215 protein-coding genes, 7 pseudogenes and 1 riboswitch (2 of these 223 running past the window's edge) are annotated in these 229,000 nt (G+C 63.3%); of the genes and pseudogenes, 108 read left to right on the top strand and 114 right to left on the bottom strand.

Annotated features, from left to right (window positions below; all coding sequences use genetic code 11):
* Both hypF and JGU71_RS03480 read right to left on the bottom strand, forming a co-directional pair.
* Positions 1-1,743: the 5' portion of a carbamoyltransferase HypF gene (hypF, locus tag JGU71_RS03485; protein WP_307829474.1), read on the bottom strand. 594 nt of this gene lie to the left of the window's left edge; 1,743 of the gene's 2,337 nt are visible here — the first part of the coding sequence; it begins with the start codon at positions 1,741-1,743; its stop codon lies beyond the left edge, outside the window.
* A 129-nt stretch (positions 1,744-1,872) separates the two neighbouring features.
* Positions 1,873-3,921: an ABC transporter permease gene (locus tag JGU71_RS03480; protein WP_199702000.1), complete on the bottom strand. Its 2,049-nt coding sequence runs from the start codon at positions 3,919-3,921 to the stop codon at positions 1,873-1,875.
* 218 nt (positions 3,922-4,139) lie between these two features.
* Between JGU71_RS03480 and JGU71_RS03475 the strand changes: the two genes are divergently transcribed.
* Positions 4,140-7,214: an ATP-binding protein gene (locus JGU71_RS03475; protein ID WP_199701997.1), complete on the top strand. Its 3,075-nt coding sequence runs from the start codon at positions 4,140-4,142 to the stop codon at positions 7,212-7,214.
* 3 nt (positions 7,215-7,217) lie between these two features.
* On the opposite strand, the gene JGU71_RS29675 is transcribed toward JGU71_RS03475, so the two are convergent.
* Positions 7,218-7,961: an LpqN/LpqT family lipoprotein gene (locus JGU71_RS29675; protein WP_199701994.1), complete on the bottom strand. Its 744-nt coding sequence runs from the start codon at positions 7,959-7,961 to the stop codon at positions 7,218-7,220.
* 42 nt (positions 7,962-8,003) lie between these two features.
* On the bottom strand, positions 8,004-8,747 hold the full coding sequence (gene lpqN / locus JGU71_RS03465; protein WP_199701991.1) for an envelope biogenesis lipoprotein LpqN: 744 nt from the start codon (positions 8,745-8,747) through the stop codon (positions 8,004-8,006).
* Between the two features lie 181 nt (positions 8,748-8,928).
* Between lpqN and JGU71_RS03460 the strand changes: the two are divergent.
* Positions 8,929-9,609 (top strand): annotated as a pseudogene (locus JGU71_RS03460) (neutral zinc metallopeptidase); the annotation flags it as partial.
* Positions 9,610-9,665: 56 nt separating this feature from the next.
* Positions 9,666-10,301, top strand: a complete 636-nt coding sequence (locus tag JGU71_RS29670; protein ID WP_372433082.1) for a neutral zinc metallopeptidase — start codon at positions 9,666-9,668, stop codon at positions 10,299-10,301.
* 21 nt (positions 10,302-10,322) lie between these two features.
* Here JGU71_RS29670 and JGU71_RS03455 read toward each other — a convergent pair whose 3' ends face one another.
* The 4 genes from JGU71_RS03455 to JGU71_RS03440 form a co-directional block, all read right to left on the bottom strand.
* A complete protein-coding gene (locus JGU71_RS03455; protein ID WP_233528593.1) occupies positions 10,323-10,601 on the bottom strand; it encodes a response regulator transcription factor in 279 nt (92 codons plus the stop codon).
* A gap of 151 nt (positions 10,602-10,752) precedes the next feature.
* Complete coding sequence (locus tag JGU71_RS03450; RefSeq protein WP_199701985.1) at positions 10,753-11,796, bottom strand: DUF8320 family protein; 1,044 nt, start codon at positions 11,794-11,796, stop codon at positions 10,753-10,755.
* On the bottom strand, positions 11,793-12,998 hold the full coding sequence (locus tag JGU71_RS03445) for a sensor histidine kinase (RefSeq protein WP_199701983.1): 1,206 nt from the start codon (positions 12,996-12,998) through the stop codon (positions 11,793-11,795). The genes JGU71_RS03450 and JGU71_RS03445 overlap by 4 nt, the downstream gene beginning before the upstream one ends.
* Entirely contained in the window at positions 12,986-13,720 is a 735-nt protein-coding gene (locus tag JGU71_RS03440; protein ID WP_199701980.1) for a response regulator transcription factor, read from the bottom strand. The genes JGU71_RS03445 and JGU71_RS03440 overlap by 13 nt, the downstream gene beginning before the upstream one ends.
* Positions 13,721-14,292: 572 nt before the next feature.
* On the opposite strand from JGU71_RS03440, the gene JGU71_RS03435 reads away from it, so the two are divergent.
* From JGU71_RS03435 to JGU71_RS03420, 4 genes are all read left to right on the top strand, one after another.
* Positions 14,293-14,967, top strand: coding sequence for a M23 family metallopeptidase (locus tag JGU71_RS03435; RefSeq protein WP_199701977.1), 675 nt, complete (start codon positions 14,293-14,295; stop codon positions 14,965-14,967).
* 7 nt (positions 14,968-14,974) lie between these two features.
* A complete protein-coding gene (locus tag JGU71_RS03430; protein WP_199701974.1) occupies positions 14,975-15,343 on the top strand; it encodes a BlaI/MecI/CopY family transcriptional regulator in 369 nt (122 codons plus the stop codon).
* A gap of 78 nt (positions 15,344-15,421) precedes the next feature.
* Positions 15,422-15,844 (top strand): hypothetical protein, encoded by a 423-nt coding sequence (locus JGU71_RS03425; RefSeq protein ID WP_199701971.1) that lies wholly within the window; start codon positions 15,422-15,424, stop codon positions 15,842-15,844.
* Positions 15,845-15,893: 49 nt separating this feature from the next.
* Positions 15,894-16,580, top strand: coding sequence for a TetR/AcrR family transcriptional regulator (locus tag JGU71_RS03420; protein WP_199701968.1), 687 nt, complete (start codon positions 15,894-15,896; stop codon positions 16,578-16,580).
* A 32-nt stretch (positions 16,581-16,612) separates the two neighbouring features.
* Here the strand turns inward: JGU71_RS03420 and JGU71_RS03415 are convergent, their stop codons facing one another.
* Both JGU71_RS03415 and JGU71_RS03410 read right to left on the bottom strand, forming a co-directional pair.
* Entirely contained in the window at positions 16,613-17,515 is a 903-nt protein-coding gene (locus tag JGU71_RS03415) for a diacylglycerol kinase catalytic domain-containing protein (protein ID WP_199701965.1), read from the bottom strand.
* Position 17,516: 1 nt separating this feature from the next.
* Positions 17,517-18,518, bottom strand: coding sequence for an SPFH domain-containing protein (locus JGU71_RS03410; protein ID WP_199701963.1), 1,002 nt, complete (start codon positions 18,516-18,518; stop codon positions 17,517-17,519).
* Positions 18,519-18,592: 74 nt separating this feature from the next.
* Here JGU71_RS03410 and JGU71_RS03405 point away from each other — a divergent pair, with 74 nt between their 5' ends.
* Positions 18,593-19,291, top strand: coding sequence for an NUDIX hydrolase (locus JGU71_RS03405; RefSeq protein ID WP_307829473.1), 699 nt, complete (start codon positions 18,593-18,595; stop codon positions 19,289-19,291).
* 16 nt (positions 19,292-19,307) lie between these two features.
* On the opposite strand, the gene JGU71_RS03400 is transcribed toward JGU71_RS03405, so the two are convergent.
* Positions 19,308-20,045 (bottom strand): serine hydrolase, encoded by a 738-nt coding sequence (locus JGU71_RS03400; RefSeq protein ID WP_199702852.1) that lies wholly within the window; start codon positions 20,043-20,045, stop codon positions 19,308-19,310.
* Positions 20,046-20,502: 457 nt separating this feature from the next.
* Here JGU71_RS03400 and JGU71_RS03395 point away from each other — a divergent pair, with 457 nt between their 5' ends.
* Positions 20,503-20,994: an alpha-isopropylmalate synthase regulatory domain-containing protein gene (locus JGU71_RS03395; RefSeq protein WP_199701957.1), complete on the top strand. Its 492-nt coding sequence runs from the start codon at positions 20,503-20,505 to the stop codon at positions 20,992-20,994.
* Here the strand turns inward: JGU71_RS03395 and JGU71_RS03390 are convergent.
* Positions 20,986-22,650, bottom strand: coding sequence for a serine/threonine-protein kinase (locus JGU71_RS03390; protein WP_199701955.1), 1,665 nt, complete (start codon positions 22,648-22,650; stop codon positions 20,986-20,988). The genes JGU71_RS03395 and JGU71_RS03390 overlap by 9 nt on opposite strands.
* A gap of 110 nt (positions 22,651-22,760) precedes the next feature.
* Positions 22,761-23,180: a MarR family winged helix-turn-helix transcriptional regulator gene (locus JGU71_RS03385; protein ID WP_199701952.1), complete on the bottom strand. Its 420-nt coding sequence runs from the start codon at positions 23,178-23,180 to the stop codon at positions 22,761-22,763.
* Positions 23,181-23,275: 95 nt separating this feature from the next.
* Between JGU71_RS03385 and JGU71_RS03380 the strand changes: the two genes are divergently transcribed.
* On the top strand, positions 23,276-25,060 hold the full coding sequence (locus tag JGU71_RS03380) for an ABC transporter ATP-binding protein (RefSeq protein ID WP_199702851.1): 1,785 nt from the start codon (positions 23,276-23,278) through the stop codon (positions 25,058-25,060).
* Positions 25,061-25,071: 11 nt separating this feature from the next.
* Here the strand turns inward: JGU71_RS03380 and JGU71_RS03375 are convergent, their stop codons facing one another.
* Entirely contained in the window at positions 25,072-25,461 is a 390-nt protein-coding gene (locus tag JGU71_RS03375; protein WP_199701940.1) for a DUF1761 domain-containing protein, read from the bottom strand.
* A gap of 126 nt (positions 25,462-25,587) precedes the next feature.
* Here JGU71_RS03375 and JGU71_RS03370 point away from each other — a divergent pair, with 126 nt between their 5' ends.
* Both JGU71_RS03370 and JGU71_RS03365 read left to right on the top strand, forming a co-directional pair.
* Positions 25,588-25,944 (top strand): ArsR/SmtB family transcription factor, encoded by a 357-nt coding sequence (locus JGU71_RS03370; RefSeq protein ID WP_199702850.1) that lies wholly within the window; start codon positions 25,588-25,590, stop codon positions 25,942-25,944.
* Complete coding sequence (locus JGU71_RS03365; RefSeq protein ID WP_199701938.1) at positions 25,941-26,582, top strand: SRPBCC family protein; 642 nt, start codon at positions 25,941-25,943, stop codon at positions 26,580-26,582. The genes JGU71_RS03370 and JGU71_RS03365 overlap by 4 nt, the downstream gene beginning before the upstream one ends.
* Before the next feature lie 11 nt (positions 26,583-26,593).
* Here the strand turns inward: JGU71_RS03365 and JGU71_RS03360 are convergent, their stop codons facing one another.
* Both JGU71_RS03360 and JGU71_RS03355 read right to left on the bottom strand, forming a co-directional pair.
* Positions 26,594-26,917: an AzlD domain-containing protein gene (locus JGU71_RS03360; protein ID WP_199701936.1), complete on the bottom strand. Its 324-nt coding sequence runs from the start codon at positions 26,915-26,917 to the stop codon at positions 26,594-26,596.
* Positions 26,914-27,597: an AzlC family ABC transporter permease gene (locus JGU71_RS03355; RefSeq protein ID WP_199701933.1), complete on the bottom strand. Its 684-nt coding sequence runs from the start codon at positions 27,595-27,597 to the stop codon at positions 26,914-26,916. The genes JGU71_RS03360 and JGU71_RS03355 overlap by 4 nt, the downstream gene beginning before the upstream one ends.
* Positions 27,598-27,650: 53 nt before the next feature.
* Between JGU71_RS03355 and JGU71_RS03350 the strand changes: the two genes are divergently transcribed.
* Entirely contained in the window at positions 27,651-28,211 is a 561-nt protein-coding gene (locus JGU71_RS03350; RefSeq protein WP_199701930.1) for a helix-turn-helix domain-containing protein, read from the top strand.
* 38 nt (positions 28,212-28,249) lie between these two features.
* Here JGU71_RS03350 and JGU71_RS03345 read toward each other — a convergent pair whose 3' ends face one another.
* The 3 genes from JGU71_RS03345 to JGU71_RS03335 form a co-directional block, all read right to left on the bottom strand.
* A complete protein-coding gene (locus tag JGU71_RS03345; RefSeq protein WP_199701927.1) occupies positions 28,250-29,518 on the bottom strand; it encodes an RNA polymerase sigma factor in 1,269 nt (422 codons plus the stop codon).
* Positions 29,505-29,852, bottom strand: coding sequence for a YciI family protein (locus tag JGU71_RS03340; RefSeq protein WP_199701924.1), 348 nt, complete (start codon positions 29,850-29,852; stop codon positions 29,505-29,507). The genes JGU71_RS03345 and JGU71_RS03340 overlap by 14 nt, the downstream gene beginning before the upstream one ends.
* Before the next feature lie 152 nt (positions 29,853-30,004).
* Entirely contained in the window at positions 30,005-30,676 is a 672-nt protein-coding gene (locus JGU71_RS03335) for a TetR/AcrR family transcriptional regulator (RefSeq protein ID WP_199701921.1), read from the bottom strand.
* A 151-nt stretch (positions 30,677-30,827) separates the two neighbouring features.
* Between JGU71_RS03335 and JGU71_RS03330 the strand changes: the two genes are divergently transcribed.
* The 3 genes from JGU71_RS03330 to JGU71_RS03320 all read left to right on the top strand — a co-directional run bounded on the left by JGU71_RS03330 (position 30,828) and on the right by JGU71_RS03320 (position 34,177).
* Positions 30,828-32,423 (top strand): succinic semialdehyde dehydrogenase, encoded by a 1,596-nt coding sequence (locus JGU71_RS03330; protein WP_233528591.1) that lies wholly within the window; start codon positions 30,828-30,830, stop codon positions 32,421-32,423.
* Positions 32,424-32,471: 48 nt separating this feature from the next.
* Positions 32,472-33,299: an SDR family oxidoreductase gene (locus tag JGU71_RS03325; protein ID WP_199701918.1), complete on the top strand. Its 828-nt coding sequence runs from the start codon at positions 32,472-32,474 to the stop codon at positions 33,297-33,299.
* Positions 33,300-33,418: 119 nt separating this feature from the next.
* Entirely contained in the window at positions 33,419-34,177 is a 759-nt protein-coding gene (locus tag JGU71_RS03320) for an ArsR/SmtB family transcription factor (RefSeq protein WP_199702848.1), read from the top strand.
* 24 nt (positions 34,178-34,201) lie between these two features.
* Here the strand turns inward: JGU71_RS03320 and JGU71_RS03315 are convergent, their stop codons facing one another.
* From JGU71_RS03315 to JGU71_RS03290, 6 genes are read right to left on the bottom strand one after another with little or no spacing between them, the layout of a single operon-like run.
* Positions 34,202-34,864: a hypothetical protein gene (locus JGU71_RS03315; protein WP_199701916.1), complete on the bottom strand. Its 663-nt coding sequence runs from the start codon at positions 34,862-34,864 to the stop codon at positions 34,202-34,204.
* Complete coding sequence (locus JGU71_RS03310) at positions 34,861-35,634, bottom strand: hypothetical protein (protein ID WP_199701913.1); 774 nt, start codon at positions 35,632-35,634, stop codon at positions 34,861-34,863. Before JGU71_RS03310 ends, JGU71_RS03315 begins: the two co-directional genes overlap by 4 nt.
* Positions 35,634-36,251 carry a DUF6114 domain-containing protein gene (locus JGU71_RS03305; protein ID WP_199701911.1) on the bottom strand — a complete coding sequence of 206 codons (618 nt, stop codon included), beginning with the start codon at positions 36,249-36,251 and terminating at the stop codon, positions 35,634-35,636. Before JGU71_RS03305 ends, JGU71_RS03310 begins: the two co-directional genes overlap by 1 nt.
* Positions 36,245-37,090 carry a DUF6230 family protein gene (locus JGU71_RS03300; RefSeq protein WP_199701908.1) on the bottom strand — a complete coding sequence of 282 codons (846 nt, stop codon included), beginning with the start codon at positions 37,088-37,090 and terminating at the stop codon, positions 36,245-36,247. Before JGU71_RS03300 ends, JGU71_RS03305 begins: the two co-directional genes overlap by 7 nt.
* Positions 37,087-37,515, bottom strand: coding sequence for a DUF6114 domain-containing protein (locus tag JGU71_RS03295; RefSeq protein ID WP_199701905.1), 429 nt, complete (start codon positions 37,513-37,515; stop codon positions 37,087-37,089). Before JGU71_RS03295 ends, JGU71_RS03300 begins: the two co-directional genes overlap by 4 nt.
* A 10-nt stretch (positions 37,516-37,525) precedes the next feature.
* Positions 37,526-38,158, bottom strand: a complete 633-nt coding sequence (locus JGU71_RS03290; RefSeq protein WP_233528590.1) for a DUF6230 family protein — start codon at positions 38,156-38,158, stop codon at positions 37,526-37,528.
* Between the two features lie 299 nt (positions 38,159-38,457).
* Here JGU71_RS03290 and JGU71_RS03285 point away from each other — a divergent pair, with 299 nt between their 5' ends.
* A complete protein-coding gene (locus tag JGU71_RS03285) occupies positions 38,458-39,255 on the top strand; it encodes a putative protein N(5)-glutamine methyltransferase (RefSeq protein ID WP_199701901.1) in 798 nt (265 codons plus the stop codon).
* Position 39,256: 1 nt separating this feature from the next.
* Here the strand turns inward: JGU71_RS03285 and JGU71_RS03280 are convergent, their stop codons facing one another.
* Positions 39,257-41,131 carry a Na+/H+ antiporter gene (locus JGU71_RS03280; protein WP_199701899.1) on the bottom strand — a complete coding sequence of 625 codons (1,875 nt, stop codon included), beginning with the start codon at positions 41,129-41,131 and terminating at the stop codon, positions 39,257-39,259.
* A 57-nt stretch (positions 41,132-41,188) separates the two neighbouring features.
* Here JGU71_RS03280 and JGU71_RS03275 point away from each other — a divergent pair, with 57 nt between their 5' ends.
* Entirely contained in the window at positions 41,189-42,103 is a 915-nt protein-coding gene (locus JGU71_RS03275) for an SDR family oxidoreductase (RefSeq protein WP_199701897.1), read from the top strand.
* Here JGU71_RS03275 and JGU71_RS03270 read toward each other — a convergent pair.
* The 10 genes from JGU71_RS03270 to JGU71_RS03225 form a co-directional block, all read right to left on the bottom strand.
* Positions 42,094-42,714, bottom strand: a complete 621-nt coding sequence (locus JGU71_RS03270) for a TetR/AcrR family transcriptional regulator (protein ID WP_199701895.1) — start codon at positions 42,712-42,714, stop codon at positions 42,094-42,096. The genes JGU71_RS03275 and JGU71_RS03270 overlap by 10 nt on opposite strands.
* 20 nt (positions 42,715-42,734) lie before the next feature.
* Entirely contained in the window at positions 42,735-43,523 is a 789-nt protein-coding gene (locus tag JGU71_RS03265) for an enoyl-CoA hydratase family protein (RefSeq protein ID WP_199701893.1), read from the bottom strand.
* A complete protein-coding gene (locus JGU71_RS03260; protein ID WP_199701892.1) occupies positions 43,523-44,683 on the bottom strand; it encodes an acyl-CoA dehydrogenase family protein in 1,161 nt (386 codons plus the stop codon). Before JGU71_RS03260 ends, JGU71_RS03265 begins: the two co-directional genes overlap by 1 nt.
* Entirely contained in the window at positions 44,680-46,725 is a 2,046-nt protein-coding gene (locus tag JGU71_RS03255; RefSeq protein ID WP_199701891.1) for an acetyl/propionyl/methylcrotonyl-CoA carboxylase subunit alpha, read from the bottom strand. Before JGU71_RS03255 ends, JGU71_RS03260 begins: the two co-directional genes overlap by 4 nt.
* 11 nt (positions 46,726-46,736) lie before the next feature.
* Positions 46,737-48,335, bottom strand: coding sequence for an acyl-CoA carboxylase subunit beta (locus JGU71_RS03250; protein WP_199701890.1), 1,599 nt, complete (start codon positions 48,333-48,335; stop codon positions 46,737-46,739).
* The gene (locus JGU71_RS03245; protein WP_233528744.1) at positions 48,332-49,489 is read right to left on the bottom strand and encodes an acyl-CoA dehydrogenase family protein; all 1,158 of its coding nucleotides are present in this window, start codon (positions 49,487-49,489) and stop codon (positions 48,332-48,334) included. The genes JGU71_RS03250 and JGU71_RS03245 overlap by 4 nt, the downstream gene beginning before the upstream one ends.
* A gap of 2 nt (positions 49,490-49,491) precedes the next feature.
* Positions 49,492-51,207 (bottom strand): acyclic terpene utilization AtuA family protein, encoded by a 1,716-nt coding sequence (locus tag JGU71_RS03240; RefSeq protein ID WP_199701884.1) that lies wholly within the window; start codon positions 51,205-51,207, stop codon positions 49,492-49,494.
* Complete coding sequence (locus JGU71_RS03235) at positions 51,204-52,013, bottom strand: TIGR03084 family metal-binding protein (protein ID WP_199701882.1); 810 nt, start codon at positions 52,011-52,013, stop codon at positions 51,204-51,206. The genes JGU71_RS03240 and JGU71_RS03235 overlap by 4 nt, the downstream gene beginning before the upstream one ends.
* 119 nt (positions 52,014-52,132) lie before the next feature.
* Complete coding sequence (locus JGU71_RS03230) at positions 52,133-52,897, bottom strand: DUF427 domain-containing protein (RefSeq protein WP_199701881.1); 765 nt, start codon at positions 52,895-52,897, stop codon at positions 52,133-52,135.
* A gap of 29 nt (positions 52,898-52,926) precedes the next feature.
* A complete protein-coding gene (locus JGU71_RS03225) occupies positions 52,927-53,625 on the bottom strand; it encodes a CPBP family intramembrane glutamic endopeptidase (protein WP_199701877.1) in 699 nt (232 codons plus the stop codon).
* 80 nt (positions 53,626-53,705) lie between these two features.
* Between JGU71_RS03225 and JGU71_RS03220 the strand changes: the two genes are divergently transcribed.
* Together JGU71_RS03220 and JGU71_RS03215 are read left to right on the top strand one after the other, a co-directional pair.
* The gene (locus tag JGU71_RS03220; RefSeq protein ID WP_199701876.1) at positions 53,706-54,380 is read left to right on the top strand and encodes an HAD family hydrolase; all 675 of its coding nucleotides are present in this window, start codon (positions 53,706-53,708) and stop codon (positions 54,378-54,380) included.
* 72 nt (positions 54,381-54,452) lie between these two features.
* Entirely contained in the window at positions 54,453-54,920 is a 468-nt protein-coding gene (locus tag JGU71_RS03215) for an MmcQ/YjbR family DNA-binding protein (RefSeq protein WP_233528589.1), read from the top strand.
* A gap of 12 nt (positions 54,921-54,932) precedes the next feature.
* On the opposite strand, the gene JGU71_RS03210 is transcribed toward JGU71_RS03215, so the two are convergent.
* A complete protein-coding gene (locus tag JGU71_RS03210; RefSeq protein WP_199702846.1) occupies positions 54,933-55,919 on the bottom strand; it encodes a glycoside hydrolase family protein in 987 nt (328 codons plus the stop codon).
* Positions 55,920-56,025: 106 nt separating this feature from the next.
* Here JGU71_RS03210 and JGU71_RS03205 point away from each other — a divergent pair, with 106 nt between their 5' ends.
* Together JGU71_RS03205 and JGU71_RS03200 are read left to right on the top strand one after the other, a co-directional pair.
* Positions 56,026-57,291: an RNA polymerase sigma factor gene (locus JGU71_RS03205; protein ID WP_199701875.1), complete on the top strand. Its 1,266-nt coding sequence runs from the start codon at positions 56,026-56,028 to the stop codon at positions 57,289-57,291.
* On the top strand, positions 57,288-57,683 hold the full coding sequence (locus JGU71_RS03200) for a DUF1801 domain-containing protein (RefSeq protein ID WP_199701874.1): 396 nt from the start codon (positions 57,288-57,290) through the stop codon (positions 57,681-57,683). Before JGU71_RS03205 ends, JGU71_RS03200 begins: the two co-directional genes overlap by 4 nt.
* Here JGU71_RS03200 and JGU71_RS03195 read toward each other — a convergent pair.
* From JGU71_RS03195 to JGU71_RS03180, 4 genes are all read right to left on the bottom strand, one after another.
* A complete protein-coding gene (locus JGU71_RS03195) occupies positions 57,680-58,885 on the bottom strand; it encodes a TerD family protein (protein ID WP_233528588.1) in 1,206 nt (401 codons plus the stop codon). The genes JGU71_RS03200 and JGU71_RS03195 overlap by 4 nt on opposite strands.
* A gap of 26 nt (positions 58,886-58,911) precedes the next feature.
* Positions 58,912-59,505 carry a TetR/AcrR family transcriptional regulator gene (locus JGU71_RS03190; protein WP_199701873.1) on the bottom strand — a complete coding sequence of 198 codons (594 nt, stop codon included), beginning with the start codon at positions 59,503-59,505 and terminating at the stop codon, positions 58,912-58,914.
* Between the two features lie 146 nt (positions 59,506-59,651).
* Positions 59,652-60,233 carry a TetR/AcrR family transcriptional regulator gene (locus JGU71_RS03185; protein WP_199701871.1) on the bottom strand — a complete coding sequence of 194 codons (582 nt, stop codon included), beginning with the start codon at positions 60,231-60,233 and terminating at the stop codon, positions 59,652-59,654.
* Positions 60,234-60,264: 31 nt separating this feature from the next.
* Positions 60,265-62,490, bottom strand: coding sequence for an FAD-binding oxidoreductase (locus JGU71_RS03180; protein WP_199701870.1), 2,226 nt, complete (start codon positions 62,488-62,490; stop codon positions 60,265-60,267).
* Between the two features lie 143 nt (positions 62,491-62,633).
* Between JGU71_RS03180 and JGU71_RS03175 the strand changes: the two genes are divergently transcribed.
* The 3 genes from JGU71_RS03175 (at position 62,634) to JGU71_RS03165 (ending at position 65,058) form a co-directional block, all read left to right on the top strand.
* Entirely contained in the window at positions 62,634-63,113 is a 480-nt protein-coding gene (locus JGU71_RS03175; RefSeq protein ID WP_199701869.1) for a MarR family winged helix-turn-helix transcriptional regulator, read from the top strand.
* A gap of 132 nt (positions 63,114-63,245) precedes the next feature.
* Positions 63,246-64,295, top strand: coding sequence for a crotonase/enoyl-CoA hydratase family protein (locus tag JGU71_RS03170; protein WP_199702844.1), 1,050 nt, complete (start codon positions 63,246-63,248; stop codon positions 64,293-64,295).
* A 1-nt stretch (position 64,296) separates the two neighbouring features.
* Positions 64,297-65,058, top strand: coding sequence for a crotonase/enoyl-CoA hydratase family protein (locus JGU71_RS03165; RefSeq protein WP_199701867.1), 762 nt, complete (start codon positions 64,297-64,299; stop codon positions 65,056-65,058).
* Positions 65,059-65,070: 12 nt separating this feature from the next.
* On the opposite strand, the gene JGU71_RS03160 is transcribed toward JGU71_RS03165, so the two are convergent.
* From JGU71_RS03160 to JGU71_RS03150, 3 genes are read right to left on the bottom strand one after another with little or no spacing between them, the layout of a single operon-like run.
* Positions 65,071-66,141, bottom strand: a complete 1,071-nt coding sequence (locus tag JGU71_RS03160; RefSeq protein ID WP_199701866.1) for an alpha/beta fold hydrolase — start codon at positions 66,139-66,141, stop codon at positions 65,071-65,073.
* A 47-nt stretch (positions 66,142-66,188) separates the two neighbouring features.
* Entirely contained in the window at positions 66,189-67,010 is an 822-nt protein-coding gene (locus JGU71_RS03155; protein WP_199701864.1) for an SDR family oxidoreductase, read from the bottom strand.
* A 47-nt stretch (positions 67,011-67,057) separates the two neighbouring features.
* Positions 67,058-68,059: an SDR family NAD(P)-dependent oxidoreductase gene (locus tag JGU71_RS03150; protein ID WP_199701862.1), complete on the bottom strand. Its 1,002-nt coding sequence runs from the start codon at positions 68,057-68,059 to the stop codon at positions 67,058-67,060.
* A 192-nt stretch (positions 68,060-68,251) separates the two neighbouring features.
* Here JGU71_RS03150 and JGU71_RS03145 point away from each other — a divergent pair, with 192 nt between their 5' ends.
* On the top strand, positions 68,252-68,857 hold the full coding sequence (locus JGU71_RS03145; protein ID WP_199701856.1) for a TetR/AcrR family transcriptional regulator: 606 nt from the start codon (positions 68,252-68,254) through the stop codon (positions 68,855-68,857).
* Positions 68,858-68,928: 71 nt separating this feature from the next.
* Here JGU71_RS03145 and JGU71_RS03140 read toward each other — a convergent pair whose 3' ends face one another.
* Positions 68,929-69,813, bottom strand: coding sequence for a sigma-70 family RNA polymerase sigma factor (locus tag JGU71_RS03140; protein ID WP_199701855.1), 885 nt, complete (start codon positions 69,811-69,813; stop codon positions 68,929-68,931).
* A gap of 110 nt (positions 69,814-69,923) precedes the next feature.
* Here JGU71_RS03140 and JGU71_RS03135 point away from each other — a divergent pair, with 110 nt between their 5' ends.
* Positions 69,924-70,379, top strand: coding sequence for a carboxymuconolactone decarboxylase family protein (locus JGU71_RS03135; protein ID WP_199702843.1), 456 nt, complete (start codon positions 69,924-69,926; stop codon positions 70,377-70,379).
* Between the two features lie 118 nt (positions 70,380-70,497).
* On the top strand, positions 70,498-71,112 hold the full coding sequence (locus JGU71_RS03130; protein WP_199701854.1) for a hypothetical protein: 615 nt from the start codon (positions 70,498-70,500) through the stop codon (positions 71,110-71,112).
* A 3-nt stretch (positions 71,113-71,115) separates the two neighbouring features.
* Here JGU71_RS03130 and JGU71_RS03125 read toward each other — a convergent pair whose 3' ends face one another.
* Complete coding sequence (locus JGU71_RS03125; protein WP_199701853.1) at positions 71,116-71,454, bottom strand: winged helix-turn-helix transcriptional regulator; 339 nt, start codon at positions 71,452-71,454, stop codon at positions 71,116-71,118.
* An 88-nt stretch (positions 71,455-71,542) separates the two neighbouring features.
* Here JGU71_RS03125 and JGU71_RS03120 point away from each other — a divergent pair, with 88 nt between their 5' ends.
* The 4 genes from JGU71_RS03120 to JGU71_RS03105 all read left to right on the top strand — a co-directional run bounded on the left by JGU71_RS03120 (position 71,543) and on the right by JGU71_RS03105 (position 75,629).
* Positions 71,543-72,409 carry an NAD(P)-dependent oxidoreductase gene (locus JGU71_RS03120; protein ID WP_199701851.1) on the top strand — a complete coding sequence of 289 codons (867 nt, stop codon included), beginning with the start codon at positions 71,543-71,545 and terminating at the stop codon, positions 72,407-72,409.
* Between the two features lie 111 nt (positions 72,410-72,520).
* Positions 72,521-73,162, top strand: coding sequence for a TetR/AcrR family transcriptional regulator (locus tag JGU71_RS03115; RefSeq protein WP_199701850.1), 642 nt, complete (start codon positions 72,521-72,523; stop codon positions 73,160-73,162).
* A gap of 2 nt (positions 73,163-73,164) precedes the next feature.
* Entirely contained in the window at positions 73,165-74,829 is a 1,665-nt protein-coding gene (locus tag JGU71_RS03110; RefSeq protein WP_199701848.1) for an FAD-binding dehydrogenase, read from the top strand.
* Positions 74,826-75,629 carry an SDR family oxidoreductase gene (locus JGU71_RS03105; protein WP_199701846.1) on the top strand — a complete coding sequence of 268 codons (804 nt, stop codon included), beginning with the start codon at positions 74,826-74,828 and terminating at the stop codon, positions 75,627-75,629. Before JGU71_RS03110 ends, JGU71_RS03105 begins: the two co-directional genes overlap by 4 nt.
* Before the next feature lie 7 nt (positions 75,630-75,636).
* Here the strand turns inward: JGU71_RS03105 and JGU71_RS03100 are convergent, their stop codons facing one another.
* Positions 75,637-76,893, bottom strand: a complete 1,257-nt coding sequence (locus JGU71_RS03100) for a cytochrome P450 (protein WP_199701844.1) — start codon at positions 76,891-76,893, stop codon at positions 75,637-75,639.
* A 190-nt stretch (positions 76,894-77,083) separates the two neighbouring features.
* Here JGU71_RS03100 and JGU71_RS03095 point away from each other — a divergent pair, with 190 nt between their 5' ends.
* From JGU71_RS03095 to JGU71_RS03085, 3 genes are read left to right on the top strand one after another with little or no spacing between them, the layout of a single operon-like run.
* On the top strand, positions 77,084-77,638 hold the full coding sequence (locus JGU71_RS03095) for a TetR/AcrR family transcriptional regulator (RefSeq protein WP_199701842.1): 555 nt from the start codon (positions 77,084-77,086) through the stop codon (positions 77,636-77,638).
* 2 nt (positions 77,639-77,640) lie between these two features.
* The gene (locus JGU71_RS03090) at positions 77,641-78,261 is read left to right on the top strand and encodes a helix-turn-helix domain-containing protein (RefSeq protein ID WP_199701834.1); all 621 of its coding nucleotides are present in this window, start codon (positions 77,641-77,643) and stop codon (positions 78,259-78,261) included.
* Between the two features lie 48 nt (positions 78,262-78,309).
* Positions 78,310-78,891, top strand: coding sequence for a TetR/AcrR family transcriptional regulator (locus JGU71_RS03085; RefSeq protein WP_199701832.1), 582 nt, complete (start codon positions 78,310-78,312; stop codon positions 78,889-78,891).
* Here JGU71_RS03085 and JGU71_RS03080 read toward each other — a convergent pair.
* Both JGU71_RS03080 and JGU71_RS03075 read right to left on the bottom strand, forming a co-directional pair.
* Positions 78,888-79,643 carry a pirin family protein gene (locus JGU71_RS03080; protein ID WP_199701830.1) on the bottom strand — a complete coding sequence of 252 codons (756 nt, stop codon included), beginning with the start codon at positions 79,641-79,643 and terminating at the stop codon, positions 78,888-78,890. The genes JGU71_RS03085 and JGU71_RS03080 overlap by 4 nt on opposite strands.
* A gap of 67 nt (positions 79,644-79,710) precedes the next feature.
* The gene (locus tag JGU71_RS03075; protein WP_199701815.1) at positions 79,711-80,130 is read right to left on the bottom strand and encodes a DUF732 domain-containing protein; all 420 of its coding nucleotides are present in this window, start codon (positions 80,128-80,130) and stop codon (positions 79,711-79,713) included.
* A 69-nt stretch (positions 80,131-80,199) separates the two neighbouring features.
* Here JGU71_RS03075 and JGU71_RS03070 point away from each other — a divergent pair, with 69 nt between their 5' ends.
* A complete protein-coding gene (locus tag JGU71_RS03070; RefSeq protein ID WP_199701814.1) occupies positions 80,200-80,697 on the top strand; it encodes an SRPBCC family protein in 498 nt (165 codons plus the stop codon).
* On the opposite strand, the gene JGU71_RS03065 is transcribed toward JGU71_RS03070, so the two are convergent.
* Positions 80,694-81,980: an MFS transporter gene (locus JGU71_RS03065; RefSeq protein WP_199701813.1), complete on the bottom strand. Its 1,287-nt coding sequence runs from the start codon at positions 81,978-81,980 to the stop codon at positions 80,694-80,696. The genes JGU71_RS03070 and JGU71_RS03065 overlap by 4 nt on opposite strands.
* Before the next feature lie 82 nt (positions 81,981-82,062).
* Here JGU71_RS03065 and JGU71_RS03060 point away from each other — a divergent pair, with 82 nt between their 5' ends.
* On the top strand, positions 82,063-83,688 hold the full coding sequence (locus JGU71_RS03060; RefSeq protein ID WP_199701812.1) for an FUSC family protein: 1,626 nt from the start codon (positions 82,063-82,065) through the stop codon (positions 83,686-83,688).
* Here the strand turns inward: JGU71_RS03060 and JGU71_RS03055 are convergent.
* Positions 83,653-84,540 carry an EamA family transporter gene (locus JGU71_RS03055; RefSeq protein ID WP_372433081.1) on the bottom strand — a complete coding sequence of 296 codons (888 nt, stop codon included), beginning with the start codon at positions 84,538-84,540 and terminating at the stop codon, positions 83,653-83,655. The two genes, JGU71_RS03060 and JGU71_RS03055, sit on opposite strands and share 36 nt — an antisense overlap.
* An 83-nt stretch (positions 84,541-84,623) precedes the next feature.
* On the opposite strand from JGU71_RS03055, the gene JGU71_RS03050 reads away from it, so the two are divergent.
* Positions 84,624-85,550, top strand: a complete 927-nt coding sequence (locus JGU71_RS03050) for a LysR family transcriptional regulator (RefSeq protein WP_199701810.1) — start codon at positions 84,624-84,626, stop codon at positions 85,548-85,550.
* Here the strand turns inward: JGU71_RS03050 and JGU71_RS03045 are convergent.
* A complete protein-coding gene (locus tag JGU71_RS03045) occupies positions 85,531-85,938 on the bottom strand; it encodes a VOC family protein (RefSeq protein ID WP_199701809.1) in 408 nt (135 codons plus the stop codon). The two genes, JGU71_RS03050 and JGU71_RS03045, sit on opposite strands and share 20 nt — an antisense overlap.
* A gap of 133 nt (positions 85,939-86,071) precedes the next feature.
* Between JGU71_RS03045 and JGU71_RS03040 the strand changes: the two genes are divergently transcribed.
* The 3 genes from JGU71_RS03040 to JGU71_RS03030 all read left to right on the top strand — a co-directional run bounded on the left by JGU71_RS03040 (position 86,072) and on the right by JGU71_RS03030 (position 89,965).
* The gene (locus JGU71_RS03040; protein ID WP_199701807.1) at positions 86,072-87,148 is read left to right on the top strand and encodes a hypothetical protein; all 1,077 of its coding nucleotides are present in this window, start codon (positions 86,072-86,074) and stop codon (positions 87,146-87,148) included.
* Complete coding sequence (locus JGU71_RS03035) at positions 87,145-88,965, top strand: hydroxysqualene dehydroxylase (RefSeq protein ID WP_199701805.1); 1,821 nt, start codon at positions 87,145-87,147, stop codon at positions 88,963-88,965. The genes JGU71_RS03040 and JGU71_RS03035 overlap by 4 nt, the downstream gene beginning before the upstream one ends.
* A gap of 94 nt (positions 88,966-89,059) precedes the next feature.
* Positions 89,060-89,965, top strand: coding sequence for an alpha/beta fold hydrolase (locus JGU71_RS03030; protein WP_199701802.1), 906 nt, complete (start codon positions 89,060-89,062; stop codon positions 89,963-89,965).
* Positions 89,966-89,974: 9 nt separating this feature from the next.
* Here the strand turns inward: JGU71_RS03030 and map are convergent, their stop codons facing one another.
* Positions 89,975-90,745, bottom strand: coding sequence for a type I methionyl aminopeptidase (gene map, locus JGU71_RS03025; protein ID WP_199702842.1), 771 nt, complete (start codon positions 90,743-90,745; stop codon positions 89,975-89,977).
* Between the two features lie 86 nt (positions 90,746-90,831).
* Here map and JGU71_RS03020 point away from each other — a divergent pair, with 86 nt between their 5' ends.
* The gene (locus JGU71_RS03020) at positions 90,832-91,098 is read left to right on the top strand and encodes a helix-turn-helix domain-containing protein (protein WP_199701800.1); all 267 of its coding nucleotides are present in this window, start codon (positions 90,832-90,834) and stop codon (positions 91,096-91,098) included.
* Between the two features lie 15 nt (positions 91,099-91,113).
* Here the strand turns inward: JGU71_RS03020 and JGU71_RS03015 are convergent, their stop codons facing one another.
* From JGU71_RS03015 to JGU71_RS03005, 3 genes are read right to left on the bottom strand one after another with little or no spacing between them, the layout of a single operon-like run.
* Entirely contained in the window at positions 91,114-92,169 is a 1,056-nt protein-coding gene (locus JGU71_RS03015; RefSeq protein WP_199701798.1) for a threonine aldolase family protein, read from the bottom strand.
* Between the two features lie 4 nt (positions 92,170-92,173).
* Positions 92,174-92,974 (bottom strand): HugZ family pyridoxamine 5'-phosphate oxidase, encoded by an 801-nt coding sequence (locus tag JGU71_RS03010; RefSeq protein WP_199701796.1) that lies wholly within the window; start codon positions 92,972-92,974, stop codon positions 92,174-92,176.
* A 30-nt stretch (positions 92,975-93,004) separates the two neighbouring features.
* Complete coding sequence (locus tag JGU71_RS03005) at positions 93,005-95,188, bottom strand: VWA domain-containing protein (RefSeq protein ID WP_199701794.1); 2,184 nt, start codon at positions 95,186-95,188, stop codon at positions 93,005-93,007.
* A 45-nt stretch (positions 95,189-95,233) separates the two neighbouring features.
* On the opposite strand from JGU71_RS03005, the gene JGU71_RS03000 reads away from it, so the two are divergent.
* The 4 genes from JGU71_RS03000 (at position 95,234) to JGU71_RS02985 (ending at position 97,906) form a co-directional block, all read left to right on the top strand.
* Entirely contained in the window at positions 95,234-95,677 is a 444-nt protein-coding gene (locus JGU71_RS03000; RefSeq protein WP_199701792.1) for an SRPBCC family protein, read from the top strand.
* Positions 95,678-95,770: 93 nt separating this feature from the next.
* Complete coding sequence (locus tag JGU71_RS02995) at positions 95,771-96,793, top strand: fused (3R)-hydroxyacyl-ACP dehydratase subunits HadA/HadB (RefSeq protein WP_199702841.1); 1,023 nt, start codon at positions 95,771-95,773, stop codon at positions 96,791-96,793.
* A 15-nt stretch (positions 96,794-96,808) separates the two neighbouring features.
* Positions 96,809-97,465, top strand: a complete 657-nt coding sequence (locus JGU71_RS02990) for a nitroreductase family protein (protein ID WP_199701790.1) — start codon at positions 96,809-96,811, stop codon at positions 97,463-97,465.
* Between the two features lie 75 nt (positions 97,466-97,540).
* Complete coding sequence (locus tag JGU71_RS02985; RefSeq protein WP_199701788.1) at positions 97,541-97,906, top strand: DUF1801 domain-containing protein; 366 nt, start codon at positions 97,541-97,543, stop codon at positions 97,904-97,906.
* 4 nt (positions 97,907-97,910) lie between these two features.
* Here the strand turns inward: JGU71_RS02985 and JGU71_RS02980 are convergent, their stop codons facing one another.
* The 4 genes from JGU71_RS02980 to JGU71_RS02965 form a co-directional block, all read right to left on the bottom strand.
* Positions 97,911-98,924: a sigma-70 family RNA polymerase sigma factor gene (locus JGU71_RS02980; RefSeq protein ID WP_307829471.1), complete on the bottom strand. Its 1,014-nt coding sequence runs from the start codon at positions 98,922-98,924 to the stop codon at positions 97,911-97,913.
* Positions 98,921-99,580, bottom strand: coding sequence for a class I SAM-dependent methyltransferase (locus JGU71_RS02975; RefSeq protein WP_199701785.1), 660 nt, complete (start codon positions 99,578-99,580; stop codon positions 98,921-98,923). The genes JGU71_RS02980 and JGU71_RS02975 overlap by 4 nt, the downstream gene beginning before the upstream one ends.
* Positions 99,581-99,609: 29 nt before the next feature.
* Complete coding sequence (locus JGU71_RS02970; RefSeq protein ID WP_199701784.1) at positions 99,610-100,455, bottom strand: alpha/beta fold hydrolase; 846 nt, start codon at positions 100,453-100,455, stop codon at positions 99,610-99,612.
* Positions 100,456-100,550: 95 nt separating this feature from the next.
* Complete coding sequence (locus JGU71_RS02965; protein WP_199701783.1) at positions 100,551-101,834, bottom strand: glycosyltransferase; 1,284 nt, start codon at positions 101,832-101,834, stop codon at positions 100,551-100,553.
* A 140-nt stretch (positions 101,835-101,974) separates the two neighbouring features.
* Here JGU71_RS02965 and JGU71_RS02960 point away from each other — a divergent pair, with 140 nt between their 5' ends.
* Entirely contained in the window at positions 101,975-103,312 is a 1,338-nt protein-coding gene (locus JGU71_RS02960) for a cytochrome P450 (RefSeq protein ID WP_199701782.1), read from the top strand.
* A 1-nt stretch (position 103,313) separates the two neighbouring features.
* Here the strand turns inward: JGU71_RS02960 and JGU71_RS30340 are convergent, their stop codons facing one another.
* The 3 genes from JGU71_RS30340 to JGU71_RS02945 form a co-directional block, all read right to left on the bottom strand.
* Positions 103,314-104,159 (bottom strand): VOC family protein, encoded by an 846-nt coding sequence (locus JGU71_RS30340; RefSeq protein WP_307829470.1) that lies wholly within the window; start codon positions 104,157-104,159, stop codon positions 103,314-103,316.
* Between the two features lie 6 nt (positions 104,160-104,165).
* Positions 104,166-104,684, bottom strand: coding sequence for a peptide-methionine (S)-S-oxide reductase MsrA (msrA, locus tag JGU71_RS02950; RefSeq protein ID WP_199701776.1), 519 nt, complete (start codon positions 104,682-104,684; stop codon positions 104,166-104,168).
* A 100-nt stretch (positions 104,685-104,784) separates the two neighbouring features.
* Entirely contained in the window at positions 104,785-105,549 is a 765-nt protein-coding gene (locus tag JGU71_RS02945) for a trans-aconitate 2-methyltransferase (protein WP_199701774.1), read from the bottom strand.
* Positions 105,550-105,590: 41 nt separating this feature from the next.
* Here JGU71_RS02945 and JGU71_RS30160 point away from each other — a divergent pair, with 41 nt between their 5' ends.
* Entirely contained in the window at positions 105,591-106,259 is a 669-nt protein-coding gene (locus tag JGU71_RS30160) for a DUF4232 domain-containing protein (protein WP_307829469.1), read from the top strand.
* On the opposite strand, the gene JGU71_RS02935 is transcribed toward JGU71_RS30160, so the two are convergent.
* Positions 106,260-106,595: a hypothetical protein gene (locus JGU71_RS02935; protein WP_199701772.1), complete on the bottom strand. Its 336-nt coding sequence runs from the start codon at positions 106,593-106,595 to the stop codon at positions 106,260-106,262.
* A 148-nt stretch (positions 106,596-106,743) separates the two neighbouring features.
* A complete protein-coding gene (locus JGU71_RS02930; protein WP_307829468.1) occupies positions 106,744-107,157 on the bottom strand; it encodes a winged helix-turn-helix transcriptional regulator in 414 nt (137 codons plus the stop codon).
* A 138-nt stretch (positions 107,158-107,295) separates the two neighbouring features.
* Between JGU71_RS02930 and JGU71_RS02925 the strand changes: the two genes are divergently transcribed.
* Entirely contained in the window at positions 107,296-108,735 is a 1,440-nt protein-coding gene (locus JGU71_RS02925) for an MFS transporter (RefSeq protein WP_307829467.1), read from the top strand.
* Between the two features lie 27 nt (positions 108,736-108,762).
* Here the strand turns inward: JGU71_RS02925 and JGU71_RS02920 are convergent, their stop codons facing one another.
* Positions 108,763-110,106: an HNH endonuclease gene (locus JGU71_RS02920; RefSeq protein ID WP_233528586.1), complete on the bottom strand. Its 1,344-nt coding sequence runs from the start codon at positions 110,104-110,106 to the stop codon at positions 108,763-108,765.
* A gap of 99 nt (positions 110,107-110,205) precedes the next feature.
* Here JGU71_RS02920 and JGU71_RS02915 point away from each other — a divergent pair, with 99 nt between their 5' ends.
* Positions 110,206-110,598 (top strand): VOC family protein, encoded by a 393-nt coding sequence (locus JGU71_RS02915; RefSeq protein WP_199701770.1) that lies wholly within the window; start codon positions 110,206-110,208, stop codon positions 110,596-110,598.
* A gap of 9 nt (positions 110,599-110,607) precedes the next feature.
* On the opposite strand, the gene JGU71_RS02910 is transcribed toward JGU71_RS02915, so the two are convergent.
* From JGU71_RS02910 to JGU71_RS02890, 5 genes are read right to left on the bottom strand one after another with little or no spacing between them, the layout of a single operon-like run.
* Complete coding sequence (locus JGU71_RS02910; RefSeq protein ID WP_199701769.1) at positions 110,608-111,087, bottom strand: carboxymuconolactone decarboxylase family protein; 480 nt, start codon at positions 111,085-111,087, stop codon at positions 110,608-110,610.
* Positions 111,084-112,181, bottom strand: coding sequence for an NAD(P)H-dependent amine dehydrogenase family protein (locus JGU71_RS02905; protein ID WP_199701768.1), 1,098 nt, complete (start codon positions 112,179-112,181; stop codon positions 111,084-111,086). Before JGU71_RS02905 ends, JGU71_RS02910 begins: the two co-directional genes overlap by 4 nt.
* A gap of 40 nt (positions 112,182-112,221) precedes the next feature.
* Positions 112,222-113,559, bottom strand: coding sequence for a condensation domain-containing protein (locus JGU71_RS02900; RefSeq protein ID WP_199701766.1), 1,338 nt, complete (start codon positions 113,557-113,559; stop codon positions 112,222-112,224).
* Positions 113,540-115,006, bottom strand: a complete 1,467-nt coding sequence (locus tag JGU71_RS02895) for a condensation domain-containing protein (protein WP_199701764.1) — start codon at positions 115,004-115,006, stop codon at positions 113,540-113,542. The genes JGU71_RS02900 and JGU71_RS02895 overlap by 20 nt, the downstream gene beginning before the upstream one ends.
* A 9-nt stretch (positions 115,007-115,015) precedes the next feature.
* Positions 115,016-116,437, bottom strand: coding sequence for a condensation domain-containing protein (locus tag JGU71_RS02890; protein WP_199701762.1), 1,422 nt, complete (start codon positions 116,435-116,437; stop codon positions 115,016-115,018).
* A gap of 433 nt (positions 116,438-116,870) precedes the next feature.
* Between JGU71_RS02890 and JGU71_RS02885 the strand changes: the two genes are divergently transcribed.
* From JGU71_RS02885 to JGU71_RS02875, 3 genes are read left to right on the top strand one after another with little or no spacing between them, the layout of a single operon-like run.
* A complete protein-coding gene (locus JGU71_RS02885; protein ID WP_199701761.1) occupies positions 116,871-117,830 on the top strand; it encodes an ATP-binding cassette domain-containing protein in 960 nt (319 codons plus the stop codon).
* Entirely contained in the window at positions 117,827-118,660 is an 834-nt protein-coding gene (locus tag JGU71_RS02880) for an ABC transporter permease (RefSeq protein ID WP_199701759.1), read from the top strand. The genes JGU71_RS02885 and JGU71_RS02880 overlap by 4 nt, the downstream gene beginning before the upstream one ends.
* Positions 118,661-118,677: 17 nt before the next feature.
* Positions 118,678-119,541, top strand: a complete 864-nt coding sequence (locus tag JGU71_RS02875) for a glycosyltransferase family 2 protein (RefSeq protein WP_307829466.1) — start codon at positions 118,678-118,680, stop codon at positions 119,539-119,541.
* Here the strand turns inward: JGU71_RS02875 and JGU71_RS02870 are convergent, their stop codons facing one another.
* On the bottom strand, positions 119,542-120,825 hold the full coding sequence (locus JGU71_RS02870) for a glycosyltransferase (protein WP_199701758.1): 1,284 nt from the start codon (positions 120,823-120,825) through the stop codon (positions 119,542-119,544).
* A gap of 115 nt (positions 120,826-120,940) precedes the next feature.
* Between JGU71_RS02870 and JGU71_RS02865 the strand changes: the two genes are divergently transcribed.
* From JGU71_RS02865 to JGU71_RS02855, 3 genes are read left to right on the top strand one after another with little or no spacing between them, the layout of a single operon-like run.
* Positions 120,941-122,227 carry a glycosyltransferase gene (locus tag JGU71_RS02865; RefSeq protein ID WP_199701757.1) on the top strand — a complete coding sequence of 429 codons (1,287 nt, stop codon included), beginning with the start codon at positions 120,941-120,943 and terminating at the stop codon, positions 122,225-122,227.
* Positions 122,224-123,543 (top strand): hypothetical protein, encoded by a 1,320-nt coding sequence (locus JGU71_RS02860; RefSeq protein ID WP_199701756.1) that lies wholly within the window; start codon positions 122,224-122,226, stop codon positions 123,541-123,543. The genes JGU71_RS02865 and JGU71_RS02860 overlap by 4 nt, the downstream gene beginning before the upstream one ends.
* A 42-nt stretch (positions 123,544-123,585) precedes the next feature.
* Positions 123,586-124,920, top strand: coding sequence for a hypothetical protein (locus JGU71_RS02855; RefSeq protein ID WP_199701755.1), 1,335 nt, complete (start codon positions 123,586-123,588; stop codon positions 124,918-124,920).
* Between the two features lie 2 nt (positions 124,921-124,922).
* Here JGU71_RS02855 and JGU71_RS02850 read toward each other — a convergent pair whose 3' ends face one another.
* Complete coding sequence (locus JGU71_RS02850) at positions 124,923-125,660, bottom strand: PIG-L deacetylase family protein (RefSeq protein ID WP_199701753.1); 738 nt, start codon at positions 125,658-125,660, stop codon at positions 124,923-124,925.
* Positions 125,661-125,765: 105 nt separating this feature from the next.
* Here JGU71_RS02850 and JGU71_RS02845 point away from each other — a divergent pair, with 105 nt between their 5' ends.
* Positions 125,766-128,684 carry an AfsR/SARP family transcriptional regulator gene (locus JGU71_RS02845; protein WP_199701751.1) on the top strand — a complete coding sequence of 973 codons (2,919 nt, stop codon included), beginning with the start codon at positions 125,766-125,768 and terminating at the stop codon, positions 128,682-128,684.
* Between the two features lies 1 nt (position 128,685).
* Here the strand turns inward: JGU71_RS02845 and JGU71_RS02840 are convergent, their stop codons facing one another.
* On the bottom strand, positions 128,686-129,861 hold the full coding sequence (locus tag JGU71_RS02840; RefSeq protein WP_199701743.1) for an acyl-CoA dehydrogenase family protein: 1,176 nt from the start codon (positions 129,859-129,861) through the stop codon (positions 128,686-128,688).
* A gap of 122 nt (positions 129,862-129,983) precedes the next feature.
* Here JGU71_RS02840 and JGU71_RS02835 point away from each other — a divergent pair, with 122 nt between their 5' ends.
* The 3 genes and pseudogenes from JGU71_RS02835 to JGU71_RS30335 all read left to right on the top strand — a co-directional run.
* A complete protein-coding gene (locus JGU71_RS02835) occupies positions 129,984-130,598 on the top strand; it encodes a TetR/AcrR family transcriptional regulator (RefSeq protein WP_233528585.1) in 615 nt (204 codons plus the stop codon).
* Complete coding sequence (locus JGU71_RS02830) at positions 130,595-132,415, top strand: alpha/beta fold hydrolase (RefSeq protein ID WP_199701742.1); 1,821 nt, start codon at positions 130,595-130,597, stop codon at positions 132,413-132,415. Before JGU71_RS02835 ends, JGU71_RS02830 begins: the two co-directional genes overlap by 4 nt.
* Positions 132,412-132,591, top strand: a pseudogene (locus JGU71_RS30335) (hypothetical protein); the annotation flags it as partial. The gene JGU71_RS02830 and the pseudogene JGU71_RS30335, both read left to right, overlap by 4 nt.
* Before the next feature lie 628 nt (positions 132,592-133,219).
* Here JGU71_RS30335 and JGU71_RS30525 read toward each other — a convergent pair.
* The gene (locus JGU71_RS30525; protein WP_372433079.1) at positions 133,220-133,774 is read right to left on the bottom strand and encodes a GIY-YIG nuclease family protein; all 555 of its coding nucleotides are present in this window, start codon (positions 133,772-133,774) and stop codon (positions 133,220-133,222) included.
* A gap of 181 nt (positions 133,775-133,955) precedes the next feature.
* Here JGU71_RS30525 and JGU71_RS02820 point away from each other — a divergent pair, with 181 nt between their 5' ends.
* Positions 133,956-134,957 (top strand): DUF6670 family protein, encoded by a 1,002-nt coding sequence (locus JGU71_RS02820; RefSeq protein WP_233528583.1) that lies wholly within the window; start codon positions 133,956-133,958, stop codon positions 134,955-134,957.
* 69 nt (positions 134,958-135,026) lie between these two features.
* Here the strand turns inward: JGU71_RS02820 and JGU71_RS02815 are convergent, their stop codons facing one another.
* Positions 135,027-135,293 carry a hypothetical protein gene (locus JGU71_RS02815; protein ID WP_199701741.1) on the bottom strand — a complete coding sequence of 89 codons (267 nt, stop codon included), beginning with the start codon at positions 135,291-135,293 and terminating at the stop codon, positions 135,027-135,029.
* Positions 135,294-135,443: 150 nt separating this feature from the next.
* The gene (locus JGU71_RS02810) at positions 135,444-135,797 is read right to left on the bottom strand and encodes a hypothetical protein (RefSeq protein ID WP_199701740.1); all 354 of its coding nucleotides are present in this window, start codon (positions 135,795-135,797) and stop codon (positions 135,444-135,446) included.
* Between the two features lie 207 nt (positions 135,798-136,004).
* Between JGU71_RS02810 and JGU71_RS02805 the strand changes: the two genes are divergently transcribed.
* The 3 genes from JGU71_RS02805 to JGU71_RS02795 all read left to right on the top strand — a co-directional run bounded on the left by JGU71_RS02805 (position 136,005) and on the right by JGU71_RS02795 (position 137,657).
* Entirely contained in the window at positions 136,005-136,562 is a 558-nt protein-coding gene (locus tag JGU71_RS02805) for a dihydrofolate reductase family protein (protein WP_199701739.1), read from the top strand.
* Positions 136,563-136,667: 105 nt separating this feature from the next.
* Complete coding sequence (locus tag JGU71_RS02800) at positions 136,668-137,114, top strand: 6,7-dimethyl-8-ribityllumazine synthase (RefSeq protein WP_199701738.1); 447 nt, start codon at positions 136,668-136,670, stop codon at positions 137,112-137,114.
* Between the two features lie 99 nt (positions 137,115-137,213).
* A complete protein-coding gene (locus tag JGU71_RS02795; protein WP_199701737.1) occupies positions 137,214-137,657 on the top strand; it encodes an SRPBCC family protein in 444 nt (147 codons plus the stop codon).
* 69 nt (positions 137,658-137,726) lie between these two features.
* On the opposite strand, the gene katG is transcribed toward JGU71_RS02795, so the two are convergent.
* Positions 137,727-139,907, bottom strand: a complete 2,181-nt coding sequence (katG, locus tag JGU71_RS02790; RefSeq protein WP_199702833.1) for a catalase/peroxidase HPI — start codon at positions 139,905-139,907, stop codon at positions 137,727-137,729.
* Positions 139,908-139,978: 71 nt separating this feature from the next.
* Positions 139,979-140,422: a Fur family transcriptional regulator gene (locus JGU71_RS02785; protein ID WP_199701736.1), complete on the bottom strand. Its 444-nt coding sequence runs from the start codon at positions 140,420-140,422 to the stop codon at positions 139,979-139,981.
* Between the two features lie 204 nt (positions 140,423-140,626).
* Between JGU71_RS02785 and JGU71_RS02780 the strand changes: the two genes are divergently transcribed.
* Entirely contained in the window at positions 140,627-141,607 is a 981-nt protein-coding gene (locus JGU71_RS02780; RefSeq protein ID WP_199701735.1) for a prenyltransferase/squalene oxidase repeat-containing protein, read from the top strand.
* Positions 141,604-142,647, top strand: a complete 1,044-nt coding sequence (locus tag JGU71_RS02775; protein ID WP_199701734.1) for a methyltransferase — start codon at positions 141,604-141,606, stop codon at positions 142,645-142,647. Before JGU71_RS02780 ends, JGU71_RS02775 begins: the two co-directional genes overlap by 4 nt.
* A 3-nt stretch (positions 142,648-142,650) precedes the next feature.
* On the opposite strand, the gene JGU71_RS02770 is transcribed toward JGU71_RS02775, so the two are convergent.
* The 3 genes from JGU71_RS02770 to JGU71_RS02760 form a co-directional block, all read right to left on the bottom strand.
* A complete protein-coding gene (locus tag JGU71_RS02770) occupies positions 142,651-143,103 on the bottom strand; it encodes a VOC family protein (RefSeq protein ID WP_199701732.1) in 453 nt (150 codons plus the stop codon).
* Positions 143,104-143,137: 34 nt separating this feature from the next.
* Positions 143,138-143,992 (bottom strand): class I SAM-dependent methyltransferase, encoded by an 855-nt coding sequence (locus JGU71_RS02765; RefSeq protein ID WP_199701730.1) that lies wholly within the window; start codon positions 143,990-143,992, stop codon positions 143,138-143,140.
* Positions 143,993-144,125: 133 nt separating this feature from the next.
* Positions 144,126-146,717 (bottom strand): ATP-binding protein, encoded by a 2,592-nt coding sequence (locus JGU71_RS02760; protein ID WP_199701728.1) that lies wholly within the window; start codon positions 146,715-146,717, stop codon positions 144,126-144,128.
* Positions 146,718-146,901: 184 nt separating this feature from the next.
* On the opposite strand from JGU71_RS02760, the gene JGU71_RS02755 reads away from it, so the two are divergent.
* Positions 146,902-147,171, top strand: a complete 270-nt coding sequence (locus JGU71_RS02755; protein ID WP_199701726.1) for a DUF4242 domain-containing protein — start codon at positions 146,902-146,904, stop codon at positions 147,169-147,171.
* A 51-nt stretch (positions 147,172-147,222) separates the two neighbouring features.
* Here the strand turns inward: JGU71_RS02755 and lipE are convergent, their stop codons facing one another.
* Positions 147,223-148,461: a lipase LipE gene (gene lipE / locus JGU71_RS02750; protein WP_307829491.1), complete on the bottom strand. Its 1,239-nt coding sequence runs from the start codon at positions 148,459-148,461 to the stop codon at positions 147,223-147,225.
* A 161-nt stretch (positions 148,462-148,622) separates the two neighbouring features.
* On the opposite strand from lipE, the gene JGU71_RS02745 reads away from it, so the two are divergent.
* The 6 genes and pseudogenes from JGU71_RS02745 (at position 148,623) to JGU71_RS02715 (ending at position 152,379) form a co-directional block, all read left to right on the top strand.
* Complete coding sequence (locus tag JGU71_RS02745; RefSeq protein WP_199701724.1) at positions 148,623-149,249, top strand: maleylpyruvate isomerase family mycothiol-dependent enzyme; 627 nt, start codon at positions 148,623-148,625, stop codon at positions 149,247-149,249.
* A gap of 70 nt (positions 149,250-149,319) precedes the next feature.
* Positions 149,320-150,210: an RNA polymerase sigma-70 factor gene (locus JGU71_RS02740; protein WP_199701722.1), complete on the top strand. Its 891-nt coding sequence runs from the start codon at positions 149,320-149,322 to the stop codon at positions 150,208-150,210.
* A 37-nt stretch (positions 150,211-150,247) separates the two neighbouring features.
* A pseudogene (locus tag JGU71_RS30520) lies at positions 150,248-151,239 on the top strand (LLM class flavin-dependent oxidoreductase).
* A 33-nt stretch (positions 151,240-151,272) separates the two neighbouring features.
* Positions 151,273-151,644, top strand: a complete 372-nt coding sequence (locus tag JGU71_RS02725; RefSeq protein WP_199701716.1) for an MmcQ/YjbR family DNA-binding protein — start codon at positions 151,273-151,275, stop codon at positions 151,642-151,644.
* 52 nt (positions 151,645-151,696) lie between these two features.
* On the top strand, positions 151,697-151,984 hold the full coding sequence (locus JGU71_RS02720) for an ArsR/SmtB family transcription factor (protein ID WP_372433078.1): 288 nt from the start codon (positions 151,697-151,699) through the stop codon (positions 151,982-151,984).
* Positions 151,981-152,379, top strand: a complete 399-nt coding sequence (locus tag JGU71_RS02715) for a VOC family protein (RefSeq protein ID WP_199701715.1) — start codon at positions 151,981-151,983, stop codon at positions 152,377-152,379. Before JGU71_RS02720 ends, JGU71_RS02715 begins: the two co-directional genes overlap by 4 nt.
* 4 nt (positions 152,380-152,383) lie before the next feature.
* Here the strand turns inward: JGU71_RS02715 and JGU71_RS29655 are convergent, their stop codons facing one another.
* The 3 genes and pseudogenes from JGU71_RS29655 to JGU71_RS02700 all read right to left on the bottom strand — a co-directional run bounded on the left by JGU71_RS29655 (position 152,384) and on the right by JGU71_RS02700 (position 153,764).
* Positions 152,384-152,737, bottom strand: a complete 354-nt coding sequence (locus tag JGU71_RS29655; RefSeq protein WP_233528726.1) for a VOC family protein — start codon at positions 152,735-152,737, stop codon at positions 152,384-152,386.
* 65 nt (positions 152,738-152,802) lie between these two features.
* A pseudogene (locus JGU71_RS29650) lies at positions 152,803-153,159 on the bottom strand (VOC family protein); the annotation flags it as partial.
* Between the two features lie 29 nt (positions 153,160-153,188).
* Positions 153,189-153,764, bottom strand: a complete 576-nt coding sequence (locus tag JGU71_RS02700; protein WP_199701712.1) for a hypothetical protein — start codon at positions 153,762-153,764, stop codon at positions 153,189-153,191.
* 69 nt (positions 153,765-153,833) lie between these two features.
* Between JGU71_RS02700 and JGU71_RS02695 the strand changes: the two genes are divergently transcribed.
* The gene (locus JGU71_RS02695; RefSeq protein ID WP_199701711.1) at positions 153,834-154,844 is read left to right on the top strand and encodes a hypothetical protein; all 1,011 of its coding nucleotides are present in this window, start codon (positions 153,834-153,836) and stop codon (positions 154,842-154,844) included.
* A 24-nt stretch (positions 154,845-154,868) separates the two neighbouring features.
* Here the strand turns inward: JGU71_RS02695 and JGU71_RS02690 are convergent, their stop codons facing one another.
* Entirely contained in the window at positions 154,869-155,327 is a 459-nt protein-coding gene (locus JGU71_RS02690) for an SRPBCC family protein (RefSeq protein ID WP_199701704.1), read from the bottom strand.
* Positions 155,328-155,561: 234 nt separating this feature from the next.
* Positions 155,562-155,750: a hypothetical protein gene (locus JGU71_RS02685; RefSeq protein WP_199701702.1), complete on the bottom strand. Its 189-nt coding sequence runs from the start codon at positions 155,748-155,750 to the stop codon at positions 155,562-155,564.
* A 58-nt stretch (positions 155,751-155,808) separates the two neighbouring features.
* On the opposite strand from JGU71_RS02685, the pseudogene JGU71_RS29645 reads away from it, so the two are divergent.
* Positions 155,809-156,789, top strand: a pseudogene (locus JGU71_RS29645) (M24 family metallopeptidase).
* On the opposite strand, the gene JGU71_RS02670 reads toward JGU71_RS29645, so the two are convergent.
* Positions 156,767-157,978 (bottom strand): NAD(P)/FAD-dependent oxidoreductase, encoded by a 1,212-nt coding sequence (locus JGU71_RS02670; RefSeq protein WP_199701692.1) that lies wholly within the window; start codon positions 157,976-157,978, stop codon positions 156,767-156,769. The pseudogene JGU71_RS29645 and the gene JGU71_RS02670 sit on opposite strands and share 23 nt — an antisense overlap.
* 145 nt (positions 157,979-158,123) lie before the next feature.
* Here JGU71_RS02670 and JGU71_RS02665 point away from each other — a divergent pair, with 145 nt between their 5' ends.
* Entirely contained in the window at positions 158,124-158,462 is a 339-nt protein-coding gene (locus tag JGU71_RS02665; RefSeq protein WP_199701690.1) for a DUF2834 domain-containing protein, read from the top strand.
* A 69-nt stretch (positions 158,463-158,531) separates the two neighbouring features.
* Here the strand turns inward: JGU71_RS02665 and JGU71_RS02660 are convergent.
* Positions 158,532-159,470 (bottom strand): annotated as a pseudogene (locus JGU71_RS02660) (SDR family oxidoreductase).
* 130 nt (positions 159,471-159,600) lie between these two features.
* On the opposite strand from JGU71_RS02660, the pseudogene JGU71_RS02655 reads away from it, so the two are divergent.
* Positions 159,601-160,444: pseudogene (locus JGU71_RS02655) on the top strand (helix-turn-helix transcriptional regulator).
* Positions 160,445-160,510: 66 nt separating this feature from the next.
* Positions 160,511-161,275, top strand: a complete 765-nt coding sequence (locus JGU71_RS02650; RefSeq protein WP_233528579.1) for an SDR family oxidoreductase — start codon at positions 160,511-160,513, stop codon at positions 161,273-161,275.
* 168 nt (positions 161,276-161,443) lie between these two features.
* Here the strand turns inward: JGU71_RS02650 and JGU71_RS02645 are convergent, their stop codons facing one another.
* Positions 161,444-161,674, bottom strand: a complete 231-nt coding sequence (locus tag JGU71_RS02645; RefSeq protein ID WP_267908354.1) for a CPBP family intramembrane glutamic endopeptidase — start codon at positions 161,672-161,674, stop codon at positions 161,444-161,446.
* Between the two features lie 172 nt (positions 161,675-161,846).
* Complete coding sequence (locus tag JGU71_RS02640) at positions 161,847-162,179, bottom strand: hypothetical protein (protein ID WP_199701678.1); 333 nt, start codon at positions 162,177-162,179, stop codon at positions 161,847-161,849.
* A gap of 141 nt (positions 162,180-162,320) precedes the next feature.
* Between JGU71_RS02640 and JGU71_RS02635 the strand changes: the two genes are divergently transcribed.
* The 3 genes from JGU71_RS02635 to JGU71_RS02625 all read left to right on the top strand — a co-directional run bounded on the left by JGU71_RS02635 (position 162,321) and on the right by JGU71_RS02625 (position 164,441).
* Positions 162,321-162,683, top strand: a complete 363-nt coding sequence (locus tag JGU71_RS02635) for a hypothetical protein (protein ID WP_199701676.1) — start codon at positions 162,321-162,323, stop codon at positions 162,681-162,683.
* A gap of 207 nt (positions 162,684-162,890) precedes the next feature.
* Complete coding sequence (locus JGU71_RS02630; RefSeq protein ID WP_199701674.1) at positions 162,891-163,793, top strand: cyclase family protein; 903 nt, start codon at positions 162,891-162,893, stop codon at positions 163,791-163,793.
* A 42-nt stretch (positions 163,794-163,835) separates the two neighbouring features.
* A complete protein-coding gene (locus JGU71_RS02625; protein ID WP_199701672.1) occupies positions 163,836-164,441 on the top strand; it encodes a dihydrofolate reductase family protein in 606 nt (201 codons plus the stop codon).
* A 58-nt stretch (positions 164,442-164,499) separates the two neighbouring features.
* On the opposite strand, the gene JGU71_RS02620 is transcribed toward JGU71_RS02625, so the two are convergent.
* Positions 164,500-165,963: an MFS transporter gene (locus tag JGU71_RS02620; protein WP_199701670.1), complete on the bottom strand. Its 1,464-nt coding sequence runs from the start codon at positions 165,961-165,963 to the stop codon at positions 164,500-164,502.
* 171 nt (positions 165,964-166,134) lie between these two features.
* Positions 166,135-166,812: a TetR/AcrR family transcriptional regulator gene (locus JGU71_RS02615; protein WP_199701668.1), complete on the bottom strand. Its 678-nt coding sequence runs from the start codon at positions 166,810-166,812 to the stop codon at positions 166,135-166,137.
* A 141-nt stretch (positions 166,813-166,953) separates the two neighbouring features.
* Here JGU71_RS02615 and JGU71_RS02610 point away from each other — a divergent pair, with 141 nt between their 5' ends.
* From JGU71_RS02610 to JGU71_RS02600, 3 genes are all read left to right on the top strand, one after another.
* Positions 166,954-167,274 carry a 2Fe-2S iron-sulfur cluster-binding protein gene (locus JGU71_RS02610; RefSeq protein WP_199701666.1) on the top strand — a complete coding sequence of 107 codons (321 nt, stop codon included), beginning with the start codon at positions 166,954-166,956 and terminating at the stop codon, positions 167,272-167,274.
* Between the two features lie 67 nt (positions 167,275-167,341).
* A complete protein-coding gene (locus JGU71_RS02605; RefSeq protein WP_372433094.1) occupies positions 167,342-168,730 on the top strand; it encodes a cytochrome P450 in 1,389 nt (462 codons plus the stop codon).
* Positions 168,731-168,760: 30 nt separating this feature from the next.
* Positions 168,761-170,005, top strand: coding sequence for an NAD(P)/FAD-dependent oxidoreductase (locus tag JGU71_RS02600; protein WP_199701663.1), 1,245 nt, complete (start codon positions 168,761-168,763; stop codon positions 170,003-170,005).
* Positions 170,006-170,034: 29 nt separating this feature from the next.
* On the opposite strand, the gene JGU71_RS02595 is transcribed toward JGU71_RS02600, so the two are convergent.
* The gene (locus tag JGU71_RS02595) at positions 170,035-171,456 is read right to left on the bottom strand and encodes an amino acid permease (RefSeq protein WP_199701657.1); all 1,422 of its coding nucleotides are present in this window, start codon (positions 171,454-171,456) and stop codon (positions 170,035-170,037) included.
* Positions 171,457-171,937: 481 nt separating this feature from the next.
* On the opposite strand from JGU71_RS02595, the gene JGU71_RS02590 reads away from it, so the two are divergent.
* From JGU71_RS02590 to JGU71_RS02575, 4 genes are all read left to right on the top strand, one after another.
* Complete coding sequence (locus tag JGU71_RS02590) at positions 171,938-172,249, top strand: hypothetical protein (RefSeq protein ID WP_199701655.1); 312 nt, start codon at positions 171,938-171,940, stop codon at positions 172,247-172,249.
* A gap of 199 nt (positions 172,250-172,448) precedes the next feature.
* The gene (locus JGU71_RS02585) at positions 172,449-173,141 is read left to right on the top strand and encodes a LysR family transcriptional regulator (protein ID WP_233528578.1); all 693 of its coding nucleotides are present in this window, start codon (positions 172,449-172,451) and stop codon (positions 173,139-173,141) included.
* A gap of 30 nt (positions 173,142-173,171) precedes the next feature.
* Positions 173,172-173,987 (top strand): alpha/beta fold hydrolase, encoded by an 816-nt coding sequence (locus tag JGU71_RS02580; protein WP_199701653.1) that lies wholly within the window; start codon positions 173,172-173,174, stop codon positions 173,985-173,987.
* 40 nt (positions 173,988-174,027) lie between these two features.
* Complete coding sequence (locus JGU71_RS02575) at positions 174,028-174,504, top strand: DUF5956 family protein (RefSeq protein ID WP_199701651.1); 477 nt, start codon at positions 174,028-174,030, stop codon at positions 174,502-174,504.
* Between the two features lie 66 nt (positions 174,505-174,570).
* Here JGU71_RS02575 and JGU71_RS02570 read toward each other — a convergent pair whose 3' ends face one another.
* A complete protein-coding gene (locus JGU71_RS02570) occupies positions 174,571-175,227 on the bottom strand; it encodes a response regulator (RefSeq protein ID WP_199701649.1) in 657 nt (218 codons plus the stop codon).
* Positions 175,224-176,366: a sensor histidine kinase gene (locus JGU71_RS02565; protein ID WP_307829465.1), complete on the bottom strand. Its 1,143-nt coding sequence runs from the start codon at positions 176,364-176,366 to the stop codon at positions 175,224-175,226. The genes JGU71_RS02570 and JGU71_RS02565 overlap by 4 nt, the downstream gene beginning before the upstream one ends.
* 133 nt (positions 176,367-176,499) lie before the next feature.
* On the opposite strand from JGU71_RS02565, the gene JGU71_RS02560 reads away from it, so the two are divergent.
* Both JGU71_RS02560 and JGU71_RS02555 read left to right on the top strand, forming a co-directional pair.
* A complete protein-coding gene (locus JGU71_RS02560; protein ID WP_199701647.1) occupies positions 176,500-177,417 on the top strand; it encodes an ABC transporter ATP-binding protein in 918 nt (305 codons plus the stop codon).
* Positions 177,414-178,223, top strand: coding sequence for an ABC transporter permease (locus JGU71_RS02555; RefSeq protein WP_199701636.1), 810 nt, complete (start codon positions 177,414-177,416; stop codon positions 178,221-178,223). The genes JGU71_RS02560 and JGU71_RS02555 overlap by 4 nt, the downstream gene beginning before the upstream one ends.
* A gap of 64 nt (positions 178,224-178,287) precedes the next feature.
* Here JGU71_RS02555 and JGU71_RS02550 read toward each other — a convergent pair whose 3' ends face one another.
* Positions 178,288-179,160 carry a DUF4436 family protein gene (locus JGU71_RS02550; RefSeq protein WP_199701634.1) on the bottom strand — a complete coding sequence of 291 codons (873 nt, stop codon included), beginning with the start codon at positions 179,158-179,160 and terminating at the stop codon, positions 178,288-178,290.
* A 198-nt stretch (positions 179,161-179,358) separates the two neighbouring features.
* On the opposite strand from JGU71_RS02550, the gene JGU71_RS02545 reads away from it, so the two are divergent.
* The gene (locus tag JGU71_RS02545) at positions 179,359-179,799 is read left to right on the top strand and encodes a VOC family protein (protein WP_199701632.1); all 441 of its coding nucleotides are present in this window, start codon (positions 179,359-179,361) and stop codon (positions 179,797-179,799) included.
* Positions 179,800-179,880: 81 nt separating this feature from the next.
* The gene (locus JGU71_RS02540; protein ID WP_199701631.1) at positions 179,881-180,177 is read left to right on the top strand and encodes a putative quinol monooxygenase; all 297 of its coding nucleotides are present in this window, start codon (positions 179,881-179,883) and stop codon (positions 180,175-180,177) included.
* A gap of 212 nt (positions 180,178-180,389) precedes the next feature.
* On the opposite strand, the gene JGU71_RS02535 is transcribed toward JGU71_RS02540, so the two are convergent.
* A complete protein-coding gene (locus JGU71_RS02535; RefSeq protein WP_199701630.1) occupies positions 180,390-180,800 on the bottom strand; it encodes a PPOX class F420-dependent oxidoreductase in 411 nt (136 codons plus the stop codon).
* A gap of 830 nt (positions 180,801-181,630) precedes the next feature.
* Here JGU71_RS02535 and JGU71_RS02530 point away from each other — a divergent pair.
* Positions 181,631-182,164, top strand: coding sequence for a hypothetical protein (locus JGU71_RS02530; protein ID WP_199701628.1), 534 nt, complete (start codon positions 181,631-181,633; stop codon positions 182,162-182,164).
* Between the two features lie 232 nt (positions 182,165-182,396).
* Positions 182,397-183,641 carry a M23 family metallopeptidase gene (locus tag JGU71_RS02525; protein ID WP_233528577.1) on the top strand — a complete coding sequence of 415 codons (1,245 nt, stop codon included), beginning with the start codon at positions 182,397-182,399 and terminating at the stop codon, positions 183,639-183,641.
* 40 nt (positions 183,642-183,681) lie between these two features.
* Here the strand turns inward: JGU71_RS02525 and JGU71_RS02520 are convergent, their stop codons facing one another.
* The 6 genes from JGU71_RS02520 to JGU71_RS02495 form a co-directional block, all read right to left on the bottom strand.
* Positions 183,682-183,996: a DMT family transporter gene (locus tag JGU71_RS02520; protein WP_199701626.1), complete on the bottom strand. Its 315-nt coding sequence runs from the start codon at positions 183,994-183,996 to the stop codon at positions 183,682-183,684.
* A 10-nt stretch (positions 183,997-184,006) separates the two neighbouring features.
* Positions 184,007-184,068: riboswitch (guanidine-III (ykkC-III) riboswitch) on the bottom strand.
* 54 nt (positions 184,069-184,122) lie between these two features.
* Complete coding sequence (locus JGU71_RS02515; protein WP_199701624.1) at positions 184,123-185,406, bottom strand: lipase family protein; 1,284 nt, start codon at positions 185,404-185,406, stop codon at positions 184,123-184,125.
* Between the two features lie 38 nt (positions 185,407-185,444).
* Complete coding sequence (locus tag JGU71_RS02510; RefSeq protein ID WP_199701622.1) at positions 185,445-187,829, bottom strand: ATP-binding cassette domain-containing protein; 2,385 nt, start codon at positions 187,827-187,829, stop codon at positions 185,445-185,447.
* Positions 187,830-187,885: 56 nt separating this feature from the next.
* Positions 187,886-188,296: a VOC family protein gene (locus JGU71_RS02505; RefSeq protein ID WP_199701620.1), complete on the bottom strand. Its 411-nt coding sequence runs from the start codon at positions 188,294-188,296 to the stop codon at positions 187,886-187,888.
* A gap of 10 nt (positions 188,297-188,306) precedes the next feature.
* Complete coding sequence (locus JGU71_RS02500; protein ID WP_199701618.1) at positions 188,307-188,750, bottom strand: helix-turn-helix transcriptional regulator; 444 nt, start codon at positions 188,748-188,750, stop codon at positions 188,307-188,309.
* 27 nt (positions 188,751-188,777) lie between these two features.
* Positions 188,778-189,542 (bottom strand): FadR/GntR family transcriptional regulator, encoded by a 765-nt coding sequence (locus JGU71_RS02495; RefSeq protein ID WP_199701616.1) that lies wholly within the window; start codon positions 189,540-189,542, stop codon positions 188,778-188,780.
* A 91-nt stretch (positions 189,543-189,633) separates the two neighbouring features.
* Here JGU71_RS02495 and JGU71_RS02490 point away from each other — a divergent pair, with 91 nt between their 5' ends.
* From JGU71_RS02490 to JGU71_RS02480, 3 genes are all read left to right on the top strand, one after another.
* Positions 189,634-191,031 carry an ABC1 kinase family protein gene (locus JGU71_RS02490; protein WP_199701615.1) on the top strand — a complete coding sequence of 466 codons (1,398 nt, stop codon included), beginning with the start codon at positions 189,634-189,636 and terminating at the stop codon, positions 191,029-191,031.
* A gap of 149 nt (positions 191,032-191,180) precedes the next feature.
* The gene (locus tag JGU71_RS02485; RefSeq protein ID WP_199701613.1) at positions 191,181-192,035 is read left to right on the top strand and encodes a thrombospondin type 3 repeat-containing protein; all 855 of its coding nucleotides are present in this window, start codon (positions 191,181-191,183) and stop codon (positions 192,033-192,035) included.
* Positions 192,020-192,586 (top strand): hypothetical protein, encoded by a 567-nt coding sequence (locus JGU71_RS02480; protein WP_199701611.1) that lies wholly within the window; start codon positions 192,020-192,022, stop codon positions 192,584-192,586. The genes JGU71_RS02485 and JGU71_RS02480 overlap by 16 nt, the downstream gene beginning before the upstream one ends.
* 59 nt (positions 192,587-192,645) lie before the next feature.
* Here JGU71_RS02480 and JGU71_RS02475 read toward each other — a convergent pair whose 3' ends face one another.
* Positions 192,646-193,359, bottom strand: coding sequence for a DsbA family oxidoreductase (locus JGU71_RS02475; RefSeq protein ID WP_233528576.1), 714 nt, complete (start codon positions 193,357-193,359; stop codon positions 192,646-192,648).
* Positions 193,360-193,437: 78 nt separating this feature from the next.
* Between JGU71_RS02475 and JGU71_RS02470 the strand changes: the two genes are divergently transcribed.
* Positions 193,438-193,995, top strand: coding sequence for an FKBP-type peptidyl-prolyl cis-trans isomerase (locus tag JGU71_RS02470; protein ID WP_233528575.1), 558 nt, complete (start codon positions 193,438-193,440; stop codon positions 193,993-193,995).
* Here the strand turns inward: JGU71_RS02470 and JGU71_RS30330 are convergent.
* Positions 193,992-195,089 (bottom strand): GGDEF domain-containing protein, encoded by a 1,098-nt coding sequence (locus tag JGU71_RS30330; RefSeq protein WP_199701609.1) that lies wholly within the window; start codon positions 195,087-195,089, stop codon positions 193,992-193,994. The two genes, JGU71_RS02470 and JGU71_RS30330, sit on opposite strands and share 4 nt — an antisense overlap.
* A 228-nt stretch (positions 195,090-195,317) precedes the next feature.
* Here JGU71_RS30330 and JGU71_RS02460 point away from each other — a divergent pair, with 228 nt between their 5' ends.
* From JGU71_RS02460 to JGU71_RS02425, 8 genes are read left to right on the top strand one after another with little or no spacing between them, the layout of a single operon-like run.
* Positions 195,318-196,277, top strand: coding sequence for a phytoene/squalene synthase family protein (locus JGU71_RS02460; protein WP_307829464.1), 960 nt, complete (start codon positions 195,318-195,320; stop codon positions 196,275-196,277).
* Positions 196,274-197,392, top strand: coding sequence for a polyprenyl synthetase family protein (locus JGU71_RS02455; protein ID WP_307829463.1), 1,119 nt, complete (start codon positions 196,274-196,276; stop codon positions 197,390-197,392). The genes JGU71_RS02460 and JGU71_RS02455 overlap by 4 nt, the downstream gene beginning before the upstream one ends.
* Before the next feature lie 7 nt (positions 197,393-197,399).
* The gene (gene crtI / locus JGU71_RS02450) at positions 197,400-198,992 is read left to right on the top strand and encodes a phytoene desaturase family protein (RefSeq protein ID WP_199701608.1); all 1,593 of its coding nucleotides are present in this window, start codon (positions 197,400-197,402) and stop codon (positions 198,990-198,992) included.
* Position 198,993: 1 nt separating this feature from the next.
* Positions 198,994-199,347 (top strand): lycopene cyclase domain-containing protein, encoded by a 354-nt coding sequence (locus JGU71_RS02445; RefSeq protein WP_199701606.1) that lies wholly within the window; start codon positions 198,994-198,996, stop codon positions 199,345-199,347.
* On the top strand, positions 199,344-199,700 hold the full coding sequence (locus JGU71_RS02440; protein ID WP_199701604.1) for a lycopene cyclase domain-containing protein: 357 nt from the start codon (positions 199,344-199,346) through the stop codon (positions 199,698-199,700). Before JGU71_RS02445 ends, JGU71_RS02440 begins: the two co-directional genes overlap by 4 nt.
* The gene (locus JGU71_RS02435) at positions 199,697-200,434 is read left to right on the top strand and encodes a class I SAM-dependent methyltransferase (RefSeq protein WP_199701603.1); all 738 of its coding nucleotides are present in this window, start codon (positions 199,697-199,699) and stop codon (positions 200,432-200,434) included. The genes JGU71_RS02440 and JGU71_RS02435 overlap by 4 nt, the downstream gene beginning before the upstream one ends.
* Positions 200,431-201,990 (top strand): FAD-dependent oxidoreductase, encoded by a 1,560-nt coding sequence (locus tag JGU71_RS02430; protein WP_199701602.1) that lies wholly within the window; start codon positions 200,431-200,433, stop codon positions 201,988-201,990. Before JGU71_RS02435 ends, JGU71_RS02430 begins: the two co-directional genes overlap by 4 nt.
* Positions 201,987-202,988 (top strand): Rieske (2Fe-2S) protein, encoded by a 1,002-nt coding sequence (locus JGU71_RS02425; RefSeq protein WP_199701601.1) that lies wholly within the window; start codon positions 201,987-201,989, stop codon positions 202,986-202,988. Before JGU71_RS02430 ends, JGU71_RS02425 begins: the two co-directional genes overlap by 4 nt.
* A gap of 12 nt (positions 202,989-203,000) precedes the next feature.
* On the opposite strand, the gene JGU71_RS02420 is transcribed toward JGU71_RS02425, so the two are convergent.
* Together JGU71_RS02420 and JGU71_RS02415 are read right to left on the bottom strand one after the other, a co-directional pair.
* Positions 203,001-203,219, bottom strand: coding sequence for a hypothetical protein (locus JGU71_RS02420; RefSeq protein ID WP_199701595.1), 219 nt, complete (start codon positions 203,217-203,219; stop codon positions 203,001-203,003).
* A 29-nt stretch (positions 203,220-203,248) separates the two neighbouring features.
* Positions 203,249-204,856: a Na+/H+ antiporter gene (locus JGU71_RS02415; protein ID WP_233528573.1), complete on the bottom strand. Its 1,608-nt coding sequence runs from the start codon at positions 204,854-204,856 to the stop codon at positions 203,249-203,251.
* Positions 204,857-204,913: 57 nt separating this feature from the next.
* On the opposite strand from JGU71_RS02415, the gene JGU71_RS02410 reads away from it, so the two are divergent.
* Positions 204,914-205,648 (top strand): TetR/AcrR family transcriptional regulator, encoded by a 735-nt coding sequence (locus JGU71_RS02410; protein ID WP_199701593.1) that lies wholly within the window; start codon positions 204,914-204,916, stop codon positions 205,646-205,648.
* Here JGU71_RS02410 and JGU71_RS02405 read toward each other — a convergent pair whose 3' ends face one another.
* From JGU71_RS02405 to JGU71_RS02390, 4 genes are all read right to left on the bottom strand, one after another.
* Positions 205,649-206,635 carry an AurF N-oxygenase family protein gene (locus JGU71_RS02405; RefSeq protein WP_233528572.1) on the bottom strand — a complete coding sequence of 329 codons (987 nt, stop codon included), beginning with the start codon at positions 206,633-206,635 and terminating at the stop codon, positions 205,649-205,651.
* A gap of 136 nt (positions 206,636-206,771) precedes the next feature.
* Positions 206,772-208,997 carry a thiamine pyrophosphate-dependent enzyme gene (locus JGU71_RS02400; RefSeq protein WP_199701591.1) on the bottom strand — a complete coding sequence of 742 codons (2,226 nt, stop codon included), beginning with the start codon at positions 208,995-208,997 and terminating at the stop codon, positions 206,772-206,774.
* A 52-nt stretch (positions 208,998-209,049) separates the two neighbouring features.
* Positions 209,050-209,928, bottom strand: a complete 879-nt coding sequence (locus JGU71_RS02395) for a DUF2637 domain-containing protein (protein WP_307829462.1) — start codon at positions 209,926-209,928, stop codon at positions 209,050-209,052.
* Between the two features lie 220 nt (positions 209,929-210,148).
* Positions 210,149-210,646, bottom strand: a complete 498-nt coding sequence (locus tag JGU71_RS02390; protein ID WP_307829461.1) for a GtrA family protein — start codon at positions 210,644-210,646, stop codon at positions 210,149-210,151.
* A 221-nt stretch (positions 210,647-210,867) separates the two neighbouring features.
* Between JGU71_RS02390 and JGU71_RS02385 the strand changes: the two genes are divergently transcribed.
* Positions 210,868-211,734, top strand: coding sequence for a type IV toxin-antitoxin system AbiEi family antitoxin (locus JGU71_RS02385; protein WP_199701590.1), 867 nt, complete (start codon positions 210,868-210,870; stop codon positions 211,732-211,734).
* Between the two features lie 83 nt (positions 211,735-211,817).
* Here the strand turns inward: JGU71_RS02385 and JGU71_RS02380 are convergent, their stop codons facing one another.
* A protein-coding gene (locus JGU71_RS02380; RefSeq protein ID WP_199701589.1) for a non-ribosomal peptide synthase/polyketide synthase crosses the window boundary here: on the bottom strand, positions 211,818-229,000 show its 3' portion. The gene runs 4,030 nt beyond the window's last position; the window shows 17,183 of its 21,213 coding nt (coding positions 4,031-21,213); its start codon lies off the right edge, out of view; the stop codon is at positions 211,818-211,820.

Below are 229,000 nucleotides of genomic sequence, written 5' to 3'. Positions count from 1 at the left end.
CAATGCGAGTGCGGTCCGGACCGGGTTTCGAACGGCGGCGTCCCCGCCTGGAAGTAGAAACGACTGCAGATGCCCGACCCGTATGGCGTCCTCGACGTTCGGTCCGACAAGCAGCAGCTCGCCACCCCACACCGTACGGTCGCAGCCGAAACCTGTGCCGTCGAAGGCAATTCCGAGCACTGCGGTGCCGATCCTGCCGTGTTCGGCGAGCAGCGAAGCCACATGTGCATGGTGATGCTGGACAGTGGTGAGAGGGATACCCGTCGTGTCGCTGTGTCGCTCGGCCCACTGCCGAGTCGCGTAGCCGGGATGGTCGTCGGCGACGAGCAGCTTCGGCGTCACCGAATGGAGCGTCATCAACTGGTCGACCGACAGCTCGAAGGCCCGTTGGCTTTCCAGCGTTCCCATGTCGCCGAGGTGCGAGCTGCAGAATGCGTAGTTCTGCCGAGTGAGGCAGAAGGTGTTCTTCACTTCGGCGCCGACAGCGAGCACAACGGGTCCGGTATCGGGAAGAACGATCGGAACGGGTGCGAAGCCGCGGGATCGCCTGATGGGAAGCACGCTGCCGTCCGCCACCGCCAACACCGAATCCTCGCACGGCACTGCGATCTCGCGATCGTGCAGGAGAAACAGGTCGGCCACACCTGATAGGCGGGCCACCGCGTCGTCGTTATCGAAGCAGAGCGGCTCCCCGCTCAGATTTCCCGATGTCATCACCAGATACCGCGCAGCGGGACGGCCGGCAACGGGCGAAAGCAGCAGTTTGTGCACTCCCGAGTAGGCAAGCATGATCCCCAACTCGTCCAGGCCCGGCGCGGCCGACGCCGCGATCGTCCGGCCGGATCGCTTGCGTAGCAGCACTATCGGACCGGCAGACGAGTTCAACGCAGCTGTTTCCGCTGCATCGAGGTGACAGATCTGCTCGACTCCCGCCACGTCTGCTGCCATCACCGCAAACGGTTTGTGCGGCCGGTTCTTCCGTTCCCGCAGACGTGCGACGGCACCGGTATTCGTCGCATCGCAGACCAGGTGGAACCCGCCGATCCCTTTGACGGCGACAACGAGTCCGGCGCCCAGCGCACCGTGAACTTCGGCAAGTACGTTGTCGTCGCCGGTGATTCGGCGGCCGGCCGATAGCGCGACGACGTGCGGTCCACAGTCGTGGCATGAGATCGGCTGAGCATGAAATCGTCGATCGGCTGGATCGGAATACTCCCTCGCGCAGCGTTCGCACATCTCGAACGCGGCCATCGTCGTTGCGGGTCTGTCGTAGGGCAGGTCGGTGATGACCGTCAGCCGCGGACCGCAGTTGGTGCAGTTGATGAACGGATGCCGATAGCGGCGGTCGTCCGGATCACCGAATTCGCGCGAGCAGTCCGTGCACATGGCAACGTCGGGTGACACCAGCGTTCGGGCAGCGGCGGTCCGGCGACTGGCCGATATCTCGAAGACCCGATCGCCTTCGGGTGGACGAGCTTCCCGGACCACGTCGACGACGACGGCGAGGGGTGGCGACTCGGCGTGCAACCGTCGATCGAACTCGTCCAGCGCCCACGTCGGACCCTCGACTTCGATGAACACGCTCGAGTCGTCGTTGCCGCAGTAGCCACTCAAGTGCAGTTCGCCGGCGAGCCGCGCGACGAAGGGCCGGAAGCCGACGCCCTGGACAATGCCACGCACGATCGTCCGTCGGCGTTCGATCGTGTTGCCGACGATGGATTCTCGTTCTAGCTGCGTGCTCACAACCGAGTCCACATTGCTCGAGTCCACATCGATGTCGGCGCCTGCGTCGAATGGGCTGACTCGACTATGGGCGCAACTTCGATCTTGCTCCTGGCGCGAGCGCGGGGCAAGGGCAGCGAGAGGCCAGTATCAGACCTTGGACGGCGGAGCCACCGGCTTGTCGGTGTCGGTACGGACCGGTGTTGCTCCGCCCTTGGCAGCTGCGGCAAGACACCAGCCGTACAGCGCGATCAAGCCCAGCCAGAACAGGCCGACGACGATGTAGGCCGCGGTCCACAACCACGCTGGAACGTCGTCCTTGATTTCACGCTGCAGGAAGCCGGGTTCGGTCATGGCGTCGACTCGCTGGCCGTCGGTGACGAGGATTCGGCGACCTTTGTCGGCAGTGATGGCGGGGTCGTCGGGTGCGTACAGCGGAAGCGCGGACATGTTGGTCGGCGCGGTGTGCAGGCGGACGAGGGTTTTCCAGCTGCCGTAGAGCGGCAACGGTTCGGCGCTGCGGTACTGGCCCGTTACGCCGGTCGGCACCATCTCGACGCGCATGATGCCCGGCACGTCCGCGATCGGGTCGCGTGGCAGCGTCGTGACGTCCGCAGACCGATGCCGACCTTGCCACGCCAGAGCGTAGAACCAGATCTTGCCGTCTTCGGCGATGTTCACCGGTTCCACATCGACGGTCACGAAGGCGGTGCATTTGGACGTTGTCGTGCCGCAGGTTTCCGCAGCGCCGTCCACATAGTCCAGTGCGACACGCGCCTCGAAGTCGATGGGGTCCTGCGGTGTATAGGCGGCCATCAGACCTATGAACAGCCCCATTCCGAGCAAGCCTGCACCGTGTCGTCGCCAGGGGATCTCGTTGCTGTTCAACGTGCCGGTCTGGCCGCGTTTCCAATACCCGAAGATCGATTCACCCGGTCCTACGAGGAACGTCAACTTGAACCTGCGCAGTAGGTCGGCAATGGCGTCGAAGGTCAACTCGTCGTCGGTGTCGGGGCGACTCGCAGTGTCCTGTAGTTGCCGGACGTGCCAGGAGCCGAGCAATCCGCCACCGACCGCCGCCGCTGTGCCGACCGCGAGCATCAGCGGTAGCGCAGAGCCGGGAATCGGTTGGGGGAGTGGCATGAAGAACTGCGACCAGACCCATTCCGCCGCGAGGCCGAGGGTTCCGATCAGCACGCCGGAGGTGATCCAGAAGGTAAGTCCGCGACGCGGTGACACCACGAGTGCGACGATCTCTACCAGGATCGCGGCGGGCAATAGCAATAGGAACCGGGCGAGCAGTACATCGTCGACCAATGCGGTGGAGCCGAGCAGAATCAGGTGAGCGATCAGATAGACGACCCAGGCAAGCAGCGCGCCGCCGGGTCCGAAGTAGGCGCGCACACCGGTGAAGATCCAGCCCGCGAGAAAACCGACGATGATGAATTGCGTTGCCATCGGGAACTGCGGCACCCCGAGATCGAACTCCATCAGGAACGCGAAGGGCACGATGCACAGCGAAAGCATGATCGCGCCGCGCAGTCGGCCACCGAAACCCATCGCGCCGGCTGCACCGACCTGACGTGCTTCGGCCTGTAGCAGCGCCAGCCCGATCACGCAGGTCACCGCGCCGCCGATCATCATGACGTGCGTCGGTCCCCATTCGGTGACGTCCTGACCGAAGAGGCGGTGCCAGAGGTCGTCGGAAGGGAAGCCTGCCAACGCGATGACGCCGGCCCCGATGATCACGATCGAACCGAGTGGCGCCCGGATTGCCGGACCGATTGCGATTGTGCGACGGGGCAATTCGCCCTTGGCGAGCACCGCGCTGATGATGCCGATGTTGAAGATCGCGAGAAGGGCAAGGAAGATCGGGTAGTGCGACGGGTTCGCGAGCGGGCCCTCGTCGCGACCGTTCTGCATGTGCAGCGCAACGTCCCACCACACGCCGAACCCCGCGGTCAGCAGGGATACGACAAGGGCGTACGACGGAAGCCCGACCCAGCGAGGCAAACGGTCCTTGGTGGCGACCCAGTCGGCGAGTCGACCGATGGCCGTCGGCTTTCCCGCTGTTTCGCGCCACATCAACCAGATGGTCGGCAGGGTGGCTGCGAGGGTGATGGCGAAGGCGATGATCACTTCACCGATTGCGGCGCCGCCTGCTGGTGGTGCTGGGACTTCGGTTTGCGCGTACAACATGACATGTCCTCCGGAACGACAACTCTGACGTCGGATTTATGACGTTACTACAAGTCACAGATAAATAGGCAACGGTTCCTGTAGTAGTGCGCTGAACACAACGTACGTGTGGTCAGGGAGAAGACCTACGCCTCTCGAACTACAATTTCGACCGATACGGACCGTCGGCGACTGGTCTACGGCGCTTTCGACGCGCCACCTCACGATTGGGGCACCAGTTGGAATATCAGCTCCTCGGGTCGATGGAGGTGTGGCACAGCGGCACGCTGCTCGCGCTCGGCGGCGTGAAGCAGCGAGCTGTTCTTGCGATTCTGTTGCTCAATGCCGATGCGATCGTCGAATACGACCGCTTGATCGACTCGGTCTGGAACGACACTCCACCGGCGAAAGCGGTTGCCTCCCTTCGAGCCTATGTCGCCAACCTGCGTCGCGTAATCGACGCCGACCAGCCCGGCGGAATCGGGCGACTCGAGACGCACTCCTATGGCTACCGTCTGAATCTCGCCGACGACTATCTCGACATCCGGCAGTTCGACGAGCTCGCCGCGAAAGGACGCGCCGCGTTGCTCGCGGGCAACCCCGCGCTGGCAGACGCCACGTTCGCGCGGGCAATCGCGTTGTGGCGCGGCACGCCGCTCGCGGATTTCCGCGACCACAGCTTCGCGGACGCAGAGGTATGCCGACTCGACGCACTTCGATACGACGTCGCCGAAGCACGATTCGACGCCGGTCTGCTGCTCGGCCGCGACACCGAACTGATCGCCGACATCGAAGCGCAATTGGCGACCTCGCCGTTACACGAACGTATGTGGGGCCAGCTGATGCTGGCGATGTACCGGTCCGGCCGTCGCGCCGACGCGCTGCACGCCTACCGCCGCGCGTGCGACATTCTCGAAAGCGAGCTCGCCGTCGCTCCGGGCGCCGCGCTACAGTCGTTGGCCGACGACGTGCGGCGGCAATCACCCGAATTGGACTGGACGCCGATTCGGACGACGCTGCGGGCGGCCCCGAAACCGCCGCAAGCACCGAAGACCGTGTTCGGACGCGACGACGAAAGTGACCGGCTTCGACGCCTGCTCGGAGCAGGCAGGCACGGGCACGTTGTCGTCCTTTCGGGCGAAAGTGGGGTCGGCAAGACCATGCTCGCGTCGGCGGTGCTCGACGAAGCGGCAGAGCAGTCGATGGTCACCGCGTGGTCTGCGCACCCCGCCGGCATCAGCAGGCCGGCACTGTGGACCTGGACGCAGGTGGTCCGTTCACTCTGTTCCTCGGCCGATCCACTGCGACTGCGGCGCGCGCACGACATCGCACCCGGCGTGATCGCAGCGCTCGCACCCGAACGGCAACAGCCCGGCACCGTCGGCGAGGCAGCGACCGGATTCGAGCTGATCGAGGGAACCGCGCGCCTGATCTGCGAGCTGACAACCGATCGCCCGACCGTCGTCGTACTCGACGATGTCCACCGCGCCGACAAGGCCACCTACGACGTACTGGAGTTGCTGTCGGGATCACTGCACCGAATTCCGCTTGTGATCATCGCGACCTGGCAGGACGGTGGCACCGATGTGCCGTTGCGGCACAAAGCATTCGACCGGGTGCTCAGCTGCACCGAGACGACGTTGATCAAGTTGCGAGGTATCGACGACGACTCGGTCGCCGAGTTGATTCGCGCCGAGACGTCGGTGACGCCGACCGCCGAACTCGTAACGCAGGTCCGTGCGCGCACCGGCGGAAATCCGTTCTACATCCGCGAACTCGTGAGGCTGCTACGCAGCCACGGTGAGCTCGATGCGACGACACGGACGATCGTCATCGACGAAGTTCCCGATGCGGTCGCCGGCGTGATTCGACGACGAACAGCGGAACTGCCACGCCACACCAGAACGGCGCTCGGGATCGGCGCCGTTGTCGGCGCTGTCTGTGACGCAGGGATTCTCGCCGAAGTGCTCGGCCTCGACCTGACCTCGGTTGTCGATCGGCTTGCGCCCGCGGTTCGAGCTGGCTTGATCTCCGATCTCGACGTTCGGTCAGGGCAGTTTCGGTTCAGCCACGGCCTCGTTCGCAATGCAATAGTCGGTCAGCTGTCGAGCACGACATTGGCTGCGGCACACGCCGACATCGCAAGGGTCTGGACGCGTCGGTCGGCCGACATCGACTACGAGACGGCCATCGCAGCGGCGGATCACGCCTGGCGAGCCGGCGACCGGATCGACCCGGAATCGGCACTCGCACATATCGATCGGGCACTTGCCTTCTCCGCTGCGAGATCGGCGTACGCGGAAATCGTCGGACTCGACCGGCGAGGAGTCGAACTCTGCAGACGACTACCGGACGGGCCACAGCGAGCAGAGCGAGAAGCTGCGCTGTGGTTGCAGCTTGCGTCGGCCTCGGCGATCGTCGAGGGTCAGAACGCACCGAGCGTCGTCGAAGCGCTGCACAACGCGTTCGACGCGGGCACGACGCAACGCTCGACCGGCCAGTTCAATGCCGGTGTGGCATTGCGCGCCCTGATGGTCTGCGGCGCGGGTCGCTACCGCGAAGGCGGCGCGCTCGCCGACGGACTGATCGCGCAGTTCCAGGCAACCGGCGATCCGGTCGCCGGTGTGGCCGGGTACTACATTCGTGCGATGGTCGCGTTTATGCAGGGCGACCTCGATTCGAGCCTTGTTGCACTCGACTCGTTGGAGCACACGGTTCCTCCGGTCGATATCGACGTCGTCGGGCCGATGCTCGCCTTCGATTCCCGTGGTCACGTGATCTCCGCCTGGATTCACGCGTTGCGCGGCGACACCGCAAGGGGCCGGGCGTACGCGTATGCGGCCATCGATATCGCTACGACGCGCGGCGACGGCTTCGGCGCGGCCGTGGCAAAAGTCGGTCTGATTCAGTTGGATGCGATGATCGGAAAGGTCACGGACACAGCATTACTGGCGGAGCAGATCTTCGATGATCTCGCCAACGCAGGTATGGATCAGATCGCTGCATCCGCGCACATCATCGGGGCGTGGGCACGGGCGCTCGAACCCGGCGGCGACGATACGTCGGATCTCATCAGAACTGCACTGGAGAAACATTCAGCGGGTGGGTCCCGCATCATGACGCCGTTGTATCTGGCGTTGCTTTCCGACGTCGAGGCGACGCACGGAGCGGGCGATGTGGCGCGAACGACGTTGCATCGTGCCGAATTGATCGCGACCGCAACGGGCGAAAGGGTCTGGGACAGCCAATTGGCCGCACGCAAACGTAGTCTGCGTGCGGCCGACAATCGTGCTCGTTCCGATACTGCAGGGTGAGATCTACGGCGTGATCGTGGTGCCGTCGTCGACCGCCGACGTCGCAGAACCGAGGATGTCCTGCAGCGTTTCGTCGCTGGTGCCGTTGAGCTGGAGCACGTAGATGGCGCCGTCGGCGCCGGTGATGACTGCGGTCTTCTGAGCGATGACGTACGTCGTCCCGCTGTCTTCGAAGGTCGCGGCGATCTGATAGGCCGGGAAGCCACTCAGAGTGCCTTCCTCACCTTCCAGCAGCGGTGCATAGTTCGGCAGGTTCTTGACCTCGCCGCCGGCGTATTCGATCAGCTTCTTCGCATCGACGTTGCCTTCGAGCTTGGAGAGGATGGCGATGAAGTTGGGCGGGAAGTCGGTGTTCGCGGCTTCCGGACCCGTGTAGACGATCGCAGCGTAGGAGTCGTCGCCCTGATCGACGACTTCCCAGCCCTCCGGGATCGGCAGGTCGATGGTCGGTGCGCCCGGATCGCCAGGCTTGACGGGTGTTTCGATGATCTTCTCGTCGGCGATGTACGTCGCGATCGTCTCGTTGGCAGCGGCTGTGTCGCCGGACTTCGGTGTGAGCTTGCTCTTCGGTGCCTTGCCGGAGGCCTCGGCGCTGCTCGACTTGCTCGCCGAGGACGTCGCCGCGCTCGTAGTGGACGTCGAAGCCGACGAATCCGACTTGTCGTCGCTGCTGCAGCCGACGAGCGCAATACTCACCGCAAGTGCGCCTGCCGCGATGGCGGCGGTCGCAGTTCTCGAATTCTTCACGTGGTGAACTCCTTGGTATGGGTGTAGCCGAAGTCGATCGAATCAGGGTGTGATCGTGACGTTTTCGTCGATGAACGTGGTGACGTCCTTGATGACATCGATCTGCGCCTCGGCGCCGTCGACGTTGAACTGCATCACGTAGGTGCCGTCGGAACCCTCGACGACAACCGTCTTCTGTGCAGAAATCAGGGTTTCGCCGTTGTCGCCCTTGTAGGTTCCGCCGTATTCGAATGCGGGGAAGTCGTTGAAAGTCGTCTTCGTTCCCTCGGCCAACGGCTCGAAACCGGGCAGGTTCTGCAGTTCACCCCGTGCGAAGGAGAGAAGTTCGTCGGGATCGACGTTTCCGTCGAGCTTCGACATGATCGCGATCACGGTCACCGGGTACTCGCCCGCTTCGGGTCCGCTGTAGAGAATTGCGCCGTATGCGACGTCGGGTGCCTTGTCGTTTGCGTCTTCCCAGCCGTCGGGAATCGGGAGACCGACTGTGGGACTTCCGGCGTCACCGCTGTGCACGACGGTTTCGGTGATGTCGTTGTCGACGATGTAGTCCGCGATGGTCTTGTTCGCGCCCGATCCGGGAGCTTCCGATGTGCGCGGTGTGAGCTTGCTCTTCTTCTCGGTGGTCTTTGCGGAACTCTCGGCCGTGGTCGCCGCAGCGCTGGAACTCGTCGACGAAGACGACGCGGACTTCGAGTCCTCACTGCAACCAACGAGGGACAGGCTCACTGCCACGGCGGCCGCCGCGAGAATCGCGGTTCCTGCTTTCGAGTGCTTCAAATCGATCATTCTCCTGTCGATGCCTGCAGATCCGTACTGCAGAAAATTCCGGTTGGAGCCTAGCTACGGCAGATTGGATTCGGATTGGATTGCCGATTTGTTTCGATCCAACCGATTTCCAACCGCAGATCGGTAACTTTTGTACTTCGACATTCCGAACGAGGACACAGTCTGTAGCGAGGGCGATCCGATGCGTATCAACTCCACTTTTTCGCGTGTACTGGTTGTGTGCGCAACACTCGTTCTCACGGTCGGTGCGTGCGGCGGCAAGGACGCCGACACGTCGTCCGGATCTGCGAGTTCGTCGACATCCGCCGGGTCGGAAGCGCCCGAGGTGAAAGACGTCACGATCGACGGTGATCTTGATAATCCGGTGAACGAGCTTGCCGCCAAGGCGATCTCGGACCTGCAGAACTACTGGGCCGCCGAATACCCGGACCTGTACGGCGAGGCCTACAGGCCCGTCGAAGGTGGCTTCTACGGAGTGATCCCGTCGTCGGGCAAGTTGCCACCGTGTGCAGGCTCGGCCGACGACATCGCTGGCAACGCCTACTACTGCCCGTCCAAAGACGTCATCGCATGGGACGCAGAAGGACTGCTGCCGAATCTTCGCGAACGCTTCGGTGATTTCGTCGTTCCGATCGTCCTCGCCCACGAGTGGGGCCACGCCATTCAGGCGCGGTCGAATTTCGAAGGTCTGACCGTCACCTCCGAGATCCAGGCCGACTGCTTCGCAGGCGTCTGGGCGGCACATGCGATCGACGACGGTGGGTACGACGTGAACGCCGCAGAACTCGACAGCGCGCTCGCCGGTTTCCTCGTGCTTCGCGACGAACCGGGTACCGACTCGGAATCGGAAAACGCACACGGCAGCGGCTTCGACCGCGTCAACGCTTTTCAGAACGGCTTCGACGACGGCGCGACGGAGTGCAAGGCGTACAAGGACGGCACACCTGCGGTCGTCGAACTGCCGTTCAACAACGCCGCCGATGCTGCGAGTGGCGGCAACGCGCCGTACGACCAGATCATCAACGGCGTTCCCTACGACTGGAGGACTACTGGTCGAAGCTGTTTCCGGAACTTTTCCAGAAGACCTGGACCCCCTTGAAGGAGATCAAACCGTTCGACCCGAAGAATCCGCCTGCCTGCGGCGATCAGTCCACCGAGGGGTACGCGCTGTTCTATTGCCCTGCTGATGACTACATCGGATTCGACACCGTCGGCGCGATGCCGTCGTTCTACGAGCGGGGTGGCGATTTCGCGGTCGCCGCGCTACTGGCGACCCAGTACGGAATCGCCGGTGAGTCGAAGGCAGGCGAGGAAACGGATGGCGAGGACGCTTCGCTGCGCGCGGACTGCTTCGCAGGCGGCTGGACGGCGAGTGTCCTGCTCGGCAATCGCGGCGATTCGAGTTCGTACCTTATTTCTCCTGGAGATCTCGACGAAGCCATCGGTGCACTGTTGCTGTTCCGCGGCGACGACGATGCAGAACGACAGGGTTCCGGCTACAAGCGAGTTCAGGCCTACCGCAACGGCGTCGTCAACGGGGCGCAGGCCTGCTGACGGCATGCCGCGCTCGAGCCGTCACAGGTCGTCGATTTCGATCAGTCCGTCCTGTAGCGCTCGGGCCACAAGGGACGCCTTCGTCGGAGCAGGCCGCCCCACGAGGGTGTACTTGGAACGAATGCGGGACAGGTGGGTGTTCACGGTGCCAACCGAAAGGTACATCGCAGCTGCAACAGCAGTTTTCGAGTCACTGCGCAGCCAGACGAGAAGAACCTCCAACTCCCGTGGCGAGAGATTCGGCTGTGCAGTTGCGGGCTGGCGCGGCGCTTCGAAGCGGGCGATATCGTCGAAAGTCATTGTCACGGTGATTGTCTCCAGTGTGCGGCGCATCATCGGCAGCGAAGAAAGTCCCCGACCGACTCGCATTCGCGTTCTGTGACCAAAAACTATCCGCGCGTAACTCCTTGGGACAGACGCGACTTCATTGCCCAACGGATGGGGGTCTTCGTTAGCCGGACGCACGATTAACTGGTCGACCGTCCGACCCGTACTCGATTCGAGTTGTCGACTGTGCGCTCGTCACAAGAACGGTCGCAAGGCTGGATCGTCCGGGCGGCAGGATCCTGACCGTTACCGATCCGGACGTGACAGCTATCAGGTCCGCCGCGATCGCGTCGAGCAGGCGTTCGCGGTCGGCCTGGTCGGCGTCGTCGGCGCCACGGTCGTCGAGCAGGACGACGTCGACCCCGCGACTGCGCGCAAACCGCGCGGCTGCGGCCACCCCCGACGCTGCAAGGGCGGGCGCTCGGAGTGTGTCGCGTAGATGCGCCTCCAACAACGCGCAAGCGAGAACGTCGGACGCCGCAAGCGCACCGCCGATTGCGACCCGTTCGAGGATCGGGCGGGCCAACTCGTCGAGACGATCGAGCTGAAGATCGCGTTCGGAGAGAATCGCGTCGGCCGCAGCTTCCGCTGCTGCCTTTCTGGTGGATCGCTCACGAAGCTCGAAGATCTCGCGCGCAGCCGGTCTCAGGGTCATTGCGAAGAAGGTCGCCATCGCAAGTGGGGCGGCATTCACGACCTGCAGGGTGATCCCCGTGCCGAACCCTTGACCGGTCGACGACGACCAGACAACGCTTACGACGAACATCCCGAGCAACCCGGTCCACGCCGCCAGCGTCCGGCCTCGCACACACATAAACGTGTACAGCGCGGTCGCGGCAGCGCCCGGCCACATCTGCCCACCCGAGGTGATCGGCACGGGCACGACAGCCGTCATGATTGCGAGATTCACCGGGCCCGACGCGGTGAGCGGAATGGTGTAGCGCAGTGGAAGTGGATCGCCGCCGACCGTGATCAAGGTGATCGCACTCGCCGTGGCAATGACAAGGGCGATGCAGACCGGCCACAGCGGGGTTATCCCTTCCCGTGACGAAAATGCCAGTAGAACGAAGGAAAACGAGTAGAACGCAACGATCCACCGCGCGGCGGACGTTTGCATTCCGAGTAATCCACGCAGGTCCGAGACGCGTCGGTCGGGTCGATGGGTCATCGGGGTGCGTTCCACGTCAGGAGCACGCGGGTGCCGTGTCCAGGGCGGGATTCCACAAGTGCGCGGCCGCCGGGCAACTGATTCATGCGGGTACGAATGCTGACCGCGAGACCGAGCCGGTGCGACGGCACTGCCGCGACGTCGAACCCCTTGCCGTTGTCCACAACTTGGACGCGCAGTTCGTCGGGTCGAATCGACACGTCGACAGCGCGGTCGGCGGTCGAGCCGGCATGGCGGACGCTGTTGCGGACTGCTTCGCCGAGGGCTGCTCCGACCGCTCGTGCTGCGTCGGCGGGAACCACCAACGCGGCGGTCGGTTCGACGGCCGTGCGAATAGCGACCGCGGAGTCGGCATCGGTTGCCGCCAACCGAAGATGTGCGAGCACCGCTGCGGTGTCGAAATCACCGTCGGCCGCTGAACTGTTCCGCAAGTCGCTCAGCTGGCTCAACGTGTGCTCGACCTGGTCGAGGACGGTCGAGTTTGCGCCCTGCTGGGTGATCGAGAGCAGAGTCGACATCACCTGATCGTGAATCAGCGCGTCGAACCGTTCGCGCTCGACCGTGCGCGCTTGCTGTGCGGCGGCAGTGGCTGCGGCGGCGTGCGTGCGCAATCTCGTCTCGTCGAGGACGCGACCGGTCCGCATCGCTACGACCGCGGCCGATACGAACAGCGTGCAGAACATCGTCGCGAAACTGATATCCGCCAACAGCATGCTCCGATCGGAACCGCGGACGACGGAATTGATCAGCTGGGCGCCGACACAGGCGACGACGAGATGCGCGTACACCCAGATCGGTCGCCAGACCAACGCCGCTGCGAGGCTGGACAGTCCAGGAAACAGAGTCAGCCAGAAGTTGGTCTGGTCGATCACGTTGTCCGCGGTTGCGCCACGCCCAGACCATGCGATCGGAAACGTGAATACGGCAAAGAGGTAGGTCAGGGCAGCGGTGGTCGCGACGCGGTGAATCAGTCTCCTGCTGTGCCGGAAGCCGACGAGGGCAAGCGCGATTCCCGACCCGAACACCGACACCGCGATGACAGGCGTCCACCACGGCGCAAGAAACCGGCTGAACGAGATGGCGTCGGTGATCAGCAGGGTCAGGTAGATGGCGTATCCAAGGCCGACGAACCGTGCGAACATCCGCAGCAGGCGGTCCGCTGCCGGCTCGTCCGATACGTTGTCGCCCGCTACTGATCCCATGGGATCTGCGGCATCGGCAGTAGCCCGTCTTCGACCGCACGTTTGTAGAGATCGGTCTTGGTTGGTGAAGGTCGTCCGGCTTCGGCGTATTTCGCCCGAATGCGACCGAGGTAGTCCGTGACGGTCTGCGGTGCCAATCCGGTCAGATGTGCGACGCGGGCAGTCTTCTCGCCGGAGGCGTAGAGCGCGAGAACTTCGCGCTGTCGTGGGCTCAGCCCGACGTCCAGCAGTTTGGGGTCGCCGTCGATGGCCGCGGCCCAGTCCGTCGTCACGACCTGCTCGCCGTATGCGGCTGCGCGAATCGCTTCGACGACAACCGCCCGCGCTTCGGATTTTCGAACAACGCCGAGAACGCCGGCTCGCGCCGCGAGGCGAACCATGTACGGATTCTCGGCGCCGGTGAAGACAAGTGTGTCGATACCTGCAGCTCGGAGCAGTTCGACGTTGCCGGTGGGGGAGGACCCGTCACCGAGCCGCAGGTCGAGGATCGCAAGATCGAGTGTCAGGCCGGTGGCGAGCAACTCGGGGACCGTCTGTGCGGTGACCGCGAGCTCGAGGTCGTCTTGGTCGGCCAACATCAGCGTCAGACCCATGACAACCGACTCGTGGTCTTCGACCACGCCGATCCTTCGACGTCCGATCGGCCGGTCGACGGCGACGGTGTGCTCGGTCGCTGTAGGCGGCGGTGACGAATTGTCGGCACGGTCCCTACGAGTTCGCATGAACACAGATCGTCCCCCGTCATCGATATCGCTCCGCTCGATTCTCTGCCAGCGGGCCGCGTGGGGCAATCGTTCGATCGGTATACGTGCGAGGGGCGTTGTATGCAGTAGCTGTCGCCCCTCACCCCGCTGCCGGACGGCGATGGCACGAACTCTTGCATTTCAATCCGGTGCTTTCGACCGGGGATCGAATTTCGAGCTGAATCGCGGTCCGGATCTGGTCTGAACGGATACTTTTTTCAGGCCGTTTCCGCATTCGCAAACCTGCATTTGCGCAACCAGATATCGGTGTCCGGCGACGTGTTGTTGCTGCTCGCGAGCTTGCTCCTGGGCAGCTTTCCAACCCGGAAAATGCGCTTTTCAAACATCACAGGGCCGTTATGTGACCGGCCTAACAGAGTAATCGGGCACACTCTCGATTTCGATCATGAATCATTGCAGGTCAGCCTTGGGATTTACTGGTCAATTCGATGTGCTGAATTCGGACAAATTGTTGATTATTTTAAGATCAACTAGCTGAATATCACGGGCAGATCACAGAAACTATGCTGCTTAGTAGTACGGTCGATCCCATGTTCGAAACCGTTTCGTTACCCAATCGCCCCAACCGTGCAGCTCGCCGCAACTCGAAGGCCGGCCGCTTGATCGCCGCAACCGTCGCAGCAGGCACGCTGCTCGGCGCCTCGTCCGCGGCCGCCATGCCGTCGGGAACAGAGCAGGACGACCAGAACGCCGCGGTCGACGAGCAGGCCATTCGCGCAGATCATGCCGACTGGATGGCCGCGCAGACCCAACGCATCGACGAGGCTCTCCATGCGGCCCGCGAAGCTGAAGCGCACCGACCGAGGTCGGCCGTGCCTGTGGTCGGCCTACTCACGTCGCTCTTCGGGCCGCGCTGGGGCACGTTGCACGGCGGCATCGACATCGCCAACGCCATCGGTACTCCGATCGTCTCCGTCACCGACGGCGTGGTCATCGAGGCAGGCCCTGCTTCGGGCTTCGGTATGTGGGTCCGCGTCCAGCAGGACGACGGCACCATCGCTGTCTACGGTCACGTGAACGAGGCAAGGGTTGTCGCCGGTCAGCACGTCCGCGCCGGAGAGCTGATCGCAACTGTCGGCAACCGTGGTCAGTCGACTGGACCCCACCTGCACTTCGAGGTCTGGGCACCCGGTGGCGCCAAGCTCGATCCGCTCGGCTGGCTTGTCTCGCGTGGCATCCAGCTCGCCGGACCGATCGCGCAGTAGTCGAGCAGTGAAAGATCTCGGTGAACTCGAAGCCGAGGTGATGGACAGATTGTGGGCGGCAACGGAGTATCTCTCCGTCCGCGATCTCGTCGACCGTCTCGGTGAGTCCAAGCGCCTTGCCTATACAACCGTCCTCACAGTCGTCACCCACCTGCACGAAAAGGGTTGGGTCGAGCGTGAGAAGCGGCAACGCGCGTACTACTACCAACCGTCTCGCAGTCGGCGTGATGCCGTTGCTGCTTCGATCCGCGAACTCCTGATGCAGAGTCCCGACGCCCTCGGGGCGTTGGAAGCTTTCGCTGCCACGTTGTCGAAAGCCGAGTACGACGCGGTGCAACGCGGCTGGGAGCAGCGAGGCGACCAGCCGACGTCCTAGGAAACCTCCATACTTGAACATGTTCAAATAGCTGCTACGCTAATTGAACATGTTCAAGTTGCGTTCGAAGGAGATCCGATGGACACCATCACCATCACCTATGCCGTCTACGTCGCTGTCAGTGCTGCGCTGACGTTCTTCGTCGCACGCCTGCTCTACCGCAACGGGGGATCCTTCCTCGTCAAGGCATTCGACGGTGACCAAGAAACGGCAGCCGCCGTCAACCATCTGCTTGTCGTCGGGTTCTGGTTGATCAACGTCGGCTACATAGCCCTTGTGCTTCGCATCGACGGTGACGTCACCACCGCGCGAGCGGCGTTCGAAGCACTGGCAGGCAAGCTCGGCGCAGTTACTCTCGGCCTCGGTGTGCTGCATTTCGGCAATCTCGTCGTGCTGGCACGGCTGCGTCGCGGTCGCAAGCTGCCTCAGGAACCGCAATACCTGCAGCGGCCGATGGTCCCGGTGCCGTATGGGCCCGTACCCCCCGCGCCCGCGCACTGAACCAGCGCGGTGCCACGGTGACGCGGTGAGGTCGGGGCAAGATGTGGGTGTGACCAACCCGGCCGAACCGTCCACCGCTCGTGGTGAAGAAACCCGACAGCGGATCGTCGACGTAGCCCTTCGCCTGTTCGAGGAGAAGGGCTACGCCAAGACGACGATGCGAGCGGTCGCGTCGGAAGCGGGCGTCAGCCTCGGCAACGCCTATTACTACTTCTCGTCCAAGGATCAACTGGTCCAGGGCTTCTATGTACGGATGCAGAATCTGCACGAAGAGGCCGTGCGCGGTCGGCTCGGGCCGACGACCTCACTGGCTCAGCGATGGCTACTCACCGAGAACCTGTTTCTCGACGTCGCCGAGCCGTATCACCAGTTCGCAGGCAAGTTCTTCGCCATCGCCGCCGAACCGACCAGCCCACTGAGTCCGTTCAGTGAGGAGAGCCGAGAGGCCCGCGAAGCCTCGACCGCGATCATGCGCAGTGTCGTCGAGGGCAGTGTCATCAAAGCGGACAAAAGGTTGCTTGCCGAGCTACCCGAGTTGCTGTGGCTCGCGCACATGGGTGTCGTGCTGTTCTGGGTACACGACTCCAGCCCTGGCCAAGCCCGAACCAGGCTCCTCGTCCGGCGCGTAGCCCCCTTGCTCGAGCGGATCATCTCGTTGTCTCGGCTCCCGGTCCTGCGGTCCAATCTGCACCAGCTGCTCGATCTGATTGCCGACCTCGGCCCTTCGGGCTCGTGAGTCCTTTCGGAGGGCCCGCCCTCCGAAAAGACTCACGAGCGGCGTAGCCGCCCAACGATTTTCAGCCGATTCGCTGCGGTGGACACAACGACGTGTTGACCCCACGACACGGTGAGGGTGTCCGATTCGATGCCGTCGCCGAACAACACCAGATCGGACTCGGCCACTATCGTCAACTCCTCGCCCGCGCCGATCAGGCCTTCGGTCAGATCGGCTCCGGTTGCGGGGGAGGGCCACGCCTCCCGCGCAAACCAGCACAGCGTTTCTGCCTCGGGTGCGGGCAAGTGCAACGAGCTGGCCCGCTCCAACCACACGGATCGGCACCAGCCCGTCGCGCCGGTGCCCGACCCGACAAGGACGCCCGACGACGAATGACGTTCCTCGCGACCGTCCGGCGTGCGAATGCGGTAGCGCGCCGATTGATGCGACGGATGCCCGACGTAGATCTCGTTGAGTGCGCGCAACGATTGCCCGTCGTCGAGCCGTGCCTGAACCATGGTCCGCCCTGTCGACTTCGCCGGATCTGCAGCTGCTGCAAGGGCTTTTCGAACATCGCCGGGCTGGTGAGCGACGAGAACGCCGGGATTGCGCTCGCGATCCGGGTTGACGCCGACGACGGGTTGGGCGTCGAGATACTTGGCGACGTTCGCGACCAACCCGTCCTGTCCGACGGCGACAACGACATCCTCGGGTCCGAATACGAAGCGGCTCAGATCTTTACGCTCGACCTGCCCGCGTCGCCAATCGATCGGCACCGCGGACGACACGCGTGCGAGCGCCGAGTGGGTCGCGTTGTGCCGGGCTTCGACCTCGTCGAGCGTTCTGCCACGCGTCTCGAGGAAGAACGCTGCCTGTGCCCTCGTGCCGTGGCTGCTGAGCAGTTCGTCGAATTCGGTTGTGCGGTAGACGATCACCGCGCGCGGAGGCAGTGCCATGTCAGGTCCCCGCTGTGGCGAGACGACTCAGTAGCGCAGTGACGAGATCTGGCGTGACGTTGACAGTGCCGATTTCCGGCAGATTGCCTGCCAGCTTCTCCATTGCCAGAGCCAGGAGGATGTGTGTGTCGACATCGCGATAGGCGGCCAACCGTGCCGTTTCGATGTCTGCTGCCGCAAGTCCGACAACTCGGGTCGAGTCTGCCTCGGCGTCGGCGAGCAGTCGTTGCTGCGCGGCCTTCGCTTCGGTGTGAACCTGGTTCGCAGCAACCGCTTCCGTTGCGCGTCGCCGCTCGTTCTGTCCCTTCTGCGCAACCAATTGCTCTTCACGTCTGGCGAGTTCGATCTGGTTCTGCAATTCGTTCTCCGCGATGGCACGTTCACGTTCGACTGCAAGGGCACGCCGTTCGAAGGTGGCCTTGTCGGAGTCCTGCTGCACCTGCTCGCGCATCGGGGTCTGCAGCGCGCGTTCGACATCGGGTTCGGCGCGCACTGCGACGACGCGAATGTCGATTATTGCCAGACCCGTATCGACGATGCGCTGATCGTTGCCGAGTCCGCGGGCAATTCGTTCCCTGACCGACGCCATTCCTTCCGCTAGGGCCTGTGGCAACGTCATTCGCGCGACGAGATCGAGGGCGTGCTGCTGCGCCAGTTCGGTCAGCAGTCCGCCGACCTGTTCGAGCGGGCGTGCACGCCATGCGCCGGTGTCGGGGTCGATGCTGAAATCGATTCTGGCAGCGGCGATTGCGGGATCTGCCACCCGGTAGGTGATGGTGGCTTGCACGGTGACGTCCTGGAAGTCGACGGTGCGCGCGTGGAAGAGCAGCGGTTGTTCGCGGTCGTCGACGGGAATCTCGCTCACGGCCGCGTTGAGCGGCCGGAACCAGAAGGCCTGCCCGGTGCCGTCGTGCGCGAGTCGCGCCCTGTTCAGATGGCGGATGTGTGCGGTCGGGTTGGCCCGCAGGTGTCGCAGGAACCAGAACTTCGTGATGTCGGCCATAACCACTCCTTTTCGTCAACATGACGATAACTGGCTTCGTGACTTATCGTCAAGTCGACGATTATGATGTGGCTGTGTCCAATCGATTGCGTCCGACCGCCGCTGTTGCCGTCGACCTCGTTGTCCTGACGATCGAGCAGAACCGTCTCGTTGTGCTCGCGGTTCGTAGGGGAGTAGAGCCGTTTCGGGGTCGGCGAGCGTTGCCTGGCGGCTTCGTGCTCGACGACGAAGATCTGCTGCAGGCCGCAGCGCGCGAGCTTCAGGAAGAGACCGGTGTGCGCTCGTCCGACGTCCACCTCGAGCAGTTGGCGACTTACGGCGCACCCGACCGTGACCCGCGGGGGCGGGTCGTGACGACCGCATACCTAGCGCTGACGCCGACGCTGACTGATCCGGTTGCCGGAAGTGACGCTGCCGCAGTCGAATTGCTGACCGTTTCCGATGTGCTCGCCCAGCCTGACGCGTTGGCGTTCGATCACCATCGCATCCTCACCGACGGCGTCGAGCGAGCCCGCAACAAGCTGGAGTACACCCCGCTGGCCGCGGCCTTCTGCGCTGCGGAGTTCACTATCGCCGAGCTGCGACGGGTGTACGAAACGGTATGGGGGACAACGCTCGACCCGCGCAACTTTCACCGCAAAGTCACGACGACACCGGGCTTCGTCGAACCGAGCGGTTCGACGACGACACGCGACGGCGGTCGGCCTGCGCGGCTCTACGTCCGCGGCGACGCGCGGACTCTGCATCCGGCGATGCTGCGACCACGGGGCTGACCGAAACCGCCCGCGGTCAGGATCTGCCTTCGAACAACAACTGGGCGACACGCGAATCCGTCTCGGTTCCGTCGTCGAAGCTGCCTTCGCCGTTGAGCGAGTTCATGATTGCCAGGGTGTACCGCTGCCCGGGTCCCGCGAATCCGACGGAGTTGATGACCCAACCTGTCGATTCCTCCGACCACCCGTCCTTGTTGCCCGGCGCCGCTGCGCGACCAGCACCCCAGACGCCCCACTGCTGATTGGGGTCGACCCGTTGCATTTCGCCGACGATGTACGCGGTGTCGGCCGGGTCCATGCGGGTGAGGACGTAGTTGATGAGGCGATCCAGGTCTTCCGGAGTGCACTGTTGGAAGCCCCAATAAGGGAAATATTCGATGAAGCCGTCGTATGGGACCAGATCGAGCATTCCGTACGTCGGAAAGTTGTTGTTGAACGTGAGGTGATCATCGCCTGCGTAGCGAAACCACAGGCCGTCGGCGGCCTCGTCGTCCGATGAATGCAGCATTCGTTGCATCTCGTCGCGATCTTCGTCGGTCAGCGTGATGGAGCCTGCGCGATTACGGGTGAGCAGGTCGACGACCATGGCCAGCTTGATCGTGGATGCGGTCCACACAGGCGTATCGGCGCCGTCGTTACGGTAGGACGCTCCGGTCACCCGATCTCCGACGACGTAGCCGACCGTGCCCGGACGGGTCGCGATGTAGGCGTTGGCAGCTGAAATTCGTTGCTGCATATCGCAATCGAGCTTCATCGCCGACGCGAGGCAGGGCGCGGGCGCGGCCACCGGACCGCCGGGTGGGGGCGGTGCAGCTACCTCGGTCGGCGTTGGTGCCGGGTGCGACGTGGTGGGTGTCGTCGCCGCAGTGGAGAGAGCAGTCGAAGGAAGAGACGTTGCAGGTAGAGATGTCGTAGCCGCATCCTCGCGGGTCGGGATCGTGCAGCCGCCGACGCCTATCGCAGTGAGGAGCGCAACTGCACAGAGCAGCCATCGAGGCGTCGACATGGTTCTAGTTTGCCAGCGGCACACGCGGCACACGCGGCGTACCGCGACGGTGCGGTTGCGTGTCGGCCGTGGCTTCTCTACTGTCTTCGGTTATGAAGCGCGTGCTCGTAGTACACCGCCGTAGCGGGGTCTGATTCGGACCGACCCCCGCTGCGGGTCGTTGTGCTACCTACCGGTCCTTCCTTCATCTCGGAAGACCACCACGATGAACACCATCACACGCTTTTCCACCGCATCCTCGGATCCGTTCACCGATCGTTTTTCCACCCCGCTACCGCGTGCGCTGCGCGCCGAATCGGCGGGACTGACCTGGAACGACTTTCTCGAGCGCTACAGCCCGATCGCCGGTCGGCTTCGTCTTGCCGGATGGACCGTCGACCCCCGATCGACCGGACTGCGCGACTACGAGGCGACGCTGGACATCGACGGCCGCAGCCGCTGCACGCGAGTCAGTGCTCCGGGCCCGATTGCGGCGTTGAGTTCGATCCTCTACGACGCCGGTTGTGGCGTCGAGGTGCTGTCGTTTCACCAGCAGAGCGTCGCGGAGGGTACGGCGACCTTCGTCTATTGCGAACACAACGGTCGACGGCACTGGGCGATGGCAATTGCCGCGGACGGTGTCGAGTCGGCGTTGCGCGCGATCATCGCAGGTGTGAATATCCTCGTCGCGAATCAGGGCTGCAGGCGGTCAGCGTGACGCGTACTCGACCATCGGCTCCGATGCCACGATCGTGCCGTTCTGAACGATCGTCAGCGACGAGGAGTCGATGCGGTACTGCGTGCCGTCGGTTTTGTTGACGACGACGAACCCCGCGCCTACCTGCTGCGGATCGTCGAGGGCAATGCTGGCTCCATCGCTGGATCGAACGCCCTTGTAGTACATCCGGCCGACACCGGTTCTGCACACCACGACGGTCGAACTGGGGGTCCGGCCTATTGCCAAGGCTTGATTCGTGTCGTTGCAGCGGGCGCCGGACACGTCGACGAAGCCTTGGTCGTCCGCTCCCGAGACCGAGCCCGACAGCGGCGGCAACGCTTGTGTCGTCGGGGTCCGCGGGGCGGTGGTGGTCGGCCGATCTGTCGAATCCGGTTGCGTCGCAGGCTCGGTCGTCTCCGGCGGGGGAGTGGCCGCACTGGTAGCTGTCGTCGCGTTGTCGTCCTTCGACGTCTGCGTCACCGCGAACCAGGCTCCTGCGCCGAGCAGGGCAACGACCGCGACCGCGAGAAGTGTGAGCAGAACCGGCCGGATGTTGGAGTTGCGCGACGGTGGCACCGGTGGCGGCGGGTACGACGTGATGGGATTCGGCGTCATCGGACCTGGCGCGGGCCCATAGCTCTGCGGCGCGGGCGTAGGCCAGAACTGTTGCGGCGCGGGAGTGTTCACCCGGGTCGGCGGTGTCGGGTCAGGTCGAGGGGCAGGTCGCGGCGCAGGCCGAGAGGTCCGCGTGCGGTCGTCGGTGAAGTTGACGGTGGTTGCGTCGCCGGATCGATCGACGATTTCGCTGGCGGTGTACCGATCGGGGTTGCTCAAGGCGTCGTAGGCGGCACGTGACAGTTCGCCTGCGCTGCGATACCGGTCGATCGGTTCCTTCGCCATTCCGCGCGCGATCACTTCGTCGAAGGCGATCGGGATTCCGTGCCGCGCTCGGCTCGGCACGGGAGGTCGGCCGACGACGTGCGCTCTGATCAGCTGATTGACACTCGTTCCGCCGAAAGCCTTTGATCCGGTGAGGCATTCGTAGAGCACACATGCCAGCGAGTACACATCGGCGCTGGAGGTGGTCGGCAGGTCGTCGAAACGCTCGGGCGCCATGTAGGCATACGAGCCGATGGTCTCGCCGAGAGACGTGAGCTTGGAATCGTTGTCGGAGCGGACGATTCCGAAGTCGACGAGATAGGCGAAGTCGTCGCCGGTGATCAGGATGTTCTCGGGCTTCACGTCACGATGAATCAGGTTGTCCGCGTGGGCAGCATCCAATGCTGCGGCGATCTGGCCGACGATCGCGACGGCACGAGCAGGCGAAAGGGGTCCGGTCTGCCGCAGGAGCGAGCGTAGATCCTGACCGCGGACCAACCGCATGTCGATGTAGAGGACACCGTCGATTTCGCCCCAGTCGTGAATCGGGATGACGTGTGGTTCCTGCAACCGCGCCGCGGAATGCGATTCGCGGCGGAACCGCTCCTGGTAGGTCGGATCTTTGCCAAGGTCTTCGAACAGGATCTTCACTGCGACGGTGCGATCTTTCACCGTGTCGTACGCCTCGTAGACCTCGCCCATCCCGCCCTTGCCGAGCAGTGTCCGCAGTTCGTACGGACCGAACCGTGAGCCGACGCGTGACTCCCGTGAGCCCATTCTCCCAAGCCTCCTCCGAAACGTCACAAGCATCGCCGTCTCGTCGACGGGATGATCTGTCGGTCAACCGTATCGTCGGCACCCGCGCCGCACCGACCGGCAGACACGGGCTAGTGCAGCAGCTTTCCGAGGATGCGGGTCAGGTGCTCGCGATCCGACTCGTCGAGAGCGCCGAAGAACGCCTCTGCCTCGGCGTCTCGTGCGTCCTGAATTGCCGCTGCCGTGCTGGTTCCTGCGGCGGTCAGCGCTACCAGTGTGGCCCGTCGGTCCGCGGGGTCCTGCACCCGTTCGACGAGGCCGCGGTCTTCCAATGCGTCGACGACCTCGGTCGTCGAGCGTGCTGCGATATGTAGGTGATCGGTGAGGTCGCGCAGTCGCATCGTCCCGTGCCGCGCCAACACGCCGAGCGCGCGGGCCTGCGACGGCGCGATGTCCCACGGTGTCAACGTTTCACGCCAGGCATGCCGCAGCCGGCGGGTGACACCCCAGAACAATTCCGACAGTGCGGGTTTGCCACGGTCTTCGGCCATGGGGAATAGCGTAACAAAATTTGCTGTTGTTCCCTCATGTTGAGGTAACCTCAGCATATCTTCTTCGAAAGGGGTGGAACTTGGACACGGACATAATGCAATCCGGTGGCCCCGGTCGGCGCAGAACTGTCAGCGCCGACGAAAAGCAGCAGGCGCGCGACGTATCGCTGCGCCGAATCTGGAGACTTTTCGTTCCCTACCGATGGTCGCTCGGCGTCGTCGTCGGCATCATCGTCGCGTCGTCGATCGTCGCGATGGCCTCACCGTTCCTGTTGCGCGCCGTCATCGATCAAGCGCTGCCGAAACAGAACGTTCCGCTGTTGACCTGGCTGGTGGCCGGAATGGTGGCCGTTGCTGCAGTGACGTCGGTCCTCGGTGTCGTGCAGACCTGGATCAGCACGAAGATCGGTCAACAGGTGATGCACGCCCTACGGACAGATGTATTCGCGCACCTGCAGCGCCAGTCGATCGCCTTCTTCACCCGCACCCGGACCGGTGAGGTCCAATCACGAATCACCAACGACATCGGCGGCATGCAATCGGTGGTGACGTCGACGGCAAGTTCGGTCGCGTCCAATCTGACGACGGCCATTGCCACCGCCGTCGCGATGGCCGCACTGTCCTGGCGGATGTCGCTCATCTCTCTGGTCGTCATGCCGCCGGCGATCTACTTGACGCGCAAGGTCGCACAGATGCGTCGCGCCATCACGGCCGCGCGCCAGCGTGAACTGTCCGACCTCAACGTGACGATCGAGGAGGGACTGTCGATCAGCGGGGTGCAGCTGAGCAAGACGATGGGAACTGCAGGCACACTCATCGATCGCTTCACGGCATCGTCGACTCGCCTGATCGATCTCGAACTGCGCTCGGAACTGGCCGGACGATGGCGAATGGCGTCGATGAGCATCATCTTCGCGGCCATTCCCGCGATCATCTACCTCGGCGCCGGGCTGCCGATGACCGCAGGCACGATGACGATCGGTACCTTGGTCGCCTTCACGGCACTGCAGGCAGGACTCTTCCGACCACTGATGGGTCTGTTGAATGTCGGTGTGGCACTGACCAGCTCACTCGCTTTGTTCGCACGGATCTTCGAGTACCTCGACCTGCCCATCGACGTGGACGATCCGGCCGATCCTGTTGTGGTCGACCCGGCTCGAATGTCGGGTCACGTTCGCATCGATGCGGTGACGTTCGCCTATCCGGGTAGCGACACGGCCGCACTGGTCGACGTCGACATCGACGTTCCAGCAGGCACCACACTCGCCATCGTCGGGGAGACCGGATCGGGTAAAAGTACCCTCGCCGCCTTGGTTGCACGCCTGTACGACCCTGCGAGTGGACGCGTGACGATCGACGGCGTCGACGTTCGCGACATGAAGCTGACCGATCTGTCCGCCATCGTCGGCGTGGTGAGCCAGGAAACTTATCTCCTGCACACAACGGTTCGCGAGAACCTGCGCTACGCGAAACCCGATGCAACCGACGAGCAGATCGAGGCAGCCGCCCGTGCTGCGCAACTGCACGACTTCATCGTCGATCTTCCGGACGGCTACGACACGATGGTCGGATCCCGGGGTCACAGGTTCTCCGGCGGCGAGCAGCAGCGCATCGCTATCGCGCGGACGCTGCTGCGAAATCCTCGGGTGCTCGTCCTCGACGAGGCGACGAGCGCGCTCGACACCGAGACCGAACGCGCCGTACAGCAGGCTTTCGACCGGTTGTCCCGCGGTCGGACGACGATCACCATCGCGCACCGGCTTTCGACCGTTCGCGACGCAGATCGTATTGTCGTTCTCGATCACGGCCGCATCGTCGAAACCGGTGATCACGACACGTTGATCGGTGCGAACGGCCGTTACGCGGCCTTCGCCGCGTAGTTCGACGGCCTTCAGGTCCACACGCCGACTATCACGCCGATGACCAGCAATTTGATCAGCCAGTCACCGGCGTGAAGTGCGGCGAGTCGCCAGGATGTGTTCTCCCACAACATCGCGCCGCTCCACAGCATGGCGGGGAAGCCGACCCACAGCACCAGCCCGAACACCGCGCCGCGGTTCCAGGTATCGATCCCCATCTCGTGAGCGAGGTAGGCGATCACGTAGGCCAGCACGAGACTGCGGACGAATTCGACAGGCGGCTTCCATGCTGCCGGTGCAACATCGGCGGCCGCGGGACTTGCCTGCTGCCATACCTTCGCCAACACGGCGTAGTACACCGATGCCAAGACGAATACGACTGCAGCGGATACGAGTACAGCCCAATAGTTGACGTCGGTCATGTCGAGATCTCCTTCGTGGTCGGCGCCTTGCTTGTTCGGAGGGGACGTCGAGACGATGCGACGTAGCTCGACATCCTTTGATTATCATTCTTGACTTATATAAGAAGATACTGATACAACATGGTTGTGCACGCATTCGACATCCTCGGCGATCCCGTTCGGCGCAGGATTCTCGAACTGCTTGCCGACGGCGAGGCGACATCGGGTGCGATTTCCGATGCTGTGCGTGCCGAGTTCGGTATCAGTCAGCCTGCAGTATCTCAACACCTGAAGGTGTTGCGCGAGGCCGGATTCGCGACCGTACGTGCAGTGGGCACACGGCGGATCTACGCCGTCGATGCCGGTCCGATGCGCGACGTCGATGCCTGGCTCGACCGCTTTCGCGGCTTCTGGACACCCCGGCTCGACGCGTTGGGTACCGAACTCGCGCGCGGTAAACGTGAACGACGACTTCGTGATTCTCGAGGAGAGGACATCTCATGATCGACGTGACCCACCAGATCAGCGCCGTACAACGTCGCGTAGGCGCTCGAACACTCGAGGCGGGGGAGGCGCGAGTAACGGTGATCAGTCAGGTCTACGACGCGACCGTCGACGACGTATGGGACGCATGTACCAACGTGGAGCGGATACCGCGATGGTTCCTGCCGATCACGGGAGACCTGGTGCAGGGAGGTAGGTACCAACTCGAGGGCAATGCGAGCGGAACGATCCAAACCTGTACGCCGCCCACCGGATTCAGCGCAACCTGGGAATACGGTGGCGACGTCAGCTGGATCGAAGTGCGACTGAGCCCCGAAAGCAGCGAACGGACCCGGTTCGAGCTCGAGCACATCGCTCACGTCGGCGACGACATCTGGGCGCAGTTCGGCCCGTCGGCGGTCGGAATCGGTTGGGACCTCAGCCTGCTTGGGTTGGCAGGCCATCTGCATCCGGGGGCCGCAGTCTTGCCGAGCGAGAGCGCGGAGTGGCTCGCGACGGCAGAGGGGCTGCGATTCATGACACTCAGCAATCAGGATTGGTATCAGGCGAACGTCGCGGCTGGTACTCCGGAAGACGTCGCGGCGCTCGCAGCCGAGCGGGCGCTCGCGGCGTATACCGCGGGCGAGGATCCAGCGTGACGTCCGTGATGTCAGGGTATGCCGACTAGTCGCAACCCCGCGGCCGTCGCGGCGGCAGCAATCACGACTAGCACGAAAGGTGCTTTGCGCCAAGCAAGTACGCCGCCCACGGCGACTCCGGCCGGCCGCGCGATACCGACGAAGTCGTGACCGTCGACGAGGGCGGCTGTTGCGACGAGTGCGGTGAGCAGTACCACGGCCGCGGTCGCCATCAACTTTTCGCTACTCGGTGAAATGCGCACACGCGACCGCAGCGCCGGCCCGGCGAATCGAAAGCCGAAAGTCCCTGCGCCCAAGACGAACGTCGCGGCGATCAGGGAAGTCGAGCTGGTCATGACACAGTCTTTCGTTGGGTCGAGTATCCGACGAGTACACCTGCGAGCGCCAGCAGAACCGGAACGCCGGCAGGTAGGAAAGGTGTTGTCGCGAGGGCGATCACGCCGCCCGCAAGCCCGGCACGTCGCGTAGCAGGATCGCGCAACGACGGCAGGATCAGCGCAAGCAGCACGGCGGGGAAGGCGGCGTCGAGACCGAACGCGTCGGTGTCTCCGACCGCGGATCCGCCGATTGCACCGACAACGACTCCGAGGTTCCAGCAGATGAAGAGCCCGATACCGGTCAGCCAGTAGGTTGCTCTGCGCTTGGCGCGGTCTCGTTGGGCAAGAGTGAACGCCACCGACTCGTCGATCATCAGGTGTGCGCCGATCACCTTCTCGCTCCATCGATCCCCGATGACGTCGCCGATGGCGAAACCGAACGGTAGGTGGCGGGCGTTGACAAGGATGCCTGCCGCGACGGCAGCGATCGGATTGCCCCCTGCGGCAACGATTCCGATGAACATGAACTGCGCTGCGCCGGCGAACACGATGACCGACAACAGCATCGGCAACCAGATCGGGAAGCCGGCGCCCACTGCGATCGCCCCGAACGAGATGCCGACGATGCCGTCGGCGAGGCACACCAGACCGACGTCGCGGGCTTGGCTTCTATCCAATGTTCGCCATATCGAACGCATAGCTGTATATATTGAACACGGAGAAGGTGTTCGTCAACCCGCAAAGGACTGTCATGGATCGCAACACTGGTGCGCCCCTCGCTGTCATTGCAGCGTCGCTGCAGCGGGAACGCAAACGCGCCGGGCTCTCGCTCGCCGAAGTTGCGCGTCGGGCTGGAATCGCGAAATCGACGCTGTCGCAACTGGAGTCGGGTACGGGCAATCCCAGTGTCGAAACCCTGTGGGCGTTGAGCGTGACGTTGGACGTCCCATTCGCGCGGTTGGTCGAACCGCCGACTCCGAGAGTTCAGGTGATTCGCGCGGGGGAGGGACCCGCTGTCGCATCGGAACAGTCCGACTACATCGCGACGCTCCTAGCCTCGTGCCCGCCCAACGCCCGCCGAGACCTGTATCTGATCACCGCGCAGCCTGGTACACCCCGTGAGTCTGATCCGCACATGCCCGGCGTGGTCGAGCACGTCGTCATCAGCAGCGGACGCGCCGTTGTCGGTCCTGCTACCGACCCGATCGAACTCGGTCCGGGTGACTACATCGCCTACCCCGGCGACTTGGCCCACGTGTTCAAGGCGCTGGAATCCGACACCGTCGCCGTGATGATCTCGGAGCATGTCTGACCGATGCAGTCGTTTCGACCGACTCGGAACACGACGTCTCATCGTGAGCCGCCAGCTTCGAGCACGAGCGCGCTGCGCCGCTCGATCAGAAATTGTCTCTCGGACGAATTGGACACCCGCGCCAGCGCCGAATCGTATTCGGCAGCAGCGTCGTTCGTGCGGCCGAGGCGCACGAGCAACGCTGCACGAATCGAATGGAACAGATAGAAATCGTCCAGGTCGAGGGCGTCGATCGACTCGAGCGCGACCTGCGGACCGTCCACCTCGGCGACGGCGACCGCACGATTCAACGCCACGACATCGTTGGGTGCGATGGCAAGCAGTTGGTCGTACAGCGCGAGGATCTGCCACCAGTCTGTTGCAGCGGAGGATGGTGCGTCCGTGTGTACGGCGTTGATCGCAGCCTGAATCTGATACGGCCCCGGACTATTTCGCTGCAAACATGCGCGAACAAGCGCCTGCCCCTCCTCGATCGACCGCGTGTTCCAGCGGGTGCGGTCTTGGTCGGCGAGCAGGACGATGGCGCCGTCGCTCGTCGTCCTGGCTTCCCGGCGGGCATCGATCAGCAACATCATCGCAAGGAGTCCAACGACCTCCGGCTCGTCTGGCAGCAGAGCCACGAGAACTCTACCGAGGCGGATCGCCTCGCCGCACAGGTCCGCCCTGACGAGTGAATCTCCCGAACTCGCCTTGAACCCCTCGTTGAAGACGAGGTAGACGACGGCCAGTACCGATCGCAGCCGGTCGTCGATGTCGGCCTCGTCGGGGATCCGAAAAGGGATCCTGGCATCTCGAATCTTGTTCTTGGCTCGCACGATTCGTTGCGCCATCGTCGATTCGGGAACAAGAAATGCTCGTGCGATCTCGGCTGTGCCGAGGCCGCAGAGCAACCGCAGGGTCAGTGCGACGCGAACATCGGGACCGAGCGCAGGGTGGCAGCAGGTGAAGATCAGTCGAAGCCTGTCGTCACCCACGGCACCCTCCTCAGCGGGTTCGTCATCGGCGTGAAGCAACGCCGCCTTCTCGTATCGATCCAGTCGTGACGATTCGCGACGCAAGCGGTCTATTGCGCTGTTGCGGGCGGTGGTGATGATCCATCCTGCGGGACTCGGCGGCAGACCTGTGGACGGCCAACGTCGAACCGCCGCGACGAACGCCTCCTGCACGGCTTCCTCGGCGATATCGATGTCTCCGAACGTGCCGACCAGAACCGAGACCGCTCGCCCGTGCTCGGCACGAAACACCGCCTCGATGTCGCGGTGTGACGCCACCGGCGCGGGCGTCTCGGCTGCGTCAGCGTTCGCCATGAAATGGCCGGACTTCGATGGGAAGCGTTGTCGCGGCGGCCAATTTGGTGGCCCAGCTCAAGGCTGCATCGAGATCGGGGGCATCGACGATAGTGAAACCGCCGAGGTGTTCTTTCCCCTCGACATAGGGTCCGTCGGTGATCAGTGGCCCCGACTCCTTGTGGCGCACCACCGTTGCCGACGCCGCCGGATGCAATCCGCCGGCGAACACCCACGATCCCGCAGCGCGCATCTCGTCGTTGAGGACGTCCAGCTTGCGTGAGATCTCGTCGAGCACTGCTGGGTCGGGTGTCGGTCCGTCGGGTTGATAGACGCTGAGTAGGTACTGAACCATGATCGCGATCCTCCTCCGTATGCCCGGCCCTGTGCCGGGTTCATCTTCTATACGAACGAGAATCGGCAAAATCGACACGAGGGCGCTGCGCGCCTCGTGAGTCTTTTTGGAGGGCGGGCGCGCCGAAAAGACGCACGAGCGGCGGAGCCGCCTCAGTTTTCGGTACGGAACACCCCCGGAACCGACAGGGCTCGCAGCAGATCGTCGGGTTGGCCGAGGGTGGCAATCGCGATGCGAATCATCGTCGACCGCGCACGTTCGACCGTTGCGGGATCGGAATTGTCGGTGGAGGACACGCGGTAGACCAGGTAGGCACACGAATTGAGCAGCGCGTCCAAGTCGAGCGGGTCGGGCAGCGGCCGACCGAGTTCGACGATCTTCTTGGTGACCAATCGGCTGATGGTGTCGATAGCCACTTCGCGGTGTTGTGAGACGGGGGAGGCGGCGTCGTATAGCTCACCGAACAGCGGGCGCAGCATCGGTCCGTGCGCGCGCGCCCAATCGAGGTACGCGTCGATGACCGAGATCGCCATGGCCACTTCGTTCTCGGCCGACTCGATTGCAAAGGTAGCGCGGTCGATCAACGCGTCGTCGGATTCCGACAGCAGCACGTGCAGCGGCTCCTCGGCGTTCGCGAAATAGCGGTAGAACGTCGGACGAGCGATCTGCGCCTGTTCGATGATCAGCGCGACGCTCGAACCGTGCGACCCGACCCGCGTGAACACCTCGCCGGTGGCAGCGACGATATGAGCTCGCACGCGCTCGGCTTCTTCGGCGGTCTGCGGCGGGCGCCCGCGACGAGCACCCGAAACCTTGACATCCATGGCACCTCCGTGATTAAACTAACATCACTGTTAGCTGAACAGCAATGTTCGAGAAATACGTTCGGAAACGAACTGAACACATCCCAGCGACGGGTGCAGCTCCACCGCACCACATGTCCACCCGCAGTGCAGTCCAACGAAGGGCCTCGAATTGACCACCGTGATCCCACAGCCCACCGGCACCGACAGTTCGACCAGCTCGGAGCGGGCGCTTCCCGCAGAACTGGTGAAGCGATTGGCGGCACGGGCCGTCGCTGGGGGTGCGCCTTCGGTCGAGGTTGCCGCACCGGCCACCGGTAGCAAGATCGTCGATCTTCCGCAGTCGTCGATCGAGGACATCGACAAGGCATTCGCAACCGCACGCATCGCGCAGCGGGAATGGGCCGCACGCCCGATCAGCGAGCGCACGGCGATCTTCAAGCGTTTCCACGATCTGATCCTCAGCGAGCAGTCCGAGATCCTCGACATCCTCCAGATCGAGACGGGCAAGGCACGCACGCACGCGTTCGACGAGGTCGGCGATGTTGCGATCAACGCGCGGTACTACGCGAACGCGTCGAAGTCGCTGCTCGAATCGCGTGGACGCAACGGTCTCCTGCTGTTCCTCACACAGGTGAACGAGATCAAGCGTCCCAAGGGCGTCGTCACGATCATCTCCCCGTGGAACTACCCGCTCGCGCTCTCGGCGTCGGATGCGATTCCCGCGCTCATCGCAGGCAACGCCGTCATTTCGCGGCCCGACAACCAGACCGCACTGACCGCGCTGTGGGCCAACGAGCTCGCCGAGCGCGCTGGTCTACCCGCCGGCGTCTGGCAGGTTGTCCTCGGACGCGGTTCCAACATCGGTGGCGAGCTGATCTCGCGCGCGGACTATGTCGACTACACAGGCTCGACGGCGACCGGACGCCACATCGCCGCACAGGCAGCAAGCCGACTTATCGGATACTCGCTCGAGCTCGGCGGCAAGAACCCGATGCTCGTTCTCGCCGACGCGGACATCAAGAAGTCGGCCGAAGGCGCGATCCGGGCATGCTTCAGCTCCGCCGGTCAGCTCTGCGAGTCGATGGAACGTATCTACGTCCACACCGAGGCTTACGACGCATTCGTCAAGGCGTTCCTTGCCGAGGTTGCCAAGATGGAACTCGGTGCCGACCTCGCCTACAACAGCGACATGGGCTCGCTGACGTTCGATCGTCAGCTCACAGCGGTCAGCGCGCACGTCGAGGACGCAAGGGCGAAGGGTGCGACGGTACTTGCGGGCGGCAAGGCACGTCCCGATCTCGGCCCGTACTTCTACGAGCCGACCGTTCTCGCCGATGTCACGCCCGAGATGTCTGTCTACCGTGACGAGACGTTCGGTCCGGTTGTTTCGATCTACCGCGTCGACAGCGACGACGAAGCAATCGAGCAGGCCAACGACACGTCCTACGGTCTCAACGCCTGCATCTTCACCCGCGACACATCGCGTGGCCGTACGATCGCCGCGCAACTCAACTCGGGCGCGGTGAACATCAACGAAGGCTTCATCGCAGCGTGGGGAAGCGTCGATGCACCGTCCGGCGGCCTCGGCGATTCGGGTACGGGTCGCAGGCACGGGTCCGAAGGCATCCTCAAGTACGTCGACTCGCAGACGATCGCAGCCCAGCACCTCCTTCCGGTTGCTCCGCTGCCCGGTATGTCGGACGAAACCTGGGCACAGACGATGACATTCGCGTTGCGCGCCATGCGTTTCCTCGGCGTGAAATAGCCGACTCAGCAGACCACCTACTCCTCGCAAACGATCGGATCCAGCTACATGAAGACTGTCGAAAACAAGACCGTGCTCGTCACCGGCGGTGCCATGGGACTCGGCAAACTGTTCGCCACGCGAGCGGTCGAAGAAAAGGCCGCGGCCGTCGTGCTGTGGGACATCAACGAAGAGGCCTTGAAGGCAACCGCCGCCGAACTCGAAGCTGCGGGCGGCACGATCCACACCTACAAGGTCGACGTGTCGTCGGCCGATTCGATCGCCGAGGCGGCGAAGTCGGTACGTGAAAACGTCGGCACCGTCGACGTGTTGTTCAACAACGCGGGCATCGTCCGTGGCAACAAATACTTCTGGGAGACCGAGAACCGCAAGGACATCGAGCAGACCGTTGCGATCAACTCGCTCGGGCCCATGTACGTTGCGCTCGAGTTCCTGCCCGGCATGATCGCGTCGGGCGCTGAGTCGCGCGTCGTGAACATCGCGTCCTCGGCCGGGTTGGTCGCCAACCCACGTATGGCCGTGTACGCGGCATCGAAGTGGGCAGCTGTCGGTTGGTCGGACTCGGTGCGCCTCGAGCTCGAGCAGGCGGGCCACGACCACATCAGAATCACGACGGTCTGCCCGACCTACATCAACACCGGGATGTTCGACGGTACGAAGAAGATCTTCCTGACGCCGGTGTTGGAGCAGGAAGCCGTGGTCAACGACACCTGGTCCGAGATGATCAAGGGTGGACCGTTCCTGATCCTCCCGTGGACCTCACGCCTCAACAAGTTCCTCGGCGGCGTGCTGCCGGTGAAGCTTCGCGACATGTTCCTCAGCGGCGTCGGTGTGTACAGCTCGATGGAAGACTTCAAGGGGCACGACAAGAAGTAGCCCAGCTCGACATTCGAAAGTAAGCGCCCGGCCAGCTGGCCGGGCGCTTACTTTTTTGCAGCTTGTGCCGATTGACAGGCAGGTAAATGCCTGCATAAAGTGCGGTAGTGGGATCAGATATGGACGAGGTCTTCAAAGCGCTCGCCGACCGCACCCGCCGTGGGCTGCTCGATCGCTTGCGCGAACGCAACGGTCAAACCCTCGGGGAGCTGTGCGACGGGCTCGGAATGGCAAGGCAGTCGGCGACGCAACATCTCGGCGTGCTGATCCAGGCCAATCTGATCAGCACGGTCAGGCGTGGGCGGGAAAAGCTGCACTACCTCAATCCCGTTCCGCTGCAAGAGATTCAGGAACGATGGATCGACAAGTTCGAGCGGCCGCGACTGCGCCTGCTCGCCGGTCTCAAACAACGAGCGGAGCAAGACATGGCAGACAAACCGTCACATGTGTACGTGATCTACATCGAAAGCACACCCGAGGTGGTGTGGCGTGCGCTGACAGACGCCGACATCACCGCCCAGTACTGGGGGCACAGCAACGTCTCGGACTGGCAGGCCGGCTCGAGTTGGGAACACAGCCGAACGGACGGGTCGGGAACGGTCGACGTAATCGGATCCATCGTGGAAAGCTCACCGCCGAATCGGCTTGTCTTCACGTGGGCCGACCCCGACAACCCAACCCCCGACAACACCTCGCGGGTCACGTTCGACATCGTGGGCCACGATGCAATCGTGCGGCTCACCGTGACGCACGAGGACCTCGCGGACGCCGCCGATCGCGCCCGTGCCGCCAGCGGTTGGGCGGCAGTTCTGTCCAATCTGAAGTCGTTGCTGGAGACCGGACACCCACTGCCGCGAGAACCGTGGAAGGTGTCCTGAACAGCCCGAAGATCTCGCCGAACGTCAGCCCGGCGCCGGGCAATTGGCGTCGCCCATAACCATTCTGGCGTCGAGGCTGATGTCGGCAGGTAGCTCGAGCAGGCCGCCGGACAACACGGTCGCGGTCGCGTTCTGCAGTACGACACTCTGTGCTTCGAGCCCGAACTCGCTCGTCGATGCACCTGCGGCAGGGGGAACACCCGGAATGACGATGTCCGCGGGATTTTTGTTCACGAAGGTCGTTCCCTGCGCCTGCAGGAAGGCTTTCGCATCGAAAACGTCGAGCGTCAATCCGTTGACTTCGATCTCCGAGGTCGCCGGATCCTGGTCGCCGGCGAACAGCAGCAACGTCACCGTCTGTCCGAACAACGTCGCCTTTTCCGTGAGGCAAACGCCGTTCGCGAAACCGTGCCCGATGAGGAACGTTGCGACCCACTCGCTGGAGGGCGCACCGTTGAAGTCCTTGGTCGGAACGTTTCGGACGATCGCAGCGACCTGATCGGTCCGCAGACCGTCGACAGCGAGGTCGCCACGACTCGAGGTCGCCACGTACGACGCTCCGAGCGCGCCGTTGAACGCGCTGACGGCCATCCCGGTCACAGCCGCGAATCCGGCGACCATCGCGATACTTGCTCGGCCCCAACGGGTTCGGTAGGCGGTGTCGTCCGGGTTGGTAGGAGTACTCATCCGGTCACCACCGCCACATCTGCGAGGGGTGCGGTGATGGACGGTTTACCAGGGTCTGTCGTCACCTTCAGGGCAACGGCATAGACATCCAGATTCGCTACAGGGAGGGTTCGCGGCAGTGGGACGCCGTAATCGATCAGCACGCCGAGCACAGGCAGCAGCGAGGTCAGTGGCAGGCACGGCCCGAACTTTCCGAGCGGGCGATCCCTGAATTGAGCAAAGACGTCCGCAATCGCTGCGAGCAGCGAGTCGAGGCGACCGCCGAACACGCCTGCGTAACCGATCACGACCGAGTACAACGTCTCGGGCGTCACACACAGCTCGAGGGATTTCACGTCGAGCCACAGATCGACGATCGAACCTTGATCGTTGCCTGCGACAGCCGCTGTAGTCAGATCGCTGCCGTTCGGATTCTTGATCACGAACTTGTGATCGCCGCGGTCATGGCTGATCTCGACATCGTCCAACTCGATCCGATCGACCCGAAGATACGTCGTAGGCACCGAGAACGACCCGTCCGCCAACCGAAGTACTTGGTTGACAACGGCTTTCTGCAGTCCGACGACGCGAGCGGTCGGGGCAATGATTCGAGCGGGCACGGTGGACGGGACAAACCCGACCGACTCGGGGGGCGGCGGGGGAGCGTTGCGGAAGCCCAAGGCCGACGCGACGTTTCCAGGACCGTACGCCGACATCGCGATCAGGAGCGAAATACCGATCAACGTCACCAAGCGTCGCACGCGGGTTTGCGCCGATGACTTGGCGCCCATCATCCGGTCGGCTCGGTCGTCTTGGGTTCGGACACGGCAGTGGCGTCCGTTGCGGCCATCGGCTTCGTCAGATCGACAACAGCTTTCGGCTCGTCGGTGACAGCGGGGGCTGCATCGGCTTCGGTCTTCGGCGCAGTCTTCGACCGCCGTGGCTTCGTCGGTCCCCAGCTCAGCGTCATCGCGCTGCCGATGATTCCGAACACCATTCCGATGAACAGGCCACCGAGGTTCGAGATGACGAAGGACACGATGGCAAGTAGCAGCCCGATGAGTCCCGCGAAGAATCGCTGGCTCGGTGAAATCCATGCCGCGACGCCGCACACGATCAGTCCGCCACCGGCAAGCCAACCGCCGAAACCGGTCAGGCCTGCCGAGAACATGATGTGAAATTCCACCATCGACAGCCGCAGGATCAACCAACCGCCGATCAGCATCCACAGCCCACCCCAGAACGGGCGACTGCGGCGGAAGCCGCGGAACCACAGTCGTGCACTGTGCACGTGTGGTCGTGCGGATGCCACCAGCGCAGCTACTCGTCCCGGCTTGGCGGATTCTTCACGGGCTGCTTCTTCGCGCGCGCCCGAATCCGCGGCCGCGTGCTCGTCGACGCTCAGCAAGTTGTCACCTCACCGGGTTTGATCGACGCTTCGAAGACAGGGGCTTCCAGCGACCCGAGGATGCTCGCGCCGTAGGCGGTACCCGTGACGTCGTTCAGAACGGCAGTACCTTCGCTCGCGTCGAGGCCGAACCCGCCCGGCTGACCGCCGAGGGACTGACCGTTGACCGAGATGTCGTCGGCGGACTTGCCGATGAGGGCGTTGGTGAGCTTGACACCCTTCGCCTGCAAGCCTGTGACATCGAACTGCACGTTGGCGCCGGACGCCTTCTGCTCGTTCTTCGGCGCGCTGATGACGACCGAGTAGGTGACGCCGAGCATCGACTGCCGTGCGATCAGGCACACACCGTCGATGCTGCCGGACCCGAGCACTGCGTGCAGGATCGCCGTCGGCTCGGTCGAGCCGTCCGGGTTCTTGACGTTCGCCTGCGCCATGACGATGCCGAGTCCCTGCGCGTCCACACTGCCGATGGCAAGGGTGACCGGCTGGTTCGCGACGTTGAAGTTCGCCGCGAGCGCTCCTTGACTGATTGCACTGCCGAGGCCCGCGACGATGGCGAGCGACGGAACCATGACGAGCGCGCCGCGACCCCAGCGAGTTCCCTTGGTCGCGTCACCATCCGCTTCGGCAATGATCTGGCTGTTCCAGGATGAAACGGTGTCGGTTGCGCGCCCGCGCGCTCGCAGCGCCAGCTTCGACGCCGATTCGCCGATATCTCTTGCGAGATTGTGAATCGTCGATTTCATGCTGTTGGATCCTTCCGACGTCTGCGGTTCGAGCAGTCGATCTTCGAGTGGCTTGCCGTGAGGTTCGTGGTCGGGTTCGGTTCTCGATGTCATCGGACCTTCTCCACTGTCGGTTCGGCGCTCGCGCCTGATTCGGAGCCGTCACCCGATACGGATGCATCCGCATCGGCGGCATCTCCCGGCGCCCATCCGAAGGCCAGGCAACCGCCGATGATGCCTGCCATCATGCCGACGATGAACCCGCCGAGATTCGATACCGGAAACGAGACGAGCGAGACGATCACAGCGATGAGTGCCGCAGCCCGGCGATGGCTCTGCTTGAACCAGATGGTCAACCCCATCGCGATCAGCAGCACGGCGCAGACATAACCTCCGATTCCGCCGATTCCGAGATGGATGATCTCGGTGACCGGTCCGAGCGGGAACCAACCGATCACAGCTCCGGCGAAAATGATGAAAAGTCCGCCCCAGAAAGGTCTCGACCACCGGAATTGTCTGAAACGCTCGATAAGTTTCATCATCACACCGCTAGTAACATTCGCCATGCTCGGTGCCGCGACCGCGACCGATCTTGGGAATGCCGATGCCGTTGAGCTTTGCTGTACCGGAGATCGTTGCACCCTTCGCTGTCGCCTGTAGTTGCGCCATTCGGACGACGCCGGGCGCATCGATTCCGATGGAACCAGGGGTACCGCCCGAAATTCCGTCGAGATCGGACGCGTCCTTGTTGATGGCGACCGGATCCTTGACGTTGCTGCCGTCTTTAGCCGGTGCGTTGCCGTCCGACGTCGCGGCATTGAGCGCGACACCTTTGATTGCCATCAATTCGGCAGCAGCCTGTAAATCCTTCACCGTTGCTTCGCCATCGGTGTTGATTTGCAACGTGTTCGTCCCGATCAGCGGAAATGTCAGTACCAACGAAATGCAGATTCCGTCGGCCAACTCGGCTTCGGGGATGGCAGCCATCAAAACGGGTGCATGTGACCCGTCCTTCATCTCGATCGTGGACGGATACGCCGAAAGGCCCTGTGTCGCAACGGCTGCACCATTGGATGCCAATTTGAAATCCTGACCTGACAACGCCAGATTCAATGGCAGCACACCCTGAATTGTCATAACCGTCAGCGCACCAACGCCGAGTAGGGCGGGGATGAAGAGCATAAGGCTCTGCCGCCATCGTGTATGACCACGATCAGCCTTTTGCATTGGTTGCCCTCAAGAAGTCGCCGAGATTTTGGTTAACGTACCGCATCGTCCGTTCGGGTCGACGCGAATGACCGAAACGTGAGGTACCAGCAATCTCTCGCTGCTGAGGCCTACGGCTGTATCGTGGCCCTGTCCCGAGAGAACAAGGAGGTGAGACCCATAAACGCAAGTTCACCCGTGGTGCTCACCGGCCTCGACGATTATCGCCGATAGCTGACCGGCGAGCACCCAACGGCATATTCCGAAAGGTGTTCATGTCAGATCTTGTTCCCGCACTGCACAGTTCGTTGGACGCCACCGTTGCCGCGCTACGTGCCGCAGGCTGCGTGTTCGCCGAGGACGAAGCCCGATTGCTACGCGCCGCAGCGCGCGACTCAGCCGCTCTCGCGGCGACGACCCAGCGACGAGTATCCGGCGAACCCCTCGAACATATTCTCGGTTGGGCGGAGTTCTGCGGTCGCAGGATCGGGGTGACACGGGGTGTGTTCGTACCACGTCGACGAACCGAACTACTCGTGACCGAAGCCGTCGCGGTTACCCGGCAGCACTCCGTCGTCGTGGATCTCTGCTGCGGATCGGGGGCCGTCGGCGCAGCATTGCGGGCCGAGTCGGCCGGTATCGACCTCTACGCCACCGACATCGACGCTGCCGCTGTGTCGTGTGCACGCCTGAACATCGAGGACGCACACGTCTACGAGGGCGACCTGTTCGCACCGCTGCCGTCGACACTGCGCGGCCGCGTCGATGTGCTGCTGGCCAATGCGCCCTACGTGCCGACCGGTGCGATCGACACCATGCCGCCCGAGGCTCGAATGCACGAACCGCTGATCGCACTCGACGGTGGCTCCGACGGACTCGACATCGGTCGCCGAGTCGTGAACGAGGCACCACGCTGGCTCGTTCCCGGCGGTCGCCTCTTCATCGAAACGAGCGAGCGTCAGGCGCAGGAATTGGCGGCGGTGTTCGTCCGCTGCGGATTTGTTGCTCGAGTCGTGCGATCCGAAACGTTGGCTGCAACGATCGTGGCAGGCACACTGACCGACCGCAGCTGACCTACCCCAGGATGTTGTCGATGTAGCACCAGCGCCACGCTTCGCCTGGCTCGACGCTGCGCATCACCGGATGGCGAGAGGACCGAAAATGGCCGGTCGCATGGTTGCCGACCGACGACTCGCAGCATGCAATATGCCCGCACGACAGACACATTCGCAGATGGACCCAGGTAAGTCCCTCGTCGACGCATTCCTGACAGATACCGGGACGATCCGGCACGCACACAGCCGGAGCCTCGTCCAAGTGCTCGCAGCCACCCTTGACGGCGGCCGTGAGGCGTTCCTGCTGCAGGTCGTCTTCGGCTTCGTCCAGACGATCGATCATCGACTCCTCCAGGTCGAGAACGCCCATCACAACCTGCAGCACCTCGTGGTCGAGGGTCCCGGCATCGCGTACCCCGAGCACCGCTTCGCGCTCGGCCTGCAACATCTTCAGGCGTAGCCTGCGGTACTCCTCGCTCGGCGTCATCTTGTCGGACTCGGTCGGACCGAGTCGCTCCCACGACGCGTTGGTCCGCTGGGCGAGTCGACTGCGCAGGCTGTCGATGATCTGCGGCGAGGTGTCGGGGGTCGTATGCGCATCCAACGCGGCGAGGCCGGCGTCGGCGGCAAGTTGCAACAGACCTGCTTGCTGCAACGCGTCTTCGGCACGTGACGGTCCGCGCAGTTTCAGCAGGCCGACCAGCCACGGCAACGACGTGCCCTGCACCAATAGGGTGCCGCCGACGACGACAAGGGCGATGAGCTTGAGAACATCCAACTCGGGTGTCGTATCGGGCAGCAGGAGCACCGCAGCCAGCGTTACGACGCCACGCATTCCCGCCCACGATGTCACGACGATCGCCTGCCAGGCGGGTGCGGTTTCGGCGGCGCGAATGCTCGGTACCAACAGTCGTGGCAGATAGGTCGCGGGGAAGATCCACAACGGCCGTGCCAGGACGACGGCAAGAAGTACACCGATACAGGCTGCGACGATGCGGCCGTGGTCGACGCCGCTGTGCCAGGCGTCGTCGACGATCACACGGACCTGCAGACCGATGATGAGAAAGACTGTGCTCTCGAGAATGAACTGGATCGTCTGCCAGTTGGTCCGCTCCGCGATTCTCGACGCTGCGCTCTGCCAGACGGGCGCGCCGTGACCGAGTATCAAACCGCAGGTCACGACCGCGATCACGCCGGACGCGTGCACTTTCTCGGCGGGCAGGTACGCCGCAAACGGAGCGATGAACGACAGCGAGGTGTCGAGCACGGGATCGGTGATACGGCGCCGCAGCATCGAGAGTGCGATCGCGATGACGATGCCGATCGCGGCGCCGCCACCTGCGGCGATGACGAAGTCGCCACCCGCTTCGAAGATGCTGACGGAACCGCCGATCGCGCCGATGGCGGTTCGGAGCGCGACGAGTGCGGTCGCGTCGTTGAACAGCGACTCGCCCTCGAGGATCGTGACGATGCGACGCGGCATTCCGATACGCCGTGCGACCGCTGTTGCCGCGACGGCGTCGGGCGGGGCGACGACGGCACCGAGTGCGACCGCGACGGCAAAGGGGATCGGGAGGATCAGCCAGACGACGATGGCGACCACGAACGTACTGAAGAGGACAAGCCCCACGGAGAGCAACGCGATCGCTCGACGATTCGCTTTGAAGTCCACGAGCGAGGTCTTGATCGCTGCGGTGTAGAGCAGCGGCGGCAGTAGCCCGAGCAGGATCCATTCCGGTTCGACGTCGATGTCAGGGATGAACCACAGGTACGACCCGATGACGCCTGCCACGGTCAGGACGAGCGGTTCCGACACACCGAAGCGCCGTGCCGCAGCGGCAAGAGACACACTCGCACCGACAAGCAGAACGAGACCGAGAGCAATGTTCACCATCGCATCGTGCCAGTAGTTCTCACGATGTGTCGGTGGGGACTGTTAGCGTCCGCGACCATGGACGCACCACTGGCAGGAAAGGTCGCGCTGGTTGCAGGGGCGACGCGGGGAGCAGGACGTGGCATCGCGGTCGAACTCGGGGCGGCGGGGGCGACCGTCTACGTCACGGGTCGTTCTACGCGGTCGCAGCGATCGGAAATGGATCGGGACGAAACGATCGAAGAGACAGCCGAATTGGTCGACGCCGCAGGAGGACACGGGGTCGCGGTCCAGGTCGACCATTTGGTCGCGGATCAAGTCCGTGACCTCGTTGCGAAGATCGAACGGGAACAGGGTGCACTCCACATCCTCGTGAACGACATCTTCGGCGCGACGACGATCGAGTGGGACAAGTCCGTCTGGGAATCGGACCTCGAGGTCGGGCTCCGAACGTGGCGGCTCAACGTCGAAACACATGCCATCACGAGTCATTTCGCGATACCGCTGCTGTTGCAGACACCAAAAGGTGGTCTCGTCGTGGAGGTGACAGACGGCACCGACGAGTACAACGCATCGAACTATCGAGTGTCGTTTTTCTACGACCTGGCCAAGGCGTCGGTCAATCGGATGGCATTCGCACTGGCGCACGAACTGAAAGACGCCGGCGCAACGGCCTTGTCGCTGACTCCGGGCTGGTTACGTTCGGAAGCGATGTTGGATGCCTATGAAGTCACCGAAGAGAACTGGCGCGATGCAACGAAGGTCACGCCACATTTCGCGATCTCGGAGAGTCCAGCCTATGTCGGACGCGCCGTCGCGGCGCTTGCCGCAGATCCCGAAAAGGTGCGCTGGAACGGCAGTTCCGTGTCGAGCGGAGAGCTTGCACAGGTGTACGGGTTCACCGATATCGACGGCAGTCGACCGGACGCGTGGCGTTATATGGTCGAAGTGCAGGATCCAGGTAAACCCGCAGATGTGACGGGCTATCGCTGAGCGCTGGCCGACCGCGTCGCATCGAGTGCCGCGTCGAGCGTTGCCGCCCACTGTGTGACTATTCGCCCGCGTCGCGCCGAGTCGTCGGTCAGGAGGTCGGCAAGGCCAAGGCCCCGGGCGAGGTCGAGCGTCGCCTGGACGAGGTGGTGGGTCGCTCGGTCGGAGTCGTCGACACCGAGCGCCTGAATCGTCGTGCGATGGGCGACCCGGCCGAACTTCGCCTCGAGCGGGACGATTCGTTCCTTGAGGAGCGGGTCCGCAGCTGCGGCGGTCCACACCTGGACTGCGGCTTTGAACAAGGGTCCTGTGAAGTACTCCATGAGCCCGGTCAGCACGGCTTCGGTCTTCTGGACCGCAGGTGCCGATGCCGCCGCCGCTACCGCCTGTTGCATGCGAGAGTCGAACATGTGCTCGAGCGCAGCGGTGATGAGATCTTCCCTCGTGGGGAAGTGGTGCTGGGCAGCGCCGCGAGAAACGCCCGAGTGCTCAGCTACGACGGCAACTGTTGTTGCACCCCAGCCCATTTCGGCCAAACACACGATGGTCGATTCGAGCAGTCGTTGGCGGGTGGCGCGACTGCGGTCTTGTTTGGGTTCTCGTACGGTCGTCACGCCATCCACCTCCGTCTCTGCTACTGGGCCCAGCTCGGCTGCCGTCGCTGCAGAAAGGCGGTCATGCCTTCCATCGCTTCCGCTGTACCGAACAGTCTCGCCGATTGGGCCGCCAGCCTATCTGCCGACGAGTCGAAGTCCGCGAGGACGGCCGCAGTCGTCAGCGCTTTCGATTCGGCGAGTCCCTGGGGCGAACTCTTGCGCAATTCACCGAGAATCGTGGCGACTGTGAACTCTGCGTTGTCGGCGGCAATTGTGATGAGCCCGAGCTTTTCGGCCTCTTCGGGGCCGAACTTCTCACCGGTGAGGAAGTAGCGGCTCGACGCTCGCGACGACAAACGGGGGAGCACCGTCAGGGAGATGATCGATGCGGCGAGCCCAAGGCGCGCCTCGGTGAGCGCGAACGTACTTGCCGGTCCTGCGACGACGATGTCGCAGGCACCGACCAGCCCCATACCGCCTGCGCGGACGTGCCCGTCGATCCGACCGACGACCGGTTTCGGAAGTTCGACGATCGCTCGAAGCAGGCCGATCATCGAACTCGTCCGCTCGCTGGCGGCCGTTGCAGGATCAGTTGCTGCAGTACTGGCTTCGCTCAGATCCGCACCTGCACAGAAGGTATTGCCGGTGTGGGTGAGCTCGACAGCACGCACGTCGGCGTCGTCGCGTGCCGCCGCGAGACCGGCGAGCAGTTCCTTGACGAGACGGCTCGATATCGCATTTCGATTGTGCGGCGAATCGAGAGTGATCGTTGCGATGCCGGCCGCTACGTCGTAGCGGACATACGGTGCCGTTTCGGTCGCTGTCATCAGTACGACCTTTGCAGTCCGAGCGAATGCTGTGCGACGAAGTTCAGCACCATCTCTCGGCTCACCGGTGCGAGGCGCCCGATTCGCGCGGCCGCGAGCATCGACGCCAGGCCGTACTCCTTGGTGAGGCCTGCGCCGCCATGGGTCTGAATTGCCTGGTCGAGAGCTCGGATGCTGGCCTCGGCGGCGGCGTACTTTGCCATGTTCGCGGCCTCGGCCGCACCGAAGTCGTCGCCGCTGTCGTACAGCGTTGCGGCCTTCTGCATCATCACCTTGGCGAGCTCGAGCTCGATCTTGATCTGCGCGAGTGGATGCGAGATACCCTGGTGTGCACCGATTGTCGTCTTCCACACGGTGCGCTCGTTGGCGTATTCCACGGCGCGCGCGAGTGCGTACCGTCCCATGCCGATGGCCATTGCGGCGCCGAGAATTCGTTCCGGATTGAGACCGGCGAACAACTGCATCAGTGCCGCGTCCTCCTTGCCGACAAGTGCGTCGGCGGGCAGGCGAACGTCGTCGAGGAACAGCGTGAATTGATGGTCGGGCTCGATGATGTCCATTTCCATCTGCTGTGCGATGAAGTTCTCGGCATCGGTCGGAACGATGAACAGTGCCGGCTTCAGCTTGCCCGTCTTCGAGTCCTCGGTGCGTGCAACGATGAGGACGGCTTCGGCCTGATCGACACCGGAGATGTATACCTTGCGACCGTTGAGGATCCAGTCTTCGCCGTCGCGACGTGCCGTCGTCGTGATCTGGTGAGAGTTGGAGCCTGCGTCGGGTTCGGTGATACCGAAGGCCATCTTCGTCGTTCCGTCGGCGAGACGGGGGAGCCACTTCGACTTCTGGTCGTCCGTGCCGTACTTGCCGATGATGGTGCCGCAGATTGCTGGAGACACCACGACGAGCAGCAGACCGGCGCCGTTGGCCGCCATCTCTTCCTGGACAAGTGCCAACTCGTAGATGCCCGCACCGCCGCCGCCGTACTCTTCCGGCAGGTTCACGCCCAGGAAGCCGAGTTTGCCTGCTTCGTCCCACAACTCGCTGAGTGGCTCGCCCCGACGTGCCTTGGGCAGAACGTAGTCGCGGTAGCTGTACTTCTCACCGAGCTTGGCTACGGCTGCCCGCAGTTCCTTCTGCTCTTCGGTTTCGATGAAGCTCATTTTGTCTCCTCGGTGTTTTCGGGTCCTGCGGTGTCTTTGTCTGTGACTGGCGGTGAGTCGTCCACTACGGCCAGCACGGCGCCGACCTCTACCTGCTGTCCGACTGTCACATTGAGCTCTGTGACGATGCCGGCTGCCGGCGCGACGATCTTGTGTTCCATCTTCATCGCCTCCAGCCAGAGAATCGGCTGACCTGCCTCGACGGTGTCGCCGGCTTTCGCGCCGAGGCGAATCACGTTGCCCGGCATGGGCGCAAGCAACGATCCGGCAGCAACCTGCGACGCAGGATCGACGAATCGTGGTGTTCGAGTCAGTGCGACCGGGCCGAGCGCCGAATCGACGCACACGAGGTCGCCGTACCTGGCGATGTCGAATATGCGGCGCACCGGTCCGTGTTCACCCGGCAGGTCGAGTACAACCCGATTCGGGGTTGCCTCGACGACCGAGAGGCCGTCGTGACCCTCGACCTCGATGGTCGTGCGTGTCGTTCGATACCGAACGTCGATGGCTCCGCCGGTGCGGCTCTCGTAGGACTTGACCTGCGCCTGCGACGGTAGGTTGCGCCAGCCGCCAGGTAGCCGACCGACGACGCGGGCCGCTGCTCGGTTGGCAGCCGCATCCGCGAGAGCCGCTGCGACAGCTGACAATTGCTCGTCGTCGGGGGTCGTGAGCGGACGGGCCAACTCTGCCAGGCCGTGGGTGGTGAAAAACGCGGTGTCGGTATCGCCCGCGAGGAACGCCGGGTGTCGCAGCACGCGAACGAGTAGATCGCGGTTGGTGACGAGGCCGTGAATCCGGGCACGCGCCAACGCCGATGCCAGCAGATGAGCTGCCTCGTCCCGCGTCTCCGCGTAGGAGATGACCTTCGCCAACATCGGGTCGTAGTGCACCCCGACCACGGATCCATCGACGACGCCGGAGTCGAGCCGGATGGCCGCCTCGGTCAGGGCGCCGAATTCGACGGCGGTAGAGGGGATATCGATCTTGTGAACCGTCCCGCTTTGTGGTTGCCAGTCGTGCGCTGGATCCTCGGCATAGAGGCGGACCTCGATGGAGTGCCCACGTAGCGGCGGTTGCTCGGGAGGTAGTGCGCGTCCTGCCGCGACCTGCAGTTGCAACCGGACGAGGTCGAGACCGGTCGTCGCCTCGGTGACCGGATGCTCGACCTGCAGTCGGGTGTTCATCTCGAGGAAGAAGAACTCGCCTTCCTCGTCGGCGAGAAACTCGACTGTGCCCGCACCTTCGTAGCCGATCGCCTCGGCAGCGAGCCGGGACGCTTCGAACAGGCGCTGACGCATGTACGGGGTGCGTTCGACCAGTGGCGACGGCGCCTCTTCGACGACCTTCTGGTGGCGTCGCTGGATCGAGCACTCACGCTCGCCGACAGCCCAGACGGTGCCATGGGTGTCTGCCATGACCTGGACTTCGATGTGCCGCCCGGTCTCGAGATAACGCTCGCAGAACACGGTCGGATCGCCGAACGCCGAACCCGCCTCTCTGCGTGCGGCTTCCAGTTCGTCCTGCAGATCGGCGAGGTCACGCACGACACGCATGCCGCGACCACCACCGCCCGCCGAAGCCTTGATCAGCACAGGGAGGTGCTTCTCGGTGACCTCGGACGGGTCGAGTTCGGCGAGGACGGGAACACCCGCGGCGTCCATCATCTTCTTCGACTCGACCTTGGAGCCCATGGATTCGATCGACTTGACCGGCGGACCGATCCAGGCGAGACCCGCGTCGAGAACGGCTTTGGCGAAGTCGGCGTTTTCGGAGAGGAAGCCGTAACCGGGATGGATCGCGTCGGCGCCGGCTGCACGCGCTGCGGCGATGATGGCGTCGGCGCGCAGGTAGGTCTCACCGGGTGTGTTGCCAGGCAGACGAATTGCCGCGTCGGCCTCGGCAACGTGGGGCGAGTCGGCGTCGGCGTCGGAGAACACGGCAACTGTGCCGAGTCCCATTCGTCGACAGGTCGCGAAGACGCGTCGGGCGATTTCGCCGCGATTGGCAACGAGGACGGATGTGATCGCAGTTCGATCGGTCATGACAGCTGCCCTCACATTCGGAAGACGCCGAAGCCCTCGGCGCCTTTGATCGGGGCATTGTGAATGGCGGAGAGGCACATTCCCAACACGGTTCGGGTGTCGCGGGGGTCGATCACGCCGTCGTCATAGATTCGTCCGGACATGAATATCGGTAGGGATTCCGCCTCGATCTGGTTTTCGACCATGGCACGGATACCTGCATCGGCCTGCTCGTCGAACGGCTTGCCGCGTGCTTCGGCGGCCGCGCGGCTGACGATGGAGATCACGCCCGCCAATTGCGCGCCGCCCATGACGGCGGACTTGGCGCTCGGCCAGGCGAATACGAAGCGCGGATCGAAGGCGCGACCACACATTCCGTAGTGGCCGGCGCCGTAGGACGCGCCGAGCAGCACGGAGAGATGTGGGACCGTCGAGTTCGACACCGCGTTGATCATCATCGCGCCGTGCTTGATGATGCCGCCCTGCTCGTACTCCTTGCCGACCATGTAGCCGGTCGTGTTGTGCAGGAACAACAGTGGTGTGTTGGAGCGATTGGCCAACTGGATGAACTGGGTTGCCTTCTGTGCTTCTTCCGAGAACAACACACCCCGCGCGTTCGCAAGGATGCCGATCGGATATCCGTGCAGTTCGGCCCAGCCGGTGACGAGGCTGCCACCGTAGAGCGGCTTGAACTCGTCGAAATCGGAACCGTCGACCACGCGGGCGATAACCTCGCGTGGATCGAAGGGAACCTTCAGGTCCGACGGGACGATGCCGACCAATTCTTCGCTGTCGTAGAGCGGTTCGATAACTTCCGCACGCGGCGCCGGACCCTGCTTCTTCCAGTTGAGTCGCTTCACGATGGAGCGACCGATCCTGATTGCATCGGCCTCGTCGACGGCGAAGTAGTCGGCGAGACCCGATACGCGAGCGTGCATTTCGGCGCCGCCGAGCGATTCGTCGTCGGATTCCTCACCGGTCGCCATCTTGACCAGCGGCGGTCCGCCGAGGAAGACCTTGGACCGTTCCTTGATCATCACGATGTGATCGGACATGCCGGGGATGTAGGCACCACCCGCTGTCGAGTTACCGAAAACGAGTGCGATCGTAGGGATTCCGGCTGCCGACAGCTGGGTCAGGTCACGGAACATCTGCCCGCCGGGAACGAACACCTCTTTCTGCGTCGGCAGATCCGCGCCACCCGACTCGACCAGCGAGATCACCGGCAGCCGATTGGCCCGAACGATGTCGTTGACCCGCAGCGTTTTACGCAGCGTCCACGGGTTGGAGGTGCCGCCGCGGACGGTCGGGTCCGGTGCGACGATCATGCATTCGACGCCCTCGACGATGCCGATCCCGGCAACCACGCTTGCGCCGACGTGAAAGTCGCTGCCCCATGCCGCAAGTGGGCACAGTTCCAGGAACGGCGAGTCCTCGTCGACGAGCAGGTCGATACGTTCGCGAGCGGTGAGCTTGCCCCGCTTGCGATGCCGCGCCAGCTTCTCCGGTCCGCCGCCGTCGATCGCTTTGGCGAATTCGCCTTCGACCTCGGCGAGCTTGGTCACCATGGCCTCGGCCGCCTCCGAGTATTCGGGCGAGCGCGCATCGAGGGTGGACCGCAGTGTCGTCATGATTGGTAGCCCAATCGCTTGGCTGCGAGTCCGGTGAGAATCTCCGTTGTGCCGCCACCGATTCCGATGATCCGCATGTCGCGGAACTGGCGTTCGACCTCGGATTCGCGCATGTAGCCGAGACCGCCGAAGAGCTGTACTGCCTGGTTCGCAACCCATTCGCCCGATTCGACGGCGGTGTTCTTTGCGAAGCAGACTTCGGCGATCAGGTCGGTTTCGCCAAGGGCTGCACGTTCTGCGATCGTGCGGGTGTAGACCCGCGCGATGTCGATTCGGCGTGCCATCTCGGTGACGGTGTTTTGCACTGCCTGCCTGCTGATCAGCGGCCGACCGAAGGTTTCGCGATCGCGGGTCCAGGCAAGGGTGAGGTCGAGGCAACGCTGGGCACTTGCGTACGCCTGCGCGGCGAGGCCGACCCGTTCGCTGACGAAAGCCATTGCGATCTGGGCGAACCCACTGTTCTCGGGGCCGACCAGGTTGCTCGCCGGTACTCGAACGTCGACGTAGGACAGTTCGGCGGTGTCGGAGCAGCGCCACCCCATCTTGTCGAGCTTGCGTGCCACCGTGAAGCCGGGCGTGCCTGCTTCGACAACGAGCAGCGAAACGCCGCCTGCGCCGGGTCCGCCGGTGCGGACCGCGGTGACGACGTAGTCGGCTCGGGTCGCGGAGGTGATGTAGGTCTTGGAGCCGTTGACGATGTAGTGATCGCCGTCGAGCTTGGCCGTCGTCGTCAGATGTCCGACATCGGAGCCGCCGCCCGGCTCGGTGATTGCCAGCGATCCGATCTTCTCACCGGCGAGTGTCGGCTTCACCCAGCGTTCGATGTGGTCGGTGTTTCCCGATGCGATGATGTGCGGCACAGCGATTCCGCAGGTGAACAGCGACGCGAACAGACCACCCGAGGCGCCGGCCTGATGCATTTCCTCGCACACGATCGTCGCATCGATGGCGTCGCCACCGGCGCCGCCGACCGACTCCGGGAACTGGATGCCGAGAAGTCCGAGCGCGCCTGCCTTCTTGTGCAGTTCGCGGGGCAACTCGCCGTCGCGTTCCCACGCGTCGAGATCGGGAAGGATGTCACGCTCGACGAAGCGTCGGACGGTCGAGCGAAGTTCTTGTCGCTCTGGGCTTTCCCAGACCGTGTTTGTCCACAGACTCACGCCAGTAGCTCCTCGGGGATGTCGATATTGCGAGACCGCAGCCATTCTGCGAGTCCCTTTGCTTGGGGATCGAAACGAGCTTGGTAGGCAACGCCTTTGCCGAGCAGACCTTCGACGACGAAATTGACGGCACGAAGGTTGGGCAGCACATGACGAGTCACGCGCAGCGACGCCGTTTCGGGCAACAGTCGCTGCACCTCGTCCGTCGTCAGTGTGTGCACCAACCAGCGCCATTGCGCGTCGGTCCGGACCCAGACGCCGATGTTCGCGTTTCCGCCCTTGTCACCACTACGAGCAAGGGCGATCGTGCCGAGTGGCACATTCTTGGTTGTGCCTGTGGGCAGCGGTTCCGGCAACTCGGGTTCGGGGACGTCGGCAAGGGCGCGGGTTTCCGCCGCCGCTTCGATGGCGACGCGCGTCCCGTCGGCGTGCACGGCGACGTGTGGAACCTCGGCGGCGTCGACGTAGCCGGGCGTGAAAATGCCGTAGGGCGAACCGTTTCCAGGTAGGGCGGTGAAGCTGCAGCCCGGGTAGCTCGCGAGTGCGAGTTCGACCGCGACGCTGGAAAACGATCTGCCGACCTTGTTCGGATCCGGATCACGAACAACACACCGCAGCAGCGCACTTGCCCGTTCTTCGGTGTCTGCGTCCGGACGATCCAGCCGTGCAAGCGTCCAGTCGAGTTCGGCCGGTCGAACGGTCAGCCACGATTCCAATTGCTTCTGTGCCAGTTCGGCTTTGGCCTCGATGTCGAGTCCGGTGAGGATGAATTCCATCTCGTTGCGGAACCCCCCGAGTGTATTCAACGAGACCTTGAGCTGCGGTGGAGGAGCCTCGCCTCGGACGCCGGTGACGAGAACCCGATCGGGTCCGTCCTGGCTGAGCTGTATCGAGTCGATACGCGCGGTGGCGTCAGGTCCCGCGTAACGGGCGCTTTGGATCTCGTACATCAACTGCGCTTCGACGGTGTCGACGGTGACAGCGCCGCCGGTGTTGTCGTGCTTGGTGATGATGCTGCTGCCATCGCGTCGGATCTCGGCGATCGGGAAGCCGGGCCGGGTGAGATCGGCAATTTCTTGGAAGAACGAATAGTTTCCGCCCGTGGCCTGCGTACCGCACTCGATGATGTGGCCTGCGACGACCGCTCCCGCGAGTTGGTCGTAATCGGAACGGCCCCAACCGAAGTGGGCAGCGGCCGGTCCGACGACGACGGACGCGTCGGTCACGCGGCCGGTGACGACGACGTCGGCGCCCGCATCGAGGCACGCCACGATTCCCCACGCACCGAGGTAGGCATTCGCAGTCAGCGGCGAGCCGAGTCCGAGTTCGGCTGCTCGACCGGTGAGATCGTCGCCTTCGACGTGCGCGATCGTTGCCGGAAGTCCCAGCTTGTCCGATACTTCCCGCAATCTGACGGCGAGACCTGCCGGGTTGAGACCTCCCGCGTTGACGACGATCTGCACACCTCGGTCGAGCGCGAGGCCGAGGCAGTCTTCGAATTGGCGAACGAAGGTCTTCGCGTAACCGAGGCCTGCATCCTTCATTCGGTCGCGGCCGAGGATCAGCATGGTGAGTTCGGCGAGATAGTCGCCGGTCAGGACGTCGAGTTCGCCGCCTTCGAGCATGTCGCGCATCGCGCTGATGCGGTCGCCGTAGAAGCCGGAACAGTTGCCGATTCTGATCAGGTCTGGGTCGGTGGCCAGTGAGCTCATGCTTGGGCGGTCTCCTGTGCAAATTGTCCTGGGGCGCGTCCGGTTCCCGGTGCGCCGGCGAACGACTGAGCGATGCTCAGCCAATGAGTTGCGTCGGGTCCGACTGCTTCGACGGCGAGGTCGTCGAGGTGGCGGCGCTGGGTGACGAGCAGGCAGAAGTCGAGTGCGGGTCCGGTGACACGTTGTGCGGCGTCTTCCGGCCCCCAGGTCCAGGTTGTGCCATCGGGCGCGAGAAGTTCGACCCTGAACTCGTCGGTAGGAGGTGTCTCGTTGTGCAGGCTGTAGGCGAAGTTGCGAGCCCTGATTCCGATGTGCGCGACGTGCTTCAACCTGGCGGTGGGGGAGCGCCTGACGCCGACCGTGTCCGCGACGTCCTGGCCGTGTGCCCAGGTCTCCATGATGCGAGCGGTCGCCATCGACGCCGCGCTCATCGGCGGCCCGAACCAGTCCAGCTTGCGGCCGGGTACAACGCCGGACAGCGCGGTGATCAGGTCTTTTCGGCTGGCTCGCCAGCGTTCGAGCAGCTCGGGGGTAGGTATCTCCGCAAGTTCTTCGGCCGCGTCGTCGACGAAGGTCGTCGGCTTTTCCCAGGCATTCTTGACGACTGCCTTGAAGCTCTCCGGATCTGTCACGGAGATGATCGAGACCTCGTCGGTCCAGGCGAGATGGGCGATCTGGTGTGCGATCGTCCATCCGGCTGCGGGCGTTTCCTTGGCCCAGGTTCCGGCGTCGGCACCGTTTACCAGTTCGTCGAGATCGGCGCCCTCGGCCGCCAGATCTGCCAGGACCGCATCTAGATCTGCCACGTTGCAAACTCCTTGCCATCGTCGGTCGTAGCTAGCTTCACAGCCGACGAAGAAAAAAGCAAGCATGAGTGCTTGTTAATTTGGCCCGTAGGGATCGGACCACTGCACCCGGTGTTTCGCTAGGTGAAATGGGTTACCGGGCGGGGAATTTCGGTTCCGTCGACGAACGTGTCCACGTGTTCGTTGTAGAAGGCGACGAGGCCGGCGATGGGTTGCAGTTGCCGAGTCGGAAAGTTGTACGTCCAGGCCACGTTGTGGTGCATCGTGCCGCCGATGTGCGCGGACCAGTATCCGGAGGTGATGCCCTTGTACGGGCAGCCGGTTTCCGAACCGTTCGGTAGCAACCGGTCGAAGTTGACATCGGTGCGATCGAAGTAATAGCGAGTGGGTAGTCCGGTCTCGAATACCAGTACGGGAGAGGACGATTCGGCCAGGACGACGCCGCCTAGCTCGATCCGAACCAGTCGCGACGAGCGGAGCGCATCGACGCGGGTGTACGGGCAGCGAGGATGGACGAAAACCTCTTCGTTCTCTTCGAACCAGGAGTCCATCGCGGCCCAATCGAAACGGACCATTCCTGCTAATCCCGCCAAGGATTCCTCCGTGAAGACCCGAGCGCACGAGGGACGCGACACCTCGCCGACTGTGAGGCCGTGCACTCGCGCGATACCGCGGCGTAGTCGCTGGGTGTGTCGCTCGTCGACCAGCGCTTCCTGATCCACGTCGGCGAGCGGAAGGTAGTACTGGGGATACGACGGCCACTCCCACACGTATTTCGCGGCGGTGGTGTCGACGACGACGCGGTCGGCGAAGACCGCTCTGATCCGTCGTGGCACCGGCTCGATGTGATCGACCGGTACAAGCAAGCTCGGATAGTCGGCCATGTTCGAGGGTAGCTCGCTCCTGGGTGTGCTCAGCGAAACAGCGGAGGAAGTACCAGAACCATGACGGCCGACCAGGCAACATGGGTGAGGATCGGCGCCAGGATTCCACCCGATGCGCGTCGCTGTAGACCGACTACCAGGCCGAGCAGTATGGCGGCGAAAGCGAGCATCGGGTTTCCCGTGGCGAGTGTGGCAACCGTATAGATGACAGTGGTAATGGCTACCGGGTGCGCCTTTCCTGCCGCAGCGAACAGGGCGCCCCTGAAGAAGACTTCCTCGGCGACGCCGTTGAGAAGGGTGATGAAAACGATCAACGGCAGGGAGCCGAGTTCGGCGTGCGCGAGCACGCTCGAGACGATGTCGCGAAGCACCGGGATCTCGCGAACGACAAGACCGCCGACGACGAAAACGCCGCCGAGGGCGAGTCCGATGACGATGGGGGTCACGATGGGCCTGCGCAGGGTTCCGAACGCGTCGATCCGGCCGGCGTGCAGTGGCCCGGAGACGAAGCCACCGATGATCCACACGGCAGCGAGTCCGATGGTCAGCGGATAGAACGCGAACTCGCCAGGTTCGGTCGACAATGACACTGCAAGCAACGTCGCACCGAGGACGAGGGTGATGGCGACAACGATGCGTCGTCGACGGAAGTCGCGATCGGGCTGGTGATGATCGCGTTCGACCGGGTCGACCAACGCGGATCGAAAGACGCTGAGCAGGGTCCGCATGCCTCAACGCTACTGATGCGTTTGTGCATCGTTTCGCCGCTGTCCTGATTGCAGGTCGTGACGGCGGGTATCCAGCTGTTATGCCAACCTCGACGCCCCCGCGCGCAGTGCTGTTCGACATCGACGGCACGCTCGTCGACTCCAACTACGTGCACATCGCCGCCTGGTCGCGTGCCTTCGTCGAGGTAGGCGTAGGCGTTGCGTCGTGGCGGGTCCATCGCTCGATCGGTATGGACGGGTCGTTGCTGATCGATTCGTTGCTCGAAGGTGAGAGCGACGACCTCAAGGAGCGCGCGCAGGACCTGCATTCGAAGTACTACCGCGAAAGTTCCGGACAATTGGCTGCCTTCGCCGGTGCACGTGACCTCGTTCGTCGGGTCGCCGCCGGAGAAGCGGTAGTGGTGTTGGCAACGTCGGCGCCGGAGGACGAGCTGACGACGCTGCGCGAGGTTCTCGATGTCGACGAGCACGTTTCGGCAGTGACGTCGAGCGAAGACGTCGGCACCGCAAAACCACGGCCCGACATCGTTGCGGTCGCGTTGGAGAAGGCCGGCGTCGAGGCAGACGCCGCGGTTTTCATCGGCGACACGATCTGGGATGCGAAGGCGTGTGTCGAAGCGGGCGTTCGATTCGTCGGGGTCCGCTCCGGGGGCGTCTCGGAGGCAGAATTGCGTGACGCAGGGGCAGCCGCCGTGTACGACGACGTGGCGGACCTCCTGGATCGTTTGGACGAAAGCCCGCTCGCGAACATCTGACCAGAACATTCGAACGTGTCGGTGGGCTCGAGTAGCGTTGCTCGAAACAACAACCGCTACCGGGGAGTGTCGGTGAAAAATCGGTCGACGGACGAGAAAGTCGCTGGTTCGGGGCCTGGCGGAGACGCCCCTGCGGGCGAAGCTCCGCACCAGATCGTCGCGAAGATCCGCGCGGCGTGTTCGGCGCTACCCGACGTGATCGAAGAGCGAGCTTGGGTCGGGACTCGGTGGAAAGTCCGCAGCCACACCTTCGCGCACGTGCTCGCTGTCGACGGCGGCTGGCCGCAGGCCTATGCGAAGGCTGCAGGCAACGACGGGCCGATCAGCCTGGTCACCTTCCGTTCCCAAGGAATCGAACTCGACGTGCTCGGCCGAGCGGGGCATCCGTTCTTCCGTCCGGTCTGGTTTCCCAACATCGTCGGCATGATTCTCGACGAGAACTCCGATTGGGACGAGGTCGCCGAACTGCTCACCGAAAGCTACTGCGTGCTTGCGCCTCGGAAGCTGGTCGATTTGCTCGAACGTCCAGGGGCGCAGTGAACTCGCAGTCGGTTATGCGGGTTCCCGCATCACGCCGAAATGACGCACCGTCCCGGACAGACCGGCAACTTCTTGCACGGGCGACCACGTTTGCAGTCCATCCGTGCTGTCGGAGTAGAGGTATTTCCCTTCGGTGTACGCGTCGAGATATATCCGCCACGTGCCGTTCGGCAACTGAACGACTGCGGGGCCCTCCAGCATCGAGCCCCAATTTCCGTCAGGGACATACGAATAGGGTCCCGTCACCGACGGCGCGACCGCATGTTGGATCACCTTCTTGGTCTCGTTCTTGGTGAACGCGTGATAGGTGGCTCCCACCTTGACCACGGTGGTGTCGATGTGGTCCGCGCCGATCCCGGCAAGCGGAACCGGCAGACCCCACAGTCGCAGCGATGGGTCGAGCGCCGTCATCAGATACGGCACGAATCCGCCACCGGTCGACATAGACAGGATGACACTGACGCGGTCGCCGTCGACGAACCATTCGGGCGCCCAGGCCTTGGTGGTGAACGGCGAGAGCGACGGTCCGTCCTTGAATCCGGCAGACCCCGAGAAGAACGGGTTCACAGGGCCTTTGCCATCGCCCGTACCCGGCATCAGGAAGCAGCAGAACGGGACCGGCCACGAGCCCATCGGCGTCCAGTTGACGCGGTCGGTGCTGCGCGCGAAGCCGATATTGGCTCCGTCCACCGTTGTGTAGGTGACGTAGTACGCGCTGTCCGTGTGCCGGAAGATGCTCGGGTCACGCACAACTCCGGACTGGGGCCGATAGGCCGACAGTCGAACAGGCTGGAATTGGCTACCGTCGCTCGACTCGTACACATCCAGGTCCCGGTCGCTCACGTTGCTGAAAGCGACCATCGTGTAGCGCCAGTCGGGGGGTGCCGCGTTGCTCGTCACCGGGGTCGCGACCAGCAAGCCTGCGAGAGCCAGCAGCACCGTCGAGATGACGGAAGAACAGGTACGTTTGGTCAGCGTCACTGAAGCAGTATCCACGATTTCCGGCGCACCATGCGTAACTTTGTTCGCAGATGCAACAGTTGTTACCGAAGTTGCCCGTGACGGTGAATACGAACAGGGGATCCGACAGGCGGTGTCAGGAGCCATGGACGAGGACCTACTGCGTCGCCTGGCGCCGCAGGTACTCGGTGCCCTCGTTCGCCGATTCGGTCATTTCGACACGTCGGAGGACGCCGTGCAGGAGGCGTTGCTTGCGGCGGCGACGCAATGGCCGAGCGAAGGGACCCCCGACAACCCGCTCGGTTGGTTGATCACCGTCGCGTCGCGGCGGCTCACCGATCTGTTGCGCAGCGAACAAGCTCGCCGTCGTCGCGAAGATACGGTCGTGCAGCGGGCGTTGCCGGGAGATTGGCTTGCTCCGGCCGCCGACCGGCCGAATGCCGACGCCGACGACACCCTCGTGCTGCTGTTCATGTGCTGTCACCCGTCGTTGTCACCGTCGTCGCAGATCGCTTTGACGTTGAAAGCGGTCGGTGGGCTTACCGCGGGCGAGATTGCTCGCGCATTTCTGGTGCCGGAGGCGACGATGACGCGCCGCATCACCCGCGCGAAGCAGAGCGTCAAAACGAGCGGGGTGCCCTTTCGCCTGCCGCCGCCGGCCGAGCGAGCGGAACGGCTCGGCGCCGTGCTGCAGGTGCTGTATCTCGTGTTCAACGAAGGTTATGCCAGTACTGCCGGCACAAGTCTTTATCGCGTCGAGCTGTCGACCGAGGCGATTCGGCTGGCGCGGTTGGCGCATGCGCTGCTTCCCGACGACAGCGAGGTGACCGGTCTGCTGGCGTTGATGTTGCTCACCGACGCGCGCAGGCCTGCTCGCATCGGACCGACAGGGGAGCTGATTCCGATGGCGGACCAGGACCGGGCGTTGTGGAACTCGGACTACATAGCCGAGGGAATCGGCCTGATCACCTCCGCACTGCCGCGTGGTGTGACAGGGCCGTTTCAACTGCAAGCTGCCATCGCGGCGGTGCACGACGAGGCACCGTCGTTCGACGCGACCGACTGGCCGCAGATCGTAGCGTTGTACGAGCTGCTGCTGAGTGGTTCCGACAATCCGATGTTGGCGCTCAATCACGCGGTCGCAATGTCGATGGTGCATGGCGCTGTCGCGGGTCTGGCTCGCATCGACGAGCTCGCCGACGACAACCGAGTCGCACACGACCATCGTCTGCACGCGGTTCGAGCGCATTTGTTGGAGCAGGTCGGTGATTCCGCGGGTGCGCGGGCTGCCTACCTCGCAGCGGCGGAACTGGCGGCGAGCATTCCGCAACAGCGGTTCCTTCGCACCAAAGCGCAAGCAGTGCAGGAAGATTGCGGTTCCGTGCCGATTCAAGGAAAGGGCAGTTCATGACCTACGAGCGTGACGAACGAGTCGACACCTACATCGACGGCTTGCCGGACTGGCAGCAAGACATCTGCCGAACAGTGCGCGACCTGGTGCATGCGACCGATGCCGAGGTCGAGGAGACGATCAAACGGACGGTCCAGCCCTACTTCGTGCTGCAGGGCAATATCTGCGCGCTCCTGGCAACGAAGGACCACGTGAACATTTTTCTCTACGACGGCGGCATCGTTCCTGATCCAGACGGCATCATCACGGCAGGCCACGACAACAAGACCGCACGCACGGTCGCCTATTGGCAGGGTCAAGAAGTCGAGACCCGTGCCCTCGGCGCAATGTTCGCACAGATCATTGCGAACAACCGCGCCGGTGGCTGGCGAAAGCTGAAGCGGGCGCCCTAGCCCTTGCCCTTCGTTGCAACCCAATTCAGACCCCACCGGTACGCCTCGTCGACCGATTGCTTGCCCCACCGCGGTCGGCCCGCGGGTGGCAGGACGAACACACCTTCACGTCGTACGACAAGCTCTCCGTTGATGTTCTCGATTACGGCGAGGACGGCGTCCCTCGACGCATCGTGACAGTCGTTCATGCTCATTTCGATGGGCGCGGAGTTGACCGGATACAGGGTCGCAGTTGCCTCGACTCCGCGGAAATCCTCTGCGCCTTCGTATAATTCGGCGAACACGAGGATCCGCCGAAAGTGACCGGTGAAGTCGAGATTGATGTCGAGGTTCTCGCCGCTCACGTTGCCACCGGTGCGGTCGTCCTTGTCGAGCATGATGTACGGCGCACGGTCGAGCGCTCCGAAGTCGCCGAGTGCGTGAATACATCCCTTGGTGCCGTCCATCAACTCCCACAGGCAGCACAGATCGAGGTCGAGATCGGCTCCGCTCCTGCGCTTTCCGAACATGCCCTTCGCTGCACCCGGGCGTGCGCTCCAATTCAGATTGATCCGCATCACGCCGGAGGTTGCCCCCTGTTTCGTCAGCGATACGGCGGGTGCGGTCTTCGTCAGGGAGATCTTGTTCATATCCATCGGCGGCGGGGGAGCGTAGTGCTGCTGCGGGGGTGGCGGGGGTGGTTCGTCGTCGACGGAGATTCCGAAATCTGTTGCCAGACCGGCGAGTCCGGAGGCATAGCCCTGGCCGACGGCGCGAAATTTCCAGCCGCCCTGACGACGGTAGAGCTCGCCGAGTACAAATGCGGTCTCCGTTGTGGCGCCTGTGCTGTCGAACCGGGCGACTTCGGCACCGTTGGCTGCGTCGATCACTCGAACGTAGAGGCCCGTGAACTGTCCGAAGTTGCCGCCGTCGGCCGATGCTGCGATCACGATGGTGTCGATTGCGGGTTCGGTCCGATCGAGCGCGATGGACAGTGCGTCCACTACGGTCTGTCCGCGGTTCTTGCCGTCGTAGTTGACTGCACCGGATGGGTGCGTCGGCTGGTTGTAGAACACGAAGTCGTTGTCCGACCGCACTTTTCCGCCTGCGAGCAGTAGCGCGGACGCATCCGCATCCGGCACGCCCTGTCCTGATTGCCAACCGAGTTCTACGCGTACGGCGCGAGCGTGGACAGCGACGTTCGAGCCTTTCTGCATCGTCATGACTCCAACCTAGGCGACTCTCCAGGTCACCCTGCGCGAGCAGCGTGTTCGGCCAACGTTGCCAGCGCGGACTGCAGAACCATATGCCCGGCCGCCTCGAGCGGCTCCTTGCTGCGTAGCGACCTGCTGAGAACGAAAGCTCCTTCGAGGCTCGAGATGAACCCGATCATCAGACGGCGGCGCACGTCGGGCGGAAGGCCTGTGTAGGCAATGAGGTCGGAACCGACGTCGACCCAATCTGTGAAGACGTCTGCCGTTGCGATTCGCAGGGTCTCGTCCGTGCTCGCGACTTCGAGTGCGACGGTGGCAACCGGGCACCCGTCTGCGTAGTCGGTCAACGCAAGGCTTTCGGCTGCTCCGGCGAACGAGGCTTCGATTGCGGTGGGGAGGTCCGGGCACGATTGAAAGACGGTCACGACCAGGTTGCGGTACATGACTCCCCAGGACCGGATCACCTCTTCGGTCAGCTCGGCTTTGCCGCCAGGGAAGAAGTGGTAGATCGAACCGAACGGTGCGTTGGCGGTCTGAGCGATCTGCTTGAGACCGGTGCCTGCCATACCCTGGCGACGGAACAATTCGCAGGTCGCGGCAACGATTCGAGTGCGGGTATCGGCGGCCAACCTGGTGTCCTTAAAGGAGTCGAGAACTGGAACACCGATTGTAGAACGATCAACTGTAGAACGATCTATCGACGAGGGCGCTCCGCGCCTCGTGAGTCTTTTTGGTGGGTCCGCCCTCCGAAAAGACGCACGAGCGGCGGAGCCGTCTAAGGCGCGTCGAGGACGACCGTCGAAAGCCGCACCACGCGTTCGATCGCGACCGGACGGGGAAGTGTCGGAGCCATGGCGTGCGCGACCGCGATGCGAGCCAACGAGTCGGCGAAAATGATTGCGTCACTTTCCGACGTTCGTGGGCGAACCCGCAGAATGACGGCGGCGAGTCGGTCGGTGGCGCGCTCGTTCACGACCTTCACGAGATCGATCAGATTCGACCGATCGCCTGCGAGAACTGTTTGTATGACGGGCTCGTCGACCATGTCGAAGAAGAGCTCGAACGCTTCGCGGAAACCATGTTCGATGTCCGGGTTGCCGAGCACTTTCGCCGAGACGGCATCGAGCAGAACATCAAGTCGATGCAGGATGTACGCCTCGGCGATCGACTGCCGTGAGCCGAACTCGTTGTAGATGGTTTGTCGACTGACCCCGGTCGCATTCGCCACGGTCGCAACGCTGGTCGCCGCCCATCCGTCCTTTCTGATGAGCTCGTCGACGACGGTGAGTACGGACTGGCGCAGAAGAGTTTTGGCTGCCTTGGCATAGGGGATGCGGGGCAGTGGACTTGCGATCATGATGACCTTCGCGTCGTCGGGCAGTCGGGTGCTAGAGGTCGAGTTCGATGTCGGATCGGGGAAGGCTGTTGCACACTGTGATCCGAGCGAGCTGGGCACCGGACTCGTCGAGTTGTGTTACGCCACGGAACTTTCCGGTGACACATGCTCTGCACAACCCACGCTCGCAACCGGACGGCACGTCGATTCCGACAGAGCGTGCCGCCTCCAGCAAAGTCGTGCAACCGTCGACGTCCAGCTCGATCTCGCTGCGGCGGAACTTGACTCGGTACGAGTCGTCAGCTCCTTCGCTTGGCCGTTCGAGTGCGGGCGGGACGAACGATTCGGTATGGAATCGAGTCTCGGGCAGCCCTAGTTCGGAGCAGAAAGTCCGTGCGAGATCGATGACTGCACCTGGGGCGCACACATAAACGTCACGCTCGGCGATGTCCGGTACGAAGCGCTGCAGCAGATCGGCCGAAATCCGCTCTTGCAGAATATCTTTGCGTCGAGCAGGTGGCTGTTCGTCACAGAAATTGAGGACGCGGAGATTGGTGCGCGCTGCAAGATCGCGCAGTTCTCGATCGAAGATGATCGAGCGGGCGTCGCGGTTGAAGTACAGCAACACCGCGTCCGTATCGGGTGCCTCTCGCGCGATTTTGCGAATCATGCTGAGAACAGGGGTTATTCCGACGCCGCCGGCGACGAAGACCGGTCGCTTCGGCAGCTCCTTCAGCACGAACGGTCCGACGCTGGTCGGCGGGCCGACGAGCGTTATCCGGTGCCCGGAGCGAACCGCGCGGTTCAGGTGGTTCGATACCCGTCCGTCTTGGACCCGCTTGACGCAGATTTCGAAATGCTCTGCACCCGCGCTGTCGTTCAACAAGCTGTACTGCCTGACCAGCGTCTCGTCGCCGACTTCGACCCGTACCGAAACGAATGCACCTGCATCCCAGGTGATGTCGTCCCAACCGCGGGGCCGCGCGATCTTGAACGACCGCGCTTGGCCGTCCGCGTGAACCTTCGACGACAGTACTTTTGCCTTGGCGTCGAAGAAGCGCGGCGCTTCGAGGTACGGGGACTCCGGATTCAGCTTGAAACGAGCGCCGTAGGCAAGTCGTTTCACCGTGTCGAACGGTGCCCGCAGTAGTCGCAGTGGGTTGCGTCCTTCCCGCTCGCCGACTGGGAAGGCGAGTATCGCCAGTTGGCGCAAAGCGAACGGGATCAGGTCGGCGAACGGAAAGGTGTTGTAGGGCAGATCGTATCGAGCGCAGAGCTCACGAACGTCCTGCTGCAGTTCGCGCTGGCGGTTCGGCGGCAGGTCGGGAAAAAGGTGGTGCTCCAGATGGGTGTCCAGGCCACCGTAGAAGACTTCGAAGTCGGGCGGGGTCGGGTAGTCGACGTCGGCGAGCATGCTCTGCAACCACGAATCGAGGCGCGCAGACCGGTCGAAATTGGTCGTCGCACGGATTTGCCGCTCGTAGTACTGGTCCGGGGTTTCGTCGGGACCTGGATCGTGAAACACCTCGACGTTGGGCGTGTGGTGCTCGAGCGCAACGAGCAGCAGCGTGAATCCGGTGCCGAGTGTCGTCCCGACGTGATTTCCCACCAGCGTGTGCAGAAATCGCGGACCTGCTAACAGCGGTTCGCGAATGTAGTCCCGCCAGGCATGTTCGGCAATCACCGTCGACATCGCCTTCGCCGTCGCCGGATGCAGAATGGGGCGGCCCTCGGTTCGGGCAGCGGAGAACGCCGTATAGAAGCCGAAGTAGTACATATGAGACAGGAGAACGCCCGGCACCCAGGCAAGTTGGGCGACGTGATGGGCGAGCCAGTCTTGACCCGGTTGCACCCGCGCCACCATGTAACCGAGGTCGTGGTCTTTGTCGACGATGTTGGTGAACGGGTGATGGTTCTGGTGGTGCATCACCTTCCACTCGTTCGGATCGGCGTTGATGTCCCATTGCCAGCGATCCGAATGGAATTGTTCGTCGTCGAGGTGGTCGTAGCTGCCGTGCAGGATGTTGTGCCCGAGTTCGGAGAATTCCAGCAGCATGTGAAGCGCGTACTGCACGGCACCGCGACGAACCGAATCCGGGGTACCGCCGTCGCGAAGAAGTTCGCGGCTGCGTTCTTTGATCGCCTGTGAGTAGGCGGCGACATTGCGAATATGGGCAAGGTCCTCGTCGCCGACCTTCGCTTTGGCCTCTTCGTAGAGCTCGGTGACGGCAGCAGACAGGCCGGGTTCGATCGAGCGATAGATGATCGAACGGGTCATTGTGGTCCTCCGATGTCGCCGCGATGGGCCGGTGCTCGATATGCATGGTCAACCGTTTGTGAAACATACTGTTGGACAAATCGGCCTGTTTGTCAATATTCTGTTCATTGAAACCGATCATGTCAACGACAGGGAGTGGTTCAGTGGCGACGGATGCGATGTTGGTGCCCGGCTCGGCGGCCGATCACGCTATCTGTGCACTACTCAAGCTCGGGCAGGTTGCGTCTCGGTTGACCGATGACCGATTGCTCGGCCTCGGTGTGCGCGTTCGCCATTACAACGCCCTTCAGGCGTTGCAGGACAATGGCCGAATGTCGCAGGCCGACGTGGGTGCGCACTTGCGGGTCGATCCCGCGACAATCGTTGCGACACTGGATGATCTGGAAAATTTGGGGCTAGCAGCACGACACCGCCATCCCAGTGATCGCAGGCGATATCTGATCGATCTGACGGAGAAGGGCGAGATCACGCTGCCCCGGATTCGGGCGTTGCTCGATTCGGTACAGGCGGAGATGTTCGAAGCGCTGAGTCCAGATCAGTCTGTCGCGCTTGCCGATGCTCTCGCTGCGATGAATGCCGCGCAACCACTTGCCGATCGGTACGACACCGTCCGTGGTCGCTGACGCGGCGCGACACGTCTGGCGAAGGATGTCGCGCTCGGCCCTTGACTCAAGAGCTGAATCGCAGTTCACTTCTTAGTGGTCGCCGAGCTGGAGCTCGCGGCCCCACGAAGAACTGCGGCAGTGAGGACAACAGTGCCCGACTACGAGCACCACTCCGGAACGCGTCCAGCGGCATGGCGCGAGGGCATCACCGAAGGCAAGGATTCGCTGTTCACGGACAGAAGCCAGCGTGATCCCGGCACCGAATACCGCACGCTCACCTACGAGGTGACCGATCGCATCGCAAGAATTACGTTCAACCGTCCCGAGCGTGGCAACGCGATCACGGCGGATACCCCGATCGAACTCGCTGCTGCCGTCGAACGCGCCGACCTGGATCCGCGGGTCCACGTGATGGTGCTCTCGGGACGCGGCAAGGGTTTCTGCGGTGGATACGACCTGTCGATCTTCGCAGAGAACAGCGCGGATCCGGAGACGGGTCAGACCTCCACCGAGGGGACTGTCCTCGATCCGATGGTGCAGGCCCGCAACCACAATCCATGGGGAACGTGGGATCCGATGGTCGACTACGCCATGATGAGCCGCTTCAATCGGGGGTTCGCCAGCCTGCTGCACGCAAACAAGCCGACAGTGGCCAAGCTCCACGGTTTCGCCATCGCGGGTGGAACAGACATCGCGCTGTACGCCGACCAGATCATCTGCGCCGACGACACGAAGATCGGCTACCCACCGACTCGGGTGTGGGGCATCCCCGCTGCGGGAATGTGGGCACATCGGCTCGGAGACCAACGCGCTAAACGGTTGCTGTTCACCGGTGACTGTTTGACGGGCAAACAGGCGGAGGAGTGGGGTCTCGCGGTCGAGGCGCCGCCCGCCGACCAACTCGACGAGCGGACCGAGGCACTGCTGGAACGTATTTCGCGAATGCCGATCAACCAGTTGGTGATGGCGAAGCTGGCACTCAACAGCGTGCTGCTGGCGCAGGGCGTCGCGAACTCGGCGATGATCAGCACCGTCTTCGACGGCGTCTCGCGGCACACCCGCGAGGGTTATGCCTTCCAACTACGCTCGGCCACAGTAGGTTTCCGCGAAGCCGTCCGTGAGCGCGACGAGCCCAACGGCGACTGGAAGCGTGCGCAGTTCGAAGCACGTGATGCGACGGAACCGAAAGTCGAGTCCTGACATGGCGACAACAGTGCTGGTCAGCCACGACGGCCCGGTCACGACGATCTCGATCAATCGACCGGAGGTGCGCAATGCGGTCGATCGCGAGACCGCAGAGGCACTCGCAGCGGCTTTCCGGGCGTTCGATGCGGACGAGGACGCCGCCGTCGCAGTCTTTGCCGGTGAGGGTGGAACTTTCTGCGCTGGAGCCGATCTGAAGGCGATCAGTTCGGGTGGCGGCAACCGCTTCGCCCCCGACGGCGACGGGCCGATGGGGCCGACCCGCATGCGGCTCGGCAAGCCGGTGATCGCAGCGATCAATGGCTACGCCGTCGCGGGTGGTCTCGAATTCGCGCTCTGGGCAGACCTGCGAGTCGCCGAAGAGGACGCAGTGCTCGGCGTCTTCTGCCGGCGCTGGGGTGTGCCGCTGATCGATGGCGGCACTGTCCGGTTGCCGCGGTTGATCGGAACCAGCGTCGCGATGGACCTGATTCTCACCGGAAGACCGGTCGATGCAGACGAAGCATTGCGAATCGGACTCATCAATCGCAAGGTTCCGAAGGGCACCGCGCTGGCGGCGGCCCAACAACTCGGGCGCGAGTTGGCCGCGCTTCCTCAGGTCTGTATGCGGCAGGATCGGCTGTCGCTGCTCGAGCAAGACGGACTCGACGAGGACCAGGCCATCCTCAACGAATTACGCCACGGCGCAATCTCTCTCGCAAACGGGACCTTCGAAGGTGCAAGTCGATTCGCGGCAGGCGCAGGGCGCCACGGAACCTAGGCCCGCAGCGCCCTAGACCTCATCGAGGAATTCGTCCAGGTAGGCCCAGGTCGATGTCTGGGCAGCCCTGCCGGTCAGCACACCGAGATGCCCACCGGGGGCAACCCGCGAGCGCACACGTGGTGAACCCGTGAGCAGGTCGACCACCCGGTTGACCGACGCGAGCGGTGCGATGGTGTCTCCCTTTCCTGCCACGACGAGGACCGGCACGGTGACGTCGGCGAGTCGGATGATTCTGCCTGCCGACAGTACGAGTGTGCCGTCCGCCAAATCGTTGTGCCGGAACAGACGTTGATAGATCTGCCCGAACGTGCGTGCCGGGTACGCCGTCATGTTCCGAGTGAATTCGTCGACGGCTTCCATCTGCGCGAGGAAGTCGCGATCGTGCAGGTTGGTGGCGACGGTCAATGGCTTGGTCAGATATCTCGTCACGCTACTGAGCTGGAATGCCCTCTGCACCATGGGCTTCGGTGCGCCGCCGAGCAATCGAGTCAGCTGTGTGAGGATGGCTCCGCCGGTCAGTTTCGCGACCGGAAGCAGTGGCGCCGCCATCGGGACCGCATGGAAATCGACTGGGCTCGCGATCGGCGTTATCGACGCGATCGGCAAGTCCGCGTGCTCGGCTGCCGTCAGCAGACAGAACACACCGCCGAGACTCCAGCTCACGAGATGCACCGGCTGCCCGCCCGCATCGGCACTGACTGCCCGAATCGCTGCGGGAAGGACGTCGTCGATCCAATGCTCCATGCCAAGGCGGCGGTCGTCGAAGGAGATCCGGCCGTAGTCGACGACGTACGTTGCCCGGCCGCCGTCGACGAGGTGCGATACCAGGCTGCACCCGCGTCGCAGATCGAAGCACGTGTCCGCGACAGCGAGCGGTGGGACGAGAAGAACGGGTCCCGATCGCACCTCTGCGGTCGGCTGATACCGATACACAGCACGCTGCGGACCGAGGTCGATCAGTGTGCGCGGGGACCGTCGCAGATCCGCGACCCCGTGGTAGAGCAATTTACTGCCGGCGTTGGCGACTGCGTCGGAGAATCGGTTGGTATCGGTCTGCGGTGCCACGAGTGCGAGAGTCATCTGAAAGTCCCTGCTGCGCTGAGTCGTTCGGTGTTGGGGGCGGAGCTCTACTTGCGTCCGGTGAAGTCGTCCATCGTCTTGTAGATTCCGAGGACGCGACCTGCGACGAAGTCGCGCACGCTTGTCGGCAGCACTTTGAAGGCCTCGCCGAGCATGACGGTCTTGGGCAGGATGACGAAGGGCGAACCCTTCTTCATGTGCTTCCAGGCCTCGTCGACGACGTCCTCGGGCTTCAGGATCGGAAGCAGCGGAGCCGATTTCGCACCCTCGAACATTCCGGTGCTGATGTAGTACGGGCACACTGTGGTCACCTTGACGTGATGGTGACCGGCCTGATCGAGTTCCAGCCGAACGGAATCGGACCACCCGACCGCTGCCCATTTGGATCCGCAGTACGACGCCATGCGGGGGTTGGCCGACAAGCCTGCGGCCGACGCGACGTTGATCAGCCGGGATTCGTTGCCCGAAGCGATCATTGCGGGAAGGAACTCGCGGGCGATGAACATCGGTGCGAGCGAATTGATCTTCATCGTGAACTCGGTGTCGCGGGCGTTGTCCGTTTCCCAGAAGTAGGAATTGCCACGGACGACACCGGCATTGTTGAACACGATGTCGGGGTCGCCGACATCGGCACGCACTGCGGCTGCTGCCTTTTCGATCTGCATACGATCAGCGACGTCGACGACGTAGGTCGTCACGCTGCCGCCGGCTCCGCGAAGACCGGCTGCGGTCTCCTCGAGGGCGGATTCGTTGATGTCCCACAGGATCACTTCGGCGGCGCGTTCCTTGACCGCGAGTTGGGCGTACATCTTGCCCATTCCCATGGCCGCACCGGTGATCAGGACCTTCTTGCCTGCAACGTTCTTCATTGTCTTCTCTTTCGGTTCGGGTATTCGGAATGCTGGAAGAGTTCTGGTCACCAGTGGATGCCCGGCAGCAACCGGACCATCCGCTTTGCGCCACGGGACAGCGGCTGATCGGTCAGTGCAATCGACGCCTTGGCGATTGCCTTCGTTCGGCTACTCGGCTTGCCGGCTTCGTCGGAGATCGGTGTAACACCCTGAGCGGCATGCGAATCCGGGAAGACGTCGTAGGCCTTGTTGAGGATTCGGTCGACCACGCCGGGGACAAGTGTGTAGGTGAGCTCGCCGAGCGTGCCGATCGGTGTTCCGATTTCCTTGGGGCGCTTGACGAGTGCGCGCAGCACCATTTCGCCTGCCTCGTCGGGGGAGAGTGTCGGGAACGCGTCGTACATGGATGTCGGTGCGATCATCGGAGTGCGGACGAGGGGCATATGGATGGTGGTGAAGGTGACACCGTCGCCGTGGACCTCGCTCGCCGCGACGCGGCTGAATGCGTCGAGTGCAGACTTGGATGCAACGTAGGCGGCGAAGCGGGGTGTGTTGGTCTGCACGCCGATCGACGAGATGTTGACGATGTGGCCGAAGCCGTGTCGGCGCATGTGGGGGAGCAGTTCCATGATCAATCGAACTGCGCCGAAGTAGTTGAGTGCCATGGTGCGTTCGAAGTCGTGGAAGCGGTCGTGGGACAGCGCAAGAGACCGTCGAATCGAGCGTCCTGCGTTGTTGACGAGCATGTCGATCGACTCGTGCTCTGCAACGAGAGTGGCGACGAGGTTGGTGACCGATTCTGCGTCGGTGACGTCGCAGCTGTAGACGAAGGCGGTTCCACCCGCTGCTTCGATGGTCTCCTTGACCTCGGTCAGCTTGTCGAGGCTGCGGGCGACGAGGATCGGCGTGCCGCCGGCCTCGGCGATCTGGATTGCTGCTGCCGCTCCGATGCCGGACGACGCACCGGTGATGACGACCCGTCGGTTCGCCAGCGGCTTCGAGTCGGTGCCGACGATGTCGCGAACGATGGGGAGGTCGGCGATTGCGGAGAGGGTTTCGACGATCACTGTGTTGCTCCTGGCTGGCGTGGTGGACGAGCGGTGAGAGGTGGATCACGTTGCTGTTGGTACTGTGACGTACCGCCTGAAAAGAATGATGGTACGTCGGAGTACCACCTGGCAAGTGGTTGTGGCGCTTGTCTCAAAGCGCAGGTCAGCCTGCGGTACGCTGAGGTACCAGCGATACGGATCGGAGCATGCATGAGCGAGGTCGACGACGCAGGTGGTGCGCGCGGAGCACGTATGCGATTGGTCGACGCGATGGCAGCGGTCGTCGCGGAGAAGGGCTACCCGGCGACGACCATTGCTGACATCGTTGCTCGCGCACGTGTCTCCAGGCGCACCTTCTACGAGGAGTTCGCAGACAAGGCAGCCTGCCTACTCGCCTGTCACGAGATGCTCGGCCAGTACATGCTGGAATCGATGTCGAGTGTGGAGGTCGGCACTTCGCCGCCGGAGGAGTTCGTTCGAGAGTCGGTAGGTGCTCTGCTAAGTACCCTCGCTGCGCACCCTGACCTTACCTACGCCTACTTTGCTGCCATGCGTTCCGCCGGTCTGACAACGTCTCCCGCACGGCGCGCGGTGCAGAGCAACGTCGCCGCCCAGCTGCAACACCTCGCCGCCCAAGCCAAACAGGTCGACGACCGGATTCAGGTACCGACGCCGATGATGGCAGCAGCCGTGGTCGCGGGAATCGGAGAGCTGATCATTCGGTCGGTAGAACAGCGAGCAGGCGACCTCGATGCGATCGCGCCGACCGTCGTCGACTTCGTGTCGGCGGTCTTGATGCCGCTACACAGGTCGTAGTGCTGCTACGCAGGTCGTGAGTCCTTTCGGAGGGCGGGGGCGCCGAAAGGACGCACGAGCCGCGGAGCGGCCTACTCGTCCAAGACCGCGATCTCGTACTCGGCGAAGCGCTTCGGGTCCGTGACGACTTCGATCCCGGAGATCTTCCCAGCGGCGAATTCGTAGACGAATACAACGAGCAGGCGACCACCGGGCGCGACGACGACCCCGACCCCACCGTTGACGAGCGCGATTGCTGTGACACTCGCGCGCGAGGTGAACGTGAGCGCACGACGAACCACGGCCAGCGCGCCTCGGACTTCGCGTGCCGTGTCCGTTGCACTGGCAGCGGTATCGGCGCGTAGAACGACATCGGGGTCCAGCAACGAAAGCAGCGCGTCGAAGTCGCCGCCGCGAGCAGCAGAGAGATAGGCGTCGACAACCTGTCGCTGCCTCGCTAAGTCGAAGTCCGGCACCGACCGTGTGCCTCGTACTCGCCTGCGTGCGCGACTTGCCAACTGCCGAGCGGAGGCCGGAGTCCGCTCGATGATCTCGGCAATGTCGTCGAACGACACCGCGAACATGTCGTGCAGGACGAAAGCGAGCCGTTCGGCCGGACCCAAGGTGTCGAGGACGACGAGCATCGCGAGCCCGACGGAGTCTGCCAGCGCAGCTTCCTCCGCTGGATCGACGCTCGCCGGGCGATCACCTCGAGGCACCGACGGATGAGCGTCGACGAGTACCTCGGCGCGAGATTTGCTGGCGCGGAGCAGGTTCAGCGAAACTCGCGCGACAATCGTCGTCAGCCAGCCCGCGATGTTCTCGACGCCGCTACTGCCTGCCGCGCTGGCTCGGATCCAGGCCTCTTGCACCGCATCGTCGGCTTCGGCAACCGAACCGAGCGTGCGGTAGGCGACCATCCGAAGGTGCGGTCGGTGCTCCTCGAACTGGGCTGCCAGAAAATCGTTGTGGTTCATCTGTCACATTCCTTCGTCGCCGCGTGTCGTAACAGTGACCGTTCAAAATCACGCGTTGCCGACACGGTAACGAAACCACTTGAAAGAGAACCACTATGAATGCGACGACAATGCAAGCACGCATGAGAAACCCGGTCAACGTACTGCCTGACGCGCTGCAGCCGATTCGTACCCTCCTGCAGGCAACGCGGCAGGGCGGCGTCGCCGAAACAACTCTGGAATTGGTCCACCTTCGGGTGAGTCAGATCAATGGGTGCAGTGCCTGCGTCGACGCCGGGTCCAAATCGGCTCAGAAGGCGGGGGAGACGACAGAACGCCTGTTGGCAGTTTCCGCGTGGCGGGAGTCGCCGCACTTCGACGACGCGGAGCGGGCAGCGCTGGCCATGGCTGAAGCCGCGACCCGCCTCGCCGACCGTGGCGATGCCGTCACCGACGACATCTGGGACGCGGCCGCCGATCACTACGACGAAGCCCAGTTGGCTGCGATCGTTCTTATGATCGGGGTGACCAACATGTTCAACCGTCGCAACGCAACGACACGGCAGATCGCGGGCTCTGCGTGGTAGGGCTCGCACTCTGTTCCGACCAACGGTCCGGCGCTGACCTGCGCCGATGACCTGCATGTTTGCCTTCGACCGGGCTGTGGGTATCTACAGATACGCAGGTCCGGTCGAAGGAGACTCAATGGGAGCAATCTCAGCCGCGGATTTCGCGACGAACATGCTCGCCGCCGCAGCATCGCCGGACCGAGTCGGTGTCATGGTCGCGCAGTTGATCGGTGACTCGTTCGACACGGGGAGCATTCGGGTGGGACCGGCTGGTCTCGGCACCGCGCAAGCGGTCGGCGTTGTCGGCCAGGTGGTCGCGAGTCACTGCGACGACCCGGATTGGGATATCGAAGTTCTTGTTCCTGTTGCGATTCACGCTCGAGTGGACGCCGGAATCAGGGTCGTCGCCTACGACGTCGATCTTGCTGTGCGTGCCCGGATAAGGCTCGTTTTGGAGCCGCCGTGCTCGGTTCTGATCGACCTGAAAGAGCTCTGTGCCGACGATGTCCTTTCTACGATCGATCCGTGCGGGATGCCGTCACGCCTGATCGGCTGGATGCGCAACATCACCGCTGTCGTAGACGATTACGTGGTGACCTTCATCAACGAACTACTGCAACGGGATGACATCGTCGCGATGCGGCGGATCGATGTTGCCGAACTCCTCGACCGCGCCTGGGAATCCGGCGCGTTCGTGAGTGGTCCCTTACGCCCGGCCTCCGGCGAATCCGACATTCCTGTCGCGATCTGAGTTCTACGAGTGCGCACGCGCGGCGGCGAGGCGCGACATGTTCTCTTCACCCCAGCGACCAAGGTCCGACATCGCTCGGTCGAGAGCAATGCCTGACTCGGTCAGCGAGTAGACCACCTTGGGTGGTACTTGTGAGTGCACCTCGCGGTGGACGACTCCATCGCGTTCGAGTTCGCGCAATTGTTGGGTGAGAACACGTTCGGTGACCCCGTCGAGTTCTCGGCGCAGTTCGCCGAAACGTCGGGGTTCGACGCTCAGCGCCCACAGGATCAGCGCTTTCCATTTGCCTCCTACGACGTCGATCGCCGCGTCGAGACCGCACAGGTAGTCGGGGCAAGGCACGGTGAGCTCCTCACTATCGAATATGTAAGTACCTTACAAAATAGTGGGTACTTGCGGTGGTGTGTGCGGACTCAGCAGGCTTGTACGTATGACACAACAACACAATCCAGTATCCGTCGCAGTCGTCGGTCTCGGTCCGATGGGTGCCGCGTTGGCACGAACGCTGCTCGACGCCGGTCTGCGAGTTACGGTGTGGAATCGCACGGCCGAGGCAGCGAAAGTCCTCGCTTCACTCGGCGCTTCGGTCGCGCGAACGCCGGCCGAGGCGATCAACGGCGTCGACCTCGTTCTTGTTTGTCTGCGCGACCATGCCGCGGTGCGTGAAGTCCTCGACGGGGTATGCACGGTCACGGCCGTTGTGAACTTCTCGTCGGCAACGCCTGATCAAGCGCGAGCGACCGCCGAGTGGGCGCGTGCTGTCGGATTCGACAATTACGTCACCGCCGCGATCATGGTGCCGGTTCCGCTGATCGGTGATCGTGAGTCGCTGATTTTGTACTCCGGAAACGAAGCCGCTTACCGCCGTCATCGCGCGACCCTCGACCACGTTGCTGGTGCGGGCGATTTCCTCGGCACGGACCACGGCCTCGCTCCGTCGTTCGACGTGGGCATGCTCGAGGTGTTCTTCGCGGGGCTGACCAGTTTCGTTCATGCGGCTGCGGTCATGAAGCATTCCGGCGTTGCTGCGCAACGGTTTCTGCCGTATGCGCTCAGCGCGCTGTCGATCGTGCCTGCGTCGCTGGAAGGTGTTGCGCGAGATATCGATACGTCGACCTACCCCGGCGACGAGGACCGCGTCGCCATGGATCTCGCTGCGCTCGAACACATCGTCGAGGCCGGTCGCGCTGCCGGTCTGGACACCAGCCTCGCCGAGTCGATGCGCAATCTTGGAGCACGGAGTGTCGACGCCGGAGACGGCGACCTCGGCTGGTCGAGCGTGTTCGAACATCTGTAGGCCGCAAGCGGCTCGTGCGTCTTTTCGGCGCGCCCACCCTCCGAAAAGACGCACGACCCCTTCCGATACGCAGATGTATCCGATACGGTGATGTATCGAGGAAGGGGTGGGATGACGACCGACATCGAACCTCGCAGCGCCGCCAAACGGGTGACCAAGCGGCGTGGTGAGACCCGTCAGCGACTGCTCGACGCTGCCTTCGAGGTATTCGCCGAGGAAGGTTTCGGGCGGTCGACCGTCGAGCAGATCTGCGAGCGTGCCGGCTTCACCCGAGGCGCGTTCTATTCGAACTTCGAGGCATTGGACGAGTTGTTTCTCGCCATGTGGGAGCAGCGATCTACCCGGCTCGTCGCCGATGTGGAAGCGATACTCGCGCAAGAAGACCTGAACGAACTCGGCGACGTTCGGGATGTGGTCGAACGTCTGCTCGGCGCCGTCCCCGTCGACGACGGCTGGTACCGGATCACTGCGGAGTTCACGGCGCACGCGTTGCGAAATCCGGCGCTGCGACAGGTGATGGCGGGTCGAGAAGACGTGATCGTTGCGACCCTCACTCCCATCCTCACCGATCTGTTGGACCGAGCAGGTCGCACGGTTCCCGATCGCCTCGCGCTCGGGCAAGCCCTAGTCGCAGTCCACGACGGCACCAGCATTCAATGCCTGCTCGAACCCGATAATCCTGCGGTCCGCGCTCGCCGCGTGGACCTCTTCACGCACGTCGTCATCGCCTACAGCACTCGAATCGAAGGATGAACATGACCGATCAGCCGGACGTCATCGTCGTCGGCGCAGGCCTCGCCGGCCTCGTCGCGACCCACGAACTTGTCAAAGCTGGACGGAAGGTGCTGATCGTCGAGCAGGAAAATCGCAACAACCTCGGCGGGCAGGCGTTCTGGTCGCTCGGCGGGCTGTTCATGGTCGACAGTCCCGAGCAACGCCGGCTCGGTATCAAGGACTCGAAAGAGCTTGCGCTGCAGGACTGGATGGGCTCGGCAGCCTTCGACCGTGACCGCGAGGATCATTGGGGCAAGCAGTGGGCCAAGGCCTACGTCGAGTTCGCGGCAACAGAAAAGCGGCAGTACCTGCACGATCTCGGACTTCGAATTACTCCGATCCTCGGGTGGGCCGAACGAGGCGGCGGCGCGGCGGACGGCCACGGCAACTCTGTACCGCGTTTTCACCTGACGTGGGGGACGGGTCCCGAGGTGGTGCGGGTCTTCGCAGAACCTGTGCTCGAAGGCGAGAAGGCCGGGCTGGTCACGTTTGCCTTCAGGCATCAGGTCGACGAACTGATCGTCGAGAACGACGCAGTCGTCGGTGTTCGTGGCACCGTCCTGGAGCCGAGCGATCTCGAACGCGGCAAGGCGTCGTCGCGAGAGGCGGTCGGCGAGTTCGACCTTCGCGCCAAGGCGGTTGTCGTCACGTCGGGCGGTATCGGCCACAATTTCGATCTGGTGCGCAAGAACTGGCCGACCGAACGTCTCGGCAAGTGCCCGGAAACGATGATCGCGGGGGTACCTGCTCACGTCGACGGTCGGATGCTTGCCATCTCCGAATCCGCTGGTGGCTCCATCGTGAACCGCGACCGGATGTGGCACTACACCGAAGGCATCAACAACTGGGACCCGATCTGGCCCAAGCATGCGATTCGCATCATTCCGGGACCGTCGTCGCTGTGGTTCGACGCCACCGGAAAGCGTTTGGCCGCACCCAACTTCCCAGGATTCAACAACAACGCGACACTGAAGGAAATTCTTGCGACCGGGTACGACTACTCGTGGTTCGTCCTGACTCAGTCGATCATCGAGAAAGAGTTCGCGCTGTCGGGCTCCGAGCAGAATCCGGACATCACGAACAAGGACCTCAAGCTCACCCTGAAGAGTCGGGTGGCAAAGGGTGCGCCGGGTCCCGTCGAGGCGTTCAAGGACAAGGGTGAGGATTTCGTTGTCGCCGACAATCTCGCCGACCTCGTCGCGGGAATGAACAAGATCGCTCGCGGGCCGCAACTCGACCTCGAGGTCATCGAACGCCAGATCGTCGCTCGCGATAGAGAAGTCACGAACAAGTTCTCCAAGGATCTGCAATTGATGGCGGTCAACAACGCACGTCAGTACCTGGGGGACAAGGTCGCGCGCACCGCAAAACCACACAAGATTCTCGACCCCGCGCACGGGCCGTTGATCGCAGTGCGACTGAACATCCTGAGCCGTAAGACACTTGGTGGTCTGGAGACCAATCTCGATTCGCAGGTTATGCACCCCGACGGTTCTGCCTTCGACGGACTGTATGCCGCAGGTGAGGTCGCAGGGTTCGGCGGTGGCGGGGTGCACGGCTACAACGCTCTAGAGGGCACGTTCCTCGGTGGTTGCATCTTCTCGGGCCGCGCGGCCGGGCTCGCGCTGGCGAAGAAGCTCGCATGACGCGTACAGCCCTGGTCACCGGTGCCTCGTCGGGGATCGGAAAAGCAACGGCCGCAGCACTTTCAGCACGCGGCTACCGCGTGATCGGGACAAGCCGGAATCCGACGAACATTCCCGACGCCGACCGTCTCGACGGCGTCGACTACCGCGCACTCGACCTCACCGACGCGGCGTCGATCGAACGTTTCGTCGCCGAACTCGGTGAGGTGGATGTTCTCGTCAACAACGCGGGGGAGAGTCAGTCAGGTCCGATCGAGGAGCTTCCTGCCGATGCGATCGAGCGCATCTTCGCTCTGAACGTGTTCGGTCCGGTGCAACTGCTGCAACAGGTCCTCCCCGGAATGCGCGAACGTGGATACGGCCGTGTCGTGATGGTCGGATCGATGCTTGCGAGCTTCCCGCTGGCGTATCGGTCGTCCTACGTCTCGACAAAAGCTGCGATCAAAGGGTTCGCCGAGGCGGCGCGGTTCGAGGTGTCGCCCTTCGGAGTGTGGATCACGACGGTCGAGCCGGGTTCGATCAACACCGGTATCAGCGAACGACGCACCAAGTACATCGGCGACAATTCGCCTTACCGCGAGGACTTCCACACCGCGATAGGGCGACTCGACGACAACGAGTCGAAAGGTATTGCGGCCGAAAAGGTTGCGAACACGATTGTCGCGGCGATAACGGCCGAGAAGCCGAAGCCGTTGTATGCGGTCGGCAGTCGTTCGCCGCTTGTGTTCGCGCTCAAACGAATTGCGCCGCGGACGTTCGTCGAGAAGATGATCGCCCGCGCGCACGGGTTGAGCAGATAGCTACTCGTCACGCTTGCGGCGACGTGGTCAACTCGAGTCGGACGTGTCGCCGAACGAAGATGCTCGGCAGCCAGCTCGCGTGACTCGGTTCGGCGATACCGAAATAGCTTGTACGCGTGAGAAGTTCGTCGAGCACCACCCGCGCTTCCAGCAGTGCGAGTGCTGCTCCGACACAAAAGTGCACGCCGGCACCGAAAGCCAGGTGTCCACGTGGGCGCGGACGGTCCAGCACCACCGCGTCAGGGTCGGCGAATTGGCTACTGTCACGATTCGCCGACCCCCACAGCAACATCAGATGGCTTCCGGCGGGGAGTCGAACGTCTCCGATTGTCGTATCGGCGACGACATGGCGGTGATGGCCGCGAAAAGGCGATTCGAGTCGCAACGACTCCTCGAGAAACGGCACCAACGCCGCCCGGTTGGCTCGGATCTGTTGTTGCAGAGCCGGATCGGTGGCCAACAGTCGAACTGCGTTGCCGAGCAAACCCGCCGTCGATTCGCCGCCCGCGCCGACAAGCTGGACGAGCATCAGGACGGCTGCATCGTGATCGAGATTGCCCGCCGAACATTCTCGCGCAAGATCACCGACGAGGTCGTCCCCGGGCTCGTCGCATGCGCGCTCGAAGTGCGCATGCAAATAGTCGGCTAGTTCGGCAGCCGCCGTCACAACCGCAACAAACCGTCCTTCGTCGAGGACGCCGCCGAGAAGTTCCGTGCTGGCATAACCCCATTCGACGAGCTTCGGCACGTCCTCGCCGGGTAGCCCGAGCAGGAGGTCGACCATCGTCATCGGGAGTCGGTCGGCGATCGCGGCCATCCACTCGATTCGATCGCCGGTCAGGTGTTCGTCGAACAGGTCTCGGGCCACCGCAAGTATCGACGGCTCCAACGCGCGCACCCGTTTGGCCACAAGTGTGGGCAGCACAAGCTTGCGCTGGTCACGGTGAACGGCGTCGTCGGCGGTAGCCAGTACGTGGACGGCTCTACCGGCACCGTCGAGATCGAAGGTGGTCGGCGCTGCACTGGGTCGCTGCACCAGAACGCCGGTGAGGTGGGACGAGAAGTCGGCGACTCGTTGCGTCGCCTCGAGGACCAGATCCCACGTCGACACGAGATAGAAGTCCGAGCCGGGAACACGAAAGACAGGTGCGCGACGACGCAGCTCGCCGAAAAGTGGGTAGGGATCGTCGATCGCCGCGGCGGCGAACACGTCGAGTTGGGCGCCTCCCACTACGTCGCTGAGAGATACGTGGCTTGTCGGCATTTCCCAAGCATGTGGTGGACAGGAACGGCCGGTCAAGCATTCGCAAATATTGAGAAGTGCCTGTTCAGAGGCCGCAGACGCTTGTCTCAGCGCGACACGCCGACCTGCGAACACGTTGTAGCATGAACTCGATATTGTCTCGAGGTGAGAATAATGGAACGTCGGTATCACCTCTAGGAAAGCGGGCTCAGTGGCGCAGCAGGACTGGCTGGTCGGCGACAACAGACGAAGGCTCGCCGTGCGTCGCATCATCGACGGAGCAGCCGACCTCATTGCACGCGACGGTATCGATGCCGTCGATATCGATGTCATCGCCGAATCGGTCGGCTGCTCGCGCGCGACGGTCTACCGCTACGTCGGTGGAAAGTCAGCACTTGCCGACGCTGTGCTCGCCGACGCGGGTGCACGAATTGCCGAGGACGTGGCACGACAGGTAAAGCCGCTCGACGGAGCCGAGCGGGTCGTCGTGGCAATGACGGCGTCGTTGGCGGCCGTGCGTTCCGATCGTGTCGCCGGGCAGATGATCGACCGGATCACGCCGAAAACCGTGACCCGGACGCTGATCGGATCGCCTGAGCTGACGAGCATCGCGAAAGAATTGACAGGGGTGGCGAACGACCCGCTGGCCGCGCAATGGATCGTTCGCGTGGTGCTTTCGTTTCTGTTCTGGCCCGCCGCGGACGACGCGATCGAACGTCGGATCATCGAGCGGTTCGTCGCCGATTCGTTCCGCACGGAGGCCTGAAGATGACAGACGACGCAACCCTCGACCAGGTCCTCGGTGCGGTCGGGCCACGCCTGCGGGCGCTCAGGCAAGAACGTGGTGCGACGTTGGCGCAACTGGCCGAGACAACTGGAATCTCGTCGAGTACGTTGTCGCGCTTGGAGTCCGGCCAACGGCGACCGACCCTAGAGTTGTTGTTGCTCCTCGCTTCGGCTCATCAGGTTCCGCTGGATCGATTGGTCGACGCACCGGCGACGGGCGACCCGCGGCTGCACTTGAAACCCTTCGAGCGAGGTGGGATGACGTTTATCCCTCTCACGAAGCGGCCGGGTGGGGTCCAGGCGTTCAAGCAGATCCTGCCGCCCCGCAATTTCGATCGGGAGCCCGAACCGAAGGTGCACGAGGGGTACGAGTGGATGTATGTCCTTTCGGGACGAATTCGGCTGGTTCTCGGTGCGCGGGACTTCGTGCTGTCGGCCGGTGAAGTTGCCGAGTTCGACACGCGGGTGCCGCACTGGTTCGGCAATCCGGGGCCCGGTCCGGCGGAGTTGCTCAGCTTGTACGGTCCGCAGGGGGAGCGGATGCATGTGCGGGCGCAGCCAACGACCGCACGGCCCGAACCGCCGAACCCCAGGGTAGACTGATTGGTCCACGTGTATTCGCGGCAGCACGACTCGAGTGGAGGTAGGTAGATGGTCGACGGACCTCGCGAGCGGCTGATCAACAGTGCAATACACCTTGTGCGACGAAACGGGCTGGCAGGTACCGGAATTGCGGAGTTGCTCGAACACAGCAAGACCGCGCGACGGTCGATCTACATGCATTTTCCCCGCGGCAAGGACGAGCTGATCGAGACGTCGACCCGTGCCGCAGGCACGTTGATGAGTGCGACGATCGCGCGGCTCACAGCCTCCGACGATCCGGCGCAGAGCATCGAAGCCTTCGTCCGGATGTGGCGGTCGATCCTCGCCGACAGCGATTTCACCGCGGGTTGCCCTGTCGTTGCAGCAGCTCTGGGTGGGTCCGAGGCGCAGTCCGCGCCGGCTGCAGCCGCTGCTGTTTTTCGGGACTGGGAGCGGCTGATTTCCGCCCAACTCGTTCGACTCGGTGTGCCGACGGCGCGGGCGGATTCGCTTGCGACGATGACGATCGGCTCGGTGGAGGGCGCGATCGTGCTCGCGATCGCGTCGCGTTCCATGCAACCGCTCGAGCGCACCCAACTGCATCTGACCGAACTCGTCGAACACGATGTCCAGGTAGCTGCCGCGCGCTAATGCGCAGCGGCGGAATGCATCTCCCAGATCAGAAGTTCGCTCGGCTCGGTCGCGGTCACACGGTGGCCGCCGGTCGCGGTGAGTCGAACAGCGTCGCCTGCGTTGATGTCGCCGACGTCTTCGAACGTTGCCGCGCCATCGGCGAGGTAGACATGTCCGAAGGGCGCGTCGGGGATCTGCACGGACTGGCCCGGCCCCAGGCGTGCAACGTGTAGAGCGGCATCGCGATTTCCGATCCGGATCGCTGACGTGTCCCGGTGCGCAGCCATGCCGGAGGCGAGAGTGAACATCGTCGAGTTTGTGAGGTCGGCGGTCACATCGAGTTCTTCGTAACTCGGCGCGCCTCCTGCTTCGCTCGGCGGCACCCACATCTGCACCACCCGCAGGGGAGTGCGCTCACTGCGGGTTGCGCCGTTTCGCTCCGAGTGCAGAAGTCCTGTCCCCGCACTCATCCGTTGCGCAAGACCGGGGTGGATCATGCCGGAGTTACCCATCGAATCCTGATGCACAACAGTGCCTTCGAGGACCCACGTGATGATTTCCATGTCGCGATGCTGGTGGGTGTCGAACCCTTCGCCCGCATCGACAGTGTCATCGTTGTGGATCAGCAACAGGCCGTGGGCGTTCGCGGCGAGATCGAAGTTTCCGGTGGCAGGAAACGACTGCTTCGAATCGAGCCACTCGTTCCACCAGTGACCGCGACTCGCGCTCGGTACGAGCATTGCGTTCGATGCGGTCGGTTCGGATCCCATGGTGCTTGAAACTTCTACTACTTCCGACGTATTCCCGACTGCGTGCGGGGAACGAACTCGTGAGGTGCTAGTTGCCGACCTTGTCCGCATTCTCGGGGCATAGCAGCTTCGCAGCGACGACAACTGCCTTACCCGACTCCTCTGGCGTCCACAACTGCTCTTCGATGCCGAATCTCGTTGCGGCTTCCGCCGATTCACCACCGGTGAGCGCCTTGCAGATCCGTTGCCCGGTACCGACCGCCGATTCTTCGTTGCGTACCGGCACACCGTACGGACCCAGCGCCGCGACGAATGCCGCTTCAGGCTCGACACCCTCGACCGGAGTGAGTTCCGGGAGCGTCGACGTTGCCGGCGGGGCCGATGTGGCAGATCCGGCGACCGATGCGACCGTCGAGGTCGCCTCCCTTGCTGCTGAATCGTTGTCGGATCCGCACCCGACGACAGTTACGGCGAGGACGGCGACGGTGCACAGAATTGTTCGGACCACGACAGCCATCTTGCCATTGCGGCCGTGACGGACGAGTCCACGGCTCCACAATGCGTGCAGTATGGGCAGGTGACTACCGAACGCATCGAGGTCCAACGCGCAATCTCGGCATCGCCGTCGACGATCTTCGGATTGCTGTGCGAACCTGCCGGCCACGTCGCGATCGACGCGTCCGGAATGTTGATGTCGGCAGAGGGCGCACGGGTCGCCGCAGTCGGTGACACCTTCGTCGTGCACATGGACCGCGAGGCGCTCAACGACTATCCACTCGGTTTGTACGACGTGACGGTGACGATCGAGACGTTCGTGGAAAACCGTGACATCTCCTGGACGATCATCGGCGCGATCAAGCCGCCGATCGGGCACCGCTACGGCTACCGGATCGAGCCGATCGGAGACACCGAGGATGCCGCAGCGTCGATGGTCACGTCCTACTACGACTGGTCGACCATCGACCCGTACTGGCGTGAACGCGCGATCTTTCCGGTGCTGTCGGAGAACGCATTACGGTCGACGCTCGGAATCCTCGCCCGCACGGTTGCACCGGGCCTGCCGCGACCCGTCTAGGCCTTCTGCGGCAGGTCGAGATCGCGCAGCGCGGGTAACGCGAAGCACACCAACGAAATCACGACGACAGGTATCGCCAGCGCGAAAAACGTCGGTCTGATGCCGAACGCATCGATCAGCGGTCCAGCAGCCAGGTAGCCGAGGGGTCCGGCCGCGTATGCGGACGACGTCATGACGCCGACGACACGTCCGCGCATATGTTCCGGACTCAACGTCTGCATTGCGTAGTTCGCGATCGGCCCGACCGGACCGAACACCAGCCCGATGAGAAACGCGAGCGTGAGCGTCAACCAGATCGGTGGCAGAAATGCCATGCCGACCATGCAGATTCCGAGACCGCCGACGGCGAGCAGCATCAACGTCCGTCGCTTGGCGACGGCAGCCAGCGCGCCGTAGGCGAGTGCGCCGATGACACCGCCGACACTCATCGCTGCCAACACCCAACCGAGATGTGCAGGCTTACCGAGTTCGGTGAAGTACGCGGGATACAACACCCCTTCGACCGGCATGTAGAGCGCAACGAGTGCCATGTCCACCAGGGCGATGGTCCGCAGCAGCCGACTGCGCCACACGAACTTCACACCTTCCAAGGTTCCCGACCAGATGGACGTCGGACGCGTCTCGGGGTCGGGCTTGCCCGATCCGTCGAGCCGAAGCAGCGCAATGGTTGCGATCGACAGAGCGAAGCAACCGGCCGTCACCCACAGCGTGTCGACGGCACCGGTGATCGCGATCAACATTCCGCCGACACCGGGACCGATGAGGTAGGCCGTGCTGTATGTCGCCTCGTAGACACTGTTGGACCGGTCGAGGCTCCAGCCGGCTTCGGCCGCGGCGGCGGGAAGCATCGATTCGCGGGCTGCGATTCCCGCGGGATCGAAGACCGCACCGATTGCCGCAAGCAGCGCAATCAGGGGCACGGAGAGCCCGACCGTCGCGGCAAGGATGGGAATTGCGGCAACGGAAACGGCAGACAGCGAATCCGACACCAACGACGTCAGTCGCCGCCCGAAGCGGTCGATGACCGTGCCGGAGAACAAACTCGCCAGCAACAGCGGCAATGTCGCTGCGCCAGCGACGATTCCGGCATCGGTGGCTCGACCCGTCTGCTCGAGGACGAGCCAGGGCAACGCGACGATGGTGATGCCGTTGCCGGTCGCGGACAACAGTGCTGCGAGATTGACGAGGACTAGTGGAGTGCGCCGGCGAGTGATCGTCGCCGTGTCGGTGGTCACGGGGAGCCTTCTGTGGTCGAGAATGATTGCTGACGAAGCTACCGCCATGCGTCGAGCCGTGTCGACACATTTCACGGTCGCGGCGGTGCTCGAGATGCCGCACCGACGACCCTCCGGGAGGTAGGCACAGGTGAGCGTTCTGCAGTCGGTGTTCGGCCGCTGGAGCGCGGGAATACGAGCCTCGATCGCCTTCGGGCTTCCCGCCGTCATCGCGGTAGCCATGGGGTTTCCACACCAGGCGTTGATCATCTTCTGTGGAGCCTTCGCCGTGCTCTACGGCGAAGGGCAGCCCTACCGTGCTCGTGCAGGCAGAGTGCTCAGCGCCGGAGCAACCATTCTCGTCGCGGTCGGTCTCGGAGCTCTTGCCGGCGACGTGGTCGGTGGCACTGCGTTTGCCGACGACGTGACGTCCGTCCAGCTCGTCGAGGTCGTGGTGCTGACGGCAGTCGCGGTATTCGGCACGTATGTCAACGACGCAGGCCAGTTGGGTCCACCTGGCTCGTTCTTCTTCGTTCTCGTCTGTTCGATCGGCATCGGTCTGTCGAGTGCCGGTGTCTCGACGGCATCGATCCTGGTATGCACCGCTATCGGCGTCGGATCCTCGCTTGTCGTGTCGATGGCCGGCGTCGTTCGTGACCCCCGCAAACCGGAGCGCACAGCGGTCCTTCGTGCCGTGGAACTGATCGACGCGTACGTCGAGTCGGTTGCAGCCGACCGAGGTGACGACGGGGATCGGAGTGCGGCTGCCGCGGCGCTCTGGAATGCGTGGGCAATGGTGCACGCAGCCGGACTTCCCACCCGTGACCCCGAATCCGAGTTGCTCGCAACGCTGCAGCGTGCGCATCGCGCTTTTGCCGGAGCAGTCGGATCGGTTAGTTCCGGTGACAGTGTCGAGACCGCAACGATGTTGCGGTACACCTACGTTCCTTTCGGGCCGCCGGGCATCGGCTATCGGCTGCGGCGCTCGCTTACACCCGATTCGCATGCTGTCAGCACCGCCGTACGTGTCGGCATTGCGTGTGTGCTCGGCGGCGGGATCAGCATTGCCGTCGGTCTGGACCGTCCGGATTGGGCGATCATTTCCGCGGTCCTTGTGCTGCATCAGGGCCTCGATCGCATGCAGGGCACCGCTCGTGGGTTTCATCGTTTCGCGGGCACGGTCATCGGCCTCGGCCTGTTCGCGGCGTTGCATCAGCTGGCGCTGACCGGGTACGCCTTCGTCGCGCTGTTGATGTTGCTGCAGTTCTCGATCGAACTGCTCGTCGTCAACCGCTACTGGCTGGCGGTCGTGTTCATCACGCCGGTCGCTCTCCTTGTCGGCGGCGCAAGCCATCCCGACGCACCTGTCGGTCCGATAGTTCTGGATCGGCTGGTCGAGACGGTCGTCGGAGTCGTCGTGGCGCTGCTCGCGATGTGGGCCGTGTTGCGCCACGCGCACAGAGCGACTTTCGAGTGGACCGACGGGCGCGTCGTAAACACTGCGGCCGCACTCCTGGACACGCTCGCTGTCGCGGCCGTCGACGGCATCGCGCTCGCACAGCGCCGCGACCTGCAGTACGAACTGATCGAATCGGCCAAGAGCGGTGCCGATGTCGTCCGCACCGAAAGTGGCTGGGCGCAACAGCACTGGCGCGAGCACAGCGCGATCCAGGACTTGGGGTACGAACTTCTCGCCGACTGTTGGTCGGTCCAAGCAGGCGGGAAATTGGCTGGTGTCGACCTATGGAAAGAGCGGTTCCAACCCTTCGTTGCGTGAGTTTTTGCCAGGTGTTTGGCGTTCCATCGACGTATTCGCCTGTTGGGCACCGATTCCCGCGGAGATGACAAGAACGATCCCGGCGATTTGAAGTGGGTTCGGTATCTGAGTGAGGATCGCGAGTCCCAGCACCGTTGCAATGCCAGGCTCGAGTGCCATAAGTGTTCCGAATGCAGCGATGGGCATCCGTCGCAGCGCGAGCAGTTCGAGCGTGAACGGCAACAGCGGGACGAGGATGGCCAGGCCGAGACTTTGCGCTGCCAGTGTGGGAGTCAAGCCGCCGACCGCGTTCGCGATACCGAACGGGGCGATGACTACGGCGCCGACCGACAGCGAGATCGCGAGGCCGCCGAAGCCGTCGAGTTGGGACCCGACCCGGTGGGTCAGCATGATGTAGGAACCCCAGCCGACGGCGGCGGCGAGGGCGAAGAGTAGGCCCACGACATCGAGTTCGCCGAGCCACGGCTGGGTCAAACCGACGACGCCGACCAGTCCGAGTGCGGGCCAGATCAACGCCAATCGCCGATGGCTCCTGATCGCGGCGACGCCGAGTGGACCGAGGAACTCGATCGCAACGGCTGTGCCGAGTGGGATTCGTGCGATCGCTTCCATGAACATCAGCGTCATCAGGCCGGTCGCGGTTCCGAGTAGCAGAGTGCTGAGCAGGGTGCGGCGCGGGATCGATCGAATGGCCGGACGAGTGATCGCCATCAGCAGCGCAGCGGCGATCGACAGTCGCAACCAAGCCGCGCCCGCGGGAGTGAGGGCGTCGAAGAGGTGCGTGCTCAACGCCGCTCCCAATTGAATGGCGAGCATCGCAGACACGGCGAGGGCGGGCGCGGGAATCTTCACCTGACCCATTCAAAGGATCAGCGCTGTCCGCGTCCAGCGCATGTTTGGAACAATATTGTTCACAAAAGGTGGATGATTGGCTGGTGGACCTGGAAAAGCTGCGAGCACTGGTCGAGTTGTCACGTCTGGGCACAATGTCGGCCGTTGCGGATGCGACGGGCTACGGCACCTCGGCGGTCAGTCAGCAGCTTGCCGGTCTGGAACGCCAACTCGGAGTCGATCTGCTCGAGGCCCATGGTCGTCGAGTACGCCTGACGCCCGCGGGACGACGACTCGCAGCGCACGGCAAGACCATTCTCGCGGCAGTAACCGCAGCACAGCTCGATTTGGCCGAACAGGCCGCACCGAGCGGAGTCGTCCGTGTTGCGGCCTATGGAACAGCGATGCGGCGACATCTGATCCCGGCGCTCGCCGAGATCGCCGACCGATACCCGACTATGAGTCTCGAGCTACAGGAGTACGAACCGCCGGAGACGCTGACGCTTCTGGACGACGATGGGATAGATGTCGGCTTCGTCTACGACTACACACTCGTGCCACGCGTCTGGCGACATCCGCACACCTTGCTCTCGACGAGTCGAGTCGTTCTTGCGGTACCCGCCGATGCAAAGGTGGCCGACCGTATATCCGAATCGTCCGATCTCGACGTCTTCCGGGACACACCCTGGATCGCCAACTCTCGGGACACCGGCGACGACGAGCTCGCGGCGCGGCTGTGCGCGCTCGCTGGATGGGCACCGGACATCCGACATCGGGCCGACGACCTCGACCTGGTCGCCGATCTGGTCCTGGCCGGACAGGGCGTCAGCGTGCTCCCCGCCGAATCGCAGGAAGCGAAACGGGTACGAACAGTCGCGCTGGAACTGGGGAACGTCGAGCGCCGAATGTGGAGTGTGACGCGAGCAGGCACACAGACGTGGCGTGCTGCGACCGCGCTGATCGAGCTGGTTCGCTCACACGTCGTGTCGCAATATCCAGCGGATGTTCCACTCAACCCTGAGGCGAGCTGATGTTCACGAGCCAGCCGATGCCGAATCTGTCGATCAGCGAGCCGAATTCGTCGCCCCACATCTGCTTCTCGAGCGGGACGGTGACCGTGGCGCCATCGCCGAGTGCGTCCCAGTATCCGCGCAACTCGGCAGCATCTTCGCCGCTGAGGCTGATCGTGATGTTGGTTCCGGGGTTGTGTTCCATGCCGGGCGGCGTGTCCGAAGCCATGAGTGTGAAGCCGTTGTCGGCTTCGAGCATTCCGTGCATGATGCCTTCGGTACCGTCGGGAGCGCCGAAGTCGGCAAAGCTGTTCATGACCAAACTGCCGCCGAAGACCGACTTGTAGAACTCCAGAGCCTCCTTGGCATTGCCCGCAAAACTGATGTACGGATTGAGTCGAGAAACCACGATCTGCTCCTTCGATGGTGAGCTGCGTCGGTTGGACACTAACGCGACGTACCGACATTTCGGACGCGATCGCAGCTCCGAGCGCCTGCCTGTTTTCAGCACGTCCAGCACGGCTGCGTGCAAAGATCACCGCGTGCCGTCAACGAGTCTTCGGTTGGTAGTCGTCGTTGCAAGCGTGCTTGTGTTCCTGGCGAATGCTGCTGCTGCACCGGCAGCCCCGTTTCCACCGGCAACGCCCAATCTGTCGAACGATCTGACGGTGAATCCGTCGGCGAAGATTGCAGAGCCGTCCGACGATGTCGCGCATCCGGGAGTCTGGACGGAATGGTGGTACGTACACCTGATGGACCCGGCGTCCATGCGACAGATCGTCGTCGCAATCTTCAATGCACCCGTACCGATGGTCGGCGGGGTCTTCATGTACCCGGACGGTGCCGAGCCGATCTCGTTGGCGAACGGACTGCCGTCCTTCTCGTTTCCACACACTGGCGCTGTGCTCGATGGACTGCCGGGCGTACGGACCAACCTCGGAGCGCTGAACTTCGACGTCGCGGCAGGTGCCTATCACCTCGCTCTGACCGCGCCGTTCGACATCGACGTCTGGCTCGACGGCAATCCACTTCCCGGTGCGACAGGTCGCATCGATCTGAAGAACGCAGGTGAGTGGATGGGATGGACGTCCCCGGTCGCGACGAGTACAGCGCGGGGCAGCTTCGGATTGCCGGGTGCCGGCCGCGTCGATGTGACGGGCTGGCGGGGCTACCACGATCACAACTGGGGCAACTTCACGATGATCGACCAGGCCGCCGACGGCTGGGAATGGGCCGTATCGCACGAACCCGATGGCGGGGCAGCGCTTTTGGGTGGCCTCGTTCGTCGCGGTGGTGAATGGACCGGCTCGATCACCGATGTCAGACCGTCAGGAACCCGCGTGTGTTCGTCGAGCATTCTCGAGGTGTCCGAGTGGACCGATCGCCCCGACTTTCTGCACGGGTCCACGTTCTCGGTCCCTGGCAAAGTCACTGCTACGTGCGGGCCGAACGAGCCACATCAATTTTCGAAGACCTTCTACGTGACCGACCCGATCGTCGCCGACGCAGGAATCCTTGCCCTGACGCTCGAGGCTCCGTATCACACGGTCCCAGGCTCGTTCGGCATGCTCGAGCACGTCCGGAGCTTGCTCGCACGCATCGAACAGTCCCAACGTTGACGGACAGTTCGCGCCTGTCTCGGCGTGCGTTCGTCGGGGGAGTCGCGGCGTTGGGTGCTGCGACGTTGTTGCCGCAGGCTGACGCCGCACCGATGAGATCGTCCGGAAAGCGGGTCGCCGTGTTCGGCGGCGGGATGTCGGGGCTCACTGCCGCACACGAACTCGTCGAGCGTGGATTTCGGGTCGACGTCTTCGACAGTCGTGACCGGTTGGGCGGCAAAGCCCGAAGTTTCGGCGTCCCAGGCTCGCGAGCAGGCGGACCCGCCGAGTTGCCTGCCGAGCACGGCTTCCGATTCTTCCCCGGCTTCTATCGCAACGTTCCCGAGTCGATGAGGCGGATCCCGCTGCCCGGCGGTGGTTCCGTCGTCGACAATCTGCGTGGGCTCGATGAACTTGCAGGTAAAGACGGTTTCGGTGGCGCTCTCTCGCTCGGTACAGGCCAGTCCTCGGCGGGGTTCGTTCCGCTGAACTTCCGAAAACTCGCGCCGGTCGATCCCGGCAGATTGACCGACCTGACCTATCTCGCGGAGTCGTTCACACAGGCTTTTCGTATCGTGCTCGGCATCCCGTTGGATCGCTATCCGCTCGAGATGGCCGACTTCACCCGATGTGTGCTGGTGTACCTGACAAGTTGCCTCGAGCGACGCCAGTCGCAGTGGGATTCGGTGTCGTGGTGGAACTTTCTCGACGCGGACAACAAGAGCGCGTTCTTTCGTAATGCCGTTGTCAAGGCAACGACGATGGACCTGGTCGCCGTGAAGCCGGAGGTGTGCAGCGTCTATTCCGCGGGCAACATCGTCGAGGCTTTCCTGTGGAATGTGTTGGCGCCCAGACCTGGTCCGGACGATGCGTTTGCCTTGCGCTTTCTCGACGGCCCGACGTCGGAGTCGTGGATCGACCCGTGGACCGCCCTGCTGGCGGAGAGGGGAGTGCGGTTCCACCACGGACACGCGTTACGGTCGTTGACGACAGCCGACGGCGCAATCGGCGGCGCAACCGTCGTCGATCGGTCAGGCGCAGCGACGAATGTCGATGCGGACCATTATATTTCGGCAATACCACTCGATCGGGCGAAGGCCATGCTTCGCACTGCCGAGTTGCTCGCGCTCGACCCGACCCTCGACGGCATCGCCGACCTGCGTGACGACTGGATGAACGGTATGCAGATCTATCTGCGCCGACCCCTCGACGTCGTCCGCGGAATCGTCGGGACCCTGGACCATCCGTGGACGTTGAGCGCAGTCACCCAGTCCACGCTGTGGACCCGCTCGATACCTCGATCGTTCGGCGACGGCTCGGTCAACGAGGTTGTGTCCGTCGATATTTCGACCTGGGACGCAGCCGGAACGACCGCTGTTCGGAAGCCGGCACGGGAGTGCACACGGGAGGAAGTCTTCACCGAAGTCTGGGAAACCTTGAAGGTGCGGTTCGCGGCGCTCGATCCTGCGATGAGGGACGACAACGTGCACTCCTGGTTCCTCGACCCTGCAATATCGTGGCGTGACGGCACCGTGCGAAACGACGAACCGCTGTCGGTTTTCACTGTCGACACTCGGAGCAAGCGCCCGAAGGGGCCGACCGCGATCCGCAACCTATTCGTGTGCGGCGACTGGACGCAGACCAACGCCAACGTCGGCTGTATGGAAGGTGCCAACGAGTCGGGTCGCATTGCGGCCCAGGCAGTTCTCGATGCGGAGTCCAGCAATGCGGAGAGGGTGACCAGATTCGACTACTACGTCCCATCGGCGATGAACGCCGCGCAGGAGTTGGACGCGCAGCGTTTCGCGCAAGGACAGCCGAACTTGCTCGACCTCTGATCTCCGGGTTCGGAAGGCCACCCTCGCGATCTGGACAAACCCGTCACGCAGCGCTTGGATGAAATCCGGCCACTGACGAAGGTGATGATCAGCAATGGACAGCGCGCCTGCGCCCAGCGGAGAAACCACGACGGTACTGACTCCTGACGGTCGCAACCTCGCGTACGTCGAAGTGGGAGATCCCGACGGACCGCTTGTTCTGCACAATCACGGCGGACCCAGCAGCCGTCTGGAAGCACGCCTTTTCGCACGTTTTGCGGCGACGAATCGGCTGCGGTTCGTCTGTGTCGACCGACCAGGAATTGGCCAATCCAGTCCGCAACAGAAACGCACCTTCGCTGGCTGGGCCGACGACCTCACGGTCGTCGCCGACGCGCTTGGCTACCAAGAATTCGGTGTGACGGGATGGTCGGAAGGCGGTCCTTGGGCACTTGCGGCAGCCGCCTACATCGATCCCGCTCGACTGCGTCACGTCAGCAGCATCGCTGGTGCAAGCTATGGAACGTTCGGGGATAACTCTGCAGCGCAGTACCTTTCGAAGGTAGACGCGATGGGCGGAGCACTCGCCCTGCGTTTCACGCCTGCCTTCCGACTCATGTACATGACTCTTGGCCTCACAGCCAAGCGCTTCCGCAAAACGTACTTCAGCCAACTGGACAAGGCCGTCAATAGCTACGACAAGGAGATCGTGCGTCGGCCGGATTTCGAATCCGCCTTCTACGACGCGACCGTCGAATGCTTCGCTCAGGGGTCCGGGGGATTGGTTCGTGACGCCATCCCGTTGTATCGGCGATGGGAATTCGATGTGACAACGATCGAACGGGAAGTCCATATGTGGCAGGGTCTGGATGACCTTCTGGTCCCTGATCCGATCAACAAAGCGGTGGCTGATCGAATGCCCGGAGCTGTGTGGCATCCAGTCGACGGCGCCGGCCATTTTGTTGCGATCGGCGCCGGTGACGACATCTTCGCCATCGCGGCCAAGGAACTGGGTGCGTAACGTCTCCAGCTATGCAGTGGGCAGCGTGAGCACCGTGGGTCCGTCGTCGGTGACAGCAATCGTGTGCTCCGAGTGTGCCGTTCGAGATCCGTCTGCCGATCGGATTGTCCAACCGTCGTCGTCGAAGACGATCCGGTCCGTCGTCTGGGCCAGCCACGGCTCCAGTGCCAGCGTCATTCCGGGCCGGAGTGTCAGCCCGCGGTTGGGTCGGCCGCTGTTGGACACGTGCGGATCCTCGTGCATCGTGCGGCCGAGTCCGTGGCCGCCGAATTGGGTGTTGACCGAGTATCCGTAGTCGGTGCAGACCGATCCGATGGCACACGAGATGTCGCCCAACTTGTTTCCGGGTGTCGCGGCGGCGATTCCAGCAGCCAACGCAACTTCGGTGGCATCGATCAATCGCGCATCGGCTGGATCGGCTGTTCCGACGATGAGGCTGCGCGCCGAGTCGGCGACCCAGCCGTCGATCGAGACCGCGAGGTCCAGGCTGAGCAGATCGCCGTCGCGCAGGGTGTAGTCGAACGGAAGTCCATGCAGCACAGCGTCGTTGACGGACAGGCAGATGACGTTGCGGAAGGGTCCGCGGCCGAACGACGGTGCGTAGTCCCAGTAGCAGGAAACCGCTCCACGTGCGTCGATCATCGTTCGCGCGTGCTGTTCCAACTCGAGGAGGTTGACGCCGGGCTTCGCGCGTTCGCCGACGGCGACGAGCACGTCGGCGACGAATGTGCCGGTGATCCGCATTCGTTCGATCTCTGCGGGCGACTTGAGTTCCAGCATTCGTGCCTCTCGGAGTGTGATCTGCATCGGTATTTTAATACCATCGCACGCTGGTATTAAAATACCAACTCGGCTAGGCTTCGGCCATGGTAAGACGCCCTCTCACTCCCGAACAGTTCAGCGCAGGCAGACGTCTCGGGTCGATGCTGCGAGACGCAAGGGGCGAGCGTGCGCTAACCGAAGTTGCTACGGCCGCAGGCATATCGCCGGAAACGTTGCGCAAGATCGAAACCGGAAGAATGCCGACGTCGTCGTTCGGGACGATCGTCGGTCTCGCTGCGGCGCTCGGGCTGCCGATCCAGCAGCTCGCGGACGCGTGGCTGGCCGATGCTGCTGTCGCGGCGACCGCCTGAGCCTGCTGCAGGCGATCAGCGCGACAGTTCCGCCATGATCGTGTCCACAAATGCGTCGACGTCGGCTTCGGTTGTGTCGAACGAGCACATCCACCGCACCTCGCCGGCGGCACGGTTCCAATCGTAGAAGCGGAACTTCTCCCGAATTCGGTCTGCTGCCGCATTGGGGAGTGCGGCGAACACCGCGTTGGCTTCGGTCTTCTGCGTGAACGACAGACCCTGCGGCGCAGCGGCTTCGAGGCGCTCGCGAAGTCTGGCCGCCATCGCATTCGAATGCCCCGCCGCACGGAGATAGAGGTCGTCGGCGAGGAGAGCGATGAACTGCGCAGAGATGAATCGCATCTTCGACGCCAATTGCATCGTCGACTTGCGGAGATATCGCAGGCCGTCCGATGCCGCCGGATCGAGTACGACAACAGCCTCGCCGAACAGCATTCCGTTTTTTGTCCCGCCGAAGCTGACGACGTCGACGCCTGCCGCGGAGGTGAACTCGCGGAGCGGAACTCCAAGCGCGGCAGCGGCATTCGAGATTCTGGCACCGTCGAGGTGCACTTTCATGCCGCGGTCGTGCGCATGATCGGCGATGGCTCGAATCTCGTCGACCGTGTACAGCGTCCCGAGTTCGGTGGTGTTGGTGATGCTAACGGCCAATGGCTGCGCACGATGTTCGTCGCCCCAACCCCATGCCTGACGATCGACGATGTCGGGCGTCAGCTTGCCGTCGGGTGTATCCACCGTCAGCAACTTCAGGCCGGTCATTCGCTCGGGTGCGCCGCCCTCGTCGGAATTGAGGTGTGCTGTTGTTGCGCAGATGATTCCGGCCCACCGGGGAAGCATCGACGTGAGCGCAATGACGTTGGCGCCGGTTCCGTTGAAAACGGGAAACGTCTCTGCCTGCTCGCCGAAATGCGAGCGCATCACGGCGGCGAGCCTGCCGGTGTAGTCGTCCTCGCCGTAGGAGACCTGGTGGCCGAGGTTGGCGTCGGCTATTGCTTCGAGGATCTCGGGGTGAGCGCCGGCGTAGTTGTCACTTGCGAAACCACGCGAGGACGGATCGTGAAGTCGGGTCACCCGATCAACTCCGACGTGCCCGCTGCGCGAGATCGACTGTGGCTGCACGGAGTTCGCCGATCGAATCGATCGGCTTCGAGTATCCGACCCGCGTCATCGCGACGCCGCGTGGTGTAGTCACCCGCAGATCCAAGCCGTACCGGTCGGCGCCTACGCAGGTCGCCTCGGTTGCATCGGGGAAGCCGCCGAGCTCCTGGACCATGGCGAGCAACGAAGCGCTGTGGTCGTCGTTGAGGTGAGTGATAGCTCCCGCAGCCTTCGGCACGACAGGATCCGGTGTCGCCGCGGAGTACGCCTCGGCGGTCGCCGAATCCATTCGACCGTAGCCGCCGACCCACCGCACACGCTGCACTCGCAACACCCAGAGTGAGAAGTCGGAGAAGTCGACGTAGATGTGTGCCGCAGGCACCGCGGCGAGGTGGGCTGCGCGCGCGGCGGCCAACTCGTCGCCGCTCGGGCGTTCGACAATCCCGGCCAAGGTGATGCGGGTGCTCGCAAGTGGATCCGCCGGTTGGTCGGGCGTCACGATCGCAAGGCTCGCACGAGGATCGCCCGCAAGATTTCGGCCGTGCTCGGCCATCCGAGACACACACAGGACCGGTGCGCCATCGAGCAGACCGTAGGTCACGAACGACGCCCACGGATCACCGCTGCTGGTCAGACTCGCCAATGTAGCGACGTTGGTCGATGCAGCCAGAGTTCGCGCCTCTTCGGCTGCTGATGGTCGCGCGGAATCTGCGACTGGAGTCAACGGCGGCGGGACGGTCGGTGCGTCGCCGGGGTCGCCGTGATCGAGGTTGGCCATGTCGGAAACGGTACGCCGCGGTCGGCAAGCTCAGCTGTCCAGTAGCTCTGCCACTACCGAGGAGAGCTGGTCGGCGTTGCGGCACTCGCACATCGTTATCTGCTCGCGGTATGCCTCCGCGGCCGAATCTCCCGTGCCCCAGCGGCTTCGAGGTTCAGGATTGAGCCACCGAGCGTGCTTGGCGGACGCGACAAGATCACGGAGCACCGCAGCACGCGGATCGCTGTAGTTGCTGCGTGCGTCGCCTATGACGATGAGCGATGTTCTCGATGTCATCGCATTCGGGTACGCGGAGGCGAACGATTCCAGAGCGCGTCCGTAGTCGGAACGGCCGTCGATGTCGATAGCTGCCTCGGAGTTCAGCTTCGCCACTGCGACTCGTAGGTCGGTGCCAGGCGCGAAGAGGTCGGTGACCTCGTCGACCGTGTCGATGAAGGCGAAGATCCGCACTCGGGAGAACGCCTTGCGTAGTGCGTCGACGAGGATGAGTGTGAAGTAGCTGAACTCCGCGACCGAACTCGACATATCGCACAGCACAACGAGTTCGGGCTTCGCGATCCGCGGCTTGCGCCGCACGAGCGTGATCGGAACACCGCCCGTCGACATGGACCTGCGCAAGGTCGAACGCAGGTCGATCTCACCCGCCCGCGCCCGGCGTCGCGTGGTTGCCTGGCGAACCGCAAGTGTGCGGCCGAGGTCGACGACCGCCCTACGGACCGCGGCGAGTTCGGACGTGTCGCCAGCATCCGGCTCGTCCATCCCCGCCGTCCTCGGGACCGCGTATCGCGCGACCCGGTCCCGGCCACGACGCTGTGCGACCAGCCTGTTGGTCTCCAACGTCACGGCGCGCTGCAGTAGGTCCAGCTGCGCCTGCGCGGTCCGTTCCGCGATGACCGAACTCATCGCGGTAGGTGGTAGGCCCGCCGCGATGTGCATTGCGATCCGGTTCGTCGTCTCCGCGGTGTCGAGTCCGCGCATCGCCTGCATGGCGGAGTAGGAATCGCCGTCTGCACTTCGATACTCACCGAACTCCGAAACCAGATCGGCTGCAATGCTGCCGACCGCATCGCCGAATGCCGAGGCGTCCAGGTCGTCGGACGCTGCCGCCATTCGTTCCGCAAGTGCGGAGGGGGTGGTGTCCTTGTCGCGATCCGTCCGACGATCGGGTCGTGCGACGGCAAACCACAGGTCGAAAAGCGCTGCGAACGTAAGTAATTCGACTTCACGATGCACCAAGGTGGCACACAGGGCACCGCGTACCTGACCGCGGTCGTACAGATCGATGCACTGCAGCGCTGCCACGGCGTCGACGAGTGCGGCTGGCCCGCAGGGCAGGCCGTTGTCCCGGAGCGCATCGACGAACCCGATCACATGATTCAAAAGTCCACGGCGGCGCAGCGAGTCGAGCAGGTCGTGCCACCCGAGTTCGGTCGGATCGGCCGACGACTGTCCGGCGGTGTCGCGTGTGATCGCGAAGCCAGCTTCGGCGTCCGGGATCCTGTACGCGAGGATTCGACGCTCCATCCCCGAACTCGGGTTGGGTAGCCGGCTGAAGTGACACCGCCGCCGAAGCGCTTCCGACAGTTCGCGTTTACCACCCGAGGTGAGGATGACGAGTGGTCGCCGAACGGCAGACACGGTGCCGTACTCGCCGATGGTGATGGCGAAGTCACCGAGTACCTCGAGCAGCAGCGCATCGAACTCGATCTGTGCCTTGTCGACTTCGTCGACGAGTAAGACGGTCGGTTGCTCGCTTCGCAGTGCGGTAAGCAGCGGGCGTTCGAGTAGAAACTCGTCGGAGAAGATGCCGACGTCGACTGCGTGGGTCGAACTTTGCAGCCGCAGAATCTGTTTCGCGTGATTCCAGGCAAACAGGGCCTCCTGTTCGCCGACCCCTTCGTAACATTGCAGCCGAATCAGACGAGCGCCTGCGCTCTGCGCAAGTGCACGCGCCAGTTCGGTTTTGCCGACGCCGGTGTTTCCTTCGAGCAGCAACGGCCTACCGGTGAGGTCGGCCAGATGGACCGCGAACGCTGTTTCTCGGCTGGCGATGTATCCCACGTCCGCGAGACCACTACGGATCTGTCGTGAATCGGTGAACAGTGGGACAAGATCTTTGTCCTGCAGACCGATAGGCCGAACGGTCTGCCCGACACGCGGCAGTCTGCCCAACGTTCGGGCGAGTGAACGTCGTCGTCCACCGATTCTTGCCACGCGGACAACGCTACCGGGTGGCGTCACTCGCCTAAACTGACGTGCGTGACCAGACTGACAGTCGAACGCAGAATCGCAGCGCCTCCGGCAGCCGTCTTCGATTGGCTGACCGACGTCAGTAACTACGTGCAGACGCGGACAGTGATCCGTGCCCGCCGAACCAAAGATGGCGAGGGCGCGCTCTACGGCGTCGGCGCGATCAGGGAGATAACCGCGGTCGGCGCCTGGTTCCGCGAGTCGATCACGCACTACGACAGGCCGAACGAGTTCAGGTACCTCATCGTCGAGTCGATCCCGGCGATCGAACATCGCGGCGGCAGTGTGCAATTGACGCCATTCGAGAACGGCACCCACGTGACGTGGACGACCGAATACGAGTTGCCACTTCGGTCCGGCGGAGCATTGTTGGCGGCCGCGATCGCCCCGATCCTCGAGCGCTCGTTTCGCTCGATCCTTGCTGCGGCCGACAGATCGCTGACGCGCCGATAAGCGGCGAACTTACCAGCGGGTAGATTCGCTGGGGTGGAATCATCCGGGGAAGCCGCACAAGAGACGTTCGATCCTGCCGAGCACGCGCTGGCGATGGTCGGCAATCACTATCGAACCGCAGACGCTTACGAGGTCGGCCGCGAGAAGATCCGCGAGTACGCAAGGGCCGTCCAGGACGAGCACCCGGCGCATCGAAGCGAAGATGCCGCGAACGCTCTTGGGTACGACGGCCTGCTTGCGCCGCTGACCTTCTTCTCCTTGGTCGGAATGTTGTCGCAGCGACACCTTCTCGAAACCATCGCCACCGGCTACGACCTGAGTCAGATCCTCCACACCGACCAGGTTCATCAGTACCACCAGCCGATCAAGGCAGGCGACCGACTTGTGTGCGACGTCTACCTCGACTCGTTCCGCCAGATCATGGGACGCGACATGATGGTCACCAAAAACGTGTCGACCAATCAGAACAACGAGTTGGTCCAGACGACCTATACGACGCTGTTCGTCGGGCGTAGTGGCGAGATCGACGAATCCATCGCCGCGATGGTCGACCGAATCGTCATGCACGACATGTCCAGTACCGCGCTCAGCGAGCAGGCGGAAGCCGAGGCCGCGGCCGGCCTACTCGACGACACGACAGCACCCGCGCAGCCCATCGACCCGCCGATCGTCGTCGAGCGTCCGTCGGCGGCAACGCAGCGGTTCGACGACGTTGCGGTCGGTGATGAGCTGCCCGCCAAGGTGTTTCGCGTGAGTCGGGGCGATCTCGTCAATTACGCGGGTGTCGTCGGGGATGTGAATCCGATCCACTGGCACGAGGAGTTCGCGAAGGCAGCGGGGCTGGAGAACGTCGTTGCCCACGGCATGCTGACCATGGGTCTCGGCGGCAGCTACGTGTCGTCGTGGCTCGGTGATCCCGGTGCGGTGAAGGAGTACACCGTTCGCTTCACAAGTCCGGTGTACGTCGACTCGAGCGCGCCCGCTGAGATCGAGTACACCGGCAAGGTGAAGTCGGTCGACCCGGAAACGCGTACAGCGGTCATCGCACTCAACGCGACGAACAACAACAAACGCATCTTCGGCCACCGAGCGAACGTAACGGTGCAGCTAGCCTGAGCTTTACAGTGAGCTATGACCTCGTACCCGGTTCTGGATCTGACGCCCGACGAGTTGCTCTCGACAACGCGAACCGTACGCAAGCGGCTCGACCTCACCAGAGACGTGCCGATCGAGTTGATCAAGGAATGCCTGCAGATTGCGTTGCAGGCACCGTCGGGCTCGAATCGCCAAGCGTGGCAATGGATCGTCGTGACAGATGCCGAAACACGCGCACGGCTCGGACAGATCTATCGCGAGACCACCGAGGCGTATCTCGCCTCGCGTGCATCGGCGGCAAAATTGTTCGCCGACGATCCGGAGCGCGCGAAGGTGCAACACCGAGTAGGTGACAGCGTCGCCTGGCTTGGCGAGCGAATGGGCGAGGTGCCCGTCCTGGTGATTCCATGCATCAAAGCCGGAACGACGTTGCCAGCGGGAAACCAGGCCGGTCTATGGGGGTCGCTGCTCCCCGCAGCGTGGAGTTACGCGCTGGCCGCACGTGCCCGTGGCCTCGGGACAGCGTGGACGACACTGCATCTGGAACGTGAAGCCGAGGTCGCGGAGTTGCTCGGCATACCGCCCGGTTACCACCAGGCTGCCTTGATCCCGACGGCCTACTACACCGGCGAGACGTTCAAGCCCGCTGCGCGCGAGCCCATCGACTCGGTCCTGCATATCGATCGTTGGTGAAATTCGTAGTCGCGTGTATGTCGAAAACAGGCATCGCTGTTCGACGTATTGGTAACCACTACCAAAGGACACGCGATGGCGACCACCAAGACAGTCACCGACTACCTCGACGAACAGCCCGATTCGCTGCGTGCAATCGGAATACCGGTACAGGAACTCATCGACTCGACCATGCCGCCCGGTGTTGCGGCGATCTGGCACGGGCACGCAACGTGGAGTCTGGGTGGCGCACCAGGCAAGACGCCGGTGTGCTTGCTGAAGGTGTATCCGAAGCACATCACACTCGGCTTCTGGCGAGGCCAGGAGATCGAGGACGTATCCGGCAGGTTGGCACCGAGCGGCAGTGGTCGAATGGCGGTCGTCAAGCTGCGGACGTCGGCCGATATCGACATCGAACTGTTCGAAGACTGGCTTCGGCAGGCCTGCGCCTTGGACGCGTGAACGCCTACGCCACCGACGAGGGCAGGCCGAACCCGTCGAAATTCTCGGCTCCGATGAACGTCGTTACCTCCGCGATTCGGTCTCCGCGCAGCGTCAGCACATCGATCGCGAAGCTCACGTGGGTACCGGCAGCCTCGTTCCATAGATACGAGCCCACCGCAGGCTGACCGTTCGCGTGAGTCGGCAGCCGACGCCACGCACCACAACTGTCGAGTGGGACTTTCGTTGCGAAGTCGGTGACGGCGTCGAGACCGCGGTACCAATGCGCCAACGGGGGCATCGACCAGGTGACATCTTCGGTCAGCAGCGCGACGAGGGCATCGGCGTCCCCGCGCTCGAGCGCGGACGAATAGCCGGCAACAACCTCCCGCATCCGCAGATCGCCGATGTCGCGCAGCGTCTGCTGCTGAGTAGCCGCAGGAACCGTCTCCGACACGATCCGACGCGCGCGCTGCAAGGCACTGTTGACCGACGCAACGGACGTGTCCATCGTCGTAGCTATCTCGGCAGCGGAGAAGCCGAGCACCTCGAAAAGCAACAGCGCCGCACGCTGATTGCCCGGAATATGTTGCAGCGCAGCAACGAACGCGAGTTCGACAGCTTCCCGCTGTTCGTACCGAGCGGGTGGACCCGCAGGATCGTCGGACAGCCCCGAATCCGGGTACGGCGTGAGCCACGAGATCTCGGTCAGCGGGATGTCGCCGAGGACCGCATGATCGCTCGACGGACCGAGGTCGACCGGCAGTGCCCGCTTCTTTCGACCTTCGACCAGGTCCAGACAGGTGCGCGTCGCGACGGTGTACAGCCAGGAGCGAAGGGAACTACGGCCTTCGAACCGGGGGAGACCACGCCACGCCCGCAGCAGAGCGTCTTGCAACGCATCGTCGGCGTCGTGCGTCGAACCGAGCATTCGATAGCAGTGCGCATGGAGTTCGCGCCGCCGAGGTGCGACGAGGCGGGTGAACGCGTCGTCGTCGCCGCCACGGGCCAGTGCGAGATCGTGGTCGTGATCGCTCACGACGAGATGTGGTCGCTGCGAACGAAGACGGCGCGCCACCGAGACTCGACTTGCTCGAGGGTCTGCACTTGGAGACCAGCACGCGCGAACGATCGGATCTCGGTTTCCGTGAGCGGCCACGGTGGTCCGTCGACCTGTTCGCCTTCGCCACGGATCCCTGCGACGACCAGTAATTCTCCGCCGACTGCGACGAGTCGCCTTAGTTGTTCGATCGCTTTGGCACGCACCGACACCGGCATGGATTGGACGGTGAACGACTCGACCACAAGATCGAAATCGGCGTCCCACTCGGCTGGCGGATCGAGCAGATCCGCACTGCGGTATTCCACGGCAGAATCCGGAAAACGCTTCTGCACCAGTTCGATTGCGGTGGGGGAGATGTCGAATGCCGTCGTTTCGAACCCGAGGGTCGAGAAGAACTCCGCGTCGTAGCCGGGGCCGCAGCCGACGACGAGCGCGCGCCGGCAACTGCCGACCACCTGCCGTTCTGCAGCCCAATCCACGAGCAGTGGATTGGGCCCGCCGCGATCCCACGGTACGACGGCTGAGCCGGTGCTTGCCTCCGCATACAGGCGTTCGAACCAACCTGTCGGATCGTCCTGTGCCAAGGACTGCGCGGCAAGTCGATTTGCGTCGGCCTCACGATCGGTGGTCATAAGTCCAGTCTGGCACGCTGCCTTTCGGATCAACCGCCCCGCAGGATGCTGTGCAGGAGTTCGGCCAGGCGAGGCGCGAATGCTGTTGGGTCGTCGGCAAATCCGGTATGTCCACCGGGGAAGGACGTCAGTTCTGCGCCGATCGCTTCGGACAGCGCGGTCGACGTGCGCACACACAATTGCCCGGTCGACTCTGCGCCCACCCCGACGACGATGGTCGTCGGTACTGCACAGAGCAGATTCAGGTCGGGAACCCAGGTCGTGCTCGGCAGCAGTTCGTGCGCGAACCACCTGGCTTCGTCGGCCGCCTGCTGTGGTTCGGGGTCGTTGCCGAACATCATCATGAACACCTCGTCGGGCAGCGCAATGTTGGCAGCCGCCATGAACTTGCGCCACGCACCGACGCGGTCCCCAGCTGCGTACGTCGCAATCATGTCCTCGGTGTTCGCGTGCAGTTGGGCACGGTCTTCGAGCAATTCGTTCAACGGCGGTTCGTGCGCGATGACAGCTCGCGCAAGGTCGGGCCGGGCTTGCGCGAAGGCCAGCGCGGTGATCGCGCCGCCACTCGACCCGAAGACGGTCGCAGGGCCGGCATCGATGTGCGTCAGCAATCGAGCCAGATCGTCGGCTCGCAATTCGGGCGTCGAATCCCGTGTCGGGTCTGTGACCGGGCTGCGGTTGATGCCGCGGGGATCGGCCGTGAGGACGGTGAACTCGCCGGCAAGCAGGTCGGCGATCGGAGCAAACGAGTCTGCGTGCATCGGCGCGCCGATCAGTGCGACCAACGGCCCGGATCCGCGGACCTCGTAGTGCAACCGAGCTCCGGGGACTTCGAGTACGTCGACGACGGGGGTGACGGTGGATGTGGTGGCCATGGGTCCTCCAGCTGCCGGGGGGAATGTTTGTCGTAGGTAAGACCCCCGGTATCCGCAGAACTCATCGCTGCCGGCCAGATTTCTACTTGGCTTTTCTACTTCGCGGCGTGCGCTTCCACGATGTCCGCAACCGTGGCACACGCCTGGGCCGACTTCGCCAGCTGCGCTCCCATGTCACGCGCATGCTCGATTGTCGAGTCCTCCAGCAGCACACGTAGGCCTGATTCGAGCGTGGCAGCATCGAGTTTGGTGAAGCGGACATGCGATCCCAAGCCGAGTCGTTCGACCTGAGTGCCCCACATCGGTTGTTCGAAAGACACCGAACACACCATCGTCGGCAAGCCCGCGCGCAGACTTTCGAACAACGTGCCGACGCCGCCGTGATGAACGGCTCCGGCGCAGTGCTGAAACACGATGTCGTGTGCGAGCGCTCCGACGATCTTCACGTGGTCTCCCGTTGCGGCGTTGGCGCGATCGAGGTCACTCCACCCCGCGCTCACCAGCGCCCGCTGGCCGAGTCGGCGAGTCACGTCGTCGACCTGCGCGACGACGGTGGCAGCGTCGCGAATGGGCATGCTGCCGAACCCGAAGTAGATGGGCGGGGGACCTGCCGTGATCCACGACAGCACGTCGTCGTGTGCGTCAGCGAGTTCGCCGACCGCTTCGCGGGTTGCCCGGGTCAGCTCGAGGAAGCCGGTGAAGGGCCGTTGGCCTGCCCATTCGTCCGCGAGCCCCGGGAGGAGCACCGGGTCGTAGATCTGCACTTCGGGCACGCCGTCCCTGTGCAGCGCCGCCGCGACGGACTGCCGCGTGGACGGTAGATCCAGCTTCGCGCGAAGTTTGTTGAGGTACTTCATGAACACGACGCGCCGAACGTTCTCGGCAACCACCCACGTCGCGCTGTTCACCGGACCCGGCGGACTCCACTGAGCAGGAAGACCGTTCGGGAACGGATATTTGCTGTTCTTGCGGCACGGGAACGTGTGCAAGCTGATCAACGGTATCGACATCGCTTCTGCGATCGATTGCCCGCGATCTTCCGTCATCGTCGTCGACACGATCAGGTCCGCGCCGCTGCACACGTCGATCATCTCGTCGTCGAAGCGATCCGCGTATTCCGCCATCTGTTTTGCGACCATCGGCATGAGCTTGAACGTGCTGCCGGACGCGAGAGCGCGTTGACCTTCGTCGGATTCGTACAGCTTCTGCACGTCAGGGCCACACGCTTTGGTTTTCAGGCCCGCACGCGTAGCGAATTCGACCAGATTCGGTGGTGCTCCGATCACTACGTCGTGTCCGCGTCCCTTCAGTTCGACACCGAGTGCCACGGCAGGTTGGACGTCGCCGCGGGTTCCCGCTAACGGCAGCGCAATTCGCATCGGCTCTACTTTCGGTCGGGTTGAGAGATCGGTTTGTCATAGGTGGACTCGGCCGGTTTGTTATCAAGACGACTGTTGGAGACGATAGTTAAAGAAGGGGGTGGACGGGTGCCCGTGCGACTAGTGGCGGAGGATTTCACATGACGGACCAACTTTCGGGTGTACCTGTTGCTCCCGATCGATTGCCGCTCATCGGCCACAGCGTGGCCATCATCCGCAACCCGCTCGAATTTATGGCGTCACTGTCCGACGTCGGCGACGTCGTACAGATCTTTCTCGGTCCGCGCCCGGTGTACTTGGTCACGACGCCCGAGTTGATTCGACAGGTCAGCTTGAACGAGAACAATTTTCGACGCGACGAGCTGGCCGAGTCGATCAAGGACATCTGCGTCAACTCGGTGAACATCCTCACGGGCAAGGAGCACGAGCTACGTCGAAGGATGATCGCGCCCGCCTTCAAACAGGCAAGGCTCGCCGACTACGCCGTGGTTACAGCCGAGATCGCGAACAGGTGGGCCGCGTCCTTCGAAGACGGTCAGGATGTCAACCTGATGTCGTCGGCGCATCGTGTTGTGTTGGAGACGGTGTCGTCGACGTTGTTCACCGGTGATTTCACCGCGCATGCGCAGGACCAGATCCGCGAAGACATTCCGTGGCTGCTAACCGAGGTCGTGCGACGAGGATCGCTGCCTGCGAGTGTCCGGAATGCACGGCTTCTCGCGAACTGGCGTTTCAAAGTCCGATCGAAGCGGCTACGCGAAGCGATCGGCGAGGTGGTCACGCAGTATCGGCGCAACGACACCGATCAGAGCGATGTGCTTTCTGCGTTGATCCGCCATACCGATCAACTCACCGGCACAACCCTGTCGGATGAGGAGATCATCGACGAACTGATCCTCGTAATGGCGGGAGGCGTCGGTTCGCAGGCGTCGCTGCTCGGCTGGATCCTGCACGAAGTCATTTCCAAACCCGACGTGGCGGAGAAGTTGTACCGCGAACTCGACGACGTCGTCGGTGCCGGACCTGTACGGCCGGAACATATTCCGGCGCTTCCCTACCTGCGTCTCGTACTGCGCGAAACGCTACGGATGTGGGCGCCGTGGGTGAGCACCCGTACGACAAACGGCGAAGTGACACTTGGGGATCGGACTCTGCCGGACGGAGCGATCGTTGCCTACAGCCCGTACATGATCCATCGCGACGACGAATACTACGAGAACGCAAACGATTTCGATCCCGAGCGCTGGACCCCTGAACGAGCGGCGACCGCGGAACAGCGCACGTCGTTCACCTTCGGTATCGGACCACGGCGTTGCCCGGGCAACCACTACTCGATGCTGGCAATCTCGATCCAAGCGGCGGCGTTTCTCGCGCGCTGGCAGCCCGTCGCAGATCCCAAGTACGTCGTGAAGCCGTCGAACAAGGACTTCGTGCTGTCACCGTCCGCAGTTCCCGTGCGAATGCGTTTGCGCGCCTGAGTCAGTCGCCGGGCGGCGTGAACTGGCTCGCGGTGAAGACGGCGCCTTGTGGATCGCGTATCAGTGCGTCCTTCGTCCAGTCGGTGTCTTCGGTCGTCAGGATGGTGGCACCGAGGCGCTGTGCAATCGTGACAGTCTCGTCGCGGTCGGCAACCGTGAAGGCAACGTGCCAGTGCGGTGGCTCGCCGTCCTGGACCGGTGCGAGCCAACCGATGGCGTCGGAGAATCCGGGCGGCACCAGCTCGCCCGATTGCCGTTCGTAGATGTCGGGATCGACGGTCGCGGCCAGGTGCTCGCCGTAGCCGGGCTGCCGAATCATCGTCGCGTAGCCGATATCGTCGAACGACCAGCCGAACACCTCTGTGTAGAAGGCGATCGCAGTCGTCGAGTCACTGGCGTGGAGGTTGCTGAAGTTCCACGATCCAGGTGTGTTGGTGACTTGGGCACCCGGCCGTCGCTTGGCCTGCCACAGCCGAAACCGAGCCCCGGTCGCGTCGGTGCAAACCACAGAGATTCCGCCCTCGCCGGCAGGCGTAGGAGGATCGACGATGCGCCCACCGGCGGCCGTGACACGCTCGGAAGCGGCGTGCGCGTCATCGACCGCCACGTAGGTATTCCACGAAGAGTCCGCGGTTGTGCTTGTCTCGGGTGGCTGCGCCGGTCCGCCGATAGCAGCTACATCCTTGCCGTCGAGTTGAGCGATGGCGTAGCGGAACGGTGATTCGGGCGGGGTCGCATCGGTAAACGTCCAGCCGAATACGCTGCCGTAGAACATCTTCGCGCTTTCGACGTCATTTTGCTCGACGTCGATCCACGACGTGATGCCCTCGGGGTAGGTCCGAATCACGACTCGTTACCCGACCTGCGCGCTCCGCACCGGCAGCTTCCAGCCGGGTCGAATGAAGTGGCAGGTGTAACCGTCTGGATAGCGCTCGAGGTAGTCCTGATGCTCGGGCTCGGCTTCCCAGAAGTCGCCTGCCGGGCTCACCTCGGTGACAACCTTTCCTGGCCACAGACCGGAGGCGTCGACGTCGGCGATCGTGTCGAGCGCCGTTTCCTTCTGCGCGTCGTTCGCGTAGAAGATCGCGGAACGGTAGCTCGCGCCCATGTCGTTGCCCTGTCGATTTTTGGTCGACGGGTCGTGGATCTGGAAGAAGAACTCGAGCAGCGTTCGGTAGGTGATCTTCTCTGGATCGAAAGTGATCTCGATGGCCTCGGCATGGTTGCCGTGGTTGCGGTAGGTCGCGTTCGGAACTTCGCCGCCGGTGTAGCCGACACGCGTCGAAATGACACCCGTCTGCTTGCGGATCAGGTCCTGCACACCCCAGAAGCAGCCGCCTGCGAGGATGGCCTTCTCGTGTGCAGTGCTCATACAGTGCTCTCCTCGTTCGAGTTTCTCCGATTACCCATACAGACTGATCAACACCAGTGCCTGCTCGGATAGTCCTTCACCTCGTCCAGGCTAGTGACAGTTACCGAACCTGCGCCACAACGAAGATCCGCCGGAACTCGTAGAAGGTCGAACCGTCGGGTCGCCTCGGGTATTCCTGGTCGAGCAGCGGCACCAACTCGTCCCGAAATCGACTCCAGTCTTCCTCGGAGAGTGCAGCTTTGACGGGAACGAGGGCAGTGCCCTTGATCCATTCGAGAACCGGATGCGCACCGTCGAGTTGCTGGATGTAGGTCGTCTCCCACGCGTCGACCGAACATCCTGCGTCGCTGAGCAGGTCGGCGTATTCGGTTGGCGTGTCCACCACTTTCCCGACGCGAAACGGTATGTCCGACAGCTGCGGAAGCCAGCGTTCGGTACTTGCGAGCTCGCGCACGGCCGCGTGTGACGGGGCGTCGAAGTTGCCGGGAACCTGGATGGCGATCCAGGCTTGCGACGGAAGCAGGCCTGCCCAGCGCCGGATCAGTTCACGATGCTCGGGGATCCACTGCAATGCTGCGTTGCTGACGAGGACGTCGGTGTCCGGTTCGGGAGTCCAGTCCCGCAGATCCAGTACTCGAGCGTCGAGACCGAGTAGGCGTGCAGCGTCGACCATCTCCGGCGAGCTGTCGACCGCTTCGATCGTTGCCTCCGGCCACCGCTTCGCGAGGCTGACAGTGAGATTGCCTGGGCCGCAGCCCAAGTCAGCAACTCTACGGGGCGCGGTCGCTCCGGTCCTCGACGTCAGTTCGTAGAAGGGTCGGCCGCGATGATCTGCGAACGCAAGATATTGATTGGGGTCCCACATGTGTTTCCACACTCCTACTCCGTCGACGCATTTGCCTCAGTGTGACCGAGACTTCGGCGTACGGTATCGCCGATGAAGGCAAAAGTGGCGTCATCGTGGGTGTTTTCGCGGCGTGTACTGCTGTTGTGATCGGTTGCAGTTCCGAAGGTTCAGGGGAGGCGGTGACGAGCGCTGCGAGTGCTCCGCCTGCTGTGGAGTCGCCTGCTGACGAGTCGCCTGTTGAGGAGTCGCCTGTTGAGGGGTCGCCGAAGACGACGGAAGCCCAGCAGTCGTCGATCCGATGCGAGGCGTCGCAATTGCGGCCCGAGCTCGGTGAGAGCTCAGGGGCCGCGGGAAGTGTCGGATTCCCGATTATTCTTACGAACTCGAGCGACTTGGTGTGTGAGCTGGATGGGTTTCCTGGCGTTTCGTACGCCAACGGACCGAGTGATCCGCCGGTCGGCGCTCCGGCTGAGCGGACTGGCGAACGAGGCGGCGTCGTGCGGCTTGCGCCCGGCGAATCAGCGTCGGCGCTCGTTGTAGCGACGGTCGTCGCGAACTTCCCGGAGGCTGATTGCAAGCCGGTTCCGGTGCGCGGCTTGCGAATCTATCCACCGAACGACATAGGCTCGGTCTACGTCGAACGCGACGGGACCGCCTGCAGCATCGCGGCCCCTGTGACCACTCAGTTGAAGATCGGTCCCGTCGTTCCCGGCCGAAGTGGGCAATAGTTAGTTGGTCCGCCAGATGGCCGGGATCCCGAGAATCGGCGGGATTCCTGCCTGCTGCGGATCGAACAGCACATCGACGGTGTGGCGTTTGCCAGCGGGATCTATTTGGTAGATGTAGTCGACGGAACCGTGGAAGCCGGTCCCACACCACAGATTCGCCGTGCCGTAGGGGCTGATCAGCCAGCGTGCTGATGCGCTGAACGGTGCCCCGACCGTGTTGCTGCACTGGTAATCGGGACCCCAGCGCGGGTCTGCGCTTGCGGAGGGAGCGAGTGCGACGCTCAGGCCGACCGTTGCTGCGGCAACTGCGGTCGCGCAGAGTACGCGGTTCTTCATACGGTTCCTCGATTTCGTGTCGTCAGGCTCGGCACGCTCGAGCCACGGATCGGGTCGGTGGGAGCCTATGAGCAACCCAGCGCGTGCAACAGCCGCTATTTGGAGTGGCTTGTGGGACGTGGGTTATGTCGTGTAGAGCGCGGGTGCGTTACAGCGCGTCACTGACGAGATTGCGATCGTCGTAGTCGGATCGCGCCTTCGCAATTTCGTCCTGGTGCAACTCGGTCCAGGTGACCAACGACTGAATAGTGGCATGCAGCGTGGTCCCGAGCGGGGTCAGGACGTAGTCCACCCGCGGTGGCACGACGGGGTGAACTGTCCGCTCGACGAGCCCGTCGCGTTCGAGTTTGCGCAGCGTCACGGTGAGCATGCGCTGGCTTATTCCGTCGATCATTTTTCGCAGTTCGGTGAATCGCAACGTGCGGTTGTCGAGCAGCGCTATGACGAGGAGCGACCACTTGTCGGCGACCCGATCGAGAATCTGGCGCACCTCGCAGCCCTCGCGCGTGTCCCACTGGAAGGCGTCGTACGGGTCGTCGTACTGGTCACCGACGGTATTCACGCAGTAACCCGGTTCCTTCGAAGTGCCTTCTTCCATAACCTGTAATGGTGCCCGATGATGAGGTCAGTTACAAGAAGTAACTGACCGTCGTAACAGGAACCGGACGGGTTTCTGCATCGGGAGTAGAGGGAGAGTTTTGTGACAAGCCTGTCCTCTCCGGACAAGACAGCCGTCGCGGCCAAGGCCGAACGGATAAGCGGCCGAGGTTGGGCAATTCTGTTCGTCTTGTGTGGAGCGATCTTCTTGGAAGGCATCGACATCTCGATGGTCGGAGTCGCTGTCCCGTCCATTCGTGCCGAACTAGGGATGTCGACGAGTGCGCTGCAATGGGTGGTCGGCGCGTACGTGCTCGGCTACGGCGGCTTTATGTTGCTCGGCGGTCGGTCGGCGGACTTGCTCGGACGCCGACGGATGTTCGTGCTGTGGCTCGGTGTGTTCATCGTGTTCTCAGGACTCGGTGGATTCGCCACCGAGGGATGGATGCTCATCACCGCACGCTTCGTAACCGGCATTGCCGCGGCCTTTATGGCGCCGGCCGGATTGTCGATCATCACCACACGATTCCCGGAAGGTCCGGCGCGCAACAGGGCGGTACTCGTCTACGCCGGAACGGGTGCTGCAGGCTTCACCCTCGGTCTCGTCGTTGGCGGTGTGCTGACCGAAATAGATTGGCGCTGGGTATTTTTCGCCCCCGTAGGCATGGCTGCGGTCATTCTCGTCGCCGCAATCCGGCTGATACCGGTGGAGGCGCGGCCGGTGCCGCGTTCGCTGCAGAGCTTCGATCTCGCCGGTGCGTTCACCGCGACGTCGGCGATGCTCTTGCTGGTGTTTGCTGTCGTTCGTGCACCCGACGTGTCGATCACGTCGACCGTTGTTGCGGCGCTTGCAAGCTCGACGTTCTTTCTTGTCTTCGTCGTGGTCGAAAGGCGTGTTCCTGAGCCGCTGATCCGGTTGGGCATCTTGCGGTCGGGGCCGCTACTGCGGGCGAACGTCTCTGCGATTCTGTTCTCCGGGTCGTTTATGGGGTTCCAGTTCATCCTTGTTCTCTATCTCCAGGAACTTCGTGAATGGTCGCCGCTGCAGACCGGATTGGCGATGCTTGTCTCCGGCGGTGACGCGATACTTGCGCCGACACTCACTCCGGTGCTTGTCAACAGATTCGGCAATGTGCGAGTTGTATTGGGCGGCTTGCTGATCGGTGTGCTTGCCTACGGGCTGTTCGTCCGAGTCGAAGTCGATTGGACTTACGCTGCGATGCTGCCGACGATGGTGCTGATCGGGGTTTCGTTTGCGATGGTCTACGGACCGCTGACCATCGCCGCGACCGATGGAATCGTCGAGAACGAGCAGGGCCTCGCAAGCGCATTGCTCTACACCTCATGGCAATTCGGAACCGCACTCGGCCTTGCCGTCGTAACCGCCGTGCAGGTGGCGGCCCTCGAAGGCAGTGATTCGGCAGAGGGACTACTCGAAAGCTACCGAGCGGCGCTGGTTGTGCCAGTTGTCGCCGTCCTCGCTGCCGTCGTGGTCACCGGATTCGGGTTACGCCGCAGAGCCGGAGATGTCACCGCACCTTGACGAGCCTCGTGGTGCCGAACCTCTTGTCTACGCGGCTTCGATGTATTCGAGGTGCACGCGTTTGGTTGGAAACCAGGCGTCGATTCTGTTGCGCGGCAGAGGGAGTGGTGTCGGTAGGGGTGGAGCTGTGGAGGTGTGTTGATGCCCGGTAGGGGTGGTGACGGTGTAGCTGTGCAGTTCGCCGGGGATGCGTTGGTCGAGTGTTGTGGACCAGCCGTCGGCTTCTTTGGCGTAATTGCACGCTTCGCAGAGTCCTGCGGAATTCTCGTAGGTGGTGTCGCCGCCTTGTGCGACGGATTTTGGGTGGTCGCCGTGTTTGATGGGTGCGTCGCACCAAGGTGTTCGGCAGGTGCGGTCTCGGAATCGGGTCATCCGCAGCATTCCTTTAGGGATGCAGCGCGATTTCGATTCCATCGCGGTCAGAGCTCCGGTTGTGGGGTTGGCGTAGAGCCTGCGGAGTTCGATGGTGGCGTCGGTGTCGTGGAGCCAGTGTTTGACCAGGTCGGCGGGGATGGGACCGTAGCCGGGAACCTCTGCCGCAGCAGGTTTGGTCCCGAGCAGCGCTTCGTCGGAGATGACGATGTTGACGGTCATCGGGACAGCGGTGGCGGTGGACAGTCCAGTGACGCGTTCGACGAGCAGGTCGGCCATGATCTGGGCTTTGGTGCGGTCGTCGCCGCCGGCGGCGACGACCGCGGCGGCGTCGCGCATCAGGGTGGCGTGGACGGTGACGGCTTGTTTGACCGGTAGCAGCGCGGTGACGTAGGCCATGGTGTCGGGTGCGGGTCGGGAGGTGACGCAGCGGTCGTTGGTGGCTTTGCGGGCGCGGCGGACGAGTGCTTCGGTGTCGAGTTCGATCGCGATGGCGAGGGCGGCAGCGGCGATCTGTTTGTCGCCTTTGCCGGCGAGGGTGGTGGGGTCGCTGCAGAGTCTGCGGTCGACGATGCGGCGGTCTTCGCGGCTGAGGCAGGCTGTTTCGCGGACGAGGAGGGTGGCGCGCCATTCGGTGAGGTCGCCGGTGACGAGTCGGTCGAGGGTGTGGGGCATGTCTTCGTCGAGTGCTTGGGCGAAGCCGAGGTGTTGGTTGCCTTTGTGGTGGGAGCAGCGTCGTGCGAGGCCGATCTCGAGGGGGATGCCGGCGTCTTGCTCTTTTTTCGACAGTCCTCGGGCGGCTCGTTCGGTTCGTCGTTCTTTGGCGAGGTCGGCGGTGAGTTTGGCTTGTGCTGCGGTGCAGCCTGACAGGAGTTTGTCGAATTCGGTGATCGAGTCGCTGCGTTCGGCGCAGCTGAGGGTGCGGTCGATGTCTGCGATTTCGGCGCGAATGGCGGCTATTCGCTGGGGGAGTGACTGCTGCTCCTTGGTGTCGAACATGCGTTCTATAATACCCGAATAATGCCGATTAGCAATAGCTTTCAGACGATGGTCATACGAATGCGAGACTCCGCAGACGGCGAATTGTAAGCTCGCTCAATGACATTTTCGATCGACCGCATCGACCACGTTGTCATCAATTGCCGGGATGTCGAGGCGACCGCGCAGTGGTATCGAACGGTTCTCGGAATGACCGTCGAACGATTCGGGCCACGGCAGCGGGTCGCGCTGATGTTCGGTCGGCAGAAGATCAACTTGCGTCCCACTGGTGCCGAAGACTGGCACACAGCAGCGGTCGACGCGGTTGGTTCCGAAGATTTGTGCTTCGTGACTGCCGCTGCGCCACAGGAAGTCGTCGACCATTTCGCAGCGCACGGAATCGAAGTTGTCGACGGCCCGGTCGAGAAGATGGGCGCACTTGGGCCCATGACGTCGATCTACTGCCGCGACCGGGATGGGAATTTGATCGAAGTCGCGCACTACGGCAACTAGCAACCAAAATCAGTGCGTCGGCAACACGCAGACTGTGTCGAGCCCGAGCACGTGGTTGAGCCGTCCGAAGGCGAGCCACGAGCCCAAACACATTGTCAGCTCGACTATTTGGCGTTGGTCGTAGGCCGCCGCCATACGGACCCAAAATTCTTCGTCGAGCCCATGATGGTCGAGGGCATACCGCTCAGCGTATTCGGCGGCCAACCTGGTGCGATCGTCGAAGGCGTCGGTCGTTCGCCAATTCTCAACCGCCTCAGCGAAAGTCGCCTCTACCGTCGTACCGTCGCGTTCGGTTCGCCAGTCCTGGCAGAAGATACAACCGTTGATCTGAGCTATCCGCAGCCGTGCTGCCTCGAATTCTCTGAGACCGAGTGTGGTGTCGGAGTACACCTTCAGCGAAAATTTCGCCGCCGCCGCACCGATGCCTGGCACCATCTCGCCCCACACGTAGGCAATGGGGTCTTTGCCGTCGGGAACGTCGATCATCATGCTGAGGCCATCCTTTTCAACTTGCCGAGCGCCGGTAGGAGAGGTACGTCGAGCGCGTCGTAGATTCCTGGCCCGGCCGACCGGAGCCAGGGAATTGCGTTGACCAATCTGCCGACGGCAGTGGCGTTTCCGCCTGCCGCGCGATTTCCACCCTCGTCGGTCGCCTCGACGCTGATCTCGATGCGCGGGCGTCCTTCGATGATCACCTTGTGGACGCCGTCGCCGCCGTCGGGCGGCAGCGGCCAGTCCGGTGCACACGAGGGATGGATTCTGGTGATGTGTTCGATGACGATCAGCGGTTCTCCCTCGACGATTCCCTGCACCTCGAACCGCAGTGCCCCTTGGGTTCCGGCCTCGAAAGTTCCCATGTTGGGCGTTTCGATCGTGCTGTCGAGTGGCCGCCGCAGCAGCGTCTCGCGAATCTCCTCCAGTTCGACACCGAGCGCGCGTGCAATCAGCCGAATCTGCCCGCCCCACACCATCGTCGGAATCGTCGGTGCGACCATCGGCGCGACGTAGTCCATCGGTTGGCCCATGCCGATGAGGTATCGAACGGAATCTGGTTGGTCGTAGGTCGTGTAGTCGAAGATCTCCTGGCATCGCACGCTCTCGACCGACGACGCGAGGCCCGTGGCGAGGACGGGCAGAATGTCGTTTCCCCAACCCGGATCGATACCGGATACGAACAACGCACCGCCACCATCTGCGACTGCGGCGAGGACCGGGTCGCGGACCTCCTGGGGAGCGGACTGCGGGTCGTACAGCGCATACAACGACGGCGTCACAACTGTGGCGCCGCGACCGATCGCTCTCGTGATGTCGGCGAGTGCGTCGTCCGGACGGATGTCGCCGGACGCGGCGTAGACGACGGCATCGGCGACGGCCAGTGCTGCGTCGATGTCGTTTGTCGCGGCGACGCCCGATGTGCGCCCCAACCCGGCAATCTCGCCCGCGTCGCGTCCTACTTTGTCTGGGTTGTGCACGATGACGGCACCGAGTTCGAGCAAGGGGTGAGCATCGACCGCGCGGATCGCGGCACGGCCGACGTTGCCGGTACCCCATACGACCGTACGAATCCGATCTCGGCTGCTCATGCACTTCACAATAGAACGTGTTGCAGTTTTTGGGGAGAGGCTATTGCACCGCACTTCGCAGCACACGGGACAGGTCGTCGAGAAAGCTCGTCATCGTGGCACGACCAGTCGGTGTGTCGGGATACCGGCTTCGCAGAGTTATGCCATCGTCGGTTCGCGAGAACCAGAACTGCGCGTCGTCGGCAGCGGTCACATTCGAGACATGATGAGCGTCGATTGCGCCGTGCAGTTCGGCACCGGGCAACTTCCGGTAGTCGACGTAGGACGTCATGAAGACGTCGGACCTCGTCGCCTTCAGACCACCCAACACTTCGACAACGCGCGCAAGCGGAATCTCACCCAGCTGCAAAGCATTTCGCAACTCTCCACCATTGCGGCGGAGGGCATCGATGAAATCGGTGCCCGCGGCGACCTCGATGGGCACGTTGGTGGTGAACCACCCGACGGCGTGGTGCCAGTGCTCCGAGCGTCGAGTGTGTACAGGGACCAGCACCGGCATGTACGCGGATTCGCTGGGTGCACAGGCACACTGCGCCATCGCGGTGAGCACCCCCGCGAACACGCTTGTGTTCGCCCGCTGGCAGACCTCCGCGAGACGCTGGGTGTCGTCGGCATCGAGCAGGTGACGAACGTCGGAGCGTTGCGCCGTCGACGAACCCGCCACGATGCCGAGGTCGAGCGGAAAGTTCGGCGGCGCGCAGTCGTTCTTGCGAAGAAAGTCGAGCCACGCGCGCATTCGTCTGTCGTCGGGAGAGACCTTCTCGACGACCGCTTCGGCGGCGCAGTAGTCGATGAAGTCCCCGACATGCGGCAGCGGCTCGATGCTCAGACCGCTGGCATCGGCAAGGTATCCGGAATACAGGTGGTGCAACTCGGCGACGATGATGGCGATCGAGTACGCGTCGACATGCGCGTGGTCGAAGCCGCAGAATACGGTCGACCGCCCTGGCCGATCGATGGCCGACAGCAGGCATGTGGAACTGCCGAAACGTCGGCAATGCGTATCGAGTGCGGTCCGAAGATGGTTACGGATCTCGGCTGACGTGTCGAAGCTACTGTCCTGCAGTTGTTTGAGCTGTACGCGCCGATGCAGTTGCCGCTCGATTCCTTCATCGTTCCGTACGAAGGAATTTCGCAACGCGCCGTGCCGATCGAGGAGCGCGCTGAACGCCTGCTCGAGGGCCTTGCTGTCGATCGGTCCATCGACATCGAAGCCGCCGGCGAGCCACACGCTAGGTCCGTCGGGCGCGTTCAGATGGAAGTTCTGGTTGAACGAAGGCGGCACCGCGGACCTGATCGGTCGGCTCCCGGGAGTCACGACCCACTGCAGAACTGTGCCGGGTTCGGGGGAGTAGCGGTCAATTGTTGTGACGTGCAAGGATCAATCCCTCATCGACAACCGTGGACCGGGGGATCGCGTAGTCGCCGTCCCGCGCGATCGCAGCAATCACACGGTGCAAATGTGTGTGATACCTGGACAATTCGTTCCGAGCCTGTGGCGTGTCCGGAGTCTGGCTGCCGAAGTAGAGATGGCTGTGGTCGCGGTTGATCCACATCGAGGCATTGGCAGTCTCGCCTTCTCCCGTGAAGAGCAATCCTTTCTCGTAGGTGGTCGATCCGACTCCGGGAAACCAACGAAAATCGATGTAGGACAGCATGTGCGGACTCTTCGCCACTTCCTCGGCAGACGCGCCCGACGCCAGTAGTGCCATGATCACAGCCTGCACCGGTACCCGAGCGAGGCGCTTCGAACGAAGGTGGCCATCGTGGGCAAGCGGCACGAGCTCGCGGAACGACGACGCGTCGGCGGTGCGGAACGTTACGGGGGCAAAGTTGCAGAACCAACCCTGCGAAAGCGCGTAGTTGCCGACGTCGCGGCTGTTGAGGACGCTCATGCCGTAGTACTCGGGTCGGCCTGCGAGTTCGTAGTCGGTGATCGCCAGAGCAGCATAGATCCCGCTGATCAGTTTGCCGCCCGCTGCTTTGCACACGGCGTCGAATGCGTCGGTGCCTGCGGTGTCGAGGAGATCGAACTCGACTGGGCGAACGGGCGCGGTCTCACCCGGTGCCAGGCCGAGATCGAGGGCAAACGCCGGCATCGTCGAACCGTGGTTTTCGAAAATCTGCAGCCACTCGGCGAGTTCGGGGGACTCGGCCGTATGAGCTTGTGCGAGTGCATGTTCCGTGCAGGCGTAGTCAGGAAAGCCACCCGTTGGTGCCGACGTGTAGACGCTGGGTTCCGAGCCGTCCACCTCTGCTCGATAGCGATCGACCAACTCCGACAGTGCCAGCACTTGCGATGCTCCGTCGCTGAAAGCGTGATCGCAGCCGTAGTAGATCGTGAAGCTGCCAGGTCGACGGACCGCACCGAAGGCAAACCCTGGCCACCGAACGGACGTCGCTTCGTTTTCGAAACGATGATGGATGTATTCGGCGAAGGCATCGGTGTGTTCGAGTGCGCCCGCACGGTGGACCTCGAAATCGATTGCTGTCGAATCAATCCGGTGTCGAACGATTGCGGGTCCAGCAGCGGAGAAGTAGGTCTGCAAGCCGTCGTGGCGATGCACATACGACGTGAGTGCCCGGGTGAGGGCAGCCTCGTCGAGATCGCCCTCGACCTCGGTGGTGACACCGAGGAAAGCCCTGTGTGGCCCGCCGCGTTGCTGCTTCGCGAGGAAGCCTCGAACGTGGGTCTGCTGCAGGAAGGTCGGTGGATCGGCCTCGGCAGGTGCAGCATCGGCAATCGCCCGCGCTTGCTCGGTCGGACGCCACTCGAGCAGGTCGCCTGGCTCCGGTCGCCAGTTTCGCATCGCCGTTATGATCATCCGACCTCCTCAGCTTGCCCGTTGCGTTGCGTCGGCGGCGTGCGCGAAGTTACCGCCGTCGGCGACCGATGTGAGCATCGACCCGAATGTGCTGATCAAGCGTTCGACGTTTCCTGTCGCCGTCGTGTTGCCGGGAAAGCGAGTGGAGATCGTCAGTCCGGCCGGTGCGCGGCTGATCCAGAAGTAGACTTCGTCATTCGATTCCGAACGACCGCGCAGCGTTCGGGCGCGCCACTGCGGCCACTGTTCGGCGTCAGGCACGTATCGAACATCCAGATAGGACAACGCAAAACGCGGAATCGCAGAATTGTCGAGCAGTTCGGCAATACGTGGATAGGGAAAGCGCGCCAGCTCTTTTGCCGACGCGACAGCTGTCGTCGCAGCAACCAGGCAATCCTCGAATGTCGTTGCACCGCGGAGGTTCACCTCGACAGGGACGATGCCCACGTACCACCCGACCGAGAAGCGATAGGCCAACTCGTGTCTGGTATGCATCGGCATCGTGAAGCGCAGGGTCGGGTCCCCGGTGAGCTCGCGGTTCGCCAAGGCGACCGAGGCGAGTATCGCCGACTGCATTCCGTGGCCTGCCTGCCGGCTGTACGCATTGACGGCTTCTGCCTGCTCTGCGTTCAGCAACCACGACGAGGAGCTACCTTGCTGTGCGGCAGCGTCTTCCGAGCCGACCGACGTGTCGACCGGCAGCGGGAACGCAGGGAACTTGCCGCCGGACTGCCGAAGGAATCGGCTCCACGCCTTCACGGCGTGATGCTCTGCAACGACCGAATTGCCAAGTTCGCGATCGTGCACACTGAAGTCGAGGTGGCTACCGACGTCGGGCAGTCCCGGGTCGGTGCCGAACAGTTCGTATTCGTAGAGTCGGTGGATCTCGCTGATAGCCAACAACATCGAGTACGCATCCATCACCGAGTGGTCGGCGCCGAAGATCAGGAGAAACGACTCTGGCGTTTCGATGGTTGCGGCGACACAATGCGGCCACGCAAACGGCGAGATGTGGTTGTCGAAGAAGTCGATCACCTTGGCGTGCATGTGTTCCGACGTCAACGTCTGGTGGGCAACCGCGTCGACGCCGAGAAGTTCGCCCGAGGTGGTTCGTCGTGAAAAGCGATCGGTACCTTGACCATCGAGATTCTCGACCACCGTTGTGCGGAACGTTTCGTGACGCAGCATCCATGCGCGTAGCGCGCTGGCGACCTTGTCGGCGTCGTAGCGATGGTGGATTTCGAAAACGCCGCCGAGCCACGATGTGCTTGCGGCGCGATCGCCACTGCCGCGGGCGCAGTGATCCTCGTGTGTGTAGGCAAGCGGACGTGCGTCTGCGGACCAGGTCGCACCGTCGCATCGTGTGCTCGGCACCCAGGCTGTGAGTCTTCCTGCGGGTAGCGGATAGTCGGAGAGTTCGGTGAATCGCATTGGGCCACATCCACTTCTGTAACCAGGAGGGTGATTCGCGGTGATCACGAAGCCGGCGGCGTCCTGTGGGCAACACCGCCCGAAAGTGACGCGAAAGCGATGCTAGGCGCGACGCGCCGATCGCGCGCAGCCGACGATGCGTAACTTTTGTCACGCTAAGTAATGAATGTGGAATAGACCACAACGGGCCTGCCGAGATCCGATTTCGACGCGATGACGCGAAGATGTCCGCGAGATGAACCCTGCGACTTCAGGCATCTTTTCGGCGTTTGCCGCGTGCCGACACATCGCATCTTGGCTATGTATCGGTCCAGTTGCGGGTCCGCGTTACATCCATATGCTCGGCAACGAGTGACCAATTCGTTTGCCGAGCACCACAGCGTCCGACCGGCAAACTTCGGATCGATCCCGCCTCACCCACGATGGAGGGAACATGAGTACGGAGAGCGACCTCGCCATCGCGACGGCAGGCCTGACCAAGTCGTTCGGAAGCTTCCGCGCAGTCGATGGCATAGATCTGCAGGTGCCTGCGGGCTCCGTCTATGCGGTTCTCGGCCCCAACGGGGCGGGCAAGACCACGTTCGTTCGTATGATCGCGACACTGCTACGGCCGGATTCGGGGACTGCCAAGGTCTTCGGCTACGACGTCGTCGAAGAAGCCACTGCCGTGCGGTCGCTCATCGGGTTGACGGGTCAGTATGCGTCCGTCGACGACGATATGACCGCGCAGGAAAATCTCGTCGTCTTCGGCAAGTTGCACGGACTTGGCCGAAAGGCGGCGCAGCTCAAAGCATCCACGCTGCTGGGCGAGTTCGGTCTCGACGACGTCGCCGATCGGCCGCTGAAGAAGTTCTCCGGCGGCATGCGTCGTCGATTGGATCTCGCGGCCAGCCTCGTCGCTGCTCCGCCGCTGCTGTTTCTCGACGAACCGACAACCGGACTGGATCCCCGCACGCGCGCACAACTGTGGGACAGGTTGCGCGCGTTGGTCGCCGAGGGCACAACGATCCTGCTGACGACCCAATACCTCGACGAAGCCGACCAACTCGCCGACCGAATTGCGGTTGTCGATCGAGGCTCGCTCGTAGCCGAGGGCACGGCGGACGAACTGAAATCCGCTGTCGGAGCGCAACTCCTTGTCTTCACTCTGACCGATGAAGCCCTTGCGGCGACCGCGGCTGCCGTCATATCGCGCTTTACAACCGGCGACGCCGTCATATCACCGGGTGGGATCGTTGCTTCGCCCGTCGACGACCTGGACGCACTTCCGGAGATGTTGCTGGCGCTGCGGTCCGACGGGGTCGCGATACGCGAGGTCAACGTCAAGAAGCCCAGCCTCGACGAAGTGTTCTTCGCGATAACGAGCCAGTCGGCACGAGGGGAGGCAGCATGACCGTTACGGATGCCCGCCTATCGTCGGTCGGCACGGATCCGCTTGCCGGGCGTGTGATTCCGCACCGCATCGATGTGCGCCAATCGATTTCGCACACCTCGACGATGGCCCAGCGCGGTCTGCTCAAGCTGCGCCACAATCCGCAGCACCTGTTCGACGTGATCGCCCTGCCCGTCGTGTTCGCGGTGATGTTCTCCGCCATCTTCGGCGGTGCCATCGCGGGGTCGGTCGGCGCCTATCTCCCCACTCTGATTCCGGGCGTCATGGTGCAGGTTGCCATCGCGGCGTCGGTGACAACGGGAGTGCAACTACGCGAGGACATGAACAAGGGTGTGTTCGATCGGTTCAGATCGCTGCCGATCGCGCGTATTGCACCGCTGGCGGGTTCGCTGCTGGCCGACGTCGTCAGATACGCCGTCGCTACGGCGATGACCGTCGTAGTCGGCCTGGCCATGGGGTATCGCCCCGGCAGCGTTGCAGGTCTGCTGTTTGCCTGCGTTCTCGTTGTTGCCGTGGCGTTTTCATTGAGCTGGATCTTTGCGTTGATGGGTGTGCTGATGGACAAGGCATCCACCGTTCAGGGCGTCTCGATGCTGGTGTTGATGCCGCTGACCTTCATGTCGAACGCGTTGGTGCCCGTGTCGACGATGCCGGGCTGGATGCAAGCATTCGCCAACGTCAACCCTGTCTCGCACCTCGTGTCGGCTGTCCGCGAGCTCGCTGACGACGGGACCTTCGGCACGCAGATCGGTTGGTCACTGCTCGGTGCGGCGACCGTCCTTGCCGTCTTCGTTCCGCTCACTCTCCGCGTGTACATGCACCGTGCCTGACCGAAGAAGGGATCGATGTGGACACCAAATGTCTGTCGATAGTTGTTCCGACTTACAACGAAGAGGACATCATCGGTGAGTGCCTCGAGCGGCTGACCGCGCAACTGGAACACATCGCCGAGATCGTGGTTGTCGACAACAACTCGACCGACGACACGAACAGCATCGTGGAAACGTTCGCGTCACGATTCGCTGAGGTGAAGATGATCAGCGAGCGCGAACAAGGCCTGGTATTCGCCCGAAACGCGGGCCTCGACGCGGCCACGGGCCCCCTGATTGCGCGAATAGATTCCGATACTTTGGTACCGCCACATTGGGCGAAGTCGATCGTCGAATTCTTTGCAGGAGACACCGCCGGTAAATGGGCTGCGGCGTGTGGCAGGGGAGAGGCCTACGGACTCCCGTACGGTGATCGGCTCGGCAATTTCAAACGCCGCTATCTCGGCAGCAACACTAATAGTGCTGTCCGAGAAGTACCGGTTTTGTATGGCTCGAACATGATCCTGCGACGCGACGTATGGCACAAGATTCGCGATGCCGTGAGTATGCGGCGCGATATCTTCGAAGATGTCGATACCGGGCTGTGCGTAGGTGAATCCGGCGGCAGCATTGCATTTCTTCCGAATATCACCGTCGGTGTTTCTCCACGCCGGATGGAAACTCGGATGTCGGCGTTTGTCGTATATATGAGTTTCCTGCCTCGGACGCTCCTGCTGCATCGTCGATTCGGGTACGCGGCGTTGGCGACATTTGTCTACCTACCGGCCCTCACCGTGCTGCACGCCGGTCGGCTCGCAGTGATCCGCGGATACGATCCGAAGTCCGGATCGTTCTCGGCGCGAAACTATCGCCTCGCAACCGTCGATCGAATCAATCCGTAGCTAACGATCCCCGACGCACGCCTGCTCCACGATGTCCGCTGCACGATCCGCGGCAGCGGCGGGCGCAATCATCGCTGCGGCGACTCGTCCTGCTGCGGCAACGCAGGCGGCGTCGAGCGCTCGCGACAACGCCGCGTCGAAGGTCGTCGGTGTCACATCGGTGAGCCGCAGCGTTGCGCCCGCACCCACCTTGGTAACCCGTGCGCCCCAGATCGGTTGGTCCGCTCCGATCGAGCAGACCACCGTTGGCACTCCCGCCCGCAGGCTCGCGGCCGTCGTCCCTGCACCGCCGTGGTGGACGGCCGCACGACAGCGCGGCAGGACGGCGTCGTGATCGACAGATCGCGTGACGTGGACGCGCTCGTCGGACTCGAGCGCACACGCACTCCACCCTGCGGCGACGAGCACCCGGTGACCAAGCGAGATACAGACTGCCACAATGATATTCATAAGTTCGGTGGCGTTGGGTACGGCCATGCTGCCGAACCCGACGTAGATCGGAGGCGGCCCGGCGGCGAGCCACTGCGACAATTCACCGTCGTCGGAGTCGTCGCCAATCCGCGCTCGCGTCTCCTTCGAAAGATCGATAAATCCAACGAGCGGGCGGCCCGCACCCCACTCCTTTTCGAGATCGCCGAACAGGACCGGATCGTAGGCCTGGATTTCCGGCGTCCCGCGGCGCGCGATACGCGCTGCAGCGGGAGCCGTGCTGGGTGGTAGCCCGAGATCGGCTGCCAACGCATCGTCTGCGGACTTGCCTGTTCGCCACAGCAGATGCTCGACGGCGGCCCAACTCGCGCGGGTGACAGGCTCGCGAACGAGTCGCGGGAGGTGCTTCGTCGCGGGATCGAACAGTGACACCGAGCCGTTGCGTCGAACAGGGCAGTAGTGCAACGGGACGTAGGGGATAGCGAGGGATGCTGCGACGTTAAGCGCTCGTTCCTGCCCGGCGCTACCTCCGACGATCGCGTCCGCCTCCGCACCGATGGCCAGAAGTTCGGACTGCATCTGCAATCCACCCCGCATCGTGATTTCGTTGATCGCCCGGATACGTGTGAGTGGATTGGCGGATTTCAGATCTTTGCCGACCAGATCGGATTCCAACAATTCCAAGGTGTCGAGGCCGTAGGAATACGCGTCGAGACCGGACGATTCGGCGAATTCGACGAGGTTCGGCGGCGCTGCAATGGCTATCGTGTGCCCTCGTTCACGAAGTCGAACACCCAACGCGACGGCCGGCTGAATATCACCACGCGAACCATTGAAGGCCAAGACAAATTTCATGGGCGATATCACATTCTGTCGATGCCGTAATGCACAAATGGCGGGTCCGGACTAAGATCGAGTTTCGGAACGGACGACAACCTATCCACAAGATAGCATCGAACCGGAGACGCGTATGAAGTTCGCTTTCGCATTCAATGGCACCCGCGGCGATATTCAGCCCGCGGTTGTCCTCGCAGCCGAGCTGCGACGTCGAGGCCACGATGTGGTGTTCGGTGCGCCGCCCAATCTGGTGGGATTCGCAGCGCGCACAGGACTGGATGCGAAAAATTTCGGCTACGACACTCGCGCACACATGAACTCCGATCTCGTCCGCCAAGGTCCCCGGACCGGCACGCCGAGGCAACGGCTGAAGGCTCTCGCGGAGATCCGAAACTACGGCTGGGCGCAGATGGTCGAGGAGATGTCGGAGCTCCAGGGCGGTTGCGACGCCATCGTCACAGGTTTCACGACCGAACAGATCGCGATCGGCTATGCCGAGGCTGCGGGCGCGAAGCTGATCACGCTGCACCACGCGCCGATCCTGGCAAATCCGTACGTGTCGCCGGTTCCCGGCGCGTCGTTGTCGTTGCCGCACTGGCTCAATCGAGCGAGCTGGAAGCTTTTCGACAGTCTGTTCTGGTTTATCACTCGTTCTCGGGAGAACCGATTGCGGGCCGACCTCGGGCTCGAGCCGGCCACATCCGCACTCGCAGTGCGGCTGGTGAGCTATCCGACGCTGCAGATCCAGGCTTACGACGCCGTCCTTGTTCCGGAGCTCGCGCAGAGCTGGGACTCGATGCGTCCATTCGTTGGCTTCATCGACCCGACCGCCGAGCAACGCACCCTGATCGGCGAGGACAACGAGCCCGAGCCCGACCTGCTCGAGTGGATTGCCGACGGACCTGCGCCGATCTACTTCGGCTTCGGTTCGATGCCGGTCCCCGACCCACAGGGGTTGCTGGCAGCGATCACCAAGGTATGCGCCGACCTTGGGGAGCGCGCGCTGATCAGCGCTGGGTGGAACGACTTCGAGATAACTCCGAGTGCGAACGTTCGCGCTATCGGCGCGGTAGATCATGATCGCGTCTTCCCGATGTGCAGCGCGATCGTTCATCACGGTGGCGCGGGAACGACGGCCGCAGCGGCACGGGCAGGTGTGCCGTCGATGGTGTGTTGGGTCGGTTCGGATCAACCGTTCTGGGGCGAGATCGTTCGGACGATGGGGATCGGAACGTCCACAAGATTGAAGGGGCTCGATGCTGCGAAGCTCCGGGATGGTCTGGGCGAGATAGCAACCGCCGAATGTCGAGATAGGGCGCGTGCGTTTGCCGCGACGTTGACTCCACCCGACGCCGCCGTTGCCGCAGCAGCCGATGCCATCGAGAGTCACGTCCTATCCGCCGAACGAGTTCTCCGGTGAGGGCGCCTCACCGCCTCGAATCGTCGGACTTCGTGTACCGATTCGTCGACACTGCCTTCGGTTGGTCGGTAGTACTGCAGGTTGCGTGGGCGTTCTCGCGTCCGCCTAGTCGAGAAGCTTTGTCGGAGATGGCCGCTCGACTCGCCGGTGGGCCACTGAATCGCAGGCTGGTGACACCGCAAGTCCCGCTGGCGCGCCCGTATTGGACACAGTCGACAGTTCGTCCGGGGGTGATCGTCGACGAGGGCGCGACAGATTCGCCGAACGAGTGGCTGACTGCGGAGCTCGATACGGTGCCGCTCAATGCGGAGGCCGGGCGGTGTTGGCAACTGCGTGGCGTCGCCACCGACACCGGGGGATTCGTGCTGTCGCTCTGCGCGTTACATCTGGTAACCGACGGAAAGACGTTGGTAGCAGCGGCGTCGAGTGCCCGAGATAGCGCACCGCTACAGCAACCGCAGCAGTTCGGTCGCGCTTCGATGCTCGGGTCGGATCTGGAAGACGCTGCCAGGCAGTTCGTTTCGGCCGGTCTCGGCATCTGCAGAGCCGCCGTTGCTGTGGCGCGTGGCAGTGGCGCCGCCGGCAATGTCGACGTCGTGAAGAAGGCACCTCTGCATGAGCGCGCGCCGTTGGCTCGTCCTGTATGGGCAACGGTGACTGTGGACAGGCAGGATTGGGAGGTGGTGGCGAAACGACATGGCGGGACGGCGAATTCGTTGTTCGTCGCTGTCGTGTCCGGGCTGCTGCGCACCTCCGGATATGCGCCGCTCGGCCAGACCGTCAAAGTCGGAATACCTGTGAGTCAGCGGGTCGACGGCGACACCCGCGGCAATGCGACCGCCGGCGTATCGGTGTATCTCACGGAAGAGCCGGTCGCAGGTGGGGACCTCGCTGGAATCAGGAGTGCGTGCAAACGTGCCTTCGCCGCGTTGTCAGCGGGGCGTCGACCCGCGTTCGTTCACCTGCAGCCACTGTTGCAGATGCTGCCTGCGCGCTTGATCGCCACTGCAGCGTCTGCCGGGTCCGGAATGCCGGACGCAGTTGTGTCGAACCTGGGTAGCTTCCCTGCCGAACTCGCCGAGATCGGCGACGAGATTGCGACATCGGTGTTCTTTCGGGGGATCGCGCAGCACGTCGATCCGTCGATGCCGTTCAGATTCGGCGACGGTGTTCAGTCGTGGCTGCTCGAGGTCGGCGACAACGTGTCGTTCTCGGTCGTGGCGTTCGACGAGACGCACTTCGGCGACGATGCGGTGTTGCGAAACCTTCTTGCCGGAGAGCTAGCCGGGTGGGGTGTGCCGCATCGGATCTCGTAAGGACCTACCGACAAACCGTATGTGGAGACCAAGGAGATTTCGATGAGTCGAGTAGCTGGGGCCGACGAGTCGTACCTGTTGGCGGAGAACAACTTCGGGCTTTCCGCGCCGATTCAGTACCTGTGGATCTACGCTACGGATCCCGGTGCGAATGCGGTGACAGGGTTGCGAGATGAGCTTGCAGCCGGCGTGCTCGATCGCCGGGTGGTCCGAGCGCGAGTCCCGCTCGCCAGGCATCGTTGGGTGCGAGCCCATCAGATCCCCGACGTCTACACAGAGGCTCGTGTCATCGGCGACGACGAGGTATCCGACTGGGCCGACACCCGACTTCGCATGGCCGATCTCGAGCCGGCGGCGGGTGCGGGGTGGCGGCTGGAGTGTGCGCACACGGAGTCGGGGAGACTCGTTCTCTCCCTGTTGGTCTCGCACATGATCACCGATGGTCAAGGGCTGTACAACGCGCTCGCGGCCGCGCACGCCGGGACCTCGACGTCCACACTGCCCACCGCTGACGACGTGCGCGGGTGGGCGGGTCTGCGGGGAGACCTCGCCGATTCAGGCAGCCAAGTGGTCGAAGCAGCCTCCGCCATGCGGGTGGTAGCGAAAGAACTCTGGCGCCAGCGAAAACGCGGTACTGCCAAGCCGACCCGGCCCGCAAGCATGCTTGCCTCGCCGTCTGCCGATGATGCCGCCCCCGACACCACGCTTGCCATCGTCGATATTCCGAAGAGCGAGTGGATCGGTACAGCAAAGCAGCACGGCGGTACACCGAACGGGTTGCTGATCGCCGTTCTCGGCGGAGTCGTCCAGCGCGCGGGTTGCCCTTTGACAGACGACGAGATGCGGATCTGCATCGCCGTGAACAGGCGCGAAGACGGCGACGACCGCGCCAATGCATCTGGGGGAGTCTGGATTCGGATCCGCGACGAGATCGGTCCTGAGCGGGGACTCCGCGAGATACGAGCGCTCAGCAAAGACGCGCTCAGGGAGTACGCGACATCGGGCAACGACAAGGTTGCCGACAACCTACAGCCGATCGTTCGGTTGCTCCCGAAGAAGCTCATCGGGAAGATGATGCGCTCCGTGGTGGGTCCGGATGCGACGGTTTCCAATCTCGGTGTCGCACCCGCTACGTCCATCGAACTCGGTGGACTCACCGCCGAGTCGTTCGCGATTCGCGCAATCATGGTCGGCCACACGGCCTCCGACCGCCGAAGACAGGGTCCTGCGATCGCGGCATGGGCCGTCGAATACGGCGACAAGGTCACGGTGACGATCTTCGGAATCCATCCGGACTATTTCGGCGATACCGACTCTGTGCGCAAGCAGATCTCGGAAGAACTGACCGCATGGGGGTTGTCGGCCACGTTCTGGTGAGGTCAATGGCCTGGTGCAACGACAAAGCACTCCAACGAGATCCAGTCGCGGTATCTTTCGATCCCCATCGCCGCCATGAGGTCGGTCGTCTGGCTTCCGTGTGCGGCCAACGCTCGCAACTTTGCGTCGAGCAGAGGTCCTTCGAGTTCGACGAGCAACGCGAGATCGTGTGGCGCGGTGGTGGTCGGCAGGCCCGGTTCGAAGATATCGAACTGTGTGTGCACATCCTCGAAAGCGGCACTGTGCTCGTGGATGCCAGTGTTGTGCAACAGGTTCGGCGCATCGTCGTCGAAGCGCGCTACGGCGGCGTCGACCCAGCGTGACACCGTGCGGTGGTCCGGATGGCCGGTGAAACCGTCCGCACCGAAAGTGATGACCGTCTTCGGTCGGCGATCTTTCAGTATTGCTACGAGTTCGGCGATTGCGATCTCGGGATCGACTGCCGCACAGCCTCCGTCGGGAAAGCCGAGCAGAACGTGGTCCTGCACACCGAGTGCGCCGAGAGCGGCCGTCAACTCGTCGGTCCGGCGTCGGCCGAGCGCCGCTCGATCTTCGGCAGGTGCGTTGAGTTCACCCGCGGTAGCGATCACGCAGGTCACCTTCGCGCCGGTGGCAGCGGCAAGCGCCATCAGGCCGCCGGCTAGATACGACTCGTCGTCGGGGTGTGCCCAGATGGTGACGATGTCGCCGAGTCGGGCAACCAGGTTGCGTGCGGAATGGTTCTGCAAGGAAGTGGTCATGTCAGCAATCGTGTCGGTAGGTACTCACATCCAACTTCCATCGGCTCACATATGCCAGGTGAGCTACGATTTGCGCACTTTGTGACGATTCGGCGGTAGAAGACGATGGCTTCGAATCTGGTGATCGGTGTGCTCGGGCCGGTGCAGGTCAGCATCGACTCTGTCGACCGCGCACCGAAAGGCACCCTGCAGCGCCGTTTGCTCGCGATGCTCGTACTGCACGCCAACGCCATCGTTTCGGCCGACGCACTCTGTGAGGCGCTCTGGCCGACAAAGCTTCCGGCCGACCACCATGCTGCACTGCATACCCACATGTTTCGGCTCAGGCGATCGCTGCCTGCCGTCGACATCGAGCGAACAGCGTCGGGCTACCGGTTGAGCGTCGACGCCGCGGCACTCGACGCTCGGGTCTTCGAGACAGCAGTCACTCGCGCCGCAACTGATCGGGACGGCACTGCAGCGCTGACGATCCTCGACGGCGCGGAGGTGTTGTGGCGAGGGAGGCCCTACGAGGAACTGGGCGACGTGGCCGACGCAGCCATCGAAGCCGAACGACTGATCGAGATACGGAACAGGGCAAGCGAGGTGAAGTTCGACCTGCTGTTGGCGGCAGGCAGGCATCGCGACGTGCTTGCTGATCTCGATGCTTTCGCGGCACGGCACCCGCTACGGGAGCGACCACAGGGGCACCTGATGACCGCTCTGCATCGGGAGGGTCGAAACGCCGACGCACTTGCCGTGTACGACCGCTATCGCCGCAGGCTCGGTGAGGAACTTGGGATAGATCCGTCGCCGCAGATCGCACGACTGCACGATTCGATGCTGACCGCATCAACGGCCGATCTCGCAGAAGAGGTTGCCCCACAGGAAAATCAAGGTCGGCTTGTTGGGTTCGGTCGGCACGACAACACCTTCGTCGGCCGCGAAGACCTCGTAGCGAACCTGGACAGATTGTTGACCGACCACCGCATAGTCACGGTGCTGGGAACCGGAGGCGTCGGCAAAACGCGCCTGGCCAGCGAGGTGTGCCGTCGAATTGCGCCACGTTTCCCCGACGGAGTCTGGTTCTGCGCGCTCGCGCAGGCGAATAGCGACACCGTTGCGCTCACCGTCGCGGTTGTGCTCGATATCGAGCCGCGTAGCGGTGCCGATCCGGTGCAGCGTATCGCCGAGGTGCTGCAACACCAGAAAACGCTGCTGGTGCTCGACAACTGCGAGCACGTGCTGGACGAGGCTGCCGCGTTGGCCGAAACGGTCGTCCACCGCGCCCCCGGCGTGACAGTTCTGGTGACAAGTCGTGAACGCCTGAGAATCGACGGCGAACATCTGTGTCCGGTCCCGCCCCTACCGCTGCCGTCGATGTACGCAGCGGATCAGCCTGCGGTGCAGCTGTTTACAGATCGGGCCGACGCAGTGCTGCCACGGTGGGAACCCTCCGAAGCAGAACGAGCCGTAATCGCAACGGTATGCCGCCGACTCGACGGCCTGCCGTTGGCGATCGAGCTGGCTGCCGCACGTCTGCATACCCTGACACTCGATGAGATCGCCGACGGTCTGGACGATCGGCTGCGTATGTTGACGCGCGGCAGGCGAACGGTCGGCAGGCACAGTTCACTCGGCGCGGCGATCGAATGGTCGTACTCACTTCTCGATGACGACGAACGAAGGTTGTTCGAGGCCGTCTCCGTGTTTCACGGTCCGTTTCCTGCGGCGGGCGCGGCCGCCGTGGTCGAGTGCTCGGTTGCCGACGCGACCGACATTCTCAGCAGTCTTGTCGAGCGATCGTTGCTGCAGCGCAGCGGCACGAGATATCTGATGCTCGAATCGTTGCGCGACTTCGGCGCTGTGCGGTTGCAGAGTCGTGGAGCGACGGATGCGGTACTGCATAACCATGCACGTTTTATGATTCGTTTCGTTGCCGAGTCGAATCGTCGCTTGCGAATGCCGGACGTCGTCGGTGTGCTCGACGACATGGACGTGGCGCTCGCAGACATGCGAAATGCGTTCGCGCACCTGCTCGGACGTGACCTTTTCGACGAGTTGCTCGACGCGTCGCTGGACCTGCACGACTACGGGCTGTACAGAATGCGACCCGAAGTTTTCGGCTGGGCGCAGTCGGCGGCCGAACGAGCTGACGCTGCCTGCTCGACCGATCCGCGCGTTGCGGAAGCTTTCGCGATCGGTGCTGTCGGCGCCTGGAAGCGTGGTGATCTCGAGTTGATGGACACCCTGGTGACGCGTTCGAAAGAGCTGTCGTCACGTTCGGCGATCAGCTCGATGGGGTACTACACCGCAGCTCTGTTGACCCTCCAGGCGCTTGTCCATGGTCGCCTGGACGACGCGATCGATAAACCGTTTGCCCCCAACGGGTCTGCGGTGGGAGACGACGACGCGTTTCGCCGAGCCGAACGCGAAGGCGTCGTGCTCCTCGCGCGGGGTTACCGCGGTGACGAAGCTGCACCGGAACTCGCCACCGAGATGCTGCGTTCGACGAACGAACGAACCCCGATACTGCGTGCGGCGTGGATCAACTACGTTGCAGGCGAATCGGTTTTGGATACCGACCCGGCCACCGCTGCCGTCCGGCTAGCGCGCGCGATGGACCTTGCCCGGCGTTGCGGTTCGTCGTTCGTGCTCGGCATCGCTGGGTCTACGGCGGCGTCTCTGGAAACCCGTCATGGTGACGCCGAGTCAGCGGTCGAGTTGTACCGCTGGCTGTTGCCGCATTGGCGTCGAGCAGGTGTCAGATCGCTGCAGTGGACGACCTTGAGATCCGTCGCCGAATTGCTTGCGCGGCTGGGCCTCACCCGCGCCGCCGCCGTGCTCCTCGGTGCGGTGACGTCGTCGGCCGGTGGGCACGACATCTATGGCGAAGACGACCGTCGCCTGCGCGAGCTTGCCGACGAGTTACGAAGGATCCTCGGAACCGACATGTACACCGCAGCTTTGGCAGAGGGTGGCAGGCTGGACGACAACGCCGCCGCGGCAAGGGCGTTGTCGGCCTTCGACCACAGACAGGTCTGACCTACCACCGTGGCGTTTGTCCTGCGATACCGAGCGCGGCCTTGCCCACCATTTCGTGTGTGAGCGCATCGTTTCCGGGATGGAAACCGCCGCAACGAACGTCGCGGTACAACCGCTCCAGTTCGCGTCCGCGGAACATCCCTGCGCCACCCGTGACATCGAGTGCGATGTCGACGACCCTTTTCGCCGCCTCGACCGAACGCCACTTCATCGACAGCAGTTTGGGTCCCCACTGTGCGCCGTGATCGGCTCCTGCCATCCAGTCGTCGACGAACCGATCAGCGGTCGCGACCGCCGCGTCGAGTTCCAAATACATCTGCGCGACCTGGTGCTGGACCATGGGGTTGTAGGCGTATGCACTGCGTTCGATTGCGATGGAGGACTTGCCTTGTGCCGATGCGATCGCGAGTTCCATTGCGCGCTCTGCGATTCCGAGGTAGACGTTCGCGATAACCGGTAGGGCCCACATGTTCATTGCGACGTAGAACAGGTCGGTGTCGTCGCCGGCAGGTAGGACCCGACCGATACGTGAATCAGGGACGTAGACGTCGTCGAGCACGGTGTCGTGGCTCTGACTCGGTCGCATGCCGAGGGTGTCCCAGTTCTCCACTACCGTCACCCCGTCCGACCGCCTATCGACGAATGCATGCACGATCTGCCCGTCGGATGTCATCGCGTGAGCACCGAGCCAATTCCATACCGGACCATTGGATCCGAACTGCTTTCGTCCCGTGAGGCGATAGCCGCCGTCGACGCGCTCCGCCACGCAGGTCGACAGAACAACCGGAACGTCGTTGCCCGACTCTGCGTGTCCGGCTGCGAAGATCTCTCCGGAGGCCGCGGCCTGCAGGATCCACACGAGCGATCTGTCGCCGAATCGCTCCAACTCCGCGGCAAGACCGGTCCAGTAGAAGTGCATCGTCGTGGCCAAGGCCGTCGCCGGGGCGTACCGCGCCAGCCTGCGTTGCGACTGCGCCAGGTCGCCCAGTGTCAGTCCCCAGCCACCGTGGTGCGTCGGTACCACCGCTGCCAGGTAGTCGACTGTGCGGAGGTCGGCGAGATCTTCGTGGAAGTACGTATTGGTCCGATCGAGTTCACCGGCACGAGCGCGGAAACGCTCGAGCATGCCGATGTCGAGGGTGTGGTTGGTTCGGGTACTGCTCAATGTGTTGGTCATGTCGGCAACTTTCGCGATTGCCACTCACATCCGGCTGACATCCCCTTTCACGTCGGCTACCTGTGTGCGAGTCGACCCGAACCGTCGTTGCCAGAATATATAGACTGGTCTATTATTGCCTTATGAACCCAAAGCTCAAAGGAGCTGCTACCCAGCAGCGGATCGTCGAGGCAATGCTCGAACTGGTCCAGGTACATGGCTACAGCGGAACCGGCCTCAACAACGTGATTGCACACTCGGGTGCACCGAAGGGCTCGTTGTACTTCCACTTCCCTCAGGGAAAGGAGCAGCTCGGCGAACAGGCCGTCGTCCTCGCTGGGACCCAGTTCGAGGACATGATTCGCGGCGCTCTGGGTTCTGCAGGACCGGGCGAGAGTGCCGGCGAGATTGTCGAGTCCGTGACCGCGTCGCTGGCGCAGCTGCTCGAAGGCAGCGACTTCCGGGTCGGCTGCCCGGTATCGGTAGTCACCCTGGAGATGGGCGCGGAGAGCGAGCGGCTGCGCAGTGCCTGCGAGCAGGCGTACGAGAGCTGGATCGTCCCGGTCACCGAGTTCCTGATGGCGCGGGGCCACGGAGCGTCTGTGGCCCGAGCGACCGCGTCGGCGGTCGTCAGTCTCGTCGAGGGCGCGATGATCGTGTCGAGGGCCAGGCGTGACGTACAGCCGTTGCGCGACGCAGCGGTTACCCTGCGCACGCTGCTGGATCTTCCTGCCGACCGGACGAGTGCAGAAGCATGAGCGCGCCTCGACATGCCCTCGTCCTCGGCGCGACCGGGTTCCTCGGCCGGTGGCTGATCGTTGAGCTTGTTTCCCAGGGCGTCGCGGTGACGGCCGCCGTCCGCAGCGTCGACTCGGCCCGGACCCTCGAGGCATGGTTGGACCGCCACACCGTCACCGCTGGTGTCGTGTCGGCAGTCGTCGACTTCGACAGTGAAGACCTCGGTCTCCCCAGCGGCACGTCTGCGCTAGAGGGAGTCACCGAGATATACAACCTCGCGGGTGCCTTCAGATTCGGGATGACGGCCGACGAGGCCCGCCGCGCCAACGTCATCAGTGCGCAACGCATTGTCGGACTTGCGTCACGGCTTCCTGATTCGCCGCGGTTGGTGCACGTGTCCGGCTACCGGGTCGGTGGCCAAGATCCGACCACCGAACGTAGTCGTGACCGCACTGACGATTACGCGAGGCTCGGTGCTTACGAGGCGTCGAAGATCGAAGCCGACGCCGTGGTCCAGGAGACGGCGGCAAGGCTCGGCGTCCCGTTCACCATCGTGAATCCGGCGACCGTCATAGGCGTGAGCACCACGGGTGAGGCAGACAATCAAGCCGGTTTGGCAGCGAGCGTCCGGGACCTGTGGCAGGGGAAGCTCGCCGCGCTACCCGGAAACGCGCGTGTCTTCGTACCGGTGGTGACGGTCGACTACCTCGCTCGGTTCATGGCGCTCGTTCCAACGCTGCCCGAGGCAGCCGACCAGTCCTACTGGGTGCTCGACGACGAGACACCCGGACTGCCGGATCTGCTCACCGCTGTCGGTCGACACTACGAGGTCGCGGTTCCGCGGTTGCGGATCCCAGTCGGCATGATCAAGCGGCTGCCGAGCGCTGTGACCAAGGCCGATCCGGAGACCCTGAGTTTCATGTCCACCGAGCGCTATCCCACCGCGTCGGCGCAGGAGCTCGCCCGCCGACACGGGCTCCAGGTCCCGGCGACCCTGCCGGCGATTCAGCGGTGGGCCGATCACATAGCCGCCCATCGCTTCGGCGAGAGCCCGGCCGGCGACGCGGCTCGCGGTTTCACTTCGTACGCCGGGATTCGCACCTTCGGTATCGGCGACCCGGCCGCGCACACCGTCGTGCTCCCTGCTGTCCCAGTCAACGCCGACACCTGGGTTGGTGTCGCCGCGGAGCTGCCCGAGGCGACCCGGGTGCTCGACCTTCCGGGGCTCGGGATGAGCTCCGGGGACCCGGGCGTCTGGTCCCGCTGGATGGCCGATGTGGCGGGCGGCCGGGAAGGCCTGCATCTCGTGGGTCACTCGATCGGCGCGGCAGTCGCCGTCGAATTCGCCTCGACCCACCCCGGACAGGTGCAGCGGCTGACCCTGATCGCGCCGGGGTTCCTGCAACGACCGGCCGGAGGCCTACAGCGACTTGCGCTTCTGACCGCTGCGTACCTGCGGTTCGCCCCGCCCGACAATCTCTCGCGCACTCTGCTGGGATCCGATGCTTTCGCATCCACACTGGAGACCAGCGTCGTCGATCTGCGTCGGCCAGGGGTCGCGCGCCGGATCGGACGACTACTGGCGGCGGCCGGTCGACGTAGTACCCGCCACGACCTGCGTCAGAAGCTGGCCGGCTTCCAGGGCGACGTACACCTCGTCGTCGGCGAGCTCGACCCGCTGGATTCGACCGCGCTGAGCGAGCTGGTTGCTAGGAACGATCGGATCCGCGTCAGCACCATTGCCGGGGCCGGCCACTATCCGCAGATCAGTCATCCGGCGGACCTCGCCGCCACGATCGGTGGCCTGGTATCCGTCGGCGAGGTGGTCGAACGATGACCTCCGGGCGCGAACTGTCCGACGTCGACCTCATTGCCGTCTACGAGGATCTGCACGCGCACCCCGAGCTCGCGTTCCAGGAGACCCGCACTGCGAATCTGGTCGCAACCATGCTGGCCGGGTGGGGCTACCAGGTGCACACCGGGATCGGCGGCACCGGCGTCGTCGGAGTGCTGCCCCGGTCCTCGAACCGACGTTGCGCACGGGAGTTCACGCGCTCGTCTCCGCCGCACACACCTGGATGGCGACGGTCCGCTGACAACCGCTCTCACGTCGGTGACCTGTGCAAGAGTTGGCCCCTGACCGAGGAGTGGAGGACGACGATGTGGCCGAACGAGTGGCCTGCAATCCCGCGTGCAATCGCCATGGCCACCTACAGCGCGGAGGCTGCGGCACGTGCTGGGTCGGCGGACCAATTCGGTACTGCCATAGCGGAATTGAGCGCAATTCCCTTCGAGCAGGTTGCCGCAGTGCAGTTCAGGGTCATTCGCGAATTGATGGAGACATTGCATCCGGACGGGTTGGAGGGTGACGATGTGTCCGAGGTCCTCGGACGCTGTGCTCGGGCGGCGGCGCCCTGGTGGCAGGGCCTCGACATCCAGTTTCTTGCTGTCGTGATCACCGGCGCACTGGGCGTCGCCGAGGTCGAAGAGACACCGAGAGGGCGAGACAATCGGGTCGTCATCGAATCGGCCGTGCTTGTTATCGCTGACCTTGCAGGTGCCGCGAAGGTCGCGACGAAGGACTACATCGCACGCGCCGTCAGTGACATCGCCCGCGCCGAAACGATCGAGATGCCTTAGCTCAGAGCGGTTTCCGTCCCGCGCTTTCGGTGTAAGCGGCGCGCGCCTGCTTGATAACGGCGAGGTTGGGACCGCTAGCGAAGTCGACATTGAGCGGCGGCCGAAGGATTTCGATGATGGTTCGTTCCACGGCGGCGGGATCGGGATGCGCGCACCACGTTAGTGCAAGGTGATTGTGCATCCATGTGGTCAATCGGAGCTCGTCTTGCGGCGAAAGGACTACTCGGTCGGTCCACATCGTCTTGTACTGCTCCGAGTCGAGGAGTAGCCCGGCGAGGGTCCGTCTCAAAGTCGAAGACCCACTTCGCTTCAGGTGATTACTGACGATCCTTCGTCGCAGGTTCGATGCGAGACCTATGTACAGAAGGCGCATCGAGGAATCGCGGCCGTTCGGGGGACCTGCCAACGATTCGAACGTGACGGGTTCTGCCCACCACGCGTACAGCCCGGATACCGCCGGCACCTGTAGCGAGGCGTCTACGCTTCGCACTGGTGGCCCGAATAGCTCTTCGATGAGAGCGTCTACACCGGGTGTTGTAGGACTCGATTCGCCCATGACCTGTATCAAATCACCTCGGAACCTCGACCGACGGAGCCACCGAGCGCGGACCGCCGCTGGACTTGTGACTCACCAGTAAGTTACCGTTTAGTCAATTGGTCCGGCGCGAGTTTTTGCGATTGGGTCGCAAATACAGAACACGCGATCGAGGACTTTCTTTCGGCGAGAGGATCCGGAGTTGCTTGTTGCAGCAGCACAGAAGTTGGTCAACCACAACTGGCGGCACAATGGTCGACCGTTCGATCCGACGACACCGATGCACCCGCCCGTAGGTCGGTACTCGACTGTCCATTACGGAATGATGATTCCCGGACTACCTGCGCCCCTGAACTTTCTCGACCTCATCGTCGTGATCGGTCAGCCTGCGATCGACCTGTGGACCAACCCGCACCTCGTCGAGACGACGCCGCGCGACACCGCGAACGTGTTGATCGGGTCGGGGATCACTTTTCCGGGTCAATTTCGTGGGTATCGGATCGAGCAAGACATCACCGCGACCGACGACGGCAGCGTGGTGAAGTTCGGCAGCGACCTCGAACTGCGGCACGACTATCCGAACTTCCACCTGTCCTACGCCAACGACGCGTTCGCCGTCGAACTCGACATCGTTGCCACCGACAAGGTCGCGCACTTCAGCAAGCTGCCCGCCGGCATCTACGACCACTGGTCCCTGCTGTGCCAGCACACCGGAACCGTCACCTACGACGGGCAGACACATCGACTGAGTGGTCTGAACACCTACGAGTACGCGCGGGGAACCGCTATCGCCCTGCCGATGAAGTTCTTCACCTACCAGATCCTGAATATCGACGAATCGACCCAGGTCCTGATGACAGAGGTGCTCGGTCCGATGGGCTTGCCGCTGCAGCGGTCGGTGTACGTCCGCTCGCTGACCGATCATGGCGCCGTCTACGAGCGCGGATTCGCTTTCGAGGTCGACGAACTCGAAGCGGTTCCGCGGACCACACCGAACGACGTGTCGATGCACCTGGCGAAACGATTCCGCTGGTCTGTTCAGGACGACGGCGGAAACGACCTGATCGCACTCGAAGCAGTGACCAACGACGATTACGTCTACGGCATGGCTGGCGGCTACGTCGGAAGTTACACCTACACAGGGCAGTTCCGGGGCAGCGTTATCGCAGGAACCGGTTACGTGGAGTATGTCGGCACCCGCTAGCCGCGGCTGAACGCAGTGAAGGGACCCTTGCCCACATCCAGTGGTCAAGGGTCCCTTCGCGTCGCCGGGTCAGTGGTGGTTGTTGTGGCCGTGGTGGTCGTTGTCGTGGTGATTGTTGTTGTTGCGGTTGCGGTCGCGGAACGTGTTGTTGTCCTTGCGGTTGCCGTTGTTGTCGAAGTGATCGTGGCAGTAGGTGAAGTTGTAGCCCGAGCTCTTCTTGTTGCAGTAGAAGTCGTAGTCGCCGCCATTGCTTGCCGACGCGATGCCTGCCCCAGCGGACAGTGTGAAGAGAATTGCGGCGGAGGCGGTGACGATGCGCTTGGTGAAGTTCGACATGGGTTGTGCTCCAAAGGTTTTGTAGGCCGACACGGCGTCGTTCCTGTGTTGAGAACAAGTTTCCGGTGTCGACCGCTTTGGGTCTGTCGCGTCGCCGACGGTCCTACTGTGTCCGTGCCGACACTTCGTTTCGCGTGCGGACGGCGTGCGTCAGTCGAGCGTGGACGGATCCGGGCGCGGTGTCTTGGCGAGCAGATCCCGCCGCATGCCCTCGAGCTTCGCGCCTGACGCGCTGCGGTCGTGATGGGTCGGAATCAGTGAACCGTCGGTCTTTCCGCTCCGGCGTCGAAGATGAATCTCGACATCGGCCAGGTCGCGCGCAAGCTTGTGATCGCCCGCCCGCGCAGCAGCCCGCTGCGCACGTTGCACGGCAGTAACTTTCGGATCTTCGACGGGGGACAGGCTCGGGTGGTCGGCGGCCGAGTCGCTGCCCAGTGTCGCGACCGCTCGGGCCGCTACCTGTTCGACCGTATTGGCAGCACCGATCAGGAACCGTGTCAGCATGGACCGATTCGACATTTGTCTCCCAGACCCCACATGTGATCGCGTTTGCGTGGATACCCGGGAAGTATGCCGCCGCTCGTTCGTATCAGCCAATCGGTAGGAGCACCGTAAACAAACCGTAAGCATGCTCCGCCAGGCTGTAGGCACAAGGGAACGGCGAGAACGAAAGTCGAATCGCCACTCGACACCGACACGAAGGGACACGCAATGCGCAAGTTCAAGCTCCAGGTCCAGACCACCGTCGACGGCTACATGGCAGGGGAGAACGGTGAGATGGATTGGATGTCGTTTCCGTGGAGCGACGACCTCAACGCCTACATCGGCGCCCTCACCGAAACCGTCGATTGCATCGTGTTGGGACGCAAACTTGCCGAGGGCTTCATTCCCACCTGGGCTGCAGGACCCGAAGGTGAGGATCAGGATTCGATCGACTTCATGAACAACACCCCGAAGGTCGTCATCTCCGGCAGTCTCGCCGAATCACCTTGGGACAACACAGTTGTGGCCGGTGATCTGGTCGCGACCATCAACGAGCTCAAGGCGCAGCCCGGCAACGACATCATCACCTACGGCGGCGCGACGCTCGCCGCAAACCTCATCGCCGCCGGACTGCTCGACGAGATCAACCTCTTTGTGAATCCGACGGCGATCGGTGCGGGCAAGCCGGTATTCGGCAAAGATGCCTACGCGCAGCTGCGTCTTGTTTCTGCGACGCCGTTCGAATGCGGGATCACAGCGTTCCGTTACGTGCCGAAGGGCACGTGACTGCGTGGCGGTCGACCTCGAGGCGGCGACTATGTTGAATAACATTCGGCGTTGCTGGGCAGCGTCGCAGTCGACCCTGCGGGGTCTCGTCAACGGGGAGTGGAAATGTCGGAACCGCAATCTCGATCGATCGCCATCGTTGCTGCTCGGTGGCACGCCGACATCGTCGATCAAGCCGTCGACGCGTTCAAGAGCGAACTGGAGAGTCAGGGCTACACGGACGTCCAGGTCTTCACTGTGCCAGGAAGTTTCGAGATCCCGCTGCACGTTCAGCGGCTGGCGAATACCGGACGCTACGCCGCGATCGCCGCTTGTGGGCTCGTTGTCGACGGCGGTATCTACCGACACGACTTCGTTGCTACCGCGGTGATCGACGCGCTGATGAAAATCCAACTCGAGACCGACGTGCCAGTCTTCTCGGCAGTGCTCACGCCGCACCACTTCCACGAGCACACCGAACATGTCGACTACTTCCGCCGCCACTTCACGAAGAAGGGTGAGGAGTTGGCGCGAGCGTGTGCATCGACCGTCGCGAGCCTGGCGAGTCTGTAGAAGTCGGTCCATCGATAGCGCAACCATAGGTTGCGCAATGTCGGGATGTCTGCCATGCTTCTCATGCAACCAAACGTTGCGTAATCGAGAGGAACTGACATGGTCGACATCCTGCACAGAATCGCGACGGCAACGTCGTCGCCGGACGCGGTCTATCAAGCGCTGAGCACGCGAGACGGGCTCGCGGCGTGGTGGACGACGGAGACCACCGGCGACACCGAGGTCGGGGGAGTGCTTCAATTCCGCTTCGACGCAGGCGGTTTCGACATGAAGGTCGTCGAACTCGTGCCATCGGTCCGGGTGCTATGGGAAGTGATCGACGGGCCGGAAGAGTGGGTCGGCACAACGGTGAATTTCGACCTCACGCAGGACGGCGACTGGACGGTCGTCAACTTCACCCACGCCGGCTGGAAAGAGCCGGTCGAATTCATGCACCACTGCAGCACCAAGTGGGCGACGTTCCTGCTGAGCATGAAGGCGCTCGTCGAGACGGGCAAGGGCACACCCGCCCCTGACGACGTCAAGGTCAGCAATTGGCACTGAAGAAGACACACCCCGTGCGTCTTTTCGGCGGTCCGAACCGCCGAAAAGACGCACGAGGCGTGAAGCGCCCTAGAACCGATCGAGGTTTGTCACCTTGGTCCACGCCGCGACGAAGTCGTTGACGAACTTCTCCTTCGCATCGTCGGTTGCGTAAACCTCCGCAAGTGCCCGCAACTGCGAATTCGATCCGAAGACCAGATCGACACGGCTGCCGGTCCACTTGACCGCACCGGTCGAGCGGTCCTTGCCCTCGTAGGTGCCGTCGTCTGCCGCGGAAGGCGCCCACTCGGTGCCCATGTCGAGGAGGTTCACGAAGAAGTCGTTGGTCAGCGACCCCGGGGTGTCGGTGAACACGCCCTGCGACGACTTCTTGTGGTTCGCGCCGAGGACACGAAGTCCGCCGACGAGAACCGTCAACTCCGGAGCACTCAACGTGAGCAGGTTCGCCCGGTCGACCAACAGGAACTCGGCAGGCAACGTGTTGCCCTTGCCGAGGTAGTTGCGGAAACCGTCCGCTGTTGGCTCGAGTGCGGAGAAGGAATCCACGTCGGTGTCTTCCTGCGACGCGTCGGTGCGCCCGGGCGTGAAGGGAATGGTCACGTCGTGTCCGGCATTCTTCGCGGCCTGCTCGACACCTGCATTGCCTGCGAGCACGACGAGGTCGGCGAACGACACCGTCTTACCCGTCGCGTTGAAGGTCTCCTGAATTCCTTCGAGCGTGCGTACGACCACGGCCAACTCGTCGGGCTCGTTGACCTCCCAGCCTGCCTGCGGCTGCAGGCGGATACGGCCACCGTTGGCGCCGCCACGCTTGTCGCTGCCGCGGAACGACGACGCTGCCGCCCAGGTGGTCGAAACCAGCTGTGCAACAGTCAAACCCGATGCGAGGATCTGGCTCTTCAGGTCTGCGGCATCCGCGTCGCCGATGAGCTCGTGCGTCACCGGCGGGACCGGGTCCTGCCACAGCAGCGTCTCCTGCGGCACCTCTGGTCCGAGGTAGCGCACGATCGGTCCCATGTCACGGTGGGTCAGCTTGAACCAGGCCTTAGCGAACTCGTCCTTCAGTTCCTGTGGATTGTCGAGCCAGCGTCGCGTGATCTGCTCGTAAATGGGATCCACACGCATCGCGAGGTCGGTCGTCAGCATCACCGGGGTGTGCGTCGCGGACGGCACATGGGCGTCAGGCACCAGGCCTGCGCCACCGCCATCCTTCGGGATCCACTGGAATGCGCCCGCCGGGCTCTTGGACTGCTCCCACTCGAAGCCGTACAGCGTTTCGAGGAAGCTGTTGTCCCACTTGGTCGGAGTCGGGGTCCATGCGCCCTCGAGTCCGCTGGTGATCGCATCCTTGCCGACGCCGGTGCCGAAGCTGTTGCGCCAGCCCAGACCCTGCTCCTCGAGGGGTGCACCCTCCGGCTCGGGACCGATGTGGGGGTCGGGCTCTGCCGCGCCGTGCGTCTTGCCGAACGTATGTCCGCCGACGATCAACGCCGCCGTCTCGACGTCGTTCATCGCCATCCGTGCAAAGGTCTCACGGATGTCGGTGGCCGACGCGAGCGGATCCGGGTTGCCGTTCGGGCCCTCCGGGTTGACGTAGATCAGGCCCATTTGTACTGCGGCCAAGGGCTTTTCGAGGCTCCGCTGACCGGTATAGCGCTCGTCGCCCAGCCAGGTGTTCTCCGGGCCCCAGTAAACATCCTCTTCGGGTTCCCACTGGTCGACGCGACCGCCGCCGAACCCGAAGGTCTCGAAGCCCATCGACTCGAGTGCAACGTTGCCGGACAGAACGATCAGGTCGGCCCACGACAGCTTGCGGCCGTACTTCTTCTTGACCGGCCAGACGAGTCGGCGTGCCTTGTCGAGGCTGGCATTGTCTGGCCAGCTGTTGAGCGGTGCGAAACGCTGCATTCCTGCACCGGCACCGCCGCGACCGTCGCTGATGCGGTAGGTGCCCGCAGCGTGCCACGCCATGCGAATGAAGAACGGCCCGTAGTGGCCGTAGTCGGCCGGCCACCACGGCTGCGAATCCGTAAGGACTGCCTCGATGTCGCGCTTCACCTCGGCGAGATCCAGGGTCTTGAACTCGGCGGCGTAGTCGAAGTCCTCACCCATCGGGTTGGCGACGGCGGGGTTCTTCTGGAGGATCTTCAGGTTGAGCTGATTCGGCCACCAGTCACGGTTGCCAGCTCCTTCGGTCGGGTGAGTGCGACGCCCGTGTGCGACGGGGCATTTGCTCTCCTCCTCGTTCATTTCGGCAACGCGGGTTTCGTGGGTTTCCGACACGACAAACCTTTCCGGGAGTTACTGCTTCGGGGCTGTGATCACGGCTGTGATCCCGAACTACTGGCTGTTGAACACTTCTCGCACGTCCCCCAGTAGATGACCTCGGCCTCGTCGATCGAGAAGCCATCGGAGTGGGATGCGGTAAGGCAAGGGGCTTCGCCGACGGCGCAGTCGACGTCGGCGATGATCCCGCAGGACCGGCACACCACGTGATGGTGGTTGTCGCCGATCCGCGACTCGTAGCGAGCTACGGAATTGGACGGCTGGATGCGACGGATGAGGCCGGCCGCGGTGAGTGCATGCAGAACGTCGTACACCGCTTGGCGGGATACCTCGGGCAGTGAGGTACGCACGGAGCCGAGTATCGAATCCGTGTCCGCATGCGGGTTCGCGTGCACCGCATCGAGAACAGCGACCCGCGGACGGGTTACCCGGAGCGCTGCATCACGCAGCAGTTCCGTGGAGTTCGATGTGGGGGACACCCGACAGATAACACTCTCTTTTCTGGACTAAGTCAAGAGTTCGAGGTGAGCGTGTCGGAAAATCGAGGGCTGGGTGACTAGCCGATCGGCCTGCTTTCGGTTCTAACGTCGGTACGGTCGGTGCTGCTGCACGAGAATCGGACAGTTTCTTTCCGCTTCCGCGACAACGGGATGCGCGACGAATCGATTGCATAGAGTCGCACCATGGTGGCTGGCGACCTCATCCCGTGGCTAATCGACTCCGATCCCGCGTTGCGGTGGCAGGTCGAGCGCGACCTGCTGCACGAATCGCCCGCGGTATGGGAGGCGACGCGAGCCAAGGTCGCAACCGAAGGTTTCGGTGCGCAACTTCTCGCTCGTCAGGACGCCGACGGGCAGTGGGCCGGCGGAGCGTTCTTTCCGAAAGACTTCGACCCCGACGGACCCGACGCCGCCGGAGGCGGGCAGCCGTGGACCGCGACGACGTGGTCGCTCAACTTTCTCCGGGAATGGGGGGTCGACTCCGCCGTGCTCCGTGCGCGTCGGACGGTCGAACTGCTCGAGGCGAACAGTCGGTGGGAATACGACAACCTGCCGTACTGGGGCGGCGAGGTCGATTGCTGTATCAACGCATGGACTGTCGCGAACGGAGTCTGGCTCGGTGCCGACATCTCCGGAATCGTCGAATGGCTCGTCGAGCATCGCCTGCCCGACGGTGGCTGGAACTGCGAGTGGATCGAGGGATCGACGCGATCCTCGGTCCACTCGACACTCAACTCGCTCAGAGGTTTGCTCGCGCACGAGATCGTAACCGGCGGAACCGAAGCGACCCGAGCCGCGCGGAAGTCAGGGGAGGAGTACCTACTGCAACGCGACCTCTTCCGCAGGCTCTCGACCGGTGAACCGATCGCGGCATGGGTCGACCACGTCGCGTATCCGTTGTTCTGGTTCTACAGCGTGCTCAATGCAGCCGACTATTTCCGCGAAGCCACTCGACTCGATGCCGCGCGACCGGACCCACGCATGGCCGACGCGATCGCCCTCATTCGTGCGTCGCGGCAGCCGGACGGTACGTGGCGCCAGGGTCGCCGAGTGCCTGGACGGATGTGGTTCGAGGTCGACGTCCCCGAAGGCGAACCATCCAAATGGCTGACTCTCTATTGCGCACGCGTGCTCGAATGGTGGGACGGTGAGTCCGAGCGATGAGCACACCGGATGACGATCGGACTCCTGAATCGTCGGCGTGGCACTCGGCCTGGAAAATTCTGGCCACACGCATCGACCTGGTGACGCCGATGGCGATTCGAGCAGCAGCAACGTTGCGGCTCGCAGACCTCATCGCCGGTGGCGCGGACAGTATCGAAGTGCTGGCTGGAAGGTCCGGAACCGACCCCGACGCACTGAGTCGTCTGTTACGGCATCTCGTGTGTCAGGGGGTGTTCGTCGAATCGCAGCCCGGCAGGTTCGGCGTCAACGATGTTGCGGCACTATTGCTTTCGGACCATCCCTCAGGAATGAAGAACATGCTGGACCTCGATGGCTTCGGCGGACGAATGGACGTCGCATTCACCGGACTGCTCCACACGGTCCGCACAGGACAACCAGCGTGGGAGACGGTTTTCGGTTCGCCCTTCTGGGAGTATCTCGCTGACAACGAGAATGTCGCTTCGTCGTTCGACGCCATGATGGCAAGTGGCAACGACTACTTACTCGATGCGGTCGGTGGCTACGACTGGTCTTCGGCGTCACACATCATCGACGTCGGCGGAGGCACCGGCGCATTCCTGGCGGAAGTTCTGCGCGAGGCCCCGACTGCACGCGGGACCGTCGTCGACCTGCCCGCCACAGCGGAGAGGGCGCGACAGTTCTTGGCAGAGCACGCGCTCACCGATCGTTGGGAGGTTGTTGGGCAGAGCTTCTTCGATCTATTGCCTTCCGGTGGCGACATCTATGTCGTCCGACGGGTTGTGCACGATTGGAGCGACGTCGAAGCGATAACGATATTGCGCCGGTGTGCGGAAGCGGCAGGCAGTGCCGGCCGGGTCGTCATGATCGAGTCGCGCGGCATCGCCGGTGACGATCCGGCCATGTTCGCCGAGATGAACCTGCGGATGTTGGTGCTGGCGGGTGGTCGAGAACGAAGCGTCGAGGACTACGCAGCGCTTGCGGCGGCTGCTGGGCTACGCGTAAATAGCACTCGCACAACCCCATTGGGACACATCGTCTTCGACTGCTCAGCTAGCTAGCCGTCACGCAACACAGAATTCGTTGCCCTCCGGATCCTGCATGACCCACCAGTGCCCGGCCGGACCCTTGTCGAACTCGCGAACGCGGGTCGCCCCCAAGCCTTCCAGCCGCCCGACGAGTTCGTCGAGACCACCGGGCTCGGAGTGCACATCGATATGCAGCCTGTTCTTGCCGGACTTGGCCTCGGGTACATCCTGGAACAGCAGACGCCGACCCTGCCCGACGCCGCTTGTCGGGTCGTACGGATCGTCGGGGTGACGGATTGCGGCATAGCCGCGGAAGGTTTTGCTGCCCCGATGTTCGAGGACCGCCTCGGCAGGGAGGTGGCCGGCCGACAACAACTGCTCGATGAGCGCGCTCGGATCCTCGACCTCGTAACCGAGTGCCGCGGCCCAGAAATCGGCCAGGACAGGTGCGTCCGCTGTGTCGATGACAAGCTTCCAGTTCAGTGCCATAAGTCCTGTATAGCCCGAGGGTCCGACAATTCGCTTACACCTTGGTTGCGGTGATGAGCAGATACTCGGCCTCGTACGCGGTGTGGCCGGGATCCGTGGCTTTGTTCCACTCGGTGAGCATTGCAAGGAAGTCACGGTCGAGGTCGGCGACGCGATCCGGCTGGTCCTGGTTGAAGCGGTACACCGCGATCGTGGGACCGTAGTTACGCTTCCAGTACTCCCGGAATTCCAGCGGGCTCGCGCAGTGGTCGATCAGGACTGTCTGACGACGCACGGTCACATCGGTCACCCGATCGCCGAACAGATTTCGAACGTAGGCCTCGTCGCCCCACATGGGGGGAGAGCCGGCACCGGCGGGCGGCGGCGGCGCGTACGGCTTCATCGTCGCGAACAGAGTGCCGAGGAAGCCAGGAGGAGTCCAGTTGATCATTCCGATGGTCCCACCCGGCCGTGCGACTCGAATCAGTTCGTCTGCGGTCAGTTGGTGATGCGGCGCGAACATTGCGCCGACGCACGACATCACCACATCGAAGTTGTTGTCCGCGAACGGCAATGCTTCAGCGTCAGCTTCGACCCACTCCACGTTGACGTTGCGGTCCGCGGCGAGTTCACGGCCGACGGCCATCAATTCGGGGGTCAGGTCGCTCGCTGTTACAACTGCGCCCGCAGCCGCGGCGGGGATCGAGGCGTTACCAGATCCGGCGCCCACATCGAGCACACGATCGCCCGGTCCAATGTGGCACGCCCGCACCAGTTCCGGGCCGAGCGCGGGAATCAGTTCGGCAGCGACCGCCGAGTAGTTGCCCGACGCCCACAGCGCGCGATGCTTTGCCTTCAGCTGGCGATCGGCTTCCTGTGCTGCCGGCGACATTGTGTGATCGATACTCATCGAATTCTCCCTGTGTCCTACGTGCTGATGTCCACTCAACAATCGGTGAAGACAGGGGAGGAAACATCGGGAGAAGATCCCTATTTTGCGCCGGCCGCAGTCACCTAGAGTCGGGCGGCGACAATGCGCGCAATCAGAGCAGGATGCCGGACTCTTTGGCTCGGCGGACCGCATCCCGTCGTTTGGTGACCTGCAGCTTGGCGAGAATGGCCGACACGTGATGGTCGACCGTTTTGACCGAAAGGAACAGTCGCTCAGCCAATTCCGCGTTTGTCAGTCCATTTTCGAGCAGTTGCAGAACTTCGATCTGCCGCGTCGTCAACCCTGCCGAGTTGGCCAACGTCGTTGCCCGTCGAGGCGCCGGAACGGTATGGGTGCCCTGGAGTCTGAGGTCGTAACGCACCTTCGCGGCGACTGCATCGGCGCCGAGTCGGTCGAGCATGTCGACGGCACGCCGGACAAGCGCCGGTTTGCGCGACTCGGCCATCGCGAGCGCCGCATCGTAAGGAGTCGACAGACGTTCGAAGAGGTCGGCGGCGGCTTCGAAGTCGCCGTTCAAGTACAGCCGATACGGAGGTGCGACGGTCTCGACAACAACCGGCACGCCTGCACGACACAACCACAGCGCCAATTCGCCTCGCGCCCACTCCAACCCAGTGACAGGCACGCTGTTCAGCAAAGCGCGACACTCGTCGAGGCGTGGGTCCGGCACCCCGCTCAACCAGCTCTTTTCGACGATGGCTGCAGCAACCGGCAGCATTCGGACAGGCTCTCCGTAGCGGCATGCGAGTCGCCACGCGTCGTCGATACCGCCGTCGTCGTCTCCGATTCGACGCAGCGTCACCAACCCGCGGATGAGGAGGGGCCACGTCCGAGCCAAAGGCGCACTCCGACGGCCCAAGACGGAATCCGCGTCGGCGAGTGCCCTGTTCCAGTCCCCGACAAGCAGTTTCAATCGACTACGCGCGCCGAGCTGGACGACGTGGCAGACCGGCAGATCATGCTCGACCATCAGCGGAATACAGAAGTCCAGTAGGTCCGTGGCCGCATCCAGATTTCTCTGCTCGACGTCGAAATAGCTCAGGTTGGTGTAACCGCTGGAATAGATTTCGTCGATCTGGCTAGGTCCGGCACGAAGCAATTCCAGCAGCTCCTCGCGCGCGATCTGTTGTCCCGAAACCACAGCGCAAATGCCTTCGACGAGCTCCACGCGCACCTGAAGTACGGAGTCGCCGAACTTGGCGGCAATGTCGCGCGCCTCTTCGAGCAATCGCTTCGCGAAATCGAGTTGCGTAGACTGAACGGCCAGGAATGCTTGGAACGCAAAGTTGTGTCCCAATTGCACGAGCCTCGATGGTTGGCCGGACCCGGCGGATCCGTCGAGCAGGGCGATCGCTGCCGCGATGTGGTCGTCAGCGACGGTGCGATTGGAGTTGTAGTACTCGTACTTCGCCAATGCGTTGTGGATCGCGCTCACCCCGAGATCCGAGCGCATCGCTTCGTGCAGGGTCATCGCTCGTTTGCACGCTGCGATAGCGTCAGCGAGTTGGTCGGTCAGGTAGTACTCCGCGGCAAGCAGTTCCAGCAATTCGGCTTCGACCTCGCTGACTAGCTTCGCTCCTCCGGAATCCAGTGCAATCTTGAAAAATTCCGTCGCCTGCGTGTGCGCACCCGTTCGTGCAGCCGCTCGACCAGCATCGGCCGCAGCCTCGGTGATCAAGGCGCGGTCGCCGGCTCCGAGTGCATGATGGGTGATGACGGCGGGGTCCGGATGTGGCGTCTTGTAGTGCGCGTCGATGAAGCGCCTGTGCAGGGCAGGTTCAGCCCCCGGTGGAATGACGCTGGTGACGGCAATTCGACACAGGTCGTGCCGGAACGCGACGCCGCGATCGTTTCTCTTGATGAGTTTCGCATCGTCGAGGGCCCGGAGAGCCGGCAGCGTGACACCGAGGTCGGTCAGCAAGTTGTCTGCGATTGCACCGGGCGCGCAGGTCAGTAGGTTCAGCAGATCCCATGCCGCTACGTCGAGGCCGGCGGTACGCGCGAGAATTGCGTCCCGCACGGTCGTCGGAAGATCACCCGTGCGGTGGTCGAGCATTTCGCACACGAAGAAAGCATTGCCTCCGGTCACTCGGTGCAACCACCCCGGATCGACAGACCTTTGTCCGACAAGACTTGTCACCGCATCCAACGTCAGTGGCGGGACGGTGACGGACAGCGCGTGCGGTGATCGCGCAACGTCACCGAGCAATCCACGCAGCGGATGGGTGACGCCGACCTCGTCGTCACGAGCCAAACCGATCAGCAACAGGTTCGTGTGCTGGACGCGCCTGAGCAGAAAGCGAAATATGTCGATCGTCGCTTGGTCGGCCCAATGCAGATCATCGATGACCAAAATCGACGGTTGCTCTTTGAGATCGTCGAACACGGCAGCAAAGATGTCGAAAGGTTGGTTGCCGTCGCGCAGCACCGCTCGCGCGGTGGGTCCGAATCGGTCTGCGACGTCGTGCAACGGACCGAGCGGTCGCGGAGTCGACAGCGGGTCACACGCTCCCCACAAGACACGCTCGTCGTCGCGCCAACTCTCGATGAAAGACTCGACGAACGCGGTTTTTCCACCACCGGATTCGCCGGATACCAGCACCGCACCGCCACGCCCGCCTCGTGCCTCGCCTGCGCGAGCCGCAAGTTCGCGGTATTCGTTCTCGCGCTCCGTGAGCCTCACCTCTGGGATCGACCGGCACCCGGACAAACCGAACAGACTTCGCGAAGAAGCAGTTGGCAGCGCGCCTACCAGGCGCTTTCGAAGATAGGGAACTTGTCCCCATGAACAATCTTCGTCGACCGCGCAGAGTCGAAATCGCCACCCGCCACCGCGGCGAACATGGTGAATCGAACAGGGGTAGAACATGAAGCGCTTCCTCATCGAGCGAGAACTCGCCGGCGCGAGTGACCTCACGGATGCAGAACTGGCAGCGTTCGCCACGAAGTCGACTGCAACGATCGCGTCGCTCGGTGTGCCGTATCGGTGGATCACAAGTTTCGTCGCAGGCAACAAGATCTACTGCGTGCACGAGACAGACGACGAAGACGCGATTCGCGAGCACGCCCGCCGCGGGGGATTCCCCGCGAACGTCGTAGCGGTCGTCGCGAACGAGATAGGGCCTTCGGCCTCGTGAGTCCTTTCGGAGGGTGGGACCGCCGAAAAGACGCACGAGCGGCGTAGCCGCCTAGGTCCGAAATTCCTCGGCGATGGTGTCGAGCAAGGCGGGATATCGCTTGGCTTCCGGATGTGAACCGGGCTTCCCACTGCTGACCACGGCTGCCGACAGATTTCGTTCCGGATCGGCCCACATCGCGATGTTGGTCAGACCGGTATGTCCGAATGCCGCGCTCGCATTTCGGCCGAACGGTCCGAATCGCCGCGACCCGAGCATGTAGCCGGTGCCCCAACGCAGGGGTACTCCGCCCGTTGCGATGTCGGGCCGCAGCCGTCGCTGCTGGACGACAGCGGATCGCAACGTCTCCGGGTTCACCACCCTCACCCCATCGAGTTCGCCACCGCGACGGAGCATTTCGGCGAATCGGCACAGTTCGAACGCAGTGGAGACCGTGTTCGACGACGGCAGTACGCCGGTCAAGAATTGCGGAGTGTTCGACCTGTCGATCGTCTGCGTCAGCGTGCCGCCCACCACTTTGCGGAAGGCTGCCTCAATGGCGGGCGGCGGCGGAGTACCGGTCGCATGGCTCGGCGCGATCAGTGGCACGTCCGCTTCGGTGACCCCGTAGTTGGTCCAGCGGAAGCCGAGCGGATCGAGAATCTCGTCTGCCAAGACCTCGCGAATGCCCTTGCCTGCCGCAGCCAGGACGAGTTCGCGGACCAGCGGACCCCAGGTGAGCGCGTGGTAGATGTGCATCAGACCCGGACGGTGAATCGGTTTCAGCTGCGCGAGCATCTCACGGGTGTAGTCGCTGTCCTCGGACCGGCGAAGGTCGAACCTAGGCCCCCTGAAAACCGGTACGCCCGCGCTGTGCGTCAACACGTGGCGAATGGTGGTGCGATCTTTGCCATGGCTCGTGTAGGTCGGTAGGTAGTCGCACACGTGGTCGTCCAGAGACATAACGCCACGCTCGATCAGCAGGTGAACGACAGTCACCGAAATCGCCTTGGCCGTCGAATAGACACAAAACGGTGTGTCCGTCGAAACGGCAACCTTCTCGGAGTTCGCGGGATCCGTCGGGCCGTTGCCCCAGCCGTGCCCGATCGCCCTGTTGAGCACCACCGCGCCGTTGTGGCGGATGCACACCTGAATCGCCGGGTGCATTCCGGCGCGGTACCAGTGTTCGGCGGAGCGCCAGATTCGTTCGACGGCGGCGGGTTCGGCGCCTGACGGATCTTCGTCGCCGATGTCGGTCACGGCAGCGAGATCGGCGACGACGCGGATCCTGCCGTGCAATTGCGAGCTCACCTGGGTCACGCGACTCACCCTACGGCGGGCCTTCGGAAGGCCGGGCAAACAGCGCTCGACGTCGCTGGAGTACAACCACTAGCTGGGACCCGACCGATGAGTTCGCACGGCATCGACGGTCCTAGTTGTCGGAACGTAGTCGACCGACCGAAGGAGAACTTGTGAGCGACGTTTGGCAACTGGTACACGCGGAGCGTGCTGCACTGATCGCCGACCTCGAGAAGCTCGACGACCAGCAATGGGACAAGCCGTCACTGTGTGGAACGTGGACGGTGCACGATGTGGTCGCTCATCTGATCGACACCGCCAAGACGACCCGACTAGGTTTCGTCGTCGGTCTCGCTCGTGCGCGGTTCGACTTCGACCGTCAGAATGCCCGCGGCGTCGATCGTGAGCGCGGTGCCTCACCGCAAGCGACCCTGCAGCGATTTCGCGACGTCGTGACGCGGACCTCGACGCCGCCGGCTCCGCTCGACAGTCGGCTCGTGGAGGCAATCGTGCACGGTGAGGACATTCGGCGTGCGTTGGGCTCGACGGGTGTGTACCCGATCGATGCTGTGGTCAGATCGATTCGATTGCAGGCCAACACGTCCGCGTCCTTCGGCGGCGCCAAAGAGCTGGTGGCACGTTGTCGTTTCACCGCTACCGACGCCGACCTGTCGCTCGGCGAAGGCCCTGAAGTTCGAGGACCCGCACTGTCGCTATTGCTGGCCGTGTGCGGGCGTCGGACGGCGCTGGACGATCTCGACGGACCGGGAGTCGCGGCGTTGGCGGCGGCACTTGGCTGACGGTATGTCACAAAGCGGTGCGGGCCGGCGTCGTATGGGGGATAGGTCCGCGCGCGAAAGGGAATCGATTATGGCCGAGCACATGGAAGCCGCGACGAAGGCGTTCACCGAACAACGGAATCTGCTTTTCACGATTGCGTATCAGATGCTCGGCTCGGCGGCGGACGCTGAAGATGTGCTGCAGGAAGTCTGGCTGCGCTGGGTTGACGTCGAACTCGACGAGGTTCGGGATCAGCGCGCCTACCTCGTCCGCGTCACAACCCGGCAGGCTCTGAGTCAGTTACGTCGGGTGGGCAGACGCCGAGAGTCCTACGTCGGCAACTGGTTGCCCGAGCCGCTGCTGACGTCGCCCGATGTGGCCGAGGACGTCGAACTTGCCGACAGCGTCTCGATGGCGATGCTTCTCGTGTTGGAAACTCTTGCGCCAACCGAACGCGCGGTCTTCGTCCTGCGAGAAGTGTTCGCGTTGGAGTACGACGAGATCGCCGAAGCCATCGACAAGAATCCCGCTGCTGTGCGCCAGATTGCGCATCGAGCACGGGCACACGTTGCTGCGCGACGACCACGCGGACCAGTGTCGGCGGCAGCGTCCCGACACGCCCTGGACGCATTTCGACGGGCGATCGAGACCGGTGATCTGCAGGGCCTCGTCGACGTCCTCGCCCCGGACGTGGTTCTGCTGGGTGACGGTGGCGGTGTTGCGCAGACCGTTCCGCGACCGGTCGTCGGGGCAACGCGGGTTGCGCGTTTGCTCGCGGTCGGACTGCCTCGTGTCGCAGGCCGGTTTACCGTCGAGCCGGCGCAGATCAACGGCTGCCCAGCGTTGATCCTTCGACTCGACGGGGAGATCGACGACGTCGTCGCCGTGCGGATCGACGACGGCCTGATCAGCGGGCTCTACATCGTGCGCAATCCCGCGAAGATGTCCCGTGTGGAGCAAGAGACAGCTTTGACGCGGTGAGTTGAACCGAACGGGGGGTTGGTCCGTTCCACCTCGTATGGCCGTCGAATCCTCCGCACGTCGCTTCGGTGTTGCCTTCACACCGATGGAAACCAGACGTGACGTCATTGTCGCTACAGCGCGCCGAGCCGAAGAACTCGGTTTCGAAATCTTCTCGCTCGCCGAGGGTTGGGGTCACGATTCGACGTTGCTGCTGACGGAGGTCGCGCTGCAGACGTCGCGAATTTCCCTGGTATCAGGGGTGCTATCGGTGTGGAGTCGGACTCCGGCTGCGCTCGCGATGAGCGCAGCGACTCTCGACGAAATCAGTGGAGGCAGAGCGATACTCGGCCTCGGTGCGAGTAGTCGGGCAATGACCGAGGGGCTGCACGACATGGCGTTCGAGCGTCCGGTTGCGAAGCTACGAGAAGTCGCGGGCGAGGTGCGGTCCATACTTGCCGGCGACGTGTCCATATCGACCCGTCGCGACAGGCACGCCCTATGAAACTGGGAATTGCTGCGGCGCCGGACCTTCCGATCTGGATCGCTGGCAGCGGCAAGCTGGCGACGCGTGTGGTCGCCGAGCATGGCGACGGTTGGTATCCGCTGTTCCTCACCCAGGAGCTTCTTCGTGAGCGCGCCGGTGAAATCACGAGTCTGCGCGTGGGCCGTCCGCCGATCACGGTCGCGGCCGGACCGTTCGCAGTCGCGGATGCCGACCCGCAGGTCGCGCGTGCCATTGCTGCCAGTTGCCTCGCCTGGTACATCTGCGCCATGGGTGACGGCTATGCGGAACTGCTTGCCGACCAAGGATTCGGCGACGAGGTGCAGGCCATTCGGGACGCCAATCCGCGACCCAGCCCGACGCGTTCGATCGTTCCGCCGGAGGCGGAGGCCGCGCTGGCCGCGTTCACAGCCCATGGAACCCCCGACCAGGTGCGTGCGACATTCGACCGCTGGGCACCCGACGCCGATATCCAAATGGTCGTCCTTCCGGCCGGAATATCCTGGGAGACAATCGAAACAACTTTGGTCGCCGCTGCCGGATGATCGAGCAGGTGATCGGTATGGCATTCTCGTTTCGTGGCCGACCGTCCTGATGTACCGCGCGAATGGGTGGAGCGTCTCCGCGACATTCTCGGTCGATTTCCCAGCTGCGAAGAAGAATCGGCCTGGGTCGGCATTAGGTGGCGAGTCGGCAGTTCGACCGTTGCCCACGTGTTCGGCGGTGAGGACCAGCTGTTTCGGATTCTCTTCCGCTCCGAACCGTCGGAGGTGCTGGCGTTCGAAAACCTTGGGCCGCCGTACTTCAAGACCGAGTGGGGCACCAACACGGTCGGTCTGATCATCGACGACGAGACCGACTGGGACGAGCTCACCGAGATGTTGACCGACTCGTACTGCCTGCAGGCGCCAGCTCGGTTGGCCGAACAGGTCGAGCGGCCTGGCGACTGAAATCCCGCGGGGGGGGTGATACGCAAGTGGCTACTTGCGTATTGTGGTCGGTGTGGCGGACGTATTCAGAGCACTCGACGATGAGACAAGACGCCTCATACTCGACGAACTGGCCGCCAGTGACGGACAGACGCTGTTCGAGATCTGCACCTTGCTCACCATGCGCCACGGGCTCAGTTCGACACGACAAGCCATCTCTCAGCACCTCGCTGTGCTCGAGTCTGCGGGACTTGTCGTGACGGAGCGTCGAGGCCGATCGAAGTTCCATTTCTTCAACAGTGAGCCACTCGCTGCGATAACGCAGCGCTGGCCAGTAGCCGAGAAAGGCTCCAGCACATGAGAATTGAATTGACCAGCATCTTCGTCGACGATCAACGGGCCGCGTTGGCGTTTTACACAGACGTTCTCGGCTTCGTCAAGCATCACGACGTGCCGGTGGGGGAGGACGCCTGGTTGACCGTCGTATCGCCCGATGCACTGGACGGGCCCGATCTCCTGCTCGAACCGGCAGGGCACCCGGCCGTCAAGCCCTATCGCGACGCGCTGGTTGCCGATGGGATTCCGTTGGCGCAGTTCGCTGTCGACGACGTCGACGCCGAGTACGAACGATTGACCGAAGCCGGGGTTGTATTCACGCAGCAGCCGACCGACATCGGCGTCGGGACGGTCGCCGTCTTCGACGACACCTGCGGCAACCTGATTCAGATGATTTCGATGAAGCCGGAGGCTCAGTAGCAGATCACGCCGTGGCAGTTCGCTGTGCCACCGCGCTTACCGCTATGACGCCGCCTTGCGGGTCAGCGATCACTGCGTTGCGGAACCCTGGTGTGTCCATCGGACCCATGAGGACTGCGCCGCCAAGGCTGACGGCGTGCTCAGCGAAGGCATCAGCGTCGACGACGGCGAAATTGATACTCCAGTGCGGCGGCACAGTGACGCCGTCCGTCGCCGTCACGACGCCAACCACCTCGCCCCGCAGGATCCATTTCGAAAGTCCGGCACCTGGAACCGAGGCGAGTTCCCACCCGAATGCTTTGCCGTAGAACGCTTCACTCGCGCGAGGTCGGTGGTGTGCAGCGAACTCATCGCCCAGGAGTTCGGCTCGCCGACCACCTCGGCTCCGCTGTGCTCGCCCGATTGCCGCAAACCGAACGGGACGCCAGTGGCGTCGGTAAGTATGCCGACCTCGCCGCCGAAGCTAGCGGCCACCGGTCCGACGACGCGCGTGCCTCCAGCCTGTTCGGCGAGCGAAAGAGATTGCGCCACATCGTCGACGCCCACACAGGTCATCCAGCCGACCGGAGTCGACGACGGCGCCTGACCGATTCCAGCGACTCGCTTCCCGCCGAGGCGGGCCGTGAAGTACTCACCTTCCAAACCTGTTGGCATCGCGGTCGGTTCGTCGAAAGTCCAGCCGAAAAGCTGGCCGTAGAACTCGGTCGCCGCGCGCGGATTCGACTGGAATGTCTCCACCCAGCGCGGCGCTCCGGGCGAGGATGTGTCTCGCTCCGCCATAAACTTCAATCCCTTCTTCGTTTGGTCGATCAGTGCGTGATCACTACCTTGACCACGACAATCGCCGCAGCAAGACCAGCGGTCACAAGTCCTGCGATCACATATCGCAGTGACAACCCGTTCCCTCGGATGCGCTGAGTAGCTATCTGCACACCTGCTATTCGGACGATAACCACTGCGCCTGCCAACAACTGTGCCCACAGTGGCGACATCACACCAAGCCAACCGAGCAACAGAATGAATGCCGGTATAAACGCCGACGACGCGATAGGCACTGCGTCACGGAGATGTTCGCCCAAATGAATCCGACGGGTGTCTTCGTTCGAGTTCTCATCCGAGTCCGGGATGTTCGAATGCGCAACCATGTCTGCGAAGATGTGTGCGACGAATGTGGTCGCCGCAGTCCCGAGCACCAGCGCCGCGGCCGAACCGTCCTCGATGCCATCCGGCGTCGCTATCGCAACGGACGCACAGGTCAAGATATTGCCGTAGATGTACGCGGACAACCTGTTAGCGGCCCGGCCGGGCGGTAACGGACCACCCCGGCGCTGCACGACGCGGTCGTAGATCGTGCTCCCATTTTCAGTCATTGCGGGCGACGTCATAAATAGATGGTCCCAGGCCGCTGCCGTGGGTCGGGCGCCGGTGCATCGCTTCTCCGATAGCTTTGACCAATGGACATGGTCGCACTTGCGCTCGCGTCGCCTCGCGGTCGATTCTTTGCCGCGAATGTCGCGTACAAATGCAGTAATGACGACAGTGCCTATTGTCGGCCGATAGCCCCGGAACATGTTCGCGACGTAGTCAGGGCAGTCGATATCCGGGCTGTTGCGAAGTTGTCCGAATGGGATCTGCTCGATGCTTTGTCGCTCGCCACAGACTTTGCGCGCTACTGGCAGCCGCCGGACGAAGAGGACGTGTTGTTCGCGGACCCAGAGGTGATCGAGGCACTGCGCCCAGTTATCGCCGCAGCATTGGATTCCCCGCACGCTCGGTGGTGGGTGGAGCCCGTCGACCTCGAGAATCAGCGCTACGTCTTGCACCCGTATTCGATCGATCAGTGGCCGGAATCCACTGCGCCGTACCGCCCTTCGGAAGACCACCTGAAACTTTGGCTGGAGCGCGCTCTTCAGACAGAAGCTCGGTTCCGGCAGGACCGCGTTGATCGTCCCAACAACACGATGGGCGGTGAATGGTGGTCAACCCCTGCGGGTGGCACTCTGTCGACTAGCAGGTCCCGGGACGGACTCGGCGCGCTCGAGTTGATGCTCGAGGAGGATTCGTCCGGCTGTGGCGAAGCCCGAGTGTGGCCGGTGCAGGTCCACGGCACACCTCGGGTCTACGAAATTGCGAATCCGACGGACTGGGCCAGCCTCGTCGATTCGTATCCGTTTGCGGTCCCCGAATCGAGGCGTTCCGTCTGGTTGTCGACGACGGGTGAGCGGCACGATTGGTTCATTCCGGACTGGCTCGCAGTGGCCGAAGACTACGACGCCGTGCATCTCAGCATCTACGGCTACCTGACGACCCCTGGTCTCGCAATTCCGTTGTCGCACAATCCGCGTGCCACTGTCCTGGCCGGTTGGAACCCGGACGCGACATGGTGGCTGAACAATGCCGTCATTACCGCCGAGGACGAACCCACGCTGTGGAGGCGTAGCGACGAAGGTTGGCGGAAAACGTAAATCCCGCGCGGATTGCAAGGTTCGCTACGTTGCGGATTGCGATTCGGCGTGAGCTTTGAGGGCTGCCAAGGTTCCCGGCAGCCCATGCAGTGCATGGTTGTCCCGCAGCCGGCCGACTGGACCGGACCAGCGGAGCGCTCGGTTGAACGCCGACGTGTAGGACCATTCGCGATACTCGGTAAGCAACGTGCCACGCTCGTGAGGCTCTAGTCGATAACCCCACCGTGGTCCGACGATGTGAACTTGAAACTCGAAGTGCTCGAATGGATTCGACACCGTGACCTCGCACGGCGTTGCCCACACCACCGGCCCGATGCGATTGACTCCGACGAACCAGGCACCGACCCGGGGACCCGCTACGCCACCCAGCCAGCACCCGCTACGGTTCTCCGAACTCCATCGGCCCATGCCGGAAATATCTGTGACCAAGTCCCAAATCTGTTGCACCGGAGCGTCGATGACTACCGACGCCTGATCTGTCATGCCGGTATCGTCGCGACTTCGATCAACGCCTTCAGGCGGCTCTAGAAACCGTCGAAGGGTGGAAGCAATGTCGCCAATCATCAATGACTCCCTCATCTGCGATCGCTGAGCAAGCCAGCGAGCGGGCTTCTACTGCGGCATCGTTCGAGTGGAATTCACAACCAGAGCCCAGTCGGCGAAGCACATTCGGCAGATCTCGAGGATATCGCTGCGGGCAGATGAATTCGCCTGGTCTCATTTCATGTCCATCACGTCCAGGGTCAGTCCGCCGTTGTCACCGGGAACAAAACCTTGTTCCGCGAGCGCGACGTGGTGCAGTCGGGTGACGATCCGAAGTGCGCCCGCATCTGCTGCATCGTGCACGATCGCGAAAACGAGTCTGCGCAGCACGTCGTCCGGCACATCGGGGAGTACCTCGATCACATCGACGGATGCAACACACTTTCGGGCATCGGTCGCTGCCAAATCGGCGCCAGAACGGATGGAAACAGTTCATCATGAAACAGTCCCGACCGGAGATGGAGCGCAGATGGGTGATCAGACACTGAGTCGTTTCGGTATTCCGTACATGACCGACGAGGCGACCGCGAACATTCAGAAGTTGTTCGAAGGCGAGCCCTTTCAGCAGATGTCCATCAAATCTGCCGACGATATCGCCAAGATGAAGGCGGCGGGAGCTGTCGGTGCACACGTTCTCGACGAGATCAGTGCGCATATCGTCCCCGGAATCACCATCCGAGAGATCGATCAGCTGACCCACGATCTGATTGTCGGCAAATATGGCGCCGAAGTTGTTCGGCTTGCCGTGAAAGCGTCCGGCACCGGAATGGCCCACGCGGACAACATATCTGCCAGCTATGCGCTCAACGACGTGGTTGCCAATGCGCCGGCCGACGAGCGCGCGCTCCGAACAGGCGATCTGTTCGGAATGGACATCAGTGCGCGCAAGGACGGCTGGTCGTGCGACACAGCCAGGCGATGGATCGTCGGCAATGATGCGTCGCCAGAAATCACGGGACTGTATGCGGCAAGTCTGCAAGTGATGTGGCACGTGATCGGGTTGGTCTGACCGGGTGTCACACTCAACGAAATCGGCTATGCCGCAACGACTTTCGCCGAATCACATGGCTACAAGATCATTCACACCTTCCCCGCAGTCGGACACAGCATCGGACGTGAGCACAACGACGGCTGGTTCATTCCGTGGAAGTCCGGCGGCCTGAACGAAGGGCGCGTAGTCAAACAAGGCATGACGTTCAGCATCGAGATCTACCTGACCACCGGGTCCGGTGAGATGCGATTCTTGACCAACGAAGTGGCCAGCTTGGTCACAGCTGATGGCGCGCCGGCCGCGTACTGGGAACACATCGTCGCCGTGACAGCGACGGGGTGTGAGGTCCTCGACCTTCGTGCAGGTGAAGACCCGGCCTGGGCCGAGGTCAGAGGTATCCGCGGAGAATGAGATTCCAGTACACCCTGGGGAGCACGTAGCGATCGAACGCCCATGCCGTGCGGCGCGGCTTCAGTGGGTCGAGAAACGAAGGCACAGAGGAACTTATCGAGCCGGTCCGATCGAATTCGCCCGCGATCAGCTTATGGTTGTCGATTGCGACGGGTGCGACGGTGTAGCCGTCGAATGCGGCCATGTCGCCTCCACTTCGCGCTGCGAGGAGGTTGTCGACCAGGACCGCGATTTGTTTGCGCAGTGACCCACCCGACGGGTCCGTGTCCAGAGCGGCGCCGTCGCCCGCCGCCCAGATGTCGTCGTACGAGCGGTGTCTGAGGGTCTGCGGATCTATGTCGACGAGTCCGTTGGAGTCGTCTCCGGTCAGCTTCGACTCCTCCAACCAACGTGGACCGCGAAACGGCGGTACGAGGTGAAGTAGGTCGTAGTGCAGTTGCTGGGTAGTCCCGTCGCGGTGGCCAACCGTGATGTTGTCGTCGTCCGGGTTCAGCTCGGCTACGTTCGTGTCGTAGTGCACCACAACCCCTAGTTCGGCGAAAAGCGTGTTCAGCCGTTCGTCGAGTTCCGGCACGCCGAGGAGTTGTGGTCGGTCGATGACCAGGGTGATGGACACGCCGGGGATACGTCCCGTCCGGCGCCAGTGCGCAGCCGCGAGAAACAGTGGCTTGACAGTGGTTCCGGTGCAACTTACCGGCGATCGCGGGACCGTGAACACTGCGTGACCCCGAGAAGGCATGGCCTGCACTAGATCCCAGGTCTTCCCAGCAGTGTCGACATAGTTGCTGGTCGCCTTCGCCGAGTCGAGAGTGTCGTCGATTCGGGCCAATTCCTCTGTGTCCGGGACCAATCCAGGCCCCAGCACGAGATCGCGGTATCGGTACTTCCGTCCGGACTCACACGTGACAGTGCGAGCAGGCGCGTCGACGAACGCAGCAGAGTCGGCCAGCCAGGTACAGCCCTTCGGTGTGACCGACCGCTGGGTCCGTTCTGCGTCGCTCAGCGTCGCCTGACCGCCGCTGACATAAGACAACAGAGGACGGTAGGTATGCACCTTCTGCGGTTCGATGACGGCGACATCGGTCACGCCGCGACGCTTCAGTAAGGCGGCTGCGCTGATGCCGGCGTTGCCGCCTCCGATGATCAGGACGTCGAAGGTGCGGTCGATCCCGACGTCGCTGTTCTCCATTTCTCGGCAGTACCCGCGATGGGTCGGCCTCAACCCGTTCCCCGGCGGTCGGCGTGTGCCGAGTGTGCACCTTCCGTCGAAAAAATCGACTTGTGCGGCAGAGAAGTGCACACTCGCGCGAAGTGTTTCAGCCGAAGGAGTGTTGATGACCAAGTCCGACAAGATCGCATGTTTCGTCTACGCAGCCGTCGCTATCGCCGCCCTGGTTGGTACGCAGTGGGTCCTGATCGACTACATCGTTGGCCCTGGTGGCGTAGCAGATGCACTGAAAGCGACAGTCGACGGACACATCGCAACGTTCGTCACCATCGACCTGCTTGCCGTCGGTGTAGCAGCCACGGTATTTATGATCGTCGACGGCCGCCGCAACAAGATTCCGCTGCTCTGGCTCTACGTCGTGCTCGTCTTTGTGGTGGCAATCAGCGTCGCGTTCCCGCTCTACCTGATTGCCCGCACAAGGAAACTTGCAGAAGCGACTTGCTGATTGGTCAGCGGGGAGGCGTCAGTCTTGCCGGGTCCGCGGATCGACTATTGCGAGGGCAATTCATAGAATTCAGGCGAAGGAGACGCCTGTCAGCTCCTCGGATATCGTCCACAGTCGCGTTGCATTCTCGGTGTTGCGCAACGGCTTTCACAGCTTCTGCTCTCCAGGAGGGCCGCCGACGTTACCCGGCCACTGCGGACCGTAGAAGCCGCCGTCCTTCGATTCGGGCATCGTCGCCGCCATGACAGCGGGTAGCTTCGCGGTCTCGACGGTTCCAACGACGAGACCTCGTGCCGAGAACCAACGAATCAGTCGCACACCCAATGTGTCGTTGGCGCGTCCGACTTCCGGACGCGCTGCGAGGAGGCTGGTCGGAGCAACGCCGGGATGGGAGATGTTGCTCGAGATGCCCCATCCTGCTGCGCTGCTACGGCGACTGAGTTCGAGACCGAAGAGGCCGCATGCGATCTTCGACTGCGAGTAGGACTTCTGGCCGCTGTATTCGCGCTCCCAGTTCAGATCGTCCCAGTTGATCGCGCCGCTGCGGGCAGCGATGCTCGTTTGCGAGGTCACCCGTGCCTGCCCGGCTTCGAGCAGCGGAAGCAAGTGTCCCGTGAGTGCGAAATGGCCCAGGTGGTTGGTACCGAACTGCAGCTCGAAGCCGTCGGCAGTGGTCTGTCGCTCGGGCGGCGTCATCACCCCCGCATTGTTGACGAGGAAATGGATCGGGGCGCCATCGGCGATCAGCTTCTCACCGAGTGCCGCAACCGATGCGAGCGAGGACAGGTCCATCGACTCGAGCGTGAGCTTCGCATTCGGGTGCTGCGCGCGAATCTTGTCGACGGCGGCCTCGCCCTTGCGCGGGTTGCGGACGGGCATGATCACCTCTGCGCCGGCGCCGGCGAGTTTCGTCGCAATACCGATCCCGATGCCATCACTTGCTCCCGTGACCACCGCTCGTTTTCCCGACAGATCTGGGACGGCGATGTCGGTTTGCTTGCGTGACATGAGGTTTGCTCCTGACTTGAATCCGAGGTGCACCGGTTGGTGCTTGGCGACGACTTTGCCCGGTGCGGTCGGAGTTATCCACGGATCGACAATCCGTGGCTGAGCAATCGCGCAGGGAGAGAATGCATTCATGATCGATCGAGCGGGTCTTGCCGAGCTTCTTCGCAGTCGTCGGGACGCGTTGCAGCCGGGGGACGTCGGACTACCGCGTGGACAGCGACGCCGCACCGCCGGATTGCGGAGGGAGGAGGTCGCCGCTCTGTGCCACATGTCGACCGACTACTACGCGCGTCTCGAGCAGGAATGTGGCCCAGAGCCTTCCGAGCAGATGATCTCCTCGATCGCGCAAGGTCTGCATCTTTCGCGCGACGAGCGCGACCATCTCTTCCGCCTCGCCGGGCATCAGCCGCCGGCAAGGGGGTCGGGCAGTGACTACGTCAGCCCGGGAATGATGCGGATCTTCGACCGACTCGCCGACGACACCGCAGCCGAAATCGTCACCGAACTAGGGGAGACGTTGCGTCAGACACCGCTCGGCGTCGCGTTGATCGGCGATGCGAGCCGATACACAGGACCGTCTCGCAGCATCGGCTACCGGTGGTTCACGGATCCGGCTACCCGCGCACTGCACCCGCCCGAGGATCACGAATTCTTCTCGCGCATGTATGTCTCGGGGCTTCGGGGTGTGCTCACTCTGCGAGGGCCGGGGTCGAAAGCCGCCCACCTCGCGGACTTGCTCACCACGCAGAGTGAGGAGTTCCGAACCCTGTGGAAGGAGCACGAGATCGGCATCGCACCGCACGAGGTCAAGCGGTTCTCCCATCCCGAAGTCGGTGCGCTGGAACTGAATTGCCAGACGTTGCTCGATCCGGCGCAGTCGAACTGGCTGCTCGTCTACACCGCGGTGCCGGGGAGTGAGAGCTACGAGAAAGCTGCAACTGCTGTCGGTCATCGGCGCTCAGACTTCGGTCTGATGTACCGCGAGCGAGGGGTCCGATTTCCGCCAGCAATCGAGAAGCGGTTGACCCAGGCTGGTGGACATGACAACAACGACAACCGTCCAGACGCCGTCAACGATCGCATTGATCACCGGCGGAAATCGCGGCCTCGGCTTGGCAACAGCTCGGTTACTCGGTCGTGGGGGCGTGACGGTGTTGATCGGCGCCCGCGACGAAGTGCAAGGCGAACGCGCCGCGGCGCAACTGCGCGGTGAAGGCATTCTGGCGCAGGCGATTTCGCTCGATGTCACGTCGGAGAGCAGTGTCGAATCGGCCGCCGACGATATTTCCGCTCGCTTCGGCAGAATCGATATCCTCGTCAACAACGCGGGCGTACTGCCCGAGGCGACTCGGCCGGTCGAGTCGCCACTGGATCTCTCCGCATTCCGAGAGACGTTCGATACCAACGTCTTCGGTGCTGTAACTATGACGAAGTTCTTCCTGCCACTGCTTCGCAAATCTGCCTCCGGACGAATCGTGAACGTGTCGAGCACGATGGGTTCCCTCAGTGATCAATCCGACCCGCGCTCGCAGTACTACGGCCAGGTCGTGCCTGCGTATCAGATGTCGAAGGCCGCACTCAACGGGTTGACCGTTGCGCTCGCAAAATTGTTGACCGGAACGTCCATCAAGGTGAACTCGATTTGCCCCGGCTGGGTCCGAACCGACCTCGGTGGTGCCGCCAACCGCGCGGCGGCACCCACGGATGCGGCCGACGCCGCAGAGATTGTGGCCGACATGGCGCTACTCGGCAGCGACGGCCCATCCGGGCAATTTTTCGACCGGATGGGCAGCGTCGCGTGGTAGTCCCTCTCTAATTCGACCCCATCGCGCTCGAGAGCAACACGCCATCGACCGTTGCCACCCCCCGCGCCGACCGGTGCTCTCCAGCGCCAATTCGGTAGCGCAGCAACAACGATCAGGGGTGACGATCGTGGATACCCGGTGGTTGCCGAATTTGTTCGCGGCCTTTGCTCAGTTGAGCGCGAATCCGAAGATCGTCCAGTCGTTGAGTATGTGTGCACCGGTCGAGACCCAGATGTTCTTGGTGATGAGGTACCCGAGCGTCAGGATCAATCGCACTATGCCTATTCCGACGACTGCCTGGACCACATTCCAGTCATAGGTAGGCAGATGGACCGCACCGAAGATCAGCGCGGTAACGAGCCACGCGGCCAGCATCGCACTCCGTCGTGACCACTGCAGCCGCGAGTGAAAGGTAGTACATCAGCGCAAGTAGCGGCAGGATCGTGAGTAGTTCCTCGCCGAAGAGTTGCGGCACCGCTTGCACCATGAAGAGGACTTTTTCGGTCGTGGTTGCGTCGGCAAGTGCGTCCGCACCCGGGTTGTCCTTGGCGCCAACGAGTTTCACAAGAACCTACCCGACGACCACGGTGACGACGACGTTGAGAATCCAGATCCCGAGCATCAGGAGTACATCCCGCAAGCTGACTCTGCGGAAGATCGCGGTCCAGTGTTCGGGTGCGACGTGGCGCAGTGCGAGAAGTGGAATCAGCGGCAATGCGATGACTGGGATCCAGTGGCCCCATGCGCCACCGAGGCCCCACAACGACACAACGGCGAAACCGGCGACGATCGCCGCCATAACGAGCCACCACTGTCTACCGGTGATGACCTGCGGAATCCCGTTGTAGTACGGAATGTCGGGGTCTGGCAGCGTCGGTGCAGCGGCTTGCACGTCGTTGGTCATCGAGCGCCCCGGATTGCCAGAGGGAATCAGTCAAGTAGCAATCTAGACCTCGATCAGCGTCAGCGCGGGTCCTTCATAACGCCGGTGTAGCGCCGCCCTCTTGCGGGTACTGCTCTGGAATCGACTAGGCGAGGAGTAGGCATGAAGGATTTCGAGTTATCAGATGACGCAGTCCAGAAATTGGACGAGCAGCTCGAAAAGACCGAGGCAGACAAAGACGAAGAAAAGCAGGACGGGGACTCGGTGAAGCAGACCATCGAGGTACCGACGGAAACGCCGGAGGACGAGGCCGCGGAAGTAGTGCAAACGCAGTACAAGGAGAAGTCGGGTCTCGAACTCGACGGCGAAAGTGCGCGCGAGATCGTAGATACCGCACGGGCGGGCAGCACATCGGCGGATAGCGGCTCGGACTCGGATGCAAACAAGGACACGGATGCAAACAAGAACACGGAGTCCGAAGAGCACTCGGTGAAGGCCGAGTCCTCGCGCGATACAGACGGGTAATTCCCGCTCGATGCGGTGCCGAATTTACTGGTAGACGCCGGAATCCGAAAGCGCGATCATCTAGCGATGAACGAGCCAACGGACATTTCGTACCGTCTGTCCAGACGCAGTCTTTTCACAGGTGCAGCAGCACTCGCAGTGGCTGGATGTGCGGGAGAAACATCGGAACCCACAGCAGCTGCAACCTCGACACCAGCAGGCCCCGCAATGACTATCGAGAACGATGTCGACCTCGAGCGCGCATTGCCGTCGCTGTCGAATTGGGGGAGGTGGGGGCCCGACGACCAACTCGGCACGCTGAACTACATGACGCCGCAGACCAAACTCGCAGCTGTGGCGGAAATCCGGACCGGACGAGTAGTGCCATTCGGACGAGAGATTTCCTCGACCACACCGAATCTTCGCGACGTCACGTACAAGATGAAGCGCTACGACGATCCATTGCCCGACGAAGCGGGATGCATCGACGAAATCGGCATGACCTACCACGGATTCGCGGTCACGCATATCGATGCCCTTTGCCACATATTCACGCCAGAGGGCAAGCAGGGGATGTACAACGGCTACCCGGTCGAAGACGTCACACCGACTGGAGCACGTCGCCTCGGAATCGAACGCATAGGAGAAGTCGGCATCGTCGGCCGCGGCGTCCTGCTCGACGTCGGTGAGGTGCGCGGTGGGTCGCTACCTGTCGGATCGGTTATCCGACCCGAGGATCTCGACGCCGCTGAACGGCTGCACCAAGTCCAGGTCGGCGAGGGTGACATCGTGTTCGTTCGCAATGGCGGTGGCACTGACAACACCTTCCAGCGTGGTTCCGGTCTGCATGCCTCCTGCCTGCCGTGGCTACGCGAGCGCCGTGCGTCGATCCTCAGCAGCGATTCCGACAGCGACGTCCACCCGCCGATACCCGGATTCGAACGCTGGACCGAACCGATGCACATGGTCCTGATTCCGTATCTCGGCATGCCCATACTCGACAACACCGAACTCGATGCTCTCGCGGAAGCCTGTGCCGCTGAGCAACGTTGGGCGTTCTTCGTAAGTGTCAGCCCGTGGCGTTTCAAAGGCGCGACAAGCTCGCCAGTCAATCCGATTGCGATATTCTGACCTACGCTAATGAGTGGGTCAGAATCCTCGAGGAGGTTCGCAATGCCGGACACCACCTGCCACATGTCGATCTCACTGGACGGCTTCGTCGCCGGGCCGGACCAGAGCCGCGACGACCCACTTGGCAAACGAGGGCGAGAACTGCACGGTTGGCACATCGGCGATCCACGAGCCACCGAAGCAGACAAAACCGCGAACGGTTGGCTGATGCGTCCACGCGGCGCATATGTGATGGGGCGCAACATGTTCGGCCCTATCCGCGGGGACTGGGACGAAGACTGGTCCGGCTGGTGGGGTCCCGAACCGCCCTATCATGCACCGGTCTTCGTGCTGACCCATCACCGCCACGATCCGATCGAGATGGAGGGAGGGACGACGTTCCACTTCGTCACGGACGGCTTCGACGCGGCTTATTCCGCAGCATGTGAGGCCGCGGGGGACAACGGGGTGGACATCGCAGGTGGAGCGTCGACTGTCCGACAGGCCCTGATCGCCGGCGTTGTCGACGAACTCACGCTCGACATCGCGCCCGTCCTGCTCGGTTCGGGCGAGCGCATCTTCGACGGGGTCGAGTCCTTCGGCTTCGAGCCTGCCGAGGTGCTGCACTCACCGTTGACCACCCACATCCGCTACCGCCGAATCACCTGACTCAGCGGCCCCCGCCCCCTGCGCACGGGTCCAACAAGTTCCGCAAGTAGGCCTGATGTCAGGCCATCGACGGCGCTGGTGACTCGTCGACGGGCTCGTCGTTTGCTTCGTCCTCGATGGCTGCCAGGTGCGCTTTCACCGCGGCGATACCCGGAAGCAACCCGCTGCAGAGTGCGGCGAGGGCATAGCCGAGGATGGGCACCCACGCCGCGATTGTCAACGCGTGCAACAGCTCCGACTGCGTATAGCGTCCAGCGGCATCGAAGAACAGCACACCGGCTACGGCGATGCCGAGTGCCCCGCCCACCTGTTGGAATGTGCCAAGCACACCCGATGCCGCGCCGGAATCCTTCTGATCGACTGTGGCCAAGGCGATATCGAGCAGTGGCACGACCATGACGGTGAGGCCGATCCCAGCGACGGCCATCGGGATCACAGTGTCCCAGCCCGAGTAACCGGTCCCGGTGGAATTGAATACGTAGATGACCCAGCCTGTGCCGATGGCCATCAGCGTGCCGCCGACGGCGGGCAGGATCCGGCCGAGTCGTGCGACCAGCGCTGCCGCAACACCGGCCGCAACGACTGCGCCGATGCTGAACGGGAGTGTAAGTGCACCGGAGGCGATAGCGGTGAAGCCGAGTCCGGTCTGCACATACAACGCAAGGATCAAGAAGAACGCATTTATCGAGCCTTGGAACAGGAACTGGATGGTGAGGCCTCCGGTGAAACCGCGGTTCGCGAACAGCCGCAGCGGCATCATTGCGCTCTCTTCGCTGTGGCGTTGTTCGTTGAAGACGAACAGCGCAAGCACCACGGGTGACAGGGCCATCAGCACGAACGACCAGATAGGCCAGCCGAGCTGGCGACCCTCCACCAACGGGTAGACGAGCAGCAAGATGCCGCCAACGGCCAGCAGGACACCGAGCGGATCCAGCGGCGACGGACGTTCCGCTTTCGAGTTGGGCACCAGGAACACCGCCGCGATCACGATGATGATCCCGATCGGGATATTGATGAAGAAGATGGCCCGCCATCCGCCACCGAGCGGGTTGTTCGTGACCAACCAACCGCCGAGCACGGGTCCGATCACCGCGGCCATCGCAGTGATGACGCCGATCACCGCGAAAATCTTCGCGCGCTCGCGTGGTTTGTACAGCACTTGGACGCTGGCGAGCACCTGCGGCACCATCAGTCCGGCGAAAAGCCCCTGCGCTACCCGGGACGCAACTAGTGTTTCGCCGTTCTGGGCTATGGAAGCCGTGAGCGACGCGATCGTGAATCCTGTTATGCCCACGATGAATACCCGCTGCCGACCGTAGCGATCGCCCAACCGACCCGACGTTATGAGTACGCCGGCGAACGCGAGTACGTAGCCGCTCACGATCCACTCGAGCTGAGACGGTGTACTGCCGAGGTCCTCCTGGATCGCGGGCAGCGCGACGTTGACGATTGTGACGTCCATGAGATCCATGAACATCGCGAAAGTGAGAACGGCCATCGCAAGGCCGCGCAAGCGTGTCATGACGGGGAGGATAGCCCCGGTGTATGACAAACAAGGTTCGGCCGCTGGCGTCCTCGCACGACCGCTACGTCCGATGGAGGGCGCCGGAATCCGGGGGACATTTTCGGTCGCTCGAGATGCCTGAGTATTTCGTCAAGGACCTGCAGGGAGGCCTCGCGGCAGTGCTGGCAGCTAGTCGTTGAAGATGGCGGGCTGAGGGGACTCGTAAGGATCGAAAATCGGGAAGACGGTGTTGATTGCCGCCGCTGCCAGCTTGACGATTTCCTCGATCAGTTCTGTCCTCGACAAATCGATGGTGCCGTTGAGCCAGTCGCTCACTGCCTGAGCAGTCCCGGACACAAGGATCAGGGCGCCCATATTCAGGCGTACGCGTTCCTTCTCCGTCACCTGGGTGTCCGCGATTGTGACGTCGATGAGCATGACGGCCATCGCATGCTCGGTCCGGCGAACCGTATCCCTCAGTTGGTCGCCGCCGAGCGTGTCCACGAAAAGGCGAGCATTGCCCGGGTCCTCGATCAGAACGGACACGACGCCGACCACCGCGTCGTGTAGCCGCCCGAGCATGCCGGTGTTCGGCGCCTGTGAAGCGGTCGCGACGGCTGCCGTCAACTGCTCGATGAGTCGCTCGACGAGGGCAACAAACAGGTCGTTTCGGGTGTGAAAGTGCTCGTAGAAATAGCGTTTCGACAAGCCTGCCCGTGAGCTGATGTCGTCGACGGTGACCGAAGCAAGGGGCCCATCCGCGAGCGCTTTGAGTCCTGCGTCGAGTAACGCGTCACGACGCTGCCGCACACGGTCAGCTGCACTAACTCCGCGGAAAGGCCGGACCACAACGACTGGATCGGTCATGCTCAATGTTGACACACAGAGTTCTCTCGCCATAGTTTCAGTAGGAACTGCCGAGTTCCTAGTTTGAACGAGATATTCGTAGCGATTGAATCAACGTGGAAGTTGGCAGGAAGTCGCACCCCTTCTAGCAGGCAGTAGGACATGGGAACAATCACTTTCGTTTCACACGACGGCGAGTCGCACGAGGCTGACATCGTCGAGGGGCAGTCGCTGATGCAGATCGCTACCAGCAACGGAGTGGCGGGCATCGATGGTGACTGCGGCGGCGAGTGCGCATGCGGGACTTGCCACGTCATCGTCGAGAGCAATTGGATGAGCTTGACCGGTAAGACGGGCGAGGACGAAGAGCAGATGCTCGAGATGACGCCCGAGCGCGAGGCGACCTCGCGACTGTCGTGCCAAATCGAGGTCACAGAGGCCATGGACGGTATGACCGTCAAACTCCCCGAATACCAGATGTAGCCCACGACCCCATTCAAGCCACAGCGAGGTTATCGAAATGATCAAAGTGTTCGGTCAGGCGAAGCGCATCAACGTGTTCGGTCAGGCGAAGAGCAAGGTCGAGACTGTCGTCCCCATCCACTTGCTGGTCCGCGGAGCTCATCTGTACAACCGAGCACGTCGCGTGGTCGACAAGAGTGAAAGATCACCGGTCTTCATCGAGGCGCCGATTCCGGATGGTGCGAACGTCAAGCTGGCGGACATCGATACGGGCAACCCGTTCCTGTATCGCCAGGGGCAGTGGCTGTCGCATTTCAAGCGACTACGTGACGACGCGCCGGTGCACTACCAACCGAAGGGTCCGTTCGGACCGTTCTGGTCGGTCACACGCTACGACGACATCCTCGCCATGGACAAGAACCACCACCTGTTCTCGGCCGAGCCGTACATCTTCATGGGCAAGCCGCCAGCAGGCTTCGACATCGAGATGTTCATCGCGATGGACCCGCCGAAGCACGACGTTCAGCGGCAAGCAGTACAGGGGGTCGTAGCACCCAAGAACCTCAAAGAGATGGAACAGCTGATCCGTTCTCGGGTGCAGGAGGTACTCGATGGGCTGCCGGTCGGCGAGTCCTTCAACTGGGTGGACCGGGTGTCGATCGAGCTGACCGGTCGCATGCTCGCGACTCTGCTGGACTACCCGTACGAAGATCGTCGAGAGCTCACAGTGATCTCCGATCTGGCTTCGGGCGTGCCCGCGGCGACGGGCGGTACGTCGGACCTCGACGAAACGTTCAACTACGCCGTCCCGCTTCTGCGCAAGGTCATGCATCTTTGGCACGACAAGGCCGCACGCATCGCAGCCGGTGAGGCTCCCGGCTTCGACCTGCTGAGCCTCATGCTGACGGACGACGAGACGAAGAACCTGATCGACCGTCCGATGGAGTTCCTCGGCAACTTCCTGCTGCTGGTAGTCGGTGGCAACGACACCACACGCAACTCGATGACCGGCGGCGTGTACGCGCTGAACAAATTCCCGGACGAATTCGTCAAGCTCAAGGCCAACCCGAAGTTGATCCCGAACATGGTCTCGGAAATCATCCGTTGGCAGACGCCGCTGGCGTACATGTGCCGCCGGGCCAAGGAAGACACCGTGCTCAACGGTCAGCACATTCGCAAAGGCGACAAGCTCGTCATGTGGTACTCCTCGGGCAACCGGGACGAGCGTCACTTCGACCGCCCGAACGAGCTCGTCATCGACCGATCCAACGCGCGCAGTCACATCGCCTTCGGCTTCGGCATTCACCGATGCATGGGTAACCGTCTCGCGGAAATGCAGTTGCGCATTCTGTGGGAGGAACTGCTCGAGCGTTTCGAAAACATCGAGGTCGTTGGGGAGCCGGAGATCGTGCAGTCCAACTTCGTTCGCGGCTACTCGAAAATGATGGTCAAGCTCACCGCGAAGCAGCCGGCCTGACCGGTGGACGGCGAGCGAGAGAAGCAACATATGGAAAGCGGCAGGGCGATCGTCATCGGCGCCAGTCATGCTGGCGCCCAACTCAGCGCAAGCCTGCGCCAAGAGGGGTGGGCAGGGGAGATCTTGGTCATCGGCGACGAGGGCGCGTTGCCCTACCACCGCCCGCCGCTGTCCAAGACCTACCTGTCGGGCAAGTCGAGCCTCGATGACTTGCTCATCCGTCCGCCAGGCTTTTACGAGAAGCAGAACATCACCTTCAGGCACGCCCGCGTCGCGGCAATCGACCGTCAGGCACGAACCGTCACGCTGAGCGACGGCGACGAAATCGGCTACGAGAAGCTCGCACTGTGTGTGGGTGCCCGCCCGCGTCTCCTTGCGATCGAGGGCGTCGAGTTGGCCGGCGTGCATTATCTGCGCGATGCCGCCGACATCGAACGGATCCGCGGTGGACTCTCCGACGCCAATCGCGTCGTCATCATCGGTGCCGGCTATATCGGCTTGGAGACCGCAGCTTCGCTACGAACGCTCGGCGGCGTCGAAGTAACAGTTCTGGAAACCGCTGAGCGCGTGCTCCAACGCGTGACCGCACCCGAAGTCTCGACCTTCTACGCGCGGGTTCATCGCGAGGAAGGTGTGGAACTGCGGACCGGAGTCACAGTCGAAGCCATCGAGGGGGACGAGCGTGTACGTGGCGTGCGCCTCGCTGACGGTGAGTTGATCGAAGCCGATCTGGTCATCGTCGGTGTCGGCGTGGTACCCAACACCGAACTCGCCGAGGCTGCAGGCCTTTCCGTGGACAACGGCATCGTGATCGACGGCGCCAGCCTGACCAGCGACCCCGACATAGTCGCAGCCGGCGACTGCGCCAGCTACTTCATTCCCCGCTACGATCGCCACCTCCGCCTCGAATCTGTACCCAACGCAGGCGAGCACGCAAAGGTGGCCGCCGCGACCATGTGCGGGAAACCGAAGACAATCTCGGCGTTGCCGTGGTTCTGGTCGGACCAGTACGAACTCAAGCTGCAGATAGCCGGACTCAACGACGGCTACGACAACGTGGTGCTCCGCGGAGATCCGGACAGTGGCCGCAGCTTCGCCTGCTTCTACTTCAAGCAGGACGAGATGATCGCGGCCGATTGCGTGAACCGGCCTAAAGAGTTCATGTTCAGCCGCCGCGTCATCAACGAGCGACTGCCCATCGATCGGAATCAGCTCGCCGATCCGGAAAGCTCCTTGAGCGAGCTACTGAAGGCACCCCAATCCGAAAGTGCATGACGCCGTTCGGTCGGTGCCCATGTTCATTTTCAGCTCCTCGGAACAGGGTTCGAGCGGGCGCGTTCGCGTCGTGAGATCGCCATGGGCGCAACGGTGCACAGCACGACAGCCGCGACGAGAACGATGGTGTGGCTGATCGCGGTCGCTTCGCCGAGTCCGGCGGGCGGGATGAAGCCGACGATGATTGCGGCTGCGGAGAACACGATGCCGATGCCGCACACCAGCCAGATTCCGGGGCGACCGCCGGGAATGCGGAACGGCCGGGGGACGTCGGGTTGAGTTCGTCGCAGTCTTAGTGCGGCGGCGAACATCATGGCGTACATAAGCACATACAGCTGGACCAGCAGGGCGCTGAGCAGCCAGAACATGCTCGAAACACTGGGCTGGAAGATGAACAGCAGGCTGATCGAGGAGCCGACCACCGCCTGGCCGATGAGAACCGGTCGAGCTGTATTGCGAGCGTTCTCAGCGGCGAGTTTGCGAGGTAGGTGCCCTTCACGCGCGGCGGTGGCCATGGCCGCCGGAGTGGCCGCCATCCACCCCGCAATCTCGCCGATCGCATCGAGGTAGATGGCGATCGCCGCGAGTGGAACGAGCCAACCGAGATGCCAGACGTGGTCGACGCCCGCGTTCATCGCCTGCACGATTCCGGAAGTGATGCTGATGTCGTCGGCCGGGACCATGATCGAAATGGCGAGGGTTGCGGGGACGATCAGTGCGGCGATCATGAGGACCGAGATGAGTGTTGCGCGCGGGTAGGTGCGTTCGGGTGTGCGGATGTCGCGGATTCGCGCGGCCATCACTTCGATGCCGGCGAAGACAAGGATTGCGGCGAGTCCGAAGGTGACGTTCGCCGGGTCCGACAAATCGGGGATGAGGTCGGCGGCTGGGCCGACGAGGTTGTTTGGCTGGTCGTCGAGGATGTAGCCGACTGCAAACGCGATCAGTAGGGCACCGGGCAGGATGGTCCCGGCAATGGTGCCCACCGTGCCGATGAGGCCAGAGCTGCGCAGTCCGAACAGGCTCAGCGCGGTGATGAGCCAGATGGTGCCGAGTACGACGGCGGCGCTGTACAGCCTGTTCTCGGCGCCATCGGTCCAGCCGAGCGACACTGCGAGCATCGCCGCGGATCCAGTTAGGACGACGGTCCAGAAGATGATGTTCTGAAGCCACTGCAGCCAGGTCGCAACGAATCCGGCGGTCGGGCCGAACGCTTCGCTGACCCACGTGTAGACACCGCCGTCGCGCTGATAGGTGGTGCCGAGTTCGCTGGCCACCAGGGCTGCGGGGACCAGGAACAGCACGATCGCGATGGCGAGATAGAAGATCGCACCGAGCCCGTAGGTCGCCAGCGGTGCCATGCCGTTGAGGCTGGTGATGATGCCGAACATCAGCATGACGACCAGGAACAGGCCGAGGGGGCGGGATGTCTTCGGCTGTGCGGCGGTCATCCTGACACCTCGATGATTTCGATCGAATTGTCCTTGCTCTCAGCGTTGGAGAGGTAGACACGGGTGCTTGCCATGGAAGCCCCTTCGATCGACGTGACAGCCACGGCAAGCGTAAGGGTGTTTGTACCCTTAGCCATGACGATTGGAGCGGGCTTTAGCGCTTCAGCCGTTCGATCCATTGTGATTGTGCGACCGCCCATCGACCGGAATGAGCTCGCTCCGAAAGCTTCCTGAGCGAGTTACAAGTCCATCGGGTTTCGAACTGCATCAACCCGGGGACAGCAAGCTAAGGCCTGTGATTGATTGGCCGTACCCCTGTGGGCCGACACACCTCGAAAGGTCGATAATGAAGTTCTCACTTCGAACGTTCGCAGCTATCGCCGGACTTCTACTGTTCTTCCTATGTGCTCCCGCTACGGCCAGTGCAGCACCCATCGATGTTTCCGGGACGGCCAGCGTCTCAGCGAACAAGGTCACATCGGTGATAGCCAACAACTCCGGCGGGCAAATCACGTGCGGGGTTGCTGGCTTTCCCGCTGGGACGGTTGATCCGAACAACTCAGCCCCGACGTTCGGCCTCACCTATACGGACGTTCCGGCTAGCGGAACAGCGCCCGTGGTGTTCGAAAACGTGCCGAACGGTACCTACGACATTCACTGGAAGTGCGTAAACGTCGGCGTCACAGAGGTATGGGCGACGTTCAACGCCCAAGACACCACGAAGACTGCTGAACCGGCCACGGTTACGGTGCCGAACAATCAAAACTGCATCTTCGGATCGGTCTGCATTTGATCCGAAAGATCGTTGTCGATTTCGGAATTCCTGTGACGAGCGAGCCGAGATCCCTCGTACCGATTCGTATCGGGGGACCGATCTAAACCGCGCCGAGGCCCCACCGATAGGTTTCGAGGTGGGGGAGCTGCGCCAACTGCGGTACTTCGTCGCGGTCGCCGACGAACGTCATTTCGGGCGCGCTGTATAACGGCTGCACGTGTCGACGCCGACGGTCAGCCAGCAGATTCAGGCGCTCGAACGCGAAGTCGGGGCACCGCTGTTCGTGCGCAGCTCCCAGGGCGTCGATCTGACCCCGATAGGGGCAGTCTTTCTCGACGGCTGTCGTGCCACCCTGACGGCCGCAGATACGGCACTGTCGACTTCCAGAACGGCCGCTCTGAACGTAGTCCGTCTCGGTGTGCTGAATGGTGCGAATCCCGTTGTACCGGAACGCATCGGCGCGATGTGCGAACGTTTGGGTGTCGAGGTCGAAGCGGTCGCAGGCAGCACAGCCGACCAGGTACTTAACGTGGTCGCCGGCGCTGTGGACATCGGCCTGCTTCGGCTGCCTGTCGAAGCGCCCGACAGTGTTGGCGTCATGGCGATCGCGTCCGAAGAATTCGGCTTCGGTCCGCAGGGTTTGGCGGGTCGCGCTGTGCCGATGCTGCAGGCGCTCGGTAGGTCACTCGCTACGGACGGCGAACGGGGTTTCCGTGTCGCGTCACTCGCGGGAGACCCGGTCAGCGAGCTTGAAATTACCCAAATCCTTGCAGTTGATATCGCACCACGCCGTTTCGGGCGCGAGGCAATGGAACTCCTTGTCGATGTGTCGTCCTCGCCGCCGGGGGAGTCGGGGCACCGCTTTCATGCGGCGGATCTCGAGCCGGCGGACGATCCCCGAGAGCGTTGAATCTTTCTGCGCGACGGTAGATTGCGTGTCATGACTGGTGCCAGGCAAACAGTGACGTCCGCCGATGGAACGCCGATCGCCTATCAGCGCGACGGGGCCGGCCCTGCTGTGATACTCGTTGGCGGCGGCCTCGACGACGGCTCGGAAAATGCCGCTCTTGCAACGGAGTTGGCGCGCGATTTCACCGTGTACAACTATTCGCGTCGGGGACGGGCCGACAGCGGAGACACGCAACCGTACGCGGTGCAGCGGGAAGTCGAGGATCTGGCGGCGCTGCTCGACGAGGCCGGCGGTTCGGCGCACGTGTTCGGTGCCTCGACCGGTGCTGCGCTCGCCCTCGAGGCCGCCGCGGCCGACCTGCCGGTGGATCGTCTCGTGGTGTACGACGTGCCGTACAGCGTGGAAGCCGAGGCGGTGGCGCGCTGGCGTGCATACCGTGCCCGTCTGGCTGAGTCGCTGAAGCAAGGGCAGATCGACGAGGCGCTCGCGGCGTTCATGCGGCTAGGGGGCGCCAGCGACGACGACCTCGCCGGCGCACGAACGGCACCGTTCTGGGACGATCTGCTCAGGCTGGCGCCGACACTCGCCTACGACGCCGCGGTCATCGGCGACGACGGGCCTCCTCCCGCGGACCGACTTGCCGGCATTCGTCAGGCAACGTTGGTGCTCACCCGATCCACCTCCGACCCGTACATGCCTGCCCTACCTGTCGAATTCTTCGAGGCCGCAGCCGATGCTGTGGCGAAGGCGCTGTCACACGTAACCAGGCGGACGATCGACGCACCTGGTCACGCGGTCGACGCAGCGTCCGTCGCCCCGCCCGTCTTGGACTTCTTCGCCGGTTGAGCGCTGTTTCTCGGTTTGCGGACCGACCAGAATGGACGGCATGGCGCACTACTGGAGCGAGTATCCGTTGGCCGAGACGGACGATCAAGTACCCGGCGAACTCCCCGCCGGTCGCTATGTCAGCGTGATCCCGAACGGCCATGGAGCGCTGACCGCTTGGGTTGCAGGACCGCACCGGTGTTTCCGAAGACCGTATCCAGCGTCCGCACATCCTCCGGTGAAGGTGACCCGCGGTCATCCGGGCAAGGAACCCGAGGAAGTGTGGTTCGAGCCCTTCACCGAGGAAGACCTCCGGATGGTGAACGACGACGTCAACTCCTACCTCGCAGAGGCGGGGGTCCGTCCGCAACCGCGAGGGTTCGAATGGAATGTGCTTGTCCCCGAAAGCATTAGAGACGGGGAAGACTTGGAACGTGCATTGCGCGCGAAGAACAATTACATCGAGCCGACGGAAGTCTTGACGGCAATCAGGCGCCTGTACGAATCCGTGGTGCGCCAAATTCCGCCAAGTTCCTGACCCAACGCAGTACGCCCGCAGGCCCTGACCAGAAACCAATCGTCGTGCATGTAGGTCAGGTTCGGTTCACTGCCCCACCCGGCCGGTGTCGTAGGCCCACATCGCAATCTCGACCCTGTTCCGGGAGCCGATCTTGGCCAGCAGGCTCGCGACGTGGGTCTTGGCGGTCGTCGAGCTGATGAACAGCTCGGCTGCGATCTCGGCGTTCGTGCGGCCGACGGCGACCAGTTTCAGCACCTGCTCCTCGCGTTGAGTGAGCGGCTCGGTCGGTTGGGTACGGCGCTTCGACGAGGCCCCCGCTGCGAGGGTCGCCAGCAGCCGTCGGGTGATGTTCGGCGCTATCAGCGCATCGCCGACGGCGGCGGCATGTACGGCCTGCACCAGCAGCTCGGGCCCGGCATCCTTGAGAAGAAATCCGCGAGCGCCTGCCCGAAGCGCGCCGTGGACGTACTCGTCCAGGTCGAAGGTCGTGATCACCACCACCGCGATCGGGTCCGGGACGTCTCGCCCTGCGAGGAGTTCGGTCACCTCGATACCGTCAATCCCGGGCATACGAATGTCGACCAGGCAGACGTCGGGGCGGAGCCGACGCGCGAGCTCGACGGCGGCTTTGCCGTCGGCGGCCTGGCCGACGACGTCGATGTCGGGCTCGGCGTCGAGGATCATCGACAGGCCGGTGCGCACCAGATCTTGGTCGTCGGCCACCAACACGCGAACCGTCATCGGGGTATCTCCGTCGGTAGCTCGGCGTCGACTGCCCACCCGCCCTCGGGCATCGGCCCAGCGCGCAGCGTGCCGCCGAGCAGCCGCACGCGCTCGGACATCCCCAGCAGCCCGAAGCCGTGGGGCGCTGGCCGTGCCGGGTCGATCCGGCCGTTGTCGGTCACCCGGATCCGCAGCCTTCCTGCGCCCTCGGCGACCCGGATCTCCACACGTGAGGCGTTTCGAGCGTGCCGCAGTGCGTTGGTCAGCGCCTCCTGCGCTATCCGGTACACGGCCGCGTCGACCTGGGGACGAAGTCCGCCCAGATCACCTGCCAACTCGACGTCGACGACGGGGTCCGGGTCGCGGCGGGCGAGGGACATCAGGTCGGCGCAGCCCGGTTGGGGGGAGTACTCCGCGGGAGCTCCGTCGCGCAGCACCCGGACCATCGCCCGCATCTCCGCCAGTGTCCGCGACGCTTCCCCTTCGATCACCGAAAGCGCCTCGAGCGCCGCTTCGGGTCGCTTCCTGGCCATCGCCCGGCCGGCCTGCGCTTGCACAGTGATCGCCGAGACGTGGTGGGCGACCGAGTCGTGCAGCTCGCGCGCGAGACCGACGCGCTCCTGGCTGCGGACCTGGTCGAGCGCGCGGCGCCAACTCTCGGCTCGGTAACGCAACGCCGCACCTCCCGCCGACGCCGCCGCCAGAACGGCGAGCCCACCGAAGAGCTCGGCCGGCCCGGTGTAGTCGGTCGTCACGCTGACAACCGTAGCGACCGCCACCACCGCCAGCCCGATCACGATCTGACGCCCTGAGCCCCAGCGGACCAGTGCGTAGACGAGAACCAGGACGTAGCTCATCGTGTACAGACCCACACCAGGGATCCCGGCCAGCTCGCTCGCCAGCCCCAACGCCGTGCCGATGCCGAAGGCCACCAGGATGCAGACCAGAGGATGGGTACGCCGCCACAGCAGTACCGACGCAAGTCCGACTGTCACGATCGTCACGACCGGCCGCCAGGTGACGTCCTCGCGGAGAATTCCTTCGAGCAGCGCCATCACCATCACAGCGCCGACCAGTACTCGGTCGCGCCACGTCTGTTCGTGCGCGTCGGCGGCGCGGGGCTCGTCCCATAGCGAGCGCAGGGCGGAAGGGATCACGCACCAAGCGTAGGGACTGCCGAGGCATCGCAGATCCTCCAGAAGAACGAGACGCCGACCATCCCATCGGCCTAGGTGGGTCCGACCTCGAAGCCGATGTGGCGGAGGCCCGGTCGCGGCGAGGATTCCGGTCATGATCACTGTTCACCACCTGACCAAGAGCTATCGCGGCGTGACCGCCGTCGACGACGTCTCGTTCACAGCACGACCCGGCCGCGTCACCGGCTTCCTCGGCCCAAACGGCGCAGGCAAGTCGACCACGATGCGGATCATGGTCGGCCTGAGCGCGGCCACCTCCGGCCACGTCGAGGTCCTCGGCGGCCGGTACGCCGACCTGCCGAACCCGGGCATCGAGATCGGGGTACTCCTCGATGCTTCGGCCCAGCACGCCGGCCGGACCGGCCGCGAGGTGCTCACAATCGCGGCCCGCACCATGGGGTTGCCGACCAGCCGGGTGCCCGAGATGTTGCGTCGGGTGTCGCTGACGGAGAAGGAGGGCGACGGCAGGATCCGCAACTACTCCCTCGGCATGCGGCAGCGCCTCGGCATCGCGACCGCTCTCATCGGCGACCCCGCCGTCCTGGTCCTCGACGAGCCTGCCAACGGCCTCGACCCCGCCGGCATCCGATGGATGCGAGACCTGTTGCGCGACTTCGCCGACCAGGGTGGCACGGTGCTGTTGTCTTCACACCTACTGCACGAGATCGAGGTGATCGCCGACGACCTGGTCGTGATCGGGAACGGCCGGATTGTCGCTGAGGGGACCAAGCGGGATCTGCTGTCGACTGCCGGGACCGTCGTCTCGTCCGCGGACAACACCCGGCTCGCCGCCGCCCTCGCGGACGCCGGCATCGGCGCCTCATCCTCGGGCGGAGGCTCGCTCCACACCCATGCCGAACCGCACCACGTCGGCCGGGTCGCCCTCGTGGCCGGAATCGCCCTGACCGAACTGCGCCCCGCGGACGGCGCTGGTCTGGAGGAGATGTTCCTCGAGCTCACCGCGGAATCCCAGCGCGACAACACCGTTCCCGAAGGAGGGGCAGCAGCATGATTACTCAGACCACACGGACCACCCAGACCACACCGATCGCCGCCCGCGTCGTACATCCGATCCCGACCACCCGGATCATCGGCGTCGAGCTGCGCAAGATGTTCGACACGCGCTCGGGCTTCTGGCTGCTCATGAGCATCGGCGTCTTCTCGGTCGCGGCGGCGACAGTCGCCATCGTCTTCGTGCCCGAAACCGCGTTCAGCTACGAGACCTTCGCTAGCGCGCTCGGCTTCCCGATGACTTTGATCCTTCCCATGATCGCGATCCTCGCGGTCACCAGCGAGTGGAGTCAGCGCAGCGGACTGACGACGTTCACTCTCGTACCGAGCCGGGGGCGGGTCATCGGAGCCAAGGCGATCGCGACCATGACCGTCGGGTTCGTCTCGATGCTGGTGGCGTTCACGATCGGAGCCATAGGCAACGTGGTCGGATCCGCGATCGTCGGGGTCGACACTGTGTGGGACATCGGACTGGCTCACGCGGCTCAGATCGTCCTGGGCAACTTGTTGGGGATGGCCATCGGTTTCACACTGGGCGTGGCGCTGCGCAACTCCGCAGCCGCCATTGTGGGCTACTTCGTGCTGTCGTTCGTCCTCTCCGGCATCCTGTTGCTCCTGGCCCAGGTGAGGGAATCGTTCACTGACCTCCAGCCCTGGATCGACTGGAACTACTCGCAGATCGAACTGTTCGAGGGTCAGATCTCATCGGCACACGAGTGGGTCCAGATCGGATCGACCACGATGATCTGGATCGTCATCCCGCTCACCATGGGACTGGTGCTGCTGCGCCGCTCCGAAGTCAAATAACCCGTTCCATTCAACCCAGTAGTCGCAACTCCATTCAACCCAGTAGTCGCAACCGAATTTTCCTTCACATTGTTTGCGATTCGTGGTCCCGCCACCATGCGACGACGTACATGGTCATCGCTGCGACGAGGCCGATCAGCGCCCAGATCGTTACCGATCGGTCGATCCAACTGCCTGGTGGGGGAGCGCCGGGAAGCGCGTTTCGCAGCTGGACTTCGGCGAAGAGCATGATCGCGAACCAGCCCGTGAGCGGTGCGAGGAACGGACGGCGTCCGCGCACGGTGTTGATCGCGACGAACAGCCCGAGTGCCGGCAGCGCCACGAGGATGGACACGAGCATGATGTCGTAGGCCAACGTGCTCGGTGCGCGGGCCAGGGTGATCTTGTAGCGGAATCCGGTTGTCACGGCCGAATCTGTTGTCGCAGTTTGGGTTACGTCCCAGCCGTAGATGGTGTTCGAGATTCGTGCCGATGCGGCGATCGGTTCACGACCGGTTGCCGTTTCGCTCCATACGTCGACGGTCAACCTTTCACTGACGTACCGGTCGAACGGCCACGCCGCCAGATCGCCGTCGGTCGCCATGTTGGTCGAAAGCGTCGAAGGATGGTGACCGGCTGGAAAGACGATGTCGCCGGGTGTTGTGTCGGGATTCAGTGCGACGACCACGGCGTCGCGTAGTCGGCCTCGGTCGTCGAGCAGCTCGAACCCCGGCACGAGCGTGACCGTCACCGCGATCGATTGAACTTCAGGTTGGATCTGCTGCACCACTACATCGACAACGGTCGATTCACGAGCAGCATCGATGGACAGTTGCCGCTGCGTTCCGAATGCGACATCGAACGCGCTGGCGAACAGCACGGCGCAATACACGGCAATGAGGGACACCGCAATCAAGGGGACGCGGAATCGCCGGACGAACGGCCCACGCTCCGGCATGAGCACCCCTTCGTTCCGCCGCTGCTACCGGCCTTTATTCAACGCTCGCTTGCGTTGTGGCGCGAGCGATTCACTCAAGTGGTCATGGCCAGTGGGGGATTGAGCGTTCGACGCACTCGAACGGCATGCGGATGTCGAGATCCCCGCCCCGGCTCCGTCTCAGGATCGAATCGGCAAAACGACTGGAGGATGGATCCCATGGCACACATTCAACGTTTCGACCACGTCGGTATCACCGTCGCAGACCTCGATGCTGCAACGGCGTTCTTTGTCAGGCTTGGCCTCGAGGTGGAGGGCACCGGATCCGTGGAGGGCGAGTTCGTGGAGACCGTCTGTGGCATTCCCGGCGCGCGCTGTGAGATCGCGATGCTGCGCCCGCCCAACGGAGGGTCCGGGCTGGAGCTCTCGAGTTTCATGAAGCCCGACCACGTGCCAGGGTCGCCAACGGCGATGGCCAACGAACTTGGGCTGCGCAACGTTTCATTCGAAGTCGCGAATCTTCAAGCGGCCGTCGACGCGGTGGCTGCGGACGGGTACGGGCTCATCGGCGGCATCGGGGAGTACGAGAACAGTGTTCGGATGGCTTACGTGCGCGGACCCGAGGGGATCATCGTGTCGCTATTCGAACAGATCGGCTGATCGCGCATTGGCGCGGGAGGTTTGCTATTACCGGTCGACAGTGTGACGCTTGACACTCCAACTTAAGAACAGAGGACCGACATGGCCACCAAGGCGCTTCTAGTTCGACTCGAAGCTAAACCCGGCAAAGAAGATGCGGTCGTGGAATTCCTCTTATCTGCGCTCCCGCTCGTCGAGCAGGAGCCCGGCACGAAGCCCTGGTTCGCGGTTCGGTTCGGCCCGTCGACGTTCGGCATCATCGACGCATTTCCAGACCAAGCCGCCCGCGAAACACATCTAAATGGACCAGTCGGCAAGGCCCTCGGCGAACGTGCCGATGAACTCTTTGCGGCGCCGCCCGAAATCAGCGAGCTCGACGTGCTCGCCAATAAGCTCTAGGTAGTCAGGTGTGGGGAGTGGCCATTTGATCCATCTCGATGGATCAAGTGGCCACTTACCTTTCGTTTGCACTACAAAGATGTCTGCAAGTCCCGAAAGACGTTGTTGCAGTTGATGAAACATCCTACGCGCAGTCCACTTTGCCGTGATATTGTCGGCAAGGACTTTCATTGGTCCGAACGGTTCTTCAAGCGGTTCGGCTCCCGGCGGCCTTATGCGGAGTGAGTGGTCCGGATCACCGGATACCACTTTTCGCCAACAGGCTCCCCGGCAAGATTCCAACTCCACGACACAACCGGCGTGATCCGCATGTAAGTACCCGGACCGACCATTCCCACACGCTCAAAGGGCTGCTCAGCCACGCCGTCGATGCGAAGACCGCGCGCGACGAACGGATCGAATGAGAGCAGGTCGTCAAACACCAAGCCCACCTGCTCGTTACCGGCGGCCACGTTCTTGAACTTCCGCGTCCCTGTCACGTCGGGGCCGCCGACCCAGAAGTACTCGCCGTCATACTCGACTGCTACCGGGACAACGTCAGGCTGCCCACTAGCGCCGACCGTCGCCAATCTGCCCATCGGCTGAGACCGCAGAAACTGGACTTCGTCCTCAGAAAACGCCACCAGTCGAGCCTCCCATAATCACGGTAGAAGGGTGCACCGTTGACCACCAGCCCGCAGGCGGCACCCGCAAGCCAAAATCAACAATCAGAGCATCTGCTTCCAACATTCCGAATCTGGTCGCACGGTGAAATCTGTTGGAATAGAGCAGCTTTAGGCAATACTTTGTCCCTGCGTGTTCAATCTCTGCGTATTCATCGGATCGACGCAGGAGCGAAGCGGTAGTCAACAACCGCTTTCGACGGCCCATGTTGTTTTCGTCCGGTTGCTTGCTCGTAGGGTGCGCGGCGCGTTCAAACCAAAGCCCGAGTCGTGCGCGGGTCGTCCTACATGGATGGCCAGGAGGAGGGCCGCGTTTCGGTAGGTACACAATCCGCAGTCGTTTAGTTGACATAATGTCGATTATCGGCACAATATCTGCCTTGCAGTTCGCCGACCCGTGTCGTTCGATGAGTTGTCCGATCCGGGAAATGTTGGCAGCGTTCAGGTTTACGTGTTGAGAGTTGTCCGACCGCTTCACCGTGAAAGTTGTCCGATCTGTAGCGACATCCGGTACTAGATGAGCGCTGCCTGCGGCGTCGAGTCCGATCGACTATTCGACTCAGCCCTCGTCGACTCAGTCCTATTCAATGCAGCCCGGTCGCCGACTCCCTGCGAACTGGACTCCAAAACGTCACGTGACGTTTTGCAGCCAGGCTCCTGGAGTGCGTCTTTAACGCCGATCACATTCGAATTGGACAATCCTTGTTTGAAACAACCAGTGAACGGCCACTATTGGTGCAGGGGGTTCGAAGCTTTGTCCTGATGCCCCCGACTTAACGGGAGGGACTTCTATGCGTTTGATTGCTCGTACCGCGCTCGTCACTGCAGCTGCGATTCCACTGGCTGTCGGGTTACCAGGAAGCGCCGGCGCAGCTGGACAGGCCGACGTCAGTTACGTCTTCACGGCGAACGCGTCGTCGGTGACGAACACCATCACGAACAATTCCGGGTCGGCACTAACCTGCTTGACGGCGTTGGCTCCGGCTCCCGGCGGTGTCCTGCCGCCAGTCGAGGATGTTCTGCGGAACGGTCAACAGCTGGGTTCCTCTGGCGAGATTCAGCCGGGTGTCACTGGGCAGACTGTGGCCGACATTCCCGACGGCCCGTACGTTGTGCTGGCCACTTGCTCCCGTAGCGACACCGACCCCGCTATGTGGGTGTCCGACTACCCGGGGATCGAACCAACTCTTGCGCAGTTCCCGATGCCGGGGTTCACAGTGCAGGAGGCGTCTCGCGTCTTCACGTTCCCAGCTGGTCCGACTGGACAGGTACCGGGATCTTTGCCCGACCTGAGTTCTCTGTTCGGTAGCGGCAGCGCCAACTAGGTCATCCGCCGGTCAACCGGCATGAACAGCTGAGGCCGCCAACCCCTGGTGGTTTGGCGGCCTCGGTGTGTGTCCATGTCAGCGGATTTCGAGCCGTGCTTCGCGCGCGCGGGGGTCCGCATTCGACTTTATGGATTGGACGGAACCTGCTTTGATCCGCGATCCGGAGGGAGCGGAATTCACCGCCAGTCAATTCACTCCGCCACCGCCGTGACAGCGCTAGCATCGACCGATGAAACGCCTGATTCGTCTGAGTCGCTTTGCGAAATTGGCAGTGGCTGTGGCCATCTGCGTTCCGATGGCCGCGTGCTCGTCGTCGTCTGATTCGTCGGCGGACGAGTCGAGCACCGAGTCCACGTCTTCGGTTCCGGCCGTCGTTACTCCAGTGATTGCCTCCGTCATCGCCGCGCCGGTCGCGGTGCTGGCGACCGACAAGAAGATCCACATGGCCTACGAACTGATGTTGACCAACGTCCTGACGTCGCCGACGACGATTCGGTCGGTCAAGGCGACGGCGGGCGACCGAACACTCTTCGATCTCTATGGGGACAAGCTGACCCTGCCGTGGATGAAGGTGCTCGGCGCGAAAGAACCCGGGGCAGTCCTGGGACCGGGACAGTCGGCGCTGGTCTGGATCGACGCCACGGTTGACACTCGCGCCGATGTGCCCGACACGATCTCGCACGCCGTCGACATCGAAGTCGCCGAACCAAGCCCGCCCCTGATCCCCCAGACGCTGGTTGAGAACGTCGCGACGACGAAGGTCGACAAGAACGAACCGATCGTGATCAAGCCACCGCTGGACGGGGCCCATTGGCTCGACGGCGACAGCTGCTGCGAAGTCGGCGGACACCGCGGCGCCGCTAATCCGATAAATGGCCAGCTCTTCGTGGCCGAACGATTCGCCATCGACTACGTGCAGCTGACCAACGACGGGTTGTTGTACACGGGCGACAAGACGAAGACCTCTAGCTACGCATACTTCGGCGCCAACGTGCACGCCGTCGCGGACGGCAAAGTTGTTGCGGTGGTGAACAATCTGCCAGAACAGACTCCGAGTATCGGAGCGACAGGGTTGCGCATCGACGAATACGGCGGCAACCACGTCGTGCAGGACATCGGCAACGGCCACTACGCGTTCTACGCACACCTGCAAGAGAAGGACGGGGTGAAAGTGAAGGTCGGTGACGACCTGAAAGCTGGGCAGGTCATCGGGTTGCTCTGCAACACCGGCAACTCCGACGCCCCGCACTTGCATTTCCACGTAATGGACGGTCCCGACCCGCTCGCAGCGAATGGACTTCCCTTCGAATTCGACTCGTTCGAACTGGAAGGGCGCATTATTTCCAACGACAACACACAAGCACTGTTGGACGCCGGGGCGAAGGCCGAGTACGCGCCCAACGTCGATACCGGGCAGCGAACGAACGAGAGTCCGTTGATCCGCGACATCATGGGCTACAAGGTGTCGAGCTAGACCGCGGCGACCGCCCGCCGTGCCGCTCTTCCGTGGCTTGTCAGTGCAGAACCTTCAACCCCACGACCCCGCCGACGATGAGTAGCAGCAATACGATCTTCATCCACGAGATCGACTCTTCGCCGGTGGCCATCGCGTATGTCACGGTCAGCACCGCACCGATACCGACCCACACCGCGTAGGCCGTTCCGAGCGGAAGGCTCTTCATCGCATAGGCCAAACCGGCCATGCTGACGATGAGACCGACGGCGAAGACGGTCGACGGCACCAGGCGGGTGAATCCCTCGGATTTACCCAGCGCCGTGGCCCATACAGCCTCGAATACGCCGGAAACAATCAACACCAGCCACGCCATGACGAACTCCCAAGCACCGTCTTGTCGCTGGTCGGGTACGGTGCGCTCGTCCGAGTGTCTGATCGACGACTACAAGCTTAGCAAATCTAAGAATCGGTCGGCCGGCTCGTTTTGGAGGCGTCCGTGTCAGCCCTGCGGTATCGGCGTCGGGGTTAGCTCGTTACCCGGTCCTACCACCGCGCAGTTGCTTCCTGGCATCGCTCCGGCGAAGCGCTCGGTGAGGAACTGCGCGGCCTGCGCTTGGAACGGGGCGAACGCCTGGCCGTGGCTCAGTCCGGTGTACTGGGCATAGGTGACGGCGACGCCTCGATCGCAGTAATCGCGCGCGAGGCCTTCGACGTCCTTCGTGATCATCACCGAGTCTCCCGTACCGTCGGAATCGCCGACACCCAGCAGCATCGGTACCGCGGGCGTGCCGGCACTGCCCATGATGTTGTCGTCTATCGCGGAAACGACTGCCGGGATCTGGAGCAGCGACGTGTACGGCGGCGCCAGCATTTCGGTGTCGGTCAGACCCGGGTATTCCGAAGCGAACGCGTTGATGCAGTTGGTCTCGACCGCGTTCACGATCTGCTTGCCCTTCGCCGACAGAAACGCATCGGTATCGATGCCGTAGCTGCGTTTGTAGGCGACGATCAGTGCCGGGATGACGCCCGCCCAGTCCTTGGACCCACTGACATACGGCAGGTTGTGTGCCAGGTCGACGGGCAGTCCACCTGCCGCTGCGCCGACGATATTGAGCTCCGGCGCGTACTGCGGCGCAACTTCGGCACCCCACTGCGTCGGCACCGATCCCCCGGAATAGCCGATCAACCCGACAGGCGTCGACGCTGGTAGTCCGAGCACGGCTTCTGCTGCTCGGATGCCATCGAGCGCGGCATACGCCGACTGCCGTCCGATGGTCCACTCGAGGTCTTCGCCCTCGTAGTCGGGGACGACGACGCTGTAGCCGGCGGCCATGTAGCCGGTGATCACGGCCTGCTCGACGGTCGCAGTGGTGCTGTCCCCATGCCCGCTCAGCGTGTAGGAGGGATCGCACTCCGCGCCGAGACCGTCGTAGGCGGTGTGAAACGAGATCAGTTTTGCTGGCCCGGGAACGAGTGGCCGCAACACAGTCGCCACGGTCACCACCGCGTCGCCCTGCTCGTCGGTGGTGCGGTAGAGCACCTGTGTGCTCGTGATCGGGGTCGGCAGGTTCGGCGCGCCGTATGCCGAGGGCCGCGTCCGCAAGACCCCGCCCGGTGCAGTCTCGGCGAGCGAGTCCGCATAGTCGTAGAACGGGTCGGCCGAAGGCGGCGGCTGGCCCGGTGCGGCTGAGGCAGTGCCGGTTCCGACGAACGTTCCAGCCAGCGCGATCGCCGCGACTGTCGCAAACCGGCGGTAGGCGGACGCGGAAGCAAGACCAATCATGAACGTGACGCCTTTGCTCTTGGTTCGAATCAACGGGGTCAACCGGCTACATACTCCGCCAGATGCTTGCCGGTAAGAGTCTTCCGCTTGGCGACCAGGTCTGCGGGCGTTCCCTCGAAAACGATTCGGCCACCGTCGTGTCCGGCACCGGGACCGAGGTCGATGATCCAGTCCGCGTGGGCCATGACCGCTTGGTGATGCTCGATCACGATGACCGACTTTCCGGAGTCGACGAGCCGATCTAGCAGACCGAGTAGCTGTTCCACATCGGCCAGATGCAGACCCGTGGTCGGCTCGTCGAGGACGTAGACCCCACCCTTTTCCGACATACGAGTTGCCAACTTGAGCCGCTGGCGTTCGCCGCCGGACAACGTGGTGAGGGGCTGACCGAGGCTGACGTAACCGAGTCCGACGTCGGCGAGCCTGTGCAGGATGGCGTGCGCGGCCGGGATCCGCGACTCCCCCGTCTCGAAGAACTGCTCTGCTTCGGTGACCGGCATGGCGAGCACTTCGCTGATGTCGCGACCGCCGAACTTGTAGTCGAGAACCTCGGCCATAAACCGTTTGCCTTCGCACACTTCGCAAGTGGTGGCGACGCCGGCCATCATGGCGAGGTCGGAGTAGATGACGCCGTTGCCGTTGCAGTTGGGGCAGGCGCCCTCGGAGTTGGAGCTGAACAGCGCCGGCTTCACACCGTTCGCCTTCGCGAATGCCTTGCGGATCGGTTCGAGTAGACCGGTGTAGGTCGCTGGGTTGCTGCGCCGAGAGCCCTTGATCGGGGCCTGGTCGACGGATACAACGCCGTCCTGATTCGACACCGAGCCTTTGATGAGAGAACTCTTGCCCGATCCGGCGACACCGGTGACGACGACAAGGACGCCGAGAGGGACGTCGACGTCGACCTTCTGCAGATTGTGGGCGTCGGCACCACGAATCTTCAAAGCGCCGGACGGCTTTCGGACCGATTCCTTCAAAGCTGCCCGGTCGTCGAGGTGCTTGCCGGTGAGCGTGTCACTGGCGCGCAGGCCTTCCAGCGAACCCTCGAACACGACCTCACCACCCGCGGTACCGGCACCTGGACCGAGGTCGACGACGTGGTCGGCGATCGCGATCGCTTCCGGTTTGTGCTCGACGACCAAAACGGTGTTGCCTTTGTCCCGCAGTTGCAGCAGCAGTTCGTTCATCCGCTGGATATCGTGGGGATGCAGTCCGATCGTCGGTTCGTCGAAGACGTACGTCACGTCTGTCAGCGCCGAACCCAGGTGTCGAATCATCTTGGTGCGCTGGGCTTCTCCCCCGGACAACGTGCCGGACGACCGCTCGAGCGACAGGTAGCCGAGCCCGATCTCCACAAACGAGTCGAGTGTCTTCTGCAGGGTTGTCAGCAGTGGTCCGACCGATGGTTCGTCGAGCCCACGCACCCATTCGGCGAGATCGCTGATCTGCATCGAGCAGGCATCGGCGATGTTGATCTTGTTGATCTTCGATGATCGAGCGGCTTCGCTCAGCCGGGTACCGCCGCATTCGGGGCAGGCCGCGAAGGTGATCGCCTTTTCGACGAACGCCCGGATGTGCGGCTGCAGCGCATCGATGTCCTTGGACAGGAACGACTTCTGGATCTGCGGAATCAATCCCGTGTAGGTCAGGTTGATGCCCTCGACCTTGATCTTGGTCGGTTCCTTGTAGAGCAGATCGTTGAGTTCGCGCTTGTTGAACTTGTTGATCGGCTTGTCGGGGTCGAACCAGCCGCAACCACGGAAGATGCGGCCGTACCAACCCTCCATGCTGTAGCCGGGGATCGTGATGGCAGATTCGTTGAGCGACTTCGTGCCGTCGTAGAGCGCGGTCAAATCGAAGTCGGACACAGAGCCACGGCCCTCACACCGAGGGCACATGCCGCCGGTGATGCTGAAGGTCCGCTTTTCCTTGACCTGTCGCCCGTCCTTCTCGATGGTCACCGCTCCTGCGCCGCTGATCGAGGCGACGTTGAACGAAAACGCTTGGGGCGAGCCGATATGCGGCTTACCGATTCGACTGAACAGGATCCGGAGCATCGCGTTGGCGTCGGTCGCGGTGCCGACCGTCGACCTCGGGTCACCACCCATCCGCTGCTGATCGACGATGATCGCGGTAGTGAGACCCTCCAGCACGTCGACCTCGGGGCGTGCAAGTGTCGGCATGAAGCCTTGGACGAACGCGCTGTAGGTCTCGTTGATCATGCGCTGCGATTCAGCAGCGATCGTGGCGAACACGAGCGAACTCTTGCCGGAGCCGGAGACACCGGTGAACACCGTCAGCCGTCGTTTGGGCAGTTCGATGCTGACGTCCTTGAGGTTGTTCGCACGCGCGCCGACTACGCGAATCAGATCGTGGGTATCGGCGGCGTGCTGCACAGGCGTCTCTGTGTTTTTCCTCGTGGCCATGCTCTTGGTGTCTCCATCTGTCCGCGGGTCGGCTCGAGTTGTCGGTGAAGGGAGGTTCAGCGAAGTTCCTGCAGGCGAACCATATTGCCCGCCGGATCGCGGAACGCGCAGTCCCGTACACCGTACGGCTGGTCGGTCGGCTCCTGGACGACTTCGGCGTCACTTGCCTGCAATTGTTCGAAGGAGCCGTCCAGATCCTTGGTGGCAAGAAGGATGCTGCCGTAGCTCCCTTTTGCCATCATCTCGGTGATGGTGCGGCGCTCGTCGTCGGTGAGGCCGGGCGTCGCGGCAGGTGGATACAGGACGATCGACGTACCCGGCTGACCGGCTGGACCGACAGTGATCCAGCGCATCCCGTTGTAGCCGACATCGTTCCGGACTTCGAATCCGAGGGTGTCGCGGTAGAAGGCGAGGGCGGCCTCGGGGTCGTCCTGTGGAAGGAAGCTTGCGTTGATTGTGATGTCCATGGCGATCAGGTTATTGCGTCCCCGTGGCGTGCGCTTCTCGATTCCTGATCGGTCTGGTCACCTGTTTCGCAACGCACGACGGCATGCCTTCGGTGGTGCGTTCCTGTTGCGTGCGATAGACACTGGGCGGCACCCCGACCAACTCGGTGAAGCGGGTACTGAAGGTCCCCAGCGACGAGCAACCCACCGCGAAGCAGACTTCGGTCACGCTGAGATCGCCTCGACGCAGCAGTGCCATGGCTCGCTCGATTCGCCGCGTCATCAGGTAGCTGTAGGGCGATTCGCCGTACGCGAGCCGGAACTGACGACTGAGATGGCCGGCCGAGATGTGCGCGTCTTTGGCGAGCGCCTCGACGTCGAGTGGCTGCGCATATTCGCGGTCGATTCGGTCGCGGACCCGACGTAACCGCGCGAGGTCGCGAAGATTCTGCGAATCGTCCGCTTTACTGGTCACCGACTGATCGTCCCACGTCGTATCGGGTCACGCCGTCGCGGCATCGGCTGCCTGGGGACCGAGGATCTGGCGTTCGAACTCGGCGACGACGTTGCGGTGATACATCGCGAGCAGGTCGTCGAACAGGCTGAATTCCGATTTCGACGGTTCGGCTCCCCTGGCCCAGACACTGCACAACGCTCGCCACACGATGACGTGTACGTCGGGGGAAACCGCGAAAGCGGCGCGAGTCGCTTCGGGAACCTGGAGAAGGATGCGGGCGATCGAGTTGAAGATCGCCAGATGAACCGTGTTGCCGGTCGCGGTCAGCAGCGTGCGAACGAGGTCTGTTTCGGCCTCGAGAAATTCTGTGAGGTCCGCAGGCTCACTGCGCGCAATCGTTTCGAGGCCGGCTATTCGCTCTTCGAGTCGAGGCACCTCGTCGATCGGGGCACTCTCGGTGAAGGCAAGCAGTGCTGAGGTCAAAATCGACCGTTCCACCTCGATGATGTCCTCGAAACACGCGATGGTGACGTCGGGGTCGCCCATCGACAGTTCGAAGACACGGCTGTACATATCCATACCGCCGGTCAATCGAACGTCCCTGACGACGAACCCTTTTCCGCGACGCGCATCGACGAAGCCCATCGTTGCGAGCCTGCCGAGGATCAGGGCAGCGGTCGCTCGGTTCACCTCGAACTCGGTCGCGACAGTCCGGACGGACGGCATCAGATCGCCCGGAGCGTACTGGCCGCACGCAATTCGCCGCGCCAGCGTCTCCGCAACATCGGAGACTACCGAGTGGTGTTCCACGAAGCCCCTTTCGTCCCTAGGATATGTCTCAGACAGTTTAGAGGCAGCGGACGCATCGGTCCATATGCCTGACTTGTGCAGGAGGACAAGCGTGCACGAAGGCGACGAAGCTGGCTCGGTGTTGCGGTTCGGACGCGCCGGCGATGTTCCGGTGCGGCCGGTGGTGCGCTCGGCGAGGCTGGCGAGTATCCCGCTCGGTTTCGCCGGCCGCCGAGTCGCAGCGACGGGTAAGCGGATGATCGGTCGACCTCGAGTCGAAGTAGATGCCGAACTGCACGCCCGCACCGCACGCCACATGTTCGAGGTGCTCGGCGAGCTGCGGGCATGCGCGGCGAAACTCGGACAGTTCCTGTCGATCTACGAACTCGTCCTTCCTGCTCAGATCGCCGCACCGTATCGAGTTGCCCTGTCGCAGTTGCAGGAATCGACACCTGCAATGTTGCCGAGCGCGGTTCACGCGGTGCTTGCTGAACAATTGGGCGAAGGCTGGCGCGGGTTGTTCCGCGACTTCGACGACAGGCACGCCGCTGCAGCATCCCTCGGCCAGGTGCATCGAGCCGTGTGGAACGACGGACGGACCGTCGCCGTGAAATTGATGTACCCGGGGGCGCGGGAAGCTGTGGCAGGCGATCTGAGGCACTTGAAGCGGGTCTCGTGGCTGGCCAGTCCTTTTCTGTCCGGCGCCGACATTCGGGGCATCGTCGACGAGTTGTGTCTACGCATCACCGACGAATTGGACTACGAACTCGAGGCCGCCAATCAGCGGCGCTTCGCCGCCGCGTACGCGGGCAGTGCCGATTTTCTCGTTCCGGCCGTTGTGCACCAGTGCGGCGAGGTCCTGATCACGGAATGGGTTGATGGCAAGCCACTTTCGCAGGTCATCGCGAACGGCCACCAACGCGAGCGGGACAGGGTGGGTGAGCTCTTCCTCCGATTCAACCTGACAGGGCCGGCGCAGTGCGGGCTCTTCTACGGCGATCCGCACCCCGGGAACTACCGCGTCACCGCTGATGGTCGACTCGCCGTCTTCGACTTCGGAGCCTGCGCCGAACCGCCGCTGGGATTCACCGAGATGGCGGCGGATCTACTTGCCGGCATCGTCGGCGGCGATCCGGACATCATGGCGGCGAATGCTCGCCGGTACGGGTTCGTCGCGCCCGGCGTCGAGCTCGATGCCGCGGCCCTCGCCGACGAACTCGGTCTTTTCCGCGAACCTCTCGTACAGCCGACTTTTCGCTTCTCGACGAAGTGGTTGCGATCCGTTGTCCAGCACGTCTCCCAGCTGCATTTGAGCAACGTCAACAGACAGCTGACACTGCCCGCGAGGCTGACTCCGATCGGCCGAATGTTCGTCGCCGGCGCTGGGGTTTTGTGTCAGATCGGTGGCGAGGTGCGAGTTCGAGACGCGGTTCGGACGCTTGTGCCCGAGTTCGTCGAGGTGGCGAACACCGCACCGATCACCAGCATCCGTTCTTCAGATAATCACTAGCAACCTATCCTGACTGTCTGAGACAGTGCTTGCCGATTGGAACACTGGCCGATACAGTCCTCGTCGAGCCGACCTGATGTCGACGTACACGTCCCCGTGTGCAGCACAAGGTCACAACTGGCTCTCCGTCAACGACAAGGAGGACCTTGGTGCCAAGAAGACTGGTTTTAGCCGGAATGGTCGCGGTACTTTTCGCGACCGTGCCCGTGACGTCGCTAGCCGAGCCCGCGATCACACCCGAACCTGCAATCGACCCCGTGGTCTGTGGGTTGTGGGGCTGCACCGATGAGCCACCTCTATTGCCCGTCGACTATCCCGTCGCAGTGCCCCTGCCCGAAGCGCCGCCAGGTGGCTGGACGACGGAGAACCCACCACCTCGATCGGAAGTCCTGTACTGGCAGGACTTCGACTCGGACGGAGTAACCAACTGGGCCGACAACTGTGTTCTCGTCCCCAATGCGGATCAGACTGCAGCGATCCGCCCTGCCGGCGCACCGGATCCCGTCAACTCGAGTTCGCATGCATTGGCAAAGGAGTGGAAGGCCGCCAATCCCGGCGCCATGTACCGCCTGTCGGACGAACTCGGCGAGGCCTGCTCGAACTACAACGACAACTGGCGCCGCACGATGATGGCGTTCCGCGTCTCCAGCAACGACCGCAAGAAGGACATCTTCCGATTCGCCGGCCAGAGCGGGCCGATGTTCGGCGACGACACGTTGACCCTCGCAGTGCCCACGTGCTCGCGTCTCGACACGATCATGAACATCTTGGAGTGGGGATTCCACCTCCCCGAGGGGATCGTCGCCAATGCGCTCAAGGCCATTCTGACACCCGCGATCACCGACCACTTCGGTTGCAGCACAGGCGTGTTGGCACGTGTTGCCGAGGAGCTCGGCCACTGGTGTGGGCCGGAAAGCGCCTCTACACACCGACCAACGAAGGCGGGGCGATCACCAACCGGTTCTTCGCTCCTGTCACCGAAGTCGGCGTGTTCGACCCTCTGATCAAGGCGATGCCGTGGCTGTTTCCCGGCGGCACGGGACAGACCGTTCAGGGTCGAGTGCGCAACGATGCCCGATCGCCGTGGGACGGTCGAAACTCGACGGCCATCGACTGGCGCACAGTGTCCGACACCGGAATCGGGCTGCAGGGCAACAGATGGCCGATCACCGATCAGTCGCTGAGCGATCTGCTCAACGCGATGATCGGGCTCGGCAAGGTCGCGGGTCCCGGCATCGAAGGCCAGATCATTCGTGCCCTACCGATCGCACTGGGCGAGATCATGAAGATGATCCCCATTGTTCGTGACCTGGACGTCGACTACCTGATCTACGACTCGTGCCGCGCGCTTCAAGAAGGGTTCACCCCGTGCACGGCAGAACTGGCACTGCATCGTCCGGCGGACGGCGCCACCCGCTGGTTCCAGGAGGGTTGGATGCCATTCAGCACCGTGGATCCGGACATCCTGCATCAGACCAACTGGGAGTTGAACAACTTCGACGAGATCATGCCCGCGTTCTACAACCTGCCACCGAATGTCGGCATCGACAATTGATGCAGGTTCCCGCAGGAACCTGCGCCCCCGTCATGGGGTGCAGGTTCCTCCGGGCCGGCTCAGATAGCGCAGGAATCACCTTCGCAGTTGGGTGCGGCGCCGCTGGTTGTGACGAGGGTCAGCGGCGCCCGCTCCGACCAGGCCTGCTCGAGGGTCTGCAGGACGATATCGGCAGACTGCGCGCCCGATACTCCGTACTTTTCGTCGATCACGAAGAACGGCACGCCTCTGATGCCGTACTGGCGAGCCTGCTGTTCGTCGGCGCGGACTGCGTCCGAGTAGCGGTCGCCCTCGAGGACCGCGTCGACCTCGGCGGCGTCGAGACCGACTTCGATCGCAAGCACACGCAGCGCCGAGTGGTCCGATGTGGCCAGGCCCTCGGTGAACGTCGCGCGGTCCAAGCGTTCCTTCAGCTCGTCCTGAACGCCGTGTTCCAGTGCGAGGTGCAGGAGACGGTGGGCGTCGAACGTGTTGCCCGGCCGTGCGAGGTCGAATCGGAAGTCGAGGCCTTCGGCCGCAGCTGTTGCTGTCAGCCGGTCGGTCATGGTCTGCGCTTCGGCGACCGAGACGCCGTACTTCGCTGCGATGCGCTCGGCATGGTTGCCCTGCTCGGCAGCGCTCGGCGGCGAATTCGGGTCCAGTTCGAAACTGCGCCAGACGAGTTCGATCTCGTCGCGATGCTCGAACCGGGTCAGCGCTTTCTCGAAACGCCGCTTTCCGACGTAGCACCACGGGCAGACAACGTCGGACCAGATCTCGACCTTCATACTCATGTTCGGTTCAACAACACGGGTGCGGCAAAAGATTCCGTCGGCAGGTCCCCAGCTGCCGACCCGCTAGGCTGGCCGACCATGCGCTCCAAGATCACGATTGCGACCATAGCCACAGCCCTTGCCGTCACGCCGATGTTGGCCGGCTGCGGATCGGACGACGATTCCTCTGCCGCTGCGACAACTTCACGTGCTTCGGCTGCAGCGAGTACGACGAAAACGTTCGACACCGTATGCACCGCCGACGACGTCGTTGTCGATGGCGAACCTGACTCGAGGCCCGAGATCACGATTCCGGACACGTGCGGGCCACCGACGCAATTGCTGACCAAGGACCTCACCGCAGGTACGGGCGCAGAGGTCGTTGCCGGCACCGACGCGACCGTCCAGTACCAGCTCGTGACGTGGTCGGACAAGGCGGAGAAGGACGCGTCCTGGGACCGCAATACGCCGTTCACCGTCGAGCAGGTCGGTCAGGCGCCGGTGATCGACGGGTGGAACGAGGGTTTGATCGGGATGAAAGAAGGCGGACGTAGGTTGCTGGTCGTGCCGCCGGAACTCGGTTACGGCAAGGGCGGCAACGGCATCAAGCCGAACGAGACGCTCGTGTTCGTGATCGACGCGGTCGCGGTGAACTAACGCTCCCAACATCGAACAAGTCGGTTGCCTCCGGCTTTCTTCGCCTCGTACATGGCGAGGTCGGCCGGGGCAAGGACGCCCTCGAAGGTGCTGTACTCCGCTGGCGAGTCCAGCGTGGACCTGGTCAGGATCCACGCACCCGTGCTGGCTGTGATGGGTAAGCGGTCGTCGCTGCAGTACACGGCGTTGTGGATGCGTTCGGTCGTCGCGTCGATGTCGGTGGGTCGGCACAGCAGAACCACGGTGAATTCGTCGCCACCGAGTCGGCCGACCAGTCCGTGCGCTGGAACGACATCGGCAAGCCGTCGGGCCACGGCGCGTAATGCGAGGTCGCCGCCGGCGTGGCCGTTCGCATCGTTGAGGCGTTTGAAGCTGTCCAGATCGATCACCATGACGACCGTGGCGAGGCCGTCCGTCGACGGTATGCCGAGCAGTCGCTGCGCTTCGTCCTCGACTCCGCGGCGATTGAGCAGATCCGTCAGCGGGTCTCGGTAGGAATCTCTGGCGTCCTCCTTCAGAAACGTGACCCCCACGTGCAATCCGAGCGGGACGAGCACGATCAAACCCATGAGGACGAGCAGCTGACCTGCAAGAACCGGTACGTCCGGATTGGGCCCGAGTGCGACATGGACGCCGACGGCGATGCAGATCGTCAGTGCCCACGCCAGGTGCGCGACGATCACACGCGGGCTGTGCAGCAGGGTCACGTACATGCCGATGACGACGAAAAGGCCGCAGCCAGGCAGCGCGGCGAGCCTCTCGTCGGTGCCGAACAGCACAGCGACGGCAAGGCCTAGCTCGGTCCAGCAAACGAACCACAGTGACTTGCGTTCGGTCGGCCACGGCATCGTCGGCCATCGCACTGCCGCATAGAAGGCGCTCAGTGTCAGCACGACGACGAACGCTCGGGTGGTCGGTGTGCGCGGACCGCTGTCGCTGAATTGCACGAGGACCGCGCAGATCCCGAATATCGCGCACCAGATGCCGATCGCAGCGCGAATCGGACCGCTCAGGGAACGCCGGTCCAGAAACGCGGGCAGCCACCCGTAATCGAACTCGGTCCGCCACCAGCGACGAACGTTCGATCGGAGCACACCCCACCTTCCCTCACCCACACCAACCAGCGCCCGACCGCGCAGAATGAACCTTACGAGGCTAGGAGTCGCCGGCCGTGCTTTTCAATGCTTCGGTGTCCGCGACGTGGGGTAATAACACTTGGTAGGCGGCCGTTCGCTCGGAAATGTACGCTTCCATCAATTGATGCATCGTTTGTGCATCACTAACCGGTAGCCTTGGTAACGAAGCTCGAAAGGGAGGCAGTCGTGAATCGGGAACTCTCGGCGGCGCACATCACCGATCCGGAGCTCGCTGCGTCCTACCGCGAATGTCGGCGTCTGAACGCGATGCACGGACGCACCTACTTCTTCGCTACCCGATTGTTGCAGCCCAGGCAGCGGCCCGCAGTGCATGCGCTGTACGGATTCGCCCGATACGCCGACGACATCGTCGACGAGCCCGACCCGTCGACGGGCATCGACGGCGTACGAGCAGCTCTGACGGAACTCGGCGACGCGTTGCAGGCCGGATTGGCGACCGGACACACGGACCATCCCCTGCTCGCTGCCGTCGTCGACACGGCGTCTCGGTACAGCATTGCGACGCCATTGTTCACGGACTTTCTGCATTCCATGCATATGGATCTCACCGTGACGGATTACCCGACGCGCGCAGATTTGCAGCGCTACGTCTACGGGTCGGCCGAAGTGATCGGGTTGCAGGTTCTTCCGGTACTCGAGACGGTCTGCGATCAAGAGGAGGCCGCCCCGGCCGCCGCTGCGCTCGGCGAGGCGTTTCAGCTGACCAACTTTCTTCGTGATGTGGCCGAGGATCTGCAACGGGACCGCGTGTACCTACCAGCCGACGAGTTGGCCGATTTCGGTGTCGACCGTGAGTTGCTCGAGTGGTGTGCGCAGTATCGAACGGTCGACAGCCGAGTACGTCGTGCACTGATCGAACAGATCGCGTTCACACGGTCGGTGTACGACCGCGCCCGGCCGGGCATCGCCATGTTGCATCCGCGGTCTCGGCCATGTGCCGCCACCGCACTGTCGCTCTACGGCGGCATCCTCGAGCGAATAGAAGCACTCGACTACAACGTCTTCGCAGGTCGAGCGCGAGTGGGCACCCCACGACGTCTTGGTCTCGCGGCCAAGGCAGTTACCGGTACAGCCTTCGCGCGCGTCGCGACCTCCCCCGCTCCCACCTCGAGGAGGCCGGCGTGAGCCCACCGATCCCGATGGTCGCAGAGCACGAAAAGCTCGCATCCGACGTCGATTCGCGGCAGGCATTCGCAACTTCGGTGCACGCCGTGTTGGCCGAGTTCTTCGAAACCCAGCAGGCGACGGTCGGTTCGGTCGGACCTGTTTTCGCCGACGCCGTCGAGGTGCTGAAAAGCTTCGTGCTCAACGGCGGTAAAAGGGTGCGGCCGTCGTTCACCTGGGCCGGATGGTTGGGCGCAGGCGGTAGCCCCGACAGCGATCGGGCAACGGCAGTTCTGACCGTCGCCGCGGCGCAGGAGTTCATCCAGGCAAGCGCACTGATCCACGACGACGTGATGGACGAATCAAGCACCAGGCGCGGCGCACCGTCGGTCCATGTCCAGTTCGCGAACCGCCACCGTCGCGGCAAGTGGGAGGGCGACTCCCGAAAGTACGGCGAGGCAATCGCGATCCTGCTCGGCGATCTCGGTCTGTGCTGGGCCGACGACATGCTGCGGTCGGCCTACCTCCGGATGGACGAGCACAAGCGGGTTGCGCCGGTGTGGTCCGCCATGCGAACCGAAGTTATCGGCGGTCAGGTTCTCGACATCGCGACGGTTGCGGAGCGAGACGAGTCCGAAGCGGCCGCGTTGCGTATCGATCGGTACAAAACCGCTGCGTACACGGTGGAGCGCCCGCTACATCTCGGCGCTGAATTGGCAGGCGCCGGACCCGATCTGATCCGTGCGTATCGCCAATTCGGTGTCGACATCGGTATTGCGTTCCAACTGCGCGACGACCTTCTCGGTGTCTTCGGCGATCCGGCAGTCACCGGAAAACCGATCGGCGATGATCTACGCGAAGGAAAGCGAACGGTACTGCTGGCGCTCGCGTTACAGCGAGCAAATCCGAAGGAGTCCGCGCTGCTGCGGCGCTGCATAGGAACAGCGATGTCCGACAACGACCTTGCACGAGTATATGAGGTACTACGAACAACCGGTGTTGTGGAGGACCTGGAACGCCGGATCGAACGATTGACCGACCGCGCAATCGTCGCATTGGAGACGTCGGAGGCCACGCCGACCGCTCAGCGACTGCTCCGTGGCATGGCACTGTCAGCAACCCGGCGAGAGGCATGACGAGTAGATGAGTTTACGGACTGTTGCAGGACCGACCGACCGAGTCGTCGTCGTCGGTGCAGGGCTCGCAGGACTTTCTGCGGCACTGCACCTTCGCGGCGCAGGACGTGATGTCACGCTGCTGGAACGGGCAGCAATCGTCGGCGGTCGGGTCGGTGTCCACGTCGCGGACGACTACTCGATCGACTACGGCGCGAGTGTGCTCACCATGCCCAATCTGATCGCAGAAGCGCTCGCGGCGGTCGGGGCTACCTTCGAATCCACTGTGCCGCAACTACAACCGATCCCGTTGTCGCCCGCTTACCATGCCCGCTTCGCCGACGGCACGTCGATCGACGTGTACTCCGATCCCGAGCTCATGAGCGCAGAGGTCGAAAAGAAGTGCGGGACAGAGGAAGCCACACGTTATCGACGGCTGCGAAGCTGGCTCTCTGACATCTTCGACGCCGAGTTCGGGACCTTCATCGACGCCAATTTCGACTCGCCGCTCGACCTGATCGCGGGTCGCACCGCGGCGAAGGACTTTCTGCAGTTGTTGCGGATCGGTGGGTTCGGACGTCTCGGTCCGCACGTCGATCGCTTGATCAAGGATCCGAATCTGCGTCGCGTGTTCACCTTCCAGGCGCTCTACGCCGGCGTCGCCCCGGCCAAAGCTCTTGCCGCGTACGGCGCGATCGCGCACATGGACACCTCGCTCGGAGTGACGTTTCCGGCAGGCGGAATGCGAAACATCGCCGCAGCGATGGCAGATGCGTTCACGACTGCAGGAGGCACCCTCGCAACCGGTACGTCCGTCGCGAGCATCGAGTTCGACGGTCGACGTGCGCGATCAGTGGTGTGCGACGACGGCAGCCGCCACGAGTGCGACGCGCTCGTATTGACGCCCGACCTTCTGGTCACCGACAAGTTGCTCGAGCCGATCGGGCTACGGCCACGACGTCGCGTCCGCGTATCGCCGTCTGCTGTCGTTGTGCACGGGACAGTGCCGATCGAGGTCGCACAGGGTTGGCAGGCGCAGTCGCACCACACGATCGACTTCGGTGCCAAGTGGGACGGCACTTTCGACGAGATCATCGCGAAGCGCGGACGCGGAAAGGTGATGTCGGATCCGTCGCTGCTGATCACTCGGCCCGCCCAGACGGATCCGTCCCTGCTTGTTCGCCGCGGTGAGGCTGTCTACGAGCCGGTTTCGGTACTGGCACCGTGCCCGAACCTCGTGAGTGCACCGCTCGACTGGGAAACATTGCGCGACCCCTACGTCCGTGAACTGCTGACGACGCTGGAAAGCCGCGGCTACAAAGGTATTTCGGACAACCTGCAGATCGACCGCATCGATACGCCGAAGACCTGGCTCGACGCCGGGATGGTTGCGGGTTCGCCGTTCTCCTCCGCACACGTGTTCCGCCAGACCGGCCCGTTCCGCCGCCGGAACCTGGTGCGTGGCAGCGACAACATCGTGCTCGCGGGATGTGGCACGACGCCTGGCGTCGGCATACCGCCGGTTCTAATTTCCGGAAAGCTGGCAGCCGAACGTATTGCGGGGCCGGTATCCTCACAGGCAGCAGCACCATCGGCGTCGAGCGCAACCGGAGGGAGCTGACGTGGACAATTGGCAGTACCTGATCGTGATGGCGTTGTGTGTCGCGGTGACTATCCCGCTCGAGTTTCTCGGCGCGCGGGTCTATCGAGATCCCGGCACCGCGCTGCGATCGATTCTGCCCGTTGCCGCCGTCTTTCTCGTGTGGGACGCCATCGCGATCGCCGGCAGTGTGTGGTCCTACAACCCACGCTACGTAACTGGCTTCGACCTCCCCTTGGACATTCCGATCGAGGAGTTCGTGTTCTTCCTGGTCATACCGCTCTGTGCACTGTTGACCTACAGCTGTGTCGAGGCGCTGACCGATCGCTGGAAAACGTTCGTGGCTCGACGTAACACGATGGAGCGCACCTCGTGACCGGCATCGGCTACACACTTCCTTCCCTCGTCTCGATCGTTGTCGTCGTGGCGTGGGAACTGACCTACCTGCGAACGGGACTCTTCCGTAAAAGCACGTACTGGGCGACGATGGCGATCGTCTTCGCGTTTCAGATTCTCGTCGACGGCTGGCTCACGAAGCTGAGTGCGCCGATAGTGCTCTACTCGCCCGACCACGTGAGCGGGATCCGTTTCCCATGGGACATCCCGATCGAAGATTTCTTCTTCGGATTCTCGATGATCACGGCCACGCTGTTGCTATGGGAACACCACAAGAAACGAAAGCCGAAGCAACAGAAAATGATTCAGACAACAAACGAGGCCGACGCATGACCGTCGGTGCATCGGGCCTGCCACGCGATGCCGTCCCCGCCGCGTTCGATGTCGGCGCGAAGTCCTACGACCGCCTCGTCGGTGCCAATCCCGGCTATCACGCTCATCTACGGATGTCGGCGCTGCGGCTGCGACTCCCCCGCGATGGGGCCGGACTGCGGTTGCTCGATGCCGGTTGCGGCACAGGAGCTTCCACCGCAGCCCTACTGGCCGCCGCACCGTTGGCCGACATCGTTGCGATAGACGCCTCGTCGCAGATGCTCGCGCAAGCGAAGGCAAAGGACTGGCCGGAGTCGGTCCGCTTCGTCCACACGACTGTCGAGGACATGGCAGAAGCGGGCGTGCAGGGGCCGTTCGACGCAATCCTTGCTGCCTACCTGCTTCGCAACGTGGCCGATCAAGGTCGCCAGTTGCGGGCGTTCCGCAACATGCTCGCGCCGGGCGGCACACTCGCGGTGCACGAATACTCGGTTCGAGACTCGGTTGTCGCCCGTGCCATCTGGAATGCGGTGTGCTGGAGCATCATCATTCCCCTCGGCAAGGTCACGTCCGGTGACGCGACGCTCTATCGGCATCTGTGGCGCAGCGTCTCGGACTTCGACGGCGTTGCGGCATTCGAAAGGCGCTTGCGTACAGCCGGTTTCGACGGTGTGCGCACCGAACCGATGACCGGGTGGCAGCGCGACGTCGTTCACACGTTCCTGGCAGACGTCCCGACCCGCGAGGGATCATGACGCGTTCGATAGGTCGCGATCGCCGGTTGGTAACCCACCCCGCTGCCGGCGGGTCCGAGGATGCCCGGACTCTGGCTCGGCGTCCACACGTTGTGGTCGTCGGCGGCGGCATCGCGGGTCTCGCCGCAGCAACCGGTCTCGCCGAGCGTGGTGTCAGTGTCGAAGTGATCGAGCGCGAGTCGTACCTCGGCGGCCGCGTCGGTGCGTGGTCGGAACGGACGGACGACGGTGCCGACGTCTCGATGAGTCGTGGCTTCCACGCGTTCTTCCGGCAGTACTACAACCTGCGCCAACTCCTACGCCGTACCGACCCGCAGTTGCGTCGGCTGACTGCGCTGGAGGACTATCCGCTGATCGACGCACATGGTCGCGTCGACGGGTTTCGTGGATTGCCTCGAACTCCACCGTGGAACGCGATCGCGTTCGCATTGCGCAGCCCGACCTTTCGGGTGCGCGACCTCGTCAAGATGAACCCCCGCGCGGCGGCTCCGTTGGCGATGGTCTCGGTGCCGGAGATCTTCCACCAACTCGACAACGTCGACGCAGAAGCATTTCTGCTGAGCATCAACTTTCCCGAACCGGCCAGACATCTTGCGTTCGACGTGTTCTCGCGGAGCTTCTTCGCCGCGCCGACCGACATGTCGGCCGCGGAGTTGGCGACCATGTTCCACATCTACTTCCTCGGCTCGAACGAGGGACTTGTGTTCGACGTGCCGGAGAGTGCATTCGACACCAGCCTCTGGAATCCGCTGCGCGCGTACCTCGAGCGCCTCGGCGTCGAGTTTCGAATGGACACAACGGTGTCGAGCATCGAGGCGACCGCAGGCGACACCTTCGTCGTCGAACACGACTCGGGCAGCACCACCGCCGACGGAGTCGTCCTCTCCACCGACGTCGGTGCGTTACGTGGCATCGTCGAGCGCTCACCCACGCTCGGTGACCCAACGTGGCGTGATCAGGTCGCGCGGCTTCGGTCGGCACCGAAGTTCCTTGTCGTTCGACAGTGGTTGGACCGGCCGGTCGCCGAGACTCGTTCGCCGTTCCTCGGAACAGGCGGTCTGCCACCGCTGGACAACATCAGCATCCTCGACAGCTACGAACGCGAAGCGGCGGAGTGGGCGCGGACAAAGGGTGGCACTGTCGTCGAATTGCATGCCTACGCAGCGCATTCCCACGAGAGCGGCAAGACCGACGGCGAAATTCGGGACCAACTCGTCGCACGTCTGCACAAGCTCTATCCGGAAACGGCCGACGCCAAGGTGGTCCACGAATCGACGCTGTGGCGCGAAGATTGTCCCTTGTTCGGACTCGGCGATTTCGCAACACGGCCGACGGTATCGACGCCACACTCTCGACTTGTCCTGGCAGGGGACGGTATTCGCATCGACCTGCCTGTCGCGTTGATGGAACGGGCCGCAACAACGGGCTGGCGCGCTGCGAACGTCCTGCTGTCGAGCTGGAAACTTGCCGGCCACGACACGTACACCGTTCCGACCAGTGGGCGCTCACGGCCGCTGCGCTGGCTCGGAACACGAGCAGCCAAGGAGCGCACATGAGCAAGTCACGCTGGGCCGACAAAGTGCCGCTACGGGCGATTCCGCGGATCGACTGGGCCTCGCAGAAGACGACCTACCGTGAAGCGCGACCAGACTTGATCGCCGCGGCGGCCGAACGAGCGCACAAGCGCCCGTCCGGAAACTGGTACGTCATCGGCGCAAGTCGGGAGGTCCGCTCCGACCGACCCTTCGGCACGACCGTCGACGGCGTCGAGGTCGTTGCGTGGCGAGCCGAGGACGGCGGGCTCCTGGTCGGTCCGGGCGCTTGCCCGCACCTGGGTGCTCCGCTGTCACTCGGCAAAGTCGACTGCGGCACCCTTCGTTGCCGTTGGCACGGATTGGCACTGGACTCGAAAGGTGCCTACGGCTGGAAGCCGTTTCCCAGCTACGACGACGGCATCCTCGTCTGGGTCCGACTCGACACCGTCGGCGGTGAAGAACCTCTCGACGCGCCCATCGTGCCGGAGCGACCGAACGAGGCGACGAGTATCGACGCCGTGGCAACCGTCGTCGGCACCTGCGAGCCTTACGACATCGTGGCCAACAGGCTCGACCCATGGCACGGAGCATGGTTCCATCCGTATTCGTTCACGCGGCTCGACGTCCTCAGCTCGCCACCGGTGATCGAAGATGGCGACAGCGACGACCGCTTCCTCGTTGCGGTCACATTCCGCCTCGGGGGTCGGATCGGAGTGCCGGTCAAGGCCGAATTCACCAGTCCGGATCCGCGAACGGTCGTGATGCGAATCGTCGAGGGTGAGGGCATCGGCAGCGTCGTCGAAACGCACGCCACCCCGCTCGGACCCGGCCCCGACGGCCTACCGAGGACCGCGGTGATCGAAGCTGTCGCAGCGGATTCGGCGCGGCCCGGCTTTGCTGTCGCGCGGAAGGCACAAACGTTGCTGCGCCCACTGATGCGTCGGTCCGCCGCGCGGTTGTGGCGTGACGATCTCGACTATGCGGAGCGCCGCTACCTGCTGCGCGCCGGCCACGTCTGAGGCGCTGACCCTCTAGATCTGCACGGGCGCCGGATCGGGGCTCGGACCTGGCGGGGCGGGCGGCGTCGGTGCAGGAGCAGGCGTCGGATCCGGGTTGGGAGCGGGCGTCGGCGTCGGCGACGGTTCGGGCGTCGGTGCTGGATCCGGCGCTGGAACGGGATCGGGCACAGGTGACGGCTCCGGCACCGGGGTGGGCTCGGACGGACTCGGCGGTGTTAGTGGTTCGGTCATGTAGGTGACCTACCCGGTGGCCGAAGAGCTCAACCGTGTTCGGTCTCGTCGGAGACCGAGTTCGTCTTCGCCACTGCCCCTGTTGCATCGAGCCTGTGCAGCACCTCGTCGACGATCACCGGATCCGCACCGCGCTCGTTGCGGGCAGAGACAACTTCGACTCGCGCGGCCGTGAGCAGTTCCGCTTCGACCCGCGCCAGATGTCGGGCTTGCTCGGTACTGGTGACAGGGAATTTGTGGTCGTCGTCCTCATCGGGGTCGAGCCCGAGCTTGTGCCACATCGTCGTTGCGTCCTGATAGGCCTGCTCCAGTAGCTTTTCGTCGACGGACTCGGTGCCACGCAACTCGTCCAGCCTGTCGAATCCGGCGTCGCGAGCGCGTCTCATCACCTTCTGTTCCGATGCGCTGCGATGCGACGCAGAGGTCTGCACACCGAGGCGACGAACCAACAGCGGCAAGGTGAGACCCTGCACGAGAAGGGTCACGATGATCACGACGAACGCAATGAAGATCAAGCGGTCGCGTTCGGGAAAACCTTCGGTCGGCAGCGCAAGTGCAGCGGCCAGCGTCACCACCCCGCGCATGCCTGCCCACGAGGCGACGGTCATCTCCTGCCAGCCGACGGGTTCAGCGTCGCGCCCTCTCCGCCGACGAAATTTTTCCTCCAGATAGCCGACCATGAAGATCCACACGAAGCGGACCACGACGACGACGGCCGTGATAGCCAGCGCCTGACCGATGAGCACCGTCACATCACCCGGAACACTTTCGGCGATGACCCGCAATTCCAAGCCGACGAATGCGAAAGCTGCTCCGGTGACGAGAAGTTCGACGATTTCCCACGTCGTTCCGGCCGCGAGTCTGGTCGCCGCGGATTCCTTGTCTGCGTAGCGACTCAACGCAAGGGCAAGGGTGACAACGGCGAGAACACCACTGCCGTGCGCTTCGTCAGCGGCGACGTAGGCGACGAACGGCACGACGAGAACGAGGGCTGTGCCCGCCGGATGCGCTGGCAGCCTGTTCAACAACCAGCGGGTAGCAAGCGCGATCAAGAGCCCGATCGCGATGCCGAGTGCAATGGCAAGGAGGAGCTGCCCACCGGCCTTGACGGGTGAAAACGCTCCGGTTGCGACAGCGGCGACAGCAACCTCGTACAGGACGAGCGACGTTGCATCGTTGGATAGGCCCTCACCTTCGAGAACGGTCTGCAAACGACGGGGCAGCCGGAGCCCACGGGCGACGGTCGTAGCGGCGACCGGGTCCGGCGGTGCGACGAGCGCACCGAGTGCGATCGCGGCAATCAGCGGCAGTCCCGGTACAAGTGCTTGCAGGACAACTCCGACCACAAGTGCCGTCACCCCGACCAGCGCTACGGCAAGCAAGCCGATCGCGCGACGGTTGTCCAGAAATTCGCGCCACGAGGTTCTGCGAGCGGCAGCGAACAACAACGGCGGAAGCACCAGCGGCAGAATGAGATCGGGGCTGATGTCAGCTCTGGGCAAACCCGGAACGAAGGCGATCAACAACCCGAAGACGAGCAACAGCACCGGGTAGGGCACATTCCACCTGACTGCCAGTGGCGACAAAGCAATCGTCGCGGTCAACAGCACAAGCAACAACGTCAACTGGCCCATCATCGACGGATACCCAGTGGAGTGAGATCCAACAGTGACAGTTGTCGCTACCATGGCGGGATGCCGAGCGCACCCGCCGAACCGCGCACAGTCGTGCCGCTGACCGGGCAGGACGCGCGCTGGGAGAAACACAACACCGATCGTGAAAACCGCATTCTGCAAGCAGCGGTGGAACTGATCGAACTCAGCGACGCCGGAGCGGACGTCACGATCGCACAGATCGCGGAACGCGCCGGATTGGCCAAGTCGGTGCTGTACCGACGATTCACCGGCCGTGACGAATTGGATCGTCGGATCAGATCGTTCATCGCCGCCCAACTGAGCGCGGCCTTCGACTCCGAACTGGACTACACGCAGGGCACGATTCGGCAGATCATCTCGCGAACGATTCTCGTTCTGGTCGACTGGGTGTCCGATCATCCGAAGCTGGTCGAATTCATGCGGACCGGACCGTCTGCGGATGACGACGATCTCGATGCCGTCAGCAGCCTCGCGAAGTCCGTTGCCCGCAGGGCCAACGAGATAATGTCAGCACTGGCAACATCGATCGGCATGGCGGACAATGATTTTCAACCATTGACGTCGGCACTCGTCACCATGACGGACGGTAGTGTTCGGCAGTGGATCCGCGACCCCGACGTGACCATGAGCCGGGGTTCCATGGTCGACACGCTGACGTCCTACGTCTGGTTCGTCGTCGACGGTGAGATTCGAGCGAGAGGTCTCACCGTCGATCCCGACATGCAAGTGCTAGCGGTGATCAGCGCGTTGTTGGGTCCGCAGCCGCCGTCCTGATCACCAGTCTCGACGCTTGGGCTCGCCGCGATAGCGTGCCGCGGGTCCGTCGATGTGGAGAACCCGCCAGGCGAAACGGGCAACAGGGTTCATCAGCCCGAGTTCTTCGGTCAACATTCTGACATCGCCGAAGTAGCCGGCCAAGATTTCACGGGACGCGGGATTTCGCCAGAATGCTTCCCTGATCACATGCGACGGGATGCCGAGTTCGCGAGCGAACGGTCGCGGCGGAACCATGATGGCACCGGCAAGAAATCGCATGATGAACGGCACCCAAAGGGAGAGCAGAGCCCTGCTGATCGGATCCTTGTCGGGAACTCTGGCGCGCACGAATTCGTAGGCGAAGGAAATATGTCGCGCCTCTTCGGCGATGTGGATTTCCATCGTCCGCAGCAGTGCCGGCGGGACCGAACGTCCTTCGCGAATGAGGTCCTTCTGATAGTGGTCTATCGGCTCTTCCCCGGCGAGAATGCCGTAAAGAAATGCCACCGGCATTGCGGCGCCGATCAAAGGCCAGACCGGCGATGTGCGCCGGTATAACCACCGCATCCCTGGAACATCCACGCCCATGCGGTTGATCAGTTCCTGAAACATCTGGATGTGATTGCACTCTTCGGTTATTTCGTGCATGCAATACCGAAATTCGGTCGAGCCGTTGGGCATTCGCATGGCAGTTTGCACGAGCCCACGGATGAGAACGCTTTCGAAGAACAATCCCACTTTGGTGACGTTCGCTTGCCTCGCAAATCCGATTGCGATTCGACGCTCTTCGCTCAGTGCCTGATACCAGGGATGCGCGCCGAGCGGATCCGATATCGGCGAGAGGATCCACCGCGGATCGCCGGCGTCGATCGCAAACTCCGGCGAGTCCCAATCGATGTCGCGATAAGGATCGAAACTGCGATGAACGGATCCGGCGGACAAGGTCTGGATTCGCGCGAGGTACTCGGGATCGGAGGCTCGTTCTACGTACGGAGCAGGGGGCATTTCGGTTCGTGTAGGCCTGGACGGTATCGACAACGTCATCGGTGTCTCACTTTCTGTCGTCGCCCAGGCTAGTGGGACATCGCGTCCCAGACAAGTGCCTCCGAGTGGGATCTCGCGTACCAGCCGCTCGTCGCGGTCAGACCGCTCCGTCGCCACTTCCGCAGAGGGCGAGCGCGGCAGCCTCGATCGTTTCCTCGGAGAGGAGCACTCGCAGCGCTGCATCGCCGAGTGGGATGAAGCTGTCTTCGGATGCAACTCTGACGATGTCACCGTCGAAGCCACCGGCGACGAGGTCGGTGACGAGCCCCTCGCCCACTCCCCCGGAGCGGCGGGTCTCGTCCACGATGAGCACACGTCCGGTCGCGTTGGCTTCGCGAAGGAGGTCGGCCGTCGGCAACGGTACGAGCCACCGTAGATCGACGACGCGGACCTCGATGCCGACGTGTGCAAGCCGTTGCGCCACGCGAAGACTCATGTAGACGCCGTTGCCGAAGGTCGCGATCGTCAGATCCTTGCCCGAGCCGTACACACGTGCCGAACCGATGGGAACGTGCGTTGCACCCCACTCCTCCACGCTCGCATACGGCGCCGACCACATGGCGTCACCTTCTGTGTGCAGATCCCGAACATGGTAGAGCGCAATGGGTTCGAGGTAGACGCACGTCGTGCCGTCAACCTGTGCGGCCGCCGCGCATGTTCGCAGCATCGCTGCTGCGTCGTCGGGTCGTGCCGGTGACGCGACGACGATGCCAGGAATATCTCGCAGTGCGGCGACGGCATTGTCGTTGTGGAAATGGCCACCGAAACCCTTCTGATAGCCGTAGCCCGCAACTCGTACGACCATCGGGTTTCGGTACAGACCGCCCGAGAAGAACTTGAGTGTCGCTGCCTCACCGCGGATTTGGTCGGCGGCGTTGTGCAAGTAGGCGAGGTATTGAATCTCCGGTATCGGCAGCAGGCCCGATACGCCCGCGCCGAGCGCGACGCCGAGTATCGACTGCTCGTCGAGAAGCGTGTCGAAGACCCGCGCCGGACCGACCTTCTTCAGCAGCCCTCGGGTAACGCCGTAGACACCACCCTTCCGGGCGACATCCTCACCGAAGACCAGCGAATTCGGATGCTGGCCAAGGATGTCCAGCAACGCGCGGTTGATCGACTGTGCCAGAGTCAGCCGATCCTCCTCGGGCGCGGGTCGTCCAACGCCTCGAGGAAGAACTGCCGCGGCGACCTTGTTCGGGTCGGGCAGTTGCAGCGGCATCATGATGTCGGCGGCCGACTCCAGTCGCGGCCGACCGGTGGCCTCACGCGCCAACTTCGCGACGTCGTCGCGCTTGGCTTCGTAGCGGTCGACCACGTCCTGTGACGTATAGAGACCGGCTGTGACCAGAAGTCGAGCAGTAGCGAGCAGCGGGTCTCGTCGCTGGTCGGCGGCGATTTCGCCTGGAACTCGGTATGCGGCTTCGAGATCGGATCCGGCGTGTCCCATCAGCCGTACGGTCCGCAGGTGCAGAAACGCGGGACGGCGTTCGGACCGAACGAAAGCGGCTGCTGCAGTAGCTGCGTCGTACGCGGACGCGATATCGCAACCATCCGCGCCGAAGTAGGCAAGACCGTCCCGATTGCCGTACGTCCGCTCGATCCAGCCGGACGGCGTCTTCACACTGATGCCGATGCCGTTGTCCTCACACACCAGCAACAGTGGCAGCGGCACACCCGAATACGCGGTGTACAGCGCGGCATTGATCGCACCTACTGCCGTCGAATGGTTCGCAGACGCATCGCCGAAGCTGCAGACGGTAACCGAATCTTGGGGCCACGCGGCGTCGACTCCCAACTTCGGTGCCCGGCACGTTGCAAAGGCGACACCGACAGCGCGCGGCAAATGTGATGCGATGGTGGAGGTTTGCGGTATCACGTTGAGGTCGTGGCGACCGAAGACCTTGTGTCGGCCGCCTGCAATCGGCTCGTCGCGCGCCGCAACGATGCCGAGCAGAATATCTCGGAGCGGATTGTCGAGCGGACCGACAACACTCCCCTGCCGCGCCCGCTCGAGGAAGAATGCGCCCGAACGGTAGTGCAGCAGTGCGGGATCGGTGAGCCGAAGTGCCCCGGCGACCGCGGCGTTGCCTTCGTGACCCGACGATCCGATCGTGTAGAAGCCTGCCCCTTCGGCACGTAGCGATCGGGCGGCGAGGTCCAGGTGCCTGCTACCTAGTTGAGCGTCGAAAAGTTCGGCGCACCGGCTCACTGTCAGCGACGAACCGTCCCTGATCGGATCGCCGTGCTTACGCGACTCGACCTCGGCATGTCGAGGCAGCGCTGCGATGGAGTCGAGGAAGAGCGTGTCGATCAGCTCGGCCATAGGGTGCTCCTCGCAGAGATCGGCGTCGCGTCCAATCTACGCACAGGGGCTACTACCTGACCGCGGACAGCACCCCGGCTGCAGGATCGTGGCGCGGCACGCTGCGGCGACGACCGAGCGGGGCATCGACGCTCGCCTGCGGTCGCAGGACTCCGGCCGATGCGTCGATGACGCGACCCACCGTCGAATGGTGCAGGCGCAGCTCCCGCGCGATCTGGGTCTTGGACAGGTCGCGCTCATAGCGGAGACGCAAGATCTGTGCGACCTCAGCCGCCGGGCGGGTCGTCAGCTGATCGCGGGTCATGTCCGCCGCGACGTGATCCCACGAATCCTGTTCGACCACAACTGGTTGCTCGACTTCCGGAGTCGAAACCGAGTGCTGTTCGTCGGCCGTCGGCAGCTCGGGAGCCGGGTCGACAAGCGCTTCGACGGGTGCTTGCTCCGGAGCCTGCCGACGGACCGGAGCTGCCACTCGGACTTTCGACTGGAAGAGCACCGCGATTCCATGGGTTGCAGCGAGTAGCGATATCGGTGCTGCGGTCGCAATCGCTGCTGCAAGTAACGGTGGCAGTACGGCGGCATCGGTCACGACCGCATGCAACGCGTTCGACGCGATGCTGACCATCGCGGACACGGCGAGTACGGACCAGAAGAACCGGCGCCCACTGCGCTGCTCCTCGTACGGCGCAAGCGCGACAACAGAAATGGTGGCCTGCAGGATCGTGCCGTCGACGACGACAGGCCACAGCCACGACAGCTCCCGCGGGAGTCCGGCGAGCGTAGCCAAGTCCCAGAGCGCGGAAAACGAGAGGACGAAGCTGGCCGCCACTATCACGACGGTGATCACTACGGCTGCCCACAGGGCAACCCGCAGCACCAGCGGCGGCGCTGAAGAGCTTGTCTCCGAATTCGATTCGACGTCTGCGGTCACGGGTCTGTCCTCCCGAATGGCGTGTTGCCAACGTTGGGTGCGGGTGTAAGGCACCGGGGCACGCAGAAGTGCGTTTGCGCGGTGCTGGGTCACCGGCTCGAAGCGACGTTGCAATGGCCGACTGCACCAATCGTTCTCGCTCGACGGCCGCTGCGAACGCTGACACGCCGCGGTGATCGACGCCGCGCCGACGACACGCCCGAACGGTCCGCGACGGGAACTACGCGGCGAAAACCCAGCCCCGGAGCAGCAAGAAACGCACTCCGCCGACCGCCGCACCGACAGCAATGACAAAGGCGCCTGCCGTCGTCGCGGACGCGTTCGGAAAGCCGATCTCGAGCGCGCCCAACGCGACGGAGCTGGTGAGCAAACCCGCGATCGCGAGGCCACCGCTCTCCCACTGTGCGGCGAGCCAGCCGACTCGATGTGCGGCTCCGAAGGTCACGCGCCGATGGAGCTCGTTGGCCAGCGCGGTGCTGACGGCGGCGCCGACGAGGTTGGCAGTCATCGCGCCCTCGGGGCGGAGTGCGACGAAGAGTGCGAAGTACACGATGTTGCTGACGACTCCGACCGTGGCGAATCGAACGAGCTGCGCGAACGCGTGGTTGCCACGAAGGTCGAACGCTCGCAATTGCCGCAGGGCAGGTTCGGCGACCAACATCTTCGAACCACCCTTCCTCGACGTATGCGGCGGCGTTCGACGCATTGTCAGATTCACAGACAGTGCTTGCCGCTCACTTACAGCTGGCTTAAACCCGCAGCTCGGCGGACGATGGCTTGTCGCGGAATGCTGTCGACAAGGCTGTTATCAAGACGTCCACTCGCGCGATGTTTACGTAACAGCCTGCTCGCGCGGCACAGCTGTGGATAGCAAGGCGACTATCCACAGGCGCGGGATTTTCTTGCGAGCGTCGCCGTGAATTTTGCAAGGCTCGATCGGTGGGGACATACGACCGACCGTTTCGGGGCTCGCTGGCGCTTGCCCTCGGTGAGTTGACCGCTCATCAACTTCGTTGCGATTTCGTCCGCGTGTACCGAGATGTCTACGTTCGAAAGCGCATCGAACTCACCGCCCACATGCGAGCACATGCGGCCGCTGTGTATTCGGGCGAGAACTCGATCCTCGCGGGCCGTTCGGCCGCAGCGCTGCACGGGACGAAGTGGATCGACGCCAACGAACCCGCAGAAGTGATCCGTCACGACAACTTTCACGCTCCCAAGGGTTTGATCGTGCGGCAGTACTCCATCCATCCCGACGAAATCGTGACAATCCACGGCAGACGTGTGACGACACCAGCACGTACGGCGTTCGACCTCGGGCGGACGTTGCAAGCGCCGAGAGCGATCGAGATCGTCGACGCCCTATGCAATGCAACGCAATTGCAACCGCACGAGGTCGCCGGGTTGGCCGAACGCCACCCCGGCGCTCGCGGCATCGTCGGCGTGCGCTCGATCCTCGGCCTCGTCGACGGCGGCGCCGAATCACCGCCCGAAACCCGGACGCGACTCGCGATCGTCGACGCGGGTCTGCCACGCCCGGAAACGCAGCTCGTCATCACCGACGACGCGGGGTTCTTCGTTGCTCGTGCCGACCTCGGCTGGCGGCGGTGGAAGGTGCTCGTCGAATACGAGGGCGACGGACACTGGTCCGATCCTCGGCAGAAGCAGCGCGACCTCGAGCGCTACCCGCGACTGGAAGAACTGGGCTGGCGAATCGTTCGCGTCGGGTCGGCTCTGCTGAGCAGGCGGGAGGAATTGATTCGCCGCATCAGCGCCAAGTTGCGCGCCGCCGGCGCCCCGCTGTGACCACCGAGCAGGCACTTAGCGGAACAACGTGCGATAAGACTTCGCAATAACAGCCTTGTCGCGGCGCTCCTAGGACGAGCGAGCTACTCCCGCTTCGCCATCCATTCGTCGAGCAATGGACCGATCTGGACGAGTGAGTTCTCCGTCATCATGTCGGCGTGCAGCGCGGTGATCGACTGATTCTCGACACGGCCTCGCACGAACGGTTGCCACTTGGTCGCGTCCGCCGCACTCGTCGGACCCTCCAGCGCAGCTGTGAAGAACAGCAGGTCGCCGTCGAAGACCCCTGGCCGGTACTCGTTGACGAGTGTCGGCGCGTTGGCCGCATCACCGAAAATCCGTTGAATTCGATCGACCGTGAAATCGGCGATGTCGGCACGGGTCGCCGCGATGAACTGCGCGGATTGCTCGGTGGACAGTTCCGCCAGATCCATATCGTCGCGAATTGCGATGCCCACAGACCTGAAGAACGCGCGAAGCGCCTTCCTGAATGCGGTGCTGTCCATCGCGAGGTGGCTGTCCGCCAGAGCAAGGACGGACACGTCGGCGCCGACAGCCTGCAACTGCACGGCCATCGCATGCGCGACGACGCCGCCGAGCGACCAGCCGAAGAGCCGGTACGGTCCGTCGGGCTGAACGCGGCGAATCTCCTCGACGTAGCGCGCTGCCATCTCCTCGATCGACGACGGACTCGGTTCATCGCGCACGATGTTCGGCGACTGCACGCCGTAGATACCCGTACGCGGATCGAGATGCCGTGTCAGAGCCAAGTATTGCCACGCCAGGCCGCCGACAGGATGCACGCAGAACAGTGGCGACCCGTCGACGGATTCTCGGATCGGCAGCAAAATGTCGAGACCGCCGGTGTCGTCGGCCGACGCGGCGGGACGTTCCACTCGCGCTGCCAACTCTGCGACAGTGCGATGAGTGAACAACCACCGCAACGCAACATCGAGCCCGGTGGCTTCCTTGACCTTCGTGATCGCCTGCGCGCCGATCAGCGAGTTGCCGCCGAGAGCGAAGAAATCGTCGTTCCGACCGACCCGGTCGACGGCGAGCAATTCGGCAAACACGTCGGCGATCGCGTGCTCGACCGGCGTTGTCGGCTCTTCGAACTCGAGGTCGTTCGCGCGCGTCGGCTTCGGCAACGCCGCGCGATCCAGCTTTCCGCTGGCGTTCAACGGGAATGCAGCCAACACCACGATCGTGTCGGGCACCATGTAGCCGGGCAGCCGATCACGCATCGCAGTCAACAGGCGGTCAGGCGCAGGTGCAGCGCCCGGATTGCCGACCACGTAGCCGACCAACTGCTCCCCCACCGCGGTGCCGACAACTTCTGCGGCGGCCTGCGACACGTCGTCCGATGCCGTGAGTGCTGCTTCCACCTCGCCGAGTTCGATGCGTTGACCGCGTAGCTTCACCTGGAAGTCGGTACGGCCGACATAGTTCAGCCCGCCGCTCGCATTCCACGACACCAGATCGCCAGTTCGATACATCCGGGAACCGTTGCTACCGAACGGGTCGGCAACGAATCTGTCTGCGGTGAGGTCCGGTCGCGTGACGTAACCGCGGGCGAGTTGCGCTCCCGCCAAATACAGTTCGCCGGTCACACCGACGGGGACCGGCACGAGCCGCGCATCGAGGACGTAGGTCCTCGTGTTCCAGATCGGCCCTCCGATCGGGACCGGCGCGCCGTTCGCCAAGGCCTGCTCGGCCGTCACCGAAACGGCAGCCTCTGTCGGTCCGTACAGGTTGTGCAGCGCCGCGGTACTGATTCGACGCAGCGCCGCGACCGTTGCGGGCGGGAGTGCCTCGCCGATCACGAATACACATCTCACGCTCGACAACGCAGCCGAATCGGCGTCGCTCGCGAACACCGCGAGCATCGACGGCACGAAGTCGGTGACCGTAATTTGCTGTCGTGCAATGAGGTCGGAGAGGTATGCGACATCGCGGTGCCCGTCGGGAGTTGCGAGCACGAGTCGCGCACCCGAGCGCCACGGAACGAAGTATCCCCACATCGACACGTCGAACGTGGTGGCCGTCTTCTGGAGATAGGCGTCGGCGCTGGACATCGGGTAGGTGGCTCGCATCCACTCGAGCTGATTGACGAAGGCACCGCGGGATACCGAAACACCCTTGGGTCGCCCGGTCGATCCCGAGGTGAAGATGACGTATGCCGGACTCGCCTGCGCGGGGATCACGAATCCACCTGCTGCGCCGGAGTATTCGGAAAGATCGAGGCGGTCGATCCGCACGACGGCCAAGCCTTCGGGCACGACGGGGTCACTGTCGCCCTGAGTCAACACACACACGGGTGCGGACGTGTCCAAGATGTAGGCGTTGCGGGCTGCAGGGTGATCCGGGTCGACCGGGACGAACGCACCACCGGCACGCACGACCGCGTACATACCGACGACGAGGTCTATCGAGCGTCGCATGGCAAGTGCGACAGTCTTTTCCGGGCCGACACCCAAAGTGACCAGGTGCCGCGCCAGCCGGTTGATCCGGTCGTCGACCTCGGCGAAACCGAGCGTCACGTCACCGAAGATCAACGCCGGTGCCGCGGGCGTCAGCTGTACCTGCTGATCGAATCCTGCGAGCAGATCCTGCTCGGACACACTGTGTGCGGTGGCATTTCGTGTGACCAGCAGCTCGCGCCGCTCGTCCGGGCCGAGGAGGTCGATCGCGCCGACCGGTCTGTCGGCTTCGTGTGCGGCGGCGGCAAGGATACGGCGAAGGCGCCCTCCGATCGCGCTGACCTCGTGTCGGTCGAAAAGCGCACTGAGGTAGCGCAATTGCAGATGCATGCCGTCGTCGACGGTAGTGACCAGAGTCAGCGGATAGTGCGTCGCGTCGCGCAGGGAAACCCCGGCGAGCGTCATGCCGTCGACAGCGCCTGCCTGTTCGGTCAGCCCTTTTGCATCGATCGGATACGACTCGAACACCGTCAGTGTGTCGAACACCGCCCCGCCGTTGCCGGCGGCTTGGATGTCGGTGATGCCGAGGTAATGATGGTCGAGCAGTTCCGTCTGCTCGCTCTGCACCCGCCGCAACAGCGTCGCGAACGTCTCGTCCGCAGCAACGCGAATCCGTACGGGCAAGGTGTTGATGAACAGACCGACCATCGACTCGACTCCTGCCAAGCCTGCTGGTCGGCCGGATACCGTTGCGCCGAAGACGACGTCGTCCCGACTACCCAAGCGGCTCAGCAGAATTCCCCACGACGCCTGCACGACGGTGTTGAGGGTGACGCCGTGCTCGGCGGCGACCGCCGTCAGGGCCGCGGTCAACTCGTGATCGATCTCGACGCTGACCTGCTCCGATAGCGAGCTCAGCTCACGACCCGGGTCGATCGGTGCGACGAGGGTCGGCTCGACCCCGGCTAGCGCGCGCCGCCAGACCTGTTCGGACGCCTTGTGGTCTTGTTCGGACACCCATTCCAAGTAGGACCGGTACGGCCGAACCCGCGGCAGCGACGACCCGTCACCGCCGGTCGCGTAGAGGGTCAGCAAGTCGGCGAGCAGCAACGGCATCGACCAGCCGTCGAGCAGAATGTGATGGTTCGTCACGACCAGCTTGTAGACGCCGTCCTCCAGCTCGAGCAGCGCGAACCTGATCAGCGGTGGCTGTCTTACGTCGAAATGCGCGACGCGGTCCTGGGCGATGAAGGTGGCCAGAGCGTCGTTGCGGTCGCCAGGTTGCAGACCGCGGAGATCGACATCGCGCCACGGCATGGTCACCGACTCGAGCACCACCTGCACTGCGGTTCCGTGCCGATCGCTGACGAACGCGGTACGCAGATTCGCGTGCCGATCCAGCAGTCCCTGCGCGGCGGCGCGCAACCGTGCGGCGTCGACGGCTCCCTCCAGATCGAGGACGACCTGCACCGAGTAGGCGTCGACCGACGATTCCGCGAGCAGAGCGTGAAACAGCAAGCCCGCCTGCAGCGGCGCCAGCGGCCATACATCGACCGCGGTCGGGTACCGCTTCTCGAAACGATCCAACTCGCTCTGATCGAGTGCAACCAACGGCACATCCGACGGGGTCAATCCACCTGCGGTGCCTGAGCTCGCGTGTTGTGCCAACCCAGTCAAGGCGTCCAGCCACAGCTCGGACAGGTCTCGAACCTCGTTCTCCGACAGCAGCTTCGATGCATACGCGAAAGAGGCGCGCAGCGCCGGGCCAGCCGAACCCTCGGTGACGATGGCGTTGATGTCGACGGCCTTGTTGGCGGGCATGTCCGCGTCTGCGGCGGCCGTGACATCGCCGAATGCGCCACTTGGAGCCCAAGCAACGGCCCCGGCCTCCCTGTCGCCCGAACCGAGCAGCACCTGACCGAGGTAGTTGAAACTGATCTGGCCGTCCGGGAGATCCGCCGATTCGACCGCGGTCGATGCATTGGAGTACCGCAGCAACCCGTAGCCGAGACCCTTGTCGGGTATAGCGAGCAGCGTTTCCTTCACCAATTTGATCGCTGCACCCGCCGCCGTTCCACCTGCGATCGCGTCGTCGATGTCGATGCCGGACACATCGAGTCGCACCGGGAACACGCTGGTGAACCAACCGACAGTGCGCGACAGATCGGCACCGGCGACAACGTGGGCCTCCCTACCGTGCCCTTCCAATTGGATCAATGTCGACGTCACCTCGATGCCGCGTTCGGCTCGCCACTTCGTGGCGGCCAAAGCCAGTGCGGCCAGCAGTCCGTCGTTGACGCTCCCCCTGAACAGGCCGGGAATCGTCTTGAGCAATGCGGCCGTCACGTCGGCAGGAACATGGAGATCGAACCGAGCGACGGTGGACACCACATCGACGAGCGGGTCGAATTCACGCGAACCGAGCATCGGATCGGGTCCTGCAAGGGTCGAGCGCCACCACGCCAACTCGGCAACGCGAATCGAATCCAATGCGATCTCGTGCAACGCGTGCGACCACCGGCGGATCGACGTTCCCACCGGAGCGAGCGTCGGGGTGTGACCGGCTGCCACCTGCGCCCATGCGGATGCCAAGTCGGGCAGCAGGATTCGCCACGAAACACCGTCGATCACCAGGTGGTGGGCGGCGACGAGTAGTTGACCGGCAATGTCGGTGCCGCTGTCGAACCACACGAATTGCAGCATCCGTCCTGCGCCCGGATCGAAGCGACCGAGTGCGGCATCGAGTGCGGCGGAGGCTATTTCGGTCTTGGCAGCACCATCGAGTCCTGGATCGACTCCGACGCGGGTCAGCAGCTGACTAACGTCGAAACCAGCTGATGGAACGGTCTGCAGGCCCCAGCCCCGGTGGTTGTCGTGGACGAGCCGCGACCGCAGCATGTCGTGCTGCTCGACTACCGCCCCGATAGTCGTTAGCAAACCAGCTCGATCGATCCCGACCGGTAGGTCGACGATCATCGATTGGTTGCTGCGGGCGAACCCACCGGTTCCTTCGACGAGTGCGTGCGCTACCGGCAGCAGCGGCATCCAGCCCACACCTGCACCGGGAAGCTCCTGCAGGACAACGGTTGCCGACTCGTCGGCAAGCTGTGCGACCTCCGCGAGTCGTGCAACCGTCTTGTGTTCGAACACCTGTCGCGGCGTGAGTACGACACCGAGAGCCTTGGCGCGGGAGACGAACTGTATGGAGACGATGCTGTCGCCGCCCAATGCGAAGAACGAATCGTCGAGCCCGACTCGTTGAACACCGAGAACCTCGGCGAAAACTTCGGCGATCACCGATTCGAGGTAGGTCTCGGCTGCCCGGAACTCGGCTGTGCTGCCGAATACCGGTGCGGGCAGCGCTTTTCGGTCGAGCTTGCCGTTCGGCGTCAACGGTATCGAGTCCAGGACGAGGACGACGTCCGGCACCATGTACGCGGGCAGCAATTCGGCCGCGTTGCTGCGCACTCGATCGGGATCGATGGTCGCATCGGCTGTCGGTACGACATAGCCGACCAACCGGTCCCCGGTCATTGAGTCGTTGTGGACGACGGAAACCGCCTGGCGCACACCGTCGTACGCAGCCAGCGCAGATTCGATCTCACCGAGTTCGATGCGGTAGCCACGAACCTTCACCTGGGAGTCCGCGCGTCCCAGGTACTCGAGGGACCAGTCGGCCGTCCAGCGGACGAGGTCGCCTGTGCGGTAGAGCCGGGCACCGTCGGTGCCGTAGGGGTCGGGGACGAAGCGTTGCGCTGTCAACGCTGGGCGGCTCAGGTAGCCGCGCGCCAATTGTGGACCGCCCGAATACAATTCGCCGACCACTCCGATCGGAACCGGCTGTAGGCGCGAGTCGAGTACGAGCGCGCGGACCCCCCGGATCGGCCCGCCGATGGTGATGTCGCGTCCCGGCACCAGCGGGTCGCTGATGTTCGTCATCATGGAGGTCTCGGTGGGTCCGTAGCCGTTGTACAGCCGCGGTGTGGCGTTCGGGTCCGCCGCTGCCCACTGCCGAACCAGTTCGGGTGTGCAGGCTTCACCGCCCGCGACGACGACCTCGAGCGCGGTCAACCGTGTGCGATCGATGGTCGCCAACGCTGCGGGTGTGAAGAAGGCGTGGGTGACACGCTCGTCGGCGAGCAGCGTTTCGACCTCGTCACCGCCGTAGAGCTGTTGCGGCGCAACGACCATCGTTGCTCCGGTAGGTACGGCAAGCAAAAGCTCGAGCACGGCGGCGTCGAAGCTCGGCGACGCGAAATGCAGTGTCCGCGATGCTGGAACGACCTTGTATCGGGCTCGCTGCTCGGCGGCGAAGTTGGCGAGACCGGCATGGGTGACGACGACGCCCTTCGGCACACCGGTGGAGCCCGATGTGTAGATGACGTACGCGGCGTGTGTGTCGTGCACAGCGGCCGTGCGGTCGTCGTCGGTGATCGGATCTGCCGAGTGTTCGGCAACGCGCGCAACGAATTCGGGATCATCGAGGGAGAACCAGCGGGTTGCGGCAGGCAGCGCATCGCGGTGCGTGGATACGGTGAGTCCGGCTGCGCACTGCGAATCGTGGAGCATGCGTGCAACTCGATCCGTCGGATACGCCGGGTCGACGGGGAGGAATGCGGCACCGGTCTTGGCGATCGCCCACACCGCTACGACGGACTCGATCGATCGCTCGATCCCGACCGCGATGTAGGACTCCGGTCCGACAGCGAGCGAGATCAGTTCGCGGGCAATTCGATTCGACCGCCGATCGAGTTCGCGGTAGGTGATGTCGTTGCCGTCGAACCGAACGGCAGATCCGTCGGCGTTCGCCGAGACGGCCGCGTCGAGCAGCTGCGGAAGCGTCGCGACAGGTACCCCGGCCGGGCCTCGAACGTTCTCGAGAACTGCACGTTCGGCCGCGGTCGTCAGCGTGATGTCGCCGACGCGCAGAGTGGGATCGGCGACGACTGCTTGCAGGATCGCGAGTAACCGCCGACCGAACGTCGCGATCGTCGATTCGTCGAACAGCGCACTCTGATAGCGCAATTCGAGGTGGACCCGGGTATCGACGGTCGTGATGAGCGTCAACGGGTAGTGGGTCGCGTCCGACATTCGCACGCCGGTGAGTGCCATACCGTCGATCGCGCTGGCTTGGGCAGCGAGGCCCTTGTGATCGATCGGGTACGACTCGAAGACCGTCAACGTGTCGAACACGATCTCGGACGACGCGGCAGCAACGATGTCGGGCAATGCCAGATAGTGGTGATCGAGCAACGCCGCCTGCTCACCCTGGACGCGGTGCAGCAACGCCTCGATCGTCTCCGCCGGGTCGACCTGGATGCGAACTGGCAGTGTGTTGATGAACAGACCGACCATCGACTCGACGCCGGGCAGACCTGCAGGACGACCGGATACCGTCGCGCCGAACACGACGTCGTCACGACCGAGCAGGCGGCTCAACAGAATTCCCCATGCGCTCTGCACGATCGTGTTGAGCGTGACCCCCCACTCACCCGCCAGGGTGGTCAGCTCGGCTGTGACATCCTCCGCCAGATCGACGGTGAGATCCTCTGCAAAGGAACCGAGTTCACGATTGTGGTCGCCCGGTGCGATCAGCGTCGCACTCGCGCCGGCCAATGCTCGAGCCCACGCCTCCTCCGCGGTGTGCCGGTCCTGTTCGGCCAACCAGGCGAGGTAGGAGCGATACGGCCGGACCCGGGGCAGCATTCGGGTGTCGCCGTAAGTTGCGTACAGCGACAGCAGATCTTTCAACAACAACGGCATCGACCAGCCGTCGAGCAGGATGTGGTGGTTGGTGACCACGAGGACCGATTCGTCGGGGCCGAGGGTGACGAGAGCGAATCGCAGCAACGGCGGTCGGGTGACGTCGAAGTGGGTCGCGCGGTCCGCGGACAGCACCTCCGCCAGGGCCGATCGCTGCCCATCTCCTTCTACCGCGCTCAGATCGACTGTGCGCCATGGGACGTCCACCTGGTCGACGACGACCTGTACCGATGTACCGTCGTCGGCGCCGACGAAGGCTGTTCGTAGATTGGCATGTCGGTCGAGCAATCCCTGTGCGGCGGCCTGTAATCGAACGGCATCGACGGTGCCGGACAGCGTCAGGACAACCTGAACCGAATACGCATCGAGCGACGTCTCGGCAAGCAGGGCGTGGAACAACAGCCCGGACTGCAGCGGTGCCAGCGGCCAAATGTCAGTCACCGCTGGGTAGTCCGCCTCGAACCGTTCGATTTCGTGCTGGCGCAGCGACACGAGCGTCAGGTCGGAGGGGGTCAGTCCACCCGCTGTCGGCGACTGGACCTGTGTCGCGAGTGCTGTCAACGCAGCTACCCAGAGGTTCGCGAGGTCGGCAACGTCCGACTCGGCGATCGCGTCCGAGGCGTACGCGAACGACGCACCGAGGCTCGGACCGGTTGTGCCGTCGGCAGATCCGGTGACGATCGCGTTGATATCGATGATCTTGTTCGCAGGCATGTCCGCGTCGCCACGGGCAGTCAGCTCACCCAACCCGTCGGCGGGCGTCCAGTCGAGGACGTCGGACGTGGTCTGGGCGTCACCGATGCCAACCTGGCCAAGGTAGTTGAAGCTGATCTGACCACTCTCGAACTGCGCTAGCTCCGAGGCGGTGTCGCTGTTGAGCCGGCGTAGCAAACCGAACCCGAGTCCCTTGTCGGGTATCGCAAGCAACTGCTCCTTGACCGCTTTGATCGCGTCGGACGCAGCCGCACCGCCCCGGAATGCATCGTCGACATCGATACCGCTCAGGTCGAGCCGCACCGGAAACGCCGTCGTGAACCAGCCGACCGTGCGCGACAGGTCCGCCGACAGAGCTGGCGCCGAACCAGCCCGGAAGGCATCCTCTTCGCGACCGTGGCCTTCGAGTTGCACGAGTGCGGTCGGTTCGATGACGCCACGATCTGCGCGCCATGTGACCAGTGCCAAAGCAAGTCCCGCCAGCAGCGGATCGTTCACGCCACCGCGAAACAGCCGCGGAATCGTCGTCGTCAGAGCCGCCGTGACATCTTCGGGCACAACGACATCGAGCCGACGGACCGTCTCGACGACGTCGAGCGAGCGGTCGAAAGCGCGACGACCGAGGATCGGATCGGAGCCCGACAGGATCGACCGCCACATCCCTAGCTCGGCGACGCGTGCTTCGCTGTGCGCTTCGTCGACGAGGGCGTGTGCCCAGCGGCGCATCGACGTACCGACCGGCGCAACAGCCGGGTCGTGTCCGAACGTGAGTTGTCCCCACGCAGACATCAGGTCCGGCACGATGATCCGCCAGGACACGCCGTCGATCACAAGGTGGTGGGCGACGACGAGCAGATATCCGGACTGCGCCGGGCCACGGTCGAACCACACGAACTGCGTCATCACACCCGCAAGCGGATCGAGGCGGCCGAGTGCGACGTCCAAGGCTTCGCCGGCAACGGAGCCGATGCTCTCGGTACCGGTGGTGGCCGAACCAGTGGTGGCCAATTCGATCCGTGTGACAGCTGCGTCGACGTCGACGCTCCCCCGCACACCTGTCTCGAGTCCCCAGCCGCGGTCGTCGTCGTGCACCAGCCGCGACCGCAGCACATCGTGACCGTCGACGACGGCTGTGATCGTCTGCACGAGGGCAGCCCTGTCGATTCCACTCGGCAGCACAAGCTGCATCGTCTGACTGTTGCGGGCGAAGCCGCCTGGACCATCGACCATCGCACGCGCGATCGGCGTCAGCGGCATCCACCCGATCCCGCCGCCCGGAAGTTCCTGCAACAGCGTTGCCGCAGACTCGTCGACAAGCCGTGCGATCTCCGCCAGTGCGGCGACTGTCTTGTGTTCGAAGACCTCTCGCGGTGTGATGACAACGCCGCGAACCTTCACCCGCGACACCAGTTGGATCGAGACGATGCTGTCGCCGCCGAGCGCGAAGAACGAGTCGTCGAGGCCGACCTGCGCTACACCGAGAACCTCGGCGAACACCTCCGCGATCACAAGCTCGACGTAGGTCTCCGCCGCTCGGAAGGTCTCCGGGCCGTCGATCACCGGCGCAGGCAGCGCTCTGCGATCCACTTTGCCGTTGGCCGTCAACGGCAGCGCATCGAGCACGACCACAGCATCGGGAACCATGTGCGTCGGCAAGAACTCGGCGACGAATCTTGTCGCAGCCGCCGGCTCGAGGGTGACACCGGCGACCGGCACGAGATAGGCAACAAGTCGATCGGGCGCGGACGTATCGGTGCGTACGAGCGCTACTGCCTGTGCAACTCCGTCGATCCGGCCAAGTTGTGCCTCGATCTCACCGAGTTCGATGCGGAAGCCACGCAACTTCACCTGGAAGTCGCTACGCCCCACGTATTCCAATTCGCCTGTGGCAGAGCGGCGAACCAGGTCACCGGTCCGATAGAGGCGAGTGCCGTACGAGGATGTGGCAACACCGAAGGCGTGGAAGGGGTTCGCTACGAAGCGTTCCGAGGTGAGACCTGGCCGGGCGTGATAGCCGCGAGCAAGCTGCGGACCGCCGAGATACAGTTCGCCGACCACGCCGGGCGGCACCTGGCGAAGCCGAGCATCGAGGACGAGTGCAGCGACACCGGGGACGGGCGCTCCGATCACGATCTGCGAATCGGGTTGCAGCACAGCACTGCTCGTGGCAATGATGGTCGCCTCGGTCGGACCGTAGCCGTTGACGAAGCGGCGTCCCGTTGCCCAGCGCTCGAGCAGGTCGGGTCCGAAGCTGTCGCCTGCGACGACGACGGTCGACAGGTCGGGCAGGTTTGCTGCAGGCACTGTCGCCAGCGCGGCGGGCGTAATCAGCATGTGGCTCACACGTTGCGCCGCAAGCAGTTCGGCGAGGTCGTCACCGCCGAAGACATCGGCGGGTGCGACGACCAATGCCGCCCCCGAGGTCAATGCGAGCGTCATCTCGAGCATCGACACGTCGAAACTCGGTGCACACACCTGCAATACCCGCGACGTCGCGGTGACGTCGAAGTGGCTGCGCTCAGCGGCAACAAGTCCTGCGATGCCCGCGTGTGTGACAACGACGCCCTTCGGGCGCCCCGTCGATCCCGAGGTGTAGATGACGTATGCCGCATCGTCCACGCGAACGGGTCGGGTGCGGTCGGCGTCGGTGACGGGCGCGGACGAATAGTCCGACAGGTCAAGAACATCGATAGTCACGACGGTGCCTGCGCTATCGCGAGTGGACCCGCCCGCATACGCGATCACACAGACGGGGGCGGCGTCGGCGAGCATAAATTCCAGGCGATCTCGGGGTGCGGACGGATCGACAGGTAGGTAGGCGCCGCCTGCCTTCGTGATCGCCACCATTGCAACCACCAGGTCGATCGATCGTGGCAGAGCGACGGCGACGATGTCCTCAGGACCGACGCCGACCGACATCAGATGTCGCGCAAGCCTGTTCGAGCGCGCGGCGAGGTCGGCATAGGTGAGCGATGTTCCGTCGAAAACCACTGCGGCGGAGTCCGGCGAGTACCGCACGGCTGCATCGAACAGTGCGCCCAACGACTCGGGCTCGACCAGGGGCGCGACCTCCCGACCGCTTGCGGCGAGCAGCTCCGCGTGCTCTTGCGGGGAGGCGATATCGATGTCCCCCAACAAAACCGATGCGTCGTCGGCGAACGAGGACAGTATGCGCAGGAACCGCTCGGCGACCGCCGCCACACCTGTGGCGTCGAACATCGACTGCAAATACTCCAGCGAGATCTGCAGCTGCGGTCCCCCTGAGATCAGGATCGACATCGGGTAGTGCGGCGCGTCGTTGGAGTCGACGCCGTCGATGCTCATCCCGTCGATCGCACCGGCGGTCTCTGCGAGTCCGGCGGTGTCGACCGGATACGACTCGAAGACGGTCAGCGTGTCGAACAGACCGCCGACCCCGATCTCGCGCTGGATGTCGGCGAGTCCGACGTACTGATGGTCGAGCAGTGCCGCTTGCTCGTGCTGCAGGCGGACCAGCAGACTTTCCACCGTTTCGTCGGGATCGAGTCGAACCCGTACGGGCAGTGTGTTGATGAACAGGCCGACCATGGTCTCCACGCCCGGCAGCTGTGGTGGTCGACCGGACACGGTTGTGCCGAACACGACGTCGTCGCGTCCTGTCGTTCGGCCGAGCAGCACACCCCACGCCGCCTGGGTCGCAGTGTTGAGGGTGACGCCGAGTTGCCCGACGAGTGCCGTCAACCGAGCTGTCGGCTCGGGCTCCAGCGAGAGTTCGACCCGTTCGGTTCTCGTTGTGACTGCCGTGTCCGCGTTCGCCTGTGCGACATGCGTCGGCTCGACGCCGTCGAGAGTTTCTGCCCACACCTGCAGTGACGCCGCGGGATTCTGTTCGGCCAGCCAGTTCAGGTAGGAGCGGTACGGGCGCACACGTTCGAGATACGTCGTGTCGCCTCTCGTCGCGTACAGCACCAGGAGATCTTTGAGCAGTAGCGGCATCGACCAGCCGTCGAGCAGCACATGGTGATTCGACATGACGAGCCGGTACGTGTCCGAGGTGACGGTCACAAGTGTGAACCGGAGCAACGGTGGCGCGGCCATGTCGAAATTGGTCGCCTGATCTGTCGCGAGCACATCGGCCAATGCCGACTCGCGTTCGGCGTCGTCCTCGATAGCACTCAGATCGATTGCATGCCAGGGCACTTCGAGATCGTCGACGACGACCTGGCGGACCTCTCCCCTGTCGTTCGGGAGATAACCGGTGCGCAGATTCGGGTAGCGGTCGAGCAACACCTGCGCGGCGACCCGCAGACGTTCGACGTCGACGACGCCCGACAGTGTCAGCACGACCTGCACCGAGTACATGTCGACGGACGTCTCTGCCAGCATGGCGTGGAACAGCAGACCGGACTGCAGCGGCGTCAGCGGCCAGACGTCTGCGAGCCTCGGATAGCGCGACTCGAGTAGCTCGAGTTCGTTTTGGTCGATCGTGACCAGCGAGAGGTCGGACGGTGTCCGCCCGCCGGCATCCGGTGTGCGAACGTGAGCTGCCAACCCGGCCAGCGCCTGCACCCACAGCTCTGCCAATCGCTCGGCCTCGTTGCGCGACAACAGAGTCGACACGTAGGCGAACGTGGCACCGAGAGCGGGTCCGTCACCGGAGTCGGTCACGACGGCGTTGATGTCGACTATTTTATTGGCTGGGGCATCCGCATCGCCGGGAGCGGTCAACGCGCCGAGCGCGGACGACGGTGCCCACGCGACGCTGCTCGCGTCTTCTTGGTCGCCGAGAAGTACCTGTCCGAAGTAGTTGAAGCTGATCTGGCCATCGGGCAGGGCTGCGAGTTCGGCTGCGGTGTCGGTGTTCACGTGGCGCAGCAACCCGTAGCCGAGTCCCTTGTCGGGGATCGCCAACAACGATTCCTTGACCGCCTTCACCGCACGACCGGCGGCGACACCACCTGCGAGGGCATCGTCGAGGTCGATATCGCCGAGGTCGAGGCGAACTGGGAACACCGTGGTGAACCAACCGACCGTGCGGGACAGCTCCGCGCCCGGAACGACACCCTCTTCGCGGCCGTGGCCTTCGAGTTGCACCAGCGCCGACGACTCGAATACGCCACGTTCGCGTCGCCACTGTGCAATGGCGATGCCGAGCCCCGCGAGCAGTCCGTCGTTGACGCCGCCGTGAAACAGTCCGGGAATCGATTTCACCAGTGCCGCAGTCACATCGGGCGGCACTGCAACCTGAATCCGTTCGACCGTCGCGACGACGTCGATCTCAGGATCGAACGGTCGGGCGCCGAAGAGCGGATCCGGCCCGGCCAATGCCGAACGCCACCAGGACAACTCGGCGATGCGATCCGCCGATGTTGCCAATTCGCGCAACGCGTGGGCCCACCGCCGCATCGAGGTCGCGACGGGCGCAAGGTCTGGTGCGCGTCCAGCGGTCACCTGTGCCCACGCGACTGCGAAGTCGGGCAGCAGAATTCGCCAGGAAACTCCATCGACGACGAGGTGATGCGCGACGATCAGCAACTGGCCTGCGCGATCACTACCCCGGTCGAACCACACGAACTGCACCACCACGCCGGTGACAGGATCGAGTCTGCCCATCGCGTCGTCCAACGCAGCAGAGCCGATCGAATTCGCGTCCCTATCGACTGCAATGTCGATGCGCGTCAACAGGTTGTCGACATCGACGCTCCCGGGGGCGCCGGTCACCAGCGCACCCTCGGCCGGAGCGAGGCTGGATCGGAGCATGTCGTGGTGATCTACGACGGCGCCGATCGTCGCGACGAGCACGGGTCGGGTGATTCCTGCGGGAAGATCGACGACCATCGTCTGGCAATTGCGGCCGAACCCGCCCGGTGCGTCGACCATCGAACGAACGATCGGGGTGAGTGGCATTGCGCCGACGCCGCCCCCGGGAAGTTCTTGCAGCAGTGTCGGTTCGGCGGCTCCGACCGCCGTTGCCACTACCGCGAGCCGAGCGACCGTCTTCTGTTCGAATACGTCTCGCGGCGTGATCGTCACTCCGCGGGTCTTCGCACGAGACACGAGCTGAATCGAGACGATCGAGTCGCCACCGAGGGCGAAGAACGAATCGTCGAGTCCGACCCGTGCCACGCCGAGTACCTCGGCGAAGACCTCGGCCAGCACGCGTTGCACATCGGATTCGGCGGCGCGGAACTTCGCTTCGCCGGCAAAAGTCGGCGCAGGCAGAGCTTTACGGTCCAGTTTGCCGTTCGGCGTGAGCGGCATCGCGTCCAGCACGACGACGATGTCGGGCACCATGTAGCCGGTGAGGAACCCGGCCACATGCTCCTTCAGCCCGCTGGCTTCGAGTTGGGCACCGGGCTCGGCGACAACGTATCCGACCAGCTTGTCGCCGGTCTGCGGATCGGTGCGGACGACGGCAACCGCCTGCGCCACACCGTCGATGAGGCGTAGGCACGATTCGACCTCACCCAGTTCGATACGGAACCCGCGCAACTGCACCTGCGAGTCCGAGCGGCCGAGGTATTCGAGCGCGAGATCGGGGGTCCAGCGCACCAGATCGCCGGTGCGGTACAGCCGATTTCCAGGTCCTGACGCCTCCCCCGCGAACGGATCGGCCACGAACCTGGTTGCGCTGAGTCCCGGCCTGCTGTGATAACCCCGCGCGAGTTGCGGCCCCGACAGATAGAGCTCGCCGACGACTCCGATCGGAACCGGGCGCAGGCGCGCGTCGAGTACCAGCGAGCGGGTGCCTCGAATCGGGCCGCCGATCGTCACCGGCCGACCAGGCAGCAGTGGTGCGCTGATGTTGGTCATGATCGTTGTCTCGGTCGGCCCGTAGCCGTTGAAGAACGTGGGTCGACTCCACTGCGTCACCAACTCCGGCGGGCAGGCTTCGCCGCCGGCGACGACGACCCGGAGGTCGACCAGCCTCGAAGGATCGATCGTTGCGAGTGCCGCCGGGGTGAAGAAGGCATGCGTAACGCGCTCGGCTGCAAGCAGTTGCGCGACCTGCTCGCCGCCGTACATGTCCTGTGGTGCAACGACCATCGTTGCTCCGGCGGGGACGGCAAGGAGCAGTTCGAGCACCGAAGCGTCGAAGCTCGGCGAGGCGAACGCGAACGTGACCGCATTCGCTGTGAGGCCGTATCGGGCTGTCTGCTCAGCTGCGAAGTTCGCGAGACCGTCGTGGGTGACGACGACGCCCTTCGGGACGCCTGTGGTGCCGGAGGTGTAGATCATGTAGGCCGGGTGCTCGGATCGCAGCGGCGTGGCAAACCCGTTGTCGGCGATGGCATCCGGAGAGTGTCGCGACAGCAGTTCGTCGAGTTCGAGCGAGTCGAGATCGAGCCACGGCAGCGTCTGCGGGAGGCCATCGAGGTGTGCGCGGACCGTCAATCCCACGATCGCGTCGGAGTCGGCGAGCATGTGCGCGATGCGGTCGCTGGGGTAGGACGGGTCGACGGGCACAAACGCGGCGCCCGTTCGCGCTATCGCCCACGTTGCCACGATCGACGAGATGGATCTTTCGAGCGCGAAAGCGACGTAGGTTTCCGGACCTGCGCCACGTGACATCAGTTCACGAGCAAGCTGATTGGATCGCCGGTCGAGATCTCGGTAGGTGAGTTCGCGGCCCTGGTAGCGGACGGCAATACCGTCGGGGTTCGCTGCCACAGCCGCCTCGAGCAGTCGTGGCAACGGTGCAGGGTCGGTCCCTGGTGGTCCGGCGACCTGGGTCAACTCGCCACGCTCGGCGTTGTCGAGCACGTCGATGTCGCCGACTGCATTCGACGGATTGTGGGCAATCGCCTCGAGGATACGAACGAGCCGCTGTCCGAACGTCTCGACGGTCTCGGCATCGAAGATGTCGGTGAGGTAGCGCAGATGCAGTTGGACGCCGTTGTCGACCGTTGTTATCAGTGTCAGCGGGTAGTGGGTCGCGCCATCTGTCTGCACGTCGGTAATCGCAAGGCCTGCAATGGCATCGGCATGCTCGGCGAGTCCGCGGGTGTCGACCGGATACGACTCGAAGACCGTCAAGGTGTCGAACGCGACCTCCCCCGGCGTCGCGGCGACGATATCCGGCAATGCCACGTAGTGATGCTCGAGCAGCGCTGCCTGTTCGCGTTGGACCCGCGCAAGCAGCACTTCGATCGTCTCGTTCGCGTCGAAGCGGATCCGAACGGGAAGCGTATTGATGAACAGTCCGACCATCGATTCGACGCCTGCAAGAGCAGGCGGACGGCCGGATACCGTTGCGCCGAATACGACGTCGTCTCGGCCGAGTTGGCGGCCGAGCAGGATTCCCCACGCGGACTGCACGACGGTGTTGAGCGTGAGTCCCCACTGCGCGGCACGGGCGTTCAGGGTCTCGGTCAACGAGTCGGCTACGT

Origin of the sequence: Antrihabitans stalagmiti (genome assembly GCF_016482825.1) — a bacterium.
GTDB lineage: Bacteria > Actinomycetota > Actinomycetes > Mycobacteriales > Mycobacteriaceae > Antrihabitans > Antrihabitans stalagmiti.
Note: the sequence above shows the minus strand (reverse complement) of the source record. Positions and strands in the feature narration are given on the sequence as shown.

What these genes read in the sequence shown, in the direction of transcription:
- JGU71_RS03390 (WP_199701955.1), bottom strand. Translation starts at nt 22,650, where the DNA reads ATGGGCTCACGGGAGTCACGCGTCGGCTCACGGTTCGGTCCGTACGAA.
- msrA (WP_199701776.1), bottom strand. Translation starts at nt 104,684, where the DNA reads ATGAGCACTGCACACGAGAAGGCCATCCTCGCAGGCGGCTGCTTCTGG.
- JGU71_RS02575 (WP_199701651.1), top strand. Translation starts at nt 174,028, where the DNA reads ATGGCGCACTACTGGAGCGAGTATCCGTTGGCCGAGACGGACGATCAA.
- JGU71_RS02595 (WP_199701657.1), bottom strand. Translation starts at nt 171,456, where the DNA reads ATGACCGCCGCACAGCCGAAGACATCCCGCCCCCTCGGCCTGTTCCTG.
- JGU71_RS02435 (WP_199701603.1), top strand. Translation starts at nt 199,697, where the DNA reads ATGACCGTCGGTGCATCGGGCCTGCCACGCGATGCCGTCCCCGCCGCG.
- JGU71_RS03340 (WP_199701924.1), bottom strand. Translation starts at nt 29,852, where the DNA reads ATGGTTCAGTACCTACTCAGCGTCTATCAACCCGACGGACCGACACCC.
- JGU71_RS03385 (WP_199701952.1), bottom strand. Translation starts at nt 23,180, where the DNA reads ATGGCCGAAGACCGTGGCAAACCCGCACTGTCGGAATTGTTCTGGGGT.
- JGU71_RS02850 (WP_199701753.1), bottom strand. Translation starts at nt 125,660, where the DNA reads ATGACCACTTCCTTGCAGAACCATTCCGCACGCAACCTGGTTGCCCGA.
- JGU71_RS03100 (WP_199701844.1), bottom strand. Translation starts at nt 76,893, where the DNA reads ATGCCGACAAGCCACGTATCTCTCAGCGACGTAGTGGGAGGCGCCCAA.
- JGU71_RS03395 (WP_199701957.1), top strand. Translation starts at nt 20,503, where the DNA reads ATGAACACCATCACACGCTTTTCCACCGCATCCTCGGATCCGTTCACC.
- JGU71_RS02405 (WP_233528572.1), bottom strand. Translation starts at nt 206,635, where the DNA reads ATGCCCCCTGCTCCGTACGTAGAACGAGCCTCCGATCCCGAGTACCTC.
- JGU71_RS03325 (WP_199701918.1), top strand. Translation starts at nt 32,472, where the DNA reads ATGAAGACTGTCGAAAACAAGACCGTGCTCGTCACCGGCGGTGCCATG.
- JGU71_RS02985 (WP_199701788.1), top strand. Translation starts at nt 97,541, where the DNA reads ATGGCGACCACCAAGACAGTCACCGACTACCTCGACGAACAGCCCGAT.
- JGU71_RS02430 (WP_199701602.1), top strand. Translation starts at nt 200,431, where the DNA reads ATGACGCGTTCGATAGGTCGCGATCGCCGGTTGGTAACCCACCCCGCT.
- lpqN (WP_199701991.1), bottom strand. Translation starts at nt 8,747, where the DNA reads ATGATCGATTTGAAGCACTCGAAAGCAGGAACCGCGATTCTCGCGGCG.
- JGU71_RS03145 (WP_199701856.1), top strand. Translation starts at nt 68,252, where the DNA reads ATGAGCGAGGTCGACGACGCAGGTGGTGCGCGCGGAGCACGTATGCGA.
- JGU71_RS02550 (WP_199701634.1), bottom strand. Translation starts at nt 179,160, where the DNA reads ATGCCGGAGCGTGGGCCGTTCGTCCGGCGATTCCGCGTCCCCTTGATT.
- JGU71_RS03185 (WP_199701871.1), bottom strand. Translation starts at nt 60,233, where the DNA reads ATGATCGCAAGTCCACTGCCCCGCATCCCCTATGCCAAGGCAGCCAAA.
- JGU71_RS03295 (WP_199701905.1), bottom strand. Translation starts at nt 37,515, where the DNA reads ATGAAACTTATCGAGCGTTTCAGACAATTCCGGTGGTCGAGACCTTTC.
- JGU71_RS03440 (WP_199701980.1), bottom strand. Translation starts at nt 13,720, where the DNA reads ATGCGAACTCGTAGGGACCGTGCCGACAATTCGTCACCGCCGCCTACA.
- JGU71_RS03315 (WP_199701916.1), bottom strand. Translation starts at nt 34,864, where the DNA reads ATGAGTACTCCTACCAACCCGGACGACACCGCCTACCGAACCCGTTGG.
- JGU71_RS02945 (WP_199701774.1), bottom strand. Translation starts at nt 105,549, where the DNA reads ATGTGGGACCCCAATCAATATCTTGCGTTCGCAGATCATCGCGGCCGA.
- JGU71_RS02415 (WP_233528573.1), bottom strand. Translation starts at nt 204,856, where the DNA reads ATGATGGGCCAGTTGACGTTGTTGCTTGTGCTGTTGACCGCGACGATT.
- JGU71_RS03165 (WP_199701867.1), top strand. Translation starts at nt 64,297, where the DNA reads ATGGCGACAACAGTGCTGGTCAGCCACGACGGCCCGGTCACGACGATC.
- JGU71_RS02650 (WP_233528579.1), top strand. Translation starts at nt 160,511, where the DNA reads ATGACAACAACGACAACCGTCCAGACGCCGTCAACGATCGCATTGATC.
- katG (WP_199702833.1), bottom strand. Translation starts at nt 139,907, where the DNA reads ATGAACGAGGAGGAGAGCAAATGCCCCGTCGCACACGGGCGTCGCACT.
- JGU71_RS03120 (WP_199701851.1), top strand. Translation starts at nt 71,543, where the DNA reads ATGACACAACAACACAATCCAGTATCCGTCGCAGTCGTCGGTCTCGGT.
- JGU71_RS03350 (WP_199701930.1), top strand. Translation starts at nt 27,651, where the DNA reads ATGGATCGCAACACTGGTGCGCCCCTCGCTGTCATTGCAGCGTCGCTG.
- JGU71_RS02855 (WP_199701755.1), top strand. Translation starts at nt 123,586, where the DNA reads ATGAGTCGAGTAGCTGGGGCCGACGAGTCGTACCTGTTGGCGGAGAAC.
- JGU71_RS02965 (WP_199701783.1), bottom strand. Translation starts at nt 101,834, where the DNA reads ATGCGAATTGCGCTGCCGTTAGCGGGAACCCGCGGCGACGTCCAACCT.
- JGU71_RS02815 (WP_199701741.1), bottom strand. Translation starts at nt 135,293, where the DNA reads ATGTCGAACTTCACCAAGCGCATCGTCACCGCCTCCGCCGCAATTCTC.
- JGU71_RS03065 (WP_199701813.1), bottom strand. Translation starts at nt 81,980, where the DNA reads ATGGCGGTAGCTTCGTCAGCAATCATTCTCGACCACAGAAGGCTCCCC.
- JGU71_RS02665 (WP_199701690.1), top strand. Translation starts at nt 158,124, where the DNA reads ATGACCAAGTCCGACAAGATCGCATGTTTCGTCTACGCAGCCGTCGCT.
- JGU71_RS02770 (WP_199701732.1), bottom strand. Translation starts at nt 143,103, where the DNA reads ATGGCACTGAACTGGAAGCTTGTCATCGACACAGCGGACGCACCTGTC.
- JGU71_RS02885 (WP_199701761.1), top strand. Translation starts at nt 116,871, where the DNA reads ATGAGTACGGAGAGCGACCTCGCCATCGCGACGGCAGGCCTGACCAAG.
- JGU71_RS02890 (WP_199701762.1), bottom strand. Translation starts at nt 116,437, where the DNA reads ATGCGATTCACCGAACTCTCCGACTATCCGCTACCCGCAGGAAGACTC.
- JGU71_RS03140 (WP_199701855.1), bottom strand. Translation starts at nt 69,813, where the DNA reads ATGAACCACAACGATTTTCTGGCAGCCCAGTTCGAGGAGCACCGACCG.
- JGU71_RS02800 (WP_199701738.1), top strand. Translation starts at nt 136,668, where the DNA reads ATGTCGGAACCGCAATCTCGATCGATCGCCATCGTTGCTGCTCGGTGG.
- JGU71_RS03310 (WP_199701913.1), bottom strand. Translation starts at nt 35,634, where the DNA reads ATGGGCGCCAAGTCATCGGCGCAAACCCGCGTGCGACGCTTGGTGACG.
- JGU71_RS03105 (WP_199701846.1), top strand. Translation starts at nt 74,826, where the DNA reads ATGACGCGTACAGCCCTGGTCACCGGTGCCTCGTCGGGGATCGGAAAA.
- JGU71_RS02525 (WP_233528577.1), top strand. Translation starts at nt 182,397, where the DNA reads ATGAAACGCCTGATTCGTCTGAGTCGCTTTGCGAAATTGGCAGTGGCT.
- JGU71_RS02630 (WP_199701674.1), top strand. Translation starts at nt 162,891, where the DNA reads ATGACTATCGAGAACGATGTCGACCTCGAGCGCGCATTGCCGTCGCTG.
- JGU71_RS02870 (WP_199701758.1), bottom strand. Translation starts at nt 120,825, where the DNA reads ATGAAATTTGTCTTGGCCTTCAATGGTTCGCGTGGTGATATTCAGCCG.
- JGU71_RS02570 (WP_199701649.1), bottom strand. Translation starts at nt 175,227, where the DNA reads ATGACGGTTCGCGTGTTGGTGGCCGACGACCAAGATCTGGTGCGCACC.
- JGU71_RS03010 (WP_199701796.1), bottom strand. Translation starts at nt 92,974, where the DNA reads ATGGCCAACCTCGATCACGGCGACCCCGGCGACGCACCGACCGTCCCG.
- JGU71_RS03450 (WP_199701985.1), bottom strand. Translation starts at nt 11,796, where the DNA reads ATGACCCATCGACCCGACCGACGCGTCTCGGACCTGCGTGGATTACTC.
- JGU71_RS02400 (WP_199701591.1), bottom strand. Translation starts at nt 208,997, where the DNA reads ATGGCCGAGCTGATCGACACGCTCTTCCTCGACTCCATCGCAGCGCTG.
- JGU71_RS02795 (WP_199701737.1), top strand. Translation starts at nt 137,214, where the DNA reads ATGGTCGACATCCTGCACAGAATCGCGACGGCAACGTCGTCGCCGGAC.
- JGU71_RS03090 (WP_199701834.1), top strand. Translation starts at nt 77,641, where the DNA reads ATGACAGACGACGCAACCCTCGACCAGGTCCTCGGTGCGGTCGGGCCA.
- JGU71_RS03275 (WP_199701897.1), top strand. Translation starts at nt 41,189, where the DNA reads ATGGACGCACCACTGGCAGGAAAGGTCGCGCTGGTTGCAGGGGCGACG.
- JGU71_RS03480 (WP_199702000.1), bottom strand. Translation starts at nt 3,921, where the DNA reads ATGTTGTACGCGCAAACCGAAGTCCCAGCACCACCAGCAGGCGGCGCC.
- JGU71_RS30525 (WP_372433079.1), bottom strand. Translation starts at nt 133,774, where the DNA reads ATGGGCGAATCGAGTCCTACAACACCCGGTGTAGACGCTCTCATCGAA.
- JGU71_RS03160 (WP_199701866.1), bottom strand. Translation starts at nt 66,141, where the DNA reads ATGACTCTCGCACTCGTGGCACCGCAGACCGATACCAACCGATTCTCC.
- JGU71_RS03455 (WP_233528593.1), bottom strand. Translation starts at nt 10,601, where the DNA reads ATGACTTTCGACGATATCGCCCGCTTCGAAGCGCCGCGCCAGCCCGCA.
- JGU71_RS02610 (WP_199701666.1), top strand. Translation starts at nt 166,954, where the DNA reads ATGGGAACAATCACTTTCGTTTCACACGACGGCGAGTCGCACGAGGCT.
- JGU71_RS03130 (WP_199701854.1), top strand. Translation starts at nt 70,498, where the DNA reads ATGGGAGCAATCTCAGCCGCGGATTTCGCGACGAACATGCTCGCCGCC.
- JGU71_RS02545 (WP_199701632.1), top strand. Translation starts at nt 179,359, where the DNA reads ATGGCACACATTCAACGTTTCGACCACGTCGGTATCACCGTCGCAGAC.
- JGU71_RS02515 (WP_199701624.1), bottom strand. Translation starts at nt 185,406, where the DNA reads ATGATTGGTCTTGCTTCCGCGTCCGCCTACCGCCGGTTTGCGACAGTC.
- JGU71_RS02670 (WP_199701692.1), bottom strand. Translation starts at nt 157,978, where the DNA reads ATGGAGAACAGCGACGTCGGGATCGACCGCACCTTCGACGTCCTGATC.
- JGU71_RS03345 (WP_199701927.1), bottom strand. Translation starts at nt 29,518, where the DNA reads ATGGCGAACGCTGACGCAGCCGAGACGCCCGCGCCGGTGGCGTCACAC.
- JGU71_RS02520 (WP_199701626.1), bottom strand. Translation starts at nt 183,996, where the DNA reads ATGGCGTGGCTGGTGTTGATTGTTTCCGGCGTATTCGAGGCTGTATGG.
- JGU71_RS03335 (WP_199701921.1), bottom strand. Translation starts at nt 30,676, where the DNA reads ATGGATGTCAAGGTTTCGGGTGCTCGTCGCGGGCGCCCGCCGCAGACC.
- JGU71_RS02775 (WP_199701734.1), top strand. Translation starts at nt 141,604, where the DNA reads ATGAGCACACCGGATGACGATCGGACTCCTGAATCGTCGGCGTGGCAC.
- JGU71_RS03355 (WP_199701933.1), bottom strand. Translation starts at nt 27,597, where the DNA reads ATGCGTTCGATATGGCGAACATTGGATAGAAGCCAAGCCCGCGACGTC.
- JGU71_RS03250 (WP_199701890.1), bottom strand. Translation starts at nt 48,335, where the DNA reads ATGACGACACTGCGGTCCACCCTCGATGCGCGCTCGCCCGAATACTCG.
- JGU71_RS02690 (WP_199701704.1), bottom strand. Translation starts at nt 155,327, where the DNA reads ATGACAGATCAGGCGTCGGTAGTCATCGACGCTCCGGTGCAACAGATT.
- JGU71_RS02620 (WP_199701670.1), bottom strand. Translation starts at nt 165,963, where the DNA reads ATGACACGCTTGCGCGGCCTTGCGATGGCCGTTCTCACTTTCGCGATG.
- JGU71_RS03135 (WP_199702843.1), top strand. Translation starts at nt 69,924, where the DNA reads ATGCAAGCACGCATGAGAAACCCGGTCAACGTACTGCCTGACGCGCTG.
- JGU71_RS03360 (WP_199701936.1), bottom strand. Translation starts at nt 26,917, where the DNA reads ATGACCAGCTCGACTTCCCTGATCGCCGCGACGTTCGTCTTGGGCGCA.
- JGU71_RS02410 (WP_199701593.1), top strand. Translation starts at nt 204,914, where the DNA reads ATGCCGAGCGCACCCGCCGAACCGCGCACAGTCGTGCCGCTGACCGGG.
- JGU71_RS02425 (WP_199701601.1), top strand. Translation starts at nt 201,987, where the DNA reads ATGAGCAAGTCACGCTGGGCCGACAAAGTGCCGCTACGGGCGATTCCG.
- JGU71_RS03365 (WP_199701938.1), top strand. Translation starts at nt 25,941, where the DNA reads ATGATCGACGTGACCCACCAGATCAGCGCCGTACAACGTCGCGTAGGC.
- JGU71_RS03225 (WP_199701877.1), bottom strand. Translation starts at nt 53,625, where the DNA reads ATGCGGACCCTGCTCAGCGTCTTTCGATCCGCGTTGGTCGACCCGGTC.
- JGU71_RS02555 (WP_199701636.1), top strand. Translation starts at nt 177,414, where the DNA reads ATGATTACTCAGACCACACGGACCACCCAGACCACACCGATCGCCGCC.
- JGU71_RS02830 (WP_199701742.1), top strand. Translation starts at nt 130,595, where the DNA reads ATGAGCGCGCCTCGACATGCCCTCGTCCTCGGCGCGACCGGGTTCCTC.
- JGU71_RS03020 (WP_199701800.1), top strand. Translation starts at nt 90,832, where the DNA reads ATGGTAAGACGCCCTCTCACTCCCGAACAGTTCAGCGCAGGCAGACGT.
- JGU71_RS03115 (WP_199701850.1), top strand. Translation starts at nt 72,521, where the DNA reads ATGACGACCGACATCGAACCTCGCAGCGCCGCCAAACGGGTGACCAAG.
- JGU71_RS03260 (WP_199701892.1), bottom strand. Translation starts at nt 44,683, where the DNA reads ATGAGCTTCATCGAAACCGAAGAGCAGAAGGAACTGCGGGCAGCCGTA.
- JGU71_RS02865 (WP_199701757.1), top strand. Translation starts at nt 120,941, where the DNA reads ATGAAGTTCGCTTTCGCATTCAATGGCACCCGCGGCGATATTCAGCCC.
- JGU71_RS02530 (WP_199701628.1), top strand. Translation starts at nt 181,631, where the DNA reads ATGCGTTTGATTGCTCGTACCGCGCTCGTCACTGCAGCTGCGATTCCA.
- JGU71_RS02835 (WP_233528585.1), top strand. Translation starts at nt 129,984, where the DNA reads ATGAACCCAAAGCTCAAAGGAGCTGCTACCCAGCAGCGGATCGTCGAG.
- JGU71_RS02600 (WP_199701663.1), top strand. Translation starts at nt 168,761, where the DNA reads ATGGAAAGCGGCAGGGCGATCGTCATCGGCGCCAGTCATGCTGGCGCC.
- JGU71_RS02715 (WP_199701715.1), top strand. Translation starts at nt 151,981, where the DNA reads ATGAGAATTGAATTGACCAGCATCTTCGTCGACGATCAACGGGCCGCG.
- JGU71_RS02810 (WP_199701740.1), bottom strand. Translation starts at nt 135,797, where the DNA reads ATGCTGACACGGTTCCTGATCGGTGCTGCCAATACGGTCGAACAGGTA.
- crtI (WP_199701608.1), top strand. Translation starts at nt 197,400, where the DNA reads ATGAGTTTACGGACTGTTGCAGGACCGACCGACCGAGTCGTCGTCGTC.
- JGU71_RS03180 (WP_199701870.1), bottom strand. Translation starts at nt 62,490, where the DNA reads ATGACCCGTTCGATCATCTATCGCTCGATCGAACCCGGCCTGTCTGCT.
- JGU71_RS03380 (WP_199702851.1), top strand. Translation starts at nt 23,276, where the DNA reads ATGCAATCCGGTGGCCCCGGTCGGCGCAGAACTGTCAGCGCCGACGAA.
- JGU71_RS03400 (WP_199702852.1), bottom strand. Translation starts at nt 20,045, where the DNA reads ATGAAGCTCGATTGCGATATGCAGCAACGAATTTCAGCTGCCAACGCC.
- JGU71_RS03415 (WP_199701965.1), bottom strand. Translation starts at nt 17,515, where the DNA reads ATGGCACTGCCTCCGCGCGCGGTGATCGTCTACCGCACAACCGAATTC.
- JGU71_RS02695 (WP_199701711.1), top strand. Translation starts at nt 153,834, where the DNA reads ATGGACATGGTCGCACTTGCGCTCGCGTCGCCTCGCGGTCGATTCTTT.
- JGU71_RS02560 (WP_199701647.1), top strand. Translation starts at nt 176,500, where the DNA reads ATGATCACTGTTCACCACCTGACCAAGAGCTATCGCGGCGTGACCGCC.
- JGU71_RS02995 (WP_199702841.1), top strand. Translation starts at nt 95,771, where the DNA reads ATGGTCGGCAATCACTATCGAACCGCAGACGCTTACGAGGTCGGCCGC.
- JGU71_RS03080 (WP_199701830.1), bottom strand. Translation starts at nt 79,643, where the DNA reads ATGGGATCCGAACCGACCGCATCGAACGCAATGCTCGTACCGAGCGCG.
- JGU71_RS03280 (WP_199701899.1), bottom strand. Translation starts at nt 41,131, where the DNA reads ATGGTGAACATTGCTCTCGGTCTCGTTCTGCTTGTCGGTGCGAGTGTG.
- JGU71_RS03425 (WP_199701971.1), top strand. Translation starts at nt 15,422, where the DNA reads ATGGACACCATCACCATCACCTATGCCGTCTACGTCGCTGTCAGTGCT.
- JGU71_RS02970 (WP_199701784.1), bottom strand. Translation starts at nt 100,455, where the DNA reads ATGGCCACCACATCCACCGTCACCCCCGTCGTCGACGTACTCGAAGTC.
- JGU71_RS02880 (WP_199701759.1), top strand. Translation starts at nt 117,827, where the DNA reads ATGACCGTTACGGATGCCCGCCTATCGTCGGTCGGCACGGATCCGCTT.
- JGU71_RS03110 (WP_199701848.1), top strand. Translation starts at nt 73,165, where the DNA reads ATGACCGATCAGCCGGACGTCATCGTCGTCGGCGCAGGCCTCGCCGGC.
- JGU71_RS02420 (WP_199701595.1), bottom strand. Translation starts at nt 203,219, where the DNA reads ATGACCGAACCACTAACACCGCCGAGTCCGTCCGAGCCCACCCCGGTG.
- JGU71_RS03155 (WP_199701864.1), bottom strand. Translation starts at nt 67,010, where the DNA reads ATGAAGAACGTTGCAGGCAAGAAGGTCCTGATCACCGGTGCGGCCATG.
- map (WP_199702842.1), bottom strand. Translation starts at nt 90,745, where the DNA reads ATGCTGGAACTCAAGTCGCCCGCAGAGATCGAACGAATGCGGATCACC.
- JGU71_RS03285 (WP_199701901.1), top strand. Translation starts at nt 38,458, where the DNA reads ATGTCAGATCTTGTTCCCGCACTGCACAGTTCGTTGGACGCCACCGTT.
- JGU71_RS02910 (WP_199701769.1), bottom strand. Translation starts at nt 111,087, where the DNA reads ATGATGATCGACGTTCCCGACGGCAAAGACCCCATTGCCTACGTGTGG.
- JGU71_RS02845 (WP_199701751.1), top strand. Translation starts at nt 125,766, where the DNA reads ATGGCTTCGAATCTGGTGATCGGTGTGCTCGGGCCGGTGCAGGTCAGC.
- JGU71_RS02990 (WP_199701790.1), top strand. Translation starts at nt 96,809, where the DNA reads ATGACCTCGTACCCGGTTCTGGATCTGACGCCCGACGAGTTGCTCTCG.
- JGU71_RS02935 (WP_199701772.1), bottom strand. Translation starts at nt 106,595, where the DNA reads ATGAAGAACCGCGTACTCTGCGCGACCGCAGTTGCCGCAGCAACGGTC.
- JGU71_RS03200 (WP_199701874.1), top strand. Translation starts at nt 57,288, where the DNA reads ATGACCTACGAGCGTGACGAACGAGTCGACACCTACATCGACGGCTTG.
- JGU71_RS02805 (WP_199701739.1), top strand. Translation starts at nt 136,005, where the DNA reads ATGCGCAAGTTCAAGCTCCAGGTCCAGACCACCGTCGACGGCTACATG.
- JGU71_RS03220 (WP_199701876.1), top strand. Translation starts at nt 53,706, where the DNA reads ATGCCAACCTCGACGCCCCCGCGCGCAGTGCTGTTCGACATCGACGGC.
- JGU71_RS02905 (WP_199701768.1), bottom strand. Translation starts at nt 112,181, where the DNA reads ATGAGCAGCCGAGATCGGATTCGTACGGTCGTATGGGGTACCGGCAAC.
- JGU71_RS02740 (WP_199701722.1), top strand. Translation starts at nt 149,320, where the DNA reads ATGGCCGAGCACATGGAAGCCGCGACGAAGGCGTTCACCGAACAACGG.
- JGU71_RS02920 (WP_233528586.1), bottom strand. Translation starts at nt 110,106, where the DNA reads ATGTTCGACACCAAGGAGCAGCAGTCACTCCCCCAGCGAATAGCCGCC.
- JGU71_RS03375 (WP_199701940.1), bottom strand. Translation starts at nt 25,461, where the DNA reads ATGACCGACGTCAACTATTGGGCTGTACTCGTATCCGCTGCAGTCGTA.
- JGU71_RS02840 (WP_199701743.1), bottom strand. Translation starts at nt 129,861, where the DNA reads ATGACCAACACATTGAGCAGTACCCGAACCAACCACACCCTCGACATC.
- JGU71_RS03265 (WP_199701893.1), bottom strand. Translation starts at nt 43,523, where the DNA reads ATGACAGCGACCGAAACGGCACCGTATGTCCGCTACGACGTAGCGGCC.
- JGU71_RS02615 (WP_199701668.1), bottom strand. Translation starts at nt 166,812, where the DNA reads ATGACCGATCCAGTCGTTGTGGTCCGGCCTTTCCGCGGAGTTAGTGCA.
- JGU71_RS03195 (WP_233528588.1), bottom strand. Translation starts at nt 58,885, where the DNA reads ATGACGATGCAGAAAGGCTCGAACGTCGCTGTCCACGCTCGCGCCGTA.
- JGU71_RS03240 (WP_199701884.1), bottom strand. Translation starts at nt 51,207, where the DNA reads ATGAGCTCACTGGCCACCGACCCAGACCTGATCAGAATCGGCAACTGT.
- JGU71_RS03435 (WP_199701977.1), top strand. Translation starts at nt 14,293, where the DNA reads ATGTTCGAAACCGTTTCGTTACCCAATCGCCCCAACCGTGCAGCTCGC.
- JGU71_RS02700 (WP_199701712.1), bottom strand. Translation starts at nt 153,764, where the DNA reads ATGACGTCGCCCGCAATGACTGAAAATGGGAGCACGATCTACGACCGC.
- JGU71_RS02755 (WP_199701726.1), top strand. Translation starts at nt 146,902, where the DNA reads ATGAAGCGCTTCCTCATCGAGCGAGAACTCGCCGGCGCGAGTGACCTC.
- JGU71_RS03255 (WP_199701891.1), bottom strand. Translation starts at nt 46,725, where the DNA reads ATGACCGATCGAACTGCGATCACATCCGTCCTCGTTGCCAATCGCGGC.
- JGU71_RS02960 (WP_199701782.1), top strand. Translation starts at nt 101,975, where the DNA reads ATGACGGACCAACTTTCGGGTGTACCTGTTGCTCCCGATCGATTGCCG.
- JGU71_RS03030 (WP_199701802.1), top strand. Translation starts at nt 89,060, where the DNA reads ATGGACAGCGCGCCTGCGCCCAGCGGAGAAACCACGACGGTACTGACT.
- JGU71_RS03410 (WP_199701963.1), bottom strand. Translation starts at nt 18,518, where the DNA reads ATGGCCGACATCACGAAGTTCTGGTTCCTGCGACACCTGCGGGCCAAC.
- JGU71_RS02580 (WP_199701653.1), top strand. Translation starts at nt 173,172, where the DNA reads ATGACTGGTGCCAGGCAAACAGTGACGTCCGCCGATGGAACGCCGATC.
- JGU71_RS02510 (WP_199701622.1), bottom strand. Translation starts at nt 187,829, where the DNA reads ATGGCCACGAGGAAAAACACAGAGACGCCTGTGCAGCACGCCGCCGAT.
- JGU71_RS03445 (WP_199701983.1), bottom strand. Translation starts at nt 12,998, where the DNA reads ATGGGATCAGTAGCGGGCGACAACGTATCGGACGAGCCGGCAGCGGAC.
- JGU71_RS02475 (WP_233528576.1), bottom strand. Translation starts at nt 193,359, where the DNA reads ATGAGTATGAAGGTCGAGATCTGGTCCGACGTTGTCTGCCCGTGGTGC.
- JGU71_RS02640 (WP_199701678.1), bottom strand. Translation starts at nt 162,179, where the DNA reads ATGACCAACGACGTGCAAGCCGCTGCACCGACGCTGCCAGACCCCGAC.
- JGU71_RS02915 (WP_199701770.1), top strand. Translation starts at nt 110,206, where the DNA reads ATGACATTTTCGATCGACCGCATCGACCACGTTGTCATCAATTGCCGG.
- JGU71_RS02470 (WP_233528575.1), top strand. Translation starts at nt 193,438, where the DNA reads ATGCGCTCCAAGATCACGATTGCGACCATAGCCACAGCCCTTGCCGTC.
- JGU71_RS03205 (WP_199701875.1), top strand. Translation starts at nt 56,026, where the DNA reads ATGGACGAGGACCTACTGCGTCGCCTGGCGCCGCAGGTACTCGGTGCC.
- JGU71_RS03300 (WP_199701908.1), bottom strand. Translation starts at nt 37,090, where the DNA reads ATGACATCGAGAACCGAACCCGACCACGAACCTCACGGCAAGCCACTC.
- JGU71_RS02635 (WP_199701676.1), top strand. Translation starts at nt 162,321, where the DNA reads ATGAAGGATTTCGAGTTATCAGATGACGCAGTCCAGAAATTGGACGAG.
- JGU71_RS03320 (WP_199702848.1), top strand. Translation starts at nt 33,419, where the DNA reads ATGGACGAGGTCTTCAAAGCGCTCGCCGACCGCACCCGCCGTGGGCTG.
- JGU71_RS02540 (WP_199701631.1), top strand. Translation starts at nt 179,881, where the DNA reads ATGGCCACCAAGGCGCTTCTAGTTCGACTCGAAGCTAAACCCGGCAAA.
- JGU71_RS03290 (WP_233528590.1), bottom strand. Translation starts at nt 38,158, where the DNA reads ATGCTCTTCATCCCCGCCCTACTCGGCGTTGGTGCGCTGACGGTTATG.
- JGU71_RS02625 (WP_199701672.1), top strand. Translation starts at nt 163,836, where the DNA reads ATGCCGGACACCACCTGCCACATGTCGATCTCACTGGACGGCTTCGTC.
- JGU71_RS02780 (WP_199701735.1), top strand. Translation starts at nt 140,627, where the DNA reads ATGGTGGCTGGCGACCTCATCCCGTGGCTAATCGACTCCGATCCCGCG.
- JGU71_RS02505 (WP_199701620.1), bottom strand. Translation starts at nt 188,296, where the DNA reads ATGGACATCACAATCAACGCAAGCTTCCTTCCACAGGACGACCCCGAG.
- JGU71_RS03085 (WP_199701832.1), top strand. Translation starts at nt 78,310, where the DNA reads ATGGTCGACGGACCTCGCGAGCGGCTGATCAACAGTGCAATACACCTT.
- JGU71_RS03230 (WP_199701881.1), bottom strand. Translation starts at nt 52,897, where the DNA reads ATGGCCGACTATCCGAGCTTGCTTGTACCGGTCGATCACATCGAGCCG.
- JGU71_RS02895 (WP_199701764.1), bottom strand. Translation starts at nt 115,006, where the DNA reads ATGATCATAACGGCGATGCGAAACTGGCGACCGGAGCCAGGCGACCTG.
- JGU71_RS02765 (WP_199701730.1), bottom strand. Translation starts at nt 143,992, where the DNA reads ATGAGTATCGATCACACAATGTCGCCGGCAGCACAGGAAGCCGATCGC.
- JGU71_RS02975 (WP_199701785.1), bottom strand. Translation starts at nt 99,580, where the DNA reads ATGACCACCGATCGTGAGGCCGACGCAAATCGACTTGCCGCGCAGTCC.